The following is a 215,455-nucleotide window of genomic DNA, read 5'->3' as shown; positions in this document are numbered from 1 at the left end:
AGCTAGGGGTGCACGGACAACGTACGCGAGAACGCCGGCGGGCTCTCGGCCTGAGTGCAGCTCAGCTCGCCCGTGCTGCCGGTGTTAGTGAAGCGACGTTGTCACGTCATGAGCGCGGCATCGGCTTCAGCCCATCACTCCTCGATCAGGTCGGCGATCGACATTACGCTAACAACGAGAAGTTGGCGGTAGCTCTGGGCTTCGCCGACATCGAGGAGTTCGAACAGTATTGCGGAGGCAAAAGTCGAGCCTAGCAAATCCGAGCAGCTTATAACGCGATTGCCTTAGCAGGGGCCGACCGACCTAAAGGGCGTAGAGGGACCAGCCGGTCCTGATGCCGGTCGCGGCCCCCGTCTTTAACTGCGGTTCCGCTACGTTTGCTTCCGCCGACCGCGTTTTTGGCCGGGTTTACGCCCAAGACCGATTTTCACTGCGAGATCGCGGCGTGTCTCTGCATACTCCGGCGCTACCATGGGGTAGTCGGCGGCCAGACCCCAGCGGCTTCGGTATTCAGCAGGTGTCATGCCATGCTCGTCATCAGGTGGCGTTTGAGCCTTTCTTGCCGTCTTCCAGGCAAACGAGATGGTCTCGCTTGACCGAGGCGCGAACCGTCACGGCCGGTTCGGGTCTCGCCGGTTCAGCTTGCGGCGCCTCAGCACCCATGCCCACGAGCGCGCCGTACACCGCTGGCCCGGTCCGAGCTCGACGTGACTTGGCTCATCTTCAGCTTCGCCATTTTCATGTTCTTCAGCTGGAAAATCGGCGGCGGGTTGGTTCTTAAGGCGCACTGGGATCGCCTGATCCGTGCCCAACGCAAAGAGCATTCGGGTGGCGCCCTCTGAGCCTTATCAGCGAGGTACGCCTTGGCGGGACCTCGGGTTGAAAGTGGCCAGTCAGTTATCACTCATTGCGGTCGACAGTGTTTAGCTTGAATCAGGTCTACCAGCCGGTGTGTCGGTTCCGCCAGTTGATCGCAACGACCTTGGGGCGAATGGCTGGAAGAAGAGTGGTGAGCCAATCGACCTCGCTGGCAATTCGGTCTGTTTCCCCTTCAATCGCCCAAGCCCGTTGTGGAGCTGCCCATCGATATCCGGCGGCTTTCAATGTGTCTTTCAACGCATATGGCGCTCCGACGGCATATGCGCGCGCAGTCGGGCGGCGGGCGCGATCGAATAGGTGGCTTGCGATTGAGCGGGCGTCGGCACCGCGCATCATCAGCAAGCAGCACAGGGCCCATGCATCCGGCGCCGCTCGATGCGCTTGCCCCAAGAAATGTCCTGCCGCCGTAAGCAGGCTGCCGATCGATTTTCCGCCTTCCAAGCCATGTGTTGGCCACTCGATTTCAGTCAAGGAGCAGGCAACCGGCTTATTGAGGCGGGGAAACCGGGCGGCCAGAAATCCGCAGTCGAAAGCAGCGTTATGCGCGACGAGGACATCGACATCGGAGAACGCATTGAAGATCTTCTCTTCGCAGAAAAACTCGCCCGCCAAGTCAGCGTCTGTCAGTCCCGTCAGAGCTTCGATCTGCGCGCTGAGCGGCTCACCCGGATCCTCTAACCATGAGATCGGAGCGCTGACGTCTAGTACGTCACCGGTGAGGGGGTCCATGGTAAGCTTCACCAGCGCCAGCTCGATCATCTTGTCCCGTTGGCAATCAAGTCCAGTGGTTTCGCTGTCGATTACCCCAAGCACTATTGATGCGCCGGCGTTCTCGACCGGCATGCTGCGGCACCAGATTTGCTCGCGGTGCGGGAGCCGGCGAAGAACACGATAGTTCGGATCTGCTTCGAGTTGCTCTGCAAGGATTTCCGATGCCGTGCGAGCTGTAGAGTAGTAGGTCATTTTGTAGTGTCCTTACGCGCGAACGGCCGCGCCTGAGGACAGGCGCGGCCGTTCTTTGGTGGAGATGAGGTAAGTTCAGGCGGCGAGAGGCAGGCGCTGCAACCCTGTCGCCGCGAGCCAGGCATCCTCGAGTTGATCGATCTGCCTGGCGCTATAAAGCCAGGTTCTCTGGCGCTGCCCTTTCTTCATATCGCTGCGATATCGGCGCGCGGTCACGATCATATGAGCGTGAGGGTGGGTTGCCCAGCCACCGGCATCATCACGCTTTGAATGTATCGCCCAATCAACGAGCATGCCTTTGATGACCAGATGGTCGTCAATGAAGCGCTCTAAAAGCGGGCGCCACTGTTCGGGCGCTATACCCAGCAAGCCCACTATCACGTGGACCGCTGCGGCTTCGGCAGGGTCCCGCGCGGCAGCCGCATCGGCCTCTTCCCAGATCAAACGGCCAGCGCGGAATTGCGGCGGAAAATTTTGAATTGGGTGGCGCCGACCGGAGGCGACTAGATCGTCCGCCTTCGCCATGTAAGCGTTTGGCAGGGGGCCGAGCCAATCTTCGCCTTCCGTTCTAGTTATATAGAGAGCGCTCGCCACGGCTGTGCGGTGCGTTTTGCGAAGTAGTTCGCGTTTCGGGTCAGTTGGATCTGGTGGCATTATAGGAGATGCCGTGAAGGGCGGGATGGCCGATCGACGAAGCGTGTCTGCCAGCCTGCTTTCCTTCTGCTCATGAATGGTATCGAGTGTCATATTAGTTCCTTGCAATTGGCCGTTCTATGGCCGCCTGAGCGACACCTTCTGATGTCGCGCGAGCCCTGCAGGGCGAGCTGAAAAGTTTTCTTATTTTCCACTCACCTGCAGAACTCACCTGTTGCCCTATCTGTGGCTTCCTACCTGGGCGCGATCACGCGCCTTTTCCTTCGGATCGTTCACGCCAAGGTCTCAGGCGATTCTCTGAAGGCACTTGGTCTGTCTGGGAGTGAAAGCGGTGCCCGGAGGGTCGGCGAACCAAGGGCTCGCGAAGCGGCCCGCCAAAGGAAACGCAAAGCGATCCGATCCGAGCAGCTATCAAAGCTGCGACCGCGGGAATTTCTTTCCGCGATACCGAACGTAGTGAGCTCTGAATTTCGGAACGGAATTCCGTCAGCAAAAACGTACGCCTGCGTATGTCTTTGCGGTATTGCGCCTAACTTTAATCCCTCCGCTTATCGAAATGATGCGCCGCCCGAGTTTTGGCGTATTGGCGACGTCTCTTCTGCAACACGTATCGACGCCGAATGCTCGGCATCGTACCAAGGCCTAGCCTGCGTTGCTTGTGCACCCGCTCGGGAAAGCTGGCCGCGGCAAAAGAGCGAGTTTTCTCTCCCCTGACGAGGTTTCCAACCCCTTCGGGCAGTTTCCCACCCTTCATCCTATAACTCCAATTTAAGGAGATTATGATGAATGCTGAAATCGTAAATGGGGTGATCGAACGTCTAAAGGCAGCCTATGATCATGTGTTCGCTAAACGTGAGAAAATCTCTCGTGAGGCAGGCATGGAGGATGTTCGGGTCGCTCGAGAGAATGCTCTTAAGCATCCCCACCTTAGTACAACACCTTTGCCCGAAGCACTCGAGCGCGCCAATAACGTCTACAACAAACTCGAGCGGGAAGCAGCGCCACTTATCGAAAAAGCTACTATTGCACTTCTGGCGGTTGATCAGGCCGCGCGAGAGGTGGAAGCAGTCAAGACGGCGCTCAACACAAAGCAGCTTTCGGAACACTCTAAAGCGGCCTTGGGTCTTTATAAGGAGGCTGTGAGGGTAGTGGACAAGCTTGCCGGTTTTGCGGCCAAGAGATGGGTGCTTCGGCAGCAAGGCAACTTCGAGATCAGGATCTACGCTGATCTGATGAGATGGAAGGCGCGCAACCATGAGCTGGATGACCCGAACTCTCCATGGCTATGTTTGCTATCCTGCTATGCTGGCCGTGAGATGGATTTCGAGCTCGATCCCGGTGAACGGTACGGAACGTCGATGCCCCAGCAAGTCGCCGACGACATGCGCGCCAAGCGCAAGCGGACCGGTTTGCGAACCTTCGAGCTAGGCACGAGTTCGACCAGCCCAAACGAAACTCTCAGTATCTCGGATGAAAAACCTGAGGAGGCGGAACTCCTTGCAAGCGTACCAGCCAGCGTGTCCGAAAGCGTGTCGCCTCTGCCATCTGTCGATCCAAGCGCGGACAGTTCTGGCGATCCTGATGGCGTAAGCGATGATGCCACTGTTCTGGACCTGCCGGTCCCCACCGCGGCTGAATACCTCCCCGTGGCAACTGAAATTGTGAAACGGGATGGCACCGATGATGCTCTCAACACTGCGGTCGGGTTGCCGGGTCGGATTACTACCGACTACGAAGCTATCGTGCGAAATGGGGAGGCGGCGATCGCCAGCGGCTCGACAGTGCCTCATCTTGCGGAATACGTTCAGGCTGCCCGTGATCGGAGGGCCTTGATTTTTCTGGCAGAGCTCCGGAACCAACGCGCATTGCGTTTGGCGGAACGCCTGTTGAAAGATCCAGCTGCAAGGGCAAGTGCGCGAGCTGCAGGTTACGAGCTTCCGCCAGAATAAACGGGTGCAGGTTTTGTTCATGGCCGCTCAAATGTCTACGTTTGATCGACTGTTGGTGCGACCAATAGAGTAGGGCCTCTGAGAGCATTTTCGGAGGCCCGCTCTCAAGCTCTTCGGCAACCAGGCCCTAGCATGGACAACGCCAATATAGTCAGAGGGCAGATTACTAAGCCAAATTATAAAACTCAGCTAAGGTATTGACCTCGTACCTCTGAGTGGGTTGCGGCATAGTCTAGGTCACTGTCCAGATGCGGCCAGAACCGAGGTGAACAAACTGACGATCTGGATCGAGCACCAAGCGAAGGCCCCCAGACGGTAAAGGTTCGGCCCCTACGATCTTGCAAGGGCAATCGAATGGCAATTCAACGACTGAGCTAACGGTTTGCCCTGGCAGATGGCTCAAAACCATCTCTGGGATGTGGGCAGCAGGCAAATCTAGGTCGGAGGAAGCTGTATATTCGATCTCTCCTGGTACGATCAATTCCACTTTGATGCAGCCGCTGCGCCAATAAAAAGTCGCAAACATGAATTTGCTGCTGACTGGTATCGATACGACCTTCTCATAATCTGTTGACAGCGCTGAGAGCACCGATGCCGCGCCTCCTGGTGCCGCACTAATCACGCAGGCAGCCATCTCTTCGATCCAGCCGTCTGCGCCCTGGCTACGCAATTCTGATATGGTTTCCGACCTCCCGCCCAAGCAGCTAGGAACACGAGCGAACCCGCCACTTACGTCAAATTGATCCGGAACGAACTGCAGCACAGTGCCGGGCCGTAAGGCTTCATCAATCGCGTTATATTCGACGTAGAGATCGAAAACCTTACTCTCGCGCTGAAACCGCATGTCCATCGCAATCAGGTGGACACTCGCAGGGGGCAGAGCTTGGGCAGCAGCTTGTTCTGCTGCTACGCGGACAGCATTGACCCGCGCTGCAACCGCAAGTCGGTTCGACCAGAGTGCTCGCATATCCAAGACAACGTCGTGGGCGAAATTCGTAATCTGCCGACGGCTTGCTGCACAAAAACGGGCAGCATCGGGGTCGCCGGTTGCGCGCTCCAGCGAAACGCCGCCGGCCTCAACAAAGGGTGGAAACCGGAGAAGTGTCCTAGAGCCCGAGTCTGCGCAGTGAGCAGAAGGCAAACCAATCCGGCGACAAGCAAGCTTCCGGGTTAATCGTTCGATCTCGTGGCGGAGGAGCTCAAGATTAGGTCCGTGAGCATCACGGGGGACCAATTCCATCGGAAAAAGACCGGGGCGACCAGCATCCAAAACTAGAACCAGGCTATCGACTTCGATGCTCCCCGGATACGAGCCACTGACCTTGCTCCCAAGGGGGAGGTCGAATTCGCCGCCATACTCCAGGGCTAAAGCCATATTGCAGGCGAGCTCGATGAGTTCATCATCCGAGAGCGCGAGAAGTCTCTCCAGTCCGCTCGTTGCGTCATGCTCATGGCAATCCACTTCCAGCATCGAAGCAGTGGCGTCAGCTAATGGCGTGCCAACGCTGGTTAATTCGTCTCCGAGAACGCTACGCAACCGCCGAAGTAGCACCGTTTGGATGTGTTCAGATTGCTTGGAACTAAGCATTTTCCATTCCTTTTATTGGATACTTCGCTCCGATCGCCTCATGTTGCACTTCTAACGGCGGGGGCATCCTGCGACCCAGCGGGTCAGAACCATTGGACCTTGGGTGGGCACGCCTCATACTCGATCGCGAGTGGTTACGTGATGGTGCTGATTTAAAAGAGTTGTGCCGGGTGCCGGCCTTCACACGGTGAAAGCCGGCTCGGCTTGGTCAGGCAGCGTACCTCCATCCATCTTCCGCATGAGCCAGTTGTTCCTCGGTGACGGCTCGTGCGGTTCGAAGAAGGCGGGCGCGCGCACGGATCATACCGTTTCGAAGCGATTGAGCAGCGCGGCTTTTATGCGAGATCAGCGCCTTGCCGTCATGCGAGAAACACATTTTAAGGCCTTTCGGCATGACCCGGAGCGCGCCACCATCCTTGGGAGCCCACAAGACGCAGTCTGCCCATCGGTAGATGATGCCTGACCGCTCCGCGAACACGGCCAACCTGGTCGGGCCATGGTGCTCGCGTCCAAGCTCGAAGCTCAAATAGATGATGTCCGTTTGGGTGTCTTTCGCGCTTTCAGCCCAGTAGAGCGCATAGTCCTCGGTAAGCGGCGGCCCGGCGATAATTGCAAACGAACTGCTGTCTTCGGCGAACTCCGGTGCCAGCTCATCCCGAAGAAGATCGGCAAGAGCTATGGCAACGCGGTTCATTGCTTCATTATTTTGGGGCATCATCGTATAAATCTTCACTGCACCATCCTTCATTTTCCCCTCAAACACTTGAGGATACTTTAGAAGAACCAACAAAACATTTGCAGTGTTTGCTATCTCAATTGCACGATCAGGTAAACGACGTGAACATTCGACTTCAAGAAGTTGGCAGCATGAAAGGCTACCGCAAACCCCAGGTCTCTAATCCGTGTTCGCTCTAGCCAAGCGTCTGCGTTGACACATTGGATCGAAGGCGCGGCGACGTCGGCTTTGCGCCCAATTGTTGTCGTTCACGCGATACAGACGTACGGCCAATACCAGACCTTTGCGGCGCTTCTGTTCGTTGGGATCTAGCGATAGGCACGCTACGTGGTCGGGACAACCGATACGCCGCTACCGCGCTACCAGAGCAAGGTTCTCTGTCGCGCGTATGGTTTAAGCCTATCGACTTGTGTTAGCTCCGCCGCAAATTCCGACGCCGGTCACGTGGATGCACGCGTCGTCACGTGAATACCTAGTTCCTAGGCCTCTCCCATTCGGTTCTTAGCCCATGACTTCGAATGCGGGACCATATCCTGTATTTTCTGGAATCGTGAGGACGTTCTTGCCCTCGCGCTGGACGATCTCAGGAATGACCGTCACGATTTTACGAGCAATGGCCTTGGCAACACACTCTTCGGCGCTGTCTGCTTCCGCCAGCAGTTGCAGGTTTAGCCGGGTGGGGAAGATAATCGTTCGCTCGCCAGATTCCCCCAATTGAAGCGCCTTGCGCGGCGAAAGCCATTCCGCATCGACAGTCTCGTAGCCATCGCATGCCGCAATCTGGCGGTCGGGAGCTCGAACAACAAAGAAATGTGTGTCGAAGCGCTTGTGCATAAAGGTCGGCGTTATCCATCTGGCAAAATGAATTAGGGGGTCAAGGCGCAGGCGCACGCCGGCATCGCGGACGATGTCTAAAAACGCCCGCGTTCCCACCTCTACCGCTTTGCGGCTTTCGAGGTCGCACGCGTCCTCGAATTCGGTGCCGTCGTTATTCTCGGCCAGGAGAATCCCCGCTTCTTCGTAGGCTTCGCGGATCGCAGCGATCCGCAAGGTCCGCTGCGTGTGGTCAAAATTTTCCCAGCCGCAGCAATGATCTGCCCATCCAGGGGCTTCGTCACTAGCCGTCGGCTTCCCGCCAGGAAATACCAACGCTCCGGAGGCAAAATCGATTTGATGGTGCCGCTTGACCATCAAAACCTCGAACTCAGGGTCGTCGCGAAGAAGCAGCATGGTGGCCGCCGGAACCGGAGCGACGGGATTTCGTAACGTCATGCTACTCTCCTTGTGTAGATCTGCCCCGTCCGGGCACTCGCACCCAGAAACCCATAAACCGCCCGATGTTCATTTGCGGAGCAAATGTTCATTTGCGGAGCAAGACCACGGCGGCACTCGCCAGCGAGATACCCGCGAGCAACCAGGATTGACCGACAAGAAGCGCGGCGGAAACAATCAGTGCGGCGCCTATCGGCCCTTTGGTGGACGGGGTCTCTTGGCGAGCGGCCGCAAGCCGTTCGACGCTCGCCGGGTCGAGCTGTATTGGCAGGTATCCTGACCTCGCGATCGAGTTCGCATTGGCCAGCAATCCGGGCAAGGAAGCCGATAGACCCAGCAGCTGACCGCCGAATTTCTTCAAACCCGTCCGAGCGCTGCCGAGCGAGAACCGCTCTGTGAGAAGCTCCGCGATGATCGGCCGGGTTTCTTGGGCGATGTTATAGTCGGGTGCCAGCGATCGGACGAAACCCTCTGCAGTCAACAGGGTACGCAGAAGAATGGCGAGATCGGGTGGCAGGACCAACTTATAATCCCGCAATAGATCGAACACGCGCGAAAAAATCTGCGAGAACTCGATGCCCGAAAGCACGGTCCCCCTGAACTCTCCGATCAACTGATCCAGATCCACCCCAAGCGCGGCGCGATCTACCTTCGGTTCCTCCGCCCAGCCGAGCAGGACATCGGCGACAGCGTTCGGTTCCTCACCGGCGATCGCGAGCACGAGGCGGACGATCTCGTCGCGCCTGGCCTTGGTCAGCGTGCCGACCGATCCGAAATCGATGAAACCGACATCCTCTTCGCCAATCAGGAAGACATTACCGGGATGCGGGTCGCCGTGGAATTCACCGTTCAGGATGATCATGCGCAGGACTGCGTCCGCATACCTTTTGGCGAAAGCCGCAATCTGCGGGTCGCCCGAGGCGGTGCCCAGCGAAGAAGCCGTTCTGCCGTACAGGCGTTCCTGAACGTTGACCCGCAACCCCGTCAGTTCCCAGTGAATCGCCGGGGTTTTGCTGCCGATGGTATCGAGATAGGCGCCGACCCGCTCGCAGGCTCGGGATTCCGCAGCCAGATCCATCTCCCAGGCCAGGTTGCGGCCGAAGGTCCGTAGAAACTCGACTGGCCGGTAGCGCGCGATATCCGGAGATCGGGCTTCGGCGATCCCAGCAAGGCGTAAGAGGAGGCGTACATCTGCTTCCATCCGCGCGGCGGTACCTGGCCGCCGCACCTTTACGATGACTTCGCTGCCGTCCCGCAGTTCGGCGGAATAGGTTTGCGCTATGGAGGCCGAGGCCAGAGGCTGTTCATCGAATCGCGCGAAGTCGCTCCGCCAATCCTCACCCCAGCTTGAAGCAAGAACGGGCTCTATGAGTGCAAAAGGCACTGGCGACACCTGATCGTGCAGCGTTGAGAATGCCGCAATCCAGTGTTCGCCAAACAGATCGCTGCGCGTGGCGAGAAGCTGACCCAGCTTGATACCGACCGGTCCGATATCTCGCAGGAACGCAACGACAGCGGCCGGACGAAATTCGCGTGGGTCGAAGATACCCTCTGGATGAGGAACGATCCCGAGTGTGCCAGCGAGATTTTTGGCGCCATGCCTGACGAGGATCTGCCCAATCTCGGCGGCACGTGCGATGTTGCTGATCGGGTTTTCCCGAGAAGCGGTCATGTCTCCGTTTCCTTCTCAGACCCGCTATGATCTCGGTTTCTTGCTACCCATTGTGGTATCATCTCCGCAGGCTGGACGCTCGCAGCCCTGCGAAAGACGGAACGACCGCCCCGGAGCCACCACAGCAACTCCGCCTCCTTCAATTCTAATTCTCGATGCTCCCGCCCATTTCTTCAGCGGGGTACGCCAATACAAAAAAGGGGGGCAACCCAGGGAGTTGCCCCCCCCAAGTCAAGGAGAGGAAAGGATGATCCTTCCTCGAGGACAGATTTTAGCCACGCAAGATTTTTTGTAAAGTGGTTTACCATGTACCCTATGCACAAGGCAGCTCCGAGCTCGGCTCGCCGCTTCATAGGACGATCTCAAATCCCACGCGGCCAAGGACTCGCACTCGTGCGTTCGATCTAACGGCATCCGCTGATTCAACGCCCGCGGGCGGTCAGGGGCAGGCGCTCGACTTGAGCACACGTCAGCGGGAGTCCGGCACCGTCGCAGATCCTTCTAGGTTTGCCGAAATTTTAGCGAGAAGCTGTTTCAAAAGGTGTTTATCGCTTGGCGCTATGTCGCGCCAAAGCACAGTGTGGAGTTGATCCGCCGCCTCTCTCAGTTCGGGGATTAGGGCACCAAGCTTGCGCGTCAGGATGAGCTTCCATGCCCTTCGATCCGTTTCAGCTCGCCGCCTTTCCAGTAACCCTTGTGCGCAGAGTACAGCAACCGCCTGCCCGACAGTTGCCGATTCAAGCTCGAGCGCCTTGGCGATTTCCGACTGCGTCAGCGATGGGTCGCGAAGGAGTTGCCCGATGATCCTCCACTGGGTCTGATTAAACCCGGTCTTGGCGGCCCGCGCATCGTATGCCCTTCTCGCGCCTCGACTTACTTCGTTCAGCAGATATAGAATTTGGTCATCGTCGGTGATGACATTTCGGCGTGATCGCCTCAGCGGCTCGGCACTATCGTCCATGCCGTTTGCCTAGCTAAACCGACCCTGCAATCCTACCTTCAAATAACTAAACCGTTTTACTATCTGGCCCGGCCTCCCTAAGGGCGCAGAACAAGCCACCCAGCGAAATCGCCGAGAGATCCAGATGACAGACGACGACTCCATCGAACCGGAGCAGCAAACTGCACCGGCGGCGAGCCCACAATCGCGGCGCCGGTTGCGTCTTGTGCTTGTCGTCGTCGGCTTGGCCGTCCTGCTCGCCGGTGGTTGGTGGTATTACCGGCATGTGACCTACGGCCAGTACATGCAGTCGACGGACAACGCCTACGTCGCCGCCGACAGCGTAGTGGTCTCGTCGAAAGTTGGGGGCTACATCGAAGAGGTCTTCGTTGCGGAAAACGAGCAAGTGGCTAGGGGCGAAGCGCTCGCGCAATTGGACTTGCGGGATTACCGCGCTCAGGCGCAACAGGCGCGCGCACAAATTACGGCTACGTTGGCCGGCGCCGACACGATCCGCTCTCAGGTTACGGAGCAAGACGCGGCCATTCGCCAGGCGCGCGCCCAACTTCCCGCCGCCCGCGCGGCGCTCAAACTCGCCAATGAGCAGGTCGCCCGGTATCGGCCTCTTGCCGCTACCGGAGCCGAACCCCGCGAAAAGCTCGACCAGTATGAGGCGCAGGCGCGCCAGGCACGCGCGGATCTAGAGAAGGCACAGGCGGCGGTTGCGGCGGCCACCGCGCGCAAGTCTACTCTTTTCGAGCAAATCGGCCAAACCCGGGCGCAGGCAGACGCAGCGCGCGCGGAATTGGAGGCCGCCGATCTTACCGTTGAGTCGACCCGGCTCCGAGCCAGCAAGGCAGGGCGCGTCGGTGACCTCACGGTCAGGGTGGGACAATTTGTGCAGCCCGGTCAGAGGCTGATGACCATCGTTCCGGTCAATGCGATCTACGTCACAGCCAATTTTAAGGAGACGCAGGTCGGCCTGATCCGGGCCGGCCAGCCGGTTATGCTGGAAGTCGATGCACTTCCGGATGTAGAGATCAAGGGAAGGGTGGACAGCATTTCGCCGGGGACCGGCGCGGAGTTTTCAATTCTTCCGCCTGAGAATGCCACCGGCAACTTCACCAAAATCGTTCAACGCATAACCGTTCGCATCGCGATAGACGCCTCGCCGGAACTGCGCCGAGTCCTCGTTCCTGGAATGTCGGTTGTCGCGACTGTCGACACGCGTGCAGCCGCTGATGCGCTCAAAGGGATCTCGGGCACCAAAAGATGAGCGGGGCGCTGCCATCCAGTAATTCGTCGGACCAATCTTCCTCGCTCCGGCAGAACGCCGACGTTACAGCTTGGGTCGCTGTAGCTGCGGGTGCTCTCGGCGCCATGCTCGCGACGCTGGACATATCGATCGTCAATTCCGCACTCCCGGTCATTCAGGGCGAGATCGGGGCGAGCGGCACCGAGGGCACCTGGATTGCGACCTCCTTTCTCGTCGCCGAGATTGTCGTCATTCCGCTGAGCGCCTGGCTGGAGCGCCTCTTCGGTCTGCGAACTCTCCTCATCATTGCGGTCAGCGCATTCACCGCTTTTTCGGTGCTGTGCGGGGTCGCAACCGACCTTACCACCATGATCATCGGCCGAACGGGCCAGGGCTTCATGGGCGGAGTGCTCATTCCGACCGCTATGACCATAGTGGCCAAGAGACTACCCCCGCATCAACAGCCGATCGGAATGGCGCTATTCGGCATGACCGTGATCCTCGGGCCCGTGATGGGGCCTTTGATCGGCGGTTGGCTGACTGAGAATTTGAGCTGGCACTATGCCTTCTTCGTCAACGTTCCGGTCTGCGGTCTGCTGCTGCTCCTGCTGTTCGTTGGTCTTCCCCACGAAAAACCGAAGTGGGAATATCTTACAGACGCGGATTGGGCAGGCATTCTCGGACTCATCTTGGGGCTGGGCGGCCTGACGGTTGTCCTTGAAGAGGGCCATCGCGAGGAATGGTTTGAATCCTCGCTCATTCGCTGGCTCACCTTAATCACCCTCATCGGGTTCGCCTCGCTGATTTACGGACAGGTGAAGGCTCGCAAGCCGGTTTTGAAACTGCAGCTCCTGTTCAATCGACAGTTCGGCAGCGTAGCGATCATGGCGCTGGCCCTGGGTATGGTGATGTATGGTTCGACCTACGTCATCCCCCAGTTCCTGGCGATCATCTCTGACTACAACGCGCTTCAGACGGGGCTGGTCATCTTCTGGATGGGCGTCCCGGCATTCTTGTTAATGCCTGTGCTTCCCTTGATGATCCGGAAGATTGACATACGCATCGCCGTGGGCGCCGGCATGTTGTTTATGGCGGTCAGCTGCTTTGTCAGCACCAGCCTTACAGCCGAATCCGGTGGTGCCGTTTTCACCGAGAGCCAGCTCCTACGCGGTGTCGGCATGATATTGTCGATGATGTTCCTGAACCAGGCGACGGTGGCTTCGGTGGCCCATGAGGATGCAGGAGACGCTTCGGGGATATTCAATGCGGCACGCAATCTCGGTGGCTCTTTCGCGCTTTCAGCTCTGGCATCGTTCCAGGATCAGCGGATCTGGCATCATAGCCGGCGAATGGAAGAGACCCTGAATTCGAACAACGTTTCTCTGCAGGCCTATCTTGACGGGCTGTCGCGAAACTTCGGCGGCATGGAGGGGGCCATGGCCGTCCTGAGCCGCACCCTTCAGCGCGAGGCGTTCATAATGACCTACAATGATGTCTTCATGGTGATGGGGGTTCTCACGCTCGCGACCGTTCCGCTGGTCCTCTTCCTGAGGCCGCTTCCGAAAAATGCTTCTCTTTCGATGCACTGAGCCCAACATGATGCGCCGTTCAATACCATCGCTTCTCCTCATCGCCTTGCTGGCTGGCTGTACGGCTGGGCCGGACTACCGGGGCCCTCCTGAAATACTGTCGGCGGATAGCGTCCATCGTTTTGTACGCACCGGCGAAGAGCTGAATGCGTCGGACCCGGCTCTTGCCGAATGGTGGTTGCTGCTCGACGATGCTGAACTGACGCGGCTGGTCACGGCTGCACTGTCCGCCAATCCTTCGCTTCAGGCAGCGCAAGCGCGCATCGCGCAGGCCAGGGCATCGGTCCGACAGGATCGGGCGGGGAGAATGCCGACGCTCGGGACGCAGGCCACCACCATTCAGGGTCGTCTTCCCGGGCTCGACCTCCAGGGCGGCCCACCTCACTCGTCGGGGCAAACCGAACCGGAGGCGGAAAGCGACGACGCGCTCAGTTTCTACAATGTGGGTCTCAATGCCAATTGGGAGTTGGAGTTCGCGGGCGGCTCCCGGAGGCGTGTAGAGGCCAGCAATGCGCAGGCTGCTGCAACCGTGGCCAATGCGGAGGACGCGAGGGTCCAGCTGACCGCTGAAGTTGCCAGCAACTACGTCAACCTGCGGGAGGCTCAGTTCCGCGCCGAACAATACCAGACGCAGATAAAGTTGCAGGAAGAAATCCTGGCCCTGACCTATCAACGGTATCAGCAAGGCGCGTTGCCGCTGTTCCCGGTGGGCAACGCGAACGCCGAGCTCGAAGTTCTCAAGTCCCAGCTCGCCGAAGCGGACGCTGACAAAGCCGTCCTGCTCGATGCGCTTGCCATCCTGATTGGCCGGGTCCCGGGATCGACTGACGAAGACCTTTCGACGCCGCGGGATATCCCCTTGCCCCCGGATCAGGTTACTGTCGGCGATCCAGCAAGTCTCGTGGCGCGTCGGCCTGACATCAGGGCGGCTGAGCGCAGTCTCGCCGCCGCAACGGCGCGGATCGGGGTGGCCGAAGCGGCAAGGTTCCCGAAGTTGTCCTTCATGGGGATTCTGGGCCTAGGCGGATCTTCCCCCGAAGAGGTCTTTGATCTGGGCGAATTTTCAGCATTGGCGATACCCCGCCTGGAATGGAACTTCCTCGATTTTGGAAGGGTGGACGCGTCGGTCGATCGCGCCGGGGCGGTCCGAGACGAGGCAGTCGCCAACTACCGTCAAACCGTCCTCTCGGCTCTACAGGATGCCGAGCGAGCACTGGCACGCTTTGGCCAGCAACGGGTCGCACTGGCAGCCCGCGCGCAGATCAAGAGCCAGGCCGATAGCGCTGCCGACCTCAATCGCCAGCGCTTCGCGGCGGGAGTGATCTCAAGGGCTGACCTCAATCGTGCGCTACGCGACCAGCAGCAGGCTTCGGCAGACCTCGTCCGGGCAAAAGGTGCCCTTACTTTAGCTTGGATTGCTCTGCAGAAGTCACTGGGCCTAGGGTGGCAGGAGCCTGCTCGAGATCAGTAGGTTCGTTTGCGTTTAACAATCGATCCGGTTCACGAAAAATACGCGCCCCTGCCGCTGGCGATCAACTTTCCGTCGGGCCCCACAACCCGGGTCTCCGCCACCGAAATCTGCCGCCCTAACTTCACGACCTGCCCATGAGCAGTGAGAGGGCCTGAGGTTGCAGGACGGTGGTAATCGACGTGTAGATCGGCCGTCGCTTTCGCCGGGGCACCACCTGCAAGCAAAGTATAAAGCCCGGTGAGGTCGACCAGTGAAGCCAGGACCCCTCCATGCGCCGACCCAATCATGGGGTTCGACACGATCTCTTCGCGCCATGGCATGGTGATCTCGATTCCCTGATCGGAGCATGTTGCAATCTCCAGCCCAAGCCATCGGTGAAACGGCGCGAGGTGAAGCATCTCCTGCAAGCGGTCTCGATCAATCATGTTCCACTCGTCCCCTGCATCTGAGTCGTATCGGAGGGGTGATGGCGCCTTAGGAACTCCACGATAGCGGCGGAAAAGGCGTCGTTCGCATCGCCCACGACCATATGTGTGGCATCGGCGATGTCCGTGTATTCTGCATGGGGGGCGAGTTGTCGCAGATGCGCTACGGCTTCGAGAGAGACCAGATCGCTGGATGCTCCACGAATGAGGTGAAGCGGTAGGGTCAGTTGAGCGGCGGCCTGTCCCAAAGCGTCGAATTGCTGCCGTTGCCGATGGGGACTCTCGCCTCCAGACACGGTTATGTTGCGGATGAAGGCAGGATCCCAGTGCCAGTAGTATCGGCCGTCCGCTTTTTGTCGCAGGTAGCTTTTCAAGCCGCTGCCCGCGCTGCGGTTGGGACGGTGGGGCAGGTAGCGTGAAATGACATCCGCCGCTTCTTCGGGAGAGCCGAAGCCTGAATCGACATGTTCTTCCATGAAGCCGACGACGCGGGCCACGCCATCCGGCTCCATGCGCGGCGCGATATCGACCAGCGTTAGCGACGCGAAGGTGCCCGGCGCTAGGTCACCTTCCGCCATCAGCCCGGCAAGGCCGCCGAGCGAGGCGCCTACGAGAGCCGGCTTGACCTCCATCGAAGCCGCCGCAGCAACCAGGTCAGCCGCGAAGTCGCGAATGTCATATGCGCCGGCTTTCGACCACTCGCTGGCGCCATGTCCGCGCATGTCGAATGCGATGGCACGAAAGCCAGCCTGCGCCAGTTCGCCCATGACTCGCTTCCACGCGCGCCGGGTCTGGCCACCGCCGTGTGCGAGCAGGACGGGCATTCCGCCAACATCGCCGTGAGCTTCCGCGGCAAGGGTGATCCCGCCGGCACCTTCGATCGAGAACGCCTCAGTGCTCATCTAACCAAGAGTATCTGAAACCAGAGGTGATCGCCACCAGATCAGCGACGACAGCTCCGATGCAACGTTCGCCACGAGGCCGAAGTTAACGGGGTTTATCCCGCTATCCTCGGCTTCATCGTGGCCGCGGGCCAATGACCCCTTTAGAATCTGAACCCCGCCGCGATGCCATAGCGCCTCGGCTCGAGGGTAAAGATATTCGTATAGTTGCCGGACGACTGATCAGTGACGTACAGGCCGGTCACCGCGGTGCTGTCGAAGATGTTCTGGATGTAACCTCGGACGTACCAGCGGCTGTCCGGACCATCGAGTTGGATCTGCGCGTTGGCCTGCACGAAGCTGTCGATGCTGTTGACGTTGCCATTGAATACGTTGCCGGTGGTCTCTCCCGTGTAGGCGACGTCCACGCGCGGGGTGAGTTTGGCCTCGCCGATGGGGAACGCATACTGGGCCCCCATCGATACCTTGTAGTTGGGCGCGCCCGGCAGCTTGTTACCCTTGATATTGACGGGGATACCCGCCGAGTAATCGTAAGTAACGCCGTCGATGACGGTGCTGGTCTCGATGCCCCCGAATTGGGCACCTATGTTCGGCGCTAGCCCCTGGAGCGCCTCGCAGATGCTAAACGCGCCGGTCGAGGCAATCCCGCTATTGGGCCCGAAGGAAGTCGGCGCCCGCAGCCCCGCACCTGCAGAAACGCCGGGAATGACGCCCGCGTTGATCAAGTTGTTCACCTGAGCGACGTACGCATTGACCCCGGCTACGTTGCCCGAGGACGAGGCGACGGCGCAGTTCGCGGCGTTGGTGATGTCCTTGATAATCACTGCATCCGCACGCCCGCCCCCGAAATCCCGCGGGTTCGACAGGTACTTGTCCGAAGCGACCTCTGTATGGAGGTAGCTGGCGGTCATGTTGACCGTCAGCTCAGGCACAGGACGGATTACCGCTTCTGCCTCCAGTCCCCAGATGTTCGCGTCGACGTTGTCGTTGACTGAGGTGCGGGCAACGATGCGGCTGAGCTGCAGTTGCTTGTACTGGTAGTAGAACCCAGTCAGATTCAGCTGAAGTCCGCCGAAGGTATTCTTCGAGCCGATCTCGAACGCGTTGACGTGCTCAGGAGCGAACGCTTCTGGCACCGCGAAGATCGGTGACAGAGGCGGATTGATGCCGCCCGACTTATAGCCACGCGAATAAGATGCATAGAGCAGGTTCGACGGAGTGATCTGGTAATCGATCACGGCGCGACCTGTGACCGCTTCGAAGCTCGCGCTGCGAACTGCATATTCCTGCGGCCCGGGCAGGCCGGCATCATAATCGAGGTTTGCGTATCCAAGCGCATTGGTGAGATCGGTGGCACCGGTCGGCACCAGCACCGAAGCGCCCGCCGCGTCGACTAACAGCGGCGTGCGAGCCCTGACCGATTTCTCGTCGTGGTTATAGCGCAAGCCCAGTGTGAGCTTGAGCTTGTCGTTGAATTCAAAATAAGTCTCTCCGAATATACCGTAAGTCGTGACCTTCAGGTCGTCCGACGTGTTTCGGTAAAACGGCGAGCCCAAGAAATACGAAGTTCCAGGCCCGGGTGGAATTCCCGCACCCGCCGCGCCAAGCGCCCCGAGAATGCCGGCCGCATAGTCGAGCCCGAATGCATTGACGTAATAACTGCTCTCGTCGAGGTGAAGCTTTCCGTAGATCCCTCCAAGTAGGAAGTTGAACATCCCGTCCCAGTCGGAACTGACGATGGCTTCCCCGGTCCAGCTGGTCTGGAACGCGTTCGATCGGTCGAACGCGAGTGGGTTCATCGAGCAGATCGAGTTATTCGCCGCGCCGAACACGCCGACCAGCTTGGGGTCCGACTGCGAGGTGCAGAGCTTGCCGTTTGGACCGTCCGGAATGAGGCGGTCCGCGATCGGCTTGAGATAGGCTTGCAGGACAGGACCGAACGCGCCCGAAGCTGCGGCAGCGAGGTTGTTGAGCCCAATCTGCAGCGGCGCGCGGCTTTGCGCAGCGTTGTTGTAGTCCTGCTGCGCGTCCACCTTGACCTTCTGCCAGTTGCCCCCCAGCTTGACGTTCAGACCGCCGCCAAGCTCCTGATTGACTTGCCCTTGGACGATCCACTCCTCGGCAAAGTAGTTGGGCTCGAAAGCGGTGTTGATCACCCGGGGATCTTCGGGATTCGCAGCGGCGGCGAACACGTCGGTCCCGTAAAGGCTGCCCGTCGAGAAATTAGGTGTCAGCGCCGTCTGACCTGCTGGCACACCGCGGATGCGGAAGAATTCCTGCGACGCGAAAATCGCTCCCAGCGTCGAGTTGCCGTTCGTGAAGCTATTGTCGAGACGGGAGTTGAGGCAACCCAGCACGCCAGTCGGATCACGCTGGCACAGCTGCTTCTGAATGCGCATGCGCTTGTCGTTCTCGCGGAAGTACTGCGCCACCAGATCGACCGTCGTGCTGCTTGAAGGCTCCCACCGCAGCGAGCCACGAATGCCGTACATGTCGCGGTCGTCGTAGCGGTCTCCGTTGAATTGATTGAAAGTGTAACCGTCACGGTTCAGATAGAACCCCGCGATGCGAACCCCGAGGGTTTCGCCAACGGGAAGGTTCACCATCCCCTTGACCTTGATGCTGTTGTAATTGCCGTACTCGGCCTCGCCGGCTGCGCCAAAGCCGCTGAGGTCGGGCCGCGCGGTTCGGATGTTGACCACCCCAGAGGTGGCGTTGCGTCCAAACAGTGTGCCCTGCGGTCCGCGCAGGACCTCGATCTGGGCAAGATCATAGAACTCGCCTTCGAACAGGCGGGTGCCGAATAGGGGGGCGTCGTTCAGGTGGATTGCCGTCGCGCTGTCGCATGACACGCCGACGCACAGGTCGCCGATCCCGCGGATGGTAAAGCTCGAGCTGGTGAAGTTCGTCTTCGTGAACGTGACGTTCGGCAGCGTGAGCTGGAGGTCCGATGTCGTTTTGATCTGCTGTGCTTCAAGCGCTTCGGCCGTGAATGCGCTAACCGCGATCGGCACGTTCTGCAGAGCCTCGGCCCGGCGTTGCGCCGTGACAACGATGACGCTGCCCTCCTCGGCCCCCACGGGGTCGGTAGGCGTGTCGTCCTGGGCATATGCGGGAACTGAAGCAACCGACGCACAAATGCCAGCAAGCAGGGCGGCCTTGATCCTCATTCGCATCTCTCCACTCGAGGCGCCATCTGTTGCGGCACCTTCGAACGCGAAGCTAAAGCAGTTTACCGTCATCTGGCAATAGGACGGTGGGCAATATGTCGCATTTGGTAGGGAGAGTCCGACTTTTGCTCTGCCGCGCGTTCAGTGTATGAAACTTTCTTACAGCGCGAAATTCTGGCAACTCGGAATCCCGCTTCGCTTCGAGGTGTGGCTTGAACATTCGGTGCTGGCGATCGGCGCTAGCAGCAAACTGCCAGTTCCCTTCGGTTTAGGTCACCCCGGAGGTTGACTACTCCACTGCACTTGGGATCAGGCGGATCCGATCTTCTTTTCGACGGCCTCAGTTCCGGAAGATAGTCGGCCAGCATCTATCCGGCATGTGGACGATTTTAGTGTTGATTTCGGAAGTACGTTTCTGCCGTGGCGGTGTCGTGAAGGACGAAGTGGCGACTGAACAATAGCGTCCACCCGAGCCCCCGGATGGAACTGGCAACCTTACAGCCTTAGCTCCAGGCGGCGTTCTCGGTGCGGCGCGCGCGGTTCCTTCGGTCATTAACAGCGGTAAGCAAGGGTACTCGGGCACAGCGTTCGTGGTTCATCGATCCCATACCGACTGCTCCCATTTCGCCCGTGATCCCCACCATCTCCTATGGCATCTCGTCCCTGGTCTTTCCTAATAAAAGACCGCCGCTGATGTGCTAAGGTTTTCGCGCGTATTGATGAGCTGCATCGGGCCATCGCAGCGCTGGCTGAAGGTCCGCTATTAATCGTTTGCTGCCAGTCTGCTTTTCGTCAGCGAACGGTGAAAGCGGACGGTCTACTTTCAGGCACACCTGCGCCGGTCGTCAACGTCCGCAAATGGGTGGAAAGCGGACAACTTCAACGTGATCGCCTCCCTTCCAAAAGCGAAAGCAATCCGCCCTCTAGTAACAGGAGCGGCAAAACAAAAATTGCGAAAACAACATCATTAAAGAGTGACCCGTCCCATTGTAACCACGCCCAAAAGCAAACGAGCGGCAACATGGCCGCTAGTCCGGCTCGGCTGGCGGCACCCATCGAGGCTACTCTTGTGCAAGCCCACCAGATGCTAGCGCAGAGAGCTAGCACCACCACAGACAGGAGAATGAAGAACATCCCGAGGCTCAAATCTGTGTCCTAAACCAAGAAGCAGCCTGTCCGTTTGTGGGTGCGGCAACCCGACTGGCCTGAATGTCTGAGATTGGATCAAGTAACGCCCAACCTGCCATCGAGAGATTTTGAGTCGACCTCGTCGTTCTACTCGCGTCTTGGTTTCATCGAAGGGTGGAGAGATGACGGCTGGATGGTATTGACGCGGGACAGCCTCACCCTAGAATTCTTCCCTCATCCGGAGCTAAATCCTGCGGATAGCTGGTTCAGCTGCTGCCTTCGGCTGGATGATCTATCGGGTTTCTACGCCCTGTGCACAGAGGCTGGTGTGCCTGAGCAGTGTTGGGGACATCCGCGTGTTCAGCCTCCGCAGAAGGAAGACAGCGGGCTTACCATCGCAGCGCTTATCGATCCTGACGGCACCCTCCTGCGCCTTATTCAAAATTGATGTCAGCATTTGCCTACATCGGAGCCGCACTGGCCGAAATTGCGGGCTGCTTCGCTTTCTGGGCTTGGCTCCGAATGGACAAGTCGCAGTGGTGGCTTGTGCCTGGAGTGCTGTCATTGGCGCTTTTCGCGTATCTGCTGACGCTTGTTGATGCGGAGCACGCTGGGCGCACGTATGCGGCTTATGGAGGCGTCTATATCGTCGCTGCGGTGGCGTGGTTGTGGGTGGTTGAAGGAGCGACGCCAGACCGCTGGGATATGACAGGCGCTGCAGTGTGCCTAGTGGGTGCAGCAATAATCCTCTTCGGACCCCGCCCTCTGTAGCACATTCAGCCAGACGTTGCTTTCCGATACGAGTAAATTGTAGGGCGCGCGCCGCCGTAGGAGGTTTCGTGCCAGCGGGCTGATCAACTCCACCGCCAAGGCTTCAAAACCGACAGTTGTCGCTAATTCTTGGGCGCGAGCGCCTCAATGATCCGGCAGTCGCCTACCGATCCTCCTGCGCACGACGAGACCACTGACTGTAGCTCACGACGAAGGGCATTAAGGTCCGCGAGCTTTCGCTCCACTTCGGAGAGGTGCTCACGCGCAATGCGGTCCACACTCGAACAGTCCTGACCTTTGCTGTCTGATAATGTCAGGAGCGCGGCGATCTGCTCGAGGCTAAAACCTAGCTTCCTGGCACGCCGAATGAATGAAAGCCTATCAAGGTCGTCCTGCCCATACGCCCGGTAATTGTTGTCCCTGCGGCTGGGCGTCTTAAGCAAGCCATTCTTCTCGTAAAACCGAATGGTGACCGGCTTCACGCCGGTCGCCTTGCTCATCTGGCCGATCGTCAAACCCATCGCTTGACCCTCTACTTGCTATAAGGTGCATATGTGATGCCGACTCGGAGTTTGTCGAGGAGGTAGGACCGTGAGTGGGAGTTGTTCGGGTGGCGGATGCGCCACCGAAAGCGGACTGAATGATCCACGCTGGCGTCGGGCGCTGTGGATCGCTCTGGTCATCAATGCAGGCATGTTCGCCTTAGAACTGGTCGCTGGTGTTAGCGCCGATTCGCGTGCGTTGATGGCGGACGCTCTCGATTTTCTGGGCGATGCGGCGAACTACGCCATCAGCCTAGTCGTTGCCGGGATGGCTTTGGTCTGGCGTGCCCGCGCTGCTCTGCTCAAGGGCGTCACGCTTATCGCGCTGGGTCTGTGGGTGCTGGGAAGTACCGCTTATGCCGCGGTGCTAGGAGCATCGCCTCATGCGGGGACGATGGGCCTGATCGGCGTTTTGGCCTTGGTGGCAAATGTTGGCGTCGCATTGATGCTGTACCGCTTTCGCTCTGGCGACGCGAATATGCGCTCGGTTTGGATTTGCTCGCGTAACGACGCGATCGGCAACGTCGCGGTCGTGGCGGCGGCGGCTGGTGTGTTTGGAACCGGGACCGCCTGGCCCGATCTCGTAGTGGCAGCAATTTTGGCGACGCTTGGCCTCTCCGGCGGGTTCCAGATTATTCGGCAAGCGCGCGGCGAGCTAGCGGACACCGCGCGGCCTCACGCGCACCCTGCGGAGTAACGACAATGCCTATCGCGCTCCTGGTCTTTTTCGCGACTTTCTTTGCCTTGGCATTTTTCTGGCCAACCTTTCGCCTGTGGCGACGCGACGGGGTGAACGCCCTGGTCTTGCCATATGATGACACGGCCTATGGTCTCGTCGGGAAGTGGTTTCGTGCGACGCTCATTGCGGTATTCGCTTTGTTGATCGCGCTTTCGCTGGGACTTCCTGACCGAGTGCTCGGGCAATTGCGCTGGTTGGAGCAATCCGCACTTCAGAAAGCCGGCTGGGCCCTGCTCATATTGTCGCTGGTCTGGATAGTGGCAGCGCAGGCTCAGATGGGCGCTTCCTGGCGCATAGGGATCGACAAGGATACGCCGACGCCGTTGGTCACGCGCGGGATATTCGCGCGCAGTCGCAACCCCATCTTTTTGGGCATGCGGGCAAGCTTGCTTGGCCTCCTCCTGGTCCTTCCCAGCGGGATGACACTGGCAATATTCTTGCTCGGCGAGGTGCTGATGCAGGTGCAAGTTCGCCTCGAGGAGACGCATCTCTTGGGCCTCCACGGAAACAGCTTCGAACAGTATCGCCAATCTGTGCGACGCTGGTTTTGATCTAAGGCTCCGTTGTGCGGCTTAGCGAATGGCGAATGCGGCTTATGGTCACCGCACAATTGCTTGCGAGGAAGCGGTCTGATAGGCGGCCCTCCGTGCATCGTAGCGTTCTAGCTTTTCTCGTACTTATCGGCCTGCTGTTAGGCAGCGTGAGTTCGCCTTTGCTAGCTCACCCCTCTGACGACGCTGCGGCCCACGCCGGTGAAGTATCCGGACATCTCGAAGAAGCCGAGAACCAGGCATCCGACGATGGTGCGCCTTCGGAACAAGCACCCATGGGATCAGGGTTAGCTATCCATCACCATTGCAGCTGCGCCACGCCGGTCTCCGCGATCGAGGCCGGCCCGAGCCGTGAGCTGATGGCCGAAGTTTATCTCGTGTCGTCAGTGCTCGCCATGGCCTCGCTGCGCAGCGCGCCACCGATCGAGCCTCCCGCAACCTGAGCCTTTTGCCCGCGCGAGCTTGCTCGCGCGAACTGCATAGGATCAGGAGTTTCTCAAAATGTTACGACGTTGGTGCGTCTCGCTTTTCGCGAGTGCGCTTGTCATTCCGGTCAGTTCAGCCCTCGCTGAGCCGGTCACCCTCGGCCAAGCGCTGGACAAGAGCCTGCAAGCTTCGCCACGAATTGTTCGAGCCCAGGCGCAACTTCGCGCGGCCGAGGCACGCGCGATCCAGGCTAGACTGCGTCCAAACCCTGAGCTCGAGCTAGAGCTGGAAAACTTTGCCGGCACCGGCCCCTACGACGTCTTTCGGCAAACCGAGACGACGCTGGCGGTTTCGCAGGAATTCGAACTCGGTGGCGAGCGTCGAGCGAGGCGGGGGGTCGCCGCCGCCGAGCTAAGCTTTGCTCAGCTGTCGCTACGAAAGGCCGAGGTTGATCTAGCTTACGATGTCGCGGCGGCGCATGCCGAGCTACGCGCGGCCGAGGAACGCGCAGTATTAGCTCGAAGCAACATCACGCGCGCCGAAGAGCTGTCCAGGGTAGCCGGGCTGCTGGTCGATGCTGGGCGTGACCCGCCGCTTCGCAAGTTGCGCGCCGATGCCCTGCTGGCCGAAGCACGCGCTGAAGCGCTCCGAACCTTCGGCCAACTCTTGACGGCCCGTCGGCGCCTTGGGCTTCTGATTGCCACCGACGATCCCGAGTTGTCGGCGTCTGGCAGCGATGTCCCTCCTACCGGCTCGCTACCTCCTGAAGCGGCGAGTCTCGACGAACGATTGGCTGCCGCTGAACGCGACACAAGCACCGCGCGGATCGCACTGGCGCGCGCAGAAGGTATGCCAAACATCACCGCGTCTGGCGGCGTGCGGCGGTTCGAAGAGACCGGTGACCATGCGCTGGTAATGGGTGTTTCGGTTCCCCTCCCGTTCAAGCGCTCGGTCCGATCCGGTGTGCCGATCGCTACCGCCGAACGGGACGCTGCCGAAGCCGCAGTGCTCCAAGCCCGGCTTGATACGGCCTTCACCCGACGCGAAGCAGAAAATTTGCTCGCTGCGGCTCACGAGCGTGTGACTGCCTTGTCTGGCGCCGGCCTTCGCGAGGCGACCGAAGCTCTACGCGTTGCAGAGCTGGGTTACCGTGCGGGCAAGTTCCCGCTGCTTGAACTTATCGAAGCCCAGGAAGCATTGAACCGCGCACGGCTGGCAGTGATCGATGCCCAACTTGACCGTGCTCTTGCCTTGGCAGCGCTTGCTCGCGCCAACGCTCAGTAGGATATCCAACGATGGAACTGCTCAAAAACGATAATCGCCGTTTCGCTCTCGCGGCGGCGGGGGCACTTGCGTTCACAGCCGGAGGCATTCTTCTTGGCCAGACCCTGTTCGACACCTCTCCGGACGCTGCAGAACCGGCAGGCGAAGCGGGTGAGCATGGCGAAGCGGAGGAAAACCACGGTCCTGAAGGGTTCGTCGCGATTGACGGGGCTCGCGCTCAAGCTGCCGGCATAATCACCGAAATCGTTCGCAGCGGCGGGCTCGGCTCCGAGATCATTGCCCAGGGCGTGGTTGCGGCGACCCCGGAGGGGGAGTCAGTTTTGACCGCACGCGCTGATGGAACAGTTGTGCGCATCAACCGCCGCTTGGGTGACTACGTCAACGCCGGGCAGGCGGTGGCAGTGATGGAAAGCCGCGAGGCCTCTTCGATAGCGTCAGAGCGCAGCGCCGCCGCTGCGCGGCTGGCGTTGGCGAGGTCGACCTACGACCGCGAGAAGCGTCTATACGATGCCAAGGTAACCGCGCGCCAAGATCTGGAAGGGGCACAAGCGGCGTTGGCTGAAGCCCAAGCCGAGGTCAGGCGGACTCAGGCTGCGGCCGGCGCCGCCAGGGTGAGCGGGGACGGTCGCACGCTATCCGTCGTTAGCTTAGTCTCTGGCCAGGTCACCAAGAGCGACGCCAAGCTGGGCGCATTCGTCGCTGCCGGGACCGAGTTGTTCCGCGTCGCGAACCCGAACAGCGTCCAGATCAATGCTTCCGTCTTGCCCGCCGATGCTGCGCGCATCCGTCCCGGTGTAGTGGCCGTTCTCGAATTGCCGGGCGGTAATACCCGCAGCGCAACAGTCCGCTCAATCACGCCTGGGCTCGATCCGGAGAGCCGTAGCCTTACTGCGGTACTGCAACCAGCTGGCGTAGCTGGGCTCAGCCAAGGCCAGGGTTTGCGTGTGCGAATCCGGTCGGGGGAGGACGGCGACGGGCGCATCACTTTGCCCGAAGAAGCTGTCCAGTCGGTCGAAGGCCGAGACGTCGTGTTCATGAAGACCGCCAAAGGGTTCCAGGCCACGAACGTAGCTACAGGCCAGCGCAGCGGCGGCCGGATCGAAGTCGTTAGTGGGCTACGTCCCGGCGTCACAATCGCCACGAGAAACGCTTTCTTGCTCAAAGCCGAACTCGGCAAGGGCGAGGCGGAGCACTAGGATGATTGAACGAATCCTAGACGCCGCCATCCGATTTCGGTGGGCGGTGGTCATCGTCACGCTGATCGTCTCGGCTTACGGGGTGACGCAGCTCCTCAAGCTGCCGATCGATGCAGTGCCGGACATCACCAATAAGCAGGTGCAGATCAACACAGTCGCGCCCAACCTTGGCCCGCTCGACATGGAGCGGCTGGTTACATTTCCGGTCGAAACCGCGATGGCCGGTATACCCGGTCTCGAAGGTTCACGATCGATCTCGCGCAACGGTTTCAGCCAGGTAACCGTTGTCTTCGAAGACGACACCGATCTCTACTTCGCGCGTCAGCAAGTCGCGGAACGACTGAACCAGGCGAAAGGCGCGTTGCCTGAGGGCATCGAGCCGGAGATGGGTCCGGTCTCGACCGGGCTCGGTGAAGTGCTGATGTACGTCGTCGACTTTGCTCCTGCAGGCACCAAAGCGAACCCAAAAGTGCCGGGTCGACCGGGATTTCAGCCCGACGGCTCCTACCAGACTCCCGAAGGCGAGCTCCTCAAAGACGATGTGGCCAAGCAGGGCTACTTACGCTCGGTCCAAGACTGGGTAATCCGGCCCCAGCTACGCTCGGTGACGGGTGTAGCCGGCATCGACTCGATCGGTGGTTACGAAAAGCAGTTCGTCGTCCAGCCTGATCCAGCAAGGTTGGTGAGCTTTGGGGTTTCCTTTACCGACCTCGCCGAGGCACTCGAGGCAGCAAATGTTTCGGTCGGCGCTAACTTCGTCGAACGCGGCGGAGAGGCGTTCCTCGTGCGGGCAGATGGCCGCATCCGCACTCTCGATGAAATATCCCGGGCAACGGTCGCCAATCGCGGCGGTGTGCCGGTTAGAGTAAGCGACGTCGCTTCCGTCCAGATTGGCGGAGAGCTCCGCACCGGATCCGCTACCCAGAACGGCAGGGAAGTGGTCATCGGCACGGTGCTTATGCTTGCCGGGGGCAACAGCCGGATTGTAGCTGCAGCTTCCGCCGAACGACTGGATCAAGTCGCAAAATCGCTTCCGCCGGGGGTGACCGTCAAGCCGGTGCTAGATCGATCCGAGCTGGTCGATGCGACCATTGGCACGGTCGAAAAGAACCTCGCCGAAGGTGCTCTTCTAGTTGCCGCTGTGTTGTTCTGGCTGCTCGGCAATTTCCGAGCCGCGATCATTGCGACGCTGGTGATCCCGATCTCGTTCCTGGTCATGGGCACCGGAATGAACTTCACAGGCACATCCGGCAACTTGATGAGCCTAGGGGCGCTCGATTTCGGCCTGATCGTCGATGGCTCAATCATCATCATCGAAAACTGCCTGCAACGCTTGGCGCATCGCCAAAGTCAATTGGGCCGCGTGCTCACGCTTGATGAGCGTCTGCATGAAGTGTTCGAAGCATCACGTGAGATGGTCAAGCCGACCCTTTATGGGCAGGCAATCATCTTCCTCGTCTTTGTTCCGCTGCTCACCTTCACGGGCGTGGAAGGCAAGACCTTCTCGCCAATGGCGATCACCGTCCTGCTGGCTCTCGCCGGTGCGTTCGTGGCCTCCCTTACTTTCGTGCCAGCAATGATCGCCCTGCTCATCCGCGGCGAAGTTGCCGAGAAGGAAGTGAACGCCGTTGCGTGGGTCAAGGAGCGCTACGAGCCTCTGCTCAAGCGCGTCATTTCTCGGCCGTGGCCTTGGATCGGGGCTGGCGCCGGCACTTTCGGGGCAGCGGTGCTGGTTTTTATGATGCTCGGAAGCGAGTTCCTTCCGGTGCTTGGTGAAGGGAACCTGGCAATGCAGGCTCTTCGCATCCCTTCGACCTCGCTTAACAAGTCGACCGAGATGCAGCGCCAAGTAGAGCGCGCCGTGGTCAAACTACCAGAAGTGTCGCTTGTTTACTCCAAGACGGGCACTGCCGAAGTGGCAAGCGATCCGATGCCCGTGAATGCGTCGGATACCTTTATCATCCTCAAGCCCAAGGATGAGTGGCCCGACGGTGTCGATACGAAGGATGAAGTCATTGAACGTGTCGAGGGGGCGTTGGAGCCTCTTATCGGAAACGCCGTAGAAATCAGCCAGCCGATCCAGCTGCGCTTCAACGAGCTCATCGCAGGTGTGCGAGGCGATATCGCCATAAAGGTCTATGGCGATGATCTCGAAGCCATGGGACGAACGGCCCAGGAAATCGCTGAGGTGCTCAACACCGTCCCAGGCGCAGCCGACGTAAAGGTTGAGCAGACGGCAGGATTCCCCGTGCTCGACGTGCAATTCGATCGCGATGCGATCGCTCGTTACGGGCTCAGTCTTCAGGACGTAAGCGACACAGTCGCGGCGGCTATGGGCGGGCGCGAAGCAGGGATCGTGTTCGAGGGTGATCGGCGATACGACATCGTTGTTCGTCTCGATAACTTCACCCGCAACGATCTCGACGCGGTCGGTGCGCTTCCAGTAATGCTCTCTGGCGAAGACGCGCACCGTGCTTCGGTGCCGTTACGCGAGGTAGCCCGCTTCAACTTTTCGGAAGGGCTCAACCAGGTCAGCCGTGAAAACGGAAAACGCCGGGTGGTCGTGCAGGCTAACGTGCGCGGCAACGATCTGGGCTCGTTCGTTTCCGAAGCGCAGGCCAAGGTCGCCGAGCAGATCAAGTTGCCGCCGGGCAGCTTCGTCGAATGGGGCGGACAGTTCCAGAATCTGCAGGCGGCTTCCCGGACCCTGTCGCTTGTCATCCCGGTCATCTTCGCGGCAATCTTCGGCATCCTGTTCATGGCGCTTGGAGGTATCCGTCAGTCTATCGCGGTTTATTCGGCCATCCCGCTTGCGTTGGCCGGGGGTGTGTTCTCGCTGTTGCTAACCGGGTTCCCCTTCTCGGTGTCTGCTGCCGTGGGGTTCATCGTGTTGTCCGGCGTGACGGTGCTGAACGGGCTCGTTGTGATGACCAGCATCAATCAGCGGCTCGACGCAGGGCGGCCGGTGGATCAGGCCATTGCGGAAGGCACCATGGAGCGCGTTCGTGCGGTGCTGATGACCGGCATCGTCCCTGCAATAGGATTCGTGCCAATGGCGATTGCCACCGGCACTGGCGCGGAAGTGCAGAAGCCGCTGGCGATCGTCGTCATTGGCGGACTGATCACTTCAACCTTGCTAACTCTCTTCGTCTTGCCCGCAATCAGTCTCCTGTTGCTGCGCGGCCGCCAAAAGGAGCACGTGCCTGGGGACTACAGCGATGTGACTTCGCTGGGCGAGCGGGTGGTCGACGACAATAGACCCGCAAGGCAGCCAGCATGAGTGCGGGGCCCGCAAGGTTTTGTGAGCGCGCAGTGAAACCGCGGGTTTCGGTTCTCCAAGCGCAACCTGCCGCGAAATTGGTGAGGGAGACAACTTGATGGCAAGCGTAGCTGAACCTCACCTTCCATCGAGCACTGGACGCTTGCCCGAGATCGGCAGCCACGAGGGTCACGCACATGGACCGGGTGGTCATGGACCTGATGATGGCCAAGACCATGCGCATGGGGGCATCCTCGGTCCGAACACGGAGCTGTATTTTGCCCTGGCTTGCGGAGCGGCCCTTGGCATCGGCTTCGCGATCGAAAAGCTGGTCGCCGGCGCGCCTGGCTGGTTACCCTTAGCGTGCTACATCGCTGCCTACGCCTTGGGCGGTTACTTCACCGCCGGTGAGGCTCTCCGAAACCTGCTGCAGAAGCGGTTCGAAATCGACACGCTCATGCTGGTCGCCGCAGCTGGCGCCGCCGCGCTCGGCGCTTGGGCTGAAGGCGCGCTCCTGCTGTTCCTCTTCAGCCTGGGGCATGCGCTGGAGCACTACGCGATGGGTCGTGCCAAGCGCGCGATTGAAGCACTTGCTGAATTGGCACCGAAGACCGCTGTCGTCCGGCGCGACGGTGCGACGTTGGAGGTGCCAGTAGAGGCACTGGTCATCGGCGACGTAGTTCTGGTGAAGCCCAACGAGCGGCTACCCGCAGATGGTTTCGTGGTGCTCGGTGACAGCAGCGTCAATCAGGCTCCCGTGACCGGCGAGAGCATGCCGGTCGACAAGCGGGCGGTCAGCGACCCAGCAACAGCGCGCGAAGCGCCAGAGCGCGTCGAAGCGGCACATCGCGTATTTGCCGGTACGATCAACGGTAGCGGAACGCTCGAAATTGAGGTGACGCGGCTTTCGACCGACAGCGCGTTGGCCAAGGTCGTGAAGCTGGTAAGCCAAGCCGAAACGCAGAAGTCTCCCACGCAGCGGTTTACGGACAAATTCGAACGCTTCTTCGTGCCTGCGGTTCTGGTCCTGGCCGTGCTGCTGCTATTTGCATGGGTGGTTGTCGACGAGCCATTCCGCGATAGCTTCTATCGCGCAATGGCGGTCCTGGTGGCAGCGAGCCCCTGTGCGCTTGCGATCGCCACCCCTAGCGCAGTTCTGTCCGGGGTAGCTCGCGCCGCTCGGGGCGGCGTGCTGGTTAAAGGAGGGGGGCCACTGGAAAACCTTGGCTCGTTGACGGCGATCGCTTTCGACAAGACGGGCACGCTCACTAAGGGTGAGCCGAGGATCACGGACCTTCTCCCGCTTGGCGGCACTTCGGAAACTGACCTGCTCGCTACGGCCGTAGCGGTCGAGAGCCTGAGTGATCATCCTCTGGCCGAAGCCATCGTGAAGGGTGGGCGGGAGCGGCTGGGAGATACGTCGATACCGGCCGCGTCCGACCTCGAAAGTCTCACTGGCCGCGGTGTGCGCGCCATGCTCGATGGACAGACGGTGCTCATTGGCAAGGCGGAAATGTTCGGCGCTGAAGGAATTCCGCCGCTCTCTCCAGAGGCCCAGGCGGCCGTCGAAGGTTTTCGCGAAAAGGGTCGCACAACGATGATCGTGCGTCGGGCCAAGATCGATCTTGGCGTTATTGGCCTGCTCGACACACCTCGTGAGGCCGCCAAACAAACTCTCGCGACGCTACGCGCTCTCGGCATTACCCGAATGATCATGATCTCTGGCGATCATCAGCGTGCCGCCGAGGCGGTCGCGGCCGAGGTCGGGTTGGACGAAGCCTGGGGCGATCTCATGCCCGAGCAGAAGGTCGACGCGATCAAGAAGCTGAGCGCCGAGGGCAAGGTCGCGATGGTGGGGGACGGCGTGAACGACGCGCCGGCTATGGCAAGCGCGACGGTCGGGATTGCCATGGGCGCTGCAGGGTCCGACGTCGCGCTCGAAACCGCAGACGTCGCGCTCATGGCGGATGACCTGTCGCACCTTCCGTTCGCCGTGGGGCTCAGCCGCCGCACCCGCTCCGTCATCAGGCAAAACGTCTTCGTCAGCCTCGGAGTGGTAGCCATCCTTGTGCCCGCCACGATTTTCGGACTCGGGATCGGTCCTGCTGTAGCTATGCATGAGGGATCGACCTTATTAGTGGTGATCAATGCGCTGCGACTACTCGGATACCGTGACCCGAGGGCGGTCGTAGGAGGTTCCGCCTGACTGCAGAGGCAAGGAGAAATGATACTTTTGTTGCCCTATGTGGCTAAGCCGCCAAGGAGCGAGTGTGACCTCTGATTGGTTTTCGCTTCAACATGTCGTGCGGGCGCGCAGCGGCGCGGCGTCTAATATGGCTCCATGCGCGTCAGAAGATCGCTGAGGGGCAGCTTTCGGGTCTATCTTTGAGACCTTCGAATGTCCTGATTGGGGGCGCAAAGCGGTCACAGAACGATCCGAGTTCGACAGCGGTCAAATCGAGCCCCCGCAACCATCAGGTGGTTCTGAATTACGTAATAGCCTCACTGGAGACAGTGGGGCTTTTTTGCGTCTCCCCTAAAACCTGTGTGACTCGGCTCCGCGAGTGCGCTTATGCTGACACATGAACGATAGCTCGGCAAAGGATGGCACGATGGCAACGGCGAACATGACCCAGGCGAACGATGACATGGCACCCGGAGAGTGGGCCGCGCGGGTCGATCTGGCGGCGGCATATCGCCTTGTCGCGCTTTACCGTTGGGATGACTTGATTTTCACGCACCTGTCAGCGCGCGTGCCGGGTCCCGAACATCACTTCCTGATCAACCCGTACGACATGATGTTCGAAGAGATTACCGCATCCTCGCTGGTCAAGATCGATGTCGATGGTGCGCCCGTTGGCAAGAGCGAACATCCGGTCAATCCGGCTGGGTTCACCATCCACTCTGCCATCCATATGGCTCGTGACGATGCGCACGCCGTGATGCACCTGCATACCCCGCACGGTCAGGCCGTATCGGCGATGGAGTGGGGGCTGTTGCCGCACACCCAGACAGCGATGATAGCTGCACACGATGTCGCGTATCACGAGTACGAAGGCATCGCGACAGACCTGGAGGAGCGTGAGCGGCTGGTGCAGGATCTCGGCACCAAAAACGCGATGATCTTGCGCAACCACGGCACTCTCGCTGTGGGGGATAGCGTCGGCGCATGCTTCGTGCGGCTCTATTTCCTGGAGCGGGCATGTGAAGCTCAGGTGCACATGCTCGCCGCGGGGCGGGACCATCTCTACAACCCGCCGCAGGGTACCCCTGAGAAGGTTGAGCAGCAAAGCAATCCGAAGGGCATGGGCGCACTTGCGCAGGCGCTTGCCTGGCCAGCGTTGTTGCGGAAGCTCGACCGCATCGACCCGAGCTACCGCAACTAACGCGGCGTATGCGGTAGGGCGTCGCCCGGTGGCGGACGCACCCGCGTTGCGTTAACGGCCAAGCGCGCCCGCGGCTGCGTCCAGTTTTTCGCGGCTATTGCCGTGCTTGTCGATCAGTTCCTGTGCCTGATCGATACTGATCCCATGCTTTTCGGCAAAATAGCGAACTTCGTAGCCTTGTTCGCCTGCGACGCGTGCGCGATCCTGCCCGCCGCGATCTTGTTTGTCGTCCGACATCACAAGTCTCCTTCCGGCAGGTTAACTCACGGGATTCGCGTAAGTTTCCGCCGAGGGGTTCAGTCGTCCGCCAAACCGTGTGCAACGGTGCCGGTGGAAAACAACCGTCCGATCTCCGCCTCAGAGAGGTGGAGGACGTCACGCAAAATGGCGCGAGTGTCCTCTCCCGCGCGTGGAGGTGCCCGGCGATAGCTTGCCGGTGTGGCGGAGAGCTGCGCGGGAAAGCCCACGAACCGGACTTCGCTGCCATCGCGGCGTTCGATGGAACGGACGAGGCCGCGTGCCTTCACCTGCGGCGCCGCTAGAGCTTCGGGCACTGTATTGACGCGGCCGCTCGGCACGCCTGCATTATTCAGTGCTTCGACGAGTTCCGCCGACGACCAGCCCGCCAACACCGGTTCGATCGCCGCCAGCAGGGCGTGCTTATTGGCGCTCCGAACGCTCATGGTCGCGAATGGCGGAGCGTCCGCCAGGGCATCAAGGCCAAGCACCCGGACCAGTTTGGCCCACTGCCGGTCGTTGGCGGTCGCAATCAATATGTCGCCATCGGCGCAGGTGAATACCTGATATGGAACGATGTTCGGGTGCTGGTTGCCGAGGCGTCCCGGTTCCGTGCCCCCGTTAAGCCAGCTGGCGGCCTGATTGCTCATGACCGCGAGCTGCGCTTCGAGCAACGACAGGTCGATCCGCTGCCCCTGGCCGGTATTGTCACGGTGGCGCAGCGCGGCGAGAATAGCGATCGCCGCGTAAAGCCCGGTCGTGAGGTCGCTGATCGGCACCCCCACTTTCATCGGCGGACCGTCGGCCGCGCCGGTGACGCTCATCAGTCCGCTGAGGCCCTGGATCAGAAAATCGTATCCGCCGCGGTCCTTATCGGGACCCGTTTGCCCGAACCCGGTGATCGAACACCACACAAGATCGGGCTTGATCGCTGCCAGACTGTCATAGTCGAGCCCGAAACGGGCGAGACCGCCGACGCGGAAGTTCTCCACCACCACATCCGCTGTCGCAGCAAGCCGCCGAATGATCTCGGCGCCTTTGGGCGTGGCGATGTCCACTGCGATCGATTGCTTGTTGCGATTGGCGCAGGAGAAATACGCCGAGTCCGTTGACTGCGCCAAAAAGGGCGGCCCCCAGGCGCGGGTGTCGTCGCCGGCGCCCGGCTGTTCCACCTTGATCACCTCTGCCCCCAGATCTCCGAGGATCTGCGTCGACCACGGTCCCGCGAGCACGCGCGACAAGTCGAGCACGCGAATACCGTCAAGCGCACCGCTCACCGGTTCTTGAACTCCGGCGCGCGCTTGTCGAGGAAGGCGTCGAGAGCTTCCTTGTGGTCATCCGTATGGTGCGACAGAGCCTGGTAAGCCGCCGCCGTTTCCAGGTGAGTGGCCAGCTTCTGATCCATGCCTTCGCGCATCATCCGTTTGGCAAGGCGAGTGGCGTGGCCGGGGCTCGAAGCGATGGCTTGGGCTAGCTCCTGCGCCCGGGCGAGCAGCCGGTCAGCCGGATGCACCTCGCTAACCAGCCCCCATGCTAGCGCCGTCTGTGCGTCCACCGGATCGCCAGTCAGCGTCATCTGGCTCGCGCGGGCATAGCCGATCACCCGGGGCAGCAACCAGGCGCCGCCGCCCCCCGGAATAATGCCCAGTTTCACGTAGCTTTCGGCGACCACCGCGCTTTCCGCCATGATCCGCATGTCGCACATCAGCGTGATGTCAAAGCCGAGGCCGATGGCATGGCCATTGATCGCCGCGACGACCGGTACCTCGAGCTCCCACAAGGCGCGGCCGATCCGTTGAACGGTCGTGCGGTAATGGTTGCGCTGATCGAACGGGGAGCCGGAGAACATCCCGGTCCCCTCTCGCATCGCCTTCACGTTTCCCCCGGAGCAGAACGACTTTCCGGCACCGGTCAGCACGAGCGCACGGATCGAACGGTCGCGCGCAAGGCTTTCGGTCAATTCGACGAATTCCGCGCTCTGGTCAGGATCGGTGATTGCGTTGCGATCTTCGGGGCGATCCATCGTGACGGTCATCACCGCACCATTGCGTTCGATCCTCAGGAAATCACCCATGCCCGCTCCTTTCGCTTTGTACCGGCTGTAAGGGGCGGGCGACCGCTGAGCAATTCTCCCGTTGCCGTCCACGCTTCGCTCGCGCAGACAGGGCGCGACGTGTTCGAGAGCCTGACCCTTGCAGCTATCCCGCCAGAGGACGACGCGCTTCGCCCGCAGGTCCGTGCCCTGGCGCAGGAGGTCGTCGCCGCGTTGTCGCTGGAACAGCGCGCGCGATCGTGGATGGGGCATGATGCTGAGTTCAGCCGCAAGCTGGGCGCGGCGGGCCTGCTCGGCCTGACGCTTCCACAGGAGTATGGCGGCGGCGGGAAGGGGCCATTCGCTCGATTTGTCGTGGTGGAGGAACTGCTGGCAGCCGGCGCTCCGGTCGGCGCGCACTGGATCGCCGATAGGCAAAGCGCGCCGTTGATCCTCAACTTCGGGACGGAGGCGCAGCGGCAATCCTACCTCCCGCGGATCTGCCATGGTGACGCGCTGTTCTGCATCGGCATGAGTGAACCTGGCGCCGGGTCCGATCTTGCCGCTGTGCGCACCCGCGCGGAGCCGGTCGACGGAGGCTGGCGGCTCAGCGGTCAAAAGATCTGGACCACCGGGGCCCAGTATGCCGATTACATGATCGCGCTGGTTCGCACGTCGGGCGGGCCGGAAGACCGCCACGCCGGCCTGTCGCAATTGATCGTGGACCTGTCGCTGCCGGGTATCTCCATCCGCCCGATCAAGGATCTGACCGGTGACGAGCACTTCAACGAGGTTTTCTTCGATGGCGTGGAGCTGCCGGGGGACTCGTTGATCGGCGCCGAGGGGCAGGGCTGGGCGCAGGTCACCGCCGAGCTGGCATTTGAACGCAGCGGTCCTGAACGGATCTATTCTAGCCTGGTGTTGCTGGACGGATGGTTGGCGCACTTGCGCAAGGCCGGCCGCACCGATGATGCCACCGCCGCGCTGGTTGGCGGGTTCGTTGCGCGGCTGGCGGCGCTTCGGGCGATGTCGCTCGCCTGTACCGCGCGGCTCGCGGCGGGAGAGAGCCCGGTGGTCGAGGCAAGCCTGGTCAAGGACCTGGGTACGGCTTTCGAGCAGGATTTGCCGCTGGCAATCGCCGATGATCTAGCGAGCCACGATGAGCCGGTCGACGCGGATCTTACGCGAGCGTTGACGTACGTTACCCGCGTCGCTCCCAGCTTCTCGCTGCGCGGCGGAACGCGAGAAATCCTGCGCGGGATCATCGCGCGGGGGCTGGGCCTGCGGTGACAGAGTTCCTCGAACCGTTCGAGCGGATGCTCACGCTGCTGTTTCCGGCCGACCGAGTGCGGGCGATCGACGCGGGCGCGGAATGGCAGCATGAGCGCGAGGAGGTCGAGCAATCGGGGTTCCTTGACGCGCTCGTGCTCGAAACCGCAGGCGGCGCCGGAATGTCAGTGGCCGACGCCGCCCAATTATGGCGCGCGCTCGGTCGCAACGCGGCCCCGATTGCGATCGGCGAGGCCATGGTCGCCCGGGCCGGCCTCTGTGCCGAAGCTGAGGTTTTGCTACTCGCCGCAGCCCTGTCGGGTGCCGCGGACCGGGTGCTCGCGATGAGCGCCGCCTACGCCGGGGAGCGCAGCCAATTCGGTAAGCCGATCGGCCGGCAGCAAGCGCTCCAGCAGCAGCTCGCGGTCATGGCGGAGGATTGTGTCGCCATCCGCCTCGCTGTTGAGCTTGCCGCTGCCGGTGAGCCGCCCGACCGGTTGCGCATCGCTGTGGCCAAGTCGGTCGCCTCCTCCGCCGCCCCTCGCATCGCCAACGCCGCTCACGCCGTGCACGGTGCCATCGGAATCAGCGCAGAATACGACTTGCAGCTTTACACCGGGCGGTTGCATGAATGGCGCGCGGCCCTGGGTTCCGAGACCCGCTGGAACCGCGAACTCGGCCATGCGCTGCTCGTCAGCCACGCGCCCGTACTCGACTGGACCCGGGCGCGGCTGTTCGGCGAAAGCTAGACAGCGCGCCGGCGTTGGGCGACGGTGCAGCAAAGGACAAGGATGCTGGCATGAATTTTCGCGCAAATGACCGGGTTTCCATCGATCTTGAAGACGGCGGCGTCGCGCAGGTCCGGCTGACCCGCGCCGACAAGATGAACGCGCTCGATGGCGAGATGTTCAATCGGCTGATCGAGGCCGGACAGGCGCTGCAGAACATGAAGGGGCTGCGGTGCGTGGTCCTGGCGGGTGAGGGGCGCGCATTCTGTGCCGGCCTCGATCTATCCAGTTTCGGCCGCGAACGCGGTGACGAGCCCCCGCTGACAGAGCGCACCTTTGGCAATGCCAATCGCGCGCAGCAGGTGGCGATGCAGTGGCGCAAGCTGCCGGTCCCTGTCATCGCCGCGGTTCACGGCGTGTGCTTCGGCGGCGGTCTGCAAATTGCCAGCGGCTCAGACGTGCGCGTGGTCGCGCCCGATACGCGCATGGCGATCATGGAAATGCGCTGGGGCCTGGTGCCCGACATGGGCGGCATCGCCCTGTGGCGCGACCTGATCCGGGGCGATGTGCTGCGCGAACTGACCTTCACCAACCGGGAGTTTACCGGGACGGAAGCCCAGGTGATCGGTCTGGCGACCTACGTCGAGGATGACCCGCTTCAGCGCGCCAACGAAATCGCGCGCACCATCGCCGACCGCAACCCCCACGCGATGCGCGGCGCAAAGCGCCTGATCAACGCGATGGCGGACAAGAACACCGCCGACTTGCTGATGGAAGAAAGCCTCGAGCAACACCCGCTGCTCGGATCGAAGAACCAGATGGAAGCCGTGATGGCCGGAATGCAGAAGCGGAAAGCGACCTACGAAGACGTCTAGCCGAAAATGGCGGCCGCCTGCATCCCGGCAAGTACCTGCTCGCCATCGGCGTTCCACAGCCTGAGTCGCTCGCTTGAGTATCCGTGGTCGGCATGATCGCTGGCGGCTTCGGCCAGGAACCAGCCGTCGCGGGTGCGCGCGTCAGGATCGAGCAGGTTAAAGCTCCAATTGATCGATGACAGCGGCCCCTGGCGCTGCATCGCGCGCATGGATCCGGGCGGCAGCGCATCCCCCAGGACAATCGCCTGGATGACCGGGTCCAGTCCCTCACGGTCGGCAAGACGGACCCAGCGGCGCACCAGCGGCGGACCCTTGCCCCGTTCATCCTGCGCGCGGCGAATCTCAAGATTCTGGGTGAAGAAGTTGGTCGGGCTTGGCACGCCCTCGCAGTCTTCCGGCGCTCCTGGCCATTGATCGACCTTGCTCGCCGGGTGCAGCGCATTCGGCTCCCGGCTTTCGCCAAACAGCATCAGCGCGGTGAGCGCGAGCTTGCCGTCGCTGGCGATATCGCTACGCACCTGGGTCACGTTACGGCCCTGGCGCACCATCTCGACCTTGAACGACAGGTTCGCCCCGACCGGCGCGACAAAGCCGACTTGCGCGGCCCGGAATGGCGGCAAATCGGGCATGGCTTTTCGCACCGCCGCCAGCGCCAGCGCGGCCGATGCGCCGCCGAACAGGGTGCGCCCCTGCATCCAGTTCTCCGCACCCGACAGGGTGACTGGGCGAGTGTCAGCGGGAACCGCATCAATCAGGTTGGCAAAACGCATAGGCTGCGTTGCATAGCGAAACGCAAACCATTCGCCAGTCCCGATTGCGTTGCGCGCGGCGAGCCGCTAGGGCGCCGCTTCCTCCACGCGAGTGGGGGCCGTTATCATGCTAGGGCCCGATGGCGGAGTGGTTACGTAGAGGACTGCAAATCCTCGCACGCCGGTTCGATTCCGGCTCGGGCCTCCAGATTGTCGCGGACAACAGACGCGTTGCGGCAAACCGCCGTCGGCGTTAATGGCCCGCCCGAGTGCCGCTTTAGCTCAGTTGGTAGAGCACATCATTCGTAATGATGGGGTCACAGGTTCGAGTCCTGTAAGCGGCACCAGTCTTTCAACAGGCAATTCGAGAGGGTTAAGGGGGACGGTCGTTCGGCTGGGTCGGCCGCTTGGGTCCTGTTTGGGGCGCTTTGGGCAGTCTTTTGGGTCGACCCACTCAACGCAGGCTCAGCTGCCTTGCTAAGGGGCCGCGATGCTGTTTGGTTGCGCCCGGCATTCGGTTTAAAGGTCGATCCAATTTAGCCATACGGCTGCGACTCTTATAGCGCGCGGCTGGTCGGGTGGCGAAAGCATCCGAGGGTTATAGTGCTTAGCCGCGAGAACGCACGCTCGTAGTGGCCCTGCACAGACGCGAGGCCCCACAAGACGGCTGAATGAATAGTGGTATCCGCTGTAGGGCCGTGCATTGCTGCGGTATTAGGACCTTGACGCTGAGCATCGCCGTGCGACAACAACCCCCGACGACATGGGGGTCTCATGGTATATACCGTATTGTTCGATGAGCCGCACGAGGCGGCGTGGTTTAAGAATCTCCATCCAGCTCTGAAGAACGCTGATGAAATAGCTATAAGTGATGCAAAGGGTATCGCTGCGGCTGCGGGAGTCCTTAGCTACGACCGACCGGACATCGTTCTGCTGAGGGATGGCAGGCCAATTCTGGTGGTTGAGGAAACGGTAGAAGTTCCAAGTGGTCATAATGTGGGACAGCGCTTTGCGAGGTTGGCGGCTGCTGCGGAACACCGAGTGCCGTGCCTCTATTTTGGTCCTTATAAGGCTCGAAAGCATGGGGGCCAAACCCAAGGCCCACGATACATGAATCTTAGATTGTTCGGCGCACTTGATGCAATGACACGAGTGACCAAGACCGCGCTGACCACCATCAATTGGCCTGTCGATGCAGCTTGCGAGGTTCGACGGGACCGCCAAAAAGACGATGATGTAAAGGAGTACGTGGGTACCCTTCTAGACATCCCGGCCGACGCATCGATCGCCCATTTGAACCGCCAGATGCTGGAATCGAAGATACACATCCGCATGCTCAAGGAGCGGGGCGAATTCGCAGCCACAGTCAAACGGGCAAAAGAGTATGATCTACCGCCTCGATCTGTTGAGATCGTAACTCAAAAGACCTTTTTTGCCGGTTATGGTGTGAATCCAGCCGCGGCCGGAATCGCCTCTGCAGAACTTATCGTCTATAATGTGGGTATGAAGAAAATTAGATCGGATCCCTACACAGGAATGGCGATCCTATACCACTACCTCTATATTGCGGAGCACTCTGATCGGGCATTGATTCTTTGGTTCCCTAATATCACACATAGGATGTGGGTTACGGCTGCCGCAAATCAGCGCCGCAAGGCCATACGGCTTTTCAAGCATGCCGCGGAAGGGATTATGTTTAAAGACGGCTTGATCGCCAGGGACGCCCTCTAAGCGCGTCTGAAGGTCAGCAAAGTCTCGTCGCCCATCTTATTAGCTCGTCGATTTTCGGCTGAGCGCACTGCGATTGCCACTTCTGCGTATCCAGCGGCCTCTGCGTGTTTACGCGTCATCTCCGTGAGATCGATGAGTTGTCCCTTAATCGTTGGATTTCCCACGAGGACAAATAGAAAGCCACCGTCGAGGGTGATGCGGTAAGATTCGGCGATCATCCTCGCGTAGTCGTTTGTGAAACGATCAAGTACGGTTCTGGACTGACGCTGACCCCCGGTGAGTTCACGATCAAGCGCCTTGTGGTCATAGCCGAGCCAAGTTAAACTGAGTGTTCCGTACTCCGCGTAGGGAATAGACCCGACGTAGGGTGGGTGTGTGACGACCGCCTGCGCTACTTTGTCACTCAGAGAAAGATTCCTCGCGTCACCTTTTGTGGCGTGAATGTCTCCCCAGTTCCCCTCTTGTGAAAGCCCGCCGACGCGCTCAATCAGCAGCTCGATCGCTTTCAGGAAATATCGGCCGGGTCGTGGGCGCTCGCCTCCCCGCTTGTCGAACATGACGTTTGGGTAGCCTTGGTGAGCGTTGCTTGCGCGGCGGAGTATGTCACTGAATGCCGTCAGGCCAATGTTCTGCAGTCGGGCGTCTGTCTCCTCCATAATAGAGTTGTGAATCGCAATAAGGTCACGCAAGACTTGAGGCTGAAACCATTTCCTGAACCATGGGTCATCAAGCCGAGCGTCGCCCTCATCTCGCATCAATGTGGGCGCAGCAAATAATCCTTCGCCGGGGAGCTGGGCGATCGTCGCCCGCATACGACGACCAAATTCCTTCAGCGACGCGAGCTCGACGGGCGTAATTTTTACAGACGCGATAAGCACGGCGAGGGGGTTCATGTCGATCCCAATCGCCCGTCGGCCGGCCAGACCTGCTTCCACAAGTGTCGTGCCGGACCCGCAGTACGGATCGACTATTAAGTCCCCGGGTGAGGATAAGAATTCGATCGCCTGGCGCGCGATCTGCGGAATGAATTTGCCCGAGTAGCGATGCGCAGAGTGGGTCAAATATCCCGTGTCGGTGTTCCAGAAATTCCAATCTGCATTGAGTACTTTTGACCGCACTGACTCCGCACCCGGCGCGCTCATTAGCGAGCGACCTCAGCCAGAGACCCCGTGCAAGATGAGCTGCCATCAGCGTCCAGGATCAAGCACGAAACATCCGCCGGTAATACGTTCATCTTCCGCCGGCTCGTGAACACCAGCGTAGGCATCAGGACCAATGTGTCTAAGGGTAACAACTCAGGGAATCCGCGTTCGAGAGCAAACTTCTCCAATGCTAGATAAAGATCAGCCAAACGGTAAGTTACTAGAGTAAGAAGCTTCCCGCGATCCGCCTCGTCGTAGTCGACTTTTGCCTCTCCGATAAGAAGGGCCCTGCCTTTCAACGCAACTAGATCGGGGATGAGCTCACCTGCACTGTGTCGGCGAGGATCTGGGCTGAAATCCCTCGCAACGCTTGGGTCGGTCACATTCAATGCATAAAGTTCATGATCGCTTCCCCCTGGGAACTCCCCGGCAATCAGCTGGAAGCCAGCACTCCTGATTGTTTCGCGCATTCGCAGATGAACATACCCCTCCGTCCAACGCTTCACCGGCGGGGAACTCTTTTAAAGAGCATAATCGCTTCTTCTTGGATAATTCTTTCCTGCCAAGGGACCTGAGAATTGCTATTATTCGTCTTCAACTTATGGCGTACCACGTCGTACAATTCGAGACCATTTGCTCGAAACGACTCTTCTATTATTTTGTCAGTAGGTATTACGCGATCGCCGAGGCGCTTATTTCCTATTACCCACGCGACTCTTCCGTCGTCCTTAAGCCAGGTTGCCAACCGAATGCCCATCAGATGCATGTCCTCGAAAAACTTGATCATGCCGGCGCGTCGCTGACGGGACTTTTTGTCCTCGGTTTCAGTAGGACGTGCAAAGAATTCACGGAATGTCGGAGATGTACCCGCAACTTCCAGAAGTTCGGGAACCACTGACTCCTCAAGATACTCCGACCCCACCGTCTGCTCTCGTACATCGTAGGGGTCATGACGAAGGATGCTTGCTAATGAGCGATATGAAAGCAGGTGCGTTCTGAGGTAACTCAAGGCTTCCACGCCGTAGGGCGGAGATGTGACTACTGCATCAATTGAGGCAATCGGCAGGTCGACTGATAACGCCGAACCTTCAATGAGCCGGATACTAGCTGCATCACCTATGGTCGATGCGTGCGTAATGGCCATTTTCTGCACGTCTGAAGCCATCTTCCGCAAATGCCGACTCACCAACTTGCAAACGTCGACACCCTCTCGAGGTACCTTGCTGTACTCTGCACGCACCACATCAACGTCCACGTTGCCGATACTGCGCATCTTAGCCGATAAGGCAACCAAGGTAAGGTCTCGTTCCGTCGCATTCAGAGACTGTGCAATTTCAACAGTAAGAGATACTCCGAGAAATGCTTCTGGCGTGAACCACTTTTCAATGTTTGCAAAGCTCGGGACGGTATTTCCTTTACGAGCCAGCACATCCGCTACATTGAACGAGCGACCTTTTTTCTCAAGGAATATCTTCTCGGCCGCCCGAAATGACGCCTCGAAGCTATCGGCAAGGAGGGATATTATCTTTGAATCCTTTGGAAACTTGGCCTTAACTTCTCCCATAAGGTGAGAAAGGGCTCCAATCTCAACGCCGACAAAAGGGATGCCCAGCAAGCGACACTCGACAGCAGTTGTCCCGCTTCCGGAGAAAGGGTCGCAGACCAGAGATTGCGGACCAACCCCAAAGTGATTCAGCAGCGCCCTCACAACATGTGGAGGGAAGCGCCCGACATATCTATGCCAGCCGTGAGACCCGTAGTTTGAATTCCAACTTGCTGCCGTGGGCTTTGGAGACTCAAGGAGGGCCTGCGCTGTCTGTTTGCCTTGCTCAAACTCGTCGATTAGGGACAGGCGCGCGCCGTCAGCGATCCCGGAGAGTTGCAGTTCAACGAGCTTCCCATAGAACGCTTCTTGATCTTGTGGTCCGTTTGCGACCCACGCGGGATATGTCGCTCCATAAAGTGCCGGGGCGATCGCCGATGTAGCCTGAGGACCCCCGCCACCTTCTGAACGCAAAGCAGCCGAGCCTCGTGACCGAGAGGACAGGTTTGTTTCCTCATCGGAGATGGGACCAAAACCTATGGCAGCGAGTGCGTTCGCCGCTTCGCGATCGGGGCGCGAAGTACCGATTTCCCAACGCCGGACTGTATAGGCTTTTGTCCCGATGCGGTCTGCCAAGCGATCTAAACTGAGGCCATGTTCCTTCCGGAAGGCCCGAAGACGCTGCTGAAAAGTGGCATTGGTGGACGTCAAATCGTTCAACACTTCGTTCCTAATTTCGCTCCGAACCGCTCTGTAGCTCCATTGCCGAACACAACCCGGCGGGTGGCCTTATCACCATATATCGCCTCCAACGCACCCGCTTTTTGAGCACAAAATGCCTGCTGAACACTCGACGGCTGCTATGGGACAAAAAGCGAACAGAGATCAACGTCCTAGGAAAGGCGCGCCTTAAAACGAGTGCGGTCGAACCGCGGTCAAACCCATTTTCCTGTGAGGGCGTGGCTATCGAACAAGGCGCACTGGATCGGGGTTCTACCGCCTCTTGCCCAGCCGAGCGCAGGGCGCGGCTTAGGAGACGGACTTAAGAAGTGGCGATCTTCCGCCAGTCGTCGGCTAGCGTCCAATCACCATGCTCATCGAGCAAGTGCCAGTCGAACCAACCATTGCGGCTTGTCTGAGTGACGGCCTTCGACGCGGCTGAGAAGCTCCCAAATGATCCTTCCAGACCTTCAACCTGCATTGCGCCGTCGAATACCGTCGCCCTGTATTCCTGACCTCCAAACCGAAAGCGGCAGGCCGTCCCATTCGCAGGCAGCCCAGCTTTCTGCTGTTGGATCAAGGTCTCCCAATTGAGCGCATTGTCTTGGGGCTCAGGCGCCATCCACAGCTGCTGTGCGACCTTGAAAAGCGCCGCACCGCGTTTCGCGATCGTATCCTCATTCCATACATCGAAGGCATTGAGCTCCCGGTTTAGCGCCAGGCTTGAATGCGCCCGGAGCGCCGGCATTTTGACCGAGTAGGGCCCGTTTGAGACCGTCGTATTTAAGGCACCGGTTAGGAGGGTGAGATTTCCCAGCTTGTTGACCGCGCCGGTTCGCTCGGCCTGCCGGAGCAAGAGATCTGGATCAAGTTCGTCGGTCTCGAGGTGGTCGAAACCAGGCACAGGCCAGGAGGCCTGCCACGATTGAGGCATGATGTGCTCAATGGTAAGGGCGGATTTGATATCTATTTCTTCGTTGAGGGTTGACCGCTTCTTTTGCTCGATGGCTTCGAACAAAAATCGTAGTCGTGCCTGTCGGGCACCCTTGTATTGATCACGGCCGAGCCAGCCTTGCATCCACGCGGTGTCGTCCGGCCAAACGTCGATTTCGGATTTCCTCGAGGAAAGAAAGGTGATCAGGGCGGCGACCTTGTCCCCTTCTGCGGCGCGGAGGCGCCCAATCAGGCCGACAAACAACTTGTTGTAGTTCTTGGTAGTCAGCCCGCAGATGTCGCGGCGCAAGATGTAACTTTCGAGCGCCTGAAGCGCGTCCTCCAGCCGGTCAGCAACGTCGGGATCGGTCGCAAGGTAGACGACGAGAGGCATTGTGGTTGACACATCGAATGCCTCCGCAAAGCGGCCGAAGCGACCAAGGGCATCCTGCTTATCCTGCTCAAAGAGCCGCTTCTCAACGGCCGCGGTGGCAGAAATGGACTCTAATTCCTCCATGACGTTGTCGAAGGGACGCTTATCCAAAATCCAGCGCCTGTAGGTTTCGAACAGATTGTCGACCGACACTAGGTCGCCAACCTGTGTCGAGAGGTGATCAGTCAACATCCAATCCAGGCGAGTGCGCACCTGCCGCCCCCTAGAAGCCGGCTCGTTCCAAAAGGCACGATCGAGCGGCAACCAGTGCTTCATATAAAGCTTGTCAACGATTAGCGACCCATCAGCGAGGCCGAGCCCCTTCGCGCGCTGAAATATGAAGTTCCGCATCAAATCGCCTGCGGTTAGATCAACCCCGCGGCTATTGAGGGTTTCAAAAATGGTTTGAGCGTCATCCCCACTTTCAAGCTCGATCGAGACCGCCGCAAGGCCTTCCTTCAAGGCCTCAAACAACGTCTCCAGGCGGTCCTCATCGAATACGCCGGCTACCTTAACGTGAGCCTCGATCTTTCCCTTGAAATAGGCTTGGGCACCAGCGGCCCGACGGACCACTCCGTCCTCGTCCAGCGGCTTTTCCGCGATCGTGTCCAGTTCAACATCTGGATCGATCAGCCCCACGAAAGCCCGTCGGTCGATCAAGGAAGGCCAGAGCTTGTACCGCTCCACGTGCGGTTCTTCCATTACTCCGTCGTTGAGCAGGTATTTGCCGAGCTCTGCGCCATATTTTGAACCATTGGCGATTGCGACATCTCGCAGAGCCGAAAGCAAGAGCTGAAACGTCGTGAGGCGCTGTTGGCCATCGATGATCTCAAATGCTTGGACCTGTTTTCCGTAGGTTTTGACCTGGCTAATTACCATCGCGCCCATAAAATGAGGGGTCAATGCGGCCCTGTCAGTATTCAAGTAGCGAACCGCGCGCTCAATATCTTCCCAAAGTAGGTCGAGCTGTGGCGCGATCTTCCACGCATATTGTCGCTGGTACAGCGGGATTAAGTAGCGCTTTTTGCCGTCAAACAGTTCGATGATCGATCGCGTATATGGTTTCAAGGGTTCCCCCTGAGCGCTGTGCTCTAGATATCGGAAGACCCCTCTGTACTGCCCCAAACGGCTCCGTTATGCCAAGCTAGATCGCGAACTGGGGTTCCACCAATGCCGGCCTCTCTACCTACAAACGCGACGCTCACAGACCTAAGCTGCCGCACCTTGAAGCTGAGCGCTTCATGCGCCGCGCCCGTCAATCCTACTAGACAAGGGAAAGTTGACCGTCCCACCCACGAGCAGCCAACTAGCCCCCACGCAAGACAGCATGGATCGTCCTGTCTTACTCACAGCGTTCCATTTCGGCTAAAAGTAAGCCAATCTGCACCGAGGAAAATCGCGTAGGAAATCGGCATGCCGGAAGACGACCATTTGTCAGAAGAAGAGGTCAATGCAGATCCAATCCTGAAGGGCTTAGCGCGTGATGGTCTCTCGTTGACCCGTGAAAATTACATCATCCGCAGCTATGGCGAGATACCAGATGATTGGGCCGCGGAGCTCGAAGCAGAACTCCCCGACAAGCTTCAGGACTGGTCGAAGGTCGAGGAATAGCATCCAGCCCTTCGCACCTGCTAAGGGTCAGATCGCGCATCCCAGACCAACTTTCAGGCCGCGGCCTGGAGCAGCGTCGAAGTCTCTGTAGCTGCCGTCCGGCTCGACATAAGTCGACTCCCCCTCCGCCCATTGGAGGCACATACGCATCCTGAAGTGCTCGGAAGCTTCCAGCGCGCCCTTGAGGATTGCTCGCCGGCAATCCTCGGCTAGACGACCGTCGGCATCAAAAGGCTTCGGATGTTGAACAAAGCTAACGTTCAACCCGAAGCTAACCGCGGCTGTGCCGACGCGGACACTGATTGGAATAGGCCGGTAAACCGCGGGCATCAGGCGAATGATGAGCGTCGGCTGCTGAAGCTTGGGCCCGGATGCCGCCGCCTCCGCTTCCTTCGCCTCCCTCCGAGCCCTGCTCCTTGCCAGACGCTCGTCAAGGGTCTGGGACCACACTCGAAAGCTGCCCGCCTGGTCTTTGAGATTTCGCCGGAAGCAGTTGAACCCGACCAGTGTCTTCTTTTCCACGCCAGCACCTCCTGACGACGCTCTAAGCGGCCTATACGACAGAAACGGTCTTGTTCGGCTTGGGGTCAACGGACTATCCAGCATCACGCCTTGGCAACCTCTGCCGAGTGGGGGGCAGCTGGTGCGTCACTACAACACCGTCAAAGTACTGGAACTCGCCAAGGCCCTCGCCGGAAGCGGAGAGGGGTACACCCTTGACGAGATGGCCGAGATGCTGCGCGCCAACAGGCGCACGGCGGAGCGCATGCGAGACGCCCTCAGAGTCATCTTCCCCCAGATGGAGGAGATTACGTCCGGCCGGCAGAAACGATTCCGCATTTCAGGCGGGCTGGACAGCTTCATGCAGTCGCCGACGGCGGAGGAGCTGGCCGAACTGGACGCAGCCGCCGCTGCGCTGGAAGCCTCAGGGGGAGAGGCGCGCGCAAGCCTCCTCAGGTCGGTTGCCGGCAAGATCAAATCGGCACAGCGCCCGGCGGTTCGCCGACGCGTCGAGCCGGACCTTGAGGCACTGACAAGCACTCAGGTAATGGCCACCCAAGCGGGTCCCCGGCCGCTGACGAACAGTGACACACTCTACACTTTGCGGAAGGCAGTGCTCTCGGGCTGCCAGGCGACGTTCTTCTACAGCGGACCCGCAGGAGCGCCCGCGCTCAGGACCGTCGAACCGTACGGCTTCCTGTACGGCAAGGCGTACTACTTGGTAGGTCCTGAGGCTGGGCGCGAGGACCCGGTGCTGTGGCGGCTGGATCGAATCTCCGAGGCAGACCTCGGCGCTCCCTGCAACGGACCGCCCGAAGACTTCGACCTGATTTCCTACGCCGCCCGATCGTTCGGAGCCTTTCAGGAAGAACCACGCGCCATCAGGGTTCGGTTCGACGCCGAAGTTGCGCCCTCCGTCGAGAGATTCCTGTTCCACCCTTCACAAGAAGTCGAACGCTTGCCCAGCGGAGAGATCGAAGTCCGGTTTACTGCAGGCGGCTTACTTGAGATCGCTCGCCACCTCATGACCTGGGGCGGTGCGGTCATGGTACTTGAGCCGCCGGAGCTGAAGAAGATACTGCTGGCGGAGGTAGAAGCCATCAGGTGCCGCTACAGACGCTCAGGACCCAATTGCTAGAAGCTTTGATGCTGCGGCTGGCGGTCGCGCAGCTAGAAAAGGTGGTCAAATTCAGCATCGAATTCCGCCAGCAAGTCATCCAAGTCATCGCCGTGCCTACGCCTCCTGGATTGCCGTTCGTGCTCGTTGCACATGTATGAAACAAAGCGCCAGACGTCCGCTCCTTGATCCACCCGCCGCTTCAGACCCGCATTAGCGAACCAAGTTTCTACAACGCGGCGGGCGCGTACAGGAACAGGCCGATTGCCAACCGTGTGAACGCCTTTCAAGTAGCACTCGTCGTCGCGCCTCGCCACCTCGGCAAGCACAGCTGGCCGGGTCTCTGTGCACTCGTAGAAAAAAAGGTCCCCCTTCAGGGCCGGGATGGTCAGGGTTCGCAGACAGTTGCGGAACTCCGCCGCGGCTCGCCTCATCTCCTTCACCGTCGTCAGAGGCCTAACCTGATCGTCTCCTGCTACCGGAGGGGCCGGAAGCTTGGCCCGAGCCAGCCAAGTGTCCACAAACCAGGGCAGTGACTTCCCTCGACTGAGCGACTTCGCGCTCTCCCGTAAAGCAGCGTCGGTCGCATCGGGGCACACAGCCCGAATGACGTCCAGGACGGCGTGAAGATCGTCAACTTGAATGTGTTCAATCTGCTCCGCGACGCCCGGGCGGAGGAACAGCGCAGGCAGGCGCTCGAGAGTCCTCAGGCGATCCATGTCCAGCTGCTGAGTGTGAAGCAGGACGCGGGCGAGTGGCCGTTTCTCTGGGGCCGAGAGGATGGAGTGGAGGCGAGGGTAGAACTGGCGTGGCTGAGGCTGGGGGCCGGCGCTGTTCAAAAGGCGCCGGAAGCCGGGCGGGCAACTGCCCAATGTCAGCGATGCTATCTCGCGCGCGGAGCCCGACAGCAGCAATTCCGATGCTTCGCCCGGTCTGACCCGCTCGAGTGGGTGTAAGTTCGTTCGGTCACGCCGACCTCTCTCATCGGTCTGCAGGAGATGCGGCCTCGCAGTCGACAAGCCGGCGGCGATAAGCTGCCGTCTGCCGTCTGAAGCTTTAAGCGCAGCACCAGCAAAGCCCGGAGCTTGGCTGTCCAAGGCGCAGACAGCCTCTAGCCACCAAGACGCTTTGACGGGCGTGAGAGGTTTCGCGGACTGGATTAAGGTCACGGATGATCCTTTCAGGCTTCTTCGGAACTTGGCCCGCTGAGGAGGACGAAGCTTTTTAGGGGGTGGTGACTTCGCAGGTCAGTTCCTCAGAATCCGAAGCCGATCCGCTTTTCATGACGAGCTCCTTTAGCGAGGCTTTCGACTTCCAGTAGTTCCACCAGGCGGGACGGTTCGGTGATCCCGAGAAGACGCGCTTTGCGGGCCACAAGGGCGAAGTCCCCTGGGGCAAGCTCCGGAACGTGATCGAGAGTGCTCGGCGGCTCGCTGCCGAAATAATGCTGGAAAAGGCGGCGCGCTTTTGCGGGGGTGAGACCCTGCAACTCCACCTTGAAGAGAAAGCGCCTTGAAGTCGCCGGATCTAGCGACTCGCGAAGGTTCGTGGTGGCCACGAAGGGAGTAGGAGAGCGCTCCATCCAAGTGAGCATCTCGTTTGTCATGCTCACCTCCCAGGAGCGCTGGGCAAGAGAGCGGTTGCGCAAGAGGGTGTCAGCCTCATCGATGATGAGCATCGCCTTAGTGTCAGCGGCCTCACGGAAAGCTTCAGCGATCGCCTTCTCGGTGCCGCCGACGAACATGTTCAGAAGGTCCGAAGCGCGCCGCTCCAAAACATCCATGCCTGCTTGTGCGGCGATGTGGCGGGCAAGTGCGCTCTTGCCTGTCCCAGGTGGGCCGGCGGCCAAAAGAGACCATGCTTGGCTGGTGGCACGGGCGAGCCGATCGACCAGCCGGTTCAGGTCCATATCCCCTTCAGAAAGCGAAGGGTCGAAATCGGCAACCCGATCGTCGTCGGGGCGGATCGAGCCACCCATGACCTTCTGAATGGATCTTGCGGCAAGTGCGGCCGTGTGTGGCTCCTTATCGGTCCAAGCAGCAGCGCGAACAGCGCTTGCCAACACCGCGGGAGCCACTTCGATCTTGGACAGACCGGCAAGATCCGCAGCGCGGAACGGAACGTCCTCCGCTATGGCCAAGCGTTCAAGCACTCGCCTGCGCACAGCTCGAGACGGCAGGCTGAACTCCAGCGCCAGCGCCATACGCCGGAGCACCGGACCTCCGAGCAGATCAGGCTGATTGACAATCCACACCGTTGGTGAGGTGGAGCTCTCCACAAGCCGGTTGAGGTAGAGCTTAGAGTTGCCGCCGTCCCTAAGACCAAAGACCGGGCGGATCATCAGATCTTCCGCTTCGTCGACGACTAACAAATGCCTCGGCGAAGCGCGCACTAACGAGCGGCAAACAGCGAGGTGGGCAAGCCTTTCGGAGCGGTCGGGCTCACCTCCCTCTTCATCGGTGGCTCCGACCAGGACCGGGTGAAGCCTCGCAGTTTCGGCAAGCACCCGGGCAAATTCTGACTTACCGGTGCCGGGGCGGCCATAGAGCAGAATGTTGATGCCACAGCGACGCCTGGCTGCCTCGACAATCAGCTGTTTGGCCAGCTCGGCAGGCTCGCCCAGGTGACCAAAGTCAGCCCACTCAAGTGAAGAAGGCGGAGCCGTGGAAAGAATGTGCCTAGCGAGAACAGCTGGTTGCACACTGCGCAGCCGAGCAACACGGACCGCAAAGTTAGTAGTACCGTAGTCGCCGCCGCGGCAGTCGCGCACCAGGCCGGCCTGGCGCAACGACGACTGCGCCTCGAGGCGACGATGGATAAGCAGCGGCTGCCGGCCGGTGGCCGCGGCAAGACCCTCGATGTTCACCTCGCCCCGCCCGGCATGGCCTTCGCCGAAGAAGTTCATCAGCGTGCCATAGGGCTCGTAGATGTGAGCTCGGACCAAGTGCTTGAGAACTTCGGTATCGAGGCGATCCAAGCCCACCGTGACCGAGAGCCAGTGCAGGCGCTTGTCCAAGCCAGTGCTCCTCAGCGCGGGCAAGCACTTCTGTAGGGCATTGAGCCGCTGGCTAAGCTTACAATCTAGGTCGGGGTCGCCTTCGCGAGACTGTCGTACCTCGTCCGCTGGAGCGGGAACTCCGAATTCACGGCCGATCCGATCGACGAAATCGAGGACCTCTGTGCCGCGATGCCTCAGAGTAAACGGAGAAACGGTAGCCAGGGACCGCGCGGCGACTTGTCCCAGAACAATGCGCTCGCCGACGGGCATGCTCTGCGGAAGCTTTTCGATCTGGCGGCGGTAGCGGCTGGAAATGGCGACTCTCCTCTGGGGAAAGCCTGAATCACACACCGACACGACAAAGGCGGTCGTTTTTAACGCCGTACGACACGTATCGCAGGGCGCCCGAACACGGATCATCTGACTTCGATGGGGAAAAATGACGAGTGAAATGGACAGCGACCGCAATTGTCGTGTCGCTCCAGTAGAAGGGTCGCATGGAAAGAGATGAAAACAGAAGCACTGCGGGCCTAGGCGTAGGCTTACCGTTTATTGAAGTCGGGCCATCCCGGGGACGGATCGCACTCGGCGCCTGTCCGGGAAAAGTTGCGTCGTTGGTCGAGGATCTGGACCGGGTTGCTCACTGGGGCGCGGCTGCAGTCGTCACTCTGCTGGGCGACGACGAGCTGAACGCGCTCCGAGTGCCGCAACTCGGCGCCGCTGTGCGGGAACGGTCCCTCGCGTGGTACCACCTGCCGGTGCGCGACATGTCTGCGCCTTCGAGGACGTTCGAAGAGGGATGGCGCCAGCACGGAGCCGCAATCCGATCGCTCTTGCTCAGCGGAAGTGCTGTGTTCCTTCACTGCAACCTCGGCCTCGGCCGAGCTGGAACTCTCGCTGCGCGGCTCCTTGTCGAACTTGGATGGCAACCAGCAGAGGCGATCCAAGCGGTTCGGAAAGTGCGCCCTGGGGCAATCCAGTCTCGAGCCCAAGAGCGCCATGTACTGGGGGTGCAGCATCGCCGGTAGATTTAGCGCACCTCGAGGTGGAGCGGGGAGAGTAGTTGTTTGTGGGTCCTGTGTTGTGGCACCTGACAGTGGGACACGGGTCGGGGGTTTGGGATGAAGCGGCAGACGTACATCGCGCAAGGCCGTTTGGCCGCCCGAGAGGCGCGCCTCCAGGCGGCACGCGAACATCGCCACGGTCTCCAGATCATGTCCTTCGAACAGCTGGCTGCACGATTGGCAGGTGGCTTCACTCAGACAATTGATGGCGACGCACTCCGCACCGCTATCCAGCGGGCGTTACCGGTTGTACAGCTAGGCGAACTGGGGCCAATCAAATCGCTGCCGGGTATGATAGGCGCTGCCGCAGAGACTCTGCAGAAGGTCTGGCGCGCAGGCATAGACCTGGAGGCACGGGCGGCACTTCATCCCCGTGTCGCAGCTCTCGCCGAGCTTGAACGAGCGGTCTTGCAGTCCTTACCTTTATCGATGCAAAGGCCGTGCGACTTGGTGTCGCGCTCAATGGAACGCCTCCGGCACGCGCCCGCGCTCTTCGGTGACCTTGATCTGATCGGGCTTGGGGACCTCCCGCCGTGCTGGCGTCCCTTACTGCTAGCCTTAGGCGAAGTTCTGCCAACACAGTGGCACGCGGGGCCTGTAGCGGTACCGGCCTGGCTCGAAGGGACTGCAGTCACCGTTCATCGCACTGAAGCGCACGATCCCGAGGTTCAGTTAGTCAGCACGGCCAGCCCTCTCCACGAGGCCATAGAAGCGCTGCGCTGGGCACGAGAGTTGATCACAAGCGGCATCGCCAAGCCTTCCGACATCGCGATCGCCGCAGCGGCGCCAGCGGCATTCGACGATGAATTCCTCGCGCTACGCGCGGACGCCAACATCGATCTCTATTTTGTCCATAGGGTACCCGTCACGGGTACGCGCTCCGGACAAGCTGCCGCTGCCCTCGCAGACGTGCTCGTGCGCGGGCTTTCCGCAGATCGAGTTCGGCGGCTCGCAACACTCCTATCTGGTTCTGGACCCTTCGCGGCGCTCCCGGCCGGATGGCAAAGAGTGTTGCCTCGAGAGGCTCTTCTAGACTCTTGGGGATCGTGGCAGCGGCTCCTCGAACCCATGGGGGCCGAGCAATGGCCTGGGGGCATCGACCACACGGCTGGGCTGAGGCGGATCATTGAGGCTTTGGCATCAGGCGCGGACCGCGCGGAGGAAACAGGCAGCCTTTTCCTTTCTGGGAACGCCCTGCACATATGGCGCAAGGCACTAGTAGCTGGCAGCCCCAGACAGATCGACGCGACGATCGCAGCTATGCGCCAGGAGGACGCTGGCGAGCCTTGCGTTTCGGTCGCGTGGATGCCTGCGGCGACCTTGGCGGGCTCGCCTCGGAAACACGTTCGCCTCCTTGGGTTAACTTCCAGCGATTGGCCAAGAAGAGGATCCGACGACCGGCTCCTTCCTGATCACATAATCTCGAGTGCAGAACTCGACCCTCTGCCAGTGACCGCGGCTGACCGCCGCGACTTCCAAACAATCATCTCCTCGACTGTTACTCAGGTCGTACTTTCGCGCGCTCGCCGAGACAAAGAGGGCCGGCTTCTGGGAAAAAGCCCGCTTCTCCGTGGGCGGGGCGCAGAAAAGCACCTGCGCAGAAACCGCCGGCCACAAAACGCGATGAGCGAAAGCGATCGCCTGCTGGCCCGATCGAACGAGTTTGCAGCGAGTGATCTGGCAAGGTCGGCAATCGAGTGCTGGCGAGATTGGCACAGCCCTAGCATTACCTCCCACGACGGCCTGGTCAGAGAAGGGCAACCAGCGCTCCTAACCGCTCTCGAGCGTGTGCAATCCGCAAGCTCCCTCGCCAAGCTCCTGCGGAATCCCCTAGGTTTCACTTGGCGGTATGCTTTGGGCGTCAATCCCCCCCAAGCAGCGAACAAAGCGCTGGTGCTTGATGCACGAGAAGCCGGACTCCTGCTTCACGATATCTTGGATGAAGCTGTTCAACTGCTTGAGGAGCAGAAGGGGCTCGCGGAATCAAATTCCGAAGAGATCCGGTTGGCCGTCTCCGAAGCGGCAAAGCAAGTTTCAAGCAACTGGCTAAGAGGCGGCTCCGTCCCGCCGGATATGATTTGGCGACGGACGATCGAGGACACAAGCGCAGTTGCGTGCAAGGCTCTTCAACATTCAGAGCCACCGCTGCCTAACCAAAAAAGCTACACAGAAGTCGCCTTCGGCCGTGACGACGGAAAATCAGCTCGGCGATCTCCATGGGAAATAGCAAAGGCGGTTCCAATTCCCACGACAGGATTTCATATCTCAGGTTACATCGACCGGTTGGACCTTTCGGGCGACAGAACCTTAGCACGGCTAATCGATTATAAGGGAGGCCGAACGCCGCCCGAGACTATAGCACTGAACGGCGGCGCAGAACTTCAGCGCTGCCTTTACGCCTATGCCGTCAAAGCTCTGCTCGGCGATGGAACCGAGATTGAAGCAGTCTTGCTCTACCCGCGCGACGATGTGTCACTTCGTCTCCAGGAGCCGGGCGCTGCATTACAAAGTCTCATCCAGTACCTGCGAATTGCGCGAGCCAGCTTGTTGAGCGGCAAGGCTCTGATAGGTCCAGATAGTGGGGGCGAGTATGACGACTTTCGGTTCGCTCTCCCCGCTAACGCGAGCAATGGATACTGCCCGCGGAAGCTGGGTGCCGTGAAAGAGCTGATGGCCGACGCCTCTCTAGTTTGGGAGGCACCCTGATGAACATGATGTCAGAGAACCTTTCTGACGAAAGTGCGCGGGTTGCTGCCCTGACCGAACACGAACGCACCTTCCTTGTGGAGGCAGGCGCGGGTTCGGGGAAGACAGCGTTGATGGCAGGTCGCCTGGTGCTCCTGCTCGCAGGTGGCGCTGCACCGAACTCCATTGCCGCGGTCACATTTACCGAACTTGCGGCAAGCGAGCTGCTCGAGCGAATTCGAGATTTCGTTGACGATCTTCTTGCTGGGTCAGTGCCGGCCGAGATGAGTGCTGCAATTCCCGACGGACTATCGCTTCGCCAGCGAGAGGCGCTCGAGGTGGCCGCGGGCAATCTCGATCAAGTCACTTGCACTACGATCCACGGTTTCTGTCAGCGACTGATCACGCCATATCCTGTCGAAGCCGGTATCGACCCAGGCGCCTCTTTGATGGATCCAGGTGAGGTCGAGCTGATGTTTGACGAGGCTGTCGATCGTTGGATCAGGAATGCGTTAGACTCGCGAAGTGAGACAATAGTTTCGGAACTGGTCTTTCAAGACCCCACCAAAGCGACAGAGCTCGTCTGGACAATCGCCTCGGCGCTCCGAAAAAATCGAGAGCTTAGGGCACCTGACGTTGAGCCTCTTCTACCAAAGATTTCGGCGTTGAAGGAGGCTGCGAAAGGATACGCCAGTTTCGTTGCTGGAGCACAGGTCGCAGAGCCGGAAAGCAAAGCAGCAGCAGAAGCCTTCGCCTCTATGAGCCGCGAAGCATCGTTCGCAGAAACCGATCAATCGGCAGCAGCGCTTGTTCGCCTGGTGACGCTGGCCGCTGATAAGTCGTTGTGCACGGCTAAAGGTTCATTTCGGGCCTATCAGAAGAGGACGAAGTGGGAGGCCGCAGCACGGGTTTCCGGCGTATCCAAAACCGACGCTGCCGAGCTCAACTCCAAGGCCGAAGATCACCACGCCACCTGCTGCGCCCGGTGGACTGCTATGCTCGAGACGGCGGCGAGCCACATCTTAGCTGGTCTGATGATTGAGCTACGGCCGGTCGCGGAGCAGTTTCAGGAAACCAAACGAATCTCAGCTCTGCTCGACTTCGACGACTTGATACATTCGGCGCGTCGGCTTCTGCGGGATCATTCCGCTGTGCGCGACGCCCTTTCTGATCGATTTAAGCACGTACTCGTTGACGAGTTTCAGGACACTGACCCCCTCCAAACCGAGATCTTTTGGCGCCTCTGCGGTGATCAGCGACCGGGCCATAACCCGTTAGATTGGCCCGAGTTCAAGATCCGCCCAGGCTCTCTGTTTTTGGTCGGGGATCCTAAGCAGGCAATTTACAGGTTCCGCGGCGCTGATGTGGCGGCGTACATCCGGGCCCGGGAGGCCATGGTTTCCCGTGATCCGAAAAGTCTCCTCGCCATCTCGACGAATTTCCGTTCGTGTGCCTCGATCCTTAGATATGTGAACGAGCGATTTGCCTCTGAACTGACAGTCGAGAAAGGGCAGCCGGGTTTCGCTCCGCTTGAAGCCTATCGTGCCGACCCCGTCGAAGGTTTGTGCGTTGCCGCGTTACCAATCGCATGTGCCGGTGCAGATGGCAAAGCTCCCTCAAGCGTGCAGCGTGACTGCGAAGCGGAAGCAGTCGCCGAGATGTGTTGCAGATTGATCGGCAGCCAAATCGTCGTGGATCGCAAAACTCAGGAGCAACGCCTCTGCCAGCCTGGCGACATTGCCTTGCTAGCCCCGGGGGGAACTGAACTGTGGCGCTACGAGGAAGCGCTTGAGAAACGTGGAGTGCCTGTCGCGACCCAAGCGGGAAAAGGTTTTTTCCAGCGGCAGGAAGTGCAGGATTTAATCGCTCTGACACGTGTGCTCGCAGACGGTAGCGATACCCTCGCTTTCCTATCCCTTTTACGGGGGCCTCTCGTTGGACTCACTGAAGAGCAGCTGCTTGATATTTTGGAAGGCCAGCCGCGTGATCCTGCCCAGTCAGGCGCCAGGCCAAGGCTAAGCATTTATCTGAATCCCCCAGAGATAAGGCATCCTGTCGCACGAAGCGTCCTTGAGAAGCTCCAGGCTCTTCGCAGACGGGCAAACGGAACCACGCCCCATCAGCTGCTGGCTGAGGCGATAGATGTTCTGAGAATACGGCCGATCGTCCTGCAACGTCATGGAGGTCAAGCCGAGCGGCCCCTTGCCAATATCGATCTCTTTCTGAGCCTCTCTCAGCCCTATAGTGTTCGAGGCATGAAGGCGTTCGCGGCTGCAATGAGTGAGGCCTGGGAAGGCAAGAGCAGATCCGTCGAGGGGCGGCCAGACGCGCAAGAAGAGGCAGTGTCCCTGGTCACGATGCACGCTTCGAAGGGTCTCGAATGGCCCATCGTCGTGCCGATCAACACAATGACGAGCGGTAACAACGTTCGTGATCCGATCATCGACAGCCAGAGCAACCGCATGTTCATTCCCATACTCGGAACTGGTCCGGCCGGGTATGAGCAGGCAAAAAAAGCCGAGGTGGCCGAACGTGAGCGGGAGCGGCTTCGGCTGTGGTATGTAGCTGCTACCCGCGCTCGGGAACTGCTTGTCCTTCCGAAGCTAAACGTGAGGCCCAAAGGCAGCAGCTGGAATGCGCTAATGGAGTTCGATCTTGAGAGCTTGCCGCTCATCGAGATAGAGAAACATCAGCCCGGCTTCGCGGTAGATTTGGATGCTGCAGAAAATCATCAAACACATGAGATGTTTGGCGAGGAGGCGGCATTCATCGCATCTGTCACTCCGACTTTACGATGGGTCGCGCCGAGCAGAGGTGAAGGCCTTCTAGGTGCGCCAGAAGGCACTGCGATTACTCTTACTATCGGCCCCGACGACGAGCAGGGGGTGGGGGCGCGTGAGATTCAAGGGGGACGTGAGCGGGGCTTGGTCTTACATAAGCTGTTAGAGGAGATTCTCACCGCGGAGATATCGCCTGATCCGATGGATTTGTCGAACCGAGCTGAGTTCTTGCTGCAAGAACTTGGCCAGGAGCCGCAGGACAATGCGGCGGTCGGCTTCTCCCCACAGGAGCTGGCTGAGACAGTCATGCGCACAGTGGCTCTGCCGGAAATTGCGCCACTCCTCTCAAGGCTTGTGCCAGAACTGCCGGTCTACGGCTATCGTTGCGCCGACGAGGGAGCCGTCGCGGTGTCGGGTATCGTCGATGCCCTACTAATTGGCGCTGACGGCACCCCAGAGCTGGTAATCGACTGGAAGAGCGACGTTAGCCCGTCGACAGCCGACGCAGATCTGTATGGTGAGCAAGTCAAACATTACCTCGAGATCACCGGAATACCAAAGGGACTTGTGGTGTTCGTTACATCCGGAATGGTACTACAGGTATCTCGGAGCTAAATCGCTGCTCCGGAAAGCGCCGAGAGGGACCGATGTGGCTAGCTTTGCGGCCTAAGGAGTATCGAGCGACGTATCTGGAAATGAAACGACGGGGGATTTCGATGACGCGTTATCAACGACAGGAATATGCAAAACATGCCGCCTTTTTCGGTGCGCAATCAGATGTAAAAACCGGTCATGAAGGGAGCGACGTGATGCTGCTTCGCGAGCACGCGGCCGCCAATTTTCATCCGGACTATGCTGATAAAATAGTCGCGTTTTTTGCCTACAAAGATGAGGCAGGAGCGCAGGCAATCGATTGGCACACGAGGGCAAATCATGGCGCCTCATCGCAAGTCTGCTGCGTGAACTTCCTGTTCCCAATGGTTCACGATCAGGCGCTTGCCTCCAGCTGGATAGATCACGTGCTTGGGCTGCGGGGAGCGGAAGCTAAACCAATTGAGAATCGAGAGGGCCGAGACTGCTACCTCACTTTCGAATGGTTCCCCGAAACCGATTATCTGAACGAAGCAAACTCGAACGGAGAGAGGTCGCGGGGGTCGAATTCTACTTCGGTCGACGCTGCAGTGCGCTACCGTTACGAGGGCAAGGAGTACCTGACCCTTATCGAATGGAAGTATACAGAAGCGTATAGCGCCATCCGTCACGCCAGCGAAATTGCTGGCGATTCAACGCGCTTGGCCCGTTATTCCAACCTATGGAAGCGGCCGCACGGACCGATCCGCGCCGACGCTCCTGTTCAACTGCCCGACTTCTTCTTGAACCCATGGTATCAGCTGCTGCGGCAACAGATGCTTGCCTACCATTGCGAGCTCGACCCGCTCAGCGGTTTTGATCGAGTGGACGTGCTTCACATCTCACCTAGCGAAAACGAGAGTCTGAAGGCAGCTAAAGGTGAGCTCGCACGTATAACGGGTGCGACCGACGTCTTCGACGGCTTCAAGTCATTGCTTGCTCCGGAATTCAGCGATCGCTTCATATCGGTGAGCACGCGTGACGCCTTTAGCTTTCCTGCTTTCCAGCGCCATCAGAGCTTCGAATGGCTCCGCAGCCGGTATGAATCCATATTCGAGCAGGGCGCTCCGAAAGCTGCTTAAGGCTGGGTCTTGGGCGGCGACTGGATGTCGAATGGTGGCGATACGACCCCACTCAAACGATAGTTGCCGCCGGCTTAGTAAGAAGTCCTATAGTGAGCACTTGCAGGACGACGGCAGGTTTCCTCCCAGGCAGTCTTCCAGATGAGCGGTATCTCGGCCCACAGGTGAGGGTTCCCCGCGCGGACCTGTCCTGAGGGGTGCGCAGAGTGGAACACCGCGTGGGCCCCTAGGCCTCGGATCAACGCTCGGCCCGCGCCGCCCTCCTGCCAACAAGCACGATCGTCTGAAGCCGGGGCAATAGCAGGAGGAGCGCCGCCAGGTCCTCGACGCCCACCCGCAGCTCCGCCGGGGTGACCTTGATCGTCCCGTTCCAGCCGGGGATCACGTTCCAGACAACCGACTTCCGCCGGTCGACGCCCGCCTCACGATAGAACCAGAAGGACGCCTCCGCGGTGGGGTCGTCGTTGTCGCGGCTGATGAAGCCCGAGCCCTGCCTGAGGCCCTTACCGGTCGGAACCGTCATCGGCCCCGGCTTCTCCAGCAGAAACAGAATTGCCGCATCAACGCCGCCATCGGCCGGGTCGAAGTAGGGGTACTCGCTACCGTCCCTCGCTCGGAATGCGTGGACTAGCTCCGTGAGAGGGGCGATGTGGGGCTCGCCCAGTGCGGCCAACCTTTCGGCCCGGACGGCCGGGTTCCTCATGGCTCTCGAGTGCTCAGGCAAAACCAGCATGACTGAGATTTAGTGCGAACTGCGGCAAAGGCACACGAACTTTTCGCTTTTCCATTTTCCTAACTCCTCGCAATTAGCTTCAGTCGAAATGTTGAGGGGGATCAAATGCGTAGGTTACTGTTGACGACACTCGCGCTCGCCACAGGGCAAGCTGCAACCGCTCAGGACGCGGCGTCGCTCAGCCTCGTCTGCTTCGGCGACGGCGCCGCGAACAAGCAGCGCGGCGGGGCATTCAACGCCTGGAACAGTTACGGTGACTCCGCGAGCGGGACGGTCACGCAGAACTCGCGAGAAGGGTTCGCGGATCAGGTCAACGTTCAGATCACGGGGTCGGAAGGTCAGTTGCGGATGCCGCGCGCAATGCTGCCGATGCTCAGGGGCGGTAAAGACGGCTGGTTCACGCTGAAGAACATCAAGGTCACCGACGCGGACATAACCGGCTCGGTCGCGGTCAACCCGATCAACAACCCCAAGATGCGCATCGACCGCTTCACCGGCGTGATCAACCTGTCCGGAAAGGCGGGCGACTTCGTGGGCAAGTGCCAGGCGTACGATCCGAGCAAGGCCGAGAGGCAGTTCTAACGTGCGATCGCTCGCTTTCCTCCTAGCGCTTGCCGCGACAACTTCGGCTCAGGCCGGCACGCTCAGCGGGCAGCCGCAGGTTATCGACGGGGACACCCTCGAAATCTCCGGGCAGCGCGTCCGTCTCTTCGGCATCGACGCCCCGGAGCTCTCTCAAACGTGCAACCGCAGCGGGCAAGCCTGGGAGTGCGGCAAGGCGGCGCGCGAACACCTGGCGGGCATGATCTCTACCGCACAGGTGACGTGTTCCGGCGCAGAGAAAGACACCTACGGGCGGCTGGTGGCCGTCTGCCAGGTAAGTGGCGTGGACCTCAATGGGGGCGATGGTCGCGGAGGGTTGGGCTACTGCGTTCCGCCGATACAGCGACCGCTACCTAGCTGATGAGGCAAGAGCACAAGCGGCCAAGCTCGGCATCTGGAGCTCGAGCTTCGTCCGGCCCGAAGAATACCGCACCGCGGTGAGCACGCCGGCAGAGGCGCGCGGCTCTCCGCAGAGGTACGCGACGCCCGCTCGCGCGAACGCCGCCCCGTCTCAAGGGTGCGTGATCAAAGGAAACCACAGCCGGCGAGGCGAGTGGATCTACCATCTGCCGGGGATGCCCTACTACGCCCAGACCCGGGCCGAGGCGATGTTCTGCAGCGAGGCCGAAGCGCGGGCGGCTGGGTATCGGCGCGCGATCGTTCGGTGAGGCAATGACGTGAAAGGTAGAGTAATGCAGCTTTGGAAGATTGGGCTGTGCTTGGTCGCACTGTCGTCTCCGGCGTTGGCTGACCGGCTGATCGACGAACGGAAGAAGCCTCCAGAATTCACAGCTGAGGTCGCGGGTCCTAGCATCTTTGACCTCGAGCGCTGCGTGATCGAGTATGTAAACATCGGGAAGCCGTGGGTTTATCGTCAACCTGATCGGCCGGGGGAGGTTATGCTGGTCTGGGACAGTAGAGAGTTTGGCAACACGACAATTCTCGAATTGAAAGGCACCGAGAAGGTCGCCGCCAGATTCTGGGGCAAGAATAAGATGTGGGAAGTCTTTCAACAATGCGCAGCAGACTTGGGTGCTCACAGCTCTCACTGAAACCTTTCAAAGGCAGTTGCTGCTGTGAGCGCTACACTCCGGCAATCTAACATTCGCGGGCGACAGTGCAGCATGGCAGCACGAGCGCGGTGCCAGTTTCTGAGGGCCCACTAAATGATCACCGACTGGGAGCTGTGGGCCTGCGCCAACTCCTACGTTGCACGCTACCAGGAAGACGCCCCGGTGCTGGCGGCAATCCGGTGCGATGAGTTGCTCGAGCAAAGGAACTTGGCCGGCGTCCGCACCTTCCAGGCGATCATCGAGCGCATTCACAAGCTGCTCGACAAGTGATCCGGCGAACAATGCCTTCACTGACTTCAGCCGCGGAAAATCGGGTATCTTATATAGAAAGCTAGAAGGCTTCCCCCCCAATTCGGACTTTCAACGCGGCGGAATTTCTAAAAGAAACGCAGGTTGCACGCCGAGGGCGTCAGCCAGCCGGCCCAACGTCCGTACAGTCGGGTTGCGCTGGCCTCTCTCAAGATCGCTGATGTAGCCGCGCTCCATCCCGACTTCGTGTGCCAGTTGCTCTTGGGTCATGCCCCTGAGCTTGCGATGGCGCCGCACGTTCGCACCAAAAAGCTGCACCACGTCCATGTGAAGAGGTGGCCGCAAGACGCTCCCCGCGTCTGTACACCAATCGTGTCATTTTAACTCGCGTTCCCCGTCGCTTCCGATAACTCGGTCCAGGCGACGGCTCACGCCGTTCAAGGAGCATCACCATGAGAAGCCGAACCATCCTCGCCACCGCCTCCGTGATCGCATTGGCCGCGGGCACTCTTTACCTATGGGATCAAGGCGGGGTCCTATCGGGGCCGCCGACAATGACGCCTGCCGGCGAAACAACGGATGACAGCTGGATCGTTAAGCGGCGGTCCGTCGATTACGAAGCAATCATCAAAAGCGTCCTCGCGGAGAAGGCGAGTTTCCTTACCCTAACCTTGGCACAAGATATCGTGCGCGATCGGCACCTTGAGAAGTCCATTGCCTACACACCGCTGCCCGCTTCAAGGGCGCGCGTTCGGGTCAAGTATCACGTGGAGTATCCCATCGGGTTTAACCTGGCGCCGGGCAACTTCGCTGTTTCTGGCGGACCCGACCGGTTGGTTATAACCCTCCGTCGGCCTCAGCTCGTCGCCCAGCCTTCTGTGCGACTGAAGAGCTACCAAGTCCTGGATTCAGGCTACCTGATTGACGAGAAAACCGCACTACTGAAGCTGCAGCAGCGCATTCAGCCGGAGGCCGTCGCTAAGTCACGCGCGATACTAAAGCGGCGTGACATCTTGCCCCGCAGCGAAAAAGTGCTGCGTGGTTTCCTAAATCCTATTTTGAAGCAGCAGGCCGGCGGCGAACCGGCGCCGCAGATCGAATTCCGTTACCGATAGACTAACAATCCAACAGCATTCCCCCGAGGGCCCGTGGAGCAACTCCGCGGGCCCTTTTTCTTTGCCTACGAAAGGGACCCCTATGTCCATCGCAATACGAACTGCGGCCCAGCTGGCCGCACTCCTTGAACAACCGCCCGACTACGTAGCGAGCGGCATTCTGCTCGACCACGTTGCACGACTCACTGAATACGAAGGCTACAGCCCGGAAGAGCTTGCCCACTTCCTTATCGTCTGCCCTGGCGATGAGCTTTGCGACGTCAATCGGGTGCTCGGATTCGATCTCGCCGCCACGCCACCGGAATACGTCGATCCACACGACGGCTGGTACGAGATGGCGGTAGTAATTTCCGACGCCGGGTTCGGGTGGGTCATCCTGATCAAGGACGATCCTGCCGTGGACGCCGCGTTGCTCAGCATCTGCCGGGATCACGTCCAGCCGGCCTGAATCGAGCGGCACCTAACCCGACAATCAGCAGCGCTCAGGCACCCGCCTCGAGCGCATTTTTGTGCCTGCCTGAAAGGATATCCAATGACCTATGTGATCTACGACGATGCCACGCTTGAAGCGGCGCTGGCCACACCACTCGACGCCAACCTTCGCGATCTCGTCAACCGCATCGTTTCCCACGCCCGCATGTCCGGCTTGTGGGGGCTGACCTGCATTGCGGTTCTCGAACCCGTCGACGGCAAAGAAGATCTTGAGCAACTCCTGGGCTTCGACCCGATGACCGGCCCGCTGGGTGATGCTGATGGCGAGTTCACGCCTTGGTGGGATTGGCTTGAGCACCACCCAGGCTATTTCGAAGTGCTCCACACCACGGGGACGGAATTTGCCTACTTTGTGTTGGTGCCAGACTTTGGTCCGGACCCGGCGGGGCTGGCCGAGCTGTGCCGTCGGAATTCCGGCACTCTGGAATCCTGAAAAGTCTGAAACTGTGGAGAGGGCGTAGCAACCCCTCTCTATGAATATCAGGCTTCCGATTGGGCACGCACCCCGTCCCTTCTAGCAGCTCTAGTTATCAGTGATCACGGCTGCACTATTTTATACACACAAATAGGAAGAACCATCGCCATTGGACCAATGCATACAATCATTAGTCAAGTATAAACAGATCGGGCCGGTACACAGTGCTCGATCAATGGATCCATTGACCCGCAGCCGAGCTTTCGACTTCTCCTAAGGTGTCCGGCCCATTGGGGCCGGCACCAACCACTGCCTATGCGCACGCCAGCGCCTTTCAGATCAGCCCTACTGGGGCCGCAGCAGTGAGTTCATCATGTCTCAATCTATCAATACCAGCGTGTCCGACGCCATGCAGTTCTGGACTGAGTTCGGCTTCCAGGTGCAGCATTCACCCACTCCTTCTCTGTCACCTGTGGTGCAAGCCATCGTGCCTCCCGGTTACGTGGCGATAGTCGCCAAGGGCGCTCAAGCGATCGCCCAACAAGCCCAGGCGCTCCGGGCCATCGGCATCCCCCCAGCCCTTTGGAGCGACACTGGGATCGACAGCAAGACAGCCGTGTTCAAATTGTCGCCCTCAGTCCTGATCGACGATCTACGCAGTTGCGTGGGCGATCGGGTCAAAGTCGTCGGTCCCGGAGGCGTTATCCCGCTTCCCGCGGGCCGCTATCTAGCGCCGTCGGACCACGTACTAAGTATTGCCGATCTATCGGTGCTCGACACGCTTGATGCTTATAGGGCAACGCCAGAACCTCCGAGCGCACCCACGGCGACGCCCGCCGCCAAAGGACCTCTCTCGAAGTTCAGCTTGCTCGGACAGGGCTCAACGCTTGAAGGCAGTGCCCAACCGAGTCACGCGATCTTGGGTGGCGCAATTCTCGCCGGACAGGCCACGGCCATTTACGCGGCGCCAAATGTCGGCAAGACGCTTATCCTGCTCCATCTTCTCTCTGAAGCAGTCGAAGCTGGCCGCATTCATCCTTCGACGACTTACTATGTGAACGCCGACGACAGCAGCAAAGGCATGGCCGAGAAGCTGGTGTTGCTCGACGATCTGGGCGTTCACACCTTGGTACCGGGCTACGAAGGTTTCTCACCGGCGAAACTCAATGAATCGCTCGCCAAGATGGTCAGGGACGACCTGTGCCGAGGCGTGGTTGTCGCCGTGGATACGCTTAAGAAGTTCGCCGATCTTATGGATAAGAAGGCTGCCGCTGCCTTCGGGGATCTCGTCAGGCAGTTCGTACTGAAGGGCGGCACACTGATTGCGCTGGCACACACGAGAAAGAACGCCAATCCCAACGGGCAGCTTGTGTACGGCGGTACAACCGACATCGTCGAAGACTTCGACGCGGCTTGCCTTTTGGTGCCGTCGCCGAATCTTTCCCCGCGCGGCGAGAAAGTTGTGCAATTCCAATTTCTCAAACGCCGCGGGCCGAACGCTGACGAGGCGTACGCCTACGCTCCGGACCCCGAACTATCCTACTCCGAGCGGCTGGCCTCCGTCCGATCGATCGATGCCGAAGATCTCGACAAGTTTGCAGAGACGGACACCCGCCTTGCAGACGACAAGCTTATTGCTGTCATCAAGGAGTGTATCGAGGCGGGTTTCGTGCAGAAGATGAAGCTCGTCAGGGAGGTCGCCGAGCGTACCCGCGTCAGCCGGCGTTCGGTGATGCAGGTGTTGGAACGCTACACCGGCGACGATCTCGAAAAGCACCACTGGGACTATTCGGTACGGGACCGGGGCGCGATGGTGTTTAGGCTGCTAGATTGGACAGCTCCCGACTAGCGGCTCGGGCCGCAGGTTTCAGAATTCCAGGATTCCACCTGCCCCCAGGTTCTCGCGGTTCGCTCGCTGTAGCTTGCGGGAGCGGCTGCCGCCCGACCCTTCGCAGTTCGCCTTTTCACTAAGCCTGGGGCCGCTCGGCCACTCCACCCGTACCCGGACCCCGCCCGCGGCGACGCGGCGCTCTTGGGTTCGGCAATCATCGCATTTCACAGAAAGGAACGGCCCATGGCCAAGCTTAAACTGACCTCGGCATTCTGCCGGGAAGTTACCTGCCCACCACATAAGCGTAAGGAAGTGTACCGGTGCACTGAACAAACCGGATTCGGGATCGAGATCAGGGCCACATCGAAGACGTACTGGCTCTACTACACGACCCCCCACGGGAATGCCGCGCAGATCAAACTGGGCGGCCATTCGGACATTACCTTCGACCAGGCGAAGCGCGCGGCGAAGGAGCTGCGATCCAAGATCGTCCTGGGCGGCAACCCCGCCGAGGAAAAGGCGAACCGGAAGGCTGTCGCATCGTTCAAGGAACTCGCCGGCATGCACGTCGAGCACGCGGAGGGGCATCTGCGTTCGCATGCCTGCGTCGAGTTGGCCCACCGTCGCTATCTGATTCCGAAGTTCGGGAAGCTGCGCATCGATCAGGTGACCACACAAGCGATCGAAAACTACCTCGCCGAGCTTCGCCAGCGGCTGGCGCCCGCCTCAGTGGATCGCCTGCGCCTGGTGATGCACCGCAGCTACAAGCTCGCACAGGGCTGGGGGCTACCGGGCTCTGATCGCAACCCGGTCTCCGCGGTGGCGAGGCCGCGCTACGACAACAAAAGGACCTGCTTGCTTACACCCGCCGAGGTCAACCGGCTGCTGGGTGCCTCCGGCCGTTCAGCCAATCCCCTGCTAAAGCCGATCGTTCAGATCCTCCTCGGGACGGCCGCGCGTCGCGGCGAAGCGCTTAATGCGAAGTGGGAGCACATCGACTTCGACCGTGAAGAATGGCTCATCCCGCACACCAAGAACGGGCACCCCCGCCGGGTGCCGCTGAGTAAGGCGGTCATGGCCACGATCAAGGCCCTGCCGCGCACCAGTGATTGGCTGCTGGCGAATCCGGCGACGGGTAAACCTTTCGATAACATCAAGCGCGCCTGGAGGACCGCTTGCATCGAGGCTCGCCTGCCGGACCTGCACATCCACGACCTGCGGCACGCCGCGATCGGCGCGATGATCAACAACGGGGTCTCGCTTCACGTCGCGGGCAAGGTGGCGGGCCACCTGAGGTCCGAGAGCACCGCTCGTTACGCCTATGTGAGTGACAGCTCGCTCGCCGCGGCGGTGGAGGCGGGCGCCGACAACCTCATGTTGGGAGGCGCAAGATGACGCCCAGCACCGGACCGGCTCAGTCGGGCACAGACGCACTGTTCCTCCGCCTGCGGGACCTTGAGCGGCACCTGGCGAGTGCCGGGGTCAACAAGCACGACCGGGTGCACATGCTGATCAACGCGTGCATCGGCGAGGGCATCGACACCGGATGCCGCATTGTCGGCGTGCTGGCCGCGCTGGGCTTCAACCGGCAACACGCGGGCATCACGCTGAAGGCCGGACTGAAGTGCGAACCCGAGTGGCCCAACTGGGGCCGAAGCGGGGACGGCAGATACTACGCGCCGCCGGAGCCGCCGGTCGACGCCTAACACTACACCCCCACACGGCCTGGCGCTGTGTGGGGGTGCTTTCTTCCCGCCTATTTTTTTAACTGCGCGGGGGAGCTGCAGGCCAATCCAAAGTGTGTCCGGCAAGCGCCATTACAGCCCGGCGACGATTTCCTCGGCGCGACCGAATAGCGCCGGATCGATCGACAAGCCCGATGCCGCGGCATTCTCATCGAGTTGCTCAGGACGGCTTGCGCCAACGATCGCGGAGGCCACGTTGGGCTCGCGCAGAACCCAGGCCAGCGCGAACTGCGAGAGCGTGCAGCCGGCTTCGTGCGCGATGGGCTTGAGCTTCTGCACCACTTCCAGAACCTCGGGGCGGAGCCAGCTCTGCATCATCGTGCCCATTTCGTCGCTGGTGGCTCTAGTGCCGGCCGGCAGAGGCTGACCAGGCGTGTACTTGCCCGAAAGCACGCCCTGAGCGAGCGGGGACCAGACTATCTGCGAAATGCCGTTCGCCGCGCACAGCGGGACGACCTTGGCTTCCGGACGCCGGAAGAGGAGCGAGTACTGAGGCTGGCTCGATACGAACCGCTCGACGCCCGGGATCGCCAACGCATCCTCAATGTTCTTGGGCGACCACTCGCTGAACCCGATGTAGCGCACCTTACCCTGCCGGGTGATCTCGGTCAGCGCCTCCATCGTCTCCTCAAGCGGCGTTTCTATGTCGAAGCGATGGCATTGGTAGAGGTCGACGTAGTCCGTGCGCAATCGCTGAAGCGAGGCGTCGATCTGTTTCAGGATCTGTGCACGCGACAAGCCTTTGTCGGTGTCGCTCATTGGCGCAAAGAGCTTGGTCGCCAGGACATAGGAATCCCGCGGGCGTCCTTCGAGCATCTCGCCAAGTACGGTCTCCGCCTTGCCGCGACCGTAGACGTTCGCAGTGTCGATGAAGTTGATCCCCAGATCGAACGCACGGTCGAGGCACGCTCGGGTCTGCACCGCCTCGACGCCGACCCCGTAGGTGAGCCAGGAGCCTAGGGAGATTTCGGAGACTTCAAGATCACTGCTGCCAAGCTTCCGGTACTTCATAAAATCTTCCTCGATTGGGGGAGCGGTTCGTGTCGGAGCCGCTATAGCGCTAGCCCTTCCTTGATCATTGAACCGCGGCACGGATCACTGCGATGGTTTCCTCCGGCATATCCCACATCGGGAAGTGGCCGCTGGCTTCGAACCAGTGCAGCTCCGCGGAGGGGAAAGCCAGTTTGGCCCGCGCCGCCTGCCTCGGAAGGCACAGCCGGTCGCGCCGGCCCCATCCGATCACGAGACGGCGGCTGGGGTCGGCCGCGGGGCCAGTCTGCTCCGGACCGTCGCCAAGGTCTCGGACGAGTGCGTCGAACGTCGAGGTGGCGCTGAGGCTCGCCAGTTCGGTCTCAACGAGCTTCGGATCGAGCTTCCAGGGGCGCGCGGACAGCTGTGCGAGCAGAGCACTGCGCGAGGCGGCGTTTCGGCTCAGCACGGGCAGGGCGGGGCGGATCGCCCGGACCAGGCGCCCCGAAGCTCCTATGGTGGTCTTGAAGAAGGTCCGCTCCCACCCGCGCCAGAAGCCCCCCGGATCGAGCGCAACAACGTTTCCGACTTTGCCTCGCCGGGCCAGCTCGAGCACAATCCGGGCGCCCATCGAGCTGCCCGCGACGTCGACCCCCGCCAAGTCCTTGTCGGCGATGTAGCGCTCAACGCTCCCCACCAGACCATGGAACGTCCCGCTGTCGGCTTCCGCTGGCGTGGCGCCGTGCCCGGGCAGATCGACCGCGATGACCGTCCGTTCCGCGCTCAGGGCATCGATGACGGTGCTCCACGACCGCCAGCTTCCGCCCAGGCCGTGGATCAGCAGGAGCTTGGGGCCGGAGCCGCGTTGGATCTGGTGCAAAGCCGTGCTCCTTCGTTGGAACACCAACGATCACGACCGGCTTGCGGGCCCCGCCTTCAGATGACGATTAGGATGCCTTCTTCTGGCGGCCGCGCTTTTGGCCGGGCTTGCGGCCGAGGCCGATCTGCACGGCGAGATCCCGCCGCCTCTCGGCATACTCGGGCGCGACCATCGGGTAGTCCGCGCCAAGCCCCCAGCGCTCCCGATAGATCGCCGGGGTCATGCCGTGGTCGGTCATCAGGTGGCGCTTGAGCATCTTCATCTTCTTGCCGTCCTCGAGGCAGACGAGGTGGTCCCTCTTTACGGAGGCCCGCACCGATACCGCGGGCTCCGGACGAGCTTCAGGGGCTTCCACAGGGGTGCCTAGGCCTGACAGCGCCTGGTGGACCGTCGCAATGAGCGCGGGTACGTCCGCCACGCGAACGTCGTTGTTGCTCACGTGCGCGGCGACAATGTCGGCGGTCAGCGTGATAAGCATCTCGCTCGTATCGGTGTTGATGTTATCCATGGGGTGTCCTTGCGATCACATTAAGTCGCGGCCCGAATAGGGAGGGGCGCCGCTAGCGCAAACCTTTCCTAAAGGCGGCGGGACACCAATGGCGCCCCGCCGTGCTGATTACTTAGCCATGTCCACTGCAGTCCACTGCGCATCATCAATGAAAGTGCGGTATTTCTCGTATCCCGCGACAGCAGCGTCCCCCTGTTTCTTGCTGAAGGCCGCGTACATCTCTTTCTCGATTGCCTTGTCCCTGGCCTTGTCCGCGTCGAGATTCGCCGAGGTGGGTGAGTGGGTCATGATCATCACGTTCGGCGAACCCTTCACGTAGCCGTTCCGTACCATGAACTTGTAATCATCGATCATACCGCGCCGCTTGAGTACTTCGAAGCCGCTGACCTGAGACGTGCGGAGACCCGTCAAATAATCGTCGACATGGTTGGGATCGACCTCGATTGCGTTGATCTGCCAGTAGCCCTTCTGCGGCGTGTAATCGACGTAAGGCTCCGCAAGTGCCGGCACAGACATGGCCATAAGACCCGCTGCCAATAGAGCGCTTGATAGTCTCTTCATTGATTTAACTCCCCCTGTGCCGACTCGGCAGCACGACCCCGAGTAGAGAACAACACAGTTTTGAGCGCACAGCAAGGCGCGCGGCTCAGGGCGAAGGAAGGGTACTTAATTTGCCAATTAATCTCGGCCCAATGGTTAAGACTAGGGCCGGGAGAACCGCCTCAATTGATGGGAGAGTGCGCTCGTCGTAACTTCCTCTCCGCGGCATCTTTTGGGGGTATGGTCCGAATTATCGCGGCATACTCAGCCACCAGAACAAAAATCCAGAACTCGAACCCAGCCCAGTCGCTGGTGAGGATGCCTTTTAGGACATCCGCTAAAAGCAAAAAGACAGCAAGCAACCGGAAAAACATGAAGCTCGCCGTCGGCTGGTCCGCGCGACGAGCGGCCGAGATCATCATAATCAAGCTCAATGCGCCCCACAGGAGAGACCCCACGAGCGTTTCCGCGCGGTAGAACCCGTCCAGGGCCGCGATGAACCAGAAGAGGCGGGAAACGGCAAACTGGCTCTGGCGGGTGATTTGGCAAAACTTGACGATTGGCGGGACGAAAAGAGTCCGACCGATCCAGTGGTCGATCTTGGCGAAAATCATAGGCTTCCATAGCGGCGCCCGCGGACCTTGCCACCTAGGCAAAGATCGTTGCGACCGTAAACAGGTAACGAGACGGCAGACTCCTGCAGCCCGTCTGTGACCACAAAGACCCTTACGCGTCAGCCGTGTGAGGGTTCGAGAGCTGGATGAACTCGCGCATCGCGCAGCTCTTCGTAAAGCTCGGGCGCAACATCCACGTAGGAGTAATGCCGGCCGCCCTTGAACGTGAGCCTCAGGCTTCGCGTGCCTGCGTCATACGTGATTCCTTGGATGACGGAGCAAGAGGTGGCTTCGGGGATTGGCATGTCCAAAGAAGTGCTCGCTGGAATCGCCCGTTCCACCTTGCGCGCTGAAGCGAATCCGTTTTGCGCCAAGGCGAGTCCGTCCCGGGGAAGGAACCCCGTCTTGGCGGTTAGGTTGACTCCGCCGTGGCGCGTATCTCAGATCAACGCCGGAAGGCGTCTAATCGCAAAGCGGCGATCGCTCCCGCCCTGGCTGAGGCTGAGCACTTTCATGCTTGCCCAGCGTGCGGCGAACTTGTCGATCGGCGCAATTTAGGCGACGTCGTATATCACGAGCAGCCGGACCACGGGCCGCTCGCGTCCGGACCGACCCCGGCCGTCCTGCGCTTTGTTGAGCCGCTGCTGCCAACCCTGGCCGACACCCCGCCGGAGCGAGACGGCTGGATCCACGAGATCAAGTACGACGGCTACCGGACCCAGATCCACATCGCTGAAGGGGTGGTGCGCGCCTATACCCGCAACGCGCACGACTGGACGGAACGCTACCACCCGTTGGTGCATGCGGCAGAGTGTCTTCCATGCGCCAGTGCAATCCTGGACGGCGAAGTGATCGTGCAGGACGCGAAAGGCCGAAGCGACTTTGCCAGCCTGCGGGCTACCATCGCCCAGCGGCCTCACGAGCTGGTGTTCATGGCATTCGACCTACTGCACCTCGATGGGCGCGACTTGCGCAACCAGCCAATCGAGGAAAGGCGTGCAGCCCTCGAAAGGCTGATCGGACCGGTGAACCCTTCACAGCCAATCCACTTCAGCGAAGGCATCGTTGGCAAAGGTGCCGACCTGTTTAAAGCTGCTGATCGCATGGGGCTTGAAGGCATCGTCTCCAAGAAACTCGGAAGCCGCTACACAAGCGGGTACTCGAAGCGTTGGCTGAAGACCAAAACCTTCACTCAGGAAGAATTCCTAGTCATCGGCACCAGCAAAGGCGACCGGGCGCCGGTGGCGCTACTGGCCCGTGAGAAAGAAGGCGGTCTCGAATACGCCGGCGGCGCGATGGTGACGCTATCGCACCCGGCGCGCGACCGTTTCTGGCAAGCCGCCGAGACCCTGCGAACAGACAAACCCATCCTGCCAATGGAGCCTCGAAAGGAGACCGGCTGGCTGCTGCCTGGGCTACGAGTGCGCGTCAAAACTTTGCGGGGCGAGGAGCTTGCCCGCCACGCGACGGTGATCGAGGTCGTAGAACCTGCGCATGCCTTTCGGACCGCCCGAACGGCTCGTTCTTCCGAGCCCCACATGCGCTCGCCAAACATCGATCGGGCGACCCTCAGAGAGTATTACGCCGCGCTGGCGCCGGTGATGCTGAAGTGGGTCGCGCGGCGCCCCCTGAACCTCGTTCGCTGCTCGGGCCGCAGTTGCTGGTTCCAGCGTAATCTCAATCATCCGCCCACTGATCCTGGCACTTTTGGCAAGGCCGTCGCACGCATGCCGATAATGCAGAAGAATGGCCGCACAGAGGACTACCTCCACGTTGAGGACACTCGAGGCGTTTTAGAGTGCGTCGAGGCTGATACAGTGGAGTTCCACGGCTGGGGCAGCCTGGTGACGAATGTGGAAGCGCCCGATCGGCTTGTGATCGACCTCGATCCGGACGAAGGCCTGGACTTCGAAGCGGTTCGGGAAGCAGCTCTGATTGTGCGTGACGCGCTCGAGCAGCTCAATCTCGCCAGCTTCCCGCTGCTGACCGGCGGTAAGGGCGTCCACGTCGTTGTACCATTGATCCCGCAGGCCGATTGGGAAGCGGTGCGTGGTTTTGCGCTCAGCTTGTGTACTGCGCTTTCCGAGCTGTCTCCAGATCGCTTCACGGTCGCGCTGCTTAAAAAGGAGCGGGCGGGGCGCATCTTCCTCGACTATCTGCGAAACGGCAGGACGGCGACCGCGGTGCTGCCCTATTCGGTCCGTGCCAGGAAGGGCGCGCCAGTTGCTGCACCAGTGACTTGGAGTGAACTTAAGAAAATCGATAGCGCTGCGGCGTTCACCACTAGGGACGCAGCCCAACTGATCAAACGTGCCAACTCCAAGGCGCTGGCCGGCTGGGGCCAAGTCGACCAACTCTTACCCGGCCAGCTTTCGTAGGGCTGCTGCTTGACGGCCGCCTGGTGAAGATAGCGGTCATCGTTTTCATCGTTGACGCATGTTAGTTGGCGGACTGTCGTGGCCAAATTAGCATGCTCGCGCGTGAGTAGCACTTCTGAGAACGTCCCCGGCTGCGTTAAACGCCACGCGCACCTGTGAGCGATCGGGGGAAGTGATGCCGCAGCGGATAAGGATGTTTCCGTTATTCCGGGTTCAGAGCAGAGCTATCAAAAAGTGCACCGTGTAATACGCCGCAGGCACCAACCCCACGAACAGCAGCATCAAAAATTCAAGCTCAGTTCGATCGAGACGACGCATGCCCCCAGCTACTCATGCTGGCACACTGTAGGAAAGTGGTTTCGCGATTCACGACCTTGCAGGCTGTTCCGCTTTCGTTCTAGCCCAGGTGGATGGGCTTCCGGCATTGCGAAGATGGGCTATTGGCTCAAGCTGAGCTGCAAGTGTGGGCATGTTCGCCGATGCAATCCGGACAAGTTGCTAGAGCGCCTTATGAGGCGCGGGGCGGACACGCGGCTTAGCCACTTGGCCAAGAACTTGAAGTGCGGAAAATGTGGGCGAAAGGACTTCGACGCCGCCCATTGCGAAGGTCCGCTAATAACCTCGCGCTGACCTAAGCCGCCTGTCCGCAAGCGACCCAAAGCAGACTTTGGGGCGCGGACAGGCGAGACATCATTGGCGTGAATGGGTCCGGGCAATATGAGGTCTGAAACCCGCAGGAGCCAATATGACATCGTTTGCTGACCCGCTGACCTTGCCGAACGGGCAGTCCTTGAAGAACCGGCTCTGCAAAGCTGCGATGACTGAGGGTCTAGCTGACGCTGCGGGCCGTCCGTCGGACGGACTAATCCGCCTCTATGGACGCTGGGCGAACGGTGGCATCGGTCTACTTCTGACCGGCAATATCCAAGTTGACCGAACGCACCTTGAGCGGGCGGGTAACGTCATCATCGACCGCGAACCTGACGACCTGATGCGAGAACGTCTCGCGGCATTCGCGCAGGCCGGGAAGACCAACGGAACAGCGATGTGGGCGCAACTCTCGCACGGGGGCAGGCAGACTCCTTACAATATCAATCCCGCGCCGAAGGCACCTTCCGCAGTCGCATTCTCGCTCGGTCCTACGGCGAAGTTCGGCCAGCCGGTGGCGATGACCGCCGACGATATCGCCGATGTCCAGAGACGCTTTGTAAGCGCCGCCATTGTTGCACGCGATGCTGGGTTCGACGGCGTCCAAGTTCACGGCGCGCATGGATACCTGCTTTCCTCATTCCTCTCGCCTCGGACGAACAAGCGAGACGACCAGTGGGGTGGCACTCTGGAGAACAGGGCAAAGCTTCTGCTGGAAATCGTGCGCGCTGTCCGAAGTGCCGTGGGTGACAGCTTCGGCGTCGGTGTGAAGTTGAACTCTGCGGACTTCCAACGCGGTGGCTTCGACATCGAAGACAGCATCAAGGTAGCGGGGTGGCTGGACCAAGAGGGCATCGACCTCCTCGAAGTCTCAGGCGGGAACTATGAAGCGCCCAAGATGGCGGGCATCAGTGGCAAGGCAGACGGTGCTTATGCGGCGACGCAGGCACGAGAAGCCTACTTTCTTGAGTTCGCGCCGCGCATTCGAGGCAGTCTCAAGCGGACAAAGCTCATGGTCACAGGGGGGTTTCGAAGCGCCGCTGCGATGAACGCTGCTTTGGCCGAGGGCAGCGTAGACCTGATCGGCATCGCGCGCCCCTTGTGCGCCGCCCCGGAGTCACCGGCAGACCTTCTTTCCGGCAAGATCGATGCACTGCCACGGCTTGAACAACATTTGAGGCTCGGTCCAGCATTTCTCGGACCCAAGAGCCGTTATCAGTCGATCAAGGCGCTCAACGCTGGTGGGGCGCAAGCTTGGTTCTGCGAGCAGATGGTCCGCCTCTCGGAAGGAGGCGAACCTGATCGGTCGCGGAACATTTTGAAGGCGGCAATAGCCTACAAAAAACGAGATGCGGCAAAGGCCGCTGAGATGGACAGGTAACTTCACGCCGTCCGCTTCCCACCCAAAATCGGTCGTAGAAGCCAAGCTCCACCTCGACTGAGCGCGGACAGGCGGCTTGCTTGCTGCGTCGGCAAAAAGCTGTCGGTCTGCAAACGACCCAAAGCAGTCATCACACGAGAAAATGGAGGCCACGCCGGAGTCAGCGCTGAACGCCCCTTAAATCTCCACCTGGCTTCCAAGTTCGACGACCCGATTTGTCGGAAGTCGGAAGAACACCATCGGTGTAGCGGCATTGCGCAGCATCCATGCGAATAGCTTTTCTCGCCAGATCGCCATGCCGGGTTTCTCTGACGCAATGAGCGTCTGGCGTGAAAGGAAGAAGCTTGTCTCAACCATCGAGAAGGGCCGACCGCACATTTGCGTCCGCGCCAAGGCATCAGGGATGTCAGTCTCTTCCATGAAACCATAATTGAGGGCGACCCGGAATAGACCATCGCTGATGTCCTCAACTTGAATCTTTTCGGCCTCCGCGACGAAGGGCACGTCCCTTATCTTCACCGTCAAAATCACCACACGCTCGTGCAAGACCTTATTGTGTTTGAGGTTGTGCAAGAGAGCCGAGGGGGTGCCTTGGCCGGTGGACGTCATGAAAACAGCGGTGCCAGGCACCCGCGTCGCGCTGGTGCATGCGCTCTTCGCGAACACCTCGATCGGTAGGCTGTTATCGGTCATCGCTTGGTGCATGAGCGACCGGCCTCGTGACCAGGTGGTCAGGAGAGTGAAGATGAATACCCCCATTACCAGCGGCACCCAACCACCATCCGGAACCTTCATGAGGTTTGCACCCAGGTAAGCGACATCAAGTGTAAAGAAGATTGCGAGCAGCGGAAGCGACACCCACGGCTTCCACTTCCACAAGTGGAAGAGCACGACCGCCAAGAGCACGTTGTCGATCAGCATCGCGCCGGTCACTGCGATCCCGTAAGCGGCGGTGAGGTTTTCGGACCTTTGGAAAATCAGCACGAGCGCAATGACAGCGATCATCAACGCCCAATTGACCACCGGAACGTAGATTTGCCCAGCTGCTGCCTCGCTGGTGTGCTTGATCTGCATGCGAGGAATAAAGCCGAGCTGGATCGCTTGCTGCGTTACCGAGAACGCTCCCGTGATCACCGCTTGGCTTGCGATAATTGCTGCGGCGCTAGCGATCAGCAGCAGGGGCCATTGGAACCATTCAGGAGCCAAAAGGTAGAATGGGCTCTGCAAGCTAGTGCTGTCACGAAGCAACAGTGACGCTTGTCCAAGATAGTTCAGTGTCAGGGCGGGATAGACGAGTGTCAGCCACGACACTCTGATTGGGTTGCGGCCAAAGTGACCCATATCAGCATAAAGGGCCTCTGCCCCCGTCACAGCCAGAACCGCTGCCCCCATGGCAAGAAAGCCATGCCACGGGTCGGCCGCGAACATGATGACCGCGTAATGCGGGCTAAGGGCAGCAATGACGCCAGGCATCGCTAGTATGCTGATGGCACCGAGAGTGGCGATCGTGCCGAAATACAGCAGCATGATCGGACCAAAGAACGTGGCGACCTTAGCCGTGCCCCTGCTTTGAATGAAGAAGAGCCCGACCATGATCGCAATCACGATCGGGACAACCATGGGACCCATCGCGGGCTGGAAGATCGCTAAGCCTTCGACCGCGCCGAGCACGGATACGGCGGGGGTGATCATGCTGTCGCCGTAAAACAGAGCAGTAGCGAATACACCCAGAAGGACGACCCCGGCGGACCACTTGCGTCCGGGTGTGCTCCGGTTGATCAATGCCAGCAGCGCTAAGCTTCCGCCTTCGCCTTTGTTATCAGCGCGCATGATGATCGCGACGTATTTGATCGTAACGATTATCATCATCGACCAGAACATGAGGCTCACGATGCCGAAGACATGGAGCCTATCAAGCGGGAGCGGATGGTGGCCGCCGAATGTGTCCCGCAATGCGTAAAGCGGGCTGGTGCCGATGTCGCCGAAGACGACTCCGAGCGCACCGAGCGCGAGCTTGATCTTGCCTGATTTGCCGTGACCGTCATGCGGACTAGTCATTCTGATCTTTCGGATTGCTCCCCGCCAGAGCGGGCTTGCTTGGCTCGGTCCAGGTGCACCGCCGCTAAACGGCATTCACCTGCAATGCTTCGCAAAAGGTGGGCACGCCGGGCCGGGTCGCGCTCGCTCGCAAGAGCCGCCTCATATCGATCAGCTGCGGCCTTGTAGGCACCAGCTAGAGCCGAATGCAGTTCCTCTGGCGGTGGAGGCTCAAGCCTTGGCACACGCGCGCCCTAGCCACCATCGCTCTGTTTTAGCAATCAGCTTTCAGATTCGCTTCGAGATCGAGCTTCCGCGGAGACCGCTGCAACGGCCGAGAGCGAAAGGTCAGCTTGTAGCCTATGCGGCCTAAAGAGACTGGCAGTCCTGGGGCAGACAGTCGATATCAAAGCCATCCCACTCGCTTGAAGCGAATGTAAAGAATGGAACAAGCTGCCAAAATCGCTGCAAGCACGACAAAGTAGCCGTATCGAGTTTGTAGCTCCGGCATATTGTCGAAGTTCATGCCGTAGATACCCGCAATGGCAGTCGGCACAGCGAGGATAGCAGCCCAAGCGGCGAGCTGCCGGGTGATGTCTCCGGTACGCTGCTGCTCAAGCAGGTTGCTGAACTCGAATACGGAACTGAGAACTTCCCTTAACGCATCCACCATGCCCTGAACTCGGCGAATATGATCAAGGACATCGCTGAAATACGGCCGGGTCTCTTCATCAATGCAAGGGAGTTGAAGCCGGACGAGCTTGGCTGCGAGTTCATTCATGGGCCCTAGCACTCGCTGAAACCGGATCAGCTCGCGGCGCAGCTTGAAAATGCGATTGATGTCGTCACGCTTCAAAAAGGCGTCGAGAGTCCGCTGCTCCATTAGGAGAACCTCATCTTCGATGGTCTCCACGAGCGGGAGGTAGCCATCGACGACAAAATCCAGGATCGCGTGCAAGACGTAGTCAACTCCGTGATTTAGCAGGGACGGTGACGCTTCGAGATGCTCGCGCAGTGGGCTGTGACTACGAGCAGAGCCGTGCCGGATTGTGATTATGTGACTGTGGCCAACGAATATTGCTGTCTCGCCATAGGCAATCTCATCCGACGCTGTGAGATGCGCTGTCCGAGCTACTACAAATAGTTGGTCTTCATAAACGTCGATCTTGGGAAGTTGATCGCCTTTGCGTGCATCCTCAACCGCGAGTGGATGTAGCTTGTAATTTCTTTGCAGTAGCTGGAGTTCTTCGTCAGTTGGGTCTGTTATTCCGATCCAAACGAACTCGGACTTGTCTTCAGGACAGTCGATCTTCTCGCTCAGGGTGACCGGTCGGACACGCCTGCCGTGTTGATACAGATAGGCAGCAACGATCGTCATAACGTCTCCAAGCCAACGAAACAGAAGCTCTTCGGCGGCCTATACCGGCGATTGCCGCAGGAAAACCTAGGTTCGCTAAGACTGCGCTGAGACTACAATGTCTGCTTTCCACCCATTCTCGGTCATTCGGTGACGTCGGCCAGAGCCTCAAAAGCAGACGCTGTTATCCGGCTTCAGGGGGAGGGGGCACCAGCAGCCAACACCGGTCGCCTGCCGACGTTGATGCACACACTTGCAAGCCGGCCAGGGTGCCCGCCATCGGGCTTGACGGGTATAGAACGGGTGACATTTTAGGGTTCCGTCCTACCAAAGTTCTTTCAATAGGAAGTTGGGCGTTGATGGTGACTGCGCAACTTGGGACAGGCTTGGGTCAGCAGCAAAAACCTTTTCCATCTGGGCTACAAACATCTGAAAACGCTCAGGTTATCGCAGGGCGATACTTGCTTTCGTAATGATGGGGTCACAGGTTCGAGTCCTGTAAGCGGCACCACTCCTCCGCAAGGCACTGGCCTCGCAGAAAAACCCCGGATTTACTGAGCCTTCAGCTTCGCCACGGTACATGGCGGAGGTACAAATTGTGGGTCTCTACATCATGCACATTTTGAAGCACCGGTCGGGGCGGCGCAGCTTTCGGCGGGTGATCCCGGAGGAGCTCAGGCCCTTCTGCGGCGGGAAGACAGAGCTCAAGGTCTCTCTGGGGCAGGAGGGCAGCCAAGGCTTCCATAGCCGTTATGAGGCTGCCGCGCAGGCTTACGAGGTCATGATCGCCACCGCTCAGCGGAAATTGGACGGCGCTTTCGATGCGCTCGATCCACCACGGATCGCTTACCTGGCCGAACTGTTCCGCTCCCAATCCCTCGAGGAGGATGACCTGGCGAGATACGACCTGGGCGAGCGGGAGCTCTATCAGAACGTATGTGCGGACCTGGAAGCTCGGGGGGCACCCGCTGCAAACTGGTCTGGCGATCCAGTGCGGCGATGGAGCGAGAAGGCACGCGAAACCACGGAGATGATGCTGGCCGTGTATCGCGACCTGCGGGCAATCGGAGACCACGAAGGATTACGGAGCTTATGGGAGGACGAGGCGGGCTATCTGATCGAAGCATCCGATTTGGTAGTCGACACGTCTCAAGTCGAAGCCATGGGCCTCCTGTACAGGGCGCTGAACGATGCAGCGATTTCAGTCTGTGAAGACAAGCTGCGACGGCTGGACGGAGACCATGTCCCCACACCGACTGAGCCGACCCCAGTCGCGGAGCTGGATCGCGCGGCCCCCGCTCACAAGCGGTCCCTCTCCCTGTTGACGATCTACGACGGTTACGCAGCGGCCCAGGGGCTGTCACCTGGCGTGCGTGACGAATGGCGGCGCTACATCGAGCGCCTGATCCAGTTCCTTGGGCATGATGATGCCACCCGCTTGACCCCAGAGAAGCTGATGGAGTGGCGCGACGACCTGTTAGCTCAACCTTCCCGGAAGGGTACGTCTCGCGATCCAGTGACGGTGCGCGACAAGTACATCACGTCTGTGCGAGCAGCTTTGGCCTGGGCTGTAGAGGAGCGGATGTTGCATGCGAACCCAGCGACGGGAGTGATCGTTCGAACTCCGAGGAAGGCCCGGCTGCGGGACCCCGATTTCACCGCTCAGGAAGCGAAGGCGATCCTCTCTGCCACCCTCGCCCCCGCGAGCCCTCGGGTCGCCGCCAGCCACGCCAGGGCCCGCCGATGGATACCATGGCTCTGCGCCTACACCGGGGCTCGTGTGAACGAGTTCAGCCAGCTCAGAAAGGAGGATGTGCAGCGGGTCGACGGCATCTGGACTGTGAGGATCACCCCTGAGGCAGGCACTGTGAAAACGAAGGAGGCTCGAGTGGTGCCTCTGCACGAGCACTTGATCGAACAAGGGTTCCTAACGATGGTCGAGGCGCAGTCAGAGGGACCGCTGTTCTATGAACCCGAGCGCCAGCGCGTCGAAGGAGACAGCAACCGCCACTTCAAGAAGGTAGGCGAGCGACTGGCCGAGTGGGTGCGCAAGGAGGTCGGCATCACTGATCCCGGCATCAAGCCGAACCACGCCTGGCGGCACACCTTCAAATCCATCTCCTACAGCGCAGGCATTGAGGAGCGCGTCGTCGATGCCATCCAGGGGCATTCTCCGAAGACCACAGGCCGCCGCTACGGGAAGCCTTCGGTGAAGGCTCTGGCCGAGGCCATTGCCAAGGTGCCCAGGTTTGAAGTGGGCGCTTTGGGGTCGGTCCCAACTCGACCGGAACCGCCTCTCGCCGCCTTGAGCTCCTCGAGAGGTAGCGGGTCGAGCTGACCCTTGCCCTTCTTGTGCGACCAGCGATGGCAGAGGGGGCATAGGATGACGAGGTCGGCCAGGGTCGTCTGCCGTGCGCCATACATGAGTGGCACGAGGTGATGGACGTCGAACATGCCGTCCAGCGGGTCGGTGAAATCGCAGCCTTCACAACCCAGGTCGCCGCCGTTCTTGTCCCGGTTCGCCTGGCGAGCATCTCTGGCGAGCTGACTGTCTCGTTCGAGTAGCTGGACCTCGCGAGAGATACGGGTTCCCTCTTCCTTGGCGTAACTCTTGGGGAGCATCGTGCCTACCTGGCGCACACTCGGGGGTTCCCTGAAGTTCGGAAGCGGGGGTAGGTCCAGAAGTCGCAGCTTGGCTCCCTGGAGGGCGTCCCAGAGGGCCTCTGTTTTTCCTTGGGGCCGGACGATGATGTCGAAGGCGTTCGCAAGGATTGTCCGGTCGGGAAGGCCAAGGTCGTTGACCAGGTGGGGAAAGCCTTCGACCTCGTAGATGTCTAAGAGCCCTGTTGCGACGGGCCACTGCGCGAGACGGCGTCGCTCCTCGGGATCGAGGTAGAAGGCCTCCATCAGCCCATAGGCCTTGCTGACCCTGGAGACGTTGAGGACGCAGCCGCCGAGGTTGTCACGCACCTGCGCCCCACCACCGATGGTTATGAGGTAGGGGCGCTCCAAGGCGTACTCCGACGCGATCCTTGACGACTGAAAGTGCTTTCGGCCCTTGAGCGCAGCGTCGCCCCTGGATGCGAAGCAGACCGCCCGACCCTTTAGTGGACCGAAAACGGCCTTCACGCCCATCAGTTCATCTACCGAGCGGACGACCTCCTCGAACGCAACCGTGCTCACTCCGCAGGCTCCGCCCCCAGCTTGGCCGCCACACTCCTGAACTTCTCGAGGGCCTCCTCAAGGTTCACGACGATCTCCGCCGCTATCTCATCAGGCGGAGGCAGGCTGTCTGGGTCGGTGGCGCTGTCGTCCCGAAGCCAGAAGATGTCGAGGTTGACCTTGTCTCGCTTCTCCAGCTCCTCATAGGTGAACTTGCGGAACCGCTCGGTCTCCTCGCGCTTGTGGCGGGCGTGCTTGGGACCGTAGCAGGTCACGAAGTTGTCCAGGTCGGCCCGGCGGATCGGGCGGGTCCTGAGGGTGAACTTCTGGTTGGTTCGGAGGTCGTAGACCCACAGAGCCTCGGTCGCCACGCGCTCGCCTGCCGGGGCCGCGTCGAAGAAGAGCACGTTGGCCTTCACACCCTGGCTGTAGAAGATGCCCGTCGGGAGCCTCAGGAGCGTGTGGAAGTCAAAATCCTTGAGCAGCTTCCGGCGCAGCGCCTCACCAGCCCCCCCCCTCAAACAGCACGTTGTCAGGGAGCACGACCGCTGCCGATCCAGTGCTCTTCAGGATGGTCATGATGTGCTGGAGGAAGTTAAGCTGCTTGTTGCCCGTGGTGACCACGAAGTCGTCGCGGACGTAGTCCTGGCGTTCGCTCTCGATCGCCCCTTCAGCGCTGACGATGCGGAAGGACTGACGCTTGCCGAAGGGCGGGTTTGTGAGGACCAGGTCGAACCGCTGACCGTCGTCAGAGAGTAGGGCGTCCTTTTGTTTCACCGGGGAGGCTGAGCCGCCGATCCCGTGGAGGTAGAGGTTCATGGCGCAGAGACGCACGACCTCCGGGACCACGTCGGTGCCGTGGAAGCTCTCCTCGCGCATCCTGCGGGCCATGGCGCGATCGCTGGCGGCAGGCTTGTGGCGCATGTGCTCATAGGCGGCCAGGAGGAAGCCTCCTGTGCCAACTGCAGGGTCACTCACAGTCTCACCAGGCTCGGGGTCGATCACCTCCACCATGGCCTCGATGACGGGGCGCGGCGTGAAGTACTGCCCGGCTCCTGACTTTACCTCGCCCGCATTGCGCTCCAGCAGGCCCTCGTAGATCGTGCCCTTCACGTCCACGTTGAGGCCCATCCAGGTCTCGCCGTCGATCAGCGATACCAGCCGCTGGAGCTTGGCCGGGTCACCGATCTTGCTCTCGGCCTTTAGAAAGAGTGTACCGACGATGTCGTCCCGCTTCGCCAGCGTCTCCAGGACCTGCTTGTAGTGCAACTCCAGCGCCGCGCCGGACTTGCCGCGCAGAGTGTCCCAGCGGCAGGTCTCGGGGATAGCTGAAGGCTCCCCCAGGAACTTGGTGCGCTCCTCGTCCATCTTGAGGAACAGCAGGAAGCTGATCTGGCCGAGGTAGTCGCCGAAGGACACACCATCGTCTCTGAGGACGTGCGCATAGCTCCAGACCTTCGCAACAAGCGTCTGTTCGTTCACTGGACGAGTTCCCCTCGGAAGGCGGCATTGAGGATGGACTGGCGGAGCTGACCGGAGTGTGCGGCCTGCAGCTCTGTCGCGCTCTGCCCGTCATTTGCTTCTTCCAGGCAGGAGCTCACTAAGGCAACGGCCGCAGCCATCTCGGAGTGAGGTGGTAAAGGCAGCCCCACCCGCCGGATGTCACCTTGGGAGACCTTCAGGATGCCAGCCGTGGACTTTGCGAGGGAAAGTAGTTGTTGGCGGACAGGCGGAGCCCCCCACATCAAGGCAATCCACTGCCAGACCACGTGGTCACCGCCGAGCCGATAACGAATTATGGTGTCGGGAAAGATCATGCCTACAGGCGGCTCTAACACCAACGAGCAGCGGCCAACTAATTTCGGCGAACCATTGGCTCTACTTACAAGTAGGTCGCCCGAACGAAGAGTGTACTGTGTCACTTCATCGGTGCGCCTTGGCAGAAAGCGGTGATTTTCCCACCTCACGCCCCCATCGCTCAGGGCATTCAGCCTAAGTGCTCGTACCTCAGTTGGCTCCGTGGCCTCTTTCACAGATAAGCCATTTCGTGAGGGCTCGACCGAGAGCGTCTCCAAGTCGGCAGTCGTCCAATTAGCTGGGATCTCGCTGAGTGCGCTCGGCACAGCCGGCAGTGGAAATCGCTTTCCCCGGTTTTTTGGATCGGCCTCCCATCGGTTCCGGCGGTCGGCCAGGATGCGCTGTAGCAGCTGCTGGCCCGTTTCAATGGTCGGGTGGGCCGCACGCCAGTCGGCAGTGAGTTCCCCCATGAAGGCAGACCTCAGGAGCGACTTGCGGTAGGTTTCTAAATCGTCCCGAGCGCGAGCCAGAGCGGCTTCCCCATCAACCAGCTCGGTGAAGAGTTCGTCGATGCGAGCCACGATACGCCGTTGGATGTCCAGGGGCGGTATGGGAACGGGGTAGTCGGCGAGGGTACGCGCTTTCACCCTCATGAGCGAACCACCTACACCCGAGACATTCATCGCCAGGAACGCGCGGAGCTGCTCCAGACGCAGGTAATGCCCTAAGAACTCCGGCAGAACCTCAGCGTTGGGCGGGAACCTAATCCATTCCGTCGATGCGATCTGCAGTAGGCCAGTCGAGGGACCGACGACCCAAACCCGGTTAATACGAGGATTGATCTTGCAGAGCAGGACATCGCCCCCGCTCACGAATTGTTTGCTCGACCCGATGCTCCTGCCGGAGACGCGTTCGGGCGAGCCAACATCGAAGCTCGGTACGCTGAAAAGCTCGAACTCCTGATCGGGCGCCTTCGCGGGGTCGACCGACTGGGAGCGGTTCCCGCTGTACCTGCCGAGCCGTTCCCAGCGCCAACCAGCTGGCAGTTCCCGAGGCACCTCGACAGGCGCACCCGCGAGGGCCCCCAAATTCTGCACGCTTGCCACTCAGCCCCCTTAAGCCACCAGCGCCTGCGTCACGTCTTCGATCACCGCTTCGAGCCGTGGGCCGAACGCCGTTCGCGCAGCGATCACCCCGCCGCGCTGGGTGAACTGCGGTAGGTCTTGGAGGTCACGCAAGTCCAGCTCGATGTTTGCTGAGAGGTGGTCGCGGATCGCCTCAAGCCAGGCAAGCTGCTGTTGGGTGTAGACCCGCCCTGCCTTCTCCTCACGGCCCAGCCACAGGTTGAAGTTGCCCGCTATGCGCGAGGAGAGCGGGGCCAGGCTGTCCGTCCGCCCAGTTGCGAACCGCACGAGCGCGACGATGTCGGTAAGCACCTTGGCAGGGTTCCCCCGCACCTTGTCGCCCTGAAGCCGCCTGTAGGCGCTCCACAGGGCCAGAGGCTGGAGCAGCCACGGCGGGCGCATCATGGCATCGCGCAGCTCCTGCAAGCTGGCATAGGTCAGCCGCGCGGCCCCCTGCGGCTTGCCGTAGAGGATGGTGAGCGCGACCAGCTCGTCCTGCTGCTCGTCCAAGAACGTGCCGAACCTGGCGATCAGCTCTTGCGCTGCCTTCTCGTCGAACCCGGTAGAGATAACGACGTCGGGGGACACCAGGTCGATCGTGACCTCGCTGAGCAGCTTGAGCTCGATCAGGAGATTGCGCAGCTTGGGGTCGTTGAAGGGCTCCAGTGCCGTTTCGCGCAGCTCGGCAGCCTTTGCCTCCTCCTGGTCCGGCGAGGGGGCCAGGCGCATGATGCGGTCCAAGTCGATCGCGTCCACAAGCCGCCCGGCAAGTTGGGTGAGGGTGGTGCCGCCAGTAGCAGCGATGACTTTGTCCTTCTGCTCTTGGGTCAGCTTCCGGTCGAGCTTGGCGAGGCGACCGGCCAGCGTGGAGACGGCGTCCTCGTCGCTGCGCCCGGCTGCCACCTGTTCCAGCAGGGTGCCGAATGAAACCGTGCGGTCCCGCTCCAGGGGCCTGGCGACGTGCTTTGCACTTTCTGTGACCCCTACTGCGTCGATCAGCACAAAACGGTCTTTGGCCCTCGCATCGGGCGTGACGCGGGCCAGGTCGCTGGGGTTCACGGTTCGGACGCCTCGCCCGACCATCTGCTCGAAGTACAGCTCGCTGCGGACGTCGCGCAGGAACATCAAGACCTCGATCGGCTTCACGTCGGTGCCGGTCGCGATCATGTCGACCGTGACCGCGATGCGCGGGTTGTAGTCGTTCCTAAAGGCGCTGATGAGCTGCTCGGGATCGACCCCGGTCACCCGATAGGTGATCTTCTTGGCGAACTCATTGCCCTTCCCGAAGACCTCACGGGCCAGCTTGACGATCTCCTCGGCGTGGTTGTCGTCCTTGGCGAAGATCAGGGTCTTAGGGACCTCGGTGCGCGAAGGGTGGCTCTCGGGGAAGAGCTCGGTCGCAATCGTGTCCCGGTAGGTCTCCAGAACCGTCCTGATCTGGTTGGGAGCGATCACCGAGCGGTCGAGGTCGCTGGCCGCGTAAACCAGGTCCTCGTCGAGCTGCTCGTACCGCTCGCGCCTGGTGTGCCGGTCGCGCTTGGGGACCTCGAAGCCCGCGGGGATGCGGCTGCCGTGTTCGCCGATCTGGGTGCGGATGCGGAAGATGTCGAAGGGCACGTTGACCCCGTCAGCTACCGACCGTTCGTAAGGGTACTCGGCGACCAGGTTCTTGCCGAAGAACGCGAGCGTGTGGACCGATGGCGTGGCGGTGAGCCCAATGATGTGGGCGTCGAAATAGTCGAGCACCTGCCGCCAGGAGCCGTAGATTGAGCGGTGACACTCGTCGACGATGACGATGTCGAAGGTCTCGGGAGGAAAGCCAGGGTTGTAGCTCACGACCCTGGGCAGGGCGGTGCCGCCGTTCTCCCAACCGCTGGCCTCCTCTTCCTCCTCCGACAGCTCGGAGCCTGAGAGCTGCGAGAAGACCCGCTGGATGGTAGAAACGACGACCTTGGCGTCCCCGTCGAGCCCTGCGGGACCCAGGCGCTGGACGTTGTACAGCTCGGTGAAGAGCCGCCCGGTGCCATGGGGGCGAAAGGCTTGAAACTCCTTGAGCGTCTGTCGCCCGAGGTTGTTCCGATCCACCAGGAACAGGATGCGCTTGGCTCCGGCATGGGCGAGCAGGCGGTACGACAGGTTGGCGGCAGTGAAGGTCTTGCCCGCGCCCGTGGCCATCTGGATCAGCGTGCGCGGCTGGTCCTGCGCCAATGAGTGCTCAATCCCTTCGATGGCCTCCACTTGGCAGTCACGCAGGCCTTCGGTCTCAAGCGGCGGCAGGCTGGTAAGCCGGAGACGCACACTGGAGGCCTCCTTGAGCCAGCCCAGCAGGGTTTCTGGCCGGTGAAAGGCAAACAGGCGGCGAGAGCGGGCGTCGGGGTCCACACGGTCCGCGAACTGGATTTCCGAGCCGCTCGCTTCGTACCCGAACCGGAGGGGAGAGCCCCAGGTGGCGAGAGGCTCTGGGAGGCTTGACTGGTAGACGGCGGACTGCTCCGCGACCCCGGAGAGCGTGGTGCCCTCAGGCTTCGCCTCGACGACCCCGCAGGCCTTGCCGTCGATGATGAGCAGGTAGTCGCATGGGCCACTCTTCAGGGGATACTCGCGCACAGCCACGCCAAGAGCTGCCCTGCGGTTCATCTCGTTCCGGTCCTGGAGGACCCAGCCGGCGGCTCCGAGTTGGCCGTCTATGATCTGGCGAGCGCGCGCCTCGGGTGCTGGCATGGACCGACTATGTCGCCCAGCGCAGAAAACTCAATAATTTAGCGCAGGTTTGTGCTCAGCAGGACCTTCTACAGGCAGCCACGACGGCGGATGCAATCGAGGGGTCCCACCGCAGCCGTCGGAGGGCCTCGGCGACTGAGGCTTCCGTGAGCACACCCAGTTCGACCTCATCGGGACCAGCGGGCTCCAGTCCCCCCACAAAGCCGCCATGCATAAACCCCACCACGGTGCAGCCATCGACCTCGTCAGGCAGCTTCAGATCACCGTCGGCATCTCGGTGTTCGGGCACGGGCTGTCCGTCATCGTCAAACCAATCTTGCTGCACTTCACCGAGCCACTGGTGGCGTAGCACATTGAGAACGAAGCCGCGGTCTGTACGAAGGGCGCAGAGGTACTCGTCCCAGCTATCGACAGCTCCGTAGGCTTCTTGGGTGTCCAGGATGATCCAGCCAGTTGGTACACCGGACACGGAGTTGAGCGTCTGATCTACGGTCGACGCCAGAGCCTCCGACTGCCTCTCAAGCTCGCTGTGCACGTCGTCAACGTTCACTACCCACCTCCCAGGGAAGCTCTCCTCCAGGCGCTGGAACGCAATCCCTGGACATTCCAGCAGCGGGCCTTGAGCCATGTCGACCACAGCCACGTCCTCCCCAGGCACCAGCCCGAGGTCGTTGAGCTCAGCCAACACCGCTTCGGTGTCGCTGATGGACATGGTGAGCAGGCTGACCAGCGCCCCATTCCTGAAGGCTGGCGGATAGCGGCGAAAGAACTGCTCGCGTCCACCTGCCAAAGACCTGTCGATCGCCGACGTCTTGATGATGATCGAGTAGAAGGCCGCAGGGATGGCCAGGGGTCGTTCGTCACGAGCGCATCCCCCTGATGACCCAAGCGATCGAAGAGCCGATGAGCAACGTGAGGACCGGGTAGGATGCCGCTGCCAGGACGACGGTGAGGACGCTCCGATCCCAAGCCCCTTGCAAGGTCGCGAACGCCAAGATGGTGACTACCCAAGCCACCGTGAAGACGATCCACGAACGCCACCAGCAGCCGAGGCGGGACGAAACTTTGCGGGCAGACCGCCTTTGTTTTTCGGTGGACATGGCTCGGCGCTCCTTGTGAAGCGCGTGATGCCGCAGGGCACCCGGAGCCGGTTGATATGCCTCCCGATTATCGCGGGCCCGGCGGTTAGTCTACAGCCGCGTCGATCTGAGGTTCGTCGTCCAACTCGTTTACAGTGAACCCGCCACCAAGATAGGTCTCGAACCCAGGGGGCACAGCGATCGCATACCGGTCCACTCGAAGTCCACGCGAGTTCAGGTACCGCAGCACGTCGCGCTGCTTCAAGAGCCTGCTGAAGTTCGAGGTTGTTAGTCCCAGCGCTGTCCTCAGCTCGCTCTTCGCAACCTCAGGCACCCTCTGAGCTCTCGCCTGCTCCAGGAGCTCCAGCAACTGGCCTGCTCGCCCGCCGACCTCAGGCACGTCCGGTGACCATCGCTCGACCATGCAGCCGGGGAAGACTTCGCGAAGCAACCCTCGTGCCCCAATGTTTGGAGACGCTACAACGTAGGCGGTGCACGTTCCCGCTAATCCGTTGCGACTGTGCCTTGCCGACGCTCTGGTGAGTGCCTGGAGGAGATGATGGCGATACTCGCCCACCCGGAGCTCGTCCTGCACATCTTCGTCGTCGACCGAAGCCCCGCATGCGGCAGCCAAGGCACGATACCCAAGGGCTCCGTAGGTCAGTTGCCCGATCAAGACGACCTTCTTGCAGTCAGCGAAGGCGTTCGTCCCATGGTGCATGCCCCAGGTGAGAAAGTGGAGCCGATCGCGCTGCTCGGGGCGTACGCTGTCCCGCAGCAACGGCTGGAACGGCTGGTCATTGTAATGGACCACGAGCCACTCTGACTTGCCATCCTCCGCGATAATTTCAGCGAGAGCGTCCACGACGTCCTCAACAGCGCCTGGGGTCCGCATAGCTACCCTCCCGACCGCGCGTTCCCAAAGGTGGACCCGAAGGTTGCTGTAGTCCTTGGTGGCGCTGGGGAGGCGCCGTAGAGGGCCCCCCGCCGCTTCCCAGACGTCGTAGGTCGAGCGCACGCGACCCGAGGCATCCAGGATGACCACCGGGGTGAAGTCGTTGGGGAGAGGCTGGCCCACACCGAGAAGATGGACATCCCCCAGTGCGATGTGGACAGCAGTGACCTCCTGACCAGCCATCCGCGTAAGGTCTTCGATTAGCGCCGCCGAACCGATTGAGGACCGCGATCTCGCAGGGGCATCAGCAAGGTTGGCTGGTATTGTGAACTTCTCCCCGTCCTTCAGTTCCCAGAGCCCCGGTAGCATTGATTGGACCGCTGCGGCGTAGGCGGGCGACTGGCGGCGGGTGGCTATTGGTAGGGTGCCCAGCTCGTCCACACTGACAGTTAGCTGCTCCGCTGGCACCAGGCTCTCGTCCCACACCCTTAGTGCTCGGGGACGGCCCTTGTAGTGGAACTCATCTGCCTCCGCGAAGAGGCGGTCCCTCGTGCGCCTCTCAATCATCTGTTGCGTCGTGAACATTATTGGCGCGGAGCCATACTGGTCCTCAGGCGCTCCCAGCTCGTTGAACTCGGGTTTGCTGGTGAGGACCGCTACGTCCTGCCGGTCGAGCCCTGCAGCTTGCAGATATGTCCTGATCTCCTCCAGCCGCGAGAGGCCAATGAGGATGCTGGATGATGGGTTGAAGCCCAGCTCCTTCCAGACCTTCAGGAACGTGGCTACGGTGAGAGACTTCCCGACCCCAGGGTCGATGGCAGACAGGTGGTAGTGCGGGCTCAGGGTTCCTCTCAGGCCATCCTCCAGAGCTTCCAGAAGGGCGTGAACGGCCAGGCGATGCTCGCCCTGCAGGGAGGACCCGTACTGGTGAAGCTGATCCGTAACTTGTGACAGGCTGATGGCGGCGAGCGAACTGGACGACACTGGAGGCTTCCTTGGAGGATCCACAGGTTGCGGGCACCCTTGGGTGTCTGTTGCCTCTCCATTCCTTCTATAGGGTGAATGATAGCTTGGGGATTTGGTGGGAATGACTGCCGAGCGGCTGGACTACCAAAGGGGCTGGAGGCACCTCGAGCAGTGGGAGTGGGTGACCACTATCTCCCACTTCCTGAAGTGTCCCTAAAGGTCCTTCGGGGGCGTCCGAACAATGGTCCTCTTCCCATTCTGCCCAGCCTCTTGATGAGCCCGCTGGGTCCCTCAACTCTCACAGCCGCGGGTTGGCCACCATAGCGTTAGCGCCACTGCCGATGACACGCACGAAGAGCTGTAGCTGGCTGTGGAGGCCGTTTAGAGGCTCTTCGGGCGCCTGATTATTTCAAGCTCGCGTGATACCGCTTCACGCTCGTAGGTGAGATGCCGAAGTGCTGGGCTGTGGCCTGGATGCTCGCCTCGTTCGCCGTCCTCCAAGCTACCACCTGGGGACCGTCAGCAGCCCTTGGTCTCCCCAGGCTCGGCTTTCCCCGGTGAGTTCGCCCAGTGGCCTTCAGGGACACTCGGGCAGCCTCACGGCCCGCGTCGCACCGCGCCTTGATCCTGTTCCTCTCAATCTCCGCCATCTGGGCCAGGACAGCCACGATTATCTTCCCTGCGTCCCCTGAGATGGGCCCAAGGCCCCTGACGTCGACAATGACGCCCTTATCGAGCAGGCGCTTCACGGTGCCCTGTACGTCCAAGGCATCGCGTCCCAAGCGGTCGATGGAGTACACCGCCAGGGTGTCGCCCTTCCTGACGTGAGCCAGGAGCCGGCTGAACCCTGGGCGCTCGGCAGCGAGCGTCGCGCCGCTCACCCCCTCGTCGACGAACTCCTCTTCGAACCCACCACCCAGGGCCTCCCGCTGAGCCTCTATGGACTGGTCGACCGTGGAGACGCGGTAGTAGGCGACGCGGTGGGCCATGGGACACTCCTGATGGGCCGAAAGATACCCCGACGCTGTGAGCCTGGGCCAAATGTCCGTCAAGTACCTTGTGGGCCATCAACGGAAGCTTCGTACGGGCTGGGCCAGAACTTACAACTTTCGGAGGAAGCACTGGCACGCGACACGGCAGCCTCCCTCAGCCTGCCAAGTACAATGATCAACTTTTTTGGGTCCCCTTTAATAGGTAGGCTGGGAACCCACCAGCCGCGCCGAACCTTGTTTCAAAAGTGACACCTTCGCTGAATTGGCATGCGATCATTGAGGTGCCAGTGCGTCACGCACGAGCTCCGCGCGAAACTCCCTCTGGGCCCTGTTATTTACGGCTTCACGGGCAGCTAAGCTGTACTCCGCCGGGAGGTTCTCCTCCAAGGCCGCAACACTCGCTGAAGCATCGGCTGGAGACTGGTTTCGGAGCATTGGCACTCGCGAGAGCTCCATAAGAAGGGTAAAGAAGTTCGCTTTGTTCCACCACATCGAGTTGAGCGGGAGGTCCATCGCCTTAATGAACTCAGCGGTTTCGTTCAGAACACTAATTACCTCTTCCTTCTCAGCAAAAGTCTCCGATTTGTCATCCAAGAATTTACGGACCCGGTCGTTGCGATTGTAGTATCCGGTCAGATAAGTACACATGGCATTTAGCGCGAACATCAAAGGCACTTTTCTGTCGAACTCGAAAGGCGTGAAGATCGCCTTGGTTTTCAAGAGTGTGGCTAACGGACCCTCCGCCCGCTCTATGATCCAAGTCCAGGTTTCCTCGCCAATCCCAGGATCACGACTGAACATGTTCCCGGGAATGATTTCCGCTCCCTCCTCGCTGCCTATGTCTCCCAGTTCCTCTACCAGAGGTTCGGCCTTTAAAATCTCACCCGCCAACGCCCTGGCTACTAACATAAATTCCGACGCTGAATATTCCGAAGCCAGCTTCTCGATAGCCGACAAGGCATAATAGGTTCTGTTTAGACGATGGAAAACGTCTTTTAGCCGCGGATCTCCTGCCTCCAGATCAAAATCGATGACTGCGACTTCATATTTGAGGAATTCTTCTTTCTGTCGGGGCTCCAAGTCACGAAAGAACCGCCCCTCAACCTCAAGCTTGCCGTCGATAAATTCACGGATTGCGTTCAAGCGCTGCTGCCCATCAACGACAGCTTGGCTTGACGTCATGTTCTCTACGTCAATCGGCCCACGGGCGAGGAATATCTGGGGGAACGGGAAGCCCTTCAGAATGGTCTCAATGAAGTCTCGCTTATGGGCGTCTCTCCAAACCAAATTTCTCTGAAAATATGGCGACAACGTTAGAGAAGCATTCTTCATTGCAGTTGCAAGGTCTACAATCTCTCGTGAGCGCACGGTATACCTAAGATCATTCAGCATGTCTTACCTCATTATCTCTGCTACGGCGCTGTCCTGCTTCCAACAGAATGCATATTCGTTCATGTAAATGCCAAACGATATGCGCTTGAATAGGTGCGCATGCTTACGACTGATCTGCCCTTGAAAGGTTGACCATTCGCTCTTCATTGCACTTAGAGGCATCGCGTCTACACGAATAAGTCCGCGTCGAACTATCTGATCGCGAAATCCGTTGATCTTTTCCAGGCTCCGCTGTCCGAATGGCGTTAGGTCACTGAATGCTCGAGTAGTTTCGACCACGTCAGTCCAGGCGATTTGGAAGAGACGGCTGTCGATGCAAGCTACGTCTAAGTCAGACACGCCAGGCTGGAAAAGGCGATCTTGGTGAACGCTGAACCCAATTTGGGCTGACCCGCAGAAGGCTATCGCGGAATATGGAATTCCGAAATATCGTGAGATGTCTGTCTTGATGCGCAGTTCTCGATCGTGATCACGAGCTAACGCAGCGGGGCGCTCGGTAAGGAAGAGCCGCCGGGCTCTCTCCTCCCTGTTGGGGAAACGGCCCCCAATAGATCGAACTGCGACCTTCAGTGCCTGCAAGGTCAAGCGTTTCGCCTCAACTTATCACCTCTGTGTTGCGCGACGGCGCTAAGCGATTGGGTAAGGCACTGTCTGGAAACGCACAATAGCAAGTGCAGGCTCTGCAATTGGTCGCATCTCGCGGCATACCAACCTGCTCGAGGTCGCCCTCAATAGTAGCATGACTGTGCAGTACGGAAGCAATCGCGCCGCCCTGAAGCGTTCCGAGCAACGGTGTCGAGCGATACCTCTGGACCGCGAGGGAAAACACGGTACAAAACCGCGGCACAAACACTCCTGTACACGGGCATAGAAAGCACTGAATTCGGAGGCTTTTTTCGAAGTTGCGCCGCATCCTGTAAGCGGCACCAGCTTCCCTCTTTGGCCGAAAACGGCTGCAACGGTACCAGCGCAACCGACCGAACTGGCGATGATCGCCGCGTCGAGACGTAGGTGGTGTTCACTTCAGGGAAACCATATTCGGGCAGTGACACAGCGCCGATATTGCGGGTCCTGCACCGATGAATAAACTTCAGATCCGCCGCGTGCTTTCGACGCTTATGCTGATGGCGATCCCGCTGGGTCTGCTGGGGTTCTTCTTCCTGATGCAGAACCAGTTTCGCGATATCAGCGAACTCCGGCAACTGGTTGATGAGTCGGTAGAAACGCGAGCTCAGCTCACCGAGCTGATGGTTGAGCACCTCAACATGGAAACCGGCCAGCGCGGCTATGTGCTGACTGGACGGCAGGAGTTCCTCGATCCCTATCTCGACGGAAAGGGGCAAATCGGCCGAACGCTCGAGAAGCTGGCCAAGCGCGACGAGGAGCGTCTGGCGCCTGGCGTCGCGCGGTTGCGCGAGCTTTCACGGCAAAAACTCATCTTCGCCGATGCCACGATCCGTCAGGCGCAGGTTGGCAATTCGGCCGCAGCACGCGAAATGATCGCCGAGGGCCGGGGCAAGCGGCTGATGGACGCCATGCGCGATGAGGTCGAGCAACTGGACGAAATCGAGCGCGCGCACCTGAAGCTCGCGACCAAATCGCGCGATCTTTCCCGCGAACGGGTTAAGAAGACGACGTATCTGCTGCTCGCGGCGTATTCGCTGCTGCTCGCTTTAGTGGCGATCATCACGGCGCGCGCGGTTCGAGAACGCCAGCGGGAGTTCGCCCGCGCGAACGAACTGGGCGAGCGTCAAACGGCGATTCTCAATGGCACGGTCGACGGCCTGCTGCTGCTGGACCAGGACGGCTACATCCGTGAGATCAATCCCAGCATCGTCCGCCTGTTCGGCTACGATGATGACTTCCTGACGGGGAAGCATAACACCTTCCTGATGGCTAACCCACCACCGCTGGAGGACAGCCTGGCGTGGCTGCGGGGCGTCGGCAGCGCAGGCCGGCGCGGTGCAGGGCGGCGGATGGAGTTCACCGGTCTGCGCCAGGATGGCACGACCTTTGAAACGGACGTGGCAATCAGCCGGATCGCCCCGGGTGCCAGCGGATATGTCGCCATCATTCGCGACGTGACCGAACGCAAGCGCATCGAAGGGCTGAAGACTGAATTTGTCTCCACGGTGAGCCACGAGTTGCGGACGCCGCTGACTTCGATCGGGGGAGCGCTTGGCCTGTTATCCTCGGGCGCGGTCGGAAAGCTTGGCGACAAGGCCTCACGTTTGGTGCAGATTGCCCACAGCAACTGCGAACGCCTGATCCGTCTGATCAACGACATCCTCGACATCGAGAAGATCGAATCGGGCAATATGCACTTCGACATCCGCCGCCTGCGGGTCGCCCCGTTGATCGAGCGAGTGGAGGCGGCCAACGCGCAATTCGCCGCCAGTCACGAGGTCGCGTTGCAGTTCACCCATCCCGCCTGGCCTTTGGTGATCGAGGGCGATGCCGACCGGTTGGAGCAGCTCGTCACCAATCTGGTGTCCAATGCGATCAAGCATTCGCCGCGCGGCGGGACGGTGGAACTGATGGCTAGCCAGCACGGCCAGAACGTGCGGATCGATGTCAGCGACCGGGGGGCAGGAATACCGGACGCGTTTCGTAGCCGCATTTTCGGCAAGTTCGCGATGGCCGACAGCTCGGACAATCGGGCGCGCGGCGGGACGGGACTGGGACTTTCTATCGCGCGGGAGATCGCCCAGCGGCACGGTGGCACCATTGGCTTCACCGACCGGCCGGGCGGAGGCACCACGTTCTCGGTCGACCTGCCTCTGATCTGCGAAGCGTCGAGCGAACAGTCGGCCGCTTCCGGCCTTCCCGCGGTGCTGCATGTCGACGACGATCAGGACTGTCTTGATGTGGTGGCCGCCGCGTTCGATGGCAGCGCGCGGATTCTGTCCGTGGCGACGCTGGATGAAGCACGAGCCGCTCTGAGCCAGCACACCTTCGCTGCCGCGATCATCGATGTCGGCATCGCGCCGCACAGCGGGCTGGAACTCGTGCCCGATTTGCGCGCGGCGGCGCCTGGTCTCAAGGTGCTGCTGTTCACCGCATTGGACGAACCACACGCCGATGGACAGGTCGATGCGGTGCTGGTCAAAAGCCGCAGCTCGGTCGACGATCTGGTGCGGCTGACCTTGCGCCTCGCGGGCGAAAGCAGGAAGGAAAGCGCATGACCCGGGTGCTGTACGTCGATGACGAACCCGACATTCGTGAAATCGCCGAGCTGTCGCTGTCACTCGATCCAGGGTTCGACGTGCGCACCGCCGCTTCGGGCGAGGAGGCGCTGGCGTTGGTGGCCGAATGGCAGCCCGACGTGATCCTGCTCGACGTGATGATGCCGGTGATGGATGGCCCGGCAGTGCTCGCTCGACTCCGGGAGCGCGAAGTCCGCACTCCGGTCGTGTTCGTCACCGCGCGCGCCCAGCGGTCGGAAATGCAGAGCTTCGCCACGCTCGATGCCAAGGGTGTGCTTGCCAAACCCTTCGACCCGGTCACGTTGGCGGCGCAGGTACGCGCACTGCTGTGACGTCGCTCGAACAGAAAATAGCCGAGTTGTCGGCCCGCTTCGCCGCTCGGGCAACCGATGAACGCGATGCAATCGCCGAAGCCCTGCAAACGGGTGACCGGGCTGCGATCATCGACCGGGCACACAAGCTGGCCGGCATTGCAGGCATGTTCGGTCATTCCCGGATCGGCGAGGCTGCGCTGGCATTGGAACAAGCCGCGCTGGCGGGCGAGGACTGCACCGCCGCGGGAGACGCGCTCCTGGAGCAGCTCAGCGCGCTTTGAGGATCAGGTCGGGGACGCGCCGCCGAATCCTTTGCGAGTCATCGTGCCCCAGCTCTGCTGCTTGCGCAGGAACTGCCACCAGCCTTGCAGCCGCCAGATATTCGACAGTTGACGGTAGCCGAAGTTCTCCACCACCGCGACCAGCGCCAGGATCGCCAGTTCGCGTGCGCGCGGGAACCGGCGTAGCTGGATCTCTTCCAGGATCAATGTGGCGACGCTGACGAACACCCCAAAGGTGAAAGTCACCGACAGGAACGCGAGCAGCCACGGCAAGGCGAGCAGTCCCAGTGCATAGAGCAGCGGCACCAGGATGTAGCCGAGCACCTCGATCAGTGGGCCGACGACATCGACCAGCAGGATTTGTCCGAAGCCGACAAACCCGATCCGGCCGTAACGGGGGTTGAAGCACATCGCCTTGTGCTTGACGAAACATTCCAGCGCGCCGCGCTGCCAGCGGCTGCGCTGGCGGCCCAAGACCTTTGCGTCTTCCGGACACTCGGTCCAGCAAACCGGTTCGGCGATGAATTCTATGCGATAGGGTTGGTTCATATCGCGCATGTGGCGGTGCAGCTTGAGCACCAGTTCCATGTCTTCGCCTACGGTGCCGTGGCTGTAGCCGCCGACTTCGACCACCTGCTGCCGCTTGAACAGTCCGAACGCCCCGGAGATTACCGTCAGGGCCTGCATCTTGCCCAGGGCCAACCGCGCCATCAGGAACGCGCGCAGGTATTCCATGATCTGTACCAGGGCGAAGAAGTTGGTCGGCAGGCGCACATCGGTGACCCGCCCCGCATCGATCGTGCAGCCGTTGGCGATGCGGATCGTCCCGCCGGCGGCGATCGTCAAATCAGGGTCGTCGATGAAGGGCCGCACTACGCGCAGCAGAGCGTCAGTCTCCAGAATGGAATCAGCGTCGATCGCACAGAACAGGGATGTGCGGCACGCGTTGATCCCGGCGTTGAGCGCATCCGCCTTGCCGCCGTTCTCTTTGTCGATCACCAAAAGCCGCGGCAGCGCCGGGCTGGCGTAGAATCCCCGGATGCGGGCGTGAGCGACCCGGTCGTCGACGAACCGTTCCACCCGGCTTAGCCCGAATTCGTCGATCACCCGCGCGAGGGTGCCGTCCTTCGACCCATCGTTAATCAGCAGCACTTCGAAATCCGGATACTGCAGCGCGAGCAGCGAGCGGACGCTTTCGACCACCGTCACTTCCTCGTTGAACGCCGGCGCCAGCAGGGAAATCGCGGGCGCCTGGTCGGAATAGCGGCGCCATAAGGTGGCTCCACGCGGCACCGGCGGCCGGTTCGTGAGCGCGAAGGCCGCGAACACGAGCTGCAGGATGTAGAACGCGACCTGCAGCAGACCGGTGACAATCACGACCAGCGCGATGCCTTCGGCGGCGCTGGTCATCCAGCTTTCGGCTGAGGCGATCCCCGGCAGCATCAGGCCATCCCCCGCTCAGCCAGGGTGGCCTTTGCCGCCGCGCGCGCGGCGGGCGCAGGATCAATCGCCGCCCGATGCAGGGCCAAGCGGCCCGCCGCCCCGAGCCGGGCGAGTGCCTCGCCGGCGCGGAAGCGGACCCACCATTCTTCGTCGTCGAGCATTCCGGCGAGTTTCGGCACGGCTCTGCTCAGCGCCGACCGTCCCGCCGCCTCGGCCGCCGCCGTGCGGACCTGCCAGGAAGGGCTGTCGAGACCGCCCAGGATCGCTTCGTGGCCCGCGGGGTGACCGATCCGCCCGAGCGCGCGGAAGATCCGAGGCTGCAGATCGCTGTCTTCACCCGCGGCCTCGGCCATCCATGAAACCAGCGGCGCATGATCAATTGCGCCGCTCTCCGCCAGGGCGTCGGTTGCGGCAAGCTTCGCCTCGTCCGGCAGATCGAGATCGTAAAGCAATGCCTCTACCGAATGGGGATCGGTCTTGACCAGGTCGCGCATCAGCGAAACAACCAGGAGAGAGTGTTCCCGGGTGCCGATCCCGAGCGCGCGGACAAGCTCCCCGGCAGACGGCGCGCGGCCTTCCTGGGCCAAGGCGAGCGCCGCGCCCAGGCGGACATCGGGGCTCCGGTCGGTCAGTGCGACCTGCGTGACCGCGTCGACGTGATCGGGAAACATCGCCAGCGCCTCGGCGGCGATCAACCGGTCCTGTGGTGCGCGGGAGCGGAGCCGCCGGCGCAGTTCCTCACCCGCTCCGGCCGAGCTGGCAGCCGTGATCAGCGCTTCCCGATCAGACCCGCGGACGAGTTCTGTCAGCTCCAGGGTGAGCGTCGCGGCAACGCTGCGTGCAAGGCGCGATCCGCCCACGTCGATGGTTTCCCCGCCCATCATGGCGGGCAGCAGCTTGCGGCGCCAATCGGCGCGATGTTTGCCTCGCCACTCGCCGATCACGCGCGCCAGCAGCAGGCCCGCGACCGCCGCCAGCGCGATCAGGCATAGCAGCAGTGAAAAGTCCCAAAGCGAGACGAGCGTAGTCAAAAGCGAGCCTTCAATCCCAGCCGAAACTCTGTCCGGTCAAGCGGCCCGTCCCGCCACTCGCGCGCCAGAGACCCCGTCACGCCGAAGCGAGGGCTCAACGGAGCCTCGACGCCGCCGAAAAGAGCCTTCACGCGGGTGACGACACCCAGATCGGTGTCCGGCCCGTTGGAGGCGCCGGCGAAAACGCGCCACCCCGATGCGGGCACGAAGTCGCCGCGTGCCAAAGCGCCGACTTCAAGCGGTCCGCCATCGGCCACCGTGCCGATCCCGCGCAGCGTCAGCCATGCCTTTCCGCCGGCCAGATACTGCACCACGCCGGGGTTGACCGTGATCACGTCCTGCAACGGAAACCTCTGGTAGGACGCATCGAGGGTCAAAACGGTCGCGTTGCCGTGGGTGACCCGCCAGTCGATACCCCCGCCAACCGCCACTTCCGGGCGGAAGTCAGCGTTCGGAGTTCCGCCCACGAACGCGCGTAGCCACACGTCGTCCGAAGGATGCAGACTGATCCGGCCGACCAGTTCGACATCCTCGCGCGCGAAGCGCCGGTAATACGCCGCCCGGGCACCGATGGTCGTGCGGGGCGAAATGGCGGTCTCGATATCGGCGGCAACCTCGCTCCAGCCGCGCGCACCGCCGCCGAGGTCGCTTAGCGAGCCCTCCACAATTACCGACCCTCGAGCTTCCGGGGCAGGCGAAGCCCGCCGCGCTGATACTGCGGCCAGCCCGTCTCGCGCGTCGGTATAGTCCGGTGCCTGCCGCAGGACGGCTTCGAAGCCGGCCTCCGCGGCATCCACGTTTCCTAGCGCGAGGTCGGCATAAGCGAGCTGGAGCATCGCGTCGGCGTCGTTCGGATGATCTGCCAGCCAAGCCATGAGCAAGCGACGCGCCTCTGCCGGCTGACCCGCCTGGCGGGCCGCGACCCCCGCCTCATACGCATTTTGCTGCTGCGCCGCGGCAGGTGAAGCGAACAGTGCAAACGCGGCAGCAGCCAGCCCGACGATGCCGGCCTTCACGCCTTCTTCCCCGCTAGCAGGCGGCTCAGCCGGACCAACAATTCTTCCGGAAGAAACGGCTTCACCAGGTAATCGTCCGCGCCAAGCTCCAGCGCACCGACCACGTCCGCCTCTCCGCGACGAGCGGTCAACATGATCACGGGGGTCGCGGCGTGCTTGGTGCCGGCGCGCATCCGCCGGAGAACCTCGAACCCGTCATGCACCGGCATCATCATGTCGAGCACCACGGCCGCTGGGTTGGTTTCGTCAAGCTTTGCCAGCGCCTCACGCCCATCGTGCGCGACCACGGTCTCATAACCCCGCGATGACAGACGGAATTCGAGCAGTTCCGTCATCAGCGGTTCGTCGTCAGCGATCAGTACCAAGGGAACGGGTGTCATGCCTGGATCTGTATAGGGCCGAAAATGAGGTTTGGGTAAATTTCGATCTAATGGAGATCGCCGATGTTGTGCGCACAGGCCAAACTGTGTTGTCAGCGGCCTTTGCGACAGGAGCTTGCGGTCCGGGTAGCAGCCCCGTCATCGAGCGCCCGCAGCAGGTCGCGAAACGCGTCGTCGCGCGCAGGTTCGAACACCTTGGGCAGGCTATCCTGCAGCATCGAGAAACTGGAGTGGCGGGGCAGCGGATACATCTGTGGCAATCTGGTTCGAGGTAGCCCCCAGACGCTTCATTCAAATGCCTGTTCCCAACTTAACTTCGGTGCAAGGAAGCAGCGCTGGCTTGACTTTCGCATATAACAATATCTTTATATGTGGGATGGGCATCGAGACCACCATGCGCGCGTTGGGCGACCTCACCCGGCTCAGGATCATGCGCCTGATCGCCGCGATGGAGCTTGCGGTTGGCGAACTCGCGCATGCATTGGGGCAGAGCCAGCCCCGCGTGTCGCGCCACGTGGCGATCTTGTGCGACGCTGGCCTGGCCGAGCGCCGCCGGGAAGGCAGTTGGGTATTCCTGCGCCACGCGACTTCGGGGGCTGCGGCAGCGACGGCCGGCGCGGTTGCCCGATTGCTTGCCGCGGCTGAGGAAGACGATCCGAATTTCGCCCGCACCTGTGCGGAGGACCGGCGCCATCTGGCGGCGATCCGAGACGCCCGGGAGAAGAGCGCAGCCGAGTATTTCGCGCGCCATGCAGGGGAATGGGATCGCCTGCGTGCGATCCTGGCGCCAGCGGAAGCGGTCGAGCAGGCGTTGCTGGCGTCCCTCAGTGACGAGGGCTTGGGCGAGGTGCTCGACGTCGGCACCGGCACCGGACGGGTCGCGGAATTGCTGGAACCGCTGGCGCATCGGGTGACTGGCCTCGACAAGAGCCCGGAGATGTTGCGGCTTGCCCGCGCGCGCTTGCAGGGTCTGCCATCAGGACGGGTGGAACTGGTGCAGGGCGACTTTGCGGCCCTGCCGTTTGCGCCTGGCACCTTCGACACGATCGTCTTCCACCAGGTGCTGCATTACGCGACCGAACCCGATTTCGCGCTGGCCGAGGCGGCGCGGGTGTGCCGTCCCGGGGGGCGGATCGCGATCGTCGATCTGGCGGCGCACGCACGCGAGGAATTGCGGCGGGCTCATGCCCATGCGCGGCTGGGTTTCGGCGACGAGCAGATGAGCGAAATGCTGGCCCGCTTCGGCTTCGAGCCCGCCGGTTGCGCGGTGATCGAGGGCGGCGAGCTTGCGGTCAAGGTATGGACCGCCCGCCGCGTGTCTGACGTTCCCAGGATCGGCACTGCTCGTCGGAGGGCTGCGCGATGAACGAGGAAATTGCCCACTCAGCGCCGCTTTATGCCTCGCTGCCCGGCGACATCGGCGTCTCGTTCGAATTCTTTCCTCCGAAGACAGTGAAAATGGCCGAAACGTTGTGGGAGAGCGTGCGCACGCTTGAACCCCTGCGGCCGGATTTTGTCTCGGTGACTTACGGCGCGGGTGGCTCAACCCGCGAGCGGACCCATGCCGCGGTTCAACGGATCATCCGCGAGACGGCCATCCCGGCGGCCGCGCACCTGACCTGTGTGGACGCCACGCGCGAGGAAGTCGATGCGATCGCGCGCGAATACTGGGACAGCGGAATTCGCCACATCGTCGCTCTGCGCGGCGATTCCTCCGATCCGGCGGGTGGGTATCGCCCGCATCCCGGGGGCTACGAAAATGCCGCCGCCTTGATCGAAGGGCTGCTGAAGATTGCGCCGTTCGAGATTTCGACTGCAGCCTATCCGGAAACTCATCCGGACTCAGTCGACGAGCAGGCCGATCTCGACAATCTCAAGCGCAAGCTCGACGCCGGGGCAACCCGCGCGATCACCCAGTTCTTCTTCGAACCCGAGTGCTTCTTCCGCTTCCGCGACAAGGCGGCCGCTGCGGGCATCACTGCCGAGATCATCCCCGGCATCATGCCGATCATGAGCTTTGCCAGCGTGCAGCGGATGAGCGGCTTGTGCGGCACGGCCATCCCAGGGTGGTTGGAGACCCTGTTCCGGGGGCTCGATGAACGCCCCGCCGCGCGGCAGCTGGTTGCCGCCACCGTGGCGGCTGAACTGTGCCGGCGGCTTTACGCCGGAGACGTTCGCCAGTTCCACTTCTATACTCTCAATCGTGCCGAGCTGAGCTACGCCATCTGCCACCTGCTCGGCCGCCGACCTGCCGGAGACGCCGCATGAGCAAGCGCGATGAACTGATCGCCGAAGCGAGTAAGCGCATCCTGATCAAGGACGGCCCGTATGGCACCGCAATCCAGGCGGCCAGGCTGTCGGAGGAAGATTACCGCGGGAGTACCGGCCTCCCCCGCGACCAGAAGGGAAACAACGACCTCGTCAACCTGACCCGGCCTGACGTGATCAGCGCCATCTGCGAGCGCTACATTGATGCGGGCGCATGCTTGCTGGCGACGAACACCTTCAACGCCAACCGGATCAGCCAGGGTGATTACGGGGCCGAAAGCCTCGTCCGCGAGATGAACGTCTCAGCTGCACGCGCCATCCGCGAGGCTGTCGACGAGGCGACGGCGCGCGACGGCATCAAGCGCTTCGTCGCAGGTGCCATGGGCCCGACGAACAAGACGTTGTCGCTGAGCCCGCGGGTAGAGGATCCGGGCTACCGCGAAGTCACGTTCGACGAGGTCAAGGAAGTCTACCGCGAACAGGCCGCCGCGTTGATCGAGGGCGGGGCGGACTTCATCCTGGTCGAAACGGTATTCGACACGCTCAACTGCAAGGCAGCGATATCCGGGGTTCGCCAGCTGGCCGACGAGCTTGGGCGCGATGTGCCGCTGATGCTGTCACTGACGCTCACCGACCTGTCGGGCCGCAACCTGTCGGGCCACACGGTCGAAGCGTTCTGGCACGCGGTGCGCCACGCGAAACCCGTGGCCGTGGGACTCAATTGCAGTTTTGGCGCCGAGCAATTGCGCCCCCACGTGCAGGTCCTATCCGCAATCGCCGACACGCTGCTGATGGCTTACCCAAACGCGGGCCTGCCGAACGAGTTGGGCGCGTACGATGAAGCGCCGGAGACCACCGCCAGGCTGGTGAAGCGCTGGGCGGACAGCGGCCAGATCAATATCCTCGGCGGCTGCTGCGGTAATACGCCCGAACACATCGCGGCGATGGCGCAAGCGGTCCGCGGCCTTGCTCCGCGGCAAGTGCCGAAGCCTGACATCGCCACCCGGCTTGCGGGGCTGGAGCCGTTCACGCTCGCCGCCTGATCTCCATCGAAAGTCTGTCGTGACCCAAACCGCATCCTCTCGTTTCGTCAATATCGGCGAACGCACGAACGTCACCGGCTCCGCGGCGTTCAAGAAGCTTGTCATGGCCGGCGACTACACCGCGGCGGTTGAGGTGGCGCGCCAGCAGGTCGAGAACGGCGCGCAGATAATCGACGTCAACATGGACGAAGGCCTGCTCGACGCGGTCGAAGCCATGACCACCTTCCTGAAGCTGATCACCGCGGAGCCGGATATCGCCCGCGTACCGGTGATGATCGACAGTTCGAAGTGGGAGGTGATCGAAGCCGGGCTGAAGTGCGTTTCGGGCAAGCCGATCGTCAATTCGATCTCCATGAAGGAGGGGGAAGAGGCGTTCCTGGCCCAGGCCCGCAAGTGCATGGACTATGGCGCTGCGGCCGTGGTGATGGCCTTCGACGAAACCGGTCAGGCCGACAGCAAACAGCGCAAAGTCGACATCTGTCAGCGCGCCTATGCTCTGCTGACCGGGATCGGCTTCCCGCCCGAAGACATCATCTTCGATCCCAACATATTCGCCGTCGCCACCGGGATCGAGGAGCACGACCGGTACGGCCTGGATTTCATCGAGGCGGTGAGCGAGCTCAGACAGCTGTGCCCGCACGCGCACTTTTCGGGCGGGCTGTCGAACCTCTCGTTCAGCTTCCGCGGCAATGAGACCGTGCGGCGGGCGATGCATTCGGTGTTCCTGTACCATGCGATCCCCGCCGGGCTCGACATGGCGATCGTCAATGCCGGCCAGCTCGACATCTACGACCAGATCGACCCGGTTTTGCGTGAGGCGTGCGAGGACGTGATCCTGATGCGCCGGCCGGATGCGACAGAACGGCTGATCGCACTCGCCGAAAGCTACAAGGGCAAGTCCGCGGCCGACGAAAAGGCTGCCGAGGAGTGGCGCGGCTGGCCCGTCGAACGCCGCATTGAACACGCGTTGGTCAAGGGCATCGACGCCTATGTGGTCGACGACACCGAAGAAGCGCGCCAATCCCGCATGGCGCAGGGCGGGCGCCCGATCGAGGTGATCGAGGGTCCGCTGATGGACGGCATGAACGTGGTCGGTGACCTGTTCGGCAGCGGCAAGATGTTCCTGCCGCAAGTCGTCAAGTCGGCCCGCGTGATGAAGAAGGCGGTCGCCCACCTGATCCCCTTCATCGAGGCGGAGAAAGAAGCCAGCGGCCTGGCCGATCAGTCCAAGGGCCGCATCGTGATGGCGACGGTCAAGGGCGACGTGCACGACATTGGCAAGAATATCGTCGGCGTGGTTCTCCAGTGCAACGGCTACGAGGTGATCGATCTGGGCGTCATGGTGCCGTGGTCGAAGATCATCGCCACCGCCAATGACGAACAGGCTGACATGATCGGGCTGTCCGGCCTGATCACCCCGTCGCTCGACGAGATGGTCACCGTGGCTGAGGAGATGACCCGCGCCGGCATGACCATGCCGCTGCTGATCGGCGGCGCGACGACCAGCAAGGTCCACACGGCGTTGCGGATCGATCCCGCTTACGATGGGCCGGTGATCCATGTGCTCGACGCCAGTCGCGCGGTCGGGGTTGCCAGTCGCCTGCTGTCGGATACCCAACGCGATCCGTTCGTCGCCGACACTGCGGGCGAATACGCCAAGGTGCGCCATGCGCGCGAGGGCAAGGCGCAAAGCGTGCTCCTGAGCATCGACGAAGCGCGCGCGAACTTCTACGATCCGCGGTACGGCGACAAGCCCGCCCCGCCGCTGCGGCCAGGGCTGCACTCCTTCGCCGACTGGCGGCTGGAAGACTTGCGCGAGATCATCGACTGGACCCCGTTCTTCCGCGCCTGGGAACTGCACGGCACGTATCCATCGATCCTGGACGATGCCGTGGTGGGTGACACCGCCCGCAGCCTGAAGGCCGACGCCGACGCCATGCTCGACCGGATCATCGGCGAGAAGTGGCTGATCGCCAAAGGGGTCGCTGGCCTGTGGCCGTGCGCCCGCGATGGCGACGACGTGACGATCCACCTGCTGGAGGAGGAGCGGCACGTCACGCTGCCGTTCCTGCGCCAGCAGGTGAAGAAAAGCCGCGACCGGGCGAACATGTGTTTAGCCGACTTCATCGATCCGTCGGGCGACTGGATCGGCGGGTTTGCTGTCGGCATCCACGGGATCGAGCCGTATTCCGAACGTTTTCGCGCCGACAAGGACGACTACTCGGACATTCTGTTGAAAGCGCTGGCCGACCGGCTGGCGGAAGCCTTTGCCGAAAGCCTTCACCGCCACGTGCGCACTGATCTGTGGGGTTACGCGCCTGACGAGCAACTGACCAACCAGGCGCTGATCCGCGAGGAATATCGCGGCATCCGCCCGGCGCCCGGCTATCCTGCCTGCCCCGATCACAGCCTGAAGCCGAGGCTGTTCGAACTGCTGGATGCGGGCAACACGGCCGGACTGATGTTGACCGAGAACTACGCCATGTATCCGACATCCGCGGTTAGCGGGTTTTACTTCGGCCATCCCGAAAGCGAGTATTTCGGGGTCGCGCGGATCGGCCGCGACCAGCTGGAAGACTACGCCCGGCGGCGGGGCGTGGATATCGCGACGGCCGAACGCTGGCTGCGCCCCAATCTCGATTGACCGCGCCTGCGGACTCGCGCAGGGCAGAGTTGTCGTTCGGAAGCGATTCCGGCGTCCGCCATGGGAGAGCGTCCCGCCGTCTGCTTGTCAGGGGCGGGGCCGCCGAAGGAGCAACCGCCCCGGAAACTCTCAGGCCACCGGACCGTGGCGGACTATGCGGCACTCTGGAAAGCGCCTCGTCGCCCGATAATCCGGGGGCGCGGCCACCGACGGTGTAAGCTGCGTGCCGCAAGGCACTGGCCAAACTCTCAGGTTTCCCGACAGAGGGGGCAGCGGTTTCGAGATGGCCTTGCCGGCCATCGGCCGCGCTGTCGGAGTGTGCGCGTGAGCGAGAGCGAAGAACCCATCGAGATCGAGGCGCTGCCGCTGGACGCGTGGCACCGCGCGCGCGGTGCGCGGATGGTGCCTTTCGCCGGGTACGAGATGCCGATCCAGTACGCCGGTCCCCAGGGTGGGATCATGGCCGAACATTTCTGGACCCGTGAGCATGCCGGCCTGTTCGATGTCAGCCACATGGGCCAGTTGATCGTCGAGGGGGAAGGCGCGGCCGAAGCGCTCGAGGCCTTTCTCCCCGGTGATATCTCGGGGCTCAAGCCCGGACGGATCCGCTATTCGCTATTGCTGGCCGAGGATGGCGGCATTCTCGATGACCTGATGGTGACCAACGTCACGCCGCCGGGAGGCGAGACGCCGCGCTTTTACATCGTCGTCAATGGCGCGACCAAGTGGGACGACATCGCTTTCCTGCGCGAGCATCTGCCTGACGAGATCACCCTGACGCATCTCGATGATCGCGGCCTGCTTGCGCTTCAGGGGCCTGAGGCGGCCGCGGTGCTCGAGGCAATTGCCCCCGGCGCGGCGGATGGCCTGTACTTCATGCAGGGCACCTCGGTCGAATGGCGCGGTGAGCAACTCGGCATCGGGCGGGGCGGTTATACCGGAGAAGATGGCTTCGAGCTGTCGTTCCCGGCCGAACGCCTGGCTGAGCTAGCTGAGGCGCTGTGTGCGGATGATCGGGTGCGCCCCGTCGGCCTAGGCGCACGCGATTCGCTCCGGCTGGAAGCGGGCTTGCCGCTTTATGGCCATGACCTCGACGAGAACATCGACCCGGTCGAAGGCAGCGCCGCCTTCGCGATTTCAAAACGCCGCCGCGAACAGGGCGGCTTTCACGGCGCCGACCGGATCCTGCGCGCCCTGACCGATGGTGCCCCGCGCAAGCTGGTCGGCTTTACGGTCGAGGGGCGCATGCCCGTGCGCGAAGGCGCGTCGATTTATTCTGACGAAGCGCTGATCGGCCGCATCACTTCCGGCGGCTTCGCGCCCAGCGTGGGTGCTCCGATCGCGATGGGGTACGTCGACACCCAGTACTCCGCGCCTGGCACTCCGCTGGAGGCCGAGGTGCGCGGCAAGCGCGTTCCGCTGACGGTGGAGACGATGCCGTTCATGCCCCACCGCTATCACCGCCAACCCCGCAATCAGGCGACCGGAGCATCGAAATGACCCGTTATTTCACGCAAGACCACGAATGGATCGAAGTCGAGGGTGACACCGCCACCGTCGGCATCACCGATTATGCGCAGAGCCAGCTAGGCGATATCGTGTTCGTCGAAGTGCCTGGCGAGGGTGCGGCCGTCACCAAAGGTGATGAGGCGGCCGTGGTCGAAAGCGTGAAGGCGGCGAGCGATGTGTACTCTCCCGTCAGCGGCACCGTGATCGAAGGCAACCCGGCACTGGAAGATGACCCCGCGCTGGTGAACTCCGCCCCCGAAGGCGACGGCTGGTTCTTCAAGCTGACGATCGCCGACGCCGGCGAACTGGACGGCCTGATGGACGGGAGCGCCTACAAGGACTTCGTCGCTGGACTGTGAGCCAATTTGGCGCGCCTTCGCCGACCCATCGGCGCGCCTGCTGGCCGCGACCCCTATGTACGGTTGGTTTTGCCACGCGCCGTACACGCGCCACCCTCTTCACTGCAGAGACCTGAACTATGCGCTATCTCCCCCTGACCGACAGTGACCGCGCGGCGATGCTTTCCGTGATCGGCGCGCCCGACGTGGACGCGCTGTTCACGGATGTCGCGGCCGAGCAATACCTGAAGCAGCCGATCGAAGGTCTTCCGGCCCACGCGAGCGAGATGGCGGTCGAGCGGCACATGCGGCGGCTGTCGAACAAGAACCTCGCTGCGGGCGATGCGGCGTTCTTCTGCGGGGCAGGGGCGTATCGCCACCATGTCCCGGCGACGGTCGACCATCTGATCCAGCGGGGTGAGTTCCTGACGGCCTATACCCCCTACCAGCCGGAAATCGCGCAGGGCACCTTGCAGATGCTGTTCGAGTTCCAGAGCCAGGTCGCGCGGCTTTATGGCTGCGCGGTGGCGAATGCATCGATGTACGATGGCTCGACCGCGTGCTGGGAAGCAATCAGCATGGCCGGACGGGTGACCAAGCGAAACCTCGCGATCCTGCACGAGGGGCTCCACCCCCATTACGTGTCGACCATCCGCACGATGGCGAAGTTCACCGGCGACAGCATCGCCGACCGCGCGCCGAGTCTCCAGGCCGATGGCGGGATCGGCGAATTGATCGCCGAGATCGAGGCCAATGAGCCAAGCTGCGTGGTGGTGCAGTATCCGGACGTCCTGGGCCGGGTATATGACCTGTCGCCCATCGCCGAGGCCGCCCACGCCAAGGGCGCGTTGCTGATCGCGGTCAACACCGAACCCGTGGCCCTGGGTGCGCTCCGCTCGCCGGGCGAAATGGGAGCGGACATCGTCGTCGGCGAAGGCCAGTCGCTTGGCGTCGGCCTGCAATTCGGTGGCCCTTACCTGGGCCTGTTCGCGGTGCGCGATCCCAAGCACGTCCGCCAGATGCCGGGCCGCCTGTGCGGCGAAACCGTCGATGCCGAGGGCAAGCGCGGGTTCGTGCTGACGCTCTCCACCCGCGAGCAGCACATTCGCCGGGAGAAGGCGACCAGCAACATCTGCACCAATTCCGGGCTGTGCGCGCTGGCGTTCACGATCCACCTGACCTTATTGGGAGAAGCGGGGCTGCGCGCGCTGGCGGCGGAGAACCACCGCCTAGCCTGCGTGGCTGCCGACCGGCTGGCGAAGGTGCCGGGCGTCAAGGTGCTCAACGACAGCTTCTTCAACGAGTTCACCATTCTGCTTCCCACCGACGCGCGGCCCGTCGTCCGCGATCTGGCGCACCGCAACGTGCTTGCAGGGGTTTCGCTTGGCCGGCTGTATCCCGCGGAGGAGCAACTGTCGCACGGCCTGGTGATCGCGGTGACCGAGACCGCCAGCGAGGAGGACATCGAAACCCTTGCCTCCGCTCTCGAGGAGTCGATCCGATGAACGCGCCCAACCAAAGCGGCTGGAAGCCCGCGATGACGCCGGTATCAGGCCACGCGAGCCAGACGGTGACCGGCAACCGTGCGCTGATGCTGGAAGAGCCGCTCATTTTCGAGATCGGGACGACCGCGACCACCGGCGTTGATTTGCCTACGCCGGTGGGCGGCGCGAACCGCTTGGGCGGGTTGGCGCGCGAAGGCGAGATTGGCCTGCCCGGGTTGTCGGAGCCTGAAACGATCCGTCACTACACCCGGCTCAGCCGGCAGAATTACGCGATCGATCTGGGGCTTTTCCCGCTCGGCTCGTGCACCATGAAGCATAATCCGCGCCTCAATGAAAAAGTCGCACGGATGCCGGGCTTCCTCGATGTGCACCCCTTGCAGCCGGTCGACACCGTGCGCGGTGCGCTGGAGGTGATCGACGAACTAGCGCAATGGCTGATCACGCTTACCGGCATGCACGGCGTCGCGATGACGCCCAAGGCCGGGGCGCACGGGGAACTGTGCGGGATCCTGTGCATCCGCGCGGCGCTGGAAGCGCGCGGCGATCCGCGCGAGGTGATCTTGGTGCCGGAAAGCGCCCACGGCACGAACCCGGCGACCGCCGCCTTTGCCGGCTACCGGGTGGAAAACATACCGGCGACCGCCGAAGGGCGGGTCGATCTGGCCGCGCTGAAGGCACGGATTGGTCCCGATGTCGCCGGCGTGATGATTACCAACCCCAACACCTGCGGCCTGTTCGAGCGGGACATGAAGGCGATCTCGGACGCGGTCCACGCGGCCGGAGGATACGTGTATTGCGACGGCGCGAACTTCAACGCCATCGTCGGTCGGGTGCGGCCGGGGGACCTCGGCGTCGATGCCATGCACATCAACCTGCACAAGACGTTCTCCACGCCGCATGGCGGAGGCGGTCCGGGCTCGGGTCCGGTGGTGCTGTCTGAAGCGCTGAGCCCGTTCGCGCCACTGCCGTTCACCACGCGCCGAGCTGACGGGACGGTTGATCTGATCGAGGAGGAGAATGCGGGGGAAGAGCATCCGCACACGTTCGGCCGCATGTGCGCGTTTCATGGACAGATGGGCATGTTCACTCGCGCGCTCGCTTATATCCTGAGCCACGGCGCCGACGGACTGCGCCAGGCATCAGGCGACGCGGTGCTTAACGCTAACTACCTGCTGCGCAGCCTCGACGACGTGCTTGACGCGCCGTTCGGCGCCAGCGGGCCGTGCATGCACGAGGCGCTCTTCAGCGACAAAGGTTTCGCCGGGGGTCTGACGACGCTCGACCTTGCAAAAGGCATGATCGACGAGGGCTTCCATCCGATGACGATGTACTTCCCGCTGGTGGTGCACGGAGCGATGCTGGTGGAACCTACCGAAACCGAGAGCAAGGCCGGGCTCGATCAGCTGGTTCTCGCGCTGCGCAGTCTTGCCGAGCGGGCGCGCGCTGGCGACGAAAGTCTGAAAACCGCGCCTCACTTCGCGCCCCGCCGGCGGCTCGATGAAACGCTGGCGGCGCGAAAGCCGGTGCTGGCGTGGGAAAAGCCCAAGGCCCCGGCGGGCGAGCCGACGCTCAACGAGCAGGGTGGGCGGTAAGCGTCATGTGGCAGGGGCTGTTCACCGCCACTAACGTGGTGGCGCTGCTGGCCTGGACAGTCCTGCTGTTCGCGCCGCGCCGGCCGGCGCCGCTGGCACTGGTGCTGTACCTGGGCGTCGGACTGCTGTGCCTCGCCTACGTGGCGATGGTGGCGGCGTTGGTCCTGGGATGGGCCGACCCGGTGCGGGACCCAGGCCTGGCGGCGATCGACTTCGGCAACTACTCGGTCGCTGGGTTGAAGGACGCGTTCCGCTCCGAAGGCGCGATTGCCGTGGGTTGGACCCACTATCTCGCGCTCGATCTGTTTACCGGCCTGTGGATTGCCCGCGATGCCGACGCGAAAGGCTTTCCGCGGATCGCGCAGGGAGCAGTTCTTTTACTGACGTTTCTGGCCGGGCCGGCCGGTTTGTTGGTCTGGCTCGTAGTGCGCGAGCGGCGCGCGCGCGGACCCGGCGGATGGAGCCGGAAAGGAAAAACGCCCGCCGGTTAGACCGACGGGCGCTTCCCTGCGACCACGAAAGGCCCGTGGGCCCTGTGGCTGTTGATAGGGTCAGATGGCCCGGTCGCCGGCTTCGCCAACCGACTCGACGTCGCGACCAAGGCCTTTGACGGTGTTGCAAGCGGTCGTGGCCAGCGTGATGGCGGCCACGCCCAGCGCTAGGATCAGTTTCTTGGCCAAGGTATCAATTCCTGTCTTGGTGAGAGAGCGGTCGAGAAGCTCAACGGCGTCGCGCGCGGCGGGTTCCCTTATTCCCCCACCATCGCGCGCGCCTTTTGCAGCGACAGGCAATGCTCGCGCCAGGCGATCAGTAATCCGGCGCCGACCACAAGCGGTGCGCCGAGCCACGTCGTGTGCGGTGGCAACAGATCGAACACCCACCAACCCAGCAGAGTCGCCCAGATCAGCGAGCTGTAATCCATCACGATGACGCTCGCCACGGCGCCGAACCGCAGCGCCGCGGTGAGCAGGAATTGGCCGAGCAACCCGAACAACGCGAGGCCACCCAGCAGCGACCATTGATACAGGGTGTGCGGCACGATCACGAACGGCAGCGCGATCGCCAGCGGCACCACGCTGAAGGCGGCGAACCAGAACACGATCGTCAGCGGATGTTCCGTCTGCGCAAGATCGCGGATCTGGATCGAGATCAGCGCGATCATGAACGCGGCACCGAGAGCGACCGCGGCGCCCAACAGGGGAATATGGCCACCACCGGGTTGAGCGATCACCAGCACCCCGGCAAACCCGAGCAGGACCGCGGCCCATCGCCACACGCCGATCCGTTCGTGCAGCAGCTGGGCCGAGAGGATCACCGCCCAGATCGCGGAGGTGAAGTTGAAGGTGGTCGCCTCTGCCAGCGGCAGCAGGGTCACTGCACCGAAGTTGAGGAACATGCCCATCAGGCCGGTCATCGCGCGGCCACCGTGCGCTTTCAGCCGCGTGCTGCCGAGCGTCGACAACTGGCCGCGCGCGGCGAACCAGGCGAGCAGGATCGGCACCGTCGGCAACTGGCGCCAGAACAGCGTTTCGGTCAGCGACACGCCCGACTGGGTGACCAGCTTGACGAACACCAGCATGATCGACAGCACCAATGCCGCGCCGAGGCGGATCAGGAGCGCCATCTGCGGGCGGTGGTATCGGATCGGCTCGGCCACGCTCCGCGCCATAAGCAGACTGGTCGCGGGCGCAACGCATCCCATATTGGCGCGCGTGAAGCTGACCGAAGAACTGCTGTTTGCCAGCACCGCCGAATGGGCCGCGATCGGCGGGGTCCTGTTCCTGCTGCTCGCCGCGATCACCCGCTATGGCGAACGCCGCCGCATGCGGAGGGAACGGATCGACAGTGTCGGCTGGGTGCCGTGGACCGGCCTGTTCCTGGTGTTCTCGGTCATCGGCGTCACGCTGCTGGCGCTCAGCGTGCCGGGCTTGCTGAAGGGCTAGTAGGGCGGACGATCCGTGTGCGCCCTGCGAGTGCGGGGAAGCCCGTTACAGGCAGGCTTCCAGATATGCCTGGTCGAAACCGAACTGGCGGGCCTTCTCCAGGGTATAGGGACGCAGGCCGCTCGAGCGGAATTCGCCGAGAATCTTGCCGTCCTCGCTCTCGTCCAGATACTCGAACTTGAACAGTTCCTGGGTGACGATCACGTCACCTTCCATGCCGATCACCTCGGTCACGTTGGTGGTCCGGCGCGAACCGTCGCGCAGGCGCTTCACCTGCACGATCAGGTCGACCGACTCTGCGATCTGGCGGCTGATCGCTTCCTTGGGGATCTTGATGTCGCCCATCAAAATCATGTTTTCCATACGGCCCAGGCATTCACGCGGGCTGTTGGCGTGGAGTGTGCACATCGAGCCGTCGTGGCCGGTGTTCATCGCGGCGAGCAGGTCGAAGCACTCGGCTCCGCGGATTTCGCCCAGGATGATCCGGTCAGGCCGCATACGCAGCGCGTTCTTGACGAGGTCGCCGATGGTGATCGCGCCCTGGCCTTCAAGGTTCGGAGGCCGCGTTTCCAGCGGCAGCCAGTGAGGCTGCTGCAACCGTAGCTCGGCCGCGTCCTCGATCGTCAGCACGCGCTCGCCCGGGTCGATCATCTTCGACAGGGCGTTGAGCATCGTCGTCTTGCCCGAACCTGTGCCGCCCGAGATGACCACGTTCATCCGGCATGCACCGGCGATCTTGAGCGCGGTCGCCATTTTGTCGCTCATGCTGCCGAAGTCGCGCAGCATGTCGATGGTGATCGGCTTTTCGGAGAACTTACGGATCGAGATCGCGGTGCCGCGCAAGCTCAATGGCGGGACGATCACGTTGACGCGGCTACCGTCCTTCAGACGGGCGTCCGCCAGCGGCGTGGTCTGGTCAACGCGGCGGCCGACTTGGTTCACTATGCGCTGGGCGATCTGGAACAGGTGCTGTTCGTCGCGGAACCGGATCGGCGCGATGACCAGCTTGCCCTTTTTCTCGATGTAGGTCTGGTCCGGGCCGTTGACCATGATGTCGGAGATGTCGGGGTCGTTGAGCAGTTCTTCCAGCGGCCCGAAGCCGAGCAGCTCGTCGATGAGCACCTTTTCAAGCGCGAACTGTTCGCGCCGGTTGAGCGTCACTTTTAGTTCGGCAAGAACCTCCAGGATGATCGGCCGGAATTCTTCGCTGAGCTCGTCCTTGGTCAGCGTCGCCGCCGCTTCGGGATCGACCCGCTCGAGCAGGCGGGGGAGCACCTGCTCCTTGATCTTGTGAACGCTGGCTTCGAACCCGCCGACCTGGCTGTTCGGATCGTGAATGGCGTTGGCGCGATCGGTCAGGCGCGTCATCGCGTCGTTCTTGTTCGGCGCTGAATCCGGTCCACCATCGGTGAACACGTCGGGAGCACCCGGGAGCGGGGGGAACTGATCGCCCCCCGGCACGGGCGCAGCCGCGCCCGCAGCCACGCCGCTGCCCTTCATGGGTCGAGCCACGCCAAAGGACGGGCGCGCGCCCGGAGCCATTCCCCCGGGTCCGTTCCTGCGTCCAAAAGCGCTCATTTACTGCCCCCCAAGGCCTTTGCGAAGTTCATCTGTCGCAAACGATGCCCCTCCGCCTGCGAAAGGGTCTTTGCGATGATTGGTGAATATGCCGGAAACCTTATTTTTTCCTAAACCCAGTCCGTCGCGGGTGCTGCGACCGCCGGACGATGGGCAGCGGCATCGCTCAGAAACGCGTTTCTCTACCAGGACATCTTGCCAATGATATCAAGTGACGATATCACGCGGCGGTGACCCGAATTCTGGCCGATTTGCATGATGACGACATCCAGCGGCTAGACCGGATGGCTGCCGATCAGGGAAAATCCCGGGCCGCGATGCTGCGCGAGGCCGTGCAACTTTACCTGCTGCACCGGGGCGACGATCGCAGCTGGATCGACCGGGGATACGGGCTGTGGTCGGATCGTCCGGACATCCGCGATGACTTCGACGATCGGCGTGCTGGTAAGCGTAGCCGCCATGATGAGCAGCACTGAAAATGTCGGCGCCATTTTTCGACACCACCATCATCGTCGACTGGCTCAAGCGCCGCCCCCAGGCTCGCGCCGAGATCGCGCGATACGCGCGGCACCAGATCAGTCGCATCGTATGGACGGAGATCATGGCGGCGGAGGCGCTGGAGGCGCGCCAGGTTCTGCAAGAAGCGCTCGCTCATTTCGAAGTGGTGGAATTGGATCAGCGGATCGCTACAGCGGCGGCCGACATTTGTTATCGGACCGAAATGAGCCTCCCCCACGCGTATGTCCTGGCGACCGCGCAAGTGAATGGCGCAATCCTAATTACACGAAACACCAAGGATTTTCCGGCAGAGCTGCCGGGGATCCGCGTTCCCTATACTCTCTGACAGGATACTAGACCCATGTGCGGCATCATCGGCATCGTCGGCAAGGAATCAGTCGCGGACCGGCTGGTCGACGGACTGAAGCGAATGGAATACCGCGGCTATGACAGCGCGGGCGTGTGCACCGTGCACGAAGGCGAGCTTGTCCGCCGCCGGGCCGAGGGCAAGCTGGTGAACCTAGTGCGCGAACTGGCCGCGCATCCGGCGCCGGGCGACATCGGCATCGCCCACACCCGCTGGGCGACCCACGGCGCGCCGACCGCTCACAACGCGCACCCCCATGCGACCGAGCACGTCGCGCTGGTCCACAACGGCATCATCGAAAACTACAAGCCGCTGCGTGACGAACTGATTGCCGCTGGACGCGCGCTGGAGAGCGAAACCGACAGCGAAGTCGTGGTCCATCTCATCAGCCGCGAAGTCGAGAACGGCGCCTCTCCGGAAGACGCGGTCAAAGCCGTGCTTCCCCGCCTGCGCGGCGCATTCGCGCTGGCGATCGCCTTCCGCGCCCATCCCGACATGCTGATCGGCGCGCGCCTCGGTTCGCCGCTGGTCCTCGGTTATGGTGAGGGCGAAACCTATCTCGGCTCCGACGCGCTGGCGCTGGCGCCGCTGACGCAGCGGATCGCTTATCTCGAGGAAGGCGACTGGACCGTCGTCAGGCGCGACGACGCGCAGGTCTATGACGCCGACAACAATCCGGTGACGCGCGAGATCACCACCTCCGGTGCCTCCGCCGCCTCGGTGGAGAAGGGCAATTACCGCCACTTCATGCAGAAAGAGATCTACGAGCAGCCTATCGTCGTCGCGCAGACGCTGCGCAGCTACATCCGTCAGGTCGACAGCACCGTGGCGCTGCCACAGATCGACTTTGACCTGTCGACGATCCGCCGGATCACCATCGTTGCGTGCGGAACGTCGTTCTACGCCGGCATGGTGGCAAAGTACTGGTTCGAGACTTTCGCCCGGGTGCCGGTCGACATCGATTACGCGAGCGAGTTCCGTTACCGCGAGCCGGTGCTGGAGGAGGGCGGCCTGTCGCTGTTCATCTCCCAGAGCGGCGAGACGGCCGATACGCTGGCTGCGCTGCGATATTGCAAGCAAGCGGGCCAGACCATCGCGGTGGTGGTCAACGTACCGACAAGTTCCATGGCGCGCGAGGCCGACCTGCTGTTGCCGACTCACGCAGGGCCGGAAATCGGCGTTGCCAGCACCAAGGCGTTCACTTGCCAGTTGGCCGTGCTCGCCGCGCTGGCCGCGCACCTGGCGGTGAAGAAGGGGCGGATGGACCGCAGCGAAGAACAGGAAGTCGTTCGCCACCTGCTCGAAGCACCCGCCGCGCTCAACGCAGCGCTTGATCATGATGACGATATCGCAGCGATGGCGCACCTGATCGCGCCGGCCCGCGACGTGCTCTATCTCGGCCGCGGCCCGGACTATCCTCTGGCTCTCGAAGGCGCGCTGAAACTGAAGGAAATCAGCTACATCCATGCGGAAGGTTATGCGTCTGGCGAAATGAAGCACGGGCCGATCGCGCTGATCGACGAAGCCGTCCCCGTCATCGTCCTCGCGCCCTCGGGACCGCTGTTCGAAAAGACCGTCTCCAACATGCAGGAAGTGCGCGCGCGAGGCGGCAAGATCGTGCTCATTTCCGACGAGGAAGGCCTAGCCGAAGCAGGCGAAGGCTGCCTCGCCACCATCGCGATGCCCAAGGTTCACCCGCTGATCGCACCGCTTGTCTACGCCGTGCCGGTGCAGTTGCTTGCCTACCATGTGGCGTGCGTGAAGGGCACCGATGTCGATCAGCCGCGCAATCTGGCGAAGTCCGTGACGGTGGAATAGCGGCCGCGCGTGCGGGCGATGGTTAACATCGCCTTGCACGCGCGTACGCTTTTTCCCCTTTCATTATCGCGGTTTACCGAGCCATAACCTTTGGCGCGGTAACTGCGGCGGGTGAGCGACAGCACCTCTCCTACCCCGCAAAAACCGGCCGACTTGCCGCTCCTGGCGATCCTTGGTCTCAAGGATCCCGAGGGTGAGGATTGGGGCCGGCTGCGCGGTCTGCAGTATTCGCAGCTAATCAGCACCGCCGGGCAGCGGACTGCGGTTCACGCTTTGTGTGCGCTGCTGACGGTGGCAATTTATGCGGGCACGGCGCCGATCTGGTTGATGGCGGTGTTCATCGCCGCTCTTGGCGTGAGCCTGGTCGTCAACCGGCGGGCCAATCGGGGTGTCGCCGTCGGGGACCGGCCCCGCGTCACCCGGGACGAGATGAACCGCAAGGCACGAGCGACCTTCGTCGTCTCCGCTGCATGGTGCATCCCTATCTTCGGATTTGCGATTTTCGGGACCGACGTCGAGCGCGCCAGCCTGGGGGTGCTGTTCAGCGTGCTGCTAATCGGATCCTCCCTGGCGTTGGGCGCCGCGCCTCTGGCGACAATCATCATGGGCGCCGTCGCGGGCGGTGCAATGATCCTGAGCTTCCTCTGGTTCGGACAGTTCTCCCTCGCCGCAGGGATCGCGATCATGTTGGCGGCGGTGGCCAAGGGCGTGGCCAGTGTCTCGCGCGTGCATCTGACCGCCTGCCTGGCCGAGGCGGGGAACGCGGAGAAGAGCGAGGTCGTGTCGCTGCTGCTGCGCGAATTCGAGGAAAACCAGGCAGACTGGTTGTGGCAGGTGGATACCAACCGGATGGTCCGCGGTGCCTCTCCCCGCTTCGCCTTCGCGCTCGGGCGTCCGGTGGAAGAGGTCGAAGGCCGGCCGTTCGTAGAGCTGATCGCAGGGGAGGCGTGGGAGACCGGCCAGTTTCCGCCGTCGCTGCACGATCTGGCCGAGCGCCTGAAACGCCGCGAAAGCTTCTCCAACCTGCTGGTGAAGGTGGCGATCGGCCGCGAGCATCGCTGGTGGGAGCTGTCGGGCACCCCCATGCTGGACGATAACGGCGCGTACCTGGGCGTGCGCGGGGTCGGGTCCGATGTCACCGAACAGCGCGAATCGAGCGAGAAGATCGCTTATCTTGCGCGCTACGACACCCTCACGGGCTTGCCCAATCGCCTGATGCTGACCGAGGCGCTGGGCGATGCGCTGCGGTATGCCGAACAATGGCGCACCCGCTGTGCGTTCCTGATGATCGACCTCGACCGCTTCAAGGCGGTGAACGATTCGCTCGGTCACCTCGTGGGCGACAAGCTGCTGGCGCAGGTGTCAGCGCGGCTCAAGGCGCTGATGGGCGACAACGAGATGTGCGGCCGCCTTGGCGGTGACGAGTTCGCGATCGTCGTGCGTGACGCTTCGGAACGGGGCTGCATCGAACGCGTGGCGAAGAATGTGATCGCGCGGCTGTCGCAGCCGTACGAAGTCGATCACCACACGCTGTACGTCGGCGCGTCGGTCGGCTCGGCCATCGGTCCGCGGGATGGCAAGTCGGTCGAGGAACTGATGCGCAACGCCGACCTCGCGCTCTACCGAGCCAAGGACGACGGCGGCAACGAACACCGCAATTACGAGCCGCTGCTGCACGCGAACGCCGAGGAGCGCCGCCAGCTGGAATTCGCGCTTCGCCAGGCGCTGGAGAAGCGTGAGCTGGAACTCCACTATCAACCGGTGGTCGATGCCAATTCGGAAAACGTGGTCAGCTTCGAAGCACTGGTCCGCTGGAACAGCGCCGATCACGGCCCGATCAGCCCCGGCAAGTTCGTGCCGATCGCCGAGGATACCCGCCTGATCGTGCCCATCGGCACCTGGGTCATGGAACAGGCTTGCCGCGAAGCGACCCGTTGGCCCGACCACATCCGGGTGGCGGTCAACGTCTCTCCGGAACAGCTGTTCGAACCCGATTTCGCCACCACCGTGGTGCGCGCGCTGACCGCTAGCGGACTGGAAGCGCGGCGGCTTGAGCTGGAAGTGACCGAGAGCATCTTCCTGCGCGACGCCAGTATCGCGCGCGCCTCGCTGGAGCAGGTGATGGCGCTAGGCTGCACCGTCGCGCTCGATGACTTCGGAACTGGCTATTCCTCGCTAGGGTACCTTCGAAAGATCAAGTTCTCGACCATCAAGGTCGATCGCAGCTTCGTGCAAGGCGCGGCGCAGGACAGCAAGGAGAGCCTGGCGATCATCCGCGCGGTCGTCGCGATGGCCGACAGCCTGGAGATGAGCACCACCGCGGAAGGTGTCGAGACGGCCGAGGAAGCCGAGATGATTCGCCGGATGGGGTGCACGAAAATTCAGGGCTATTACTTCGGCCGGCCGATGCGCGCCGACGATGCGCTGCAACTGTTCCGCCGGCGGGCGGCGGTTCCCGAACGCCTGCGCGCCTAAGCGCCGACCAGCGCTCCGACCGCGCCGGCGAACAGCGCGCGGCCATCGGTGCCGCCAAGCTCAGGCTCGATCGCCCGTTCGGGGTGCGGCATCATGCCCAGAACCGTGCCGGTATCGTTGAGTATCCCGGCGATCCGGCGCTGCGATCCGTTGCAATCATCGGCATAGCGGAACGCCACCCGGCCTTCGCCTTCAAGGCGGTCGAGCGTGTCCGTGTCGGCGAAGAAGTTGCCGTCGTGATGCGCGACCGGAAGATTGATCGTCGATCCCGCTGCGTACCCCGCGGTGAACAGCGACTGGTTGTTCTCCACGGTGAGCGGCGCCACGCGGCAGGTAAAGTTGAGCTGCGCATTGCGCATCAGCGCGCCGGGCAGCAACCCCGCCTCGGTGAGCACTTGGAACCCGTTGCACACCCCCAGCACCGGCACGCCGCGGCCCGCGGCCTCCACCACCGCACGCATGATCGGACTGCGGCTGGCGATGGCCCCGCAGCGCAGGTAATCGCCGTACGAGAACCCGCCCGGCACTGCGATGAAATCGAGCCGATCTGGCAGTTCGGCATCACCGTGCCACACCCGCAGCGACCGTTCGCCGGAGACTTTCTCCAGCGCGACCGCCATGTCTCGATCGCAGTTGGAGCCAGGGAAGGTGATGACCGCGCCGCGGAACGCCATCACGCGGTCTCCAGCTTCTCGATACGGTAGTTTTCGATCACCATGTTGGCGAGCAGCTTGCGGCACATCTCGTCCAGCGCGGCATCCGTAGTTTCGCTCGCCACCTCGAGTTCGATCAGGCGGCCGACGCGCACGTCCTCCACGCCTGAGAACCCGAGACCTTCCAGCGCGTGATGAACGGCACGGCCCTGCGGGTCGAGCACCCCTGGCTTCAGGCTGACGTGAACGCGGACTTTCATGGGGCTACGGCCCTTTCGCTGGCTGGCGGGGTCGCCGGCAGCCTATGGCCGAGGCCGCCCTGTGCGGCAAGGCTTAGCCGCCGCTTTCCCCGGCCGGCAGGGCCAGCACCTCGACCGCCGCGTCAGGCGCCAGGTACCGCGCGGCCAGCGCCTGCAGGTCTGCGGGAGTGATCGCTGCAATCTGCGCCTGGGCGGCATAGAACCGGTCGATCCGCTCGCGCTCGCTCTGTGCGCGGCCGGCTAGGCGCAGCCAGCCACCGTTGGTTTTCAGCGCGCTGGCATAGTTTTCGAGCAGCGGACGCCGCGCGCGCTCCAGCGTATCGGCGCTGACCGGCTGTGCGCTGAGTTGCTCCAGAACCGTGCGGATGGCTGCGCGCGTCGCCGCCACATCGCCCACGTCGATCGATGCCGCGAGAGAGAACGTGCCGTATCCTCGCCACACTTGCGATGGCGAACTGGACGCCCCCGGTGAATAGGCCTTGCCGAGCCGCTCGCGGATCTCGTCGGTCAGTTCGATCCGCGCCACCCGCTCAAGCAGTTCGAGTTGCTGGACGGTGACGGCGTCGCGGTCGTCGGTGGTAGGCCAGGTGTACTGCAGCAACGCTTGGTCGGCTTCTCCGGTATGGCGGACGACCCGGGCTGAACGCTGGGCAGTGAAAGCGCGTTCTCGCGCCGCTTCCCGCGGCTGGAACTCAGGCTCGCGCGGGGGCAACGCACCCAGCGTGCTGCTGACCAACGCGATCGCCGGTTCTTCGTCGACATCGCCGACCAGTGCTAGCTCAAGCGCGCCGCGCGCCAGGCGGTCGCCGATCGCGGCGCGCAGCTTGTCGAACGACAGCTTCTGGTAATCCCCTGGCGGCTGAGTGGTGAAGCGCGGGTCGTCATCCGACAGGATTCCGCCGATACGCGATCCGACGGCGCCGCCGGGGGTGGCGTCCTTGCGCAGGAACCAGTTGGCAGTCTCGCGCCGGTAACGCACTTCGCCTTCGCGCCGGTAACCCGAATCGCTCACCGCCGCGGCGAGGAGTTGCAACTGAAGTTCCAGATCGCGGGACGTGGTGACGCCGCCGCTGGTGAAGACATCGCCTGCGGTTGCGAAATTGAGGCTGACCGAGCGTCCCGCCATCAGGCTTTCGAGTTCGTCCTGCGAATGCCGGCCCAGACCGCCCGCCGGCAGCATGGACGCCATCGCGGTCGCCAGCGGGTCCTCACGGGTCGCCAGCAAGCTGCCGCCGTCGATCGACATGGCAAAGCGTACCCGATCCGCTTCGAGGACGGTACGCTTGAGGTTGAGGCGCACACCGTTGGCAAAACGCACGATGCGAATGCCGGTGCGGGGTTCGACCATATCGGTGACCACCGCGCTCGGGCTGCCAAAGTCGGTGTAGGCGAACTCGTTGGCGGCGGTGGCGGTCGGCGATGCGACAGCCTCGGCCATCAGCGCGTTCCAGGCCGTTCGCAGAGCGTCCGCGCCGCCCTTGGGCGCGACCCGGCCCTGGAAGCGGATCAGCGGATTGTCGAGCGGAGCGGCATCGGCGGTCAGAGCGGCCCTCACCGTGGCCGGGGTGATCGACGGCGCGAATGCGTTGAACCGTTCCAGTGCGCTTTCTGGCGTGGCTGGCACCAGGTCGTCGGCGATCAGTCGCTCCACCGCATTGACGAGCACGCCATTGCTGCGGGTGGCGGCGGCCCGTGCGGCGTTCTCCTGGCTCTGACGGGTGCGGGCCACCTGTTCCGCGATCTCGGCATCGGTGAAGCCGTGTTCCAGCGCGCGCCGCCACTCGCGCACTGCGGCTTCCAGCCCCTGGCGCCATTTGCCGTCCAGCGCGTCGACGATGAGGTTGGTGGTTCGCCCATCCTCGAACACATCGCCGGTGCCGAAGCCCGCGCCGCGATAGGGCGCGTCGGGCCGGCGGGCGATCGCTTCGAACCGGCGATTGATGGCGGCGTAGCCGATACTTTCCAGCAAATCCGTGCGGCGCTGGGCAATCGTGTCGGGTTCTTGCCGCCAGGGCGACAGGCGGGTGACGGTGACTCTCTCCGACAATGCGGGATCGAGGTAGATGTCGGTTTCGCCCTGCCGCGAAAGGTCAACCGGGCCGGCGCGCGGCTTGGGCGGAGCGGGGGGCCCCGACCAGTCCCCAAACCGCTTCCGGATCGCACTTTCGACCGCGGCAACATCGATCGCGCCAATGACCACCAGCACCGTGTTCGCAGGAACATAGGCGCGGCGATAGAATCCGCCGATGCGAGCTGCGTCCGCTGCCTTGAGCGTTTCCTCCTCGCCGATCGGCAGCCGGTCGGGGAACCGCGCGCCGGGTTGGACGAACGCCCACTCGTCCTGCGTCTCCTTCAGCGTATAGGTTGTGCGGTCGCGCTTCTCGGCCAGCACTACCCCTCGCTCACGCTCGATGGCTTCGTCCGAGAGGGTCAACTCGCTGGCAGTCTCGCGCATCAGCATCAAAGCGGTGTCGATCAGCTTGGGATCGTTCCGCGGCAGATCGAGCTTGTAGGTGGTCGCCTCGAAGCCGGTCGAGGCATTGGTATCGGCCCCGAACGCCAGCCCCTCGCGCTCCAGCAACCTGATCATCTCGCCCTCGGGCACGTTGCGGGAGCCATTGAACGACATGTGTTCCAGAAAGTGCGCCAGACCCCGCTCCTCGTCGGTTTCCTCCAGCGATCCCGATCCGATCCGCAGGCGCACCAGCACCGTGTCTTGCGGCGTGTGGTTCTCGCGCAGGACATAGCGCATCCCGTTGGGCAGCGTGCCGAAAGTAAACGCCGGGTCGACCGGCACGTCGCTGGCTGCGAAGCTCCACCCGGCCGGTGCCGGTTCTTCAGCGGAGGCGGGAACGGCCAGCAGGGCGGTGCAGGCGAGCAGCAGGAAACGCATCATCGCGCCCTTCCTTGCCGGCGGAAGCTGAACCGGGCAACAACCGCGGCGCGCATGAAACTCGATCTGGTCTACAACCCCGTCGCGGGCAGCTTTCGGCCGGAGCGGTTGGAGGCGCTGGTGCGCGCATTCACGGCGCGCGGCGCGCGAGTAACGCCGGTAGCGACGACCTTGCGAGGGGTGACGATTTCGCCTGATGCCGAGCTGGTCTGCGTCCACGGCGGTGACGGCACCTTGCGCGACACGGTGCAGTCGCTGGGCGCACGGGCTGTCGAGATGCCGCTGTGCATCGCGCCGGCGGGCACAATCAATCTGGTGGCGCGCGAGATCGGCTATGTCCGCAAACCAAAGGCGCTGGCAGATCAGGTCCTCCGCGCGTGGGACCGGCCACAGGGATGGGTGCGGGCACCGCTTTACACGCTGGGCGATCTACCGGTGGTGTCGTGCCTGTCGATCGGGCCCGACAGCCATGCCGTGGCGCGGGTCTCGCCGGCATTGAAGCGGCGGCTGGGCCGCATGGCGTACGTCGTGGCGCTGCTCCGCGTGCTGCGCGAATGGCCCCGCGAAACGATGTCGTTGTCAGGCGAACTGATTGACGGAACGCCGTTCAAGTGCGAAGCGGCGGCTGTGATCGTCAGCCACGGCGCACTTTACGCAGGGCCGTTCCGCCTGTCGCCGGGCGCCTCACTGGCAGCGGATTCAGTGGAGCTGATCGTGCTCGAACGCCCGTCGCGCCGCGGGGTCGCCGCGTTCACCGCCGCGGCGTTCGCCGGCTGGCCGCTCGACCGGCTTGGCCTCGCCAGCTTCCGCAGCGTGCGCCGGGTGGCGTTCGACCGCTGCGTGCATCCGGTGCAGGTGGATGGCGACCACATCAGCGACTGCGGATTCGCGGTCGGGCCAAGCGGGATGACCCTGCGCTACGTGATCTGAGCGGTTACTTCTTGGGCTTGGGCGTTGAGCGCAGGCGGGACCGGTGCGCGCTCATGTCGAATACCTCGCCCGGACCCGCGCCATCGTCCTGCAGCAGGCCGAGCCGGCGCGCGACTTCCTGATACGCCTGTTCCTCTCCGCCGAGATCGCGGCGGAAGCGGTCCTTGTCGAGCTTCTCCCCGGTGGCGATGTCCCACAGCCGGCACCCATCAGGGCTGATCTCATCCGCCAGGATCGTGCGCGGGAAATCGCCATCCCACACCCGGCCGAACTCCAGCTTGAAGTCCACCAAGCGGATGCCGATCGCGGCGAACATGCCGCACAGAAAATCGTTGATGCGGATCGCCATCGACGAAATGTCCTGCATCTCTTCGTGACTGGCCCAGTTGAAGCAGGCGATCTCTTCTTCGGAAATGAACGGATCGCCCAGGGCGTCGTCCTTGTAGCAGTACTCGATCAGCGTGTGCGGCAGCGGTTCGCCTTCTTCGATGCCCAGCCGCTTGCTGAGCGAACCGGCGGCGACGTTGCGCACGATCACCTCGATCGGGATGATCTCAACCTGGCGGATCAGCTGCTCGCGCATGTTCAGCCGCCGGATGAAGTGCGTCGGGATGCCGATGTGGCCGAGGCGCGTGAAGACGTACTCGCTGATCCGGTTATTGATTACGCCCTTGCCGTTGATCGTGCCCTTCTTCTGGGCGTTGAAGGCGGTGGCATCGTCCTTGAAGTACTGGATCAGGGTGCCGGGCTCAGGCCCTTCATAGAGGATCTTGGCCTTGCCTTCGTAAACCTGGCGGCGGCGGGAGGACATGGGCGCTTACCTTCTTGGAACAGCCGTGAACGCGAGCGCCCCGGCGGCGGGTCGGTTGAAGACGCGCGGGGGCCGGGGCGTGGCCTGCGCCTTAGGGAAATCAGCGGGCGAAGGCAAATGCGCGGGCGGCCGGTATGCCGGCGGCCCGACAACCGTCCGGCGCCTAGGGGCCGGCGACAAGCTCTTGCACGCGGGCGGTCAGGGCGTCCATCTCGAACGGCTTGGTCAGGAGATGCATCCCGGCGTCGAGCTGGCTTTCGCCGATCACCGCGTTCTCCGCGTAGCCGGTGATGAACAAGACCCTGAGATCGTTCTGGCGCGACCTCGCCGCGTCCGCGAGCTGGCGGCCGTTGACCCCATTTGGCAGGCCGACATCGGTGATCAGCAGATCGAGTGGGGGACTCGACTGAAGCAGGGCCAGCGCCTGCACGCCGTCGGCGGCTTCGATCACGTTGTAGCCCATGTCCCGGAGGACTTCGGCCACCAGCGAGCGGATGACGACCTCATCGTCGACCACCATCACGGTTTCACCGTGGCTGTTTGCCGGCCGTGCGCTGGTCGGCGCCACCCGATCGTCTGCCGCTTGTGCGGAGAGCGTGCGGGGGAAGCGCAGTTCGACCGTCGTCCCCTGACCCACAGCCGAACGGATGCGCACCTGCCCGCCCGACTGGCGCACGAAGCCATAGACCATCGACAGGCCCAACCCGGTCCCCTCGCCGGTCGGCTTGGTGGTGTAGAACGGGTCGAACGCCCGTTCGAGGGTCTGGGCGTCCATTCCGCTGCCCGTGTCGGTCACCGACACGAGCACGCAGTCGGCCGCCTCCTCGCCCTCAGCGAAGCCTTCCTCGAGGCGGCAATTCTCGGTGGCGATCCGCACCGTTCCGCCTTCCGGCATCGCGTCGCGCGCGTTGATGCACAAGTTCAGCAGGGCGTTCTCGAACTGGTTGGCATCGAGCAAGGTCGGCCACACTTCGTCCCCGCCATCAATCTCGACCGCCACGGACGGTCCCACGGACCGCTGCAGGAAATCGCCGATGCCCTGAATGACCTGGCGCAGGTCGACCGGCCTGGGATCGAGCGTCTGACGCCGCGAAAATGCGAGCAGACGGTGCGTGAGGCTCGCCGCCCGCGATATTCCCGCCTCCGCCATCTCGAGATATTTGCCCAGCTCGTCGACCCGCCCCTGCTCTACCCGGCGGGTAATGAGGCTCAAGGCGCCCGAAACGCCCATCAGAAGGTTGTTGAAATCGTGCGCCAACCCGCCTGTGAGCTGCCCCACGGCTTCCATCTTCTGTGCCTGGCGCAGCGCATCCTGAGTGGCCTCAAGTTCATCCTCGCGCGCCTGGGTTTCGCTGAGATCGCGACCGATGGCGATGAAGTTGATGCCGTCGGGCTCCGGTGTGACGGTCCATTCGATCGGCTTGAAGGTGCCGTCGCTGGCGGAGATGCGATTGCGGAAGCGGGTGGGCCGGCCCGCTTCCTGCATTCGGGTGATCGCCTGGAGCGTCGGGTCCGCATCCTCCGGATGCATGAAGCTTGCATACCCGCGGGACAGCAACTCGGCTTCGCTCCACCCCAGCACCTGCCCCCATGCGGGGCTTACCGCCGACATCATGCCGGTGAAGTCAGCGCGGGCGAGCATATCCTGCGACAGGTTCCACAGCCGCTCGCGCTCGGCCGACCGGGCGGCGACTTGCACTTCCAGCGTCTCGTTCAGCGCCCGCAGGCGCGCTTCGGCCAGTTTGCGGTCGTGGATATCGACGGAGGCACCGAACCAGCGGGTGACCACGCCGGAGTGCGGGTCGCGGTACGGCTCCGCCCGGACCAGGAACCACCGGTATTCGCCCGTGCGAGAACGGATGCGATGTTCGACCAGGAAGGTGGTCCCGGCCGACCGGGCATTGTCGAACGCGGTGGTTGTCTCTGCCGCATCGTCCGGGTGGACATAGTCACCGGCGATGCGGTTGGCGGTCGATGCTTGATATTCGTCGCCGGTATAGACGGACCACTGCCGGTTGAAGAATTCGGTTCGGCCCTCGCCATCGGTGATCCACATGATCAGCGGAGCGGCGTCCGCCATCAGGCGGAACCGCTCCTCGCTTTCCCGCAACGCCGCTTCGGCAGCCTTGCTCTCGGTCACATCGACCACGATCCCGGCGGTGCGAACGGGCGTGCCGCACTCGTCCCGCTCGACCGCCCCGCGCGAAGCGATCCAGCGGACCTCGCCAGACGGCCGGACGATCCGGTATTCGCTGACCAGGTCGCTGCCGTCCTTCAGCGCTGCGGCGTATTCGCGCCACACGCGGCCGCGATCGTCCGGATGGATGGTCGCGCTGCGCTGCTCCGGCGTGATGTCCGTGCCGTGGCTGGCGCCGAGGATTTCCATCGTGCGGGGCGACCAGTCACCGCGCATCGTGCGCAGGTCCCAGTCCCACGTGCCGATCCGCGCGCCCTCGACCGCAAGGCTCAGCCGCGCCTCGCTGTCGCGCAAGGCGCGTTCAGCAAGCACGGTCTGCGTGGTTTCCACCACGGCGCAGAAGATACCCTGAGCGGTGCCGCCGTCATCGACGACCGCGGAATAGGAAAACGTGAACCAGGTCTCTTCGTCGAACCCTTTGCGGTTCATCACGAAATGCTGGTTTTCGTGATACACCGGCTCGCCCCGCAGGGCGGATTGCACCAGCGGGTGCAAGTCCGGCCAGATCTCCGGCCATATCTCCTGGAACCGCCCGCCCAGGGCGGCAGGGTGCTTCTCCGCCAGGATCACGGCGTAGGCGTCGTTGTAGAGAAAGCCGAGTTCCGGGCCCCACGCCAGGAACATGGGCAGCCGCGACGCGAGGATCAGATTGACCGCCTGCACCAGCGGCTGAGGCCAGGTGCCGGGCTCACCGAGCGGCGATGTGGACCAGTCCCGCGCGCGGATGAGGCCCGCCACTTCGCCGCCGAACGCCATGAAAGCCGGGTTTGAATCGAGCGGCCCACCGTCCATCGCCGTGTTCATATCCACTCGATCAGTACGACGCGAGCAGAAACCGCCGCATTTGCAGGTCAGGATGTGCGACCTTGGGAAGTGGTGCCTCGGGGCGGATTCGAACCACCGACACTGCGATTTTCAGTCGCATGCTCTACCAACTGAGCTACCGAGGCGGCACTGCACGACGGCGCTGTCAGCGGCCGTCGGTTGGCGAGGCGGCGCTATGGCCAAGGGCGCGCGCCTTGGCAAGTGCCTCAATCGCGCGATGCGTCAAGCGCCCGGTCAAGGTCTTCGGGATCGGCCGGCCGTCCGGGCACGGCGTAGCTGTCGGAAAACCACCGGACCAGGTCGCGGTCCTTGCACCGGGTCGAGCAGAACGGCGCGTGCGCATCGCCGCGCGGCTTTCTGCAGATCGGGCACGGGCGAGCGGCGAGGCGGCTGGGCGAGGTCATCGGGGAACCATCTGGGCATGGCCCGGCCCCAGCGCAACATCGGCGGCCGGTTGCACCCGTACTTCGCGCCCGGTTCTCTGCGCGAGTTCGGTCAACCACTCCGGTAACAGCGCGGCGACCACGGCCGGGTGCGCGGCGAGCAGCACCGCCCCCGCGCCCGCCAGCCCTTCGGCATCCCGCAGCAGCTTGCGCGCAGCGGCACCCGCCCGGTCGAACGCCAGCCGATGCAGCAGCGACGGGCCGGTCTGGCGCGCGACCAACTGCACGAAGCCGAAGCCGTTCATCGCCGTCCGCTCGTGAGCCCACCCGGACAGCGCCTGTCCCAGGAGCGCATCGACCGCCTTGCGGTCCTCGCGGGCGGCCAAAGTGGGAAAGTCGACCCCGATCGATCCCCCCAGATCGAATCGGGTGAGCGATGCGGCAAGCGCCGGGACCGCCGCGAGCGCGAGCGCGCGCGCCGCCAGGGGACCGTCGACGTCGATCAGCGTCATCGCGGCAGTCGGGGCGAATTGCAGCGCGCCACCGGGAAAGGTGACATCGCCCTCCCACGCTTCGCTCCACAGCTCGTCCCAGGCCCCGTCGGGGAAGCGGCGGACGACAGAAAAATCCGGCAGCGTCTCGGCCAGCGTCGGTGCAGGCCGGGGGTCCGCGTCGGTCGGACGCGCCTGGGCGAGCTTGCCGCGCTTGCGTTCGGTCACCGCGGCGCGGGTCACTTCGAGGCCCAGCGGAGCGCCTTCGCTCGCATCCGGCGGCAGGCGATCAACCAGCGCGTCCTCACCGCCCGAAAAGCGGGCGCGCCCGCGGAATGCGCCCTTGGCGCGCTCAACCAATACGGCATCGGCCACTAGCCCCGCTTCCAGGCCGCCGGGCCAGCGCAGCCGGGCCGACACCGCGCGTCCGTTCCGGTATTGGAGCGCCCGCTCCTCGCCGATCCCCTGTTCGACCAGCCAGGTCATCTGGCCCGGGTCACCGGACTTGGAAGCCTGCCGCCTGCAACAGTGCGCGGGTCTCGAACAATGGCAATCCCACGACGCCCGAGTGGCTGCCGGCGATCCACGCCATCAGGCCTTCGGCGGAGCCCTGGATGGCGTATCCGCCTGCCTTGCCGTGCCATTCGCCGCCTGCGAGGTAGGCGTCGATCTCTTGGCTGGAGAGGCGCTTGAACCGGACCTGAGTCTCGCTCAATCGTTCGCGGATCGTGCCATCGGGTGCGCGCAGCGCGATGGCGGACAGGACCCGGTGGCGCCGGCCGGACAGGAGTTCCAGGCACGAGCGCGCGGTCGCCTCGTCTTCCGCCTTGGGCAGAATACGCCGGCCTGCGGCTACGACCGTGTCCCCGGCCAGCACGAACTTGTCAGGTGCGGGCGCGGCAAGTGCCTTTTCGCGCGCCATGCGTGATGCATAATCGCGCGGCAATTCAGCCCCGCGCGGCGTTTCGTCGATGTCGGTAGCGATCACGTCCGCCGGCGTGATGCCTAGCCGGGCGAGCAGTTCGCGCCGGCGCGGGCTGGCAGACGCGAGGATCAGGTCGGGCATGACCGCCCGGCGCTGGTTACTGCGGCCCCGGGCCGCCGCGCCCAGGCATGAAGCGGTAGGTGATCCGCCCCTTGGTCAGATCGTAAGGCGTCAATTCGACCAGCACCTCGTCACCCGTCAGCACGCGGATGCGGTTCTTGCGCATCTTGCCGGCGGTATGGCCGAGGATTTCATGGCCGTTTTCGAGCTCCACCCGGAACATCGCGTTGGGCAGCAGTTCGACCACTTTCCCACGCATTTCGAGGAGTTCTTCTTTGGCCATGCGGTTTGTCGGTACTTTCTGATGATTGGACGAGGCGGATGCCCGGTCGGACTGGCCGCGCCCCATATACGCGCTCGCGCCAAAAGGGAAGCACGCGCTCATCGCAGGGAAAGCTTTGCGCGACAAAAAGTTACCCGAGTTCGGGTTGTGCCCCATGCCCACTTCCGCAAGGCAGGACGTCGCGGAAGGGGAGCCGCAGCCAACAATCAAGGATACAGATCACTTGCGTTCCCTTTACCCCGTTTCGCTGTTCGCTCTTGCCATCGCCGCTCCCTTGAGCGCCCAGGATGCCGGCGGCACCGCGCAGGCGGAGACCCCGGCGGCCGCCGATGACGCCGACGCCGACGAGAGCGAGATCGTCGTCACCGCCACGCGGCTGCCGGGCCAGGTGGTGACCGACAGTCCGCCGGTGCTGGAACTGGAGGAAGCGGACATCGCCGCATATGGCGCAACCTCGATCGAGGATCTGGTCGCGCAACTGTCTCCGCAAGTCGGTTCTGGACGCGGCCGTGGGGGGCGCCCGGTGATCCTGGTCAACGGCCAGCGCATCACCAGCTTTCGTGAGATCCGCCGCTTTCCGCCCGAAGCGATCCGCAAGGTCGAGGTGCTGCCCGAGGAAGTCGCGCTCAAGTTCGGCTACGCTGCCGATGCGCGGGTGATCAACTTCATCCTGAAGGACGCGTTCGCCTCTACCGAAGTGGAAGTGGAATTCAGCGCCCCGACCCGCGGCGGGACCGCGACGGCCGAGGCGGAGGCATCGCTGCTGACGATCACCGGCCCGCGCCGGACCAGCGCCAACCTGGAATACACGCGGACCAGTCCGCTGACTGAAGGCGACCGCGGCGTCGTGCAGGCGGCCGGCAGCAGTCCGACGCTCGCTACCGATCCCGATCCCGCTGATTACCGTTCCCTCGTCGCGCGCTCGGAAACGGTCGAGGCGAACGCCACTCTGACAACCGGGCTGGGCGAATTGGGATCAGGCAAGCAACTGACCCTTAACGGCAACGTCAGCCGCAATGTGCGCACCGCGCTGTCGGGGCTGGACACGGTGGTGCTGACCGATCCCTCCGGGGCCCAGGCGCTGCGCACGCTCGATGCCGATCCGATCACCCGCAAGACCGCCACCGATACCTATTCGCTCGGCGCGGGCTACAACATGCCGCTGGGCGACTGGCAGCTTTCCAGCACGCTCGATGCCAGCCGCACCGACACTGACAGCCGGATCGACCGGCGCCGCGACACGGGCGGGCTGGTCGCTGCCGCCGCGGCGGGGACGCTGGCGCTGGACGGCGCGCTGCCGGCCACCGCGGGGGGCGGGTTCGACCAGTCGCTGAGCCGGGTCTGGTCCGCTAGCCAGAAGAACACCCTCGCCGGCACGCCCGTGCGTCTGCCGGGCGGAGAGGTCAACGTGACGCTCGACGCGGGCTACGACTGGACCCGGATCGAGAGCAGCGACACCCGTTCCGGCCTCGCGCCGACCCAGCTCACCCGCGGCAATCTCAACGCCGGATTCAATGTGGGCGTGCCCATCGCCAGCACGCGTGAGGGAGTCCTCGACGCGATCGGCGACCTGTCGCTCAATTTCGGCGGCGGGATCGATCATCTGTCGGACTTCGGCACGCTGACCGACTGGAATGTGGGCGCCAACTGGCGACCGGCCGAAAAGCTGGCGCTGCAGGGCAGCTACACCGTGCGCAAGGTCGCTCCGGGGCTGAGCCAGCTTGGCGGCCCCACCATCATTGACGTGAACGTGCCGGTGTTCGATTTCTCGACCGGGCAAACCGTGCTCGCCACGGTAACCAGCGGCGGCAATCCCGGCTTGCGCGAAGAAACCCAGCGCGATCTCAAGCTGTCGGCGAGCTACGACCTCGACTGGTTCGACCGGGCCAACATCCGCGTCGAATACTTCCGCAACCAGTCGGACGACACCACCGAGGGGTTCCCGCTGCTGACCCCCGCCATCGAGGCGGCGTTCCCGGGCCGGGTGGCGCGCGCGGCCGATGGCACGCTGCTGTCGATCGACCGGCGTCCGGTGACTTTCGCTGAGCGCAATTCGTCGCGGATCCGCTACGGGATCAACCTGTTCGGCAAAGTCGGCAAACCGAAGCCGGAGACCGAGGACAGCGGCGGCGCGGGGCGCGGTGGTTTCCGCGGCGCGATGGCTGCGGCGGAGCCCGCGCCCCCCGCGGCAGGTGCCGGCGGATCGTTCGATCCGGCGCGGTTCGCCCAGATGCGCACGCAGTTTTGCGCCAGCCCCGCGGACGCGGCGCCGGATCTGTCCGGATTGCCGGAGCGCATGGCCGAGCGACTGAAAGGCCCCGACGGACAGATTGATCCGGCGAAGGTGGCCGAAGCGCGCACCCGCATGTGCAACGCCGACGGTACGCCGCGCGCCGACGCCGGCGGTCGCACCTTCGATCCGGCGCGCTTCGCGGCCCTGCGCACGGCGCTCAACTGCGGCGCGGACGGGCAGCCGGTCGATCCCGCCGCGCTCCCGCCGGAAATCGCCGATCGGCTCAAGGGACCTGACGGAACGATCGACCCGGCGCGGCTCGCCGAGCTGCGCACCCGGTTGTGCGCGCTGCCGGCGGACGGCAGCGGCGGCTCCGGCCGGCGCGGCGGTCAGCCTGGCGGACAGCGCGGTCCGGACGGCGAGCGCGGCGCCGGTGCCGGCGGGCGCGGCGGCAGCGGCGGCGGGCGCGGCGCCGGCGGCAGTCCCTTCGGCGGGGGCGGCGACGGCCAGGGTCGCTGGAATCTGTCCCTGTATCACACGGTCGAACTCACCAATCGCGCCCTGATCGCCGATGGCGGCCCGGAGCTCGATCTGTTGCAGGGCGATGGCCTTACCGATGGCGGCGTGTCCCGCCACCGCATCGAGCTGGAGGGCGGCGTGTTTAAGGACGGACTCGGCGCCCGCGTTTCCGCCAATTATCAATCCGGCACCACCGTGCGCGGCAGCGGCTTGCCGGGATCGAGCGATCTGCGGTTTGGGGAGCTGGCGACGGTCAATCTCAACCTGTTTGCCAATCTGGAACAGCAGGATTGGCTGACGGGCGGCGGCGAGCCGGGGTTCTGGAAGGGAACCCGGCTCAGCCTGAGGGTGAGGAACCTGTTCGACGCGCAGCAGCGGGTGACGGATGCCGACGGCATCGTTCCGCTACGCTATCAACCCGCGCTGATCGATCCGACCGGTCGCACCGTCGGGATCGAATTCCGCAAGATGTTCTGACCAATATCCGCGCGCGATTGTCACTTGACGGTCGTGCGCGGCAAGGCGGACGCCGCTTTGGCGATGCGACTGCTAAATCGCCTCTCCAGCCGCGACGCCGCTCGCCCAGGCCCACTGGAAGTTATAGCCGCCCAGCCACCCCGTCACGTCCACCGCTTCGCCGATGGCGAACAGGCCGGGCACGCGTTTGACCGCCATCGTCTGCGACGACAGCTCGGCGGTCGAGATTCCGCCCACGGTGACTTCCGCCTTGGCAAGCCCCTCGGTCCCGGTTGGATGAAAGGTCCATGCGGCCAAGCGCATCTCGGCTTCGCGCAAGGCCTTGTCGGACAGGTTCGCCAGTTCCGCCGGCAGGGTCAGTCGGTCCGCGAGGATATCCGCTAGTCGGGCCGACAGGGCACCGCGCAGCAGCGAGCGCAGCGTTGCGCGCGGGCTCGCTCGCTTGGCCTCGACCAGCCATCCAGCGGAGCGTCCTGGCAGGAAGTCGATGACGACCGGCTCTCCCGGGCGCCAGTAACTGGACACCTGCAGGATTGCCGGGCCCGACAGGCCGCGATGCGTGAACAGCGCGGCTTCGGCAAAGCGGGTCTTGCCCGCGCTCGCCGTAACCGGAGCCGATACGCCCGAGATTTCGCAGAACAGCACCTCCTCGCCGCCGAGGGTGAGCGGGACGAGGGCGGGGCGCGGCTCCACCACCTTCAGCCCGAACCGGCGCGCCAGGTCATAGGCAAAGCCGGTCGCCCCCATCTTGGGGATCGACGGGCCGCCGGTGGCGATCACCAGTGCGGGCGCGGCAACGTCGCCCACGCGAAACGATCCATCGGCGTGATCGACTGCGCCCACATCGGCACCGCACCTGATCTCGACCGAGCCCCTGGCGCATTCGTCCAGCAACAGATCGACGATCTGGCGCGCCGACCCGTCACAGAACAGCTGCCCGAGCGTCTTTTCATGCCAGGCGATGCCATGGCGTTCCACCAGATCGAGGAAGTCGCGCGCCGTGTAGCGGGCAAGGGCCGATTTGGCGAAATGCGGGTTGGCCGACAGGTAGCGGTCTGGCGCGGTGTGGAGGTTGGTGAAGTTGCACCGGCCGCCGCCCGAGATCAGGATCTTCTTGCCCGGTGCCTCGCTCTTTTCGAGCACCACCACGCGCTTGCCCCGCTGGCCCGCACGCGCGGCGCACATCAGGCCGGCGGCGCCTGCGCCCAGGATGATCGCATCGTACTGCATGGCTTGTCGTTGCGCTTAGGTCGGTTGCCGCTCGACGCAAGAGCGGGAACGATCACCGTGCGGGGGGGATGCCCTCGTATCCCCCCGCCGCTCCCCCCTGACGATCATCTTCGAGCGGCCAGCAAACTGGAACGCCCATGAACAAGATGATGCTTCTCCCGCTTGCCGCCGCGGTCATGACCGCTGGCTGCGTCACCGATCGATACGGCGGGTATGGCGATCGGTACGCCAACAACGACTATGGCTATTACGATCGCGAATATTCCAGCCGCTACGGTCAGTACGACTACAACCGGCCCGATCCGCGCTATGGCGGGTACTACGCCGACAATTACTACCGCAACGATAGCTGCTATCGCGAACGTCAGCTGTCGTACGATGACCGGGTGTATCGCGGTCGTGACGGGCGGCTTTACTGCCGTCGGTCGGACGGTTCGACGGGCCTGCTCGTACTCGGCGGTGCAGTGGTCGGCGGGGTGGCCGGCAACGTCATCGCGCCTGGCGATTCGCGTACGCTGGGGACGATCATCGGCGCCATCGCCGGGGGCGCGCTGGGTGCCGCGGCAGCAAGCAACGCCAACCAGTCGGCCTATTGCCGCTGAGGCTACGCTGACGAAAAGCAGGGCCGGCTTTCCTTCGCGGAGGCCGGCCCTTTTCATTCGCGCCCGCGACTCCTAGCTGATCCCCATGTCGCGCACAGGTGAACGATCCGGGGCGGGAAGCCCGCCAGACCCGCGCGGTCAGGATCGCTTCCTGGAGGAGCGGGCGACCTACACCGTGAAGGGCGCCGGCGCGCACCCGGACCTGGAGGCGGGGGTAGCCGCGATCCGCGACACCGTGCGCACGCTGCGGCCCAAGCCGGGCGTATATCGCATGCTCGATGCGCGCGGCGACGTGCTCTACGTCGGCAAGGCGCGCAGCCTGAAGGCGCGGGTGGCGAACTATACCCAGGTTAAAGCGCTCTCCACCCGGCTGAAGCGGATGGTCAGCCAGACCCGCCGGATGGAGATCGTCACCACGAACTCCGAGGCGGAGGCATTGCTGCTGGAAGCGCAGCTGATCAAGCGGTTCCGCCCGCCGTACAACGTGCTGCTGCGCGACGACAAAAGTTTCCCCTTCATCCTGCTGCGCGCTGAACACGCGTTTCCACGCATCCAGAAGCATCGCGGCGCGCGGCGCAGCAAGGGCAACTACTATGGCCCGTTCGCCAGCGCGGGCAGCGTCAACACCACGATCAACGCGCTGCAGAAGCTGTTCCTGCTCAGGAGCTGCACCGACAGCTTCTTCGCCCGCCGCGACCGGCCCTGCCTGCTGTACCAGATCAAGCGCTGCAGCGCGCCGTGCGTCGGCCGGATCGACGAGGCCGGCTATGCCGAGCTGGTGGCCGAGACGAAGGATTTCCTGTCCGGCAAGTCGGGCGCGGTGCAGAAGAAGATCGAGACCCAGATGGCCGCCGCCGCCGCCGATCTCGACTTCGAGCGGGCGGCGATGCTGCGCGACCGGTTGCGCGCGGCCACCGCGATCCAGGGCAGCCAGGCGATCAACGCCGCCGGGGTGGGGGACGCCGACATCTTCGCGCTCGCCAGCAAGGGCGGGCAGATGGGGGTCCAGGCGTTCTTCGTGCGCGGTGGGCAGAACTGGGGCCACCGCGCCTTCTTCCCCAGCCACATTGAAGGCGAGACCGAGGAGGACGTGCTCGCCGACGTACTCGCCCAGTTCTACGAAGAAGTGCCGCCGCCGCGCACGATCCTGCTCGACCGCGACCTGCCCGAATGCGAGCTGCTGGCCGAGGCGCTGTGCACCGCCGCCGGCCACCGGGTGGAGATCAGCGTCCCCCAGCGGGGCGACCGCCGCCGGCTGATGGCGCAGGCGCAGCGCAACGCGGTGGAGGCGCTGGAGCGGCGGCTGGCCGAAAGCGGCACCAAGACCCGGATCATGCGCGAGCTTGCCGAGTTCCTCGAGCTGCAGGAGCCGCCTGACCGGATCGAGGTATACGACAACAGCCACATCCAGGGGACCAAGGCCGTCGGCGCAATGATCGTCGCCGGGCCCGAAGGCTACCGCAAGGGTCAGTACCGAAAGTTCAACATCAAGACCGCGCAGACCAACGACGACTTCGCGATGATGCGCGAGGTGATGACCCGCCGCTTCGCCCGGGCGCTGGAAGAAGACCCCGACCGCAGCCAGGAACGCGGCAGCGGTGTGTGGCCCGACCTGGTGCTGATCGACGGCGGCAAGGGCCAGATGTCGAGCGTGAAGGACGCGCTGGAGGAACTCGGCATCGAGGACGTGCCGTTGATCGCCATCGCCAAGGGGCCGCACCACGGGCGCGAGGGGCGCGAGGTGTTCCATTTTCCCGACGGGCGCGAGAAGATGCTGCCGACCAATTCGCCGCTGCTGTTTTACCTGCAGACCTTGCGGGACGAGGTTCACCGCTTCGCCATCGGCGCGCACCGCGCCAAGCGCAGCCGCGCGATCAGCGCCTCACCGCTGGACGAGATCCCCGGCATCGGCCCGGGGCGCAAGCGCGCGCTGCTGCTGGCGTTCGGCACCGCGGGCAAGGTGCGCGCGGCGGCGCTGGAGGATCTCAAGCGCACTCCGGGCATCAGCGAAGGCGTGGCGCAGAAGATCTACGACTTTTACCATCCGGCGGGGTGAGGAGGCATCACTCCTTCACCAGGTTGAGGTCCTGGAAGTCGAACGAGAAGTCGGTGATGTCGGAAATCGGCTTCATCGTGATGCCGGTCACCTTGCCGTCCTCGACCGCAAACGTGACGAACGCATCGGCCTTCATCGTTCGGTCGGGCCAGAACGCCGCAAACGTATCGCCATCGTAAGGCGTCAGCGGCCCGTCGAGCAGTTCGGATCGGCTCATGTCGATCGCCAGCCGGCCTCGTTTCTCGGTAATCGTAACGGTGCCATACCACGGGTCACGATAAGTGCCGGCGTAGGCACTTGCTGGCAGGCTGGGTTTCTTCGCGTTCTTCGGCGGCGCCGCGGCTGCGGCCACCGCGTTCTTGGCCGCGGCATTGACCTCCGCATTGGACTTGATCGCGCCCGCGATCACGTCGTTGTCCTGCTTGCCGTCGATCAGTTTGTCGGCGATCTGGCGGGTCCACGCGCCCGCAGTGCTCATGTAATCATTCGACGAGGCAAACACCGCGATGTTCCGTTGCGGGATCAGGATCAGGTTGCTGGTGACCCCCGGGGCACCGCCGGAATGGTGGACGATGGGGGTGCCTTCCATGTCCGACACGAACCAGCCAAGCGCATACATCTGCAAGTTGGTCGAGCCGCCGGTGGGCCGGATGGTCCCGCTGCCGACCGGGGTGACGCCCTTCCACAGCTCGTTCTTCTGCTTTTCGCTGACCAGGCGCTGGCCATCGGCCGTCACGCCGCCATCGAGCCAGAACTTCGCCCACTTCATCATGTCGGCGGATGGACACCAGATGCCGCCCGCCGGGGCCACGGTGGGGCTGAATTCCATTCGCGGGTCGATCGGTACGCCCGCGCTCGCGCCCGCCTCGCGCTCGTGACCGCGCACGAGAGGCTGCCCGGGCTTGAGCCGCGAGCCATCGGCCGCGCATGCCGTCATACCGACGGGGCGGAAGATGTCGTCGGTGACGAAATCCTGCCAGCTCTTGCCCGAAACCCGCTCCACCACCTCGCCAGCGACGATGTAGAGCAGGTTGTCGTAGGCATAGCCGTCGCGAAAGCCGGTGGTCGGCTTCAGGTGCTTCAGCGCGTTGATCACGTCCGGCGCCTTGGCGTTGCCGTCAGGCCACATCACCAGGTCGCCCGCGCCAAGGCCCAGGCCCGAACGGTGCGTCAGCAGGTCGCGCACGGTGAACCGCTCGCTGACCCAGGGGTCGTACATGCCGAATTCGGGCACGTACTTGCGCACCGGATCGTCCCAGCCGAGCTTGCCCTGATCGACCAGCATGGCGAGCGCGGTGGTGGTGAACGCCTTGGAGATGGAAGCGATCGGGAACAGCGTGTCGTTGGTGACCGGCTTGCCCGAACCTTCCTCCAGCGTGCCGAAGGCGCCCGCATAGACGACCTTGCCGTCCATCAGCACCGCCGCGGTCATCCCCGTCGCGCCGAGCCCTTCGATGATCCGTTCCGCCTCGGCCGCGTAATCGGGCTGGGCGACCTTATGAGCATAAGCCGGCTGCCATGCCAGCGCAGTGGCAGCGACCGTCGCTGCGATCCGGACCCTCATCATCTTCGTTCCCCCTTGGGCGTATTCGTGTGCGAGTTCTAACGCGTCCGATTGGCCTGCCAAGCGAATGCTTCAGAAGACCATTCGCGCATGGAAAAGGGGCGCCGGATCGCTCCGCCGCCCCCCCTTGGTGATCTCTCGATCTTGTGATTGGCAGGCGCTCAGCCTTGGCGCGTCCCGCTCATCGGCATGGCACCGAAGGCGCCGGCATTGACGCTGCCGGTCAGCTGGTCGCCATCAACGGTGGCGCTGCCTTCCAGCTTCATCGGCATCGGGACAGTCATGTTCATCGTCCAGGTCAGGTTGTTGCCGTCGATCTTGCCGTTTTCGATGTCCATCGAACCCATCGCGCCGGCGTTCTTGCCGGTGAAGGTGCCATCGCCGTTGTCTTCGATGGTGAACACGCTCTTCTGGTCACCCATCGGGGTCTTGGTGATGCAATCGTAGCTGCCGGCAACAGACATGGGCAAATCCTCTGAATGATTGGAAAGGGAATGACTGGAAGGGTTATTCCCCGCTGCTGACATCGGTGTCAACGGGGGCGCCGGTATCGGCTGGCAAGTAAGTGATCGGCAGCTTCAGCTTGGCCAGTTGCGGATCGATCACGTCGCGGTCGCCCACGACCACGATCGTCAGCCCGCCCGCGCCGAGATAATCCCGCGCCGCCTGGTCGATCGCGTTCGTCCGGATGGCGCGATAGGTATCGGGCAACTTGGTGTAATAATCGTCGGGCCGGCCGCGCGCCTGGAGGTCGAGCAGCGCGCGCAGCACCTGGCCGTTGGTCTGGAATCGGTTGGGCAGGCCGCGGATGTTGCCGTCGGTCACGCGGTTGAACTCGTTCGCGTCGACCCCTTTGCCGCCGCCGGCGAACTGGCCGATCACGTCGAGTGCCAGCGCGACCGAATCGCCCGTCCGATCGGCCTGCACTGGCGCCGAGAACGTGAACAACCGCTGCCCTTCAGGTGCGGTCACGCCGGTCCGAACGCCATAGCTCCACCCCTTTTCCTCGCGGATCAGCAGGTTGAGGCGCGACAGGAAACCGCTGCCGAGCACTTCGTTGGCAAGGTCGAGCGATTCCAGGTTGGCGGTCGCACCGGTGACCGGCAGCAGCCGCCCGGCATAGATCACCGACTGCGGCGAGTTCGGGCGGTCGATCACCACCAGCCGGGTTTCGGCCGCCGGGGTGATCAGGGGCAGGTCCTTCTTTGCAGGCGCTTGCTCGCTGCTCGACCAGTTGCCGAACGCCTGGTTGAGCTGGGGCAGAAGCTCGGCCATCGTCACGTCGCCGACCACGGTGATCCGCGCGTTTTCAGGGCGGAGCCAGGCCTGCGCTTCGGCAGTCAGGTCCTCAGGAGTCAGCTTGGCCACCACTGCCGTGGTGCCGAGTGCGCCGACGGTGCCGTATGGGTGCCCTTCGCCATAGACCAGCGGCGCCAGCGCGCGCGATGCCAGCCCCTGCGGAGACGCGAGCTGCTGGGCGATGTCGGCGGCGCGCTGGTTCTTGAGCCGGGCGACGTCATCGGCCCGGAACGCGGGGTTACGCACGATGTCCGCCATCAGTTCGAGCGACGGCGCGAGGTTAGCCGACAGCGCGGTGAGGAACACGTCATCGTAATCGAGCGAGGTGCCGGTGGAGATGTCCGCCCCCAGCCGCTCCTGGTCCTCCGCGATCCGGGTCGCGTCGCGGGTGGTGGTGCCTTCGTCCAGCGCGCTGACCATCAGCGAGTGGGTTCCGGCGCGCGCCAAGCCGTCGGCCGAATAACCCGCGTTGAACCGCAGGTCGACCATCACCTTGGGTACTGCGGTCCGGCGGGCGAGAGCGACCGGGATGCCGTTGGTCAGCGTCGCCCGTTCGATCGCGGGGAAAGTCAGCTCACCCACGTCCTCGACCGGCGGGATCGCGATTGGCGGCGACTTGGCGATCGGCGGGACCGGCTTTTTCGCGTCAGGCTGCGGAGCAGGAACAGTGCCCTCGTCGCCCCAGCCGCCCATGGTGGCGCCATCTTCGGTCCGCTCGCCCGAGACCACCGCTACGGTGAGCGCCGGCCGGCTCAGCCAGCGCTGCAATGCATCCTGAACCTGCCCCGGCGTCAGCGCGGCAATCGCCTCGAGCTGCTTTTTGTAATCCGCCGGATCGTTCGAATAGAGCAGCCCCTCGGCCAAGGTCGCGCCCTTGCCGCCGAACCCGCCCACTTCCTCCAGCGCGCCGATCTGGCCGGACACGATCTTGGTCGCGGCGCGCTGGACTTCGTCCTGCGTGGGTCCGCGCGCGATGAAGTCGGCGATCACCTTGTCGAACGCCGCTTCGGCCGCGGCCCGGTCGGTGCCGGGCTTCACGTCCATGTCCGCCTGCAGAAAGCTCAGCAGTTCCTGCTGCTGGTTGCCGGCAGACACCCGCACCGCCAACTCGTCACCGCGCACCAGCGCGTTGTCGAGCCGCGAACTCGCGAGCCCGCCAAGGATATACATGCCCACCGCCAGCGCCGGAGCGTCGGCATGGTTGATGCCGGGACCGGTCCAGGCGCGGGTGACCCGGGTGACCGGAACCTGGTCGGTCATCTCCCGCCTGACCGGCGCGGCGGGGCCGACCACCGGCGCATCGACCGGCTTGACCTCGGGACCGCGGGGAATGGCGCCGAACCACTTTTCCACCTTGGCCCGCGCGGTCGCGAGATCGATGTCGCCCGCCAGCGCCAGCACCACGTTGTTGGGCGCGTAGTGATCGCGGAACCAGTTGCGCACATCGGTCAGGTTGGCGGCATCCAGATCGGCCATCGAGCCGATCGTCGAATGGCGGTACGGGTGGCCGACCGGCAGCAGCCCGTCACCGATCGCGTACTCGACCAGGCCATAAGGCTGGTTGTCGCCCTGCCGCTTCTCGTTCTTGACCACGCTCCGCTGCTTGTCGAGCTTGTCCTGGGTGACCGCGCCCAGCAGGTGGCCCATTCGGTCCGCCTCCATCATCAGCGCCCGATCGAGCGCGCCGGTCGGCACCGTTTCCACGTAATTGGTCCGGTCATACCAGGTTGAACCATTTGTGCTGGTCGAACCGACCGCTTCGAGCGGGACATCGAAGCTTTCGACGTTCTCGCTGCCGCCGAACATCAGGTGTTCGAACAGGTGCGCAAAGCCGGTGCGTCCGCGCGGTTCGTTCTTCGATCCCACGCGGTAGTACAGCGTGACCCCCACCACCGGAGTCTTGCGGTCGGTGTGGACCAGCGTGGTCAGCCCGTTGGCGAGCGTGAAGCTGTCGTAGGGAATCGACACTTCCTCGACCAGCGCGCTCAAGGGAGCGGCAGCCGGCGCGGTGGCCTGCGCCGCCGCGACCGGAGCCGAACTTGCCGATTGCGGAGCAGGGGCAGCAGCGCAGGCGGTGAGCGCAAGCGCCAGCACGCTGGTGGAAGCGAAACGAAAATGCATGACAGTCCCCGGAGCAGTATCGGCAAGCGGTGTGAACCGCCTGCCTAAGGTCACTTTGCCGGGTGTGTCACCACCTTTCGACTAACGGCATTCGCCAGCGCATCGGCGCGGGTGAAGTGCACCGGTTTCAGCTTGTGCTGCACGAACAACGGCGCCTGGTCGGTGAAGTGAACGCTGCCCGGCCGGGTGGTCGCGGCGCCAAACGGCTGGATCGACTGGCTCGCCACCGGCTTCCCCGGCGCCCATTCGACGAACATCACGTAGCTGTCGCCGTGCTTCACCTTGAGCCGGCCGTCGGGTTCGACGTCCCACAGGGTGGAGGCGCGCAAGGTGTCGCTACCTCCGTCGAGCGGCAGGTCGACCGTATGGCGACCGGGTCCGCGGCGCAGGCGCAGAATGTCCTGCAACGGCGGGTCGAGCCGGCCAAAATGCGTCATCAGGTGGTCGGCGGCGTCCGCCAGCAGCGTCTTCGCCGGGCGGAGCGGCTTGCCGGAGTAGCTGTCGCCCATCGCGGGCCGCATGATCAGCAGCGCCAGCGCATCGGCCCGGCCCGCCCCGTCGGAGGTCAGGTCCCAGCCCGCCAAAATCCGCTGCGCCTTGGCGAGCGTCGGCTCGTCTCGCAGATCGAGCGCGGCGATCCCGTCGAGCACCTGCTTGACGTAGCCCGCCCGTTCCCAGCCGGTGTCGTACTTGATCCGCTCCAGCCGCTCGCGCCCGATCGGACCAGCTTCGTCAAGCAGCTTTTCGGCGCGGTATGCGCGGTTCGTCATGCGCAGCTCGACGCCCATCTCGGGCGGCGCGCTCGCGGGATCGAGGTTGCTCGACTTGCCGGCCGCGACAAACGGCGTGTTGTTGGCGTTGAACACGAAGCCGGAGGCGGGGTTCAGGTAGTGCGGCAAGCTGTCGTACGGCACCAGACGTTGCCAGATGACATCGCTGCGGTCGCCGGGCAGCACGCCGCGCCAGTTCGGCCCCCGCTGCCGCTGCGGGATCGCGGCGTTATACCAGTAGGCGATGTTGCCCGCCTTGTCGGCGTAGATGAAGTTGGTCGAAGGCACCGCCTGACGCGCCAGGATGGATTGCCACTCGGCAAAGGTCTTCGCCTTGTTCAGATCATAGTAGGCGTCGAGCGTGGCCAGCGAATCCATCCCGCCATAGCGGAAGGCGAACGCACCCTTGTCGTTCATGATCACGGGGCCGTGCACGCTGCGATAGACCTTCTGAGTCACCGGAAGGACCAGCGGGCCGAAGCGCACCGGAAGGCGCACGGTGGTCTCCTGCAGCGGCAGCCACTTGCCATCGAGCCGGTAGCGCGTCTTGCTGTCGTCGAGCACCAGCTGGTACACGTCCACCATGTCGGGCTCGTTGACCGTATTGGTCCAGCCCAGGTCCTCGTTATGGCCCAGGAACGGGAACGGGCTGCCGGGAAAGTTCGCGCCGGCATAGTGCCAGCCTTCGCCGCTCTCCACGACCAGCTCGTACCACGCGACGCCGCCTTCCCACGGCTGGTGGCTGTTCGACACCAGCCGGGTGGTGCCGTCGTCCGAGCGGCCCGGTGCGATGGCGAAAGCGTTCGACCCGAGGTGCTCGGCCGCCTCGCGGTTCGGTAGCGGGGTATTCAGCGCCGGGCCGGGATCGGGCAGCAGAGTCTCGCCCGCGACCAGCGGGCCGACGGTGTTGTTGAGGCCGAAGAAGAACGGCTGGCGCAGGGCGAAACCGGTGGCGACGTCCTCTCCGTTGACGGGGAACAGGTTGCCGAGCCGAACCTCGCCCGGATGCGCGGCGGCATAATCGTTGAGGCCGACCGCATAGGCATCGAGCAGCGCCCGCGTACCGGGCTTGAGCTTGTCGTAATTCCGCCGCACCGTCCCGCGTGCATCGAGCAGCGCCAGCACGTAATCGAACTTCGCGCCGTCCTCGCCCGCCAGGGCGCCATAGCGGCCGCGGGTCATTGCCACCACGTCCTGCAGCGTGCGGAAATCGTCTTCGGCGTGCGCCAGCGCCACGCCGTATGCGACGTCCGCGTCGGTCTTGCCGTAGATGTGGGGCACACCCCATTCATCGCGCACGATTTCGGCTTGGTAAGCGCGCGGGGCAGGGGCCTTGGCTGAACGTGCGGCGAGCGGTTCCCACACCATCAGCCCGATGAGCACGACCATCAGCAGTAACGCCGCCGCCACTGCCGCCCGCACACCCCACTTGCGCATCAGAATACCTCTCCCGTCGCGCGAGCCATAGTCGCCAGGCAATGAGTTGCAACCGCGCACTTGACCATCCCGGCAGCGCTCGGCACCCCCACGCGCCATGTCCTCGTTCGAGCTTGATCCCCGCCATGACGCAGACGAACTGGCCGCCCGCTTCGCGCGGGACGGCAGGGTGACGATCGACGGTCTGATCCAGCCGGATCAAGCGCTGGCGCTGCACCGCCAGTTGCGCGCGCGCGACGACTGGCGGCAGGTCATCATCACCGGCGAAAAGTTGGTCGAACTGGATCGCGCCACCCGTGCAGGCCTGACCCGGGAGCAGCAGGACGCGCTCGATCAAGCGGTCTACGCCGGCGCGCGCACCGGTTTCCAGGCGCGTTACGAAGCCATTCGCGTGCCCGATGCGGAGCGGGATCGCGCCGCCAGCGACGATCCGCTTGCCGGTCTGGCCGCATGGCTTTCGGCAGGCAACACGCGCGACTTCCTCCGCACCGTGACCGGAGAGCCTGACATCGCCTTCGCCGACGCCCAGGGCACCGCGTATTCACCCGGAGACTTCCTCACCGGACATGACGACGCGGTCGAAGGCAAGCATCGCGTCGCTGCTTATGTATTCGGGCTCACCCCCACCTGGAGGATCGAGTGGGGCGGACTGCTGATGTTCCATGAGGCGAAGGGAACCATGGGGACCTTCATCGCGCCCGGGTTCAACCAGCTCAACCTGTTCCGGGTCGGTCAACAGCACAGCGTGTCGGAAGTGACGCGCGCGGCTGCGTATCGCCGCTACTCGGTCACCGGATGGCTCCGGCGTTCCGCGGCGGGCTAGCGCTTAACCGCTAAAGCGACCCGCCGGCGCGCTCCAGCCATTCGAGCGCGGCGTCGAACCGGGCGCCGTGATGCGCTTCGATTGCCGCGTCCTCGACCGCGCGCTCCTTGGGCGCGTAGCCGGCGGACGGGTCCTTGGCGTGATGCGGGACCGCAGGGACGGCGGCGTCGCGATGGCGCGGTGGAAGGTCCAATACGCGCGTCACTCTGGCGAGGACCGCTTCACGGTCGCTCAGCAACTCTGCAAAGTTGACCTTGACGTCTGCCGGCCACCGGTTGGCTGTGATCGCGCTGTCGAACAATGCTTCCTGTTGCGCGTGGAGCACGGCGCACGCCCGGGCCGCCTGATCGAGCGGATCGGCGCTGCTGCGGATGGCGGATGCCAGCAGGTCATGAAAACTCGCACTGAGCGACGCGACTTCGCCCGCGAGCCGCATGCAGAATTCGATCCGCGCGCGTCCCCCGCGAAAGATCGCCCCCAGATATGCGCGCCGCTCCATCGACACGAACACGGCGCGCACGGGGCGCTCGGGCGGGCACAGGTCAGCCACGATCAGGTTCACCCAATTGGTGGGCTTCACCACCACGACCCCGCCTTCCTGGGCGCAGGCACCCAGCCAGTCGAGCGCGTGGTCGATGGCCGCCTGGAGCGGTGCCGCTGCCGAGCCGCTGCGAAGCGCCTCGCGCTGGCTGGCGATGTCCGCCAGGCACTGCGGCTCCTTCAACGCGAGAATGTGACGCCCGTTGTCAAGGAGGCGCGCCAGCAGGGTCGAACCGCAAAAACCGACGTGGAAGATAAACCGCGAAGCCGCTTGCTCGCCGCGGTGAGGCAGGTGCAGCGGCTGCAGCGTTTCGGACGACCAGAACCTCTCGCGGCCATCGAGAAAGCTCGCCTGCCGCAGACGTGCGGAGGTGGTGCCGACCATCACGGCGTCGCCGCGAACACCGTCGAGCCGATGCAGGAAAGCGATCTCTCGTTCAGCCGCGGCGCTGGTTGTCATCTATCCGCACTAGCGGGCAGACCGGTCGCGATCCAGCACGTCTGGACCGTTCGCGCATTGCGTTCTGCCGCCTTGCTTGCACCGGCGCGTAAAGCCCGACATCTTTATCCGGGGCGGTCTTGAGTTGCAAATTGGCAACACCACCTAAGCGTCGAAGGACGAGGGAATCTGAAGATGAATATGGAACAGTTCACCGATCGCGCGAAGGGCTTCATCCAGAGCGCGCAGACCGTTGCCATCCGCATGAGCCACCAGCGGATCACGCCCGAGCATCTCGCCAAGGCCTTGCTGGAGGATAGCGAAGGCATGGCCGCGGGCCTGATCACGCGGGCGGGCGGCAATCCGGCGGCGGCGGTGCAGGGGATCGACGCGGCGCTCGGCAAGATCGCCGCCGTCTCGGGCGGCGGCGCGCAGGCGACGCCTGGTCTCGACAACGATGCGGTGCGCGTGCTCGACCAGGCGGAGCAGCTGGCCAGCAAAAGCGGCGACAGCTATGTGACGGTTGAGCGCATGCTGCTGGCGCTGGTCCTGGCCAGCACGACCGCTGCCGGCCAGGCGCTCAAGGCGGCGGGGGTGACCGCGCAGTCGCTGGAAGCTGCCATCACCGATTTGCGCGGCGGCCGGCAGGCACATTCCTCCAGCGCGGAGGAAAGCTATGATGCGCTGAGCAAGTATGCGCGCAACCTCACCGAAGTGGCGAAGTCCGGCAAGCTCGATCCGGTGATCGGGCGCGACGAGGAAATCCGCCGTACGGTGCAGATCCTCGCCCGCCGGACCAAGAACAACCCGGTGCTCATCGGCGAGCCGGGCGTCGGCAAGACCGCTATCGCTGAGGGTCTCGCGCTGCGTATCGCCAACGGCGACGTTCCCGACAGCCTGAAAGACCGGAAGCTGATGGCGCTCGACATGGGCAGCCTGATCGCTGGGGCCAAATACCGCGGGGAATTCGAGGAGCGGCTGAAAGCCGTCCTCGACGAAGTGAAAGGGGCCGAAGGCGACATCATCCTGTTCATCGACGAAATGCACACCCTGATCGGGGCAGGCAAATCCGAAGGCGCGATGGATGCCGGCAACCTGCTAAAGCCCGCGCTCGCGCGCGGCGAACTGCATTGCATCGGCGCGACGACGCTCGACGAGTATCAGAAGTACGTCGAGAAGGACGCCGCTCTCCAGCGCCGGTTCCAGCCGGTGTTCGTCGGTGAACCCACGGTCGAGGACACGATCAGCATCCTGCGCGGACTAAAGGACCGGTACGAACTGCACCACGGGGTGCGCATCACCGATGGGGCGATCGTGGCTGCCGCGACGCTGTCCAACCGCTACATCTCCGACCGTTTCCTGCCTGACAAGGCGATCGACCTGATGGACGAAGCCGCTAGCCGCATCCGCATGGAAGTGGAGAGCAAACCGGAAGAGATCGAAACGCTCGACCGGCGCATCATCCAGCTCAAGATCGAGGAAATGGCGCTGGGTCGGGAGAACGACCAGGCTTCCAAGGACCGTCTCGCCGCGCTGCGCGAGGAGCTCGGCAACCTGGAGCAGCAATCGAGCGAGCTGACCACCCGCTGGCAGAACGAGCGCGACAAGATCGCGGCTGAGGGCAAGATCAAGGAAGCGCTGGACGCGGCCCGGATCGAGCTGGAGCAGGCGCAGCGCGAAGGCGATCTCGCGAAGGCGGGAGAGCTGTCGTATGGCCGCATCCCCCAGCTGGAGAAGCAGCTGGCCGATGCGGAAGGCCAGGCGAGCAACGCCCTGCTGCGCGAGGAGGTCACCGCCGACGACATCGCCGGGGTGGTCAGCCGCTGGACCGGCGTGCCCGTCGACAAGATGCTGGAGGGCGAGCGCGAAAAGCTGCTGGCGATGGAATCGGTCATCGGCCAGCGCGTGATTGGTCAGGAGCAGGCGGTGCAGGCCGTGTCCAAGGCCGTGCGGCGCGCGCGCGCCGGGCTGCAGGACCCGGGGCGGCCGTTGGGGAGCTTCCTGTTCCTCGGCCCGACCGGCGTCGGCAAGACCGAACTGACCAAGGCGCTCGCCGGGTTCCTGTTCGACGACGACAGCGCGATGGTCCGCATCGACATGTCGGAATTCATGGAGAAGCACGCGGTCGCCCGGCTGATCGGTGCGCCTCCCGGTTACGTGGGATATGAAGAGGGCGGGGTGCTGACCGAGGCGGTCCGCCGGCGGCCATATCAGGTGGTGCTGTTCGACGAGGTCGAGAAGGCGCACTCCGATGTCTTCAACATCCTGCTGCAGGTGCTCGACGATGGCCGGCTGACCGATGGGCAGAGCCGGGTGGTCGATTTTTCGAACACGTTGATCATCCTCACCTCGAACCTCGGCAGCCAATACCTCACCCAGATCGAGGAAGGGCAGGGCGTCGAAAGCGTGGAGCCGCAGGTGATGGACGTCGTGCGGGCGCACTTCCGTCCCGAGTTCCTCAACCGGTTGGACGAGATCGTCCTGTTCCACCGGCTGGGCCAGGAACACATGGCGCCGATCGTGGAAATCCAGGTGGCGCGGGTTCAGAAGCTCCTCAAGGATCGCAAGATCACGCTCGACCTGACCGACGCGGCCAAGCGGTGGCTGGGGCGGGTGGGGTATGACCCGGTGTACGGCGCACGGCCATTGAAGCGCGCGGTGCAGCGGTACCTGCAGGACCCGCTGGCGGAAAAGATCCTCGCCGGCGAAGTGCCCGACGGCAGCACGGTCGCGCTCGATGAAGGCGACGGTGGTCTGTCGATGACGGTGTAATCAACGCTCCAGCCGCGGCGCATCTTTCTCCACTTCGCGCCATAGGCCAAAAAAAAGGCCCCCGGTTCTCCGGGGGCCTTTTCTCTAGGCGTTGGACGTAGACCTTAGAACTTGAAGTTCGTGTTCACGAACCACTGGCGGCCCGTGTAGTCGTAGCCCGAGTACAGCGGCGCGTTGCCGATCAGCGTGTAGTAGCTGGTAAGGCGCGGCGGATCCTTGTCGAACAGGTTACGCACGCCGAGCGTCAGCTCGAAGTTGTCCATCACATCGAACTGCACCGAAGCGGTGTGCAGGAAGTAATCCGGCGCTTCGATCAGGTACTGCTCGTTAAGGATGTCGACGTTGGTCTGGTTAACTTCGCCAGTGGTGCGGTTGGTCTGATTGAGCACCGCGGTGCCACTGCTGCTGTCGAACCACGACACGCCGTAGCGCAAGGTCACCGGACCAGTGCGATACGAGATGTCACCGTTGGCGACCCAATCCGGCACGTTCAGGGTACCGTTCGCGTCCAGCAGGATTTCCTCAGGGAAGATCCGGTCGGACTGCTCGGTGTACCGCGTCGCGCTGGCATTCAGCGTCAGGCGTCCACCTGCCACTTCGGTTGCGAACCGGCCGGTGAATTCAAAACCCTTCACTACGTCTTCTGACAGGTTCACGAAACCGCTGGTGACCGTCAGCGCCTGGTTCGCATCGCGAGTGACGAAGCGGCAGAAGCCAGTGGTCGGGCTGAAGTCATTCGCGTTGTAGCAACGGTTGAGGATCGTCGTTCCCGTCAGCGAAGAAACACCGTTCGACACCTTGATGTCGAAATAATCCAGCGCCAGCGCCAGGGTCGTCGTGGACGAGATGCGGGGCTGAGCCACCACACCGACAGACCAGTTACGCGACGTTTCTGCCGACAGACCCGTCTCCGCACCGCCCCGGGTGAACGACGTGATGCCATTGTTCTGCTGGAAGGTCGCGACGTTGATCCCGACTGCAGCACAGTTGGCAGCACGTTGCTGTTGAGCCTGCGAGTATGCCGCCGGGTTCGGAGCACCGTTCAGCAGCGGGAAGTTATCCGCATCGCAGGGATCGTTCGCAGCAGCGATGAAGCCGCTGGTCGAGCCCAGGAACTGCTCGGCAAGGGCAGGGGCACGATACGACGTGCCGTAGCTGCCACGGATGCCGAAGCCGCGGAAGAACTCCCATTCGCCGGCGATCTTGTACGTCGTGTCGCTGCCGTACGAGGCGTAGTCGGTGTAGCGGAGCGAGGCGTTCAGGTTGACGTTGTGGAAGAACGGACGGTCAGCCATCAGCGGAATGAAGATTTCGCCAAACACTTCCTTGACGTTGTCCGTACCGCGCGTGGGCGTGCCGGCGGTCAGGCCGAGCAGGTTCCCGCGGATCGAGTTTTCGTCCGGAGTGTCGTCGATTTCCTGCTTACGATATTCTGCACCGAGCGCCAGCTGCACCTCGCCAGCCGGAAGGCTGAAGAGCGGGCCGTCGATGTTGAACACCGCCGTGGATTCACGGAATTTCGTCGTGCCGATGGTGTTCACGAGGATGTAGTCGCGGAACGCCTGCGGCAACTGGCCGCCGATCACAGCAGCGCTAAGCGCGGGTGCCGCTACGCAGCTCGGGTTCGATGCCTGGCTGCGGCAGCTGAACGTGCCGTTCGCGTTCTGGACAACGTCGGTGGCGAAGGCGACGCGATCGACCAGGAACGATTCGATCTCGTAGGTGCCGTCAGTCCACGACTTGCCCACATAGGCATCATAGCGCCAGCCGGGGATGAAGAAGTCACCCCGGATACCGCCGCCTGCACGGACGTAGTCGACTTCCTGAGAGGAGTCGGTCAGGCCGAAGCCGATGAACGCACGAGCGGCGATCTGCTGTCCGCTGGTGGTGTTCGTCGCGTTGGCGAACAGGCCGTTACGGAACTGAAGCGGAAGCAGCGGGCTGCCGCGCAAGTAGTCCAGCGAAAACTGCCGGTAGAGCAGCGAAGAGGACTTGCGCCGAGTTGCCAAGACTTCCGCATACACTTCGGCACCGCCGAGCATGTCGAGATCGTAGCTGCCCGACAGGAAGCCCGTGTAGGTCTCGACCGGGGTAATCAGCTCTTCTTCCTGGCTCGCCGGATCGAACGAGTCACGGTCGTAGAGGCCGACGCCAAGGAAGCCGGCAGTGTTGCCGACGCCTTGACCAGGAGCCGGAACGAAGCGGTTGAAGTTGCCAAGGGTGCCCGAAGTCCGGCCGATACCAGCCTGTGTTGGGATGCCCAGCGTGTTGATCGTCACACCGCCGTTGTCGATGGTGAAGCAGTTGCGCGGATCGCCCAGCGGGAACGGATCGTCCGACCCGATCGGCGAATCCGCATCCAGGCGGAAGCCCGGGATCGGGCAGCTGGTGAAGTCACGGTCGTTCAGACGCAGCGCGTCGCGCTTGCGCCATTCGAGCGAGCCGATGATGTCGAGCCGATCGTCGCCGAACCCGAACGTGGCGGCCACGCGGCGATCGACGCCGGCGCCGACTTCAGGAACGTTGACCTGCGCATCGAGCGTCAGGCCGCGGGTCTTCGCGTCGGTGATGATGTTGACCACGCCCGCGACGGCGTCCGAGCCGTACACCGACGATGCGCCGGCCTTGAGCACTTCGATCCGCTCGATGATGGCGGTCGGCAGGACGTTGAGGTCGGCCGCGAGAACGTTGCCGCGCGTACCGGCGGGCGCCAGGCGGCGGCCGTTCAGCAGGATCAGCGTACGGGCCGGGCCCAGGTTGCGCAGGCCCAGCGTGTTGGCGCCGGTGCCGCCAGCGGTCACGAAGCCGCCGTAGAAGTTGTTGATCTGGCCAGCGCCGGCGGTCACTTCGCCGCTCTGCAGGGCGTCGGCCGCGCTGTTGAAGCCACCCTGGGTGATTTCTTCGGCGGTGACGACGGTGATCGGCTCGATGGTCGAGAACTCGTCGCGGCGAATGCGCGAACCGGTGACGACGATCGCGCCCGAAGTCTCAGCAGTCGAGCTGCCGTCGGCGCTGCTCAGCGTCTCGATCGGATCGCACACACCGTCGGTGTTTTCGTCGGGGCAGTCAGGTGCCTCGGTCGCGGTCGTGCTCTGCGCATAGGCAGGGGTGGCAAAAGCAGCCAGCGAGAGAGCAGCGATGCCGGCGCCTGCCAACATTCCGCTCTTGCCGCTGAGCGCGGTGAACTTGATCATGGTTTAGTCGTCCCCAGAATTTGCCGACGCGACCCGCCGGCGACACGATTAGATGCGACGCGCACTGATCCGCCACACGGGCGGACGTTTGCGATCTGGCCGAATGACCCCCGCGTCGCGGTGCCGCAACCGGAAAGCTACAGCTCGGTTGCACTCGGGCAATTGTTGTTGCGCGGTTGCAACACTTGAGTGGGCCGGCGTGGTTGAGATCGTTCCGCCGGGCCCGGCTAGTCGATGCGCTTGCCCTTGACGCCCATTTGCCCGCCGATGCGGATGAAATAGCTCCCCATCGCTGCCCGTTTGAAGACCACCGCATCGCCGGAACGGGCTTCCCGCAGCCGCGAGGGGACGTTGGTGACCTGCCAGGTCGCGCCTTCCTTGGTGCGGAACACGAAGGAATCACCCCCGGTGTAGCGGACGCTGATAATAGTGGTTTCCAGCATGTCCATGTCGGGTTCGTCACTGCCACCACCGAACAGTCCCAGATCGGGCAGCGAGAACCCGAACAGTCCGCGGCGGGTGCGCTGGATCTCTTCCTTGTCGACCACTCTCAAGACGCCGGCGTCCGCCGCGCTGACGATGTCCTTGGCGGCGGTGTCGTAGCACGCCAGGCGCGCCGCCGGATCGGCCTGGTTCTGGCAGGCGCGCAGGGCGGCGAAGTGATCCTGGGTCGATGCTTGCGCGGCAACGCCGGTCCCCGCGACCGCAGCAGACAGCACAAGGACGGCGCGCAGCGCGGCGACAGTGGAGAGGCGCATGGAGCGGTGTATCCCGGGTGTTGGTGTGATGCGCGAGAATGGCACAGTTTTTCGCGCCTCGCCAACTGTCACGCGATTGCCACAGTCCGCTTCATTACGCGCGGCAGAACCACCGAGTGGATTGCGAAAGGTTGGTTTGGCCCACTACAGGCCCCGGGTCGGTGTAATGCCGAACGAGATACCGCGGCTCTAGGACCCGCGTGAAAAAGGGGATGAATATGTCCAATCGTCAGAACAAGGCGGTGCTCATGGTCGGTACGATCATGGCGTCGCTCGCAGTCGTCAGCCCGGCCTACGCGCAGTCGGACAGCCAACCGCAAGAAAACCCGGTCGGCACCGACATCGACGCCGACGCCGGCACCGGCGGTGAAGCGATCGTCGTCACCGGTTCGCGCATTCAGCGCCGCGACCTTACCTCGACCAGCCCGCTTGCCACCGTGCAGGACGAAGAGTTCAAGCTGTCGGGTTCGGTCAACGTCGAGCAGGTGATCAACACCCTGCCGCAGGTCGTTCCGGGCGCTACCTCGTTCTCGAACAACCCGGGCGGCGGCGTCGCAACCCTTAACCTTCGCGGCATCGGCACCGCCCGCACCCTCGTGCTGGTCAACGGCCGCCGCTACGTGTCGTTCGATCCGCAGCAAATCGTCGACCTCAACACCATTCCGCAGTTCCTGCTCGACAGCGTCGACGTGGTGACCGGCGGTGCTTCGGCCGTGTACGGTTCGGACGCGCTCGCAGGCGTCGTCAACTTCCGCCTGAAGCAGGACCTCAGCGGCATCGAAGCCGGCGGCCAGTACAGCATCACCGATCGCGGTGATGGTGCGCGCTACCAGGGTTTCGTGGCAATCGGTGCCAACACGGGCGACGGACGCGGCAACGTTACCGCCTATGCCGAATACTTCCGCCGCAAGTCGGTCTTCCAGGGCGCGCGCCAGTTCTCGCGCTTCGCGCTGGGTGACGATGGCACCGTTCTGTCGCCGGCCGGTTCGCCGACCACTCCGCAGGGCCGCATTTCGGTTGCTCCGACCTCGGTCGTGGGCGTCGACCCCGATGGCGCCGGTCCGCTGACCGCACCGACGCTTACGCGCGGCGTGGGCGCTTTCGCGACCGATTTCGGCGCGAACTTCGGCTCGCCGGGCGTGTCGGACGTGTTCGATTTCCCGGGCGATCTCTACAACTACGCCCCGGCCAACTACCTGCAGGTTCCGCAGGAGCGTTACTCGATCGGCGGCTACGGCCACTACGACATCACGGACAACATGACCGCGTTCGTCGAAGCGACCTTCGTCAACAACCGGGTGGCCAACGAACTGGCCGCGACCCCGGTTGGCGGCACCTTCAACGTCAACCTCGCCAACTCGCAGGCGTATCTGTCGGCGGCCGATTTTGCCCGTCTGCAGCAGATCGACGCCAACGAAACCGCGATCAACGCCGCTCGTGCTGCCAATGGCCTTGCGCCGCTGTTCGGTCCTGCGGCCACCGGTGGCCTCGACGCCCGTCTGCCCGGCATCGTGCAGCTGAGCATCAGCCGCCGTATCCTGGAAACCGGTTCGCGCAACACGCTCGACGAGCGTAACGCGTTCCGCGTGCTCGCCGGTGTTCGTGGCGGCGCGTTCGCCGACTGGACCTACGAAGCGTATTACAGCTACGCCCGTACCCGGAACGCCAATATCCAGGCCGGCAACATCTCGAGCTCGGCTTACCGCCGCGCGGTCGAGAACGGCACGATCAACATCTTCGGTGCGGGCACGCTCGACCAGGCGGATGTGGATTCGATCTCGATCCTCGCTCAGAACGGTGAAATCTCCACGCTGCAGGTCGCTTCGGCCTCGCTCGCGGGGACCCTCGGCAACTTCGGCTGGGGTGCAGAGGACATCGGCCTCGCGATCGGTACCGAGTACCGCAAGGTCGCCGCGCAGTTCATTCCCGACACGGCGCTGTCTTCGGGTGACGTGGTCGGCTTCAACGCCGGCGACCCCACCGCGGGCAGCTACAACGTGAAGGAAGTGTTCGGCGAAATCCGCGTTCCGCTGATCGCCGACAAGCCGTTCTTCTACCGTCTCGACCTGAACGGCGCTGCCCGTTACTCCGACTACTCGCTCGAAGCGGTGGGTGGCACCTGGACGTACGCTGGCGGCATCGAGTTCGCTCCGGTTCCGGACATCACCTTCTGCGCTCAGTACCAGCGCGCGGTTCGTGCTCCGAACGTGGGCGAGCTGTTCGGCGGCCAGTCCAACGGCTTCCCGGGCGCGACCGATCCCTGCTCGCTCGCTTCGGCAGCGACCAATGCCACCATTAACGCGCTCTGCCAGGCGACCGGTGTACCCGCTGGCCTGGTCGGCAATGCAGGCCTCCAGCCCGCATCGCAGATCCAGGGCCTGTTCGGCGGCAACCCGGACCTCGAGGAAGAAACCTCGGACACCTACACCGCCGGTGTGGTCATCCGTCCGTCGTTCATTCCGCGCCTGAACATCTCGGTCGACTACTTCAACATCACGGTCGACAACTACATCTCGACCCTCGGTGGCGGCCTGAACGGCACCCTGGATCTCTGCTATAACGTGATCCAGGACATCAACAGCGTCTACTGCCAGGCGATCGCCAATGGCGGACGTAACCCGGCCAACGGCCAGATCGGCGACGGCGACTTCCTGCCGCTGATCGGCAACGCCAACGTCGCCAAGGTCGAAACCCAGGGCGTCGACTTGCAGGTCGATTACAGCATGCCGCTGTCGTTCGGGATGTTCGGTGAAGAGTCGAAGGTGAACTTCTTCTTCCTCGGCACCTACACCAAGGACTTCAAGTTCTACGCGGTGCAGGATCTGGACGACTTCACGCAATGCGCCGGGCGCTTCGGCCAGCTGGTCTGCGGCAACCCGCAGCCCAAGTACAAGTGGTCGAGCCGCCTGAGCTGGATCGATGGCCCGCTGACCACCAGCCTGCGCTGGCGTCACCTGGGTTCGGTCCGCGACGACGACGTCTCGACGGACTACGTGGTTGAGCGTCTGAAGTCGTACAACCTCATCGACTTGTCGCTGGGCTTCGACATCACCGAGCAGTTCAGCCTGTCGATGGGTGTGAACAACCTGTTCGACAAGCAGCCGCAGCTGATCGGCGACAACCAGGAGCAGGCGAACACTTACCCGGGTGTCTACGACGTGCTCGGCCGCGACTACTTCGTTTCGGTCAACCTGAAGTTCTGATCGAACCGACGCTTAAACGAAAAGGGGGCGGCACCAGCGATGGTGCCGCCCTTTTTCGTGTCCTATTCGATACGATCCGTACCGTGGGACCAGCCGGAAATGGGAAGGCTAGTCCAGGCGCCCGATCAGCCTGAAATCGGCGAACGCCGACGTGCCGCGGCGGTCGTCGAGCGGGTGGCGCTCCCGCTGCCGAAACCCGGCCGCGTTTAGCGCAGCCGACAAGGCGGTCTCGTCTGCGATCTTCGCACACGCGGCTTCCAGCGCGGTCAACCGTCCGATCTCGCCCATGGCTCTGTCTTCGATCTCCCGGACCGCCGCCGCGACATCGATCGCGGGACCGGCCTGTCCGCGCTCCATTGTCAGCCGAATGGCCTCCGCGATCTCCCACGCCGCCGATCGGGCACCGAACAATTCGGCACCGCACTGCGGCGCATCGCGAATGGCGGCAGGCGGATAGGGCTGTCCGGCAGCGCGTTGATCGAGCGCCCGGCGCGCCAGCGAGGGAAGCTCGACCTCGAACAGCGCCCACTCGATCCCCTGCCGCCGTCGGAGGTTCTGCGCGAAGATCGGACCATCGCTGCGATGAGTTACTAGGCCGATCACGCCGTTACCGGTGAGGACGCGGGCGAACTCCGCTGCGGTTGCGGCCAGATCGCCATATTCGAATGCGAACTGTCCGACGATCGCATCGAAGGCGCCAGCGGCGGCCGGCAGCCGCTCCATCGCCACCCCTCCGCGCGACCGAGTGCCGGCGGGCGGCGGGGGAAGCTCTTGCGCAAGGTCGATGCCTTCCAGCCGCAGGTCGGCGCGCTCCGCCAGCATCCAGCCCATCACCCGGCCGTCCCCGGTGCCGATGTCGAGCACGCGGGCGCGAGCTGGCAAAGATTGCGCGAATTGCCGCCAAACGCTCGACAGGACCTCAGCCAAGCCTCCGCCTGCCGGCAGGCAACCGGGCTTGCCGGACGGCGCCGCACTGCCGCGCCAGAACGCGTTCCACGCGACGGAGTGCGTCCCGGTCGTCAAGCAGTTGCCCCCCCGGTGTGGACATCGAACGCCACGGTCATCCGTCTTCCGCCGGAGAATGGCCGCGTGCCGTGAAACAGCGTACTGGGGAACAGCGCGAGATCGCCAGGAACGGGGCGGATCACATGCAAGGGCGGCAGGTCGAGGCGGAGGTCCGCGGCGGGACGCCCGACTTCGAGCCAGCCGGCTTCCGGATCTTGGTCCAGCGCAGGTGGCGGAATTTCGGCGTACAGCGCCGAGGAGAGGATACCGAAAGGGTGAATGTGCGCGGTGTGGTGATCCCCGCCGCCTGCTAGCCGGACGGACCAGGATCCGGCGATTCGCCAGGGGGCGTCGCGGTGCCGGAGCAGCGGGTGGGCTGCATCGGCGGCGGGCAGCTGGGCGCGATAGTCCTCCAGCGTCGCATCGATGGTATCGGCCAGCCGGACGAACGGCTGCTCCATGCGGTCGAACAACCCACCTCGGGTCTGGGTGCCGCCACGGAGCGACTGACCGAGCGGCGGAGCGGCGGCGTCGTGCAGTTGATGGAGCAGCGCGGTGACCTCCTCGCGCAATTCGGTCCAGCCATGAAGCGGCAGCATGGCGACCAGACCGGGCTGCTCGTGAAGCCAGCCAGCGCGCGGATCGTCCAGCAGGCGCCACGCGACCCCAAGCAGAGCCCAGGCGGTGACATTCGCGTGGTCGGCTTCGCGCACCCGGTTGAGCAATCGGACGGCTGCGTCGGGCTGCCCCACCCGCAGCCGGTGGCGCGCTTCCAGCAAGTCGCGTTCTGTGCTCCGCAGCGGCAGCTCGCGCCAGATCAGCTCCGCCCGCGCGTCATCACCGGCGGCGCCGGCGTGCTGGGCTTCCAGCATCGCAAACTCGGGGATCGCCGGGAACCGCGTGCGCGCCGCCGCGGCGCGATCTGCGGCGGCGCCAAAGCGGTCGAGCGCGCCCAGCGCCTCGACATGCGCAGCTGCGATTGCGGGATCTCCGGGCAGGGCCGCTTCGGCCGCGGCGAAGGGACGGGTGCAGTCGGGATCGCCGGCTTTCAGCAACAGAGCCGTTTCGAACCGCAAGGCATCGATCCATCCCGGCATCTGCGCTGTCAGGGCAGCGGCGACCTCGGCCGCTTCGGCAAACCGGGCATCCGCTTCGAGCGCCTGCGCCTTGCCGAGCCACCGTTCGCGGTCGCCGGGTTGCGCCGCGATCGCCCGCTCGAATTGCTCGACCGCATCCGGCTCCGCTCGCTCCAGCGCCACCCGGGCGCGTCCCAGGGTGGCGCGGGCGTGGCCCGGCTCCGCCGCCAGCGCCGCATCATACCAGCGCGCGGCTTCCGCCCGCTGGCCAAGCGCGAGCGCGCGCGCCGCCCTGACGGAACAATACCGCGCATCGCGCGCGCCGGCGGCGGCATGGTGCACCAACGCGTCGATCGCGGCTTGGTCGCGTCCGCACCGGCCCAGCGCGATGGCATGGTTGATCGCGTATTCGAGCGATGCCGGATCGGCGTCGACCGCGCGGCCGAACGCGGCGGCGGCATCTTCCACCTGCCCTGCGCGCATCGCGGCGTTGCCCGCGCTGTTCCACAGCGGCGCGTCGGAGCCTCGCTGGCGGGCGGCGGCTTCGAGCAACCGGAAGGCTTGCAAGGGATCGCCGGCGGCGGCGGCAGCGCCCGCCTGTCGGCGCGCTTCGTCTGCCAAGCCGGTCACCGGTCGCGAAGCCAGCCGGTGATTGCCAGCCGCCCGAGCGGCGCGAACGGCGGAACATAGCTGACCAGATGGCTCTGCGGGACGGCAAACAGGTTAAGCGCGTTGAACCGGGGGCGAAACCCCTCGACCACGTCGCCTTCATCGTCGAGAAACAACAGGTAGCCGCCCCAGTCGGGATGCCAGTCCTGCGGTGCGAAATTGAGGACGTAGGCGATCCGCCAGCCTTCCGCGACGTGGCTGTCGATATGGCGGCCGAGGTAATGATTGGGCGCGTACAGCGTCGCTTGCCCATCGGCCTTCACCAGGCTGTCGATGCCCGTCACATCGCGCGCCAGCTGCAGAAAGTCGGGTGCGTTGAGGTATTCCAGCAGCAGTTCGTGCGGGCCGTCCGGTTCCCACCGGTTCTGCAGCGCATCGACCATCGGATAGTGCGCAAAGCGGAAGCCATAGTCGCCGCGCGCCGAGGCGGCGTGCGCGGCGAGCGCCGCCTTGTTCGCGCGCTCCCCGCCGCCCGGCGCGGCGAGTTCGTGCGCACGCAGGCTGACAGGCGGCGTCGCCTCGCCATCGCCGCCCCGCGTCGCCAGTCCCCACCGGGTTCTGCGGCGCAGGATGCCGGCCACTTCTTCCGCCGTTTCCGGCGTCAGGACGTCGCGCACCTGCACCCGGCCGCGCTCCGCGAAGCGCCGCGCGCAAGCCGCTCGATCAAGCGCGGGATTGATCTCGAACAGCTTTTTCATTGCGGGATCACAGGTTGGTCCAAGGCTGGTCTTTTGGCGCTGGGCAGGATGCTTGGCAAGCGACCGGGTCGAGGCTTGACCTGCGCGAAACTTCCCATAGGTCGGTTGCCAATCGATACGGAGATCAACATGACCACTGCCTACATCGTCGATGCCGTGCGCACCGCCGGCGGTCGCCGCGGCGGCAAGCTCGCCGGCGTTCACCCCGTGGACCTCGCCGCCGCTTCGCTTGATGCGCTGGTCAGCCGCACGGGGATCGACCCGTCGCGCGTGGACGACGTCGTCATGGGCTGCGTGACGCAGGCGGGCGAGCAGTCGATGCAGGTCGGCCGCCACGCCGTGCTCGCGTCCAAACTGTTGCCACAATCGACACCTGCGGTGACGATCGACCGCCAGTGCGGATCGTCCCAGCAGGCGATCCAGTTCGCAGCACAAGCGGTGATGAGCGGGACGCAGGACGCGGTGATCGCGGCCGGCATCGAAAGCATGAGCCGGGTGCCCATGGGCACCAGCGCGACCTTTCACATGAAGGAAGGGATGGGGCACTACAAATCGCCCGGCCTCGAGGCGAAGTTCCCCGGCATCATGTGGTCGCAGTTCGCCGGGGCCGAGATGATCGCCGACAAGTACGGTTTTTCCAAGGAAGACCTCGACCGCTTCGCTTACGAAAGCCACCGCAAGGCAATCGCCGCGACGGAAAGCGGCGCGTTCCAGCGCGAGATCGTGCCGATCACCATCCAGACGCCCGACGGAGAGGCGCAGCACACGACCGATGAGGGCATCCGCTTTGACGCGACGCCCGAAAGCATCGCCGGGGTGAAGCTGCTCAAGGAAGGCGGCAAGCTGACCGCGGCGACGTCCAGCCAGATCTGTGATGGATCGAGCGCGGCGCTGATCGTATCCGAGGCCGCGCTGAAGGAACTCGGCCTCACGCCCCGCGCGCGCATCCACACGCTGACCGTGACCGCCGGCGATCCGGTGATCATGCTGGAAGAGCCGCTGTTCGCGACCGACAAGGCGCTGAAGCGCGCCGGGCTGACGATCGGTGACATCGACCTCTACGAGGTGAACGAGGCGTTCGCATCGGTCCCGCTCGCGTGGCTCAAGCACACCGGTGCTGATCCGGACAAGCTGAACGTCAACGGCGGCGCGATCGCGCTCGGCCACCCGCTCGGCGCCAGCGGTACCAAGCTGATGGCGACCCTGCTCAACGCGCTTCAGGCGCGCGGCAAGAAGTACGGCCTGCAGACGATGTGCGAAGGCGGCGGCGTCGCCAACGTGACCATCATCGAAGCGGTCTGAGTTTCATTCAATCGGGAGAGTTACATGATAGTCGATAGCAACACCGCCGCCGTCGTGACCGGCGGCGCATCCGGCCTTGGCGCGGCCACCGCGCGCGCGCTCGCGGCCAAGGGCGCGAAGGTCGCGATCTTCGACCTGCAGGCGGAGAAGGGCGAGGAAGTCGCCCGTGAGATCGGCGGCGTGTTCTGCGAAGTGAACGTGACCGACGACGCTTCGGTGGATGCAGGGTTCGAGAAGGCGCGCGCCGCGCACGGGCAGGAACGGATCCTGGTCAACTGCGCGGGCACCGGCAACGCGATCAAGACCGCCAGCCGGTCCAAGACCGATGGCAGCATCAAGCATTTCCCGCTCGATGCGTTCAACTGGATCATCCAGATCAACCTCGTCGGCACGTTCCGCTGCATCGCCAAGTCGGCCGCCGGGATGCTGACGCTGGAGCCGCAGGAAGATGGCGAGCGCGGCGCGATCGTCAACACCGCGTCGGTCGCGGCCGAGGACGGCCAGATCGGCCAGGCGGCCTATTCGGCGTCGAAGGGCGGGGTGGTCGGCATGACGCTCCCCATCGCCCGCGATCTGATGAGCGAAGGTATCCGCGTGAACACCATCCTGCCGGGCATCTTCAACACGCCGCTGATGAACGCGGCGCCGCAGCAGGTGAAGGATGCGCTGGCCGCCAGCGTGCCGTTCCCCAAGCGTCTCGGCAACGCGGAAGAGTACGCGATGCTGGCCATGACCATGATCGAGTGCGGTTACTTCAACGGCGAGGATGTCCGCCTCGACGGCGGGATCCGCATGGCCCCGCGTTGATCGGGATGGCGCTGCGGCGCTTTCCTACATGACCCCGGTCGCGCTAGACCCGCACCGATGACCATTTGCCGGCGCCTCCTCCTCGCATTGACCCGCGAGATGGGAGGCGCCGGTTTTTCTTGTCCTGAACAGTGTGACACGTGTGACACTTTCACCAGCCAGAGAGAGGCCCGCGCATGACCAACGCCACGCAGATCACGTATGAAGTGCAAGGGCCCGCGGCGATCATCACGCTGAACCGCCCGGAAAAGATGAACGCCTTCACCCGCACGATGATGGACGAGATCATCGCCGCAATGGACGAAGCCGACGCCGACGACCGGGTCCGCGCAGTGGTGTTCACCGGGAGCGGGGAACGAGCGTTCTGCGCCGGCGCGGACTTGACGCCGGAGGGTGGGGGCCATGTGTTCTCCGATCCGCAGCCGGTCGAGGACCTGTCGGACGAGCGCGTGCGCGACGGTGGCGGGCGGCTGACGCTGCGCCTGTTCGACAGCAAGAAACCGCTGATCTCCGCCTGCAACGGCGTGGCGGTGGGCGTGGGCATCACGATGCAGCTGCCGATGGACATCCGCCTTGCGTCCGACAACGCGCGCTATGGCTTCGTCTTCGCGCGGCGCGGGATCGTGCCCGAAGCGGCCTCCAGCTGGTTCCTGCCGCGGATCGTCGGAACGCCCACCGCGCTCGAATGGTGCATGACCGGCCGGCTGTTCGATGCGCAGGAAGCACTGACGAAAGGGCTGGTGCGATCGGTTCACGCCCAAGGCGAACTGATGGACGCCGCGCTGGCCCTGGTGGGCGAGATCGCCGACAACACCTCGGCGGTGTCGGTGGCAATGACCCGCGCGATGCTGTGGCGCCTGCCCGCCACCGAACACCCGATGATGGCGCACCGGATCGACAGCCGCGCGATCTATCGCCTCAGCCGCAGCGCCGATGCGCGCGAGGGGATCGACAGTTTCCTCGAAAAGCGCGCGCCGAATTATCCGGACACGGTCAGCGGCGACATGCCGGACTTCTATCCCTGGTGGGAGCAGCCCGGATACGCGTGACGCGCTTGCTTGCCGCGATGGTTGCCGTAGAAACCGGTACCAGATGACCCTCTCCCCTGTCCCTGCGCGCCTGGCGGATTTCCTGCCGTACCTGCTGTCGGTCACGTCGAACGCGGTCAGTGGCCGGGTCGCCGATGCATACCGCGCGCAATTCGGGCTGCGCATTCCGGAATGGCGTGTGATGGCCGTGCTGGGGGACGCAGGCGCTCTCACGCAGCGCGAACTGACCAGCGCGACGTTGATGGACAAGGTGGCGGTGAACCGGGCGTGCAAGGCGCTGGAGGACCGCGCCCTCGCTGCCCGCATCGCCAACGAACGCGACGGCCGCTCGCATCACTTGGCGCTGACCGAGGAGGGGCGGGCGATGCACGGGCGGATCATGCCGCTCGCACTGGCGATGGAGGAGCGCCTGTTCGAGCGGTTCTCGGCCGAGGATCGCGAGGCGTTCGCGCGCCTCCTCACCCGTTTGCGCGAAGCATCGGCCGAACTTGGCCACCAAAGCGCGGCCGGCGGGCCTGACTAGCAGGCCCGCCCGTGCCGCCGGTTACTTGCCGGGGCCGCCGCCGGAGAACGCATCGCCGATCGAACAGGCCGCCGGGCCCAGGATGACGATGAACAGCGTCGGCAGGATGAACAGGATCAGCGGGACCGTCATGATCGCGGGAAGCCGCGCGGCCTTTTCTTCGGCGCGCATCATCCGCTCGTTACGGAACTCGGCCGACAGCACGCGCAGTGCACTGGCGAGCGGGGTACCGTAACGCTCGGTCTGGATCATGGTGGTGACCACGCCCTTCACCGCATCGAGGTTGCACCGGTAGGCGAGGTTGTTGAACGCCATCTTGCGTTCGTTGAGGAACGACAGCTCGATCGCGGTCAGGGCGAACTCGTCCCCCAGTTCGGGATAGGCCCGGCCCAGTTCCTTCGCCACGCGGTTGAACGCGGCATCGACGGTCAGGCCGGCTTCGGCGCAGATCACCAGCAGGTCGAGCGCATCGGGCAGGCCCTTGCGGATCGCGTCGGTCCGCTTGCCGGCCTTGTTCTTGAGGTAGATTTCGGGCGCCTTGTAGCCGAGGCCGACAGCGGCGGAGAGCGCGAACAGCCGCTTCATGTCGCCCCATTCGGGAAACGCGTTGAGCGCGTAGATAAAAACGAACGCCAGAATACCCATGACGACCGGCACGATGGCCCGCGCCCCGATGATGTAGACCGCCAGTTCCTTGTTGCGGTAACCGGCCCAGGCGAGCTTTTGCTGGATGACCTCGAGCTGGCTCTGCTGGAGTACCTTGAGGTTCGCCAGCGTCTCCTTGACCTTGTCGGTCGAGTCCGAGCGGCGGACCAGGCTGGCGCGCTTGCGGGCATTGGCCTTGACCACACCCGCCTTCAGCTCCTCGCGCCGGGCGCCGAGAGCCTTGACGCGCTTGGCCATGGGATCCTTGACCGTAACCGCGGCATAGATCGCCAGGATCATGGCGAAGGCGGCGACGCCCGCAAGCATCGTGCCGACGAAGATCACGTCGAAGCCGAGAAGCGTGGGTCCGGGTGCGTTGCTGATCATGGCTGCCTGCTCAGTTAGATTTCGAAGCTGACCATCTTGGCCATGATGAACACGCCGATGCCCATCCACACCATTCCGCCCAAGCCGGCGACGATGAGGCGGTCCTCGGTGAAAAACCCGCCGACATAGCCAGGGTTGATCCACCAGATCATGATGAACACGATGAACGGCAGCGCACCGACGATGTAGGCGGACGCTTTGGATTCAGAGCTCATCGCCTTGATCTTCAGCTTCATCTGACCGCGCTTGCGGAGCACGTCGGCGAGGTTCGACAGCGTCTCGGCAAGGTTGCCGCCGGTTTCGCGCTGGATGGCCAGGGTGATGCAGAAGAAGTTGAATTCAGGGATCCCCAGGCGATCTGCGGTTTCCTGCAGCGCTTCTTCCATCGTCCGGCCCACACGGATACGGTCGGTGATCGCCTTGAACTCTTCGCCGACAGGTCCCGGAACCTCGTGAGAGACGATCGTCAGCGTTTCGGTGACCGGCAAGCCGGAGCGCAGGCCGCGTACCAGCAACTCGATCGCGTCGGGAAACTTTGCATTGAACCTGTTGGTCCGCCGCTTGACGTGGAAATTGACCACGAAGTGCGGGATGCCGGCGCCGGCGAACAGCCCGACGCCCAGCGACAGCATCGGTGCGCCGGTTCGCAGATAGAGGATGACCGCGACAGCCAGGGCGATGCCCATCGTGGCATACAGATACTGCGTGATTGTCCACGACTTGCCAGTCCGGTCCAGCCGCCCGGCGAGTGCTTCCGTGCGCGACCCCGATCCTGCGATCTTGAAAGTCTTCGGTTTGCGGGCGGCGATCGCCTTCTTGAGCTGCGATTCAACCTTGGTGTCGGTGCTTTCCGAGTGGCGGTAGCGCACGGCCTGCAGCCGCCGCGTGCCTTCCTTGGCAGCCGACGGGCCGGCGAGGGCGGTGTAGCCGAGCGCCAGCACAGCCATCAGGCCTCCGGCGAACAGCATTAGCTGAAAAATGCTCATCGAACCCTACCGCCTCTCGTTCCCATACCGCCCCGCAGTCGCCGCACCGATGACGGCGCAGCGCCCTGGGGTCAGGCGTCCGCCCGCGCGCCGGCCTTGTCTTTCTTCGCCAGCAGCGACTTGAAGTCGAAGCTGCCGAGCAGGGACTTCTTGCCCGCCGGACCGTCGACCGCTTCCTCGTCGCTGGCGCCAATGACCCGTTCCGCGAGCTCCCGCAGGGCTGCGCTTGCCTTGCTGGCGCGGTTCGCGTCGGCGAACGTCTGGCCCAGCTTCGCAGCGTTGGACGCCGCCTTGAGATCGTACGGCACGGAGAAGTCGATCTTGCGCTCGATCGAAGCCTCGAAATCCGCCTTGCTGATCTCCGCCACCCCGTTCTGGACCTTGTTGGCGACGATGACCGGCTGGGCATGCGCCGCGTTGCTCTTGAGCCAGCTGAGAATGCGGATCGTGTCGCGCGCGCTGGCGAGCGTCATTTCAGTAGCCAGGATGACTACGTTCACGTCGGCCAGCAGGTGCGGGAAGTTGATCAGCATGTTCCGCGGAAGATCGATCACCGTCATTTCGAACGCGTGACGGAATTCCTCCTCCAGCTGAACGAAGGCGCTGCCATCGGTCATCAGGGGCGAGTTGATCGGTGCCTCTGCCGAAAGGATCGCGAGGTTGTCGTTCGCGCGGATCATGGCCCGTTCGATGAACAGCCCGTCGATCCGGCTGGGGTTGTCGATTGCGTCGGTCAGGCCGCGGCCCGGCTCCAGGTCGAGCGCCAATGCGCCCGTGCCGAAGTGTACGTCGAGATCGAGCAGCGCCGTCGGCAGCTTGTGATCGGCCGAAAACAGCCACGCGAGCGATGTCGCGATGGTCGAGGCGCCGACCCCCCCACGCGTGCCGACCACGGCGGTCGAGATATGGCGCTTGGCCGCATCCGGGTCGTTTGCCTTGGGCGCCGCGAATACCGCCTGGGCGTGATTCAGCGCATCGCGCAACTGGCTCGCCGACAGCGGCTTCAGCAGGTAGTCGTGGATCCCGCTCGCAAGCAGGTCGCGGTAGAGCCGCACGTCGTTGACTTGCCCAACGGCGATCACCACGGTTCCAGGCTCGCACACTTCGGCCAGCGCGTTGATGTCGTTCAGCGGGTCGCCGCTTTCCGACAGATCGACCATCAGGATGTTCGGGCTGGCCGCCACCGAGAGCGACTGGACTGCGTTGCGCAAGCCGCCCTTGGCGCACTTTTCGGGCTGCCAGCCGAGCTCGATCACGACCGGGCGCAGCGTATCGAGCGCGGCTTCGTCGCAGATGAACGCGGCGAACGGATCGCGGTTGCCGGGAGTTGGTTTCCAGGGGGCGTTCATGGCTTAGTTTCCTCCCGAAGCGGTAGAGCTGGCCTTGAGCTCGCCCGCACCTGTGTTGGCCTTGTCACGGTAGGTCGTGATCGCCTTGGTCGAGCTCATGATGACGGTCTCGCCGGTCCCGGCCTGGCCGTGCAGCAGGTCCTCAGGATTGGCGACCATCGCCGCCAGGTTGCCGTTGACCCCGCACCCGTAACCCGGGGACGTGGCGTTCTCGTAATTCATGTCGCTCCGCTTGCCCCAGTCAGGGCAGCCGGGGACGCTGGCGACCGCGCGGGTGATCACCACCCGGGCCGTGCCGGGCTGCAGGAACCCTTCGGTCACCGGCGCGCCGTCTGCCAGCAGCAGACCATGACGCGCGGCGATCTGCGCGACCGCTGCGCGGGTCGCACCGCTCGCGATTGGATCCTCGATCGAGAGCCGGTCGCCATAGCGCAGGTTCATCGCGTCGAACCAGGCGGACAGGCGCTGCTGTTCAGGCAGCGACAGACCGTCATAGGTTGTAGCCAGGTCGAGCGTATAGCTGGTCCGCGCCACGACCGGCTGCTTGACCGAATACAGGCTGGTGTTGTCCATCGCTCCCGGTGCGTTGCACCCGGCAAGCGTAGCGGCGAGGGTGAGGGCAAGGGTGCCCGCGGTAAAGCGTTTGCTGGTCATCACTCTCACCTCTCAGTTGAAGCTGAAGCCGGGGGCGGCAGCGTCGTTGCCGGCGCGGCGGTCCTTGCGGCGTTTCTTGTCGCTGCCGGCGGCGCGGCTCGGCAGGGCCGCGTCGGGCTGCACCTGCGAAATGGCCGGCCCCGCGGGTATCTGTTGCTGAGCCGCGGTCGGTTCAGGGCGGGTCGCGATGCCGCTGGTCGCTTCCTGCATGCCGAACAGGCGCGCAGCCTCGTTCGGCGCATTGAAGCCATCGGTCGGCAGCTTGACCTGGTTGCCGTCGATCGGGTTCACCAAGTACGGGGTCACGATGATCACCAGCTCGGTTTCGCCCCGGCGATAGCTGGTCGAGCGGAACAGGTTGCCCAGGATCGGTACGTCGCCGACGCCGGGGGTCTTTTCGATCGCGTTTTGCGAGTTGTTGCTGAGCAAGCCGGCGATCATGAAGCTCTGGCCTGAACCCAGCTCGATCGTCGTTTCCGCCCGGCGCGTGGTCAGCGCGGGGATCTGGAAGCCGTTCAGCGTAACCGAGTTTTGGCTCGAAACCTCCGACACTTCCGGCCGGACGCGCAGCGATATGCGGCCGTTGGCCAGCACCGTGGGCGTGTAGGCCAGACTGACGCCGTACTTCTTGTACTCGATGGAGGTCGAGCCGAGACCCTGGCTGATCGGGATCGGAAATTCGCCGCCCGCGAGGAAGTCGGCGGTTTCGCCAGACAGGGCAGTCAGGTTCGGCTGCGACAGGGTGGTCACCAGGCCGACCGATTCCGCCAGGTCAAACGCGCTGGCGATGTCGAGTCCGAGCAACTTGCCGAACAAGCCGATCGTCGATCCCTTGCCGGTGCCCGCCACCAGACTGCCCCCGTCCGGAGCCGACGTAAAGCCGACGCCGAGGCCCGCAGGACTGCCCGGGGTATAGGTGGACGTCGGCCCCCGCCCGGTGGTGACACCGAACTTGAAGCCGCCGGTGGTATCGACCGTCTGCAGGTTGGCGCCAATGGCGCGGACCAGCGAGCGGCTGACTTCGGCGAACTTGACCTGCAGGTTGACCTGCAGCGGCGTCGCGGTCTTCAGCCGGCTGATGACATTCGCTTCATCCCCGACGAACGCCGCGACCAGGCGCTCGGCCTCGGCGGCATCTTCCGGGGCGGCGACCGTGCCGGTCAGCAGGAACGTGTTGGTCCCCATGGTGGCGACGCTGATCTTCGCCTCGGGCATCGCCAGCGCCAGCATCTGATCGACGCTGTCGATGTTCGATCCGACCCGCACATTGGCCGACCAGATCACCGCGCCAGCCTTGTTGCTCGCGTAGACGGTGGTTACCCCGCCTGCTTTGCCGAACAGGTAGAGCTGGCGTTCGGACTTCACCTGAACGTCGGCAATTCCGTCGTTGGCGACGAACACGTCGGCCATCATGCCCGGTACGGTGATCAGCTCGCCGCGGCCGATCGACAGATTGATATCGCGGCTCGGGGCGATAGTTTCCTGCGCGTTCGCCGGCAGGGCGGGAAGCCCGGCGAGCGGCGCTGCGGCGATGCCGAGCATCAGCAGCGTTGAAGTAAAGCGGCGGTTCATTGTCTGGCCCCTCGAATGGAACAGGTCTTTGCCGAAGATGCGGGTCGCGGTCATTGCAGGCCTCTTCACGGCATCATGCCGAGCGTGCCGGAGACCACCTGGCCGCCGTTCTGGATGGCGCCCGCCTGGCTTTCCAGGACCTGGCCGTTGCGTGAGATGGTGACGGTGCTCGCGTCCTTGCCGCGGGTCACGGTGACGACCGAGCGGGGTGCCGGTGCCGGAGCATAACCCCGCGGTGCCGAACCTGCCGCGCTGATGGTCGGAGCGGCGCCCATCGCAGGGGCCGGTGCCGGCATCGTGCGGCGCTGGAAGCGGGACACGTCGCCGCCAGTCTGGAAGGTGGAGGCGCCATCACTGGGGCGGTTCATGGCCGCGGCAAGGAGCTTCTCTTCCTGTTCGGGAGTCGCGCCATCGGGGATCTTCACATCACCCTGGGCGATCGCCCGCTCAAGTTCGGACTGGCTGTCAGCAATCGACCGCAGCGACAGGCTGAGAGTGCCGATGGTCTGCGCGACTGCCACCTTTTCGGCGATCTTGGGCGTCACTTCCAGCGTCACGGTGCGGAACTGCTTGACCACGGTGGTGCCGTTCTCGGACTTTTCCTGGGTGGTCGACTGGTCGGTTGCCAGCACGCGGATGTTGCGCAGGATTGTTTCGGAAGCCTTCAGATCTCCCGAATCGCCGTTGCTCTTGACGGTTTGCGTCAGCATCAGGTCAACCCGGTCACCCGGGAAGATGAAGCCGCCGACGCCCGTCTTGGCAGAAACAGGAACGGTGACGGCACGCATGCCGGGACCCAGTGCCGCGGCCAGGAAGCCGCGATCGCCCGGCGCCACCAGCGAACCCTGCGTCACCGGCTCGCCGGCCGTGACCGGAAAGCGAACGACGGTGCCCAGCAGCTTCGACACATCGGATTCGCCATCGATGTAGTAGGCGTCCTTGACGAGCTCCTTGGGCCAGGGCTGGAAGCCGATCGCATCAGCCGTGATGATCGTGCCGGTCGGCAGCACGCGCTGGGCGACCAGCACCTTCGGTCCTTGCGGCACCGCCGGTGCGGCCTGTGCGTCCGGTGCCGACGATCCGGCAAACATGCTCCGAGCCATCACGGCGGTCACGATGGCGATTGCCAGAGCACCCACCAGCAGCAGCAGCTTCTTCCTGTCCATGGCTGTCAAAGCCCCCTTATGCAGCCCGTATGATCCCGACGGGCCGGAATGAAATTCGTGGTTAAGCGAAAAGGGTTAACATCGAGTTCACCCAACCAGCGCGCTTTGCGCGGCTGGCAAGTAATGGGTGCCGAGAACCCACAATCCGGCGGTGGCGATCGCGACCCCGTAGGGGATGGCAAGACGGTCCCGCTGACGGCGCGTGACGTGCCATGCGCCCAGCACCAGCGTCAGAACGCCGCCGGCCAATGCCATCACGATCAGCAGCCGCAGAAACCATTCGGGCTCGATCCACAGCGCCATCGCGGTCAGCAGCTTCACATCGCCGCCGCCCATCCACTTCATCGCGAACATCGCCGCGAAGACCGCAAACGCAGCCACGCCCACGCCCAGTTGCAGCGCGACATCGGGCCACAGCGACAGCCCGCTCGCCCACCAGAACAGCGGTGCGGTCAAAGCGATCGTGAGGTTGAGCCAGTTGTCGATCTGGCGCCGGCGCCAATCGGTCACCGCGGCAACCAGCAGCGCAATTGCCAAGGCTACGAGCAGCCCGTATTGCAGATATCCGCCCAACATTGAGTAAGCCCCCAAAGACCCGCAAAGGGTCCCGAAGCTTCAGTGTTAGCGCGCATGGCTTACCAAAAAGTAACCACAGCCGGAGGGTCCCCATTAGCCAAGCCAAAGCCCCTGCCGGCGTTTCGGCCGATCGCCGTGCGATCCCTGCAGACGCGCAGGAAAGTCTATGGATCGCGCCGGACGGCCATAGGGTTCGCCGCATCGACCTGCCGCAAGACGAGCCGCGCGGATCCATCCTGTTTCTCGGCGGTCGCGGCGATTTCTTCGAGAAATACCTGGAAGCACTGGTTCACTGGCAGAGCAGGGGCTGGCGGGTCACCGCCGCCGACTGGCGCGGCCAGGCCGGCTCCGGCCGGTTGGGTGTCGATGCCGTCACCGGGCATATCGAGGATTTCGCCGTGTGGGTCGCGGATCTCGCAGCGCTGTGGGCGCAGTGGTCTGCCGAGACGCCTGGCCCCCACGTCTTGGCCGGCCACTCGATGGGAGCGCATCTCGCATTGCGCGCAACTGCCGAAAGGGCGGTGCAGCCTGATGGCCTGGTGCTTGTCGCGCCGATGCTGGGGTTGGCCGGACGGCTGCCGACGGGCGTGACACACGCGCTTGCGCGAGTGATGGTTGCGCTGGGCGACGCACGCCGCCCTGCCTGGAAGTGGAGCGAAAAACCGGGCGAGCCGCCCGCCTCGCGGGAGCACCTGCTCACGCACGATCCTGCCCGGTATGCAGATGAGTTATACTGGCGCCAGCAGCGGCCCGACCTCGTCATGGGTCCGGGAAGCTGGGGCTGGGTGGAGCGGGCCTCCGCCTCCATGCGAAGCTTGCTGAGACCGGGCGTGCTTGAAGCGGTCGCCGTGCCGACGCTGATGCTGGCGGCGCGCGAGGACAAGCTGGTGGCCTTTCGCGCCGTCGCTGATGCGGCGGCCCGTCTGCCGAATGTCGAATTGGTGACATTCGGGCCAGAGGCGCGGCACGAAATCCTGAGGGAGTCCGACGCTGTCCGCACACGAGCCATGACCTCGATCGATGCATTTCTCGACCGGATCTCCGGATGACGGCAGGGTTCGACATCGCGGTTGTCGGCGCGGGCATTGCTGGCGCCAGCCTTGCCGCAGAACTGGCGGCGCAGGGTGCGCAGAGCGTCGTGCTGATCGAGGCCGAGGATCAGCCCGGCTATCACACCACCGGGCGGTCCGCGGCGTTTTGGGAGGAGTGCTATGGCGGTCCGGACGTCGTCCCGCTGACGCTCGCATCCGGGCCCTGGTTGCGAGACAACGGGTTCCTCAGCCCCCGTGGTGCGCTGTATATCGGCCGGGAAGACGAAGCGCCCGCGCTCGACGCGTTCATGGAGCGCTTCGAAGGCAGCGGAGTCCACATCGAACGCCTCGACCGGGAGGGGCTGACAGCGCATCTGTCCGGATTGCGCCCCGAGTGGGTAGGAGCGGTGTGGGAGCCTGCCTGCGCCGACATCGATGTCAGCGCGCTGCACCAGCATTATCTCGCTGCTGCGCGTAAAAGCGGCGTCCACTTGGCTACCCGCGCACAAATCGTCGGTGCGGAGCGCACGGAAGCCGGCTGGATACTGACAGATGCGCATAATGAGCGCTTCAGCGCCGGAGTGGTGGCCAACGCAGCCGGCGCGTGGGCCGATACGTTCGCCGCGCTAGTAGGTGCTCGGCCCAAGGGCATCCAGCCACTGCGGCGGACGGTCGCCCAGCTGCGCACGGACCCCGCGCCGCCCGCCACCCTGCCGCTGGTGCTCGACATCGCTGGCCGGTTCTATTTCAAGCCGGAAAGCGGCCGGCTGTGGTTGAGCCCGCATGACGAAGAACCATCGCCGCCGTGCGATGCAGCGCCCGAAGAACTCGCCGTGGCTGAAGCGATTGCCCGGTTCGAAACCGTTGTCGACTGGCGCGTGGCGGCAGTGGAGCGCAAGTGGGCAGGGCTGCGATCGTTCGCACCCGACCGGCTGCCAGTCTATGGCTACGATCCGGCGGTCGAGGGTCTGTTCTGGTTCGCCGGGCAAGGCGGGTTCGGCATTCAGACCGCGCCGGCGGCGGCGCGTCTGGCCGCACAGCTGCTGCTGGATCTACCGCGCGACGCCATGACTGCGGAGCTGGACGCGGGCCTCTACGATCCGGCGCGGTTTTAACGCCGTCCAGCCTGCTCGGCAGCCGCACAGGCGAGCGCATCGACCCGGTCGTTTTCCGCGTGGCCGCTATGCCCCTTCACCCACACCCACTCGACCTGATGCGGCCTGGCGGCGGCAATCAGCTCATGCCACAGATCGGCATTGCGAACGGGCTGCTTGCTGGCGTTCTTCCACCCGTTCTTCTGCCAGCCGTGAACCCACTTGGTGATTCCATCGAGCACGTACTTGCTGTCGGAATGGAGTTTGATCGCGCACGGTTCGATCAGCGCCTCGAGCGCCCTGATGGCCGCGGTCAGTTCCATGCGGTTGTTGGTCGTTGCCGGGTCTCCGCCCGATAATTCCTTCTCATGTGCGCCCATGCGCAGCAGCGCGCCCCAGCCGCCGGGTCCCGGGTTGCCCTTGCAGGCCCCGTCTGTGAAGATTTCAACCTGCTTCATGATGCGAATGCGCCTTGCCCCGCCTCGGCATAAAAATTCAAGCGCCGCACGTAGTCCATCGGATCCTTCCTGGTCACGAGCGCGTCGGCCGGGGTGTCGAGCCAATCCTCGGCACGGCTGGCCACGAAGCGCAGGCACGCGCCTTGTGCAAGCACCGGAAGCGCGGCGCGTTCATCATCCTGCAGCGGCCGCACCGCATCGTAACCGTCGATCAGAGCCGCGCCGATCGCGGGTGCGAAATTGCTGCCCCGGCGGTCGAAACTCCACGCTGCGTGCGTGACCGCCAGATCGTATGCCATCGCCTCGTTGCAGGCGAAATAGAAGTCGATCATCCCGCTGACGGCGTCGCCCAGCATCAGGACGTTATCGGGAAACAGATCGGTATGGCAAACCGAACGCGGCAGATCGCCCGGCCAGCGATCGCGCACATCCGTTGCGACGGCGACGACCCCGGGCAGCGCCGGATCAATCCGGCCGAGGGCCATGGCGTTGTAGTGCGCGAGGGTGCCGGCCGTTTGCGCCACCCCCAGCGCATTGTCGCGTTCGAGCGCGAAATCCCGCGCCGCCAGGTGCACCCGGGCCAGGGCCGCGCCGACTGCGTGAGCTTGCGCCGCCGTGGGCCGATCGACCGACACGCCGGGCAGAAACTCGATCAGCGCCACCGCCTTGCCGCCCATCTCCCGCCACGCGGCGCCTGTCCGGTCGTGGATGGTGCGCGGCACGGCACAGCCCCGTTCCGACAGATGGTCGAGCAGGCCAAGAAAGAACGGCAGGTCCGCCAGGTCGATGCGCCGTTCGTACATCGTCAGGATATACCGCCCGCGTTCGGTTTCGATCAGCCAATTGGAGTTCGAGATCCCCTCGGCAATGCCTTTCGCGGAAATCAGCCCACCGACATCGTACTCGGCGATCAGTGATGCCAGATCTTCTGCCCCCAGGTGCGTGTAGACCGCCACTAGTCGATCAGCTGGCGAGGCAGCTTGAACACCATCTTCTCCTCAGTGGTGACGATGGTGCGTTCTTCGACAGTGCGCCACTGGGCAAGCTGCTCGACCACTTCGCGCACCAGCTTTTCAGGAGCCGAGGCGCCCGCCGTGAGGCCGACCGTGCCCACGCCGTCAAGCCAAGCCGGGTCGATGTCGCTCGCCCGCTGGATCAACCTGGCATCGGTGCCCATGCGCATGGCAACCTCTACCAGGCGGACCGAATTAGACGAGTTGGTGGCACCGATCACCAGCACCAGATCGCTGCCGGGGGCAATTGCCTTGACCGCGGCCTGACGGTTCGAGGTGGCGTAGCAGATGTCTTCCGCCTTTGGACCCACGATGTCCGGGAACCGGGCCTGTAGCGCAGCAACGATCTCTCGCGTGTCATCGACCGACAGGGTCGTCTGGGTCAGGAACGCGAGCGGCAGGTCAGGGGGGAAATTCAGCGTGCCGACATCGGTGAGGGTTTCGACGAGGGTGATCGATCCTTCGGGCACCTGACCCATGGTGCCGATCACTTCCGGGTGACCCCGGTGGCCGATGAACAGAATATGCCGTCCGGCCTCTACCTGACGTTCAGCCTGGCGGTGCACCTTGCTCACCAGCGGGCAGGTTGCATCGACCCACGTCATCGTGCGCCGCTGCGCTTCCACGGGTACCGATTTGGGCACGCCGTGGGCGCTGAACACGACCGGGGCACCGTCAGGCACCTCGTCCAGTTCTTCCACGAAGATGGCGCCCTGCGCCTTGAGGGCATCGACGACGTACTGGTTGTGAACGATCTCGTGCCGGACGTAGACGGGCACGCCGTACCGCTCGATCGCGCGTTCGACGATCTCGATCGCGCGCTCGACGCCGGCGCAGAAACCGCGCGGTGCGGCGATCAGCAACTGCAGGGGCTTGCGCTGGTCAGCGGAGCGGGAGGGTTGCAAGCGCGCGTTCATCGGTCGCCCCCTAGCGCTTCGCCGCGTGCGCCGCTAGGGCGGCGGCTGCAATGACAACCGGGACCGTGCCGAACATGATCAATCGCCTTCGCCTTGCTGTCTTCCTGACGATGGGTATCGCGCTGGCCGGCTGCAAGACCGCTGGTGAACTGGTGGTGGATCAGGGTGTCGGCATTTCGGCGATCCGCACGGTGTGCCCGGCCGTCGGTGTGCCCAACTACACCGGCGATATCACTGTCTTTCGCGTGCCGGGAGATACCAGTGCAGCGAACATCGACCTGACGGCGGCGATCACTAACCTGCGGTCCACTTGCGACGATGCGACCGGCGGCGACAGGGTGTATTCGAATGCGACGTTCGACGTCCTCGCCCGGCGCATCGACACGCGGGGCGCGCGTCAGGTCACATTGCCCTATTATTCCGTAGTGCTGCGGGGCGGATCGTCGGTGGTGACCAAGCGCATCGGGCAGGTGACGCTGAGCTTCGCCGACGGTCAGGAGCGTGCTCAGGCGCGGGCCCAGGCAGGCGCTTACGTCGACCGCGCTGAGGCGACCTTGCCGCAGGACATCCGCGATCAGATCACGCGCCGGCGGAAGGCAGGCGACGAGGATGCGGCGATTGATCCGTTGAGCGATCCCGCGGTCAAGGCGGCCGTCGCCCGGGCCACGTTCGAACTGCTGGTCGGCTTCCAGCTCACCGAGCAGCAACTGGCCTACAACGCGACCCGCTAGGCGCGGCCCCCTTCCAGCCCCGCGCGCGGCTTGCGCTTTGCCGCCGATCCGGTAACCCGCGCCGCCATGTCAGACACCCAGACCCTTCACGCGGCCTTTGCGGCGCGCATCGGCGCGGTCCTGCGCGCGCTCGAACTGGAAGGCGCGCTTCCTCCCGGAGCATCGGAGGCAGCGGTCACCGTAGAACCGCCGCGCGATCCAACCCACGGCGACCTCGCGACCAATGCCGCGATGGTGCTGGCCAAAGCGGCGGCAACCAATCCCCGCTCGCTGGCGGAGAAGATCGTCGAGCACCTGAGCCGCGAACCCGCCGTCGCCGCGGCTGAAATCGCCGGACCCGGGTTCATCAACCTGCGGCTGGCGGACTCCGTCTGGCTGGACGAGCTTCAGGCGATCGCGGCGCTAGGTGCGAATTACGGCCGCGCCACCACCGGCGCGGGGCGGCGCGTGAACGTCGAATACGTATCGGCCAATCCCACGGGCCCGATGCACATGGGCCACTGCCGGGGCGCGGTGGTGGGGGACGCGCTGGCCACGCTGCTCGAGTTCGTCGGCCATCCCGTCACCCGCGAATACTACATCAACGATGCGGGCGCCCAAGTCGACGTGCTCGCCCGCTCGGCGCACTTGCGTTACCGGGAGGCGCTAGGCGAAACCATCGGCGACATCCCCGAAGGGCTCTACCCCGGGGACTACCTCGTCCCGGTCGGTCAGGCGCTGGCGGCTCAGTTCGGTCCGCGGTTCGTGAACGCGCCCGAGAGCGAATGGCTGCCTGAGTTGCGGCCGATCGTGGTCCACGCGATGATGGACATGATCCGGGCCGACCTCGCGTTGCTCGGGATCGAACACGATGAATTCGCGTCTGAGGCGGAGTTGCAGCAGGCGGGCAAACCGGCCGAAGCCGAGACCTGGATGCGCGCGCATGACCTGGTTTACGACGGCGTGCTCGAGGCACCCAAGGGCAAGACGCCGGACGACTGGGAGCCGGTCGAGCTGCCGCTGTTCCGCGCCACCCGCTTCGGAGACGACCAAGACCGGCCGATCCGCAAGAGTGACGGCAATTGGACGTACTTTGGCGCCGATCTGGCCTATCACATGCAAAAGGCGGCCACGGCCGACGAACTGATCGACATCTGGGGCGCGGATCACGCCGGCACGGTGAAGCGCATCAAGGCCGCAGTGGCCGCTTTGGCGCAGGGCGAAGGGCGTGTGATCCCGTTCGACGTCAAGCTGGTGCAGATGGTTCAGCTGCTGCGCGGCGGCGAGCCAGTGAAGATGTCGAAGCGCTCCGGCACGTTCGTGACGCTCGCTGACGTGGTGCGCGAAGTCGGCAAGGACGTGGTCCGGTTCACGATGCTGACGCGCAAGCCCGAAGCCCAGATGGAGTTCGACTTCGCCAAGGTGGTCGAGGCGACGAAGGACAACCCGGTGTTCTACGTCCAGTACGCCAGCGCGCGGATCCACTCCACGTTGCGCAAGGCCGCGGCAGAAGGCCTCGGTCCCGACCCTGCCGCGATCGAGCGTCTCGGCGCTGAAGGACTGTCGCTGATCAAGCACGCCGCACAGTTTCCCCGGCTGGTCGAGGCGGCCGCGGCGGCGCGTGAGCCGCATCGGATCGCCTTCTTCCTCTATGATCTTGCCGCCGCACTCCATGCCTTCTGGAATGCCGGCAACGACGCGCCCGAGAAACGCTTCATCGTGGCACAGGACCCGGCCCTTACCGGCGCGAGGCTTTTCCTTGGTCAACAGATCGGGCAAGTTATCCGTAACGGTCTTGCGCTACTGGGCGTCGAGGCTGTCGAGGAGATGTAAGCATGGCGGGGCAGGGCGGGACGATCGACGACGACTTCATCGCGGACGAACAGCTGACGCTGGGGGCCGAGGAAGATGAGCGCCTCCCGTGGCTCGAGGCCGGCGATGAGGACGAGGATGAAGGCGGGGTCGACACCGGACGGATCGTGGGGTTCGCGATGTTCGCCGCACTCGCGCTGGCGGCGCTGGTCGGGGGCATCTGGTGGTTCGGGCAGCGCGGCCCCGACCCTGAACTGGTCGCCGACGGCAGCACGATCCAGGCGCCCGACGGCCCTTACAAGACCCGGCCGACTGACCCGGGCGGCAAGACCTTCGAAGGCACCGGCAATCTCGCCCCGGCCGTGGGCGAAGGTGAAAAGCGGGAAGGCCGCATTGCGGAAGTAGATGTGCCCGCTCCCAGCATCGACACGCCCAAGGCAGGGGCAACAGCCGCAGCGCCAGTCGCAAGCGGCATCGGGGTTCAGGTCGGCGCCTATACCGACAAGGCAACCGCCGAAGCGGGCTGGCAAAAGCTGCAGTCGCGAACCGACAAGCTGTCGGGCGTCAGTCACCGGGTGGTCGAGGGACGCGCCGACATGGGCACGGTCTACCGGCTCCAGGCCGTGGCGGGTGATCTGGCCGGTGCCAACGCCCTGTGCGCGGCGTTGAAGAGCGACGGAGTGGACTGCCAGGTCAAGCGCTGAACAGTTCACGCGCCAGGTGGCAGGGGATTGGTCGCGCCACCTGACTTGCAGTAGTCGCGGCTTGCTGCGAATCTGCGGTCCATGACGCCTGCGATCTTCGGCCTTTCCGGTCTTACGCTGAACCCCGACGAACGGGCTTTCTTCCGCGAGTGCGACCCGGCGGGCTACATCCTGTTCGGCCGCAACATCGACACGCCGGCGCAGGTGCGCGCGCTCACCAATGAGCTGCGGTCGATCCATGGCCGCGACAGGTTGCTGGTTTCCATCGACCAGGAAGGCGGCCGGGTCGCCCGGATGCGCCCGCCGCAGTTCAGCGCCTTTCCTCCGGGCGCGGCATTCGACGCGTTGTACGAGCTCGCGCCGTCCTCCGCGATCGCCGCGGCGCAGATGAACGCTCACGCCATGGGGATCGAGCTGGCGGAGGCCGGGATCACAGTCGATTACTATCCTTCGCTCGATGTCCGCCAGCATGGCGCGCACGACGTGATCGGAGACCGTTCGTTCGGGTTCGAACCGCTGCGCGTCGCGGCGATCGGCCGCGCTGTTCTGGACGGCCTCGCCGCCGCCGGCGTGGCGGGGTGCATCAAGCACATGCCGGGGCACGGGCGTACTTCAGTTGACACGCACAAGGCGCTGCCGACCGTCACCGCGACCGCGGAGGAGCTCGAGATCGATCTCGCGCCGTTCAAGGCACTAAGCCACGCACCCGTCGGGATGACCGGTCACCTGGTGTTTCCGGAGTGGGACGCGGAGTGGCCGGCAACCCAATCGCCGACGATCATCCACGAGGTCATCCGCGGCCAGATCGGGTTCGATGGTCTGCTGCTGACCGACGACCTGGATATGGAGGCGCTGTCCGGCTCCGTTCCCGAGCGGGCCGAGCGCGCCATTGCGGCGGGTTGCGACCTGGCGCTGAACTGCTGGGCGAAAATGGAGGACATGGTGGGCATCGTCGAGCGCCTGCCCGCCATGTCGGCGCAGACCGCCGCCCGGCTCGCTCGCGCGTTGGAGAACACCGGCCTCGCACCTGAGGGCGACAAGGCGCAGCTGCTGGCCCAGCGCGACGAACTGCTGGCCTTCGCGGAAACTGCCGCGTGACCGACGGCGCCATGCTGCTGCCCCTCCATTCGGCCGCGGAGGATTGGTCCGGCCCGGGCGCGGCACCGACCGAAGACGCAGCGCTTTACCTCGAGCTGGACGGTTGGGAGGGACCGCTCGACCTGCTGCTGGACCTGGCGCGGCGGCAGAAGGTGGATTTGAAGGCGATCTCGATCCTCTCCCTGGTGGATCAGTATATCGCGTACATCGAGCAGGCGGAGGCGCTGCGGCTGGAGCTGGCGGCCGACTACCTGGTGATGGCGGCGTGGCTCGCGTATCTGAAATCCGCGCTGCTTCTTCCGCGCGATGAGCGGGAAGACCCCAGTCCCGAAGACCTGGCCTTGCGACTGCAGTTGCGCCTCGCCCGGCTGGGCGCGATGCGCGAGGCGGCCGCCCGGCTGATGGCCCGCGACCGGCTTGGCCGCGACGTGTTTCCCCGCGGCGCTCCGGAAGGTTTGCGCACCGACCGCAAGACCTTGTGGCAGTGCGACTGGTTCGCGCTGGTCCAGGCGTACGGCCAGATCAACGCCCGCACTGCACCGGTTGTGCACATGGTGCGCGAACGGCCGGTGATGACGCTCGATTCCGCGATCGACCGCGTCTCCGCGATGCTGGGCGTGACGCTCGACTGGATCGAGCTCAGGCAGTTCCTGCCACCGCATGCGGAGCCGCGGCTACGCAAGTCGGCGCTTGCCTCCAGCTTCGTCGCGGCGCTGGAACTCGCGCGGCGCGGGCGGGCGGAGTTGTCTCAGGAGGAGACGTTCGGACCCCTTCGGCTGCGGCGGATCGCCGGGTGAGCGACGGCTTCGACCGCGCGCTGGAAGCGACGCTGTTCGCAGCGGAAGAAGCGATGACGGTCGACGCGCTCGTGAACCATCTGGGAGCGGCCGCTGCGGCAGACGTGCGGCAGGCCCTAGCGCGCCTCCAGGTCCACTACCGCGAGCGGGGCGTCCAGCTTGTCGAGCGCGGGGGGCGCTGGCACTTCGAAACCGCGCCGGATCTGGCGCACATCCTGCGGCGCGAACGAGAGCAGGTTCGCCGCCTCAGCCGGGCAGCGACCGAGGTGCTTGCCATCGTGGCCTATCACGAACCCGTCAGCCGCGCAGAGATCGAATCGATCCGCGGGGTGCAGACCTCGTCCGGCACACTCGACGTGCTGATGGAGGCGGGCTGGGTGCGGGCCGCGGGCCGGCGCGAGGTACCCGGGCGGCCAGTCATCTACGCGACCACGCCTGCGTTCCTGGATCACTTCGGCCTGTCGTCCCGCAAGGACCTGCCCGGGATCGACGAACTCAAGGCGGCTGGCCTGCTCGATCCGGTGGACGAGGCGTTCGATGCGCTTGCTAATGAGGATGCAGCCGCCGCGGAATCCGACGGCTAGACTGGCGCTCGCGGCCCGTATCCCCTAGATGGGCGGCAAGGAGATTACCCATGGGTTCGTTTTCCATCTGGCATTGGCTGATCGTCTTGCTGATTGTGCTCGTCCTGTTCGGACGCGGGCGCGTGGCGGAAATCATGGGCGACTTCGGCAAGGGCATCAAAAGCTTCAAGCAAGGCATGAACGAAGATGAGGCGGCCCCCGGGAGCAAGGGGCAGGGCGCCGTCCCCACGGTTCACAGCCTGGAAGGGCCACACCACGATGCCAAGCCAGCTCAGGAAGCCGCCAAGGACGCCCACCCGGGAGCAGAGCACCGCCCATAAGCGGCTGATCGGCGCCTGACGGCGGATACCCATGTTCGATATTGGCGCATCCGAGTTGTTGATGATCGTGATTGTCGCGGTTGTCGTGATCGGTCCCAAGGACTTGCCACGCGCGCTGCGCACTGCGGGCAAGTGGATCGGCAAGGTCCGCCGCACCTCCAACCATTTTCGATCGGGTATCGAGGCGATGATCCGCGAAGCCGAGATGGAGGAAATGGAAAAGAAGTGGGCCGAGCAGAACGCCCGCATCCTGGCCGAACATCCGCCGGTTGACCTGTCGGATCACGAAATGCGTCCGCTGCCGTCGCAGACGGGTGAGGAGCGCGTCGATGATCCTGCGGTCGACCCCCCGCCGCCCGACGAACCCCAGCTCCCGCTACGCTGATGGTGTTCTCGATCCGCGACATCGACCAGTCCCAGGCGCCGCTGCTGGACCACTTGATCGAGCTGCGCGCGCGGCTGCTACGCGCGTTTCTCGCCCTGGCCGTCGCGTTCGGGGTTTGCTTCTATTTCGCGCAGGAAATTCTGGGCTTCCTGGTGCAGCCGCTGCTCGATGCCGGGCAGAACCGGCTGATCTATACCAAGCTTTACGGGCAGTTTTTCGTCGAGCTTAAGGTCGCGCTGTTCGCGGCGTTCTTCCTGGCTTTTCCGATCATTGCCAACCAGTTGTGGGCGTTCGTCGCCCCGGGACTGTATGCAAAGGAAAAGAAGGCCTTCCTGCCGTTTTTGCTGGCAACGCCGGTGCTGTTCGTCGCTGGCGGGGCGCTGGCGTATTACGTGGTTATGCCCACGGCCTTCGTGTTTTTCCTGGGATTCGAAGGCACCCAAGGCGGCGTGCAGATCGATGCGCTGCCCAATTCCGAAGACTATCTCAGCCTCGTGATGCAGTTCATCATGGCCTTCGGGCTAAGCTTTCTGCTGCCGGTCTTGCTGCTATTGCTCAACACTGCAGGCATCGTCAGCCGTGCCCAGTTGGTCAGCGCGCGCCGGTACATGATCGTCGCCGCATTCGTGGTCGCAGCCGTTGCCACGCCGCCCGACGTGATCAGCCAGTTGATGCTCGCGATCCCGTTGCTGCTGCTGTTCGAAGGCGCGCTGGCGGTGATGTGGTTTACCGAAGCCAAGGCTGCCCGCGAGAAGGCCGCAGACGAGACACCTACTTCAGCGTCCGAATGATCCCGCTGAAATCGGTGTTGCCGTTGCCGGCACCGACAAAATCTTCGTACAGCGCGCGCGCCCGCATGCCCATCGGCACAGGGGCGTCCGCGGTTTCGGCGGCCTCCATCGCCAGCCGCAGGTCCTTCAGCATCAGGCCCGCCGCGAACCCGCCCTGGTAATCGTTGTCGGCGGGCGACTGCGGGCCGACGCCCGGAACGGGGCAATAGCTCGTCATCGACCAGCACTGGCCGCTGCTAACACTGGAGATATCGTAGAAAGTCTGCGGATCGAGGCCCAGCTTCTGCGCCATGGCGAACGCCTCGCACGTGCCGAGCATGCTGATGCCCAGCAGCATGTTGTTGCAGATCTTCGCCGCCTGCCCATTGCCGGCTGCGCCCGCATGGATCACCGCCTTGCCCATCGCCTGCAGGATCGGTTCGGCGCGCGTGAACGCGCTGTCGCTGCCGCCGACCATGAAAGTGAGCGTGCCGCCGTTCGCCGCCGCGATCCCGCCGGAAACGGGCGCATCGACCATTTCGTGGCCATGGTGCTGCGCCTGCTCGGCAACTTCGCGCGCGGTCGCGACATCGATGGTCGAGCAATCGAGCAGTATTGCCCCCTGCGGCGCCGCACCGAACACCTCGCCGGTATAGGCGCTCAGCACGATCTGGCCGTTGGGCAGCATCGACACCACCGCCTCTGCATCCGCGACCGCTTCGGCGATCGAGCCGGCGGTATCGCAGCCATTCTCACGCGCTCGGGCGAGCGCTTCCTCGTTGAGGTCAAATGCACGCACCTGGTGCCCGGCCTTGACGAGGTTTGCGGCCATCCCGCCGCCCATGTTGCCGAGGCCGATGAAGGCGATTTTCATGTAGGACTCCAGCTAGTGAGATGGCCAACAGGGGTGACGGCGAACCGGATCGCCCGATCATTTGCTGAGGCGGCGATGACGGTCAGCGCCCCTTCCACTGCCCCTCACGCTTTTCGATAAAGGCGGCCATGCCTTCCGCCTTGTCCTCGGATCCGGCGAGAATCTGGAAGATGCGGCGTTCGACGATCAGGCCCTGGTCGAGCGTCGTCTCGAACGCGGCGTTGACCATTTCCTTGTTCGCGATCGCGGCCATCGGGGGCATCGCGGCGATGGCGGAAGCGGTCTTAAGTGCCTCATCCAGCAGGGTTTCATGGGGCACTACCCGCGCCACCAGGCCGCTACGCTCGGCTTCGGCTCCGTCCATCATCCGGCCGGTGAGGCACATCTCCATGGCCTTGGCCTTGCCGACCGCGCGGGTCAGCCGCTGGCTGCCGCCCATGCCCGGCGCCACGCCGAGCTTGATCTCGGGCTGGCCGAACTTCGCCTTGTCGGACGCGATGATGAAGTCCGCCATCATCGCCAGTTCGCACCCGCCACCGAGCGCGAAGCCGTTGACCGCCGCGATCCATGGCTTGCGGACCGCCTTGACCAGGTCGCTGGTCCAGCGGGCGAAGAAATCCTCGAGGTAAAAATCGGCTGCCGCCTTGTCGGCCATTTCCTTGATATCGGCCCCGGCAGCGAACGCCTTGTCGCCAGCGCCGGTCAGCACGGCGCAGCGTTGGCCCCGGTCTGCCTCGAACGCTGAAAAAGCACTGATGAGATCTTCTAGAACCTGCGAATTCAGGGCGTTGAGCGCCTGCGGACGGTTCAGCGTGATCAACGTCACCGCGTCGCGGTGTTCGACGGTGACGGTCTCGAAAGGCACGTTGCGGTCGGTCACAGGGGCTTCCATTCTTCGTTGTCCGGCAACGGCGCGAAGATGCTGTCGATCAGTTCGTCGCTCACCTGTTCCGGAGTGGGCGGATTCCACTGGGGATCGCCGTTCTTGTCGACGATCACCGCGCGCACGCCTTCGGCGAAGTCGGGACGGGTCAGGACGCGGCTGGCGATGCGGTATTCCATCACCATCTCGTCGCACAAGTGATGCAACCTCGCCGATTCCGCGAGCTCGCGCAGCGCGACCTTGCAGGTCTGCGGGCTCTTGGTGCGCAGCGTGGCGAGTTCCTTGATCGCCCAGTCACTGCCCTGGTCATCGGCATCGGCTTCCAGGCTGGCGATCACCTCTTCCAGCTTGTCGGATTTGAAATGGTGCGCGATCTTGTCGGCGTTGGCCTCGATCCGGGCCGGGGGCGGGGTGACCGACAGTTCCGACAGGATGCCCGCGATCCGGTCAGGGTGCTCGGCGATCCGGACCTTCGCCTCCTCCAGTTTGTCGGTCGCCAAATAGTGAGTCGCGAGCCCCGCCCAGAGGCACTCGGCGCCATCGAGCCGGGCGCCGGTCAGCGCGAGGAATTGGCCGAGCCGGCCCGGCAGGCGCGACAGGTACCAGCCGCCGCCCACATCCGGGAACAGGCCGATGCCGGTCTCAGGCATGGCGAACCGGGTGTTCTCGGTCGCTACCCGGAACTTCGCGGGTTGCGAGATGCCGACCCCGCCGCCCATCGTCACCCCGTCGATGAAGGCGACGATCGGCTTGGCGTATTCGAACATCTGGTGGTTGAGCTGGTATTCGTCGTGGAAGAACTTGCGGCCCGAAACGCCGCCGTCGTTCAGCGCCGAGTTGCGCAGGAACGCGATGTCGCCCCCGGCGCAGAACCCGCGGCCTTCTGCGTGATCGACGATCACCGCCTCCACCGCGTCGTCCGACGCCCACTTCGTCAGCGCGGCGCTCATCGCGTGGCACATGTCGAGCGTCAGCGCGTGCAGCGCCCGGGGGCGGTTGAGCGAAAGGCGCCCGGCGCGTCCGGTGGTCTCGATCAGGATGTCGTTCGTCATGGGGTCCGTCATTGGCGCAGCATATCCCGGCCGACGATCATCCGCATCACCTGGTTGGTCCCTTCAAGGATCGAGTGGACGCGCAGATCGCGCCAGAACCGCTCAATCGGATAATCCTTCAGGTAACCGTAGCCACCAAACAGCTGCAGCGCGTCGTTGACGATCTTGCTGCCGCTATCGGTCGCCAGCCGCTTGGCCATCGCGGAAAAGCGCGTCTTGTCGGGCGCATTGTCGCTGACCTTGGCGGCGGCGAGGTAGAGCAGGGCGCGCGCGGCTTCCAGGTCGGTCGCCATGTCGGCGAGCATGAACTGGGTGTTCTGAAAATCGGCGATCGGCTGTCCGAACTGCTGGCGCTCCTTGGTGTACCGGACCGCCTCGTCGAGGCACCGCTGCGCACCCCCCAATGAGCAGGCGCCGATATTGAGCCGGCCGCCGTCTAGCCCGGCCATGGCGAAGCGGAAGCCTTCGCCCTCGGCGCCGACGCGGTTGGCGACCGGAACCCGGCAATCCTCGAAGATCAGCTGCGCGGTGGGTGAGGCGTTCCAGCCGAGCTTCCGCTCCGGCGCACCGTGGCTGAGGCCAGGGGTGCCCTTTTCGACCACCAGGCAGGTGATGCCCTTGCTGCGGTCCTCGCTGGTGCGGACCATCACAACGTAGATGTCGTTGAACCCGCTGCCGGAGATGAACTGCTTGGTGCCGTTGATCACGTAATGATCGCCATCCAGCACCGCGGTGGTCTTGAGCGCTGCCGCGTCGGAACCTGAACCCGGCTCCGTCAGGGCATAGCTGGCGATATGCTCCATGCTGACCAGCTTGGGCAGGAAGCGCGCCTTCACCTCGGGCGAAGCGAACCGGTCGATCATCCAGCTCGACATGTTGTGGATGGAGATGAACGCCGATGTCGCGGGACAGCCATAGGCCATCGCCTCCATGATCAGCGCCGCCTCCAGCCGGCCGAGGGCGATGCCGCCGCTCTCTTCCGAGACGTAGATCGACCCGAAGCCGAGCTCGCCCGCCGCCTGCACCACGTCGCGCGGGAAATGGTGATCCTCGTCCCACTGGGAGGCGAACGGCGTGATGCGGTCGGCGGTGAACTTGCGCGCCATGTCCTGGATGGCGAGTTGGTCGTCGGTAAGCTGGAACTGTCCGGTCATGCTGGTTGCGTTAGCCCATCGGGTTCAAGGTTCAAGCGGCACACTTGGTGTAGGTGAACGGCCCGCCCGGTTCCTCGCCGCCGCGTTCGGTGCGGGTGAGCGTGTCGCCGCTGGCCGACAATTCGACATCGCGGGTCCAGCTCATGCCTTCGCCGCTGAAGGCGAAGTTCGCGCGAATGGCCGTGTCGCTGCTGCTCTTGATCGTGCCGAGCTTGCCGACCGATTCGTAGAACGTCAGCGTGGTCGGCGAAATCCGCAGCAGTCCCTTCGCATCGCCGCGCGTGCTGGTGCAATCGGCGGGGACCATGCCCCAGTTGCCCTGCAGCGCCACCGGGATGCCGAATTCGGGAACACCGGTGCCATCGGTGGCGATCGCAGTCACCGCTGGCGCCGGGGCCGCTGACGTGAGAGGAGTCGGCGTGCCGGCTGCGTTCGCGCTTGCGCTCGGTTCGGGCGTGGAATCCGTGTCCTGCTGGCAGGCGGCAAGCGCCAGGGGCAGTGCGGCGAGGGCGACGAAGCGCATTGCCGGGCTCACGCGAACGTCGGGATATTGAAGGCGTTGGAACCGTCACCCCCGCCGTCGGGCCAGCGTTGGGTAACGGTCTTGACCTTGGTCCAGAACTTCATCCCTTCGGTGCCGTATTGGTTGGTGTCGCCGAACGCGCTGCGCTTCCAGCCACCGAAGCTGTGATAGGCGACCGGCACCGGGATCGGCACGTTGATCCCGACCATGCCGACGTTGACCCGGCTGGCGAACTCACGCGCCGCGTGGCCGTTGCGGGTGAAGATCGCGACCCCGTTGCCGTACTGGTGCTTCGATGGCAGCGCGACCGCTTCTTCGAAGTCCTTGGCGCGGACGATCTGGAGCACCGGTCCGAAAATCTCTTCCTTGTAGCTTTCCATGTCGGGGGTGACGTGGTCGATCAGCGTCGGCCCGACGAAGTAGCCATTCTCGTGCCCCTGAAGGGTAAAGCCGCGCCCGTCGACGACGATCTCGCCGCCTTCGGCCTCGGCGGTGTCGATCCACTGTTCAACCCGCGCCTTGTGCTCGGCGGTGACGACGGGACCGTAATGCGCGTCCTTGTCGGTCGAAACGCCGATGCGCAGCGCCTCGATCGCGGGGATCAGCTTTTCGCGCAGGCGATTGGCCGTATCCTCACCCACCGGCACCACCACGGGCAGCGCCATGCAGCGCTCGCCCGCCGAACCGAAAGCCGCGCCCGCGAGGTCGTTGACCACCATGTCGAGATCGGCATCGGGCATCACGATGCCGTGGTTCTTTGCCCCGCCCATCGCCTGCACGCGCTTACCGGCGGCGACGCCGCGGTTGTAGACGTAGTGCGCGATGTCGGACGAGCCGACGAAGCTGACCGCGGCGATGTCGGGGTGGTCGAGGATGGCGTCGACCATCTCCTTGTCGCCGTGGACCACTTGCAGCAGCCCTTCGGGCGCGCCGGCCTCGAGGAACAGCTCGGCCAGCCGCACCGGCACGGATGGATCGCGCTCCGAAGGCTTGAGGATGAAGGCGTTGCCGGTGGCGATCGCCATGCCGAACATCCACATCGGGATCATCGCCGGGAAGTTGAACGGGGTGATGCCCGCCCCGATGCCGAGCGGCTGGCGCATCGAATAGACATCGATGCCCGGCCCCGCGCCGATGGTGTATTCGCCCTTCTGCACCTGGGGGATGCCGCAGGCGTATTCGATCACCTCCAGCCCACGCTGCACGTCGCCGAGCGCGTCGTCGATCACCTTGCCGTGTTCGGAGCTGAGCAGGTGGGCCAGTTCCTCGCGGTTGGCCTCGATCAGCTGCTTGTAGGCGAACATCACCCGCGCGCGCTTCTGCGGGTTGGTCGCCGCCCAGGCCGGCTGCACCGCCAGCGCGGACTGCACCGCGCGGTCGAGCAGCGCCGCGTCGCCCAGCGGCACGCGCGCCTGCACCTCGCCGGTGGAAGGGTTCATCACATCCTTGAAATGGGTCGCGGCCGCGCCCGGGCCGCCGACCATGAAGTGATCGATGTCGCGCATGGGAAATCTCCTTTGCCGCTGCCTTGCGAGCGCAGGTGACGGAAATCAACAGGTTGCCGCTGAAACGATTGACCGGCGCGGCGAGGCCAAGCTAATGGCCGGCACACAGGGCTTCCCGCGAAGTCGTACTTCGCGGGGTCCCTCACAGGCGCGGGCATGATGTAGTGGTAGCCTGCCAGCTTCCCATGCTGGACGTGCGGGTTCGATTCCCGCTGCCCGCTCCATCCTCCTGAAAAGAGAGCCACCAGAGCCTCAAGAAACTCTGGTGCCGTGCGGCTTGCCACGGGCGCCGAAGCTGGCAATGCGCTTTGGCAGGGGAGAGACACGCTTGGCAGATACGGAACTTATCACCGACGGTACGCTGCTGGGGCGCTTCGACGGGGAGCGGCCGCCCGCGCCGCCGTGGTTCGAACAGGTGCTAGCCATCGAGCCTGAACGGTCGACCTTCGACGTCGATGGCGCCGCGATCGAGCTGCTGACCTGGGGCGAGGTGGGCCGGCCGGGTCTGCTGTTCCTCCACGGCAATGCCGCGCATGCCGACTGGTGGAGCTTCATCGCGCCGTTCTTTGCCGCCGACTATCGCTGCGCGGCGATCTCGTGGTCCGGCATGGGCCGCTCCGAATGGCGCGAGCGGTATGCGATCGCGACCTTTGCGAAAGAAGCTTTGACGGCGATCGAGGTGGCGGGCTTGGCCGCGTCAGGCGCGCCGCCGGTGATCGTCGCTCACTCGTTCGGCGGTTTTCCCACGCTGTATGTCTGCGCCGAGCACCCCGAGGCGATCGGCGGCGCGATGCTGGTCGATTCCGCTCCGCCGAAGCCCGGTGGCGGGCCGCCGCCCCGGCTGGCGGAGGGACGATCGCAGCACAACCGCTATCCCACGCTGGCGCACGCCCTGCGCCGGTTCCGCTTCCTGCCTGAGCAGGAAACCGGCCGTCCCGAGCTGATCGACCACATCGCGCGCGGGGCGCTGCACGAGGTGCCGGCCGAGGGCGATTCCCCGGCCGGGTGGACCTGGCGGTTCGATCCGCAGTTCTGGGCGCATTTCGACCGCGGCGACCTGGCGGAAGGGCTGATCGCCCGCGCCCGCGCCCCGATCGGCATCATCCATGGAGTCCATTCCGCGCTGCTGACGCCGGAACGGGTCGCGGAGATGACGGCCGCCATCCCGGACCTGCGCTTTGTCACCGGCCTGCCGCACGCGGCGCACCACGTGATGGTCGACGATCCGCTGGGGTTGATCGACGCGATCCGCGACGGGCTGCCGAAGCTGGGCTAACCCCTAGCGGGGCGGCATCCGGATGCCGCCGTCGAGCCGGAACTGGTGCGCGTTGAGGTATCCGTTGCGCGCGATTTCCAACACCAGCGAGGCGAACTCCTCCGGCTCGCCCAGCCGCTTGGGGAACGGGACGCTCGCGTTTAGCTGGTCCCACATCTGCGGATTGCGGTCCTTCATCCCCAGCATCAGCGGGGTGGCGAAGATGCCCGGCATGATCGAATTGACCCGAATACCGAGGTCCATCAGATCGCGCGCCATCGGCAGGACCAGGCCGTTCACGCCAGCCTTGCAGCTGCCATAGATCACCTGACCGATCTGCCCGTCCTGCGCGGCGACCGAGGCGGTGAGGATGATCGCCCCGCGCTCGCCGTCGTCATTGAGCGGTTCGGCATTGGCCATGCCGAGCGCCGAGATCGAGGCGACGCGGTAGCTCGACACCAGGATGCCTTCGGCGCCGAACGCGTAATCTTCGGTCGAGACGCGCTTGTATCCGCCGCTTGCCTTGTCCCACCCGACCGTCTTGCCGCGCCGGCTGGTCATCGCGCAGTGCACCGTCAAACGTTCCTGTCCGTGCGCGGAGCGGGCACGCTCGAAGCCATCGAGCACCGATTGTTCGTCGGTGATGTCGACCCGTGCGAACAGCCCGCCGATCGCCGCCGCGTGCGCCTCGCCCGCTTCTTCGTTCACGTCGAAGATGGTGACCTTGAAGCCGGCTTCGGACAGCGCCTGCGCGCTGGCCTTGCCAAGACCGGAGGCGCCGCCGGTGACCACCGCTGCCAGGCCTGGTTCTAATTTCATGGTCGCTGTCCTCTCGCCTCAAGAATCGGCTGTCATCGCCGTGTCTCCACGCTATCGCAGGGCACAGGCACGATCGCCAAGAGGGTTCGCCGCATGACGTTTGAAATGCACCGCCGCACGTTCCTGTCCGCTACCGCCAGCGCGTTCGCCGCGCTCGCCGCGAGCGGCTGCTCGACCGTCCAGCGCCGCTCCACGGTGGGTTACGGTCCGCTGGTGGCCGACCCGGCCGGGTTGATGGACCTGCCGGCGGGCTTCACCTACCGCGTGATCTCGCAACTGGGCGACACGATGAGCGACGGCTTCACCGTGCCCGACGCCGCCGACGGGATGGGCTGCTTCGACCTTGGCGGCGGCAAGATCGCGCTGGTGCGCAATCACGAACTGATGCCGGGCAAGGACGGCGGCGGCGTCATGGGGCCCGCGTTCGACACCACCGGGCGCAGCTTGGTCCCGCTGCCGGGCGGCACCACCACGATCGTGCTCGACGCGCGGACGCTGCAGGTGGAGAAACAGTATCGCAGCCTTGCCGGCACCATCCGCAACTGCGCGGGCGGCACGACCCCGTGGGGCAGCTGGCTGACCTGCGAGGAAGCGCCGTTCAAGGCCGATGGCCGCGTGGCCAACCAGGATCATGGCTGGACTTTCGAAGTGCCCGCGCGCGCGCCGGGCCTGGTCGATCCGGTGCCGTTGACGGCGATGGGGCGGTTCAATCACGAAGCCGCCTGCGTCGATCGGGCGACCGGCTATGTCTATCAGACCGAGGACCGCGCGGATGGGCTGCTCTATCGGTTCATTCCCGACGTGCCCGGACAGCTGGCCAAAGGCGGCAAGCTGCAGGCGCTGGCACTGACCGATGGCGTGCGCGACACCCGCAACTGGGACGGGATGACGGTTGCACCGCAGAGCTGGCGCGGGGTGAAGTGGATCGATCTCGACGACGTGGAAGCGCCCGCCGACGATCTGCGCAACCGCGGCGCGGCTGCTGGCGCCGCGCTGTTCGCGCGCGGGGAAGGCATCTGGATGGGTGACGGCGAGGCGTATTTCACCTGCACCAACGGGGGTAACGCGAAGCTGGGCCAGATCTATCGCCTCGACATGCGCGGCGAACGCGGATCCGGCGGCAAGCTGCAGCTGTTCTTCGAATCGACCAGCGCGGACCAGTTCAATTACGGCGACAACCTGACGGTCGCGAACTGGGGCGACCTGATCGTGTGCGAGGACCAGTACACCGACGACGTCACCAACCACCTGCGCGGCATCACGCCCGAAGGCGTCGCCTATCCGCTGGCGTTGCTGCGCCAGCAGACCGAGCTTGCGGGCGCCTGCTTCTCGCCCGATGGGCGGACACTGTTCGTCAACGCCTACAGCCCGGCAAAGACGCTGGCGATCACCGGGCCTTGGGTCTGATGGGGCGAGTGACCGGCCGGGGGTGTGACGGGCTGACCTCTTGAACGCGTTCCTGTTTTCGCTGGTCGCGGTGTTCGCCGTGTCGCTGGGCAGCGGCGATCAGCTGCTGGCGGCTCGGCTGGCCGATCGAACGGGCCGGGGCGGCGGGCTGCTGGTGGTGGGGGCAATCGCCTCCGCGTTGTCGGCCCTGGCCATGGCGGTCGCCGGTCTCGCCTTTGCCCTGATCCTGCCGGAACCCGCCGCCGACATGCTGGTGGCGATCGCCTTGCTGGTCGCGGCGGTGGAGCTGGCCTGGCCGTGGCGGCGCAAGCTGCCCGAAGAGCCGACCCATTCCCTGTTCGCGACCCTGATCGTGCTGCTGGCCCGGCAGATCGGCGATGCGGCGCGGTTCCTGGTGTTCGCCTTCGCAGCGGGCGGCTCCGCCTGGCTGGCGGGCGCAGGCGGAGCGCTGGGCGGCACCGCCGCCATTGCGCTGGGGGTGACGCTCGCGGCGGAGCTGGAGCGCTGGCCGGTGCGCGCCATTCGCCTGACGCTGGCAGCGCTGGTCGCGATCGTCGGGGTCTACGCCGGGCTCGCCGCTCGCGGGATCATCGGCTAGGCGGGTGCAGGTGTCATCGCCCCACATCATCGAAGGCGCGGACGACGCCGAGGTCGCCCGATGGATCGAGCGGACGCTCGCCAACGCGCTGGCATCGACCGGGGGCCCTGTCGCAGTGACGATGCCCGGTGGCTCGACCCCGTTTCCCATCCTGGAGCGGCTGGCCGCGGCCCCGCTCGACTGGCGGCGGGTGACGGTGTGGCCGGGCGACGACCGGGTCGTGCCCGAGGATCACCCCGCGTCGAACACCGGCCGCATCCGCGCGCTGCTTCAACCCGCGGGCGCCGAAGTGGTCACGCTGACGGTGATGGAACAGGTGCCGCGCTTCGCGCTTGCATGGCTTGGCATGGGCGAGGACGGGCACGTCGCCTCGCTATTTCCGGGCAGCGAGCCGCGCGTCGATGATCCGGAATCGATCCGCCGCCTGACCCCCGATCCGCTGCCGCCCGAAGCGCCGTTCGACCGGATCACGCTGACCCTGCCGGCGCTGCTGGCCAGCGACGCCTTGTTGCTGGTGATCCGTGGCGCGGCCAAGCGGCGGGTGCTGGCTGACGCTATCGCCGGCCGCAGCGATACGCCGGTCGCGCGCCTGCTCGCCGCCGCCAGCCAGCCGGTCACATGCTTCACCTGATCCCGCGCCCGCTGCACCGGCTCGTCCTGCGCGCCGCACATGCGCTGCGGCAGCGCTGGCGCAGGCACCTGCGGCTGCCGATCCAGGGGGTGACGGTGTTCGTCACCGATCTTGAGGGCCGGTTGCTGCTGGTGCGGCACAGCTATGGGTCCGGCAGCTGGGCGCTGCCCGGCGGCGGGATGCGGCGGGACGAGAAGGCCGAGGATGCGGCAACGCGCGAGATCGCCGAGGAAGTCGGTTGCCGGCTGGAAGGCGCGCGCGTGCTCGAGGCGCTGGAGGAAACCCTGTCCGGCGCGCCGCACACCGCCTGGCTGGTCGCCGGGCGCACGCCCGACTGGCCACGCCCGGATCGCCGCGAAATCCTGGAGGCGCGGTTCTTCCCCACCCATTCGCTGCCCGAGCCACTGACGCGGTTGTCGCGCAGACGGATCGAGGCGTGGCGGGGGCAACTGCGCTAAAGCAACGACAGCTGCGCGTCGTCCCGCGCCGGCTCGGCCGCGCCGCCCCGGTCGAGGTTCGACAGCGTCAGGCCCATCAGCCGGATCGGCAGCGGCAGGGGCAGCGCTTCGTCGAGTAGCTCGCGCGCCACGCGGGCGAATTCGGTCTTGTCCGCCACCGCGTGAGGCAGCGAGCGGGCGCGGGTCATGATCTGGAAATCGGTGTATTTCATCTTGAGCGTGACCGTGCGCCCCTTGGCCTCGTTGCGCTCGATCGAGGTCCACACGATGTCGATGATGCCCTCCAGCGTTTCGCGCAGGGCGGGGCCAGTGGAAATATCCTCGCTGAAGGTGCGCTCTCCGCCCACCGACTTGCGGATCCGGTTGGCGCGTACGGGGCGCAGGTCGATGCCGCGCGCCGCGCGATAGAGGTAATCGGCAAAGCTGCCAAAATGCGCGCGCATCCACGGCAGGTCCTTGGCGGCGAGATCGGCGCCGGTCGTGATGCCCAGCCGCGCCATCTTTTCCGCCCCCTTGGGCCCGACCCCGTGAAAGCGGCGGATCGGCAGCGACTGGACGAACGCCGCCCCCTGGCCCGGAAGGATCACGCACAGCCCGTCGGGCTTGTTCTGGTCGCTGGCGAGCTTGGCGAGGAACTTGTTGTAGCTGACCCCCGCGCTGGCGGTGAGCCGGGTATCCTCGCGGATGCGGCGGCGGATGTCCTGCGCGATCTTCGTGGCGCTGCCGATGCCCTTCAGATCATCCGTCACGTCGAGGTATGCCTCGTCGAGGCTCAGCGGCTCGACATGGGGGGTATAGTCGCGGAAGATCGCGCGGATCTGCTGGCTGACTTCCTTGTAGACGTCGAAGCGGTGACGCACGAACACCAGGTCCGGGCACAATCGCCGCGCGGTAGCGCCGGGCATGGCGCTCCGCACGCCGAACCGCCTTGCCTCATAGCTGGCGGCGGCGACCACGCCGCGCGTGCCCGACCCGCCCACCGCCACCGGCAACCCGCGCAGCGAGGGGTCGTCGCGCTGCTCCACGCTGGCGAAGAAGGCGTCCATGTCGACATGGATGATCTTGCGCAGCCCTTGCGCGGTCTCCCCATCGTCATCATCTTCCTGGCTCACGGCGTACAGCTAGACCTTCACTCGGAAAATCGGAACTGGCCACGGCCTCGCAAGAGGTGCACCGCCGCCCCGCCATGCACGGACCTGCCACCCCCGCCGAAGAACGCACCTTCGCCGCGATGAGCGAGCGGCGGCTGGTGTTCATGATGGCCGCGCTGATGAGCCTGCAGGCGCTGGGAATCGATTCGATGCTGCCCGCGCTCGGCATGATCGGCGACGAGCTGGGCGCGGTGGGCAACGAACGCCAGCTGGTGATCGGCGCCTACCTGCTGGGATCGGGTCTGGGGGCGCTTGCCCCCGGCGTGCTGGCGGACCGGTTCGGCCGGCGGCCGATCCTGCTTGGCTCGATCGTCATCTACGCCGCGCTGTCGCTGGTCTGCGCGCTGGTCACCCAGTTCGAAGTGATGGTCGCCCTGCGCATGGGCCAGGCGTTCCTGACTGCCGGCCTGTCGGTGCTGCCCGCGGCGATCATCCGCGACCGGGTGGGCGGCGACCGGATGGCGCGGATGATGTCGACCATCATGGTCGTGTTCATGGTCGTCCCGGTGCTCGCACCGTTTCTCGGCCAGACGGTGCTGCTGTTCGCCGGCTGGCGCTATATCTTCGTGCTGATGGCGGCGCTGGCGACGGTGATCGGCGTGTGGACGTGGTATGGTCTGCCCGAAAGCCTGCACGCCGAAGATCGCCAGCCGATCGCGCTGAAGCCGGTGTTCCGCAACATGCGCGAGGCTTTCCTGCGGCGCGACGCGATCGGCTATGTCATCGGTTCCAGCCTGGTGTTCGGCGCGCTGTTCGGGTTTCTCAATTCGGCCCAGCAGCTGGTCAGCGAAACCTTCCAGATGGGTCCGTACTTCCCGTTCATCTTCGGCGGCGCGGCGGCGGGGATGGCGCTGGCGAACTTCTTCAATTCGCGCATCGTGGAGCGGTTCGGCGCGCGGCGGGTGTCGCACACCGCGCTGATCGCCTTCATCGCCACCTCGGTGCTGCAGGTGCTCGCCGCCAGCCAGCAGGACGAAAAGCTGTGGCAGTTCCTGCCCCTGATGGCGGCCAACATGGCGCTGCTGGGCTTCGTCGGCGCGAACTTCGGCTCGATCGCGATGCAGCCGTTCCAGCATATCGCCGGGTCGGCATCGTCGGCGCAGTCGTTCCTGCGGATGGTCACCTCGGCCGTGCTGGGCGCGGTCATCGGCCAGGCGTTCGACGGCACCGCCCGGCCGCTGGCGTGGGCGCTGCTGATCGCGGGCGTCGTCAGCCTCGCCTGTGTGCTGTTCAGCGAGAAGGGCAAGCTGTTCCGCCGGCTTCACCCGCCGGAAGGGGCGCGCTAGGCCCCCAGCGTTCGCCACGCGAGCCCGGCAAATTCGCACAACAGCGGCCGGGTATCGCGCGGATCGATGATGTCTTCCACGTTGAAGCGTTCGGCGCTGCGGAATGGGGAGGTCACCTTGCCCAGCCGCTCGCGGATGCCTTCGAGTTCCGCCGCCGGATCGTCCGCCGCCTCGATCTCCGATTTGTAGGCGACCTCCAGCCCGCCCGCGATTGGCAGGCTGCCCCAATCCCCTGACGGCCAGCAATAGCGGTACTGGTACCGGTCCGCGTTGGACATCGCGCTGCCCGCGATGCCGTATGCGCGGCGCAGCACCACGCTCGCCAGCGGGACGGTCGCCCGGTAGACCGCGTTCATCGCCTGCACGCCGTAGCGGATGGTGCCGGCCATCTCCGCCTCGCGCCCGATCATGAAGCCGGGGTTGTCGACCAGGTGGACGATCGGCAGGCGGAACTGGTCGGCGAGCTTCACCCAGCGTTCGACCTTTTCTGACGTCTTGGCGTCCCACGATCCGCCGAGATAGCTGGGGTCGCTCGCCAGGACCGCCACCGGCCAACCGTCGAGCCGGGCGAGTGCGGTGATCGCGGCGCGTCCCCACAGCCGGCCGATCTCGAACACCGTGCCCCGGTCGAAAACGAGGTCGAGCGCGCGGCGCATCGAATAGACCTGCTTGTCGCCGCGCGGGACGATGTCGAGCAGCGCCTCCTCGCGCCGGTCGGCGGGATCGCCGGTATCGATCCGGCGGGCGAGCTGGCCGGCGTATTCGGGCATGAACGACAGGAAGTGCCGCGCGCGGGCAAAGGCCTCTTCCTCCGACGCCACTTCGTCATCGACCACTCCGTTGCGCGCGTGGATGCCGCTGCCGCCGAGCGCTTCCTTGGCTTCTTCGTGATTGGCCGCGCCGCCTTTCCAGTTGTCCCCCAGCGCATCGACCACCGCGGGTCCGGCGGCGAAGATCTGGGACAGGCCCTTGACCATGATCGAATAGTGGCTGGCGACGATCCGCGCCGCGCCGAGCCCCGCCGTGGGGCCGAGCGCCAGCGCCACCACCGGCACGGTGTCAAGGTTCTGCACCACTTCGCCCCAGGGGGTCACGGCGGGGATATAGGTCGCGCCGATCTGCTCCAGCGTCTTGACCGAGCCGCCGCCGCCGGTGCCGTCGATCATGCGGATGATCGGCAGCTTGAGCTCGTGCGCCATCTTCTCGGCCTGAACCATCTTGCGCCCGATCCCGGCATCCGCCGCGCCGCCGCGAATGGTAAAGTCGTCCGCGGTGGCAACGACAGGGCGACCGTTGATCTCCGCCTTGCCGAACAGGAACGGGGCGGGGAGGACGCCGGTCAGTTCGCCGTTCTCGTTGTAGCTGCCCTTGCCGGCGATCTTGCCGATCTCGCGGAAACTGCCCGGATCGACCAGCGCCGCGAGTCGCGCGCGGGCGTCCATCTTGCCGCGGCCGTGCTGGCGCGCGACCTTGTCCGCGCCGCCCATCTGTTCGGCGAGCGCCTCGCGCCGGCGCAGCTCTTCGAGTTCCTTGGCCCAGGTCATTCCGTAGCGGCAGCCTCCACTCGCGCCAGCAGGGTTTCGACCTGCACCTGGCTGCCCTGGCTGACCGACAGATCGGTCACCGTGCCGGCAAACGGAGCGGTGAGCGCGTGCTCCATCTTCATCGCCTCGAGCACCATCAGCCGCTGGCCGGCAGTGACCATTTGGCCTTCCGTCACATCCACCGCGATGACCTTGCCCGGCATGGGCGCGACGATGTCGCCATCGTGAGCGGAGTGGGAACCGGCGGGGTTGGCGCGGTCGGGTGAAAACTGGAACGCCGCTCCATCTTCGAAGAAGGTCCGCAGATCACCATCACCAACAATGGTGCGGGCGTATCTATGCCAAACTTCGGCATCGTCCAACTCGACCGTCCGGACTGCACCGTCCACCTGGAGCCGGACGCTGTGCTCGGCGTCGCGGTTGAGGCGAAATCCGCGAAGGGTCTGGAGCATGAAGTGGTCGGTGGCGGCTTGCGATCCACTCACCAGGTCATCTGCCGCGGCTTGCAACAGATTACCCGTAGGCTGCGGCGGATCGATCAGCCGATCCTGATTGTCGCCAATAAAGCCCGTGCTCAAATCGCCCCGGCGAAAGGCCGGCTCTGCCAACAAACGCGCAAGGAACCAGGCGTTGGTCCTGACAGGTTCGATTTCCACCGATCGGCAAGCGGCCGTGAGGGTATCGATCGCCTCGTCCCGGTCCTCTCCCCAGGCGATCAGCTTGGCGATCATCGGATCGTAGAACGGTGAGATGTGGTCGCGCTCTTCTACCCCGGTGTCGATCCGGCCGCCAGAGAGGTGAAAATGATCGAGCGGACCAATGCTCGGCAGGAACCCCTTCGCGGGGTTCTCCGCATAGAGCCGCGCTTCCATGGCCCAGCCGTTGATCGACAGTTCGCCCTGCGTCAGCGGCAGGGGCTCCCCGCTGGCGACGCGCAGCTGCCACTCCACCAAGTCGACCCCGGTAATCTCCTCGGTCACGGGGTGTTCGACTTGCAGGCGGGTATTCATCTCCATGAAGAAGATGCGGTCGGCACGCAGGCCCTCGCTGGCGTCGGCGATGAATTCGATGGTGCCCGCCCCCTCGTAGTCGACCGCCTTGGCGGCGCGGACGGCGGCGGCGCAGATTTCTTCGCGGGTCGCCTCGTCCATGCCGGGGGCGGGGGCTTCCTCGATCACTTTCTGGTGGCGGCGCTGCAAGGAACAGTCGCGTTCGAACAGGTGGACCACGTTGCCGTGGCTGTCGCCGAACACCTGCACCTCGATGTGGCGCGGCGAGGTGATCCATTTTTCGAGCAGGACCTGATCGTTGCCGAAGCTCGCTGACGCCTCGCGCCGGCACGATTGCAGCATTTCCTCGAACTGCGCCGCGTCATCGACCTTGCGCATGCCCTTGCCACCGCCGCCGGCGACGGCCTTGATCAGCACCGGATAACCGATCGCGTCAGCCTCGGCCTTGAGGCGCTCGATGGACTGGTCGTCGCCCAGGTAGCCGGGCGTGACCGGCACGCCGGCGGCGATCATCCGCTCCTTTGCCGCGTCCTTCAGGCCCATCGCCTCGATGCTGTCGGGCTTGGGCCCGACCCAGATCAGTCCGGCCGCGATGACCGCGCGGGCGAAGTCGGCGTTCTCCGACAGGAAGCCGTAGCCCGGGTGGATGGCATCGGCGCCGGTCGACTTCGCGGCGTCGATGATCCGCTCGCCCACCAGGTAACTTTCGGCCGCGGGGGAGGGGCCGATATGCACCGCCTCGTCCGCTTGCCGCACGTGCAGGGCCTTGGCATCGGCATCGGAATAGACCGCCACGGTGGCGATCCCCATGGCGCGCGCGGTGCGGATGACGCGGCAGGCGATCTCGCCGCGATTGGCAATCAAAAGCTTGGTGATCATGGCGGCGGGGTTAGTGTGCGCCGGCGGCCCCCGCAAGCGGCTCACTCGTCGGCGAGTGGCTCCATCGGCGGGGGCGGGATGGGCTGGGCCATGCGCACGTCGATCAGGATTGCGCCGCGAGTCCAGGCGGGCGGCTCAGGCGGTTCTTCCGGCTTGTTGCGCACCGCCTCGCCGAACGCGGCGGCGACGTGGCGCAGTTTTTCGAGCCGGCCGATCACCACCCGGTGATCCCACGCGCGCGTTCCCAGTTCCACGACCCGCCGCCCGATCGCGCCATAGATGCGCGCCGCCGCCAGGATTGCCCAACGCTGGCGGAACGGCAGCTTGGCCGCGCCGAGCCGGGCATACGCCTCGTGCCGCTCCATCCGCCGGATCAGCCGCGCGGCGATGTCGGTCAGTTCCTGCCGGTGATGCGGCTTCAGGTGCTGTCCGGGTTCGATGTCCTCCTCGACCAGCCACTCGACCGGCAGGTAGCAGCGATCGGCCTTGTCATCCTCGTCAAGGTCGCGGGCGATGTTGGCCAGCTGAAACGCCAGGCCAAGGTCGCACGCCCGGTCGAGCATCCACGAATCGTCGCGCGGCACCCCCATGACCTGCGCCATCATCACGCCCACCGCGCCGGCAACGTGATAGCAATAGCGCGCCAGGTCGGCCTCGCTCCGCGGCCGCCAGCCGCGGGCATCGAGTTCGAAGCCCATGATCACGTCTTCGGCCATTTCGCGGGTGAGGCCGCTTTCGCGCGCCACCAGGCCAAACGCGTCGAACGCGGGATCGGCGGTGGGCAGCCCTTCGAATGCCCGCTCGGTCAGCAGGCGGATCGCGGTCAGCCGGCGCTCGGCGCCTTCCTCCTCGCCCAGTGTACCGCCGTGATCCTGGTTGTCGGCCAGATCGTCGCACCGGCGGCACCAGGCATAGAGCAGCCACACCTTCTCGCGCGTGTCGCGGTCGAACAGGCGGCTGGCGAGGGCAAAGCTGCGCGACCCCTTGGCGATCGCGTGTTCGGCGTAATCGACCAGGTCCTCACGCTCGCGCCCCCCGCCGGCCTGGGACGGGGTGGTGCGCAGGATGCGACTGGGCGCCAGCATCCGGGGAACGACCCGCCTTGGCTTCCTCATCGCGGCTGGCTCACAGTTCGCTCGCGCTCATCTGGAAGATGGGGGTGTGCGGGCGGTAGGCGGCCATCTTGTCGAGCAGGTCGGGCAAGGTGTCGGCGGCGACGATGATGTTCTGGTGCGCCGGCCGGACGAAGCCGACGTCCGCCATGTGGCGGTTGAACGCGATCAGGTGATCGTAGAACCCGAACGAATTGAGCAGGCCGACGGGCTTGGTGTGATAGCCCAGCTGCGCCCAGCTGACCGCCTCCCACAATTCATCCATCGTGCCGACCCCGCCGGGAATGGTGACGAAGCCGTCGGAAAGGTCGGTGAAGCGCTGCTTGCGCTCGTGCATTCCGCCGACGGTATAAAGCTCGGTGCAGTCGCGGTTGGCCACTTCGGAGCCGGCCAGCGCTTCGGGGATGACCCCGATGACCTCTCCACCCGCTGCCAGCGCACCCGAGGCGACCGCCCCCATCAGGCCCAGCCGGCCGCCGCCATAGACCACCCCGATCCCGCGCTCCGCCAGCCCGCGGCCGACGTCGCTGGCCAGTTCGATGTAGCGCGGATCGGCGGGGGTGGCGGATCCGCAATACACAGCCAGCCGCTTCATTGCGCAAGGTCCTCGATCATCAGCCCCGCGGTGGTCTTCGCGCTCGCCACCACGCCCGGAATGCCCGCGCCCGGATGCGTGCCGGCACCTACGAGGTAGAAGTTCCTGATCACGTCGTCCCGGTTATGGCCCCGGAAATAAGCACTTTGGGTCAGCACCGGTTCCAGGCTGAACGCGCTGCCCAGGTGGGCGTTGAGGTCGCTTGCGAAATCGCTCGGCGCGTAATGGAACTTGGTCACGATCCGATCGTGGATGTCGGGGATCAGCCGGCGGCCGAGTTCGTCGAGGATGCGCTTTTCCAGCATCGGACCGACTTCGTCCCAGTCGACCGCCAGCTTGCCCATGTGGGCGACCGGCACCAGCGCATAGAACGTGCTCTTGCCCGGGGGCGCCATGCTGGGATCGGTCACCGTGGGGTGATGGAGATAGATCGAGAAGTCCTGCGGCAGCACGCCGTGTTCGTAGATGTCGTCCAGCAATCCTTTATAGCGCGGACCGAACAGGATCATGTGGTGCGGGATGCCGGGCCAGGTACCCTCCAGCCCGAAATGGACGACGAACAGAGACGGGCTGAAGCGCTTTCTGGCGAGCTTCCGCGCCTGGTCCGTGCCCCGCCGGGTCTGCCCCAGCAGGTCGCGATAGGTGTGGACCAGATCGCCGTTGCTGGCGACGGCGTGGAACCGTTCGCGCCAGCCGCTGTGCGTTTCCACCTCGGTCGCGCGGTCGCCGATCGTGTGCACCCGGGTGACCGGATCGTGCAACCGCACCTCTCCGCCGAGCCGCTCGATATGCCGCACCATCGCGGCGGCAAGCCGGTTGGTGCCCCCGCGCGCCCACCACACGCCGCCGTCCTTTTCCAGCTTGTGGATCAGCGCATAGATCGCGCTGGTGGTCATCGGATTGCCCCCCACCAGCAGGGTGTGGAAGGAGAGCGCCTCGCGCAGCTTTTCCGATTTGATGTAACTCGACACCATCGAATAGACCGACCGCCACGCCTGATACTTGGCGAGCGCCGGGGCGGCCTTGATCATGCTGGCGAAATCGAGGAACGGCTTGGCGCCGAGCTTGACGTAACCCTGCTCGTAGACTCCTGCGGAATAACGCAGGAAATCCTCGTACCCTGCGTAATCGCCCGGTGCGACGCGGTCGATCTCCGCGCGCAGTCCCGCTTCGTCGTTCGAATAATCGAAGTTTACCCCGTCGGGCCAATTGAGGCGATAGAACGGGCTGACCGGCATCAGTTCGACATCGGCGGCGATGTCATGGCCGGACAGCGCCCACAGTTCCTTCAGGCAGTCGGGATCGGTGATGACGGTCGGGCCGGCGTCGAACGTGAAGCCGTCACGCTCCCAGTAATATCCGCGGCCGCCGGGCTTGTCGCGCGCCTCCACCACCGTGGTCTTGATGCCGGCGGATTGCAGCCGGATGGCGAGCGCCAGCCCGCCGAAGCCTGCGCCGATGACGCAGGCGCGCTTGCCGCCTTCCGTTTGCGGCTGGGCAGGGGCGGTCATGCCGCAGCCCTCGCCAGCGACGGTCCCGCGGTGGCGAGCGCGCGCATCGCGCCCAGCACGGGCACCGGGGGTTTGCCCAGCAGGACCCGCGCCTGGTCAAGGCGGGTGGAGCGGGCGGCGTAGAAGCGTTCGATCAGCGGGTGTGGCAAGCGATAGAACCTTTCAAAGATCTTGTAGCGATCGTCCGCCGCGCCGGCGCCGAACAGCATCCGGCCGAGGCGGCGGTAGAAAATCGTGTTTTGCCAGTGGTCGCGGGCGCGGCCCTCCAGCAGGTCGGCGAGTGTTGGTCCGGGCAGATCCGCGCTGCCCGCGATCGCCAGCGCGGTTTCGGCGGCGAAGGGCAGGGTATAGCTGGTCAGCGGGTGCGCGAACCCGCCGCGCGCTCCGGCCACGGCGACCCCGGGGGTGCGGTGCGCGGCTTGAAACGCGGCGAAGTTTCCGCCGGTGATGACCGGCAACACGCCGGTTTCCTCAGCGACCGTGGCGCCCTCCCAGCCGTTGCGTGCGCAGTATCGATCGATCCGCGGCGCGAGCACGGCGGGATCGAGCGCCGGACTGTCGGCATAATAGGTGTCTTCGACGAACAACTCGTCCGGCGTCAGGGGAAGCGTGTAGACGAACCGATAGGCGCCATGCTGCGCGACGGCGGCGTCCATGATGATCGGCCGGTCCAGTCCGTGCGGCACGCGCGTGCGCAGATGCCGGCCCATGAACACCTGCCAGCCGCCAGCCAGCGAAGGCGCGGCGTCGATCCCGCGCGCATCGATCACCATCCGTGCCGCGATCCGCTCCCCGCCCGAAAGCACGATCCCGGCAGCGTCGAGCGCGGCGATCGGGCAACTAGTGCGGATCGCCTCTCGCGGTAGCAGGCGCCGCAGTTCGCGGTCGAACGCGGCCGAGCTCAATGACCGGTACGGCGTGCTCAACTCGCGCGAGAGGGCGGGAAAGCGCACCGAATAGCCGTTCCATCGGGCCGGTTCGAAGTGATCGAGCAATGCGGTGCCGGCGTCGTCCAGGTCGGTTGCGAACCAGCTCCAGCGGTGGTTGCCGCCCAGCGTTTCGCCGCTCTCGACCACCGTGACCGCAAGATCCGGGCGCGCCTGCCGCAGCGCGAGCGCGATCAGACCCCCGGCCAGACCGCCGCCGGCGATCGCGATATCTGTCGAGCGCCCGTTCATGCGCCCCTGCCCTAGGACGCATCGGCGCATCCGGCAACGCTTCCCGTCGTTCGCGCAGCGCGCCGTGCCGGGCGGGTCGGTCAGGAACGCCGGCACCCGTGAACGGTTTGCTTCGGTACAACAGGGGTACATGAAAATGAGGACCATTATTTCGGGCGCTTGCCTGTCCGCCGCGCTGGCCGCTTCGCCGGTGCTGGCGCAGGACAGCGGCGCCGCTTCAGGGCCGCCGGCGGACATCGACATGACCGACACCGTCTATGACGATACCTGGATCAGCCTGGGCGTGGGGGTTGGCTATGGCCCCAGCTATGACGGGTCGGACGATTACGTCGCCTTCCCCGCGCCGATCGTTCAGGGCCGGGTCGCGGGCATCGGCATCCAGCCGCGCCCGGCGGGTCTCGCGCTCGATTTCATCCCCGACGCGGGGAACGGGGCGGGCTTCGCCTTTGGGCCGGTGGCGCGCGTGCGCACCAACCGCGCGCGGCAGATCAAGGATCCGGTGGTCCGCGCCGCGGGCAAGCTTGATACCGCGATCGAGGTCGGCGCCAACGCCGGGATCAGCCTGCCGCGGGTGCTGAACCCTTACGATTCGCTCAGCTTCGGCGCCGATGCGCTGTGGGACGTGGGCGGGGCGCACGAAGGTATGACCTTCACCCCGTCGGTCACTTACTTCACCCCGCTCAGCCGCGGAATGGCAGCCTCGCTGTCGCTGTCCGCCCAACATGGCGACGACGACTTCGCGCGCTACTACTATTCGGTCAGCCCGGCGCGGAGCGTGGCCAGCGGATTGCCGGTCTACACCGCCGACGGCGGCTGGAACAAGGCGGGCGCGACGTTGCTGACGGCCTTCGATTTCGATGGCGACCTGACCAACGGGGGCCTGTCGGCGGTGCTGATCGGGGGTTATTCGCGGATGCTGGGCGATGCCAAACGCACGCCGTTCACCAGCATTCGCGGCAGCGCGGATCAGTGGTTCACGGCCGTGGGGGTCGGCTACACCTTCTGATCTTCGAACGGGCTACGACCAGGCGCGGGCGCTCACTGGCGCGCGCGGTCGGTTGCCGCTTGCAACGAATCTGCCGCTCCGCCATCCTCGATCAGAGGCCCGATAACGGGCGGGAGAGGATCACGCATGCACGCGCCGGCGACAGCCACCACGATCGACAAGGACGCCCTGCGCGCCAAGTACGCCGAAGAACGCGACAAGCGGCTGAGGGCCGAGGGTTCGTCGCAGTATTTGCGGCTCGAACGCGAATTCGCCGAACTGGCGGCTGACCCCTACACCCCGATCACCCCGCGCGAGCCGCTGACCGATCACGTGACGTTCGCCTTCATCGGCGGCGGGTTCGCGGGGCTGGTCGTCGGCGCGCGGCTGAAGCAGGCCGGGATCACCGATGTGCGCATCGTCGAGAAGGGCGGCGATTTCGGCGGCACCTGGTACTGGAACCGCTACCCCGGTGCGCAGTGCGACACCGCGAGCATGATCTACATGCCGCTGCTCGAAGAAACCGGCCACATGCCGAGCGAGAAGTACGCGCACGCGCCCGAGATCCGCAACCACTGCAGCCGCATCGGCGAGACTTTCGGCCTGTACGACAAGGCGCTGTTCCATACCGAGGTGACGGGCCTGGAATGGAACGAGGGCGACAAGCTGTGGACCGTGCGTACGAACCGCGGCGACGCATTCGCCGCCAAATACGTCGGCATGGGCACCGGGCCGCTGCACGTCGCCAAGCTGCCGGGTCTGCCGGGGATCGAGACCTTCAAGGGCAAGGCGTTCCACACCAGCCGGTGGGACTATGCCTACACCGGCGGCAACCCCGAAGGCGCGCCCATGACGGGTCTTGCCGACAAGCGGGTAGCGATCATCGGCACCGGCGCGACGTCGGTCCAGGCGGTGCCGCACCTGGCGCGCGATGCGAAGGAACTGTACGTGTTCCAGCGTACCCCGTCATCGGTCGACCGCCGCGACAACGCGCCGCTGGATGACGACTGGTTCGCCAGCGTCGCGGAGCCGGGTTGGCAGCGTAAATGGCAGGACAACTTCGCCGCCAACCTCGGCGCCGGCTTCCCGGCCGAAGACCTTGTCAATGACGGGTGGACCGATCTTGCCAAGCGGATGCGCGCCAACCTGCGCACCGTGCCGCCGTCCGAGTGGACTCCCGCCCGGATGATGGCGGCGTTCGAGGATGCCGATTACGAGAAAATGGAGCAGATCCGCCGCCGCGCCGAGGAACTGGTCAACGATCCGAACACCGCCGACGACCTGAAGGCGTGGTATCGCCAGCTGTGCAAACGGCCGTGCTTTCACGACGAATACCTGCAGGCGTTCAACCGGCCCGGCGTGAAGCTGATCCACACCGATGGGCAGGGCGTGTCCGCGATCACCGAAAAGGGCGTGATGGCTAACGGCACCGAGTACGAGGTCGACTGCATCATCTATGCCTCGGGGTTCGAGATTTCGACCGACTACGTCGCGCGCGCCGGGTTCGACGCGGTGGGGCGGGACGGGCGAACGCTGTCGGAATACTGGGGCGGGGGGATGCGCACGCTCCACGGGTTGCACATCAACGGCTTTCCCAACCTGTTCATGGTCCAGCCGGCGCAGGCGGCCAACTTCATCGCCAACGTGCCGCACAACATCGTCGACCACGCCGATACCATCGCCAGCGTGGTGTCCGCCGCCGAGCAGCGCGGCGCGCAGACGGTGGAGCCCACGGCGGAGGCAGAGCAGGCCTGGCTCGACCTGCTGCGCACGGGCCCCGCGCGCGCGATCGGCAGCACGGAGTGCACGCCCGGATACTACAACAACGAGGGCAAGGGCTGGGGGGAGGACGCGCCGTTGTTCGTCGGCCACCCCGGCGGTGCCCTGGCGTATTTCGCGCACATTGATGCGTGGCGGAAATCGGGCCGGTTCGAAGGTCTGGAGTTCACCTAGACAGCCCGCCGGCACGAGCCTATCCATCCTGCATCCCCGGGGAGCCTGCGCCGCTATCGAGATATTTCGAAGGCGGTCAAAACTGGCTGAGAGGTGGGCTTCGCAACCCACGACCCGTCGAACCTGAACCCGTTAACACGGGCGGAGGGAGGGTCGCTGGCGAGGCGCTTTCCATCTGTCCACAGAGGAACTGCGCATGGCGGACATCAATTCCAAGCTCGAAATCGGCGTCACGACGGGAGCCATCCGCGGCAGCCGCAAGGTCCATGTCGGCCCGCTGGGCGTCGCGATGCGCGAGATCGTGCTGGAACCCTCCTGCGGTGAGCCGCCGGTGCGAGTGTATGACACCTCCGGCCCCTACACCGATCCTGCGTGCACGATCGACATCCGATCCGGCCTGCCGATGATCCGCCGCGACTGGCAACTCGCTCGCGGCGATGTGGAGGAATACGCCCCGCGTGAGGTCCGGCCGGAGGACAACGGCCAGCTCGGCCCCGATCGTTCAGGCGGCGTGCCCCCGTTCCCGACCGCGCTGCGCCGGCCGCTGCGGGCGAAAGCCGGCGGCAACATCAGCCAGATGCATTACGCCCGCCGCGGCATCATCACGCCCGAGATGGAATACGTCGCGGAACGCGAGAACCTCGGCCGCGAGCGCGCCGCGAACGAACGCGACGGCCAGGATTGGGGCGCCGAGATTCCCGACTACGTCACCCCCGAATTCGTCCGCGACGAAGTGGCGCGCGGGCGCGCGATCATCCCGTCCAACGTCAACCACCCCGAATGCGAGCCGATGGCGATCGGGCGCAACTTCCTGGTCAAGATCAACGCCAACATCGGTAACAGCGCGGTCGCCAGCGATGTCGCGAGCGAGGTCGACAAGATGGTCTGGTCGATCCGCTGGGGCGCCGACACCGTCATGGACCTCAGCACCGGGCGCAACATCCACGACACCCGCGAATGGATCATCCGCAACTCGCCCGTGCCCATCGGCACCGTGCCGATCTACCAGGCGCTGGAGAAGGTCGGCGGCATGGCCGAGGACCTGACCTGGGACATCTTCCGCGACACGCTGATCGAGCAGGCCGAGCAGGGCGTCGACTACTTCACCATCCACGCCGGCGTGCGCCTGCCGTACATCCCGATGACCGCCAAGCGCGTGACCGGCATCGTCAGCCGCGGCGGCTCGATCATGGCGAAATGGTGCCTCGCGCATCACAAGGAATCGTTCCTCTACGAACGCTTTGACGAGATCACCGAGATCATGAAGGCGTATGACATCGCCTATTCGCTGGGCGACGGCCTGCGCCCCGGATCGATCGCCGACGCCAACGACGAGGCGCAGTTCGCCGAGCTCTACACCCTGGGCGAGCTGACCAAGCGGGCCTGGGCGCAGGACGTGCAGGTGATGATCGAGGGTCCCGGCCACGTGCCGATGCACAAGATCAAGGCCAACATGGACAAGCAACTGGAGGCGTGCGGCGAGGCGCCGTTCTACACCCTCGGGCCGCTCGTCACCGACATCGCGCCGGGATACGATCACATCACCAGCGGCATCGGCGCGGCGATGATCGGGTGGTTCGGCACGGCGATGCTCTGCTACGTCACGCCCAAGGAGCATCTCGGCCTGCCCGACCGCGACGACGTGAAGGTGGGCGTGGTCACCTACAAGCTCGCCGCCCACGCCGCCGACCTCGCCAAGGGCCACCCCGCCGCCAAGGTCCGCGACGACGCGCTGAGCCGCGCCCGCTTCGAATTCCGCTGGCGCGACCAGTTCAACCTGTCGCTCGACCCCGACACGGCGGAGCAATACCACGACCAAACCCTGCCCGCCGAAGGCGCCAAGACCGCGCACTTCTGCTCGATGTGCGGACCCAAGTTCTGCTCGATGAAGATCACCCAGGAAGTGCGCGACTTCGCGGCGAAGCAGAACGCCCGGGTGGAGACGTTCGTCGCAGCCGAGGAGGCGGAGGCCGGGATGGCTGAGATGAGCCGGGTTTATAACGAGGGTGGGCGCGAGCTATACATTGGGACCGGTGGTAGGGAGCACGATTGAGCTTCGGGCCGTTGCTTCCTGAATCAAATAATCGCCAGCAAATAGTGGCGTCTTGTTGCGCGAGCTATGAGCGATTGAACTTTCACTGAGTTTCCGATCTGTCTGCGATCTCGGAAAAGATTACTTTTCGGCCATTCTGAAACGGAAATTTCTTATGAAAATTTTGTTGTACGTTTCAATTCTGGCCGCGCCGGTGGCCGTATCCGCTCATGAGATTACCGAGACGCTCGAGACGCCGATTAGGGCGACGTTGCATAGCCCAAAGCAGCCATTTGATCTGGAAATCTGTGTCGCTGATGCCATCACCCAGATTGGCGGTGCAGTTCCAGTCGCACTACGAAAGGGGCCGTCGGACGTTATGATGCTCGGCTACGGAAACACGCCGAAGATCATAATTATGTTGAGCGCTACCCCCTCTGGTACGACGCTCGAGGTGCGCACAAGGTCGGGTGACATGGACGACAAACTCGTGCGCAATCTCAGAGAAAGCTGTCAGATGTAGGTTCAATCAGGCCTTGCAATCCGTGCCGCCCTTAACTCCGGCCTCAGCGGCCCGGTCAGCCACAGCCACCGAATGCGGAAGTCGGCGGCGAGGCTTCATAGGGGGTAGGTGAAGGTCGCGGCGCGGTTCTTCTCGATGGTGAAGTGCGCGAGCACGGCGAAGAAGTAGCCCGCCACCGGCATCGCCAGCAGCCTCCACCAGCGGCTAGCACTACAGCGAAAACCGCTATCCCCGCCACCCGGCGCGGAGCCGGCGAGCGGCGCGCGCCCAGTCTGGTGCGGGGTTTACTCCCGGCGCTTGCGGTTCCACAGGACGGGCATGGCCGATCTGTATGCGAAGAAGCTCGAATCCGAACGCAAGACGCTGTGGGCGACTTGCCGGTTGAAGGGGCTGCCGGTGGGCACGCCCGAGCGCCAGCGGATTGCCGAGCTCGATCAGCTGATCGCCGAGCACAAGGCCAGGCCGGGCGCAAAGCCGGCGGGCAAGCCGGCGCCGAAGGCGGACCGCAAGACGCCCGGCTGACCGGCGGCCGGCGTCCCGGCTTACTTGTTGCGCATGTTCTCCAAGCCCTTGACTTCGCCGTGCTTCAGGGTCGGGGTGGAGGCGTTGGCTTTGGGCTTCTCCGCCTTGGGTTTGCGCTTTTCCTTGTTCGACTTAACCTGACCCTTGGCCATCTGCTCTCTCCGGTGGGCGTGACGCCCAGCCGCTCTCTAGCCGCAGGGGCGGCGGATAGCGACAGGAGCCGGCAGGCAGGTCGATCGAGGTCTGGTCCTAACCCCGCGGCGGGTACGCCCCGGTATAGAGCGCCGAGGGCTCTGAGGGTTCGTCGGCATCGTTCACGCACAACAGTTCAGGCCCGCTGGCTGTCTCGCGGATGGCGATGCCTTCCACCTTGAGGGGCGGGTCCAATGGATGGATCGCCGCGATGGCGAACTCCGGGTCGAGCTCCACGATGGCGGCGCCCATCAGGTCCCCATCGGCGTAATTGTCCTCAGTTTCCTCGGCGACGGTGGACAGCAGGATGCGGCCGTCAGGCAAGCGGCACGCGTCGGTCACGTTGAGCGGCACGCCCGACACCACCGGCAGCGCCAGTTCTGCCCGGACGGAGGCCTTGACCGGGCCGCCCGCCAGCACCGCGCCCAAAGGCACCTCGAGCATGTGTGACGCGGGTGAGCGCATGTTTCCGCGATTGAACAGCAGCAGCCCGTCACCCGCCAGCACGGCGCCCTCCACGTTGATCTCCGGCACCAGCGGCTCCAGCGCGGCGAACAGCGGCCGAAGGTCGATCGGGCGGGCGCGGGACTGTCCGCCAGCGTCGCCCAGTCCGATGACCGCCCCGCGCATCCGCCGAGCGGTCGATCCGCTGCCAAGCGCCAACAGGCGGCCTCCCGATGCGCCGGGCACGTCCACCAGCGTCTCGAAATCCGGCTTCGCCCGTTTGCGGTCCGCTTTGTCGCTCGGCAGATCGCCCTCGATGAGGGTGATCAACTCCCCCGGCCTGTCGCCGTCGAGCGTGAACACCGCCAGGCAATGGGCATCGTCGGCGACCACGTACAGCCGGTTTTCCCGCACCACGATCCCGCTCGCCGCCGACACGAACGCGTGCCCGGAAGCGAGCGGGGATTCCACTGTCAGATCGCGCAGGTGGTTCAGCTTCATCGGGCGCTCGTCAGGTTCAGGGACCTGCGGCATTCAGGAGTCCTTGCTGACCCCGTTGTCGTTGTCCTGCTCATCGACATCCTTCTCACCCAGCTGGCCGTGCCCGTGATAGGCGGCGCCGCTCTGGCCGCCGTGAAAACCGTCGGTATCCTTGGGCCCGACCGGCCCGCCGCCGCCCGCGCCGCGGGTGTCCCGGGGGCCGCTGGTGCCGTCGTATTCGCCTTTGTGTCCGTCGTCGGGCGCCATGTCGGGGGTCGGGTGCTTGTCAGCCATGGGGGTTCTCCTTCCCCCGGCAACGAGCCGCTCTGCCGCGGCGTTCCCGGAAGCTATCCGCGCGCGAGCCGGACCAACGCCTGGTCGAGCGCCTGCAGGAACCGCGAGCGGTCGGCCTTGCTGAACGGTGGGGGGCCGCCGCCGCTGCCGCCAAGCGGGCCGTCCATCCCGGCGCGCAAGTCGGACATGATGGCGCGGGTGGCGATCGCCGCGCCGATGCTGCCGGCGTCGAACGGCTTGCCGGTGTGCGCCAGGACCTGGGCGCCTGCCTTGAGGCACCGCTCGGCCAGCAGGATATCACCAGTGACGACCACCGACGATGGCGAGGCGTGGTCGGCGATCCAGTCATCCACAGCGTCGAACGCGTCCGACACCAGGACCCTGCGGATGAGCGGACTGTCGGGCACCCGGAACGGAGAGTTGCTGACCACGAAAACCAGAACCTTGTGACGCTGAGCGACGCGGTACACCTCGTCCTTCACCGGGCACGCGTCGGCGTCGACCAGCACGGTGGGGGGTTGGCGCTCCATGGCTTTGTCGCCTAGCGCGCTTTCGCACGCACCGCCAACGGCGGAACCGTCCCGCCTCGCGCGGTTTTTTCGCACAACTGCAAGTTTAAGGAATAACGATGCTGGAACACGTCCCCGCTTTCCTCGGTCGCGCGCTCAAGAACGTGCGGGCCGGCCACGGCAAGCTGGCGGTCGCACGGCTGGGCGCCGAGGACACGCTGCATAAGGGCGGCTTTGCCCTGACGAGCGCGGCGTTCGCTGACGGCGAGGAACTCGACCCGATGTTCACCGCCGATGAGGAGGATGCCTGCGCGCCGCCGCTGGCGTGGACCGCGCCGCCGGCCGGAACCCGGCAGCTCGCGCTGATCGTCGAGGATCCCGACGCTCCGAGTCCCGAGCCGCTCGTGCACCTGATCGGCTGGGGGTTCGACGGCAAGGCGGGCGACCTGTTCGAAGGGGACGAGCCGCCGATGGTGGGCCTCAACTCGTACAATCAGGCCGGCTGGCTCGCGCCCGATCCGCCCACCGGCCACGGCGTGCACGATTACGTGTTCCAGTTGTTCGCGCTCGATCGCGCGCTCGATCTGCAGCCCGGTGCCGGGCGTTCGGCGCTGGTGGAGGCGATGGAAGGGCACGTGCTCGCCGCAGCCGTTCTGACCGGCACATATCGCCGGGCAAGCTAGGTCGCGCTTGGGGTTAACCCTCACAATTGTCAGGGTTTTTCCCTTTCCTTACGTGGAACCCGACGGGCGATTGAAGGTTGCGTGAGCACGAGCTTTCAATGCCCGTTCCACTCAATCGAAGGGATGCCATCATGAAATATCGCTTGCTGATATCCGCTGCCGCTGCGCTCGCCCTGTCCGCTTGCGGCGGAGGGACCGACACCGCCGATACGGACGCAGTGGCGACTGACACTGCCATGGCTGGCGACACGACGACCGCCACCCCCGCCGGAGCGGACGCTTCCGCGATGACCGCGCAGGCGTTCGCTGACAAGCAGGCGGCGAGCGACATGTTCGAAATCGAAGCGGGCAAGCTGGCGCAGTCGATGGGCAAAAGCCAGGCGGTCAAGGATTTCGGCACGATGATGGTGACCGAGCACACCAAATCGACCGCCGATCTCAAGGCTGCCGCGGGTCAGGCGAGAGGCGTGACCGTGACGCCCAAGCTTGACGCCATGCAGCAGTCCAACCTCGATGCGCTGAAGAATGCCGGCGACCAGTTCGACGCGACTTACAAGCAGCAGCAGGTCCAGGCGCACGAGATGGCGCTGGCGACCCTGCAGGGCTATGCGCAGAACGGTGATACCGAGGCGCTCAAGCAGTTTGCCAGCAAGACCGCGCCGGTTGTCGAGAAGCACCTCGCTGAAGCGCGTGGGCTGAACTGACCCGCAAGCCGGGGCGGGCCCGTTGGTCGGCCCCGGCACCACCGGCGCTGCGATGAAATGAATGTCGCGCGCCGAGGGGCAGCCGCTCCCGACCGTGTTTGATTCGCTTTTGTTAAATGCCTGTGCTAGGCAACTGTCGCTGACGTCGAAATGTGCGACGGACTTCGACTTTTGACGACCGCCCCCGCTTTAGCGAGCCTTGGCGTAACCCAGACGACGACTTCCTTTCATCAGACGATCTGACGCCTCTCGTCCGCAAGTGCGGGCGGGTTGAACCACCTGTTTCTTGAAAGGAAACACCATGTCGAAAACCGGCACCGTAAAGTTCTTCAACACCGACAAGGGCTATGGCTTCATCCAGCCCGATGATGGCTCGCCCGACAGCTTCGTGCACATCTCGGCCGTTCAGGCCGCTGGGATGCAGACGCTCGACAAGGATCAGCGCCTCAACTTCGAAATCGAACAGGGCCGCAACGGCAAGGCCAGCGCAGTCAACCTGAGCGCTGCCGACTGATCAACCGATCGGCCCCTCCCGGCGTGTCCGGGAGGGGCTTATCGCCCGTCCAAAACAGGAGCATCGCCGTTGAGCCAGACCTTCGAATTCTACAACGCCCGCGCCAACGAGGCTGCGGCCGAAGCGGACGCGGCAACGCTGGACAACGTGCGGGACCGTAATCTGCGGGCAGCCAAGACCTGGCGCGGCCTGGCGGATCAGGCACGCAAGGTGATGGTGGACCGGGTTACCTCGGAACGCGAACGGGCCGAGCGCCGCTCCGCCGAAGAAGCCGCGCTTCAACCGCCGGCGAGCGCCTGATCCACGTCGATCAGGCGAGCCTCTCCGACAGGGGTGGGCTCCTCCTCGACTGAATAGTGGGCGGCATCCGCCACCTGCACTGCCGCATTGGCTGCTTCCTGAGCATCGACACGGACCGGTTCCGGCAGCGAATTGTCCGAACTGTAATCCTCCACGCTGTAATCGGGCAGTGGCGGCGGGTTCCATGCCGCTTCACGCCAGCCGAACCGGCGCTGCGCGTATAGCCCCCGCGTCGTCAGTTCGCCGACCTCCACGTTGCCTTCGGGCGTCTTCATCGCATAGTGATCGGGCAGCGATGGCTGATCCCGCAGCGGGGCGTCGATATCGATGACCGGGCGGGCGATCTCGTCCATGCCGATCCCCCCGCGCTGAATCGGG

The 215,455-nt window shown here is 63.8% G+C and carries 189 protein-coding genes, 4 tRNA genes, 3 pseudogenes and 2 riboswitches (2 of these 198 running past the window's edge); of the genes and pseudogenes, 97 read left to right on the top strand and 99 right to left on the bottom strand.

What is annotated here, in order from left to right:
• Positions 1-254, top strand: the final stretch of a protein-coding gene (locus C0V74_RS12865) for a helix-turn-helix transcriptional regulator (protein ID WP_168194164.1). It extends 280 nt beyond the left edge of the window; the window shows 254 of its 534 coding nt (coding positions 281-534); its start codon lies off the left edge, out of view; the stop codon is at positions 252-254.
• A gap of 117 nt (positions 255-371) precedes the next feature.
• On the opposite strand, the pseudogene C0V74_RS06215 reads toward C0V74_RS12865, so the two are convergent.
• Positions 372-663 (bottom strand): annotated as a pseudogene (locus C0V74_RS06215) (MucR family transcriptional regulator).
• Between the two features lie 44 nt (positions 664-707).
• On the opposite strand from C0V74_RS06215, the gene C0V74_RS13265 reads away from it, so the two are divergent.
• Complete coding sequence (locus C0V74_RS13265; protein WP_282595939.1) at positions 708-842, top strand: hypothetical protein; 135 nt, start codon at positions 708-710, stop codon at positions 840-842.
• A 97-nt stretch (positions 843-939) separates the two neighbouring features.
• Here C0V74_RS13265 and C0V74_RS06210 read toward each other — a convergent pair whose 3' ends face one another.
• Together C0V74_RS06210 and C0V74_RS06205 are read right to left on the bottom strand one after the other, a co-directional pair.
• Positions 940-1,842, bottom strand: a complete 903-nt coding sequence (locus C0V74_RS06210) for a 3'-5' exonuclease (RefSeq protein ID WP_143251065.1) — start codon at positions 1,840-1,842, stop codon at positions 940-942.
• A gap of 75 nt (positions 1,843-1,917) precedes the next feature.
• The gene (locus C0V74_RS06205) at positions 1,918-2,589 is read right to left on the bottom strand and encodes a MobA/MobL family protein (RefSeq protein ID WP_143251064.1); all 672 of its coding nucleotides are present in this window, start codon (positions 2,587-2,589) and stop codon (positions 1,918-1,920) included.
• A 689-nt stretch (positions 2,590-3,278) separates the two neighbouring features.
• Here C0V74_RS06205 and C0V74_RS06200 point away from each other — a divergent pair.
• A complete protein-coding gene (locus C0V74_RS06200) occupies positions 3,279-4,445 on the top strand; it encodes a hypothetical protein (protein ID WP_143251063.1) in 1,167 nt (388 codons plus the stop codon).
• Positions 4,446-4,677: 232 nt separating this feature from the next.
• On the opposite strand, the gene C0V74_RS06195 is transcribed toward C0V74_RS06200, so the two are convergent.
• From C0V74_RS06195 to C0V74_RS06175, 5 genes are all read right to left on the bottom strand, one after another.
• Positions 4,678-6,033, bottom strand: coding sequence for a hypothetical protein (locus C0V74_RS06195; protein ID WP_143251062.1), 1,356 nt, complete (start codon positions 6,031-6,033; stop codon positions 4,678-4,680).
• Positions 6,034-6,241: 208 nt separating this feature from the next.
• Positions 6,242-6,766 carry a hypothetical protein gene (locus tag C0V74_RS06190; RefSeq protein WP_143251061.1) on the bottom strand — a complete coding sequence of 175 codons (525 nt, stop codon included), beginning with the start codon at positions 6,764-6,766 and terminating at the stop codon, positions 6,242-6,244.
• A gap of 504 nt (positions 6,767-7,270) precedes the next feature.
• Positions 7,271-8,041: an NUDIX domain-containing protein gene (locus C0V74_RS06185; RefSeq protein ID WP_131624318.1), complete on the bottom strand. Its 771-nt coding sequence runs from the start codon at positions 8,039-8,041 to the stop codon at positions 7,271-7,273.
• Between the two features lie 88 nt (positions 8,042-8,129).
• Positions 8,130-9,713, bottom strand: a complete 1,584-nt coding sequence (locus C0V74_RS06180; RefSeq protein ID WP_131624320.1) for an AarF/UbiB family protein — start codon at positions 9,711-9,713, stop codon at positions 8,130-8,132.
• Positions 9,714-10,182: 469 nt separating this feature from the next.
• Positions 10,183-10,674 (bottom strand): MarR family transcriptional regulator, encoded by a 492-nt coding sequence (locus C0V74_RS06175; protein WP_143251060.1) that lies wholly within the window; start codon positions 10,672-10,674, stop codon positions 10,183-10,185.
• A gap of 124 nt (positions 10,675-10,798) precedes the next feature.
• On the opposite strand from C0V74_RS06175, the gene C0V74_RS06170 reads away from it, so the two are divergent.
• The 3 genes from C0V74_RS06170 to C0V74_RS06160 are packed head-to-tail and all read left to right on the top strand — an operon-like array spanning position 10,799 to position 14,968.
• Positions 10,799-11,929 (top strand): HlyD family secretion protein, encoded by a 1,131-nt coding sequence (locus C0V74_RS06170; protein ID WP_131624324.1) that lies wholly within the window; start codon positions 10,799-10,801, stop codon positions 11,927-11,929.
• A complete protein-coding gene (locus C0V74_RS06165) occupies positions 11,926-13,497 on the top strand; it encodes an MDR family MFS transporter (protein ID WP_143251059.1) in 1,572 nt (523 codons plus the stop codon). Before C0V74_RS06170 ends, C0V74_RS06165 begins: the two co-directional genes overlap by 4 nt.
• Before the next feature lie 7 nt (positions 13,498-13,504).
• On the top strand, positions 13,505-14,968 hold the full coding sequence (locus tag C0V74_RS06160) for an efflux transporter outer membrane subunit (protein ID WP_207912498.1): 1,464 nt from the start codon (positions 13,505-13,507) through the stop codon (positions 14,966-14,968).
• Between the two features lie 29 nt (positions 14,969-14,997).
• Here C0V74_RS06160 and C0V74_RS06155 read toward each other — a convergent pair whose 3' ends face one another.
• From C0V74_RS06155 to C0V74_RS06145, 3 genes are all read right to left on the bottom strand, one after another.
• A complete protein-coding gene (locus C0V74_RS06155; RefSeq protein ID WP_131624328.1) occupies positions 14,998-15,393 on the bottom strand; it encodes a hotdog fold thioesterase in 396 nt (131 codons plus the stop codon).
• A complete protein-coding gene (locus C0V74_RS06150; protein WP_131624330.1) occupies positions 15,390-16,295 on the bottom strand; it encodes an alpha/beta hydrolase in 906 nt (301 codons plus the stop codon). The genes C0V74_RS06155 and C0V74_RS06150 overlap by 4 nt, the downstream gene beginning before the upstream one ends.
• A 143-nt stretch (positions 16,296-16,438) precedes the next feature.
• Positions 16,439-19,465 carry a TonB-dependent receptor gene (locus tag C0V74_RS06145; RefSeq protein ID WP_143251058.1) on the bottom strand — a complete coding sequence of 1,009 codons (3,027 nt, stop codon included), beginning with the start codon at positions 19,463-19,465 and terminating at the stop codon, positions 16,439-16,441.
• 1,219 nt (positions 19,466-20,684) lie between these two features.
• Here C0V74_RS06145 and C0V74_RS13020 point away from each other — a divergent pair.
• Both C0V74_RS13020 and C0V74_RS06135 read left to right on the top strand, forming a co-directional pair.
• A complete protein-coding gene (locus C0V74_RS13020) occupies positions 20,685-21,041 on the top strand; it encodes a bleomycin resistance protein (RefSeq protein ID WP_143251057.1) in 357 nt (118 codons plus the stop codon).
• Positions 21,041-21,364 carry a YnfA family protein gene (locus tag C0V74_RS06135; RefSeq protein ID WP_143251056.1) on the top strand — a complete coding sequence of 108 codons (324 nt, stop codon included), beginning with the start codon at positions 21,041-21,043 and terminating at the stop codon, positions 21,362-21,364. The genes C0V74_RS13020 and C0V74_RS06135 overlap by 1 nt, the downstream gene beginning before the upstream one ends.
• A 122-nt stretch (positions 21,365-21,486) precedes the next feature.
• Here C0V74_RS06135 and C0V74_RS06130 read toward each other — a convergent pair whose 3' ends face one another.
• Positions 21,487-21,885, bottom strand: a complete 399-nt coding sequence (locus tag C0V74_RS06130; RefSeq protein ID WP_143251055.1) for a helix-turn-helix domain-containing protein — start codon at positions 21,883-21,885, stop codon at positions 21,487-21,489.
• A 70-nt stretch (positions 21,886-21,955) separates the two neighbouring features.
• Here C0V74_RS06130 and C0V74_RS06125 point away from each other — a divergent pair, with 70 nt between their 5' ends.
• The 8 genes and pseudogenes from C0V74_RS06125 (at position 21,956) to C0V74_RS06090 (ending at position 32,747) form a co-directional block, all read left to right on the top strand.
• Positions 21,956-22,603 (top strand): cation transporter, encoded by a 648-nt coding sequence (locus tag C0V74_RS06125; RefSeq protein WP_246844981.1) that lies wholly within the window; start codon positions 21,956-21,958, stop codon positions 22,601-22,603.
• 5 nt (positions 22,604-22,608) lie between these two features.
• The gene (locus tag C0V74_RS06120; protein WP_143251053.1) at positions 22,609-23,196 is read left to right on the top strand and encodes an isoprenylcysteine carboxylmethyltransferase family protein; all 588 of its coding nucleotides are present in this window, start codon (positions 22,609-22,611) and stop codon (positions 23,194-23,196) included.
• Between the two features lie 95 nt (positions 23,197-23,291).
• A complete protein-coding gene (locus C0V74_RS06115; protein ID WP_143251052.1) occupies positions 23,292-23,639 on the top strand; it encodes a hypothetical protein in 348 nt (115 codons plus the stop codon).
• 58 nt (positions 23,640-23,697) lie between these two features.
• Positions 23,698-24,906 carry a TolC family protein gene (locus tag C0V74_RS06110; protein WP_143251051.1) on the top strand — a complete coding sequence of 403 codons (1,209 nt, stop codon included), beginning with the start codon at positions 23,698-23,700 and terminating at the stop codon, positions 24,904-24,906.
• Between the two features lie 11 nt (positions 24,907-24,917).
• Positions 24,918-26,102: an efflux RND transporter periplasmic adaptor subunit gene (locus tag C0V74_RS06105; protein WP_143251050.1), complete on the top strand. Its 1,185-nt coding sequence runs from the start codon at positions 24,918-24,920 to the stop codon at positions 26,100-26,102.
• 1 nt (position 26,103) lies between these two features.
• Positions 26,104-29,382: a CusA/CzcA family heavy metal efflux RND transporter gene (locus C0V74_RS06100; RefSeq protein ID WP_143251049.1), complete on the top strand. Its 3,279-nt coding sequence runs from the start codon at positions 26,104-26,106 to the stop codon at positions 29,380-29,382.
• 190 nt (positions 29,383-29,572) lie between these two features.
• Positions 29,573-31,567: pseudogene (locus C0V74_RS06095) on the top strand (heavy metal translocating P-type ATPase); the annotation flags it as partial.
• A gap of 406 nt (positions 31,568-31,973) precedes the next feature.
• On the top strand, positions 31,974-32,747 hold the full coding sequence (locus C0V74_RS06090) for a class II aldolase/adducin family protein (protein WP_143252190.1): 774 nt from the start codon (positions 31,974-31,976) through the stop codon (positions 32,745-32,747).
• 51 nt (positions 32,748-32,798) lie between these two features.
• Here C0V74_RS06090 and C0V74_RS06085 read toward each other — a convergent pair whose 3' ends face one another.
• From C0V74_RS06085 to C0V74_RS06075, 3 genes are read right to left on the bottom strand one after another with little or no spacing between them, the layout of a single operon-like run.
• Complete coding sequence (locus C0V74_RS06085) at positions 32,799-32,984, bottom strand: DUF3606 domain-containing protein (RefSeq protein ID WP_131622510.1); 186 nt, start codon at positions 32,982-32,984, stop codon at positions 32,799-32,801.
• Between the two features lie 59 nt (positions 32,985-33,043).
• Positions 33,044-34,261, bottom strand: a complete 1,218-nt coding sequence (locus tag C0V74_RS06080; protein WP_246844980.1) for a CoA transferase — start codon at positions 34,259-34,261, stop codon at positions 33,044-33,046.
• On the bottom strand, positions 34,258-35,058 hold the full coding sequence (locus C0V74_RS06075) for a crotonase/enoyl-CoA hydratase family protein (protein ID WP_143251048.1): 801 nt from the start codon (positions 35,056-35,058) through the stop codon (positions 34,258-34,260). Before C0V74_RS06075 ends, C0V74_RS06080 begins: the two co-directional genes overlap by 4 nt.
• A gap of 99 nt (positions 35,059-35,157) precedes the next feature.
• On the opposite strand from C0V74_RS06075, the gene C0V74_RS06070 reads away from it, so the two are divergent.
• Genes C0V74_RS06070 through C0V74_RS06060 form a run of 3 tightly spaced genes read left to right on the top strand, consistent with a single transcriptional unit; the run spans position 35,158 to position 37,888 of the window.
• Positions 35,158-36,306: an acyl-CoA dehydrogenase family protein gene (locus C0V74_RS06070; protein WP_143251047.1), complete on the top strand. Its 1,149-nt coding sequence runs from the start codon at positions 35,158-35,160 to the stop codon at positions 36,304-36,306.
• Positions 36,303-37,034: an acyl-CoA dehydrogenase family protein gene (locus C0V74_RS06065; RefSeq protein ID WP_210413460.1), complete on the top strand. Its 732-nt coding sequence runs from the start codon at positions 36,303-36,305 to the stop codon at positions 37,032-37,034. The genes C0V74_RS06070 and C0V74_RS06065 overlap by 4 nt, the downstream gene beginning before the upstream one ends.
• A gap of 50 nt (positions 37,035-37,084) precedes the next feature.
• Positions 37,085-37,888, top strand: coding sequence for a crotonase/enoyl-CoA hydratase family protein (locus C0V74_RS06060; RefSeq protein ID WP_143251046.1), 804 nt, complete (start codon positions 37,085-37,087; stop codon positions 37,886-37,888).
• Here the strand turns inward: C0V74_RS06060 and C0V74_RS06055 are convergent.
• The gene (locus C0V74_RS06055; protein WP_143251045.1) at positions 37,885-38,658 is read right to left on the bottom strand and encodes a thioesterase family protein; all 774 of its coding nucleotides are present in this window, start codon (positions 38,656-38,658) and stop codon (positions 37,885-37,887) included. The two genes, C0V74_RS06060 and C0V74_RS06055, sit on opposite strands and share 4 nt — an antisense overlap.
• Before the next feature lie 113 nt (positions 38,659-38,771).
• On the opposite strand from C0V74_RS06055, the gene C0V74_RS06050 reads away from it, so the two are divergent.
• The 3 genes from C0V74_RS06050 (at position 38,772) to C0V74_RS06040 (ending at position 40,368) form a co-directional block, all read left to right on the top strand.
• A tRNA-Cys gene (locus C0V74_RS06050) sits at positions 38,772-38,845 on the top strand.
• A gap of 63 nt (positions 38,846-38,908) precedes the next feature.
• Positions 38,909-38,984 (top strand) — tRNA-Thr (locus C0V74_RS06045).
• A gap of 427 nt (positions 38,985-39,411) precedes the next feature.
• A complete protein-coding gene (locus tag C0V74_RS06040; protein WP_143251044.1) occupies positions 39,412-40,368 on the top strand; it encodes a hypothetical protein in 957 nt (318 codons plus the stop codon).
• On the opposite strand, the gene C0V74_RS06035 is transcribed toward C0V74_RS06040, so the two are convergent.
• From C0V74_RS06035 to C0V74_RS06025, 3 genes are all read right to left on the bottom strand, one after another.
• Positions 40,365-41,510, bottom strand: coding sequence for a DNA methyltransferase (locus C0V74_RS06035; RefSeq protein ID WP_143251043.1), 1,146 nt, complete (start codon positions 41,508-41,510; stop codon positions 40,365-40,367). The two genes, C0V74_RS06040 and C0V74_RS06035, sit on opposite strands and share 4 nt — an antisense overlap.
• A gap of 502 nt (positions 41,511-42,012) precedes the next feature.
• Positions 42,013-43,773, bottom strand: a complete 1,761-nt coding sequence (locus C0V74_RS06030; protein ID WP_143251042.1) for a helix-turn-helix transcriptional regulator — start codon at positions 43,771-43,773, stop codon at positions 42,013-42,015.
• A gap of 322 nt (positions 43,774-44,095) precedes the next feature.
• A complete protein-coding gene (locus tag C0V74_RS06025; protein ID WP_143251041.1) occupies positions 44,096-46,207 on the bottom strand; it encodes a DUF262 domain-containing protein in 2,112 nt (703 codons plus the stop codon).
• 345 nt (positions 46,208-46,552) lie between these two features.
• On the opposite strand from C0V74_RS06025, the gene C0V74_RS06020 reads away from it, so the two are divergent.
• Positions 46,553-46,750 carry a hypothetical protein gene (locus C0V74_RS06020; protein WP_143251040.1) on the top strand — a complete coding sequence of 66 codons (198 nt, stop codon included), beginning with the start codon at positions 46,553-46,555 and terminating at the stop codon, positions 46,748-46,750.
• A 27-nt stretch (positions 46,751-46,777) separates the two neighbouring features.
• Here the strand turns inward: C0V74_RS06020 and C0V74_RS06015 are convergent, their stop codons facing one another.
• Positions 46,778-47,272, bottom strand: coding sequence for a hypothetical protein (locus tag C0V74_RS06015; protein ID WP_143251039.1), 495 nt, complete (start codon positions 47,270-47,272; stop codon positions 46,778-46,780).
• A 121-nt stretch (positions 47,273-47,393) separates the two neighbouring features.
• Here C0V74_RS06015 and C0V74_RS06010 point away from each other — a divergent pair, with 121 nt between their 5' ends.
• From C0V74_RS06010 to C0V74_RS06005, 3 genes are all read left to right on the top strand, one after another.
• A complete protein-coding gene (locus C0V74_RS06010; RefSeq protein WP_143251038.1) occupies positions 47,394-48,389 on the top strand; it encodes a WYL domain-containing protein in 996 nt (331 codons plus the stop codon).
• 8 nt (positions 48,390-48,397) lie between these two features.
• On the top strand, positions 48,398-48,529 hold the full coding sequence (locus C0V74_RS13260) for a hypothetical protein (RefSeq protein ID WP_282595938.1): 132 nt from the start codon (positions 48,398-48,400) through the stop codon (positions 48,527-48,529).
• A gap of 462 nt (positions 48,530-48,991) precedes the next feature.
• Positions 48,992-49,324 (top strand): hypothetical protein, encoded by a 333-nt coding sequence (locus C0V74_RS06005; protein ID WP_143251037.1) that lies wholly within the window; start codon positions 48,992-48,994, stop codon positions 49,322-49,324.
• Between the two features lie 299 nt (positions 49,325-49,623).
• On the opposite strand, the gene C0V74_RS06000 is transcribed toward C0V74_RS06005, so the two are convergent.
• Positions 49,624-51,384 (bottom strand): AAA family ATPase, encoded by a 1,761-nt coding sequence (locus C0V74_RS06000; protein ID WP_168194163.1) that lies wholly within the window; start codon positions 51,382-51,384, stop codon positions 49,624-49,626.
• Between the two features lie 1,103 nt (positions 51,385-52,487).
• On the opposite strand from C0V74_RS06000, the gene C0V74_RS13315 reads away from it, so the two are divergent.
• The 3 genes from C0V74_RS13315 to C0V74_RS05980 all read left to right on the top strand — a co-directional run bounded on the left by C0V74_RS13315 (position 52,488) and on the right by C0V74_RS05980 (position 59,607).
• Positions 52,488-55,136 carry a PD-(D/E)XK nuclease family protein gene (locus tag C0V74_RS13315; RefSeq protein WP_143251034.1) on the top strand — a complete coding sequence of 883 codons (2,649 nt, stop codon included), beginning with the start codon at positions 52,488-52,490 and terminating at the stop codon, positions 55,134-55,136.
• On the top strand, positions 55,136-58,510 hold the full coding sequence (locus C0V74_RS05985) for a UvrD-helicase domain-containing protein (protein ID WP_143251033.1): 3,375 nt from the start codon (positions 55,136-55,138) through the stop codon (positions 58,508-58,510). The genes C0V74_RS13315 and C0V74_RS05985 overlap by 1 nt, the downstream gene beginning before the upstream one ends.
• A gap of 101 nt (positions 58,511-58,611) precedes the next feature.
• Positions 58,612-59,607: a hypothetical protein gene (locus C0V74_RS05980; RefSeq protein WP_143251032.1), complete on the top strand. Its 996-nt coding sequence runs from the start codon at positions 58,612-58,614 to the stop codon at positions 59,605-59,607.
• Between the two features lie 238 nt (positions 59,608-59,845).
• Here the strand turns inward: C0V74_RS05980 and C0V74_RS05975 are convergent, their stop codons facing one another.
• A complete protein-coding gene (locus tag C0V74_RS05975) occupies positions 59,846-60,310 on the bottom strand; it encodes a uracil-DNA glycosylase (protein WP_210413458.1) in 465 nt (154 codons plus the stop codon).
• Positions 60,311-60,445: 135 nt separating this feature from the next.
• Between C0V74_RS05975 and C0V74_RS05970 the strand changes: the two genes are divergently transcribed.
• The 4 genes from C0V74_RS05970 to C0V74_RS12860 all read left to right on the top strand — a co-directional run bounded on the left by C0V74_RS05970 (position 60,446) and on the right by C0V74_RS12860 (position 62,286).
• Positions 60,446-60,922, top strand: coding sequence for a hypothetical protein (locus C0V74_RS05970; RefSeq protein WP_143251031.1), 477 nt, complete (start codon positions 60,446-60,448; stop codon positions 60,920-60,922).
• Between the two features lie 314 nt (positions 60,923-61,236).
• Positions 61,237-61,611, top strand: coding sequence for a hypothetical protein (locus C0V74_RS05960; RefSeq protein ID WP_143251030.1), 375 nt, complete (start codon positions 61,237-61,239; stop codon positions 61,609-61,611).
• A 75-nt stretch (positions 61,612-61,686) separates the two neighbouring features.
• Positions 61,687-61,995: a hypothetical protein gene (locus C0V74_RS05955; protein WP_143251029.1), complete on the top strand. Its 309-nt coding sequence runs from the start codon at positions 61,687-61,689 to the stop codon at positions 61,993-61,995.
• 114 nt (positions 61,996-62,109) lie between these two features.
• Positions 62,110-62,286: a hypothetical protein gene (locus tag C0V74_RS12860; RefSeq protein WP_168194160.1), complete on the top strand. Its 177-nt coding sequence runs from the start codon at positions 62,110-62,112 to the stop codon at positions 62,284-62,286.
• A 90-nt stretch (positions 62,287-62,376) separates the two neighbouring features.
• Here C0V74_RS12860 and C0V74_RS05950 read toward each other — a convergent pair whose 3' ends face one another.
• Complete coding sequence (locus C0V74_RS05950; RefSeq protein WP_143251028.1) at positions 62,377-62,592, bottom strand: helix-turn-helix transcriptional regulator; 216 nt, start codon at positions 62,590-62,592, stop codon at positions 62,377-62,379.
• A 125-nt stretch (positions 62,593-62,717) separates the two neighbouring features.
• On the opposite strand from C0V74_RS05950, the gene C0V74_RS05945 reads away from it, so the two are divergent.
• The 6 genes from C0V74_RS05945 to C0V74_RS05920 all read left to right on the top strand — a co-directional run bounded on the left by C0V74_RS05945 (position 62,718) and on the right by C0V74_RS05920 (position 67,824).
• Positions 62,718-63,380 (top strand): hypothetical protein, encoded by a 663-nt coding sequence (locus C0V74_RS05945; RefSeq protein ID WP_143251027.1) that lies wholly within the window; start codon positions 62,718-62,720, stop codon positions 63,378-63,380.
• 82 nt (positions 63,381-63,462) lie between these two features.
• Entirely contained in the window at positions 63,463-63,828 is a 366-nt protein-coding gene (locus tag C0V74_RS05940; RefSeq protein ID WP_143251026.1) for a hypothetical protein, read from the top strand.
• An 84-nt stretch (positions 63,829-63,912) separates the two neighbouring features.
• Complete coding sequence (locus C0V74_RS05935; RefSeq protein ID WP_143251025.1) at positions 63,913-64,305, top strand: hypothetical protein; 393 nt, start codon at positions 63,913-63,915, stop codon at positions 64,303-64,305.
• A 355-nt stretch (positions 64,306-64,660) separates the two neighbouring features.
• The gene (locus tag C0V74_RS05930; RefSeq protein ID WP_143251024.1) at positions 64,661-66,136 is read left to right on the top strand and encodes an AAA family ATPase; all 1,476 of its coding nucleotides are present in this window, start codon (positions 64,661-64,663) and stop codon (positions 66,134-66,136) included.
• Between the two features lie 225 nt (positions 66,137-66,361).
• The gene (locus tag C0V74_RS05925) at positions 66,362-67,513 is read left to right on the top strand and encodes a site-specific integrase (protein ID WP_143251023.1); all 1,152 of its coding nucleotides are present in this window, start codon (positions 66,362-66,364) and stop codon (positions 67,511-67,513) included.
• Positions 67,510-67,824, top strand: coding sequence for a hypothetical protein (locus C0V74_RS05920; RefSeq protein ID WP_143251022.1), 315 nt, complete (start codon positions 67,510-67,512; stop codon positions 67,822-67,824). Before C0V74_RS05925 ends, C0V74_RS05920 begins: the two co-directional genes overlap by 4 nt.
• 111 nt (positions 67,825-67,935) lie before the next feature.
• On the opposite strand, the gene C0V74_RS05915 is transcribed toward C0V74_RS05920, so the two are convergent.
• The 5 genes from C0V74_RS05915 to C0V74_RS05895 form a co-directional block, all read right to left on the bottom strand.
• The gene (locus C0V74_RS05915; RefSeq protein WP_143251021.1) at positions 67,936-68,874 is read right to left on the bottom strand and encodes an aldo/keto reductase family protein; all 939 of its coding nucleotides are present in this window, start codon (positions 68,872-68,874) and stop codon (positions 67,936-67,938) included.
• Between the two features lie 64 nt (positions 68,875-68,938).
• The gene (locus tag C0V74_RS05910) at positions 68,939-69,712 is read right to left on the bottom strand and encodes an alpha/beta fold hydrolase (protein ID WP_143251020.1); all 774 of its coding nucleotides are present in this window, start codon (positions 69,710-69,712) and stop codon (positions 68,939-68,941) included.
• A 67-nt stretch (positions 69,713-69,779) separates the two neighbouring features.
• Positions 69,780-70,220, bottom strand: a complete 441-nt coding sequence (locus C0V74_RS05905; protein WP_143251019.1) for a MucR family transcriptional regulator — start codon at positions 70,218-70,220, stop codon at positions 69,780-69,782.
• A 108-nt stretch (positions 70,221-70,328) separates the two neighbouring features.
• Positions 70,329-70,781 carry a hypothetical protein gene (locus tag C0V74_RS05900; RefSeq protein WP_143251018.1) on the bottom strand — a complete coding sequence of 151 codons (453 nt, stop codon included), beginning with the start codon at positions 70,779-70,781 and terminating at the stop codon, positions 70,329-70,331.
• Between the two features lie 161 nt (positions 70,782-70,942).
• The gene (locus C0V74_RS05895) at positions 70,943-71,374 is read right to left on the bottom strand and encodes a hypothetical protein (protein WP_143251017.1); all 432 of its coding nucleotides are present in this window, start codon (positions 71,372-71,374) and stop codon (positions 70,943-70,945) included.
• A 428-nt stretch (positions 71,375-71,802) separates the two neighbouring features.
• On the opposite strand from C0V74_RS05895, the gene ligD reads away from it, so the two are divergent.
• Positions 71,803-73,752, top strand: a complete 1,950-nt coding sequence (ligD, locus tag C0V74_RS05885) for a non-homologous end-joining DNA ligase (RefSeq protein ID WP_143251015.1) — start codon at positions 71,803-71,805, stop codon at positions 73,750-73,752.
• Positions 73,753-74,497: 745 nt separating this feature from the next.
• On the top strand, positions 74,498-75,781 hold the full coding sequence (locus C0V74_RS05880; protein WP_143251014.1) for an NADH:flavin oxidoreductase/NADH oxidase family protein: 1,284 nt from the start codon (positions 74,498-74,500) through the stop codon (positions 75,779-75,781).
• A 177-nt stretch (positions 75,782-75,958) separates the two neighbouring features.
• Here C0V74_RS05880 and C0V74_RS05875 read toward each other — a convergent pair whose 3' ends face one another.
• Positions 75,959-77,839: a potassium transporter Kup gene (locus C0V74_RS05875; RefSeq protein WP_143251013.1), complete on the bottom strand. Its 1,881-nt coding sequence runs from the start codon at positions 77,837-77,839 to the stop codon at positions 75,959-75,961.
• A gap of 385 nt (positions 77,840-78,224) precedes the next feature.
• Positions 78,225-79,196, bottom strand: a complete 972-nt coding sequence (corA, locus tag C0V74_RS05870; RefSeq protein ID WP_143251012.1) for a magnesium/cobalt transporter CorA — start codon at positions 79,194-79,196, stop codon at positions 78,225-78,227.
• Between the two features lie 577 nt (positions 79,197-79,773).
• Here corA and C0V74_RS05865 point away from each other — a divergent pair.
• Positions 79,774-81,513: a tyrosine-type recombinase/integrase gene (locus tag C0V74_RS05865; protein ID WP_143251011.1), complete on the top strand. Its 1,740-nt coding sequence runs from the start codon at positions 79,774-79,776 to the stop codon at positions 81,511-81,513.
• Positions 81,514-81,536: 23 nt separating this feature from the next.
• Here the strand turns inward: C0V74_RS05865 and C0V74_RS13255 are convergent.
• The 10 genes and pseudogenes from C0V74_RS13255 to C0V74_RS05820 all read right to left on the bottom strand — a co-directional run.
• A pseudogene (locus C0V74_RS13255) lies at positions 81,537-81,797 on the bottom strand (HNH endonuclease); the annotation flags it as partial.
• Between the two features lie 557 nt (positions 81,798-82,354).
• Positions 82,355-82,858 (bottom strand): N-6 DNA methylase, encoded by a 504-nt coding sequence (locus C0V74_RS13250; RefSeq protein WP_282595937.1) that lies wholly within the window; start codon positions 82,856-82,858, stop codon positions 82,355-82,357.
• Positions 82,839-83,819 carry a class I SAM-dependent DNA methyltransferase gene (locus C0V74_RS13245; protein ID WP_282595936.1) on the bottom strand — a complete coding sequence of 327 codons (981 nt, stop codon included), beginning with the start codon at positions 83,817-83,819 and terminating at the stop codon, positions 82,839-82,841. The genes C0V74_RS13250 and C0V74_RS13245 overlap by 20 nt, the downstream gene beginning before the upstream one ends.
• Entirely contained in the window at positions 83,816-85,240 is a 1,425-nt protein-coding gene (locus C0V74_RS05850) for a restriction endonuclease subunit S (protein WP_143251009.1), read from the bottom strand. Before C0V74_RS05850 ends, C0V74_RS13245 begins: the two co-directional genes overlap by 4 nt.
• A 9-nt stretch (positions 85,241-85,249) precedes the next feature.
• Positions 85,250-87,895 (bottom strand): DEAD/DEAH box helicase family protein, encoded by a 2,646-nt coding sequence (locus tag C0V74_RS05845; protein WP_210413456.1) that lies wholly within the window; start codon positions 87,893-87,895, stop codon positions 85,250-85,252.
• Between the two features lie 139 nt (positions 87,896-88,034).
• Positions 88,035-88,691 carry a hypothetical protein gene (locus C0V74_RS05840; RefSeq protein WP_143251007.1) on the bottom strand — a complete coding sequence of 219 codons (657 nt, stop codon included), beginning with the start codon at positions 88,689-88,691 and terminating at the stop codon, positions 88,035-88,037.
• Between the two features lie 148 nt (positions 88,692-88,839).
• Complete coding sequence (locus C0V74_RS05835; protein ID WP_143251006.1) at positions 88,840-89,079, bottom strand: hypothetical protein; 240 nt, start codon at positions 89,077-89,079, stop codon at positions 88,840-88,842.
• A gap of 85 nt (positions 89,080-89,164) precedes the next feature.
• Entirely contained in the window at positions 89,165-90,937 is a 1,773-nt protein-coding gene (locus C0V74_RS05830; protein ID WP_143251005.1) for a hypothetical protein, read from the bottom strand.
• Positions 90,938-91,323: 386 nt separating this feature from the next.
• On the bottom strand, positions 91,324-91,908 hold the full coding sequence (locus C0V74_RS05825; protein ID WP_143251004.1) for a recombinase family protein: 585 nt from the start codon (positions 91,906-91,908) through the stop codon (positions 91,324-91,326).
• Between the two features lie 276 nt (positions 91,909-92,184).
• A complete protein-coding gene (locus C0V74_RS05820; protein ID WP_143251003.1) occupies positions 92,185-93,303 on the bottom strand; it encodes a DUF262 domain-containing protein in 1,119 nt (372 codons plus the stop codon).
• Between the two features lie 1,079 nt (positions 93,304-94,382).
• Here C0V74_RS05820 and C0V74_RS05815 point away from each other — a divergent pair.
• From C0V74_RS05815 to C0V74_RS05805, 3 genes are read left to right on the top strand one after another with little or no spacing between them, the layout of a single operon-like run.
• Positions 94,383-96,488, top strand: coding sequence for an ATP-binding protein (locus C0V74_RS05815; RefSeq protein WP_143251002.1), 2,106 nt, complete (start codon positions 94,383-94,385; stop codon positions 96,486-96,488).
• Positions 96,485-96,841, top strand: a complete 357-nt coding sequence (locus tag C0V74_RS05810; RefSeq protein WP_131624010.1) for a response regulator — start codon at positions 96,485-96,487, stop codon at positions 96,839-96,841. The genes C0V74_RS05815 and C0V74_RS05810 overlap by 4 nt, the downstream gene beginning before the upstream one ends.
• Positions 96,838-97,104: an Hpt domain-containing protein gene (locus C0V74_RS05805; RefSeq protein ID WP_143251001.1), complete on the top strand. Its 267-nt coding sequence runs from the start codon at positions 96,838-96,840 to the stop codon at positions 97,102-97,104. The genes C0V74_RS05810 and C0V74_RS05805 overlap by 4 nt, the downstream gene beginning before the upstream one ends.
• A gap of 3 nt (positions 97,105-97,107) precedes the next feature.
• Here the strand turns inward: C0V74_RS05805 and C0V74_RS05800 are convergent, their stop codons facing one another.
• The 5 genes from C0V74_RS05800 to C0V74_RS12855 form a co-directional block, all read right to left on the bottom strand.
• Positions 97,108-98,547 carry a glycosyltransferase gene (locus C0V74_RS05800; protein WP_210413455.1) on the bottom strand — a complete coding sequence of 480 codons (1,440 nt, stop codon included), beginning with the start codon at positions 98,545-98,547 and terminating at the stop codon, positions 97,108-97,110.
• Positions 98,547-99,578: a HEAT repeat domain-containing protein gene (locus C0V74_RS05795; protein WP_143251000.1), complete on the bottom strand. Its 1,032-nt coding sequence runs from the start codon at positions 99,576-99,578 to the stop codon at positions 98,547-98,549. Before C0V74_RS05795 ends, C0V74_RS05800 begins: the two co-directional genes overlap by 1 nt.
• The gene (locus C0V74_RS05790) at positions 99,575-100,594 is read right to left on the bottom strand and encodes a YaiO family outer membrane beta-barrel protein (protein ID WP_143250999.1); all 1,020 of its coding nucleotides are present in this window, start codon (positions 100,592-100,594) and stop codon (positions 99,575-99,577) included. The genes C0V74_RS05795 and C0V74_RS05790 overlap by 4 nt, the downstream gene beginning before the upstream one ends.
• Positions 100,591-100,974 (bottom strand): response regulator, encoded by a 384-nt coding sequence (locus tag C0V74_RS05785; RefSeq protein ID WP_143250998.1) that lies wholly within the window; start codon positions 100,972-100,974, stop codon positions 100,591-100,593. Before C0V74_RS05785 ends, C0V74_RS05790 begins: the two co-directional genes overlap by 4 nt.
• Before the next feature lie 92 nt (positions 100,975-101,066).
• Positions 101,067-101,234, bottom strand: a complete 168-nt coding sequence (locus tag C0V74_RS12855) for a hypothetical protein (RefSeq protein ID WP_168194158.1) — start codon at positions 101,232-101,234, stop codon at positions 101,067-101,069.
• A gap of 116 nt (positions 101,235-101,350) precedes the next feature.
• Between C0V74_RS12855 and C0V74_RS05780 the strand changes: the two genes are divergently transcribed.
• From C0V74_RS05780 to C0V74_RS05740, 9 genes are all read left to right on the top strand, one after another.
• Positions 101,351-102,340, top strand: a complete 990-nt coding sequence (locus C0V74_RS05780; protein WP_143250997.1) for a metalloregulator ArsR/SmtB family transcription factor — start codon at positions 101,351-101,353, stop codon at positions 102,338-102,340.
• A complete protein-coding gene (metF, locus tag C0V74_RS05775) occupies positions 102,337-103,242 on the top strand; it encodes a methylenetetrahydrofolate reductase [NAD(P)H] (RefSeq protein WP_143250996.1) in 906 nt (301 codons plus the stop codon). Before C0V74_RS05780 ends, metF begins: the two co-directional genes overlap by 4 nt.
• Positions 103,239-104,285 carry a homocysteine S-methyltransferase family protein gene (locus tag C0V74_RS05770; protein ID WP_143250995.1) on the top strand — a complete coding sequence of 349 codons (1,047 nt, stop codon included), beginning with the start codon at positions 103,239-103,241 and terminating at the stop codon, positions 104,283-104,285. The genes metF and C0V74_RS05770 overlap by 4 nt, the downstream gene beginning before the upstream one ends.
• 19 nt (positions 104,286-104,304) lie before the next feature.
• Positions 104,305-106,929: a methionine synthase gene (gene metH, locus C0V74_RS05765; RefSeq protein ID WP_143250994.1), complete on the top strand. Its 2,625-nt coding sequence runs from the start codon at positions 104,305-104,307 to the stop codon at positions 106,927-106,929.
• A 51-nt stretch (positions 106,930-106,980) separates the two neighbouring features.
• Positions 106,981-107,084: riboswitch (glycine riboswitch) on the top strand.
• Between the two features lie 169 nt (positions 107,085-107,253).
• The gene (gene gcvT / locus C0V74_RS05760; RefSeq protein ID WP_143250993.1) at positions 107,254-108,429 is read left to right on the top strand and encodes a glycine cleavage system aminomethyltransferase GcvT; all 1,176 of its coding nucleotides are present in this window, start codon (positions 107,254-107,256) and stop codon (positions 108,427-108,429) included.
• Positions 108,426-108,797: a glycine cleavage system protein GcvH gene (gene gcvH / locus C0V74_RS05755; protein WP_143250992.1), complete on the top strand. Its 372-nt coding sequence runs from the start codon at positions 108,426-108,428 to the stop codon at positions 108,795-108,797. The genes gcvT and gcvH overlap by 4 nt, the downstream gene beginning before the upstream one ends.
• Positions 108,798-108,916: 119 nt before the next feature.
• Positions 108,917-110,281: an aminomethyl-transferring glycine dehydrogenase subunit GcvPA gene (gcvPA, locus tag C0V74_RS05750; RefSeq protein WP_143250991.1), complete on the top strand. Its 1,365-nt coding sequence runs from the start codon at positions 108,917-108,919 to the stop codon at positions 110,279-110,281.
• On the top strand, positions 110,278-111,873 hold the full coding sequence (gene gcvPB / locus C0V74_RS05745) for an aminomethyl-transferring glycine dehydrogenase subunit GcvPB (protein ID WP_143250990.1): 1,596 nt from the start codon (positions 110,278-110,280) through the stop codon (positions 111,871-111,873). Before gcvPA ends, gcvPB begins: the two co-directional genes overlap by 4 nt.
• Before the next feature lie 5 nt (positions 111,874-111,878).
• Entirely contained in the window at positions 111,879-112,364 is a 486-nt protein-coding gene (locus C0V74_RS05740) for an ABA4-like family protein (protein WP_143250989.1), read from the top strand.
• A gap of 60 nt (positions 112,365-112,424) precedes the next feature.
• On the opposite strand, the gene C0V74_RS05735 is transcribed toward C0V74_RS05740, so the two are convergent.
• Together C0V74_RS05735 and C0V74_RS05730 are read right to left on the bottom strand one after the other, a co-directional pair.
• Positions 112,425-112,553 (bottom strand): entericidin A/B family lipoprotein, encoded by a 129-nt coding sequence (locus tag C0V74_RS05735; protein ID WP_143250988.1) that lies wholly within the window; start codon positions 112,551-112,553, stop codon positions 112,425-112,427.
• Positions 112,554-112,621: 68 nt separating this feature from the next.
• On the bottom strand, positions 112,622-113,530 hold the full coding sequence (locus C0V74_RS05730) for a DMT family transporter (protein WP_246844979.1): 909 nt from the start codon (positions 113,528-113,530) through the stop codon (positions 112,622-112,624).
• 55 nt (positions 113,531-113,585) lie between these two features.
• Here C0V74_RS05730 and C0V74_RS05725 point away from each other — a divergent pair, with 55 nt between their 5' ends.
• The gene (locus C0V74_RS05725; RefSeq protein ID WP_143250986.1) at positions 113,586-113,816 is read left to right on the top strand and encodes a hypothetical protein; all 231 of its coding nucleotides are present in this window, start codon (positions 113,586-113,588) and stop codon (positions 113,814-113,816) included.
• A gap of 45 nt (positions 113,817-113,861) precedes the next feature.
• Here C0V74_RS05725 and C0V74_RS05720 read toward each other — a convergent pair whose 3' ends face one another.
• Complete coding sequence (locus C0V74_RS05720; protein ID WP_143250985.1) at positions 113,862-115,394, bottom strand: CpaF family protein; 1,533 nt, start codon at positions 115,392-115,394, stop codon at positions 113,862-113,864.
• A 230-nt stretch (positions 115,395-115,624) separates the two neighbouring features.
• On the opposite strand from C0V74_RS05720, the gene C0V74_RS05715 reads away from it, so the two are divergent.
• The 4 genes from C0V74_RS05715 (at position 115,625) to C0V74_RS05700 (ending at position 120,552) form a co-directional block, all read left to right on the top strand.
• Positions 115,625-115,870, top strand: coding sequence for a ribbon-helix-helix domain-containing protein (locus C0V74_RS05715; RefSeq protein ID WP_143250984.1), 246 nt, complete (start codon positions 115,625-115,627; stop codon positions 115,868-115,870).
• A 2-nt stretch (positions 115,871-115,872) separates the two neighbouring features.
• On the top strand, positions 115,873-116,238 hold the full coding sequence (locus C0V74_RS05710) for a type II toxin-antitoxin system VapC family toxin (RefSeq protein WP_143250983.1): 366 nt from the start codon (positions 115,873-115,875) through the stop codon (positions 116,236-116,238).
• A gap of 15 nt (positions 116,239-116,253) precedes the next feature.
• Positions 116,254-118,077, top strand: a complete 1,824-nt coding sequence (gene glmS / locus C0V74_RS05705) for a glutamine--fructose-6-phosphate transaminase (isomerizing) (RefSeq protein WP_143250982.1) — start codon at positions 116,254-116,256, stop codon at positions 118,075-118,077.
• A 111-nt stretch (positions 118,078-118,188) separates the two neighbouring features.
• Positions 118,189-120,552 carry a GGDEF and EAL domain-containing protein gene (locus C0V74_RS05700; RefSeq protein ID WP_246844978.1) on the top strand — a complete coding sequence of 788 codons (2,364 nt, stop codon included), beginning with the start codon at positions 118,189-118,191 and terminating at the stop codon, positions 120,550-120,552.
• On the opposite strand, the gene purQ is transcribed toward C0V74_RS05700, so the two are convergent.
• The 3 genes from purQ to C0V74_RS05685 all read right to left on the bottom strand — a co-directional run bounded on the left by purQ (position 120,549) and on the right by C0V74_RS05685 (position 124,361).
• Positions 120,549-121,226 carry a phosphoribosylformylglycinamidine synthase subunit PurQ gene (purQ, locus tag C0V74_RS05695; protein WP_143250981.1) on the bottom strand — a complete coding sequence of 226 codons (678 nt, stop codon included), beginning with the start codon at positions 121,224-121,226 and terminating at the stop codon, positions 120,549-120,551. The two genes, C0V74_RS05700 and purQ, sit on opposite strands and share 4 nt — an antisense overlap.
• Positions 121,226-121,465 carry a phosphoribosylformylglycinamidine synthase subunit PurS gene (purS, locus tag C0V74_RS05690; RefSeq protein ID WP_143250980.1) on the bottom strand — a complete coding sequence of 80 codons (240 nt, stop codon included), beginning with the start codon at positions 121,463-121,465 and terminating at the stop codon, positions 121,226-121,228. Before purS ends, purQ begins: the two co-directional genes overlap by 1 nt.
• Before the next feature lie 73 nt (positions 121,466-121,538).
• The gene (locus C0V74_RS05685; RefSeq protein ID WP_246844977.1) at positions 121,539-124,361 is read right to left on the bottom strand and encodes an insulinase family protein; all 2,823 of its coding nucleotides are present in this window, start codon (positions 124,359-124,361) and stop codon (positions 121,539-121,541) included.
• 51 nt (positions 124,362-124,412) lie between these two features.
• On the opposite strand from C0V74_RS05685, the gene C0V74_RS05680 reads away from it, so the two are divergent.
• Entirely contained in the window at positions 124,413-125,288 is an 876-nt protein-coding gene (locus tag C0V74_RS05680) for a diacylglycerol kinase family protein (protein WP_143250979.1), read from the top strand.
• A gap of 4 nt (positions 125,289-125,292) precedes the next feature.
• On the opposite strand, the gene purC is transcribed toward C0V74_RS05680, so the two are convergent.
• The 7 genes from purC to infA form a co-directional block, all read right to left on the bottom strand.
• Entirely contained in the window at positions 125,293-126,099 is an 807-nt protein-coding gene (gene purC / locus C0V74_RS05675) for a phosphoribosylaminoimidazolesuccinocarboxamide synthase (RefSeq protein WP_131624052.1), read from the bottom strand.
• A 163-nt stretch (positions 126,100-126,262) separates the two neighbouring features.
• Positions 126,263-129,100, bottom strand: coding sequence for a PAS domain-containing protein (locus C0V74_RS05670; RefSeq protein WP_143250978.1), 2,838 nt, complete (start codon positions 129,098-129,100; stop codon positions 126,263-126,265).
• A gap of 70 nt (positions 129,101-129,170) precedes the next feature.
• Positions 129,171-129,246 (bottom strand) — tRNA-Phe (locus C0V74_RS05665).
• 81 nt (positions 129,247-129,327) lie between these two features.
• Positions 129,328-129,525, bottom strand: coding sequence for a DNA gyrase inhibitor YacG (gene yacG / locus C0V74_RS05660; RefSeq protein ID WP_143250977.1), 198 nt, complete (start codon positions 129,523-129,525; stop codon positions 129,328-129,330).
• On the bottom strand, positions 129,522-130,481 hold the full coding sequence (locus C0V74_RS05655; protein WP_143250976.1) for a ribonuclease: 960 nt from the start codon (positions 130,479-130,481) through the stop codon (positions 129,522-129,524). The genes yacG and C0V74_RS05655 overlap by 4 nt, the downstream gene beginning before the upstream one ends.
• A 10-nt stretch (positions 130,482-130,491) precedes the next feature.
• Entirely contained in the window at positions 130,492-131,061 is a 570-nt protein-coding gene (locus tag C0V74_RS05650) for a Maf family nucleotide pyrophosphatase (RefSeq protein WP_143250975.1), read from the bottom strand.
• Between the two features lie 16 nt (positions 131,062-131,077).
• Entirely contained in the window at positions 131,078-131,323 is a 246-nt protein-coding gene (gene infA / locus C0V74_RS05645; RefSeq protein WP_057883479.1) for a translation initiation factor IF-1, read from the bottom strand.
• A gap of 223 nt (positions 131,324-131,546) precedes the next feature.
• Between infA and C0V74_RS05640 the strand changes: the two genes are divergently transcribed.
• Positions 131,547-134,552 (top strand): hypothetical protein, encoded by a 3,006-nt coding sequence (locus C0V74_RS05640; protein ID WP_143250974.1) that lies wholly within the window; start codon positions 131,547-131,549, stop codon positions 134,550-134,552.
• Positions 134,553-134,624: 72 nt separating this feature from the next.
• Here the strand turns inward: C0V74_RS05640 and C0V74_RS05635 are convergent, their stop codons facing one another.
• Positions 134,625-135,782 carry an NAD(P)/FAD-dependent oxidoreductase gene (locus C0V74_RS05635; protein WP_143250973.1) on the bottom strand — a complete coding sequence of 386 codons (1,158 nt, stop codon included), beginning with the start codon at positions 135,780-135,782 and terminating at the stop codon, positions 134,625-134,627.
• Between the two features lie 137 nt (positions 135,783-135,919).
• On the opposite strand from C0V74_RS05635, the gene C0V74_RS05630 reads away from it, so the two are divergent.
• Positions 135,920-136,384, top strand: a complete 465-nt coding sequence (locus C0V74_RS05630) for a glycine zipper 2TM domain-containing protein (protein ID WP_143250972.1) — start codon at positions 135,920-135,922, stop codon at positions 136,382-136,384.
• A gap of 85 nt (positions 136,385-136,469) precedes the next feature.
• Complete coding sequence (gene uvrC, locus C0V74_RS05625; RefSeq protein ID WP_143250971.1) at positions 136,470-138,440, top strand: excinuclease ABC subunit UvrC; 1,971 nt, start codon at positions 136,470-136,472, stop codon at positions 138,438-138,440.
• 7 nt (positions 138,441-138,447) lie between these two features.
• Here the strand turns inward: uvrC and C0V74_RS05620 are convergent, their stop codons facing one another.
• The 4 genes from C0V74_RS05620 to C0V74_RS05605 form a co-directional block, all read right to left on the bottom strand.
• Positions 138,448-140,007, bottom strand: coding sequence for a serine hydrolase (locus C0V74_RS05620; RefSeq protein ID WP_143250970.1), 1,560 nt, complete (start codon positions 140,005-140,007; stop codon positions 138,448-138,450).
• A gap of 158 nt (positions 140,008-140,165) precedes the next feature.
• The gene (locus C0V74_RS05615; protein WP_143250969.1) at positions 140,166-140,468 is read right to left on the bottom strand and encodes a hypothetical protein; all 303 of its coding nucleotides are present in this window, start codon (positions 140,466-140,468) and stop codon (positions 140,166-140,168) included.
• Positions 140,469-140,511: 43 nt separating this feature from the next.
• Positions 140,512-143,424 (bottom strand): pitrilysin family protein, encoded by a 2,913-nt coding sequence (locus C0V74_RS05610; RefSeq protein ID WP_143250968.1) that lies wholly within the window; start codon positions 143,422-143,424, stop codon positions 140,512-140,514.
• A 50-nt stretch (positions 143,425-143,474) separates the two neighbouring features.
• Positions 143,475-145,631: an acylase gene (locus C0V74_RS05605; protein WP_143250967.1), complete on the bottom strand. Its 2,157-nt coding sequence runs from the start codon at positions 145,629-145,631 to the stop codon at positions 143,475-143,477.
• A 97-nt stretch (positions 145,632-145,728) separates the two neighbouring features.
• On the opposite strand from C0V74_RS05605, the gene C0V74_RS05600 reads away from it, so the two are divergent.
• Positions 145,729-146,454, top strand: coding sequence for a 2OG-Fe(II) oxygenase family protein (locus C0V74_RS05600; protein WP_143250966.1), 726 nt, complete (start codon positions 145,729-145,731; stop codon positions 146,452-146,454).
• Positions 146,455-146,464: 10 nt separating this feature from the next.
• Here C0V74_RS05600 and C0V74_RS05595 read toward each other — a convergent pair whose 3' ends face one another.
• Positions 146,465-147,454 (bottom strand): hypothetical protein, encoded by a 990-nt coding sequence (locus C0V74_RS05595; RefSeq protein WP_143250965.1) that lies wholly within the window; start codon positions 147,452-147,454, stop codon positions 146,465-146,467.
• Positions 147,455-147,628: 174 nt separating this feature from the next.
• Between C0V74_RS05595 and clpB the strand changes: the two genes are divergently transcribed.
• Entirely contained in the window at positions 147,629-150,205 is a 2,577-nt protein-coding gene (gene clpB / locus C0V74_RS05590) for an ATP-dependent chaperone ClpB (RefSeq protein ID WP_143250964.1), read from the top strand.
• Between the two features lie 104 nt (positions 150,206-150,309).
• On the opposite strand, the gene C0V74_RS05585 is transcribed toward clpB, so the two are convergent.
• Positions 150,310-153,399: a TonB-dependent receptor gene (locus C0V74_RS05585; protein WP_246844976.1), complete on the bottom strand. Its 3,090-nt coding sequence runs from the start codon at positions 153,397-153,399 to the stop codon at positions 150,310-150,312.
• Between the two features lie 227 nt (positions 153,400-153,626).
• A complete protein-coding gene (locus C0V74_RS05580) occupies positions 153,627-154,157 on the bottom strand; it encodes a hypothetical protein (protein WP_143250963.1) in 531 nt (176 codons plus the stop codon).
• Positions 154,158-154,375: 218 nt separating this feature from the next.
• Here C0V74_RS05580 and C0V74_RS05575 point away from each other — a divergent pair, with 218 nt between their 5' ends.
• Positions 154,376-157,360, top strand: a complete 2,985-nt coding sequence (locus C0V74_RS05575; RefSeq protein ID WP_143250962.1) for a TonB-dependent receptor — start codon at positions 154,376-154,378, stop codon at positions 157,358-157,360.
• Positions 157,361-157,468: 108 nt separating this feature from the next.
• Here the strand turns inward: C0V74_RS05575 and C0V74_RS05570 are convergent, their stop codons facing one another.
• Genes C0V74_RS05570 through C0V74_RS05560 form a run of 3 tightly spaced genes read right to left on the bottom strand, consistent with a single transcriptional unit; the run spans position 157,469 to position 160,808 of the window.
• Positions 157,469-158,383: a class I SAM-dependent methyltransferase gene (locus tag C0V74_RS05570; RefSeq protein ID WP_143250961.1), complete on the bottom strand. Its 915-nt coding sequence runs from the start codon at positions 158,381-158,383 to the stop codon at positions 157,469-157,471.
• The gene (locus C0V74_RS05565) at positions 158,380-160,062 is read right to left on the bottom strand and encodes a putative 2OG-Fe(II) oxygenase (protein WP_246844975.1); all 1,683 of its coding nucleotides are present in this window, start codon (positions 160,060-160,062) and stop codon (positions 158,380-158,382) included. The genes C0V74_RS05570 and C0V74_RS05565 overlap by 4 nt, the downstream gene beginning before the upstream one ends.
• A 5-nt stretch (positions 160,063-160,067) precedes the next feature.
• The gene (locus tag C0V74_RS05560) at positions 160,068-160,808 is read right to left on the bottom strand and encodes a 2OG-Fe(II) oxygenase family protein (RefSeq protein ID WP_143250959.1); all 741 of its coding nucleotides are present in this window, start codon (positions 160,806-160,808) and stop codon (positions 160,068-160,070) included.
• A 129-nt stretch (positions 160,809-160,937) separates the two neighbouring features.
• On the opposite strand from C0V74_RS05560, the gene C0V74_RS05555 reads away from it, so the two are divergent.
• From C0V74_RS05555 to C0V74_RS05540, 4 genes are all read left to right on the top strand, one after another.
• On the top strand, positions 160,938-162,110 hold the full coding sequence (locus C0V74_RS05555; RefSeq protein ID WP_131624152.1) for an acetyl-CoA C-acetyltransferase: 1,173 nt from the start codon (positions 160,938-160,940) through the stop codon (positions 162,108-162,110).
• 24 nt (positions 162,111-162,134) lie between these two features.
• Positions 162,135-162,917: an SDR family NAD(P)-dependent oxidoreductase gene (locus C0V74_RS05550; RefSeq protein ID WP_131624154.1), complete on the top strand. Its 783-nt coding sequence runs from the start codon at positions 162,135-162,137 to the stop codon at positions 162,915-162,917.
• A 176-nt stretch (positions 162,918-163,093) separates the two neighbouring features.
• Positions 163,094-163,966, top strand: coding sequence for a crotonase/enoyl-CoA hydratase family protein (locus C0V74_RS05545; protein WP_143250958.1), 873 nt, complete (start codon positions 163,094-163,096; stop codon positions 163,964-163,966).
• A 43-nt stretch (positions 163,967-164,009) separates the two neighbouring features.
• Positions 164,010-164,489, top strand: a complete 480-nt coding sequence (locus tag C0V74_RS05540) for a MarR family transcriptional regulator (RefSeq protein ID WP_143250957.1) — start codon at positions 164,010-164,012, stop codon at positions 164,487-164,489.
• A 21-nt stretch (positions 164,490-164,510) separates the two neighbouring features.
• Here the strand turns inward: C0V74_RS05540 and C0V74_RS05535 are convergent, their stop codons facing one another.
• From C0V74_RS05535 to C0V74_RS05505, 7 genes are all read right to left on the bottom strand, one after another.
• Positions 164,511-165,521 (bottom strand): type II secretion system F family protein, encoded by a 1,011-nt coding sequence (locus C0V74_RS05535; RefSeq protein ID WP_143250956.1) that lies wholly within the window; start codon positions 165,519-165,521, stop codon positions 164,511-164,513.
• A gap of 14 nt (positions 165,522-165,535) precedes the next feature.
• Entirely contained in the window at positions 165,536-166,507 is a 972-nt protein-coding gene (locus C0V74_RS05530; RefSeq protein ID WP_143250955.1) for a type II secretion system F family protein, read from the bottom strand.
• A 71-nt stretch (positions 166,508-166,578) separates the two neighbouring features.
• Entirely contained in the window at positions 166,579-167,856 is a 1,278-nt protein-coding gene (locus tag C0V74_RS05525) for a pilus assembly protein CpaE (protein ID WP_143250954.1), read from the bottom strand.
• Between the two features lie 3 nt (positions 167,857-167,859).
• Complete coding sequence (locus tag C0V74_RS05520; RefSeq protein WP_131624161.1) at positions 167,860-168,510, bottom strand: CpaD family pilus assembly lipoprotein; 651 nt, start codon at positions 168,508-168,510, stop codon at positions 167,860-167,862.
• Between the two features lie 12 nt (positions 168,511-168,522).
• Complete coding sequence (locus C0V74_RS05515; RefSeq protein WP_143252182.1) at positions 168,523-170,082, bottom strand: type II and III secretion system protein family protein; 1,560 nt, start codon at positions 170,080-170,082, stop codon at positions 168,523-168,525.
• A 65-nt stretch (positions 170,083-170,147) separates the two neighbouring features.
• On the bottom strand, positions 170,148-171,248 hold the full coding sequence (gene cpaB / locus C0V74_RS05510; RefSeq protein WP_143250953.1) for a Flp pilus assembly protein CpaB: 1,101 nt from the start codon (positions 171,246-171,248) through the stop codon (positions 170,148-170,150).
• Between the two features lie 87 nt (positions 171,249-171,335).
• Positions 171,336-171,824: a prepilin peptidase gene (locus C0V74_RS05505; protein ID WP_143250952.1), complete on the bottom strand. Its 489-nt coding sequence runs from the start codon at positions 171,822-171,824 to the stop codon at positions 171,336-171,338.
• Here C0V74_RS05505 and C0V74_RS05500 point away from each other — a divergent pair.
• Both C0V74_RS05500 and C0V74_RS05495 read left to right on the top strand, forming a co-directional pair.
• Complete coding sequence (locus C0V74_RS05500; RefSeq protein ID WP_349236025.1) at positions 171,824-172,873, top strand: alpha/beta hydrolase; 1,050 nt, start codon at positions 171,824-171,826, stop codon at positions 172,871-172,873. The two genes, C0V74_RS05505 and C0V74_RS05500, sit on opposite strands and share 1 nt — an antisense overlap.
• A complete protein-coding gene (locus tag C0V74_RS05495; protein ID WP_143250951.1) occupies positions 172,870-173,970 on the top strand; it encodes an FAD-dependent oxidoreductase in 1,101 nt (366 codons plus the stop codon). Before C0V74_RS05500 ends, C0V74_RS05495 begins: the two co-directional genes overlap by 4 nt.
• On the opposite strand, the gene rnhA is transcribed toward C0V74_RS05495, so the two are convergent.
• The 3 genes from rnhA to ispH are packed head-to-tail and all read right to left on the bottom strand — an operon-like array spanning position 173,967 to position 176,337.
• The gene (rnhA, locus tag C0V74_RS05490) at positions 173,967-174,407 is read right to left on the bottom strand and encodes a ribonuclease HI (RefSeq protein ID WP_143250950.1); all 441 of its coding nucleotides are present in this window, start codon (positions 174,405-174,407) and stop codon (positions 173,967-173,969) included. The two genes, C0V74_RS05495 and rnhA, sit on opposite strands and share 4 nt — an antisense overlap.
• Positions 174,404-175,363, bottom strand: coding sequence for a homoserine kinase (gene thrB, locus C0V74_RS05485; protein WP_143250949.1), 960 nt, complete (start codon positions 175,361-175,363; stop codon positions 174,404-174,406). Before thrB ends, rnhA begins: the two co-directional genes overlap by 4 nt.
• Positions 175,363-176,337 (bottom strand): 4-hydroxy-3-methylbut-2-enyl diphosphate reductase, encoded by a 975-nt coding sequence (ispH, locus tag C0V74_RS05480; RefSeq protein WP_143250948.1) that lies wholly within the window; start codon positions 176,335-176,337, stop codon positions 175,363-175,365. The genes thrB and ispH overlap by 1 nt, the downstream gene beginning before the upstream one ends.
• Positions 176,338-176,411: 74 nt before the next feature.
• On the opposite strand from ispH, the gene C0V74_RS05475 reads away from it, so the two are divergent.
• From C0V74_RS05475 to tatC, 9 genes are all read left to right on the top strand, one after another.
• A complete protein-coding gene (locus C0V74_RS05475; protein WP_143252180.1) occupies positions 176,412-177,068 on the top strand; it encodes a hypothetical protein in 657 nt (218 codons plus the stop codon).
• A 66-nt stretch (positions 177,069-177,134) separates the two neighbouring features.
• Positions 177,135-178,880 (top strand): arginine--tRNA ligase, encoded by a 1,746-nt coding sequence (gene argS / locus C0V74_RS05470; protein ID WP_143250947.1) that lies wholly within the window; start codon positions 177,135-177,137, stop codon positions 178,878-178,880.
• Positions 178,881-178,882: 2 nt separating this feature from the next.
• On the top strand, positions 178,883-179,563 hold the full coding sequence (locus C0V74_RS05465) for an SPOR domain-containing protein (RefSeq protein ID WP_143250946.1): 681 nt from the start codon (positions 178,883-178,885) through the stop codon (positions 179,561-179,563).
• 81 nt (positions 179,564-179,644) lie between these two features.
• The gene (gene nagZ, locus C0V74_RS05460; RefSeq protein ID WP_143250945.1) at positions 179,645-180,661 is read left to right on the top strand and encodes a beta-N-acetylhexosaminidase; all 1,017 of its coding nucleotides are present in this window, start codon (positions 179,645-179,647) and stop codon (positions 180,659-180,661) included.
• Positions 180,658-181,458, top strand: coding sequence for a ScpA family protein (locus C0V74_RS05455; protein ID WP_246844974.1), 801 nt, complete (start codon positions 180,658-180,660; stop codon positions 181,456-181,458). The genes nagZ and C0V74_RS05455 overlap by 4 nt, the downstream gene beginning before the upstream one ends.
• Complete coding sequence (gene scpB, locus C0V74_RS05450; RefSeq protein WP_282595935.1) at positions 181,455-182,042, top strand: SMC-Scp complex subunit ScpB; 588 nt, start codon at positions 181,455-181,457, stop codon at positions 182,040-182,042. Before C0V74_RS05455 ends, scpB begins: the two co-directional genes overlap by 4 nt.
• A gap of 50 nt (positions 182,043-182,092) precedes the next feature.
• On the top strand, positions 182,093-182,362 hold the full coding sequence (locus C0V74_RS05445; protein ID WP_143250944.1) for a twin-arginine translocase TatA/TatE family subunit: 270 nt from the start codon (positions 182,093-182,095) through the stop codon (positions 182,360-182,362).
• A gap of 31 nt (positions 182,363-182,393) precedes the next feature.
• Positions 182,394-182,747 carry a Sec-independent protein translocase protein TatB gene (tatB, locus tag C0V74_RS05440; RefSeq protein ID WP_143250943.1) on the top strand — a complete coding sequence of 118 codons (354 nt, stop codon included), beginning with the start codon at positions 182,394-182,396 and terminating at the stop codon, positions 182,745-182,747.
• A complete protein-coding gene (gene tatC, locus C0V74_RS05435; protein ID WP_131624185.1) occupies positions 182,747-183,538 on the top strand; it encodes a twin-arginine translocase subunit TatC in 792 nt (263 codons plus the stop codon). Before tatB ends, tatC begins: the two co-directional genes overlap by 1 nt.
• On the opposite strand, the gene mmsB is transcribed toward tatC, so the two are convergent.
• From mmsB to C0V74_RS05405, 6 genes are all read right to left on the bottom strand, one after another.
• Positions 183,519-184,391 carry a 3-hydroxyisobutyrate dehydrogenase gene (mmsB, locus tag C0V74_RS05430; RefSeq protein ID WP_143250942.1) on the bottom strand — a complete coding sequence of 291 codons (873 nt, stop codon included), beginning with the start codon at positions 184,389-184,391 and terminating at the stop codon, positions 183,519-183,521. The two genes, tatC and mmsB, sit on opposite strands and share 20 nt — an antisense overlap.
• Before the next feature lie 82 nt (positions 184,392-184,473).
• The gene (locus C0V74_RS05425; RefSeq protein WP_143252177.1) at positions 184,474-185,256 is read right to left on the bottom strand and encodes an enoyl-CoA hydratase-related protein; all 783 of its coding nucleotides are present in this window, start codon (positions 185,254-185,256) and stop codon (positions 184,474-184,476) included.
• A gap of 11 nt (positions 185,257-185,267) precedes the next feature.
• Complete coding sequence (locus C0V74_RS05420; protein ID WP_143250941.1) at positions 185,268-186,326, bottom strand: enoyl-CoA hydratase/isomerase family protein; 1,059 nt, start codon at positions 186,324-186,326, stop codon at positions 185,268-185,270.
• An 8-nt stretch (positions 186,327-186,334) separates the two neighbouring features.
• A complete protein-coding gene (locus tag C0V74_RS05415) occupies positions 186,335-187,480 on the bottom strand; it encodes an acyl-CoA dehydrogenase family protein (protein WP_143250940.1) in 1,146 nt (381 codons plus the stop codon).
• A 31-nt stretch (positions 187,481-187,511) separates the two neighbouring features.
• Complete coding sequence (locus C0V74_RS13015) at positions 187,512-188,003, bottom strand: hypothetical protein (RefSeq protein WP_210413453.1); 492 nt, start codon at positions 188,001-188,003, stop codon at positions 187,512-187,514.
• 8 nt (positions 188,004-188,011) lie between these two features.
• Positions 188,012-189,508: a CoA-acylating methylmalonate-semialdehyde dehydrogenase gene (locus C0V74_RS05405; protein ID WP_143250939.1), complete on the bottom strand. Its 1,497-nt coding sequence runs from the start codon at positions 189,506-189,508 to the stop codon at positions 188,012-188,014.
• Positions 189,509-189,658: 150 nt separating this feature from the next.
• Between C0V74_RS05405 and C0V74_RS05400 the strand changes: the two genes are divergently transcribed.
• Positions 189,659-189,732: transfer RNA gene (locus C0V74_RS05400), tRNA-Gly, on the top strand.
• A gap of 104 nt (positions 189,733-189,836) precedes the next feature.
• Positions 189,837-190,784, top strand: coding sequence for an alpha/beta hydrolase (locus tag C0V74_RS05395; protein WP_210413452.1), 948 nt, complete (start codon positions 189,837-189,839; stop codon positions 190,782-190,784).
• A gap of 3 nt (positions 190,785-190,787) precedes the next feature.
• On the opposite strand, the gene C0V74_RS05390 is transcribed toward C0V74_RS05395, so the two are convergent.
• Positions 190,788-191,582, bottom strand: a complete 795-nt coding sequence (locus C0V74_RS05390; RefSeq protein ID WP_131624195.1) for an SDR family oxidoreductase — start codon at positions 191,580-191,582, stop codon at positions 190,788-190,790.
• 93 nt (positions 191,583-191,675) lie between these two features.
• Between C0V74_RS05390 and C0V74_RS05385 the strand changes: the two genes are divergently transcribed.
• The 4 genes from C0V74_RS05385 to C0V74_RS05370 are packed head-to-tail and all read left to right on the top strand — an operon-like array spanning position 191,676 to position 194,676.
• Positions 191,676-192,989, top strand: coding sequence for an alkaline phosphatase PhoX (locus C0V74_RS05385; RefSeq protein ID WP_210413451.1), 1,314 nt, complete (start codon positions 191,676-191,678; stop codon positions 192,987-192,989).
• Between the two features lie 40 nt (positions 192,990-193,029).
• Positions 193,030-193,587, top strand: a complete 558-nt coding sequence (locus tag C0V74_RS05380; RefSeq protein ID WP_143250937.1) for a hypothetical protein — start codon at positions 193,030-193,032, stop codon at positions 193,585-193,587.
• Positions 193,588-193,597: 10 nt separating this feature from the next.
• Positions 193,598-194,218: a 6-phosphogluconolactonase gene (locus C0V74_RS05375; protein WP_143250936.1), complete on the top strand. Its 621-nt coding sequence runs from the start codon at positions 193,598-193,600 to the stop codon at positions 194,216-194,218.
• Complete coding sequence (locus tag C0V74_RS05370) at positions 194,206-194,676, top strand: NUDIX domain-containing protein (protein ID WP_131624201.1); 471 nt, start codon at positions 194,206-194,208, stop codon at positions 194,674-194,676. The genes C0V74_RS05375 and C0V74_RS05370 overlap by 13 nt, the downstream gene beginning before the upstream one ends.
• On the opposite strand, the gene dinB is transcribed toward C0V74_RS05370, so the two are convergent.
• On the bottom strand, positions 194,673-195,788 hold the full coding sequence (gene dinB, locus C0V74_RS05365) for a DNA polymerase IV (protein ID WP_207912488.1): 1,116 nt from the start codon (positions 195,786-195,788) through the stop codon (positions 194,673-194,675). The genes C0V74_RS05370 and dinB overlap by 4 nt on opposite strands.
• 74 nt (positions 195,789-195,862) lie before the next feature.
• Between dinB and C0V74_RS05360 the strand changes: the two genes are divergently transcribed.
• The gene (locus C0V74_RS05360) at positions 195,863-197,113 is read left to right on the top strand and encodes a multidrug effflux MFS transporter (protein WP_131624203.1); all 1,251 of its coding nucleotides are present in this window, start codon (positions 195,863-195,865) and stop codon (positions 197,111-197,113) included.
• On the opposite strand, the gene C0V74_RS05355 is transcribed toward C0V74_RS05360, so the two are convergent.
• Genes C0V74_RS05355 through crtY form a run of 6 tightly spaced genes read right to left on the bottom strand, consistent with a single transcriptional unit; the run spans position 197,110 to position 204,942 of the window.
• Positions 197,110-198,657, bottom strand: a complete 1,548-nt coding sequence (locus C0V74_RS05355) for a carboxyl transferase domain-containing protein (protein ID WP_143250935.1) — start codon at positions 198,655-198,657, stop codon at positions 197,110-197,112. The two genes, C0V74_RS05360 and C0V74_RS05355, sit on opposite strands and share 4 nt — an antisense overlap.
• Complete coding sequence (locus tag C0V74_RS05350; protein WP_143250934.1) at positions 198,654-200,546, bottom strand: acetyl/propionyl/methylcrotonyl-CoA carboxylase subunit alpha; 1,893 nt, start codon at positions 200,544-200,546, stop codon at positions 198,654-198,656. Before C0V74_RS05350 ends, C0V74_RS05355 begins: the two co-directional genes overlap by 4 nt.
• 41 nt (positions 200,547-200,587) lie before the next feature.
• Complete coding sequence (locus C0V74_RS05345) at positions 200,588-201,661, bottom strand: phytoene/squalene synthase family protein (protein ID WP_143250933.1); 1,074 nt, start codon at positions 201,659-201,661, stop codon at positions 200,588-200,590.
• A 10-nt stretch (positions 201,662-201,671) separates the two neighbouring features.
• Complete coding sequence (locus C0V74_RS05340) at positions 201,672-202,253, bottom strand: TIGR00730 family Rossman fold protein (RefSeq protein ID WP_131624210.1); 582 nt, start codon at positions 202,251-202,253, stop codon at positions 201,672-201,674.
• A complete protein-coding gene (locus tag C0V74_RS05335) occupies positions 202,250-203,764 on the bottom strand; it encodes a phytoene desaturase (protein ID WP_143250932.1) in 1,515 nt (504 codons plus the stop codon). The genes C0V74_RS05340 and C0V74_RS05335 overlap by 4 nt, the downstream gene beginning before the upstream one ends.
• Entirely contained in the window at positions 203,761-204,942 is a 1,182-nt protein-coding gene (gene crtY, locus C0V74_RS05330) for a lycopene beta-cyclase CrtY (protein WP_143250931.1), read from the bottom strand. Before crtY ends, C0V74_RS05335 begins: the two co-directional genes overlap by 4 nt.
• A 136-nt stretch (positions 204,943-205,078) precedes the next feature.
• On the opposite strand from crtY, the gene C0V74_RS05325 reads away from it, so the two are divergent.
• The 4 genes from C0V74_RS05325 to C0V74_RS05310 all read left to right on the top strand — a co-directional run bounded on the left by C0V74_RS05325 (position 205,079) and on the right by C0V74_RS05310 (position 210,435).
• Complete coding sequence (locus C0V74_RS05325; RefSeq protein ID WP_349236024.1) at positions 205,079-205,948, top strand: MipA/OmpV family protein; 870 nt, start codon at positions 205,079-205,081, stop codon at positions 205,946-205,948.
• A 126-nt stretch (positions 205,949-206,074) separates the two neighbouring features.
• On the top strand, positions 206,075-207,880 hold the full coding sequence (locus tag C0V74_RS05320) for an NAD(P)/FAD-dependent oxidoreductase (protein WP_143250929.1): 1,806 nt from the start codon (positions 206,075-206,077) through the stop codon (positions 207,878-207,880).
• Between the two features lie 27 nt (positions 207,881-207,907).
• Positions 207,908-208,047, top strand: a riboswitch (TPP riboswitch).
• Between the two features lie 29 nt (positions 208,048-208,076).
• Positions 208,077-209,933 carry a phosphomethylpyrimidine synthase ThiC gene (gene thiC, locus C0V74_RS05315; RefSeq protein ID WP_143250928.1) on the top strand — a complete coding sequence of 619 codons (1,857 nt, stop codon included), beginning with the start codon at positions 208,077-208,079 and terminating at the stop codon, positions 209,931-209,933.
• Between the two features lie 154 nt (positions 209,934-210,087).
• Complete coding sequence (locus C0V74_RS05310) at positions 210,088-210,435, top strand: hypothetical protein (RefSeq protein ID WP_131624222.1); 348 nt, start codon at positions 210,088-210,090, stop codon at positions 210,433-210,435.
• A gap of 95 nt (positions 210,436-210,530) precedes the next feature.
• On the opposite strand, the gene C0V74_RS13310 is transcribed toward C0V74_RS05310, so the two are convergent.
• A complete protein-coding gene (locus C0V74_RS13310) occupies positions 210,531-210,617 on the bottom strand; it encodes an Mpo1-like protein (RefSeq protein ID WP_143252174.1) in 87 nt (28 codons plus the stop codon).
• Positions 210,618-210,753: 136 nt separating this feature from the next.
• Here C0V74_RS13310 and C0V74_RS05300 point away from each other — a divergent pair, with 136 nt between their 5' ends.
• Positions 210,754-210,957 carry a hypothetical protein gene (locus C0V74_RS05300; RefSeq protein WP_143250927.1) on the top strand — a complete coding sequence of 68 codons (204 nt, stop codon included), beginning with the start codon at positions 210,754-210,756 and terminating at the stop codon, positions 210,955-210,957.
• 20 nt (positions 210,958-210,977) lie between these two features.
• Here C0V74_RS05300 and C0V74_RS13240 read toward each other — a convergent pair whose 3' ends face one another.
• The 4 genes from C0V74_RS13240 to C0V74_RS05285 all read right to left on the bottom strand — a co-directional run bounded on the left by C0V74_RS13240 (position 210,978) and on the right by C0V74_RS05285 (position 212,897).
• Complete coding sequence (locus C0V74_RS13240; RefSeq protein ID WP_282595934.1) at positions 210,978-211,109, bottom strand: hypothetical protein; 132 nt, start codon at positions 211,107-211,109, stop codon at positions 210,978-210,980.
• A 97-nt stretch (positions 211,110-211,206) separates the two neighbouring features.
• Positions 211,207-212,127, bottom strand: coding sequence for a hypothetical protein (locus C0V74_RS05295; RefSeq protein ID WP_143250926.1), 921 nt, complete (start codon positions 212,125-212,127; stop codon positions 211,207-211,209).
• Positions 212,128-212,367 (bottom strand): hypothetical protein, encoded by a 240-nt coding sequence (locus tag C0V74_RS05290; protein WP_143250925.1) that lies wholly within the window; start codon positions 212,365-212,367, stop codon positions 212,128-212,130.
• A gap of 53 nt (positions 212,368-212,420) precedes the next feature.
• Entirely contained in the window at positions 212,421-212,897 is a 477-nt protein-coding gene (locus C0V74_RS05285; protein WP_143250924.1) for a YaiI/YqxD family protein, read from the bottom strand.
• A gap of 98 nt (positions 212,898-212,995) precedes the next feature.
• Here C0V74_RS05285 and C0V74_RS05280 point away from each other — a divergent pair, with 98 nt between their 5' ends.
• The 4 genes from C0V74_RS05280 to C0V74_RS05265 all read left to right on the top strand — a co-directional run bounded on the left by C0V74_RS05280 (position 212,996) and on the right by C0V74_RS05265 (position 215,077).
• Positions 212,996-213,559, top strand: coding sequence for a YbhB/YbcL family Raf kinase inhibitor-like protein (locus C0V74_RS05280; RefSeq protein ID WP_143250923.1), 564 nt, complete (start codon positions 212,996-212,998; stop codon positions 213,557-213,559).
• A gap of 131 nt (positions 213,560-213,690) precedes the next feature.
• Positions 213,691-214,263, top strand: coding sequence for a DUF4142 domain-containing protein (locus C0V74_RS05275; RefSeq protein ID WP_168194156.1), 573 nt, complete (start codon positions 213,691-213,693; stop codon positions 214,261-214,263).
• Between the two features lie 301 nt (positions 214,264-214,564).
• Entirely contained in the window at positions 214,565-214,777 is a 213-nt protein-coding gene (locus C0V74_RS05270; protein WP_131624236.1) for a cold-shock protein, read from the top strand.
• Between the two features lie 69 nt (positions 214,778-214,846).
• Positions 214,847-215,077 carry a hypothetical protein gene (locus C0V74_RS05265; RefSeq protein ID WP_131624238.1) on the top strand — a complete coding sequence of 77 codons (231 nt, stop codon included), beginning with the start codon at positions 214,847-214,849 and terminating at the stop codon, positions 215,075-215,077.
• Here the strand turns inward: C0V74_RS05265 and C0V74_RS05260 are convergent.
• Positions 215,056-215,455: the 3' portion of a hypothetical protein gene (locus C0V74_RS05260; protein ID WP_143250921.1), read on the bottom strand. The gene runs 83 nt beyond the window's last position; 400 of the gene's 483 nt are visible here — the last part of the coding sequence; the start codon falls outside the window, past its right edge; the stop codon is at positions 215,056-215,058. The genes C0V74_RS05265 and C0V74_RS05260 overlap by 22 nt on opposite strands.

The sequence above is a fragment of the Altererythrobacter sp. TH136 genome (assembly GCF_007065885.1).
Classification (GTDB): domain Bacteria; phylum Pseudomonadota; class Alphaproteobacteria; order Sphingomonadales; family Sphingomonadaceae; genus Tsuneonella.
Note: the sequence above shows the minus strand (reverse complement) of the source record. Positions and strands in the feature narration are given on the sequence as shown.

Excerpts from the sequence above, each read along its gene's own strand:
- C0V74_RS06210 (WP_143251065.1), bottom strand. The coding sequence starts at position 1,842 with ATGACCTACTACTCTACAGCTCGCACGGCATCGGAAATCCTTGCAGAG.
- C0V74_RS06205 (WP_143251064.1), bottom strand. The coding sequence starts at position 2,589 with ATGACACTCGATACCATTCATGAGCAGAAGGAAAGCAGGCTGGCAGAC.
- C0V74_RS06200 (WP_143251063.1), top strand. The coding sequence starts at position 3,279 with ATGAATGCTGAAATCGTAAATGGGGTGATCGAACGTCTAAAGGCAGCC.
- C0V74_RS06195 (WP_143251062.1), bottom strand. The coding sequence starts at position 6,033 with ATGCTTAGTTCCAAGCAATCTGAACACATCCAAACGGTGCTACTTCGG.
- C0V74_RS06185 (WP_131624318.1), bottom strand. The coding sequence starts at position 8,041 with ATGACGTTACGAAATCCCGTCGCTCCGGTTCCGGCGGCCACCATGCTG.
- C0V74_RS06180 (WP_131624320.1), bottom strand. The coding sequence starts at position 9,713 with ATGACCGCTTCTCGGGAAAACCCGATCAGCAACATCGCACGTGCCGCC.
- C0V74_RS06175 (WP_143251060.1), bottom strand. The coding sequence starts at position 10,674 with ATGGACGATAGTGCCGAGCCGCTGAGGCGATCACGCCGAAATGTCATC.
- C0V74_RS06170 (WP_131624324.1), top strand. The coding sequence starts at position 10,799 with ATGACAGACGACGACTCCATCGAACCGGAGCAGCAAACTGCACCGGCG.
- C0V74_RS06165 (WP_143251059.1), top strand. The coding sequence starts at position 11,926 with ATGAGCGGGGCGCTGCCATCCAGTAATTCGTCGGACCAATCTTCCTCG.
- C0V74_RS06160 (WP_207912498.1), top strand. The coding sequence starts at position 13,505 with ATGATGCGCCGTTCAATACCATCGCTTCTCCTCATCGCCTTGCTGGCT.
- C0V74_RS06155 (WP_131624328.1), bottom strand. The coding sequence starts at position 15,393 with ATGATTGATCGAGACCGCTTGCAGGAGATGCTTCACCTCGCGCCGTTT.
- C0V74_RS06150 (WP_131624330.1), bottom strand. The coding sequence starts at position 16,295 with ATGAGCACTGAGGCGTTCTCGATCGAAGGTGCCGGCGGGATCACCCTT.
- C0V74_RS06145 (WP_143251058.1), bottom strand. The coding sequence starts at position 19,465 with ATGAGGATCAAGGCCGCCCTGCTTGCTGGCATTTGTGCGTCGGTTGCT.
- C0V74_RS06135 (WP_143251056.1), top strand. The coding sequence starts at position 21,041 with ATGTCAGCATTTGCCTACATCGGAGCCGCACTGGCCGAAATTGCGGGC.
- C0V74_RS06130 (WP_143251055.1), bottom strand. The coding sequence starts at position 21,885 with ATGGGTTTGACGATCGGCCAGATGAGCAAGGCGACCGGCGTGAAGCCG.
- C0V74_RS06120 (WP_143251053.1), top strand. The coding sequence starts at position 22,609 with ATGCCTATCGCGCTCCTGGTCTTTTTCGCGACTTTCTTTGCCTTGGCA.
- C0V74_RS06110 (WP_143251051.1), top strand. The coding sequence starts at position 23,698 with ATGTTACGACGTTGGTGCGTCTCGCTTTTCGCGAGTGCGCTTGTCATT.
- C0V74_RS06105 (WP_143251050.1), top strand. The coding sequence starts at position 24,918 with ATGGAACTGCTCAAAAACGATAATCGCCGTTTCGCTCTCGCGGCGGCG.
- C0V74_RS06100 (WP_143251049.1), top strand. The coding sequence starts at position 26,104 with ATGATTGAACGAATCCTAGACGCCGCCATCCGATTTCGGTGGGCGGTG.
- C0V74_RS06090 (WP_143252190.1), top strand. The coding sequence starts at position 31,974 with ATGGCAACGGCGAACATGACCCAGGCGAACGATGACATGGCACCCGGA.
- C0V74_RS06085 (WP_131622510.1), bottom strand. The coding sequence starts at position 32,984 with ATGTCGGACGACAAACAAGATCGCGGCGGGCAGGATCGCGCACGCGTC.
- C0V74_RS06075 (WP_143251048.1), bottom strand. The coding sequence starts at position 35,058 with ATGGGTGATTTCCTGAGGATCGAACGCAATGGTGCGGTGATGACCGTC.
- C0V74_RS06060 (WP_143251046.1), top strand. The coding sequence starts at position 37,085 with ATGAATTTTCGCGCAAATGACCGGGTTTCCATCGATCTTGAAGACGGC.
- C0V74_RS06055 (WP_143251045.1), bottom strand. The coding sequence starts at position 38,658 with ATGCGTTTTGCCAACCTGATTGATGCGGTTCCCGCTGACACTCGCCCA.
- C0V74_RS06040 (WP_143251044.1), top strand. The coding sequence starts at position 39,412 with ATGGTATATACCGTATTGTTCGATGAGCCGCACGAGGCGGCGTGGTTT.
- C0V74_RS06035 (WP_143251043.1), bottom strand. The coding sequence starts at position 41,510 with ATGAGCGCGCCGGGTGCGGAGTCAGTGCGGTCAAAAGTACTCAATGCA.
- C0V74_RS06020 (WP_143251040.1), top strand. The coding sequence starts at position 46,553 with ATGCCGGAAGACGACCATTTGTCAGAAGAAGAGGTCAATGCAGATCCA.
- C0V74_RS13260 (WP_282595938.1), top strand. The coding sequence starts at position 48,398 with ATGCTGCGGCTGGCGGTCGCGCAGCTAGAAAAGGTGGTCAAATTCAGC.
- C0V74_RS13315 (WP_143251034.1), top strand. The coding sequence starts at position 52,488 with ATGAAGCGGCAGACGTACATCGCGCAAGGCCGTTTGGCCGCCCGAGAG.
- C0V74_RS05985 (WP_143251033.1), top strand. The coding sequence starts at position 55,136 with ATGAACATGATGTCAGAGAACCTTTCTGACGAAAGTGCGCGGGTTGCT.
- C0V74_RS05980 (WP_143251032.1), top strand. The coding sequence starts at position 58,612 with ATGACGCGTTATCAACGACAGGAATATGCAAAACATGCCGCCTTTTTC.
- C0V74_RS05975 (WP_210413458.1), bottom strand. The coding sequence starts at position 60,310 with ATGAGGAACCCGGCCGTCCGGGCCGAAAGGTTGGCCGCACTGGGCGAG.
- C0V74_RS05970 (WP_143251031.1), top strand. The coding sequence starts at position 60,446 with ATGCGTAGGTTACTGTTGACGACACTCGCGCTCGCCACAGGGCAAGCT.
- C0V74_RS05960 (WP_143251030.1), top strand. The coding sequence starts at position 61,237 with ATGGGGGCGATGGTCGCGGAGGGTTGGGCTACTGCGTTCCGCCGATAC.
- C0V74_RS12860 (WP_168194160.1), top strand. The coding sequence starts at position 62,110 with ATGATCACCGACTGGGAGCTGTGGGCCTGCGCCAACTCCTACGTTGCA.
- C0V74_RS05950 (WP_143251028.1), bottom strand. The coding sequence starts at position 62,592 with ATGGACGTGGTGCAGCTTTTTGGTGCGAACGTGCGGCGCCATCGCAAG.
- C0V74_RS05945 (WP_143251027.1), top strand. The coding sequence starts at position 62,718 with ATGAGAAGCCGAACCATCCTCGCCACCGCCTCCGTGATCGCATTGGCC.
- C0V74_RS05940 (WP_143251026.1), top strand. The coding sequence starts at position 63,463 with ATGTCCATCGCAATACGAACTGCGGCCCAGCTGGCCGCACTCCTTGAA.
- C0V74_RS05935 (WP_143251025.1), top strand. The coding sequence starts at position 63,913 with ATGACCTATGTGATCTACGACGATGCCACGCTTGAAGCGGCGCTGGCC.
- C0V74_RS05930 (WP_143251024.1), top strand. The coding sequence starts at position 64,661 with ATGTCTCAATCTATCAATACCAGCGTGTCCGACGCCATGCAGTTCTGG.
- C0V74_RS05925 (WP_143251023.1), top strand. The coding sequence starts at position 66,362 with ATGGCCAAGCTTAAACTGACCTCGGCATTCTGCCGGGAAGTTACCTGC.
- C0V74_RS05920 (WP_143251022.1), top strand. The coding sequence starts at position 67,510 with ATGACGCCCAGCACCGGACCGGCTCAGTCGGGCACAGACGCACTGTTC.
- C0V74_RS05915 (WP_143251021.1), bottom strand. The coding sequence starts at position 68,874 with ATGAAGTACCGGAAGCTTGGCAGCAGTGATCTTGAAGTCTCCGAAATC.
- C0V74_RS05905 (WP_143251019.1), bottom strand. The coding sequence starts at position 70,220 with ATGGATAACATCAACACCGATACGAGCGAGATGCTTATCACGCTGACC.
- C0V74_RS05900 (WP_143251018.1), bottom strand. The coding sequence starts at position 70,781 with ATGAAGAGACTATCAAGCGCTCTATTGGCAGCGGGTCTTATGGCCATG.
- C0V74_RS05895 (WP_143251017.1), bottom strand. The coding sequence starts at position 71,374 with ATGATTTTCGCCAAGATCGACCACTGGATCGGTCGGACTCTTTTCGTC.
- C0V74_RS05880 (WP_143251014.1), top strand. The coding sequence starts at position 74,498 with ATGACATCGTTTGCTGACCCGCTGACCTTGCCGAACGGGCAGTCCTTG.
- C0V74_RS05875 (WP_143251013.1), bottom strand. The coding sequence starts at position 77,839 with ATGACTAGTCCGCATGACGGTCACGGCAAATCAGGCAAGATCAAGCTC.
- corA (WP_143251012.1), bottom strand. The coding sequence starts at position 79,196 with ATGACGATCGTTGCTGCCTATCTGTATCAACACGGCAGGCGTGTCCGA.
- C0V74_RS05845 (WP_210413456.1), bottom strand. The coding sequence starts at position 87,895 with ATGAACCGCAGGGCAGCTCTTGGCGTGGCTGTGCGCGAGTATCCCCTG.
- C0V74_RS05840 (WP_143251007.1), bottom strand. The coding sequence starts at position 88,691 with ATGTCCATCAGCGACACCGAAGCGGTGTTGGCTGAGCTCAACGACCTC.
- C0V74_RS05835 (WP_143251006.1), bottom strand. The coding sequence starts at position 89,079 with ATGTCCACCGAAAAACAAAGGCGGTCTGCCCGCAAAGTTTCGTCCCGC.
- C0V74_RS05825 (WP_143251004.1), bottom strand. The coding sequence starts at position 91,908 with ATGGCCCACCGCGTCGCCTACTACCGCGTCTCCACGGTCGACCAGTCC.
- C0V74_RS05820 (WP_143251003.1), bottom strand. The coding sequence starts at position 93,303 with ATGCTGAATGATCTTAGGTATACCGTGCGCTCACGAGAGATTGTAGAC.
- C0V74_RS05815 (WP_143251002.1), top strand. The coding sequence starts at position 94,383 with ATGAATAAACTTCAGATCCGCCGCGTGCTTTCGACGCTTATGCTGATG.
- C0V74_RS05810 (WP_131624010.1), top strand. The coding sequence starts at position 96,485 with ATGACCCGGGTGCTGTACGTCGATGACGAACCCGACATTCGTGAAATC.
- C0V74_RS05800 (WP_210413455.1), bottom strand. The coding sequence starts at position 98,547 with ATGCTGCCGGGGATCGCCTCAGCCGAAAGCTGGATGACCAGCGCCGCC.
- C0V74_RS05785 (WP_143250998.1), bottom strand. The coding sequence starts at position 100,974 with ATGACACCCGTTCCCTTGGTACTGATCGCTGACGACGAACCGCTGATG.
- C0V74_RS05780 (WP_143250997.1), top strand. The coding sequence starts at position 101,351 with ATGGGCATCGAGACCACCATGCGCGCGTTGGGCGACCTCACCCGGCTC.
- metF (WP_143250996.1), top strand. The coding sequence starts at position 102,337 with ATGAACGAGGAAATTGCCCACTCAGCGCCGCTTTATGCCTCGCTGCCC.
- C0V74_RS05770 (WP_143250995.1), top strand. The coding sequence starts at position 103,239 with ATGAGCAAGCGCGATGAACTGATCGCCGAAGCGAGTAAGCGCATCCTG.
- gcvH (WP_143250992.1), top strand. The coding sequence starts at position 108,426 with ATGACCCGTTATTTCACGCAAGACCACGAATGGATCGAAGTCGAGGGT.
- gcvPA (WP_143250991.1), top strand. The coding sequence starts at position 108,917 with ATGCGCTATCTCCCCCTGACCGACAGTGACCGCGCGGCGATGCTTTCC.
- gcvPB (WP_143250990.1), top strand. The coding sequence starts at position 110,278 with ATGAACGCGCCCAACCAAAGCGGCTGGAAGCCCGCGATGACGCCGGTA.
- C0V74_RS05740 (WP_143250989.1), top strand. The coding sequence starts at position 111,879 with ATGTGGCAGGGGCTGTTCACCGCCACTAACGTGGTGGCGCTGCTGGCC.
- C0V74_RS05720 (WP_143250985.1), bottom strand. The coding sequence starts at position 115,394 with ATGAGCGCTTTTGGACGCAGGAACGGACCCGGGGGAATGGCTCCGGGC.
- C0V74_RS05710 (WP_143250983.1), top strand. The coding sequence starts at position 115,873 with ATGTCGGCGCCATTTTTCGACACCACCATCATCGTCGACTGGCTCAAG.
- glmS (WP_143250982.1), top strand. The coding sequence starts at position 116,254 with ATGTGCGGCATCATCGGCATCGTCGGCAAGGAATCAGTCGCGGACCGG.
- purQ (WP_143250981.1), bottom strand. The coding sequence starts at position 121,226 with ATGGCGTTCCGCGGCGCGGTCATCACCTTCCCTGGCTCCAACTGCGAT.
- purS (WP_143250980.1), bottom strand. The coding sequence starts at position 121,465 with ATGAAAGTCCGCGTTCACGTCAGCCTGAAGCCAGGGGTGCTCGACCCG.
- C0V74_RS05685 (WP_246844977.1), bottom strand. The coding sequence starts at position 124,361 with ATGATGCGTTTCCTGCTGCTCGCCTGCACCGCCCTGCTGGCCGTTCCC.
- C0V74_RS05680 (WP_143250979.1), top strand. The coding sequence starts at position 124,413 with ATGAAACTCGATCTGGTCTACAACCCCGTCGCGGGCAGCTTTCGGCCG.
- purC (WP_131624052.1), bottom strand. The coding sequence starts at position 126,099 with ATGTCCTCCCGCCGCCGCCAGGTTTACGAAGGCAAGGCCAAGATCCTC.
- C0V74_RS05670 (WP_143250978.1), bottom strand. The coding sequence starts at position 129,100 with ATGAACACGGCGATGGACGGTGGGCCGCTCGATTCAAACCCGGCTTTC.
- yacG (WP_143250977.1), bottom strand. The coding sequence starts at position 129,525 with ATGACCTCGCCCAGCCGCCTCGCCGCTCGCCCGTGCCCGATCTGCAGA.
- C0V74_RS05655 (WP_143250976.1), bottom strand. The coding sequence starts at position 130,481 with ATGACCTGGCTGGTCGAACAGGGGATCGGCGAGGAGCGGGCGCTCCAA.
- C0V74_RS05650 (WP_143250975.1), bottom strand. The coding sequence starts at position 131,061 with ATGCCCGACCTGATCCTCGCGTCTGCCAGCCCGCGCCGGCGCGAACTG.
- infA (WP_057883479.1), bottom strand. The coding sequence starts at position 131,323 with ATGGCCAAAGAAGAACTCCTCGAAATGCGTGGGAAAGTGGTCGAACTG.
- C0V74_RS05635 (WP_143250973.1), bottom strand. The coding sequence starts at position 135,782 with ATGCAGTACGATGCGATCATCCTGGGCGCAGGCGCCGCCGGCCTGATG.
- C0V74_RS05630 (WP_143250972.1), top strand. The coding sequence starts at position 135,920 with ATGAACAAGATGATGCTTCTCCCGCTTGCCGCCGCGGTCATGACCGCT.
- uvrC (WP_143250971.1), top strand. The coding sequence starts at position 136,470 with ATGTCGCGCACAGGTGAACGATCCGGGGCGGGAAGCCCGCCAGACCCG.
- C0V74_RS05620 (WP_143250970.1), bottom strand. The coding sequence starts at position 140,007 with ATGATGAGGGTCCGGATCGCAGCGACGGTCGCTGCCACTGCGCTGGCA.
- C0V74_RS05615 (WP_143250969.1), bottom strand. The coding sequence starts at position 140,468 with ATGTCTGTTGCCGGCAGCTACGATTGCATCACCAAGACCCCGATGGGT.
- C0V74_RS05610 (WP_143250968.1), bottom strand. The coding sequence starts at position 143,424 with ATGCATTTTCGTTTCGCTTCCACCAGCGTGCTGGCGCTTGCGCTCACC.
- C0V74_RS05605 (WP_143250967.1), bottom strand. The coding sequence starts at position 145,631 with ATGCGCAAGTGGGGTGTGCGGGCGGCAGTGGCGGCGGCGTTACTGCTG.
- C0V74_RS05600 (WP_143250966.1), top strand. The coding sequence starts at position 145,729 with ATGTCCTCGTTCGAGCTTGATCCCCGCCATGACGCAGACGAACTGGCC.
- C0V74_RS05595 (WP_143250965.1), bottom strand. The coding sequence starts at position 147,454 with ATGACAACCAGCGCCGCGGCTGAACGAGAGATCGCTTTCCTGCATCGG.
- clpB (WP_143250964.1), top strand. The coding sequence starts at position 147,629 with ATGAATATGGAACAGTTCACCGATCGCGCGAAGGGCTTCATCCAGAGC.
- C0V74_RS05585 (WP_246844976.1), bottom strand. The coding sequence starts at position 153,399 with ATGATCAAGTTCACCGCGCTCAGCGGCAAGAGCGGAATGTTGGCAGGC.
- C0V74_RS05580 (WP_143250963.1), bottom strand. The coding sequence starts at position 154,157 with ATGCGCCTCTCCACTGTCGCCGCGCTGCGCGCCGTCCTTGTGCTGTCT.
- C0V74_RS05575 (WP_143250962.1), top strand. The coding sequence starts at position 154,376 with ATGTCCAATCGTCAGAACAAGGCGGTGCTCATGGTCGGTACGATCATG.
- C0V74_RS05560 (WP_143250959.1), bottom strand. The coding sequence starts at position 160,808 with ATGAAAAAGCTGTTCGAGATCAATCCCGCGCTTGATCGAGCGGCTTGC.
- C0V74_RS05555 (WP_131624152.1), top strand. The coding sequence starts at position 160,938 with ATGACCACTGCCTACATCGTCGATGCCGTGCGCACCGCCGGCGGTCGC.
- C0V74_RS05550 (WP_131624154.1), top strand. The coding sequence starts at position 162,135 with ATGATAGTCGATAGCAACACCGCCGCCGTCGTGACCGGCGGCGCATCC.
- C0V74_RS05545 (WP_143250958.1), top strand. The coding sequence starts at position 163,094 with ATGACCAACGCCACGCAGATCACGTATGAAGTGCAAGGGCCCGCGGCG.
- C0V74_RS05540 (WP_143250957.1), top strand. The coding sequence starts at position 164,010 with ATGACCCTCTCCCCTGTCCCTGCGCGCCTGGCGGATTTCCTGCCGTAC.
- C0V74_RS05535 (WP_143250956.1), bottom strand. The coding sequence starts at position 165,521 with ATGATCAGCAACGCACCCGGACCCACGCTTCTCGGCTTCGACGTGATC.
- C0V74_RS05530 (WP_143250955.1), bottom strand. The coding sequence starts at position 166,507 with ATGAGCATTTTTCAGCTAATGCTGTTCGCCGGAGGCCTGATGGCTGTG.
- C0V74_RS05525 (WP_143250954.1), bottom strand. The coding sequence starts at position 167,856 with ATGAACGCCCCCTGGAAACCAACTCCCGGCAACCGCGATCCGTTCGCC.
- C0V74_RS05520 (WP_131624161.1), bottom strand. The coding sequence starts at position 168,510 with ATGACCAGCAAACGCTTTACCGCGGGCACCCTTGCCCTCACCCTCGCC.
- C0V74_RS05515 (WP_143252182.1), bottom strand. The coding sequence starts at position 170,082 with ATGAACCGCCGCTTTACTTCAACGCTGCTGATGCTCGGCATCGCCGCA.
- cpaB (WP_143250953.1), bottom strand. The coding sequence starts at position 171,248 with ATGGACAGGAAGAAGCTGCTGCTGCTGGTGGGTGCTCTGGCAATCGCC.
- C0V74_RS05505 (WP_143250952.1), bottom strand. The coding sequence starts at position 171,824 with ATGTTGGGCGGATATCTGCAATACGGGCTGCTCGTAGCCTTGGCAATT.
- C0V74_RS05495 (WP_143250951.1), top strand. The coding sequence starts at position 172,870 with ATGACGGCAGGGTTCGACATCGCGGTTGTCGGCGCGGGCATTGCTGGC.
- rnhA (WP_143250950.1), bottom strand. The coding sequence starts at position 174,407 with ATGAAGCAGGTTGAAATCTTCACAGACGGGGCCTGCAAGGGCAACCCG.
- ispH (WP_143250948.1), bottom strand. The coding sequence starts at position 176,337 with ATGAACGCGCGCTTGCAACCCTCCCGCTCCGCTGACCAGCGCAAGCCC.
- C0V74_RS05475 (WP_143252180.1), top strand. The coding sequence starts at position 176,412 with ATGATCAATCGCCTTCGCCTTGCTGTCTTCCTGACGATGGGTATCGCG.
- argS (WP_143250947.1), top strand. The coding sequence starts at position 177,135 with ATGTCAGACACCCAGACCCTTCACGCGGCCTTTGCGGCGCGCATCGGC.
- C0V74_RS05465 (WP_143250946.1), top strand. The coding sequence starts at position 178,883 with ATGGCGGGGCAGGGCGGGACGATCGACGACGACTTCATCGCGGACGAA.
- nagZ (WP_143250945.1), top strand. The coding sequence starts at position 179,645 with ATGACGCCTGCGATCTTCGGCCTTTCCGGTCTTACGCTGAACCCCGAC.
- C0V74_RS05445 (WP_143250944.1), top strand. The coding sequence starts at position 182,093 with ATGGGTTCGTTTTCCATCTGGCATTGGCTGATCGTCTTGCTGATTGTG.
- tatB (WP_143250943.1), top strand. The coding sequence starts at position 182,394 with ATGTTCGATATTGGCGCATCCGAGTTGTTGATGATCGTGATTGTCGCG.
- tatC (WP_131624185.1), top strand. The coding sequence starts at position 182,747 with ATGGTGTTCTCGATCCGCGACATCGACCAGTCCCAGGCGCCGCTGCTG.
- mmsB (WP_143250942.1), bottom strand. The coding sequence starts at position 184,391 with ATGAAAATCGCCTTCATCGGCCTCGGCAACATGGGCGGCGGGATGGCC.
- C0V74_RS05420 (WP_143250941.1), bottom strand. The coding sequence starts at position 186,326 with ATGACGAACGACATCCTGATCGAGACCACCGGACGCGCCGGGCGCCTT.
- C0V74_RS05415 (WP_143250940.1), bottom strand. The coding sequence starts at position 187,480 with ATGACCGGACAGTTCCAGCTTACCGACGACCAACTCGCCATCCAGGAC.
- C0V74_RS13015 (WP_210413453.1), bottom strand. The coding sequence starts at position 188,003 with ATGCGCTTCGTCGCCCTCGCCGCACTGCCCCTGGCGCTTGCCGCCTGC.
- C0V74_RS05405 (WP_143250939.1), bottom strand. The coding sequence starts at position 189,508 with ATGCGCGACATCGATCACTTCATGGTCGGCGGCCCGGGCGCGGCCGCG.
- C0V74_RS05390 (WP_131624195.1), bottom strand. The coding sequence starts at position 191,582 with ATGAAATTAGAACCAGGCCTGGCAGCGGTGGTCACCGGCGGCGCCTCC.
- C0V74_RS05385 (WP_210413451.1), top strand. The coding sequence starts at position 191,676 with ATGACGTTTGAAATGCACCGCCGCACGTTCCTGTCCGCTACCGCCAGC.
- C0V74_RS05370 (WP_131624201.1), top strand. The coding sequence starts at position 194,206 with ATGCTTCACCTGATCCCGCGCCCGCTGCACCGGCTCGTCCTGCGCGCC.
- C0V74_RS05360 (WP_131624203.1), top strand. The coding sequence starts at position 195,863 with ATGCACGGACCTGCCACCCCCGCCGAAGAACGCACCTTCGCCGCGATG.
- C0V74_RS05355 (WP_143250935.1), bottom strand. The coding sequence starts at position 198,657 with ATGACCTGGGCCAAGGAACTCGAAGAGCTGCGCCGGCGCGAGGCGCTC.
- C0V74_RS05350 (WP_143250934.1), bottom strand. The coding sequence starts at position 200,546 with ATGATCACCAAGCTTTTGATTGCCAATCGCGGCGAGATCGCCTGCCGC.
- C0V74_RS05345 (WP_143250933.1), bottom strand. The coding sequence starts at position 201,661 with ATGAGGAAGCCAAGGCGGGTCGTTCCCCGGATGCTGGCGCCCAGTCGC.
- C0V74_RS05340 (WP_131624210.1), bottom strand. The coding sequence starts at position 202,253 with ATGAAGCGGCTGGCTGTGTATTGCGGATCCGCCACCCCCGCCGATCCG.
- C0V74_RS05335 (WP_143250932.1), bottom strand. The coding sequence starts at position 203,764 with ATGACCGCCCCTGCCCAGCCGCAAACGGAAGGCGGCAAGCGCGCCTGC.
- crtY (WP_143250931.1), bottom strand. The coding sequence starts at position 204,942 with ATGAACGGGCGCTCGACAGATATCGCGATCGCCGGCGGCGGTCTGGCC.
- C0V74_RS05325 (WP_349236024.1), top strand. The coding sequence starts at position 205,079 with ATGAGGACCATTATTTCGGGCGCTTGCCTGTCCGCCGCGCTGGCCGCT.
- C0V74_RS05320 (WP_143250929.1), top strand. The coding sequence starts at position 206,075 with ATGCACGCGCCGGCGACAGCCACCACGATCGACAAGGACGCCCTGCGC.
- thiC (WP_143250928.1), top strand. The coding sequence starts at position 208,077 with ATGGCGGACATCAATTCCAAGCTCGAAATCGGCGTCACGACGGGAGCC.
- C0V74_RS05310 (WP_131624222.1), top strand. The coding sequence starts at position 210,088 with ATGAAAATTTTGTTGTACGTTTCAATTCTGGCCGCGCCGGTGGCCGTA.
- C0V74_RS13310 (WP_143252174.1), bottom strand. The coding sequence starts at position 210,617 with ATGCCGGTGGCGGGCTACTTCTTCGCCGTGCTCGCGCACTTCACCATC.
- C0V74_RS05300 (WP_143250927.1), top strand. The coding sequence starts at position 210,754 with ATGGCCGATCTGTATGCGAAGAAGCTCGAATCCGAACGCAAGACGCTG.
- C0V74_RS13240 (WP_282595934.1), bottom strand. The coding sequence starts at position 211,109 with ATGGCCAAGGGTCAGGTTAAGTCGAACAAGGAAAAGCGCAAACCCAAG.
- C0V74_RS05295 (WP_143250926.1), bottom strand. The coding sequence starts at position 212,127 with ATGCCGCAGGTCCCTGAACCTGACGAGCGCCCGATGAAGCTGAACCAC.
- C0V74_RS05290 (WP_143250925.1), bottom strand. The coding sequence starts at position 212,367 with ATGGCTGACAAGCACCCGACCCCCGACATGGCGCCCGACGACGGACAC.
- C0V74_RS05285 (WP_143250924.1), bottom strand. The coding sequence starts at position 212,897 with ATGGAGCGCCAACCCCCCACCGTGCTGGTCGACGCCGACGCGTGCCCG.
- C0V74_RS05280 (WP_143250923.1), top strand. The coding sequence starts at position 212,996 with ATGCTGGAACACGTCCCCGCTTTCCTCGGTCGCGCGCTCAAGAACGTG.
- C0V74_RS05275 (WP_168194156.1), top strand. The coding sequence starts at position 213,691 with ATGAAATATCGCTTGCTGATATCCGCTGCCGCTGCGCTCGCCCTGTCC.
- C0V74_RS05270 (WP_131624236.1), top strand. The coding sequence starts at position 214,565 with ATGTCGAAAACCGGCACCGTAAAGTTCTTCAACACCGACAAGGGCTAT.